Origin of the sequence: Mycobacterium sp. pV006 (assembly GCF_041287115.1) — a bacterium.
Taxonomy (GTDB): Bacteria; Actinomycetota; Actinomycetes; order Mycobacteriales; family Mycobacteriaceae; genus Mycobacterium.
Window position 1 is genome coordinate 115,344 of record NZ_JBGGKT010000002.1, and the last position, 228,913, is coordinate 344,256.

General features: G+C 68.4%; 218 protein-coding genes, 3 tRNA genes and 2 pseudogenes (2 of these 223 only partly in view). 113 read left to right on the forward strand and 110 right to left on the reverse strand.

The annotated features are described in order from the left end of the window. Nucleotides 1-631: the 5' portion of an alpha/beta hydrolase gene (locus ACAG25_RS03785; RefSeq protein ID WP_370486970.1), read on the reverse strand. It extends 353 nt beyond the left edge of the window; 631 of the gene's 984 nt are visible here — the first part of the coding sequence; it begins with the start codon at nt 629-631; its stop codon lies beyond the left edge, outside the window. Then, nucleotides 628-1,470, reverse strand: a complete 843-nt coding sequence (locus ACAG25_RS03790) for a lysophospholipase (protein ID WP_370487384.1) — start codon at nt 1,468-1,470, stop codon at nt 628-630. Before ACAG25_RS03790 ends, ACAG25_RS03785 begins: the two co-directional genes overlap by 4 nt. Before the next feature lie 52 nt (nt 1,471-1,522). On the opposite strand from ACAG25_RS03790, the gene ACAG25_RS03795 reads away from it, so the two are divergent. From ACAG25_RS03795 to ACAG25_RS03810, 4 genes are all read left to right on the forward strand, one after another. After that, entirely contained in the window at nt 1,523-2,545 is a 1,023-nt protein-coding gene (locus ACAG25_RS03795) for a sigma-70 family RNA polymerase sigma factor (RefSeq protein ID WP_370487385.1), read from the forward strand. Between the two features lie 69 nt (nt 2,546-2,614). Further along, nucleotides 2,615-3,376, forward strand: coding sequence for a pirin family protein (locus ACAG25_RS03800; protein WP_370486971.1), 762 nt, complete (start codon nt 2,615-2,617; stop codon nt 3,374-3,376). Further along, the gene (locus ACAG25_RS03805) at nt 3,354-4,667 is read left to right on the forward strand and encodes a sorbosone dehydrogenase family protein (RefSeq protein ID WP_370486972.1); all 1,314 of its coding nucleotides are present in this window, start codon (nt 3,354-3,356) and stop codon (nt 4,665-4,667) included. Before ACAG25_RS03800 ends, ACAG25_RS03805 begins: the two co-directional genes overlap by 23 nt. A gap of 288 nt (nt 4,668-4,955) precedes the next feature. Then, on the forward strand, nt 4,956-6,005 hold the full coding sequence (locus ACAG25_RS03810) for a phosphodiester glycosidase family protein (protein WP_370487386.1): 1,050 nt from the start codon (nt 4,956-4,958) through the stop codon (nt 6,003-6,005). On the opposite strand, the gene ACAG25_RS03815 is transcribed toward ACAG25_RS03810, so the two are convergent. From ACAG25_RS03815 to fadD5, 15 genes are all read right to left on the reverse strand, one after another. Continuing rightward, on the reverse strand, nt 6,002-6,763 hold the full coding sequence (locus tag ACAG25_RS03815; protein WP_370486973.1) for a fructosamine kinase family protein: 762 nt from the start codon (nt 6,761-6,763) through the stop codon (nt 6,002-6,004). The two genes, ACAG25_RS03810 and ACAG25_RS03815, sit on opposite strands and share 4 nt — an antisense overlap. Beyond that, entirely contained in the window at nt 6,760-7,434 is a 675-nt protein-coding gene (locus ACAG25_RS03820; protein ID WP_370486974.1) for a YoaK family protein, read from the reverse strand. Before ACAG25_RS03820 ends, ACAG25_RS03815 begins: the two co-directional genes overlap by 4 nt. Nucleotides 7,435-7,444: 10 nt before the next feature. Continuing rightward, nucleotides 7,445-8,218, reverse strand: a complete 774-nt coding sequence (locus tag ACAG25_RS03825) for a mammalian cell entry protein (RefSeq protein WP_370486975.1) — start codon at nt 8,216-8,218, stop codon at nt 7,445-7,447. After that, nucleotides 8,185-8,754 (reverse strand): mammalian cell entry protein, encoded by a 570-nt coding sequence (locus ACAG25_RS03830; RefSeq protein WP_370486976.1) that lies wholly within the window; start codon nt 8,752-8,754, stop codon nt 8,185-8,187. The genes ACAG25_RS03825 and ACAG25_RS03830 overlap by 34 nt, the downstream gene beginning before the upstream one ends. Then, entirely contained in the window at nt 8,751-9,728 is a 978-nt protein-coding gene (locus ACAG25_RS03835; protein WP_370486977.1) for an RDD family protein, read from the reverse strand. Before ACAG25_RS03835 ends, ACAG25_RS03830 begins: the two co-directional genes overlap by 4 nt. Then, the gene (locus tag ACAG25_RS03840) at nt 9,725-10,363 is read right to left on the reverse strand and encodes a hypothetical protein (RefSeq protein WP_370486978.1); all 639 of its coding nucleotides are present in this window, start codon (nt 10,361-10,363) and stop codon (nt 9,725-9,727) included. The genes ACAG25_RS03835 and ACAG25_RS03840 overlap by 4 nt, the downstream gene beginning before the upstream one ends. Next, nucleotides 10,333-11,895 carry an MCE family protein gene (locus tag ACAG25_RS03845; RefSeq protein WP_370486979.1) on the reverse strand — a complete coding sequence of 521 codons (1,563 nt, stop codon included), beginning with the start codon at nt 11,893-11,895 and terminating at the stop codon, nt 10,333-10,335. Before ACAG25_RS03845 ends, ACAG25_RS03840 begins: the two co-directional genes overlap by 31 nt. A 3-nt stretch (nt 11,896-11,898) precedes the next feature. Further along, on the reverse strand, nt 11,899-13,044 hold the full coding sequence (locus ACAG25_RS03850) for a virulence factor Mce family protein (RefSeq protein WP_370486980.1): 1,146 nt from the start codon (nt 13,042-13,044) through the stop codon (nt 11,899-11,901). Nucleotides 13,045-13,047: 3 nt separating this feature from the next. Continuing rightward, on the reverse strand, nt 13,048-14,685 hold the full coding sequence (locus ACAG25_RS03855; protein ID WP_370486981.1) for a virulence factor Mce family protein: 1,638 nt from the start codon (nt 14,683-14,685) through the stop codon (nt 13,048-13,050). A 14-nt stretch (nt 14,686-14,699) separates the two neighbouring features. After that, nucleotides 14,700-16,283 (reverse strand): MCE family protein, encoded by a 1,584-nt coding sequence (locus ACAG25_RS03860; RefSeq protein WP_370486982.1) that lies wholly within the window; start codon nt 16,281-16,283, stop codon nt 14,700-14,702. Next, nucleotides 16,280-17,311, reverse strand: coding sequence for a virulence factor Mce family protein (locus ACAG25_RS03865; RefSeq protein ID WP_370486983.1), 1,032 nt, complete (start codon nt 17,309-17,311; stop codon nt 16,280-16,282). Before ACAG25_RS03865 ends, ACAG25_RS03860 begins: the two co-directional genes overlap by 4 nt. Beyond that, complete coding sequence (locus ACAG25_RS03870; RefSeq protein WP_370486984.1) at nt 17,308-18,525, reverse strand: MCE family protein; 1,218 nt, start codon at nt 18,523-18,525, stop codon at nt 17,308-17,310. Before ACAG25_RS03870 ends, ACAG25_RS03865 begins: the two co-directional genes overlap by 4 nt. A 4-nt stretch (nt 18,526-18,529) precedes the next feature. After that, complete coding sequence (locus ACAG25_RS03875) at nt 18,530-19,399, reverse strand: MlaE family ABC transporter permease (protein WP_370486985.1); 870 nt, start codon at nt 19,397-19,399, stop codon at nt 18,530-18,532. 1 nt (nt 19,400) lies between these two features. Beyond that, entirely contained in the window at nt 19,401-20,117 is a 717-nt protein-coding gene (locus tag ACAG25_RS03880; RefSeq protein WP_370487388.1) for an MlaE family ABC transporter permease, read from the reverse strand. Nucleotides 20,118-20,420: 303 nt separating this feature from the next. Further along, nucleotides 20,421-22,076 (reverse strand): fatty-acid--CoA ligase FadD5, encoded by a 1,656-nt coding sequence (gene fadD5 / locus ACAG25_RS03885; protein ID WP_370486986.1) that lies wholly within the window; start codon nt 22,074-22,076, stop codon nt 20,421-20,423. Between the two features lie 125 nt (nt 22,077-22,201). On the opposite strand from fadD5, the gene ACAG25_RS03890 reads away from it, so the two are divergent. Both ACAG25_RS03890 and ACAG25_RS03895 read left to right on the forward strand, forming a co-directional pair. Further along, nucleotides 22,202-22,897, forward strand: a complete 696-nt coding sequence (locus ACAG25_RS03890) for a GntR family transcriptional regulator (protein WP_370486987.1) — start codon at nt 22,202-22,204, stop codon at nt 22,895-22,897. Nucleotides 22,898-23,210: 313 nt separating this feature from the next. Then, nucleotides 23,211-23,558 carry a hypothetical protein gene (locus ACAG25_RS03895; RefSeq protein WP_370486988.1) on the forward strand — a complete coding sequence of 116 codons (348 nt, stop codon included), beginning with the start codon at nt 23,211-23,213 and terminating at the stop codon, nt 23,556-23,558. 4 nt (nt 23,559-23,562) lie between these two features. Here the strand turns inward: ACAG25_RS03895 and ACAG25_RS03900 are convergent, their stop codons facing one another. Together ACAG25_RS03900 and ACAG25_RS03905 are read right to left on the reverse strand one after the other, a co-directional pair. Next, the gene (locus ACAG25_RS03900; protein WP_370486989.1) at nt 23,563-24,003 is read right to left on the reverse strand and encodes an SRPBCC family protein; all 441 of its coding nucleotides are present in this window, start codon (nt 24,001-24,003) and stop codon (nt 23,563-23,565) included. A 19-nt stretch (nt 24,004-24,022) separates the two neighbouring features. Continuing rightward, nucleotides 24,023-24,751 carry a DUF72 domain-containing protein gene (locus ACAG25_RS03905; protein ID WP_370486990.1) on the reverse strand — a complete coding sequence of 243 codons (729 nt, stop codon included), beginning with the start codon at nt 24,749-24,751 and terminating at the stop codon, nt 24,023-24,025. Nucleotides 24,752-24,803: 52 nt separating this feature from the next. On the opposite strand from ACAG25_RS03905, the gene ACAG25_RS03910 reads away from it, so the two are divergent. Then, nucleotides 24,804-25,862 carry a M42 family metallopeptidase gene (locus ACAG25_RS03910; RefSeq protein ID WP_370486991.1) on the forward strand — a complete coding sequence of 353 codons (1,059 nt, stop codon included), beginning with the start codon at nt 24,804-24,806 and terminating at the stop codon, nt 25,860-25,862. Here ACAG25_RS03910 and ACAG25_RS03915 read toward each other — a convergent pair whose 3' ends face one another. Next, nucleotides 25,863-26,534, reverse strand: coding sequence for a TetR/AcrR family transcriptional regulator (locus ACAG25_RS03915; RefSeq protein ID WP_370486992.1), 672 nt, complete (start codon nt 26,532-26,534; stop codon nt 25,863-25,865). Nucleotides 26,535-26,660: 126 nt separating this feature from the next. On the opposite strand from ACAG25_RS03915, the pseudogene ACAG25_RS03920 reads away from it, so the two are divergent. Then, nucleotides 26,661-26,771: pseudogene (locus ACAG25_RS03920) on the forward strand (CAP domain-containing protein); the annotation flags it as partial. On the opposite strand, the gene ACAG25_RS03925 reads toward ACAG25_RS03920, so the two are convergent. From ACAG25_RS03925 to ACAG25_RS03940, 4 genes are all read right to left on the reverse strand, one after another. Further along, nucleotides 26,756-27,214, reverse strand: a complete 459-nt coding sequence (locus ACAG25_RS03925) for a hypothetical protein (RefSeq protein WP_370487389.1) — start codon at nt 27,212-27,214, stop codon at nt 26,756-26,758. The pseudogene ACAG25_RS03920 and the gene ACAG25_RS03925 overlap by 16 nt on opposite strands. A gap of 90 nt (nt 27,215-27,304) precedes the next feature. Continuing rightward, nucleotides 27,305-28,084, reverse strand: a complete 780-nt coding sequence (locus ACAG25_RS03930; RefSeq protein WP_370486993.1) for an ABC transporter ATP-binding protein — start codon at nt 28,082-28,084, stop codon at nt 27,305-27,307. Continuing rightward, nucleotides 28,068-29,096, reverse strand: coding sequence for a glycine betaine ABC transporter substrate-binding protein (locus tag ACAG25_RS03935; RefSeq protein WP_370486994.1), 1,029 nt, complete (start codon nt 29,094-29,096; stop codon nt 28,068-28,070). The genes ACAG25_RS03930 and ACAG25_RS03935 overlap by 17 nt, the downstream gene beginning before the upstream one ends. Next, nucleotides 29,093-29,986, reverse strand: coding sequence for an ABC transporter permease (locus ACAG25_RS03940; protein ID WP_370486995.1), 894 nt, complete (start codon nt 29,984-29,986; stop codon nt 29,093-29,095). The genes ACAG25_RS03935 and ACAG25_RS03940 overlap by 4 nt, the downstream gene beginning before the upstream one ends. 191 nt (nt 29,987-30,177) lie before the next feature. On the opposite strand from ACAG25_RS03940, the gene ACAG25_RS03945 reads away from it, so the two are divergent. The 3 genes from ACAG25_RS03945 to ACAG25_RS03955 all read left to right on the forward strand — a co-directional run bounded on the left by ACAG25_RS03945 (nt 30,178) and on the right by ACAG25_RS03955 (nt 34,354). Continuing rightward, the gene (locus ACAG25_RS03945) at nt 30,178-31,713 is read left to right on the forward strand and encodes a Re/Si-specific NAD(P)(+) transhydrogenase subunit alpha (RefSeq protein WP_370486996.1); all 1,536 of its coding nucleotides are present in this window, start codon (nt 30,178-30,180) and stop codon (nt 31,711-31,713) included. Nucleotides 31,714-31,719: 6 nt separating this feature from the next. Further along, nucleotides 31,720-33,159: a Re/Si-specific NAD(P)(+) transhydrogenase subunit beta gene (pntB, locus tag ACAG25_RS03950; protein WP_370486997.1), complete on the forward strand. Its 1,440-nt coding sequence runs from the start codon at nt 31,720-31,722 to the stop codon at nt 33,157-33,159. Nucleotides 33,160-33,364: 205 nt separating this feature from the next. Beyond that, nucleotides 33,365-34,354 carry a helix-turn-helix transcriptional regulator gene (locus ACAG25_RS03955; RefSeq protein ID WP_370486998.1) on the forward strand — a complete coding sequence of 330 codons (990 nt, stop codon included), beginning with the start codon at nt 33,365-33,367 and terminating at the stop codon, nt 34,352-34,354. 2 nt (nt 34,355-34,356) lie between these two features. Here the strand turns inward: ACAG25_RS03955 and ACAG25_RS03960 are convergent, their stop codons facing one another. Further along, nucleotides 34,357-35,874 carry an FAD-dependent oxidoreductase gene (locus ACAG25_RS03960; RefSeq protein ID WP_370486999.1) on the reverse strand — a complete coding sequence of 506 codons (1,518 nt, stop codon included), beginning with the start codon at nt 35,872-35,874 and terminating at the stop codon, nt 34,357-34,359. A gap of 73 nt (nt 35,875-35,947) precedes the next feature. Between ACAG25_RS03960 and ACAG25_RS03965 the strand changes: the two genes are divergently transcribed. The 5 genes from ACAG25_RS03965 to ACAG25_RS03985 all read left to right on the forward strand — a co-directional run bounded on the left by ACAG25_RS03965 (nt 35,948) and on the right by ACAG25_RS03985 (nt 41,192). Then, nucleotides 35,948-36,643: a phosphodiesterase gene (locus tag ACAG25_RS03965; protein ID WP_370487000.1), complete on the forward strand. Its 696-nt coding sequence runs from the start codon at nt 35,948-35,950 to the stop codon at nt 36,641-36,643. A 1-nt stretch (nt 36,644) separates the two neighbouring features. After that, nucleotides 36,645-38,021: a cytochrome P450 gene (locus ACAG25_RS03970; protein ID WP_370487001.1), complete on the forward strand. Its 1,377-nt coding sequence runs from the start codon at nt 36,645-36,647 to the stop codon at nt 38,019-38,021. 57 nt (nt 38,022-38,078) lie between these two features. After that, nucleotides 38,079-39,299: an acyl-CoA dehydrogenase family protein gene (locus ACAG25_RS03975; RefSeq protein ID WP_370487390.1), complete on the forward strand. Its 1,221-nt coding sequence runs from the start codon at nt 38,079-38,081 to the stop codon at nt 39,297-39,299. After that, nucleotides 39,299-40,099 (forward strand): tyrosine-protein phosphatase, encoded by an 801-nt coding sequence (locus ACAG25_RS03980; RefSeq protein ID WP_370487002.1) that lies wholly within the window; start codon nt 39,299-39,301, stop codon nt 40,097-40,099. Before ACAG25_RS03975 ends, ACAG25_RS03980 begins: the two co-directional genes overlap by 1 nt. A 235-nt stretch (nt 40,100-40,334) precedes the next feature. Next, nucleotides 40,335-41,192, forward strand: a complete 858-nt coding sequence (locus ACAG25_RS03985; RefSeq protein WP_370487003.1) for a hypothetical protein — start codon at nt 40,335-40,337, stop codon at nt 41,190-41,192. Here the strand turns inward: ACAG25_RS03985 and ACAG25_RS03990 are convergent. The 8 genes from ACAG25_RS03990 to ACAG25_RS04025 form a co-directional block, all read right to left on the reverse strand. Then, nucleotides 41,182-41,667 (reverse strand): DUF456 domain-containing protein, encoded by a 486-nt coding sequence (locus tag ACAG25_RS03990; protein ID WP_370487004.1) that lies wholly within the window; start codon nt 41,665-41,667, stop codon nt 41,182-41,184. The two genes, ACAG25_RS03985 and ACAG25_RS03990, sit on opposite strands and share 11 nt — an antisense overlap. A gap of 17 nt (nt 41,668-41,684) precedes the next feature. Beyond that, the gene (locus ACAG25_RS03995) at nt 41,685-42,419 is read right to left on the reverse strand and encodes a methyltransferase domain-containing protein (RefSeq protein WP_370487005.1); all 735 of its coding nucleotides are present in this window, start codon (nt 42,417-42,419) and stop codon (nt 41,685-41,687) included. 10 nt (nt 42,420-42,429) lie between these two features. Further along, entirely contained in the window at nt 42,430-43,128 is a 699-nt protein-coding gene (locus ACAG25_RS04000) for a haloacid dehalogenase type II (protein ID WP_370487006.1), read from the reverse strand. Nucleotides 43,129-43,153: 25 nt separating this feature from the next. Beyond that, complete coding sequence (locus ACAG25_RS04005; protein WP_370487007.1) at nt 43,154-44,122, reverse strand: NADPH:quinone oxidoreductase family protein; 969 nt, start codon at nt 44,120-44,122, stop codon at nt 43,154-43,156. A 6-nt stretch (nt 44,123-44,128) separates the two neighbouring features. Then, nucleotides 44,129-44,992 carry an SDR family oxidoreductase gene (locus ACAG25_RS04010; RefSeq protein ID WP_370487008.1) on the reverse strand — a complete coding sequence of 288 codons (864 nt, stop codon included), beginning with the start codon at nt 44,990-44,992 and terminating at the stop codon, nt 44,129-44,131. Nucleotides 44,993-45,065: 73 nt separating this feature from the next. Then, nucleotides 45,066-46,478, reverse strand: coding sequence for an aldehyde dehydrogenase family protein (locus tag ACAG25_RS04015; protein WP_370487009.1), 1,413 nt, complete (start codon nt 46,476-46,478; stop codon nt 45,066-45,068). 73 nt (nt 46,479-46,551) lie between these two features. After that, the gene (locus tag ACAG25_RS04020; RefSeq protein WP_370487010.1) at nt 46,552-47,490 is read right to left on the reverse strand and encodes a class I SAM-dependent methyltransferase; all 939 of its coding nucleotides are present in this window, start codon (nt 47,488-47,490) and stop codon (nt 46,552-46,554) included. Between the two features lie 90 nt (nt 47,491-47,580). Further along, nucleotides 47,581-48,216 carry a TetR/AcrR family transcriptional regulator gene (locus ACAG25_RS04025; RefSeq protein ID WP_370487391.1) on the reverse strand — a complete coding sequence of 212 codons (636 nt, stop codon included), beginning with the start codon at nt 48,214-48,216 and terminating at the stop codon, nt 47,581-47,583. 166 nt (nt 48,217-48,382) lie between these two features. Between ACAG25_RS04025 and ACAG25_RS04030 the strand changes: the two genes are divergently transcribed. The 3 genes from ACAG25_RS04030 to ACAG25_RS04040 are packed head-to-tail and all read left to right on the forward strand — an operon-like array spanning nt 48,383 to nt 52,050. Then, a complete protein-coding gene (locus tag ACAG25_RS04030; protein WP_370487011.1) occupies nt 48,383-48,949 on the forward strand; it encodes a TetR/AcrR family transcriptional regulator in 567 nt (188 codons plus the stop codon). A gap of 47 nt (nt 48,950-48,996) precedes the next feature. Further along, a complete protein-coding gene (locus tag ACAG25_RS04035; RefSeq protein ID WP_370487012.1) occupies nt 48,997-51,156 on the forward strand; it encodes an FUSC family protein in 2,160 nt (719 codons plus the stop codon). A gap of 12 nt (nt 51,157-51,168) precedes the next feature. Next, nucleotides 51,169-52,050 (forward strand): TIGR03854 family LLM class F420-dependent oxidoreductase, encoded by an 882-nt coding sequence (locus tag ACAG25_RS04040; protein ID WP_370487392.1) that lies wholly within the window; start codon nt 51,169-51,171, stop codon nt 52,048-52,050. A 6-nt stretch (nt 52,051-52,056) separates the two neighbouring features. Here the strand turns inward: ACAG25_RS04040 and ACAG25_RS04045 are convergent, their stop codons facing one another. After that, nucleotides 52,057-53,031 carry a pirin family protein gene (locus ACAG25_RS04045; RefSeq protein ID WP_370487013.1) on the reverse strand — a complete coding sequence of 325 codons (975 nt, stop codon included), beginning with the start codon at nt 53,029-53,031 and terminating at the stop codon, nt 52,057-52,059. Between the two features lie 219 nt (nt 53,032-53,250). Between ACAG25_RS04045 and mycP the strand changes: the two genes are divergently transcribed. Genes mycP through ACAG25_RS04065 form a run of 4 tightly spaced genes read left to right on the forward strand, consistent with a single transcriptional unit; the run spans nt 53,251 to nt 57,960 of the window. Then, a complete protein-coding gene (mycP, locus tag ACAG25_RS04050; protein ID WP_370487014.1) occupies nt 53,251-54,597 on the forward strand; it encodes a type VII secretion-associated serine protease mycosin in 1,347 nt (448 codons plus the stop codon). Continuing rightward, nucleotides 54,594-55,991, forward strand: coding sequence for a type VII secretion protein EccE (gene eccE / locus ACAG25_RS04055; protein ID WP_370487015.1), 1,398 nt, complete (start codon nt 54,594-54,596; stop codon nt 55,989-55,991). The genes mycP and eccE overlap by 4 nt, the downstream gene beginning before the upstream one ends. After that, a complete protein-coding gene (locus tag ACAG25_RS04060; protein WP_370487016.1) occupies nt 55,988-57,628 on the forward strand; it encodes a PPE domain-containing protein in 1,641 nt (546 codons plus the stop codon). Before eccE ends, ACAG25_RS04060 begins: the two co-directional genes overlap by 4 nt. Next, nucleotides 57,625-57,960: a YbaB/EbfC family nucleoid-associated protein gene (locus ACAG25_RS04065; protein ID WP_370487017.1), complete on the forward strand. Its 336-nt coding sequence runs from the start codon at nt 57,625-57,627 to the stop codon at nt 57,958-57,960. Before ACAG25_RS04060 ends, ACAG25_RS04065 begins: the two co-directional genes overlap by 4 nt. A 124-nt stretch (nt 57,961-58,084) precedes the next feature. Here the strand turns inward: ACAG25_RS04065 and ACAG25_RS04070 are convergent, their stop codons facing one another. The 3 genes from ACAG25_RS04070 to ACAG25_RS04080 form a co-directional block, all read right to left on the reverse strand. Beyond that, the gene (locus ACAG25_RS04070; protein ID WP_370487018.1) at nt 58,085-59,146 is read right to left on the reverse strand and encodes a GGDEF domain-containing protein; all 1,062 of its coding nucleotides are present in this window, start codon (nt 59,144-59,146) and stop codon (nt 58,085-58,087) included. 103 nt (nt 59,147-59,249) lie between these two features. Further along, nucleotides 59,250-60,788, reverse strand: a complete 1,539-nt coding sequence (locus ACAG25_RS04075) for an acyl-CoA carboxylase subunit beta (RefSeq protein ID WP_370487019.1) — start codon at nt 60,786-60,788, stop codon at nt 59,250-59,252. Continuing rightward, on the reverse strand, nt 60,781-61,050 hold the full coding sequence (locus ACAG25_RS04080; protein ID WP_370487020.1) for a DivIVA domain-containing protein: 270 nt from the start codon (nt 61,048-61,050) through the stop codon (nt 60,781-60,783). Before ACAG25_RS04080 ends, ACAG25_RS04075 begins: the two co-directional genes overlap by 8 nt. A 94-nt stretch (nt 61,051-61,144) precedes the next feature. Here ACAG25_RS04080 and ACAG25_RS04085 point away from each other — a divergent pair, with 94 nt between their 5' ends. The 4 genes from ACAG25_RS04085 to ACAG25_RS04100 are packed head-to-tail and all read left to right on the forward strand — an operon-like array spanning nt 61,145 to nt 63,067. Next, the gene (locus ACAG25_RS04085; protein ID WP_370487021.1) at nt 61,145-61,573 is read left to right on the forward strand and encodes an EVE domain-containing protein; all 429 of its coding nucleotides are present in this window, start codon (nt 61,145-61,147) and stop codon (nt 61,571-61,573) included. A 23-nt stretch (nt 61,574-61,596) separates the two neighbouring features. Then, nucleotides 61,597-61,899 carry a GNAT family N-acetyltransferase gene (locus tag ACAG25_RS04090; protein ID WP_370487022.1) on the forward strand — a complete coding sequence of 101 codons (303 nt, stop codon included), beginning with the start codon at nt 61,597-61,599 and terminating at the stop codon, nt 61,897-61,899. Next, nucleotides 61,899-62,231, forward strand: coding sequence for a GNAT family N-acetyltransferase (locus ACAG25_RS04095; protein ID WP_370487023.1), 333 nt, complete (start codon nt 61,899-61,901; stop codon nt 62,229-62,231). The genes ACAG25_RS04090 and ACAG25_RS04095 overlap by 1 nt, the downstream gene beginning before the upstream one ends. Before the next feature lie 26 nt (nt 62,232-62,257). Next, on the forward strand, nt 62,258-63,067 hold the full coding sequence (locus ACAG25_RS04100) for a thioesterase family protein (RefSeq protein ID WP_370487024.1): 810 nt from the start codon (nt 62,258-62,260) through the stop codon (nt 63,065-63,067). Here ACAG25_RS04100 and ACAG25_RS04105 read toward each other — a convergent pair whose 3' ends face one another. Beyond that, nucleotides 63,068-63,565, reverse strand: a complete 498-nt coding sequence (locus tag ACAG25_RS04105; protein WP_370487025.1) for a pyridoxamine 5'-phosphate oxidase family protein — start codon at nt 63,563-63,565, stop codon at nt 63,068-63,070. 98 nt (nt 63,566-63,663) lie between these two features. Here ACAG25_RS04105 and ACAG25_RS04110 point away from each other — a divergent pair, with 98 nt between their 5' ends. Then, complete coding sequence (locus ACAG25_RS04110; RefSeq protein WP_370487026.1) at nt 63,664-63,876, forward strand: DUF3072 domain-containing protein; 213 nt, start codon at nt 63,664-63,666, stop codon at nt 63,874-63,876. Here ACAG25_RS04110 and ACAG25_RS04115 read toward each other — a convergent pair. Together ACAG25_RS04115 and ACAG25_RS04120 are read right to left on the reverse strand one after the other, a co-directional pair. Continuing rightward, nucleotides 63,836-64,819: a hypothetical protein gene (locus tag ACAG25_RS04115; protein ID WP_370487027.1), complete on the reverse strand. Its 984-nt coding sequence runs from the start codon at nt 64,817-64,819 to the stop codon at nt 63,836-63,838. The genes ACAG25_RS04110 and ACAG25_RS04115 overlap by 41 nt on opposite strands. A gap of 87 nt (nt 64,820-64,906) precedes the next feature. Next, nucleotides 64,907-66,535 carry an ATP-dependent DNA helicase RecQ gene (locus ACAG25_RS04120; RefSeq protein ID WP_370487028.1) on the reverse strand — a complete coding sequence of 543 codons (1,629 nt, stop codon included), beginning with the start codon at nt 66,533-66,535 and terminating at the stop codon, nt 64,907-64,909. Nucleotides 66,536-66,608: 73 nt separating this feature from the next. Here ACAG25_RS04120 and ACAG25_RS04125 point away from each other — a divergent pair, with 73 nt between their 5' ends. Both ACAG25_RS04125 and ACAG25_RS04130 read left to right on the forward strand, forming a co-directional pair. After that, nucleotides 66,609-67,979, forward strand: coding sequence for an aldehyde dehydrogenase (locus ACAG25_RS04125; RefSeq protein WP_370487029.1), 1,371 nt, complete (start codon nt 66,609-66,611; stop codon nt 67,977-67,979). Next, nucleotides 67,979-68,398, forward strand: a complete 420-nt coding sequence (locus ACAG25_RS04130; RefSeq protein ID WP_370487030.1) for a ChaB family protein — start codon at nt 67,979-67,981, stop codon at nt 68,396-68,398. Before ACAG25_RS04125 ends, ACAG25_RS04130 begins: the two co-directional genes overlap by 1 nt. Here ACAG25_RS04130 and ACAG25_RS04135 read toward each other — a convergent pair. Next, nucleotides 68,395-68,625: a YdeI/OmpD-associated family protein gene (locus ACAG25_RS04135; RefSeq protein WP_370487393.1), complete on the reverse strand. Its 231-nt coding sequence runs from the start codon at nt 68,623-68,625 to the stop codon at nt 68,395-68,397. The two genes, ACAG25_RS04130 and ACAG25_RS04135, sit on opposite strands and share 4 nt — an antisense overlap. A gap of 90 nt (nt 68,626-68,715) precedes the next feature. On the opposite strand from ACAG25_RS04135, the gene ACAG25_RS04140 reads away from it, so the two are divergent. Next, nucleotides 68,716-70,215, forward strand: a complete 1,500-nt coding sequence (locus ACAG25_RS04140; RefSeq protein WP_370487031.1) for a glycosyltransferase family 39 protein — start codon at nt 68,716-68,718, stop codon at nt 70,213-70,215. Here ACAG25_RS04140 and ACAG25_RS04145 read toward each other — a convergent pair. Beyond that, nucleotides 70,212-70,478 (reverse strand): helix-turn-helix transcriptional regulator, encoded by a 267-nt coding sequence (locus tag ACAG25_RS04145; protein WP_370487032.1) that lies wholly within the window; start codon nt 70,476-70,478, stop codon nt 70,212-70,214. The genes ACAG25_RS04140 and ACAG25_RS04145 overlap by 4 nt on opposite strands. 81 nt (nt 70,479-70,559) lie before the next feature. Between ACAG25_RS04145 and map the strand changes: the two genes are divergently transcribed. Next, complete coding sequence (map, locus tag ACAG25_RS04150) at nt 70,560-71,333, forward strand: type I methionyl aminopeptidase (protein WP_370487033.1); 774 nt, start codon at nt 70,560-70,562, stop codon at nt 71,331-71,333. Here the strand turns inward: map and ACAG25_RS04155 are convergent. The 6 genes from ACAG25_RS04155 to ACAG25_RS04180 form a co-directional block, all read right to left on the reverse strand. Further along, nucleotides 71,253-72,545 carry a glycosyltransferase gene (locus tag ACAG25_RS04155; protein WP_370487034.1) on the reverse strand — a complete coding sequence of 431 codons (1,293 nt, stop codon included), beginning with the start codon at nt 72,543-72,545 and terminating at the stop codon, nt 71,253-71,255. The genes map and ACAG25_RS04155 overlap by 81 nt on opposite strands. Nucleotides 72,546-72,657: 112 nt before the next feature. Continuing rightward, nucleotides 72,658-74,835: an MMPL family transporter gene (locus tag ACAG25_RS04160; RefSeq protein WP_370487394.1), complete on the reverse strand. Its 2,178-nt coding sequence runs from the start codon at nt 74,833-74,835 to the stop codon at nt 72,658-72,660. A 74-nt stretch (nt 74,836-74,909) separates the two neighbouring features. Beyond that, nucleotides 74,910-75,182 carry a cytochrome C oxidase subunit IV family protein gene (locus ACAG25_RS04165; protein WP_370487035.1) on the reverse strand — a complete coding sequence of 91 codons (273 nt, stop codon included), beginning with the start codon at nt 75,180-75,182 and terminating at the stop codon, nt 74,910-74,912. Between the two features lie 4 nt (nt 75,183-75,186). After that, complete coding sequence (locus ACAG25_RS04170; protein ID WP_370487036.1) at nt 75,187-75,777, reverse strand: cytochrome c oxidase subunit 3; 591 nt, start codon at nt 75,775-75,777, stop codon at nt 75,187-75,189. Beyond that, nucleotides 75,774-76,544, reverse strand: coding sequence for a hypothetical protein (locus ACAG25_RS04175; protein ID WP_370487037.1), 771 nt, complete (start codon nt 76,542-76,544; stop codon nt 75,774-75,776). Before ACAG25_RS04175 ends, ACAG25_RS04170 begins: the two co-directional genes overlap by 4 nt. After that, complete coding sequence (locus tag ACAG25_RS04180) at nt 76,541-77,275, reverse strand: hypothetical protein (RefSeq protein WP_370487038.1); 735 nt, start codon at nt 77,273-77,275, stop codon at nt 76,541-76,543. Before ACAG25_RS04180 ends, ACAG25_RS04175 begins: the two co-directional genes overlap by 4 nt. 119 nt (nt 77,276-77,394) lie before the next feature. Here ACAG25_RS04180 and ACAG25_RS04185 point away from each other — a divergent pair, with 119 nt between their 5' ends. From ACAG25_RS04185 to ACAG25_RS04195, 3 genes are read left to right on the forward strand one after another with little or no spacing between them, the layout of a single operon-like run. Next, entirely contained in the window at nt 77,395-78,054 is a 660-nt protein-coding gene (locus tag ACAG25_RS04185) for a TetR/AcrR family transcriptional regulator (RefSeq protein ID WP_370487039.1), read from the forward strand. Nucleotides 78,055-78,107: 53 nt separating this feature from the next. Then, nucleotides 78,108-79,022 carry a ribonuclease Z gene (locus ACAG25_RS04190; RefSeq protein ID WP_370487040.1) on the forward strand — a complete coding sequence of 305 codons (915 nt, stop codon included), beginning with the start codon at nt 78,108-78,110 and terminating at the stop codon, nt 79,020-79,022. A gap of 43 nt (nt 79,023-79,065) precedes the next feature. After that, nucleotides 79,066-80,319, forward strand: coding sequence for an HNH endonuclease signature motif containing protein (locus ACAG25_RS04195; RefSeq protein WP_370487041.1), 1,254 nt, complete (start codon nt 79,066-79,068; stop codon nt 80,317-80,319). Between the two features lie 6 nt (nt 80,320-80,325). Here the strand turns inward: ACAG25_RS04195 and ACAG25_RS04200 are convergent, their stop codons facing one another. The 3 genes from ACAG25_RS04200 to ACAG25_RS04210 are packed head-to-tail and all read right to left on the reverse strand — an operon-like array spanning nt 80,326 to nt 84,265. Then, on the reverse strand, nt 80,326-81,612 hold the full coding sequence (locus ACAG25_RS04200; protein WP_370487042.1) for an alpha/beta fold hydrolase: 1,287 nt from the start codon (nt 81,610-81,612) through the stop codon (nt 80,326-80,328). Next, a complete protein-coding gene (locus tag ACAG25_RS04205; RefSeq protein WP_370487043.1) occupies nt 81,609-82,664 on the reverse strand; it encodes a tartrate dehydrogenase in 1,056 nt (351 codons plus the stop codon). The genes ACAG25_RS04200 and ACAG25_RS04205 overlap by 4 nt, the downstream gene beginning before the upstream one ends. Then, on the reverse strand, nt 82,661-84,265 hold the full coding sequence (locus ACAG25_RS04210) for a DASS family sodium-coupled anion symporter (RefSeq protein WP_370487044.1): 1,605 nt from the start codon (nt 84,263-84,265) through the stop codon (nt 82,661-82,663). Before ACAG25_RS04210 ends, ACAG25_RS04205 begins: the two co-directional genes overlap by 4 nt. A gap of 147 nt (nt 84,266-84,412) precedes the next feature. On the opposite strand from ACAG25_RS04210, the gene ACAG25_RS04215 reads away from it, so the two are divergent. Together ACAG25_RS04215 and ACAG25_RS04220 are read left to right on the forward strand one after the other, a co-directional pair. Continuing rightward, nucleotides 84,413-84,853: a pyridoxamine 5'-phosphate oxidase family protein gene (locus tag ACAG25_RS04215; protein WP_370487045.1), complete on the forward strand. Its 441-nt coding sequence runs from the start codon at nt 84,413-84,415 to the stop codon at nt 84,851-84,853. 33 nt (nt 84,854-84,886) lie between these two features. After that, nucleotides 84,887-85,237, forward strand: a complete 351-nt coding sequence (locus ACAG25_RS04220) for a contact-dependent growth inhibition system immunity protein (protein ID WP_370487046.1) — start codon at nt 84,887-84,889, stop codon at nt 85,235-85,237. A gap of 130 nt (nt 85,238-85,367) precedes the next feature. Here ACAG25_RS04220 and ACAG25_RS04225 read toward each other — a convergent pair whose 3' ends face one another. Beyond that, the gene (locus ACAG25_RS04225) at nt 85,368-85,994 is read right to left on the reverse strand and encodes a universal stress protein (protein ID WP_370487047.1); all 627 of its coding nucleotides are present in this window, start codon (nt 85,992-85,994) and stop codon (nt 85,368-85,370) included. A gap of 85 nt (nt 85,995-86,079) precedes the next feature. Between ACAG25_RS04225 and ACAG25_RS04230 the strand changes: the two genes are divergently transcribed. Then, nucleotides 86,080-86,898: a mycofactocin-coupled SDR family oxidoreductase gene (locus ACAG25_RS04230; protein WP_370487048.1), complete on the forward strand. Its 819-nt coding sequence runs from the start codon at nt 86,080-86,082 to the stop codon at nt 86,896-86,898. Between the two features lie 33 nt (nt 86,899-86,931). Next, complete coding sequence (locus tag ACAG25_RS04235) at nt 86,932-88,023, forward strand: serine hydrolase domain-containing protein (RefSeq protein ID WP_370487049.1); 1,092 nt, start codon at nt 86,932-86,934, stop codon at nt 88,021-88,023. Between the two features lie 114 nt (nt 88,024-88,137). Here the strand turns inward: ACAG25_RS04235 and ACAG25_RS04240 are convergent. After that, a tRNA-Leu gene (locus tag ACAG25_RS04240) sits at nt 88,138-88,220 on the reverse strand. Between the two features lie 209 nt (nt 88,221-88,429). On the opposite strand from ACAG25_RS04240, the gene ACAG25_RS04245 reads away from it, so the two are divergent. From ACAG25_RS04245 to pknB, 7 genes are all read left to right on the forward strand, one after another. Next, a complete protein-coding gene (locus ACAG25_RS04245) occupies nt 88,430-89,830 on the forward strand; it encodes an FhaA domain-containing protein (RefSeq protein ID WP_370487050.1) in 1,401 nt (466 codons plus the stop codon). 88 nt (nt 89,831-89,918) lie between these two features. Further along, nucleotides 89,919-90,386, forward strand: a complete 468-nt coding sequence (locus ACAG25_RS04250; protein ID WP_370487051.1) for an FHA domain-containing protein — start codon at nt 89,919-89,921, stop codon at nt 90,384-90,386. Continuing rightward, the gene (locus ACAG25_RS04255) at nt 90,383-91,927 is read left to right on the forward strand and encodes a PP2C family serine/threonine-protein phosphatase (protein ID WP_370487052.1); all 1,545 of its coding nucleotides are present in this window, start codon (nt 90,383-90,385) and stop codon (nt 91,925-91,927) included. The genes ACAG25_RS04250 and ACAG25_RS04255 overlap by 4 nt, the downstream gene beginning before the upstream one ends. Beyond that, nucleotides 91,924-93,339, forward strand: coding sequence for an FtsW/RodA/SpoVE family cell cycle protein (locus ACAG25_RS04260; protein WP_370487053.1), 1,416 nt, complete (start codon nt 91,924-91,926; stop codon nt 93,337-93,339). Before ACAG25_RS04255 ends, ACAG25_RS04260 begins: the two co-directional genes overlap by 4 nt. Then, nucleotides 93,336-94,811, forward strand: coding sequence for a D,D-transpeptidase PbpA (pbpA, locus tag ACAG25_RS04265; protein ID WP_370487054.1), 1,476 nt, complete (start codon nt 93,336-93,338; stop codon nt 94,809-94,811). Before ACAG25_RS04260 ends, pbpA begins: the two co-directional genes overlap by 4 nt. Before the next feature lie 48 nt (nt 94,812-94,859). Then, nucleotides 94,860-96,146, forward strand: coding sequence for a protein kinase (locus tag ACAG25_RS04270; RefSeq protein WP_370487055.1), 1,287 nt, complete (start codon nt 94,860-94,862; stop codon nt 96,144-96,146). Further along, complete coding sequence (pknB, locus tag ACAG25_RS04275) at nt 96,143-98,017, forward strand: Stk1 family PASTA domain-containing Ser/Thr kinase (protein WP_370487056.1); 1,875 nt, start codon at nt 96,143-96,145, stop codon at nt 98,015-98,017. The genes ACAG25_RS04270 and pknB overlap by 4 nt, the downstream gene beginning before the upstream one ends. Here the strand turns inward: pknB and ACAG25_RS04280 are convergent. The 3 genes from ACAG25_RS04280 to ACAG25_RS04290 all read right to left on the reverse strand — a co-directional run bounded on the left by ACAG25_RS04280 (nt 97,995) and on the right by ACAG25_RS04290 (nt 100,889). Next, on the reverse strand, nt 97,995-98,669 hold the full coding sequence (locus ACAG25_RS04280; protein WP_370487057.1) for an aminodeoxychorismate/anthranilate synthase component II: 675 nt from the start codon (nt 98,667-98,669) through the stop codon (nt 97,995-97,997). The two genes, pknB and ACAG25_RS04280, sit on opposite strands and share 23 nt — an antisense overlap. Nucleotides 98,670-98,695: 26 nt before the next feature. Further along, nucleotides 98,696-99,886: a PE-PPE domain-containing protein gene (locus tag ACAG25_RS04285; RefSeq protein WP_370487058.1), complete on the reverse strand. Its 1,191-nt coding sequence runs from the start codon at nt 99,884-99,886 to the stop codon at nt 98,696-98,698. A gap of 241 nt (nt 99,887-100,127) precedes the next feature. Continuing rightward, entirely contained in the window at nt 100,128-100,889 is a 762-nt protein-coding gene (locus ACAG25_RS04290) for a DUF881 domain-containing protein (RefSeq protein WP_370487059.1), read from the reverse strand. Nucleotides 100,890-100,968: 79 nt separating this feature from the next. Here ACAG25_RS04290 and crgA point away from each other — a divergent pair, with 79 nt between their 5' ends. Continuing rightward, nucleotides 100,969-101,250 (forward strand): cell division protein CrgA, encoded by a 282-nt coding sequence (crgA, locus tag ACAG25_RS04295; protein ID WP_370487060.1) that lies wholly within the window; start codon nt 100,969-100,971, stop codon nt 101,248-101,250. A 140-nt stretch (nt 101,251-101,390) separates the two neighbouring features. Continuing rightward, nucleotides 101,391-101,819, forward strand: a complete 429-nt coding sequence (locus ACAG25_RS04300) for a PH domain-containing protein (RefSeq protein WP_370487061.1) — start codon at nt 101,391-101,393, stop codon at nt 101,817-101,819. Nucleotides 101,820-101,831: 12 nt separating this feature from the next. On the opposite strand, the gene ACAG25_RS04305 is transcribed toward ACAG25_RS04300, so the two are convergent. Then, on the reverse strand, nt 101,832-102,359 hold the full coding sequence (locus ACAG25_RS04305) for a peptidylprolyl isomerase (RefSeq protein ID WP_370487062.1): 528 nt from the start codon (nt 102,357-102,359) through the stop codon (nt 101,832-101,834). Between the two features lie 105 nt (nt 102,360-102,464). Here ACAG25_RS04305 and cwsA point away from each other — a divergent pair, with 105 nt between their 5' ends. Beyond that, a complete protein-coding gene (cwsA, locus tag ACAG25_RS04310; protein ID WP_370487063.1) occupies nt 102,465-102,866 on the forward strand; it encodes a cell wall synthesis protein CwsA in 402 nt (133 codons plus the stop codon). A gap of 65 nt (nt 102,867-102,931) precedes the next feature. Continuing rightward, nucleotides 102,932-103,249 carry a hypothetical protein gene (locus ACAG25_RS04315; RefSeq protein ID WP_370487064.1) on the forward strand — a complete coding sequence of 106 codons (318 nt, stop codon included), beginning with the start codon at nt 102,932-102,934 and terminating at the stop codon, nt 103,247-103,249. Between the two features lie 23 nt (nt 103,250-103,272). Here ACAG25_RS04315 and ACAG25_RS04320 read toward each other — a convergent pair whose 3' ends face one another. The 11 genes from ACAG25_RS04320 to dnaA form a co-directional block, all read right to left on the reverse strand. Further along, on the reverse strand, nt 103,273-104,469 hold the full coding sequence (locus ACAG25_RS04320) for a Fic family protein (protein WP_370487065.1): 1,197 nt from the start codon (nt 104,467-104,469) through the stop codon (nt 103,273-103,275). A 170-nt stretch (nt 104,470-104,639) separates the two neighbouring features. Then, nucleotides 104,640-104,712, reverse strand: a tRNA-Ala gene (locus tag ACAG25_RS04325). Nucleotides 104,713-104,834: 122 nt separating this feature from the next. Then, nucleotides 104,835-104,908 (reverse strand) — tRNA-Ile (locus ACAG25_RS04330). A gap of 61 nt (nt 104,909-104,969) precedes the next feature. Then, complete coding sequence (locus tag ACAG25_RS04335) at nt 104,970-105,962, reverse strand: DUF3566 domain-containing protein (protein WP_370487066.1); 993 nt, start codon at nt 105,960-105,962, stop codon at nt 104,970-104,972. Further along, on the reverse strand, nt 105,963-108,488 hold the full coding sequence (gene gyrA / locus ACAG25_RS04340) for a DNA gyrase subunit A (RefSeq protein WP_370487067.1): 2,526 nt from the start codon (nt 108,486-108,488) through the stop codon (nt 105,963-105,965). It lies immediately after the preceding gene. Between the two features lie 44 nt (nt 108,489-108,532). After that, on the reverse strand, nt 108,533-110,563 hold the full coding sequence (gyrB, locus tag ACAG25_RS04345) for a DNA topoisomerase (ATP-hydrolyzing) subunit B (RefSeq protein WP_370487395.1): 2,031 nt from the start codon (nt 110,561-110,563) through the stop codon (nt 108,533-108,535). 213 nt (nt 110,564-110,776) lie between these two features. Continuing rightward, nucleotides 110,777-111,340 (reverse strand): DUF721 family protein, encoded by a 564-nt coding sequence (locus ACAG25_RS04350; RefSeq protein ID WP_370487068.1) that lies wholly within the window; start codon nt 111,338-111,340, stop codon nt 110,777-110,779. Further along, a complete protein-coding gene (gene recF, locus ACAG25_RS04355) occupies nt 111,337-112,497 on the reverse strand; it encodes a DNA replication/repair protein RecF (RefSeq protein ID WP_370487069.1) in 1,161 nt (386 codons plus the stop codon). Before recF ends, ACAG25_RS04350 begins: the two co-directional genes overlap by 4 nt. 12 nt (nt 112,498-112,509) lie before the next feature. Beyond that, nucleotides 112,510-113,403 carry a phosphogluconate dehydrogenase (NAD(+)-dependent, decarboxylating) gene (gnd, locus tag ACAG25_RS04360; RefSeq protein ID WP_370487070.1) on the reverse strand — a complete coding sequence of 298 codons (894 nt, stop codon included), beginning with the start codon at nt 113,401-113,403 and terminating at the stop codon, nt 112,510-112,512. A 31-nt stretch (nt 113,404-113,434) separates the two neighbouring features. After that, complete coding sequence (gene dnaN / locus ACAG25_RS04365; protein WP_370487071.1) at nt 113,435-114,634, reverse strand: DNA polymerase III subunit beta; 1,200 nt, start codon at nt 114,632-114,634, stop codon at nt 113,435-113,437. Nucleotides 114,635-115,190: 556 nt separating this feature from the next. Then, on the reverse strand, nt 115,191-116,681 hold the full coding sequence (dnaA, locus tag ACAG25_RS04370) for a chromosomal replication initiator protein DnaA (protein WP_370487072.1): 1,491 nt from the start codon (nt 116,679-116,681) through the stop codon (nt 115,191-115,193). A 612-nt stretch (nt 116,682-117,293) separates the two neighbouring features. On the opposite strand from dnaA, the gene rpmH reads away from it, so the two are divergent. The 9 genes from rpmH to ACAG25_RS04415 all read left to right on the forward strand — a co-directional run bounded on the left by rpmH (nt 117,294) and on the right by ACAG25_RS04415 (nt 123,556). Then, complete coding sequence (gene rpmH, locus ACAG25_RS04375; protein ID WP_014818477.1) at nt 117,294-117,437, forward strand: 50S ribosomal protein L34; 144 nt, start codon at nt 117,294-117,296, stop codon at nt 117,435-117,437. A 21-nt stretch (nt 117,438-117,458) separates the two neighbouring features. After that, complete coding sequence (gene rnpA / locus ACAG25_RS04380; RefSeq protein WP_370487073.1) at nt 117,459-117,818, forward strand: ribonuclease P protein component; 360 nt, start codon at nt 117,459-117,461, stop codon at nt 117,816-117,818. Further along, nucleotides 117,815-118,156 (forward strand): membrane protein insertion efficiency factor YidD, encoded by a 342-nt coding sequence (gene yidD, locus ACAG25_RS04385; RefSeq protein WP_370487074.1) that lies wholly within the window; start codon nt 117,815-117,817, stop codon nt 118,154-118,156. Before rnpA ends, yidD begins: the two co-directional genes overlap by 4 nt. Next, nucleotides 118,107-119,264 carry a membrane protein insertase YidC gene (gene yidC, locus ACAG25_RS04390; protein ID WP_370487075.1) on the forward strand — a complete coding sequence of 386 codons (1,158 nt, stop codon included), beginning with the start codon at nt 118,107-118,109 and terminating at the stop codon, nt 119,262-119,264. Before yidD ends, yidC begins: the two co-directional genes overlap by 50 nt. Before the next feature lie 35 nt (nt 119,265-119,299). Next, nucleotides 119,300-119,845 carry a protein jag gene (locus ACAG25_RS04395; protein ID WP_370487076.1) on the forward strand — a complete coding sequence of 182 codons (546 nt, stop codon included), beginning with the start codon at nt 119,300-119,302 and terminating at the stop codon, nt 119,843-119,845. 47 nt (nt 119,846-119,892) lie between these two features. Further along, complete coding sequence (rsmG, locus tag ACAG25_RS04400) at nt 119,893-120,573, forward strand: 16S rRNA (guanine(527)-N(7))-methyltransferase RsmG (RefSeq protein ID WP_370487077.1); 681 nt, start codon at nt 119,893-119,895, stop codon at nt 120,571-120,573. Then, nucleotides 120,570-121,505 carry a ParA family protein gene (locus tag ACAG25_RS04405; protein ID WP_370487078.1) on the forward strand — a complete coding sequence of 312 codons (936 nt, stop codon included), beginning with the start codon at nt 120,570-120,572 and terminating at the stop codon, nt 121,503-121,505. Before rsmG ends, ACAG25_RS04405 begins: the two co-directional genes overlap by 4 nt. A 43-nt stretch (nt 121,506-121,548) precedes the next feature. Next, nucleotides 121,549-122,538, forward strand: a complete 990-nt coding sequence (locus ACAG25_RS04410; protein WP_370487079.1) for a ParB/RepB/Spo0J family partition protein — start codon at nt 121,549-121,551, stop codon at nt 122,536-122,538. Between the two features lie 217 nt (nt 122,539-122,755). Beyond that, nucleotides 122,756-123,556 carry an acetyltransferase gene (locus ACAG25_RS04415; protein ID WP_370487080.1) on the forward strand — a complete coding sequence of 267 codons (801 nt, stop codon included), beginning with the start codon at nt 122,756-122,758 and terminating at the stop codon, nt 123,554-123,556. Here ACAG25_RS04415 and ACAG25_RS04420 read toward each other — a convergent pair. The 8 genes from ACAG25_RS04420 to ACAG25_RS04455 all read right to left on the reverse strand — a co-directional run bounded on the left by ACAG25_RS04420 (nt 123,498) and on the right by ACAG25_RS04455 (nt 133,754). Further along, entirely contained in the window at nt 123,498-124,685 is a 1,188-nt protein-coding gene (locus tag ACAG25_RS04420; protein ID WP_370487081.1) for an N-acetylmuramoyl-L-alanine amidase, read from the reverse strand. The genes ACAG25_RS04415 and ACAG25_RS04420 overlap by 59 nt on opposite strands. A 111-nt stretch (nt 124,686-124,796) precedes the next feature. Beyond that, the gene (gene trxA / locus ACAG25_RS04425; RefSeq protein ID WP_370487082.1) at nt 124,797-125,126 is read right to left on the reverse strand and encodes a thioredoxin; all 330 of its coding nucleotides are present in this window, start codon (nt 125,124-125,126) and stop codon (nt 124,797-124,799) included. Beyond that, nucleotides 125,123-126,118 carry a thioredoxin-disulfide reductase gene (gene trxB / locus ACAG25_RS04430; RefSeq protein WP_370487083.1) on the reverse strand — a complete coding sequence of 332 codons (996 nt, stop codon included), beginning with the start codon at nt 126,116-126,118 and terminating at the stop codon, nt 125,123-125,125. Before trxB ends, trxA begins: the two co-directional genes overlap by 4 nt. Nucleotides 126,119-126,208: 90 nt before the next feature. Continuing rightward, nucleotides 126,209-126,481, reverse strand: a complete 273-nt coding sequence (locus ACAG25_RS04435) for a hypothetical protein (RefSeq protein WP_370487084.1) — start codon at nt 126,479-126,481, stop codon at nt 126,209-126,211. A 58-nt stretch (nt 126,482-126,539) separates the two neighbouring features. Next, on the reverse strand, nt 126,540-127,112 hold the full coding sequence (gene sigM / locus ACAG25_RS04440; RefSeq protein WP_370487085.1) for an RNA polymerase sigma factor SigM: 573 nt from the start codon (nt 127,110-127,112) through the stop codon (nt 126,540-126,542). A gap of 54 nt (nt 127,113-127,166) precedes the next feature. Further along, on the reverse strand, nt 127,167-130,475 hold the full coding sequence (murJ, locus tag ACAG25_RS04445; RefSeq protein ID WP_370487396.1) for a murein biosynthesis integral membrane protein MurJ: 3,309 nt from the start codon (nt 130,473-130,475) through the stop codon (nt 127,167-127,169). A gap of 103 nt (nt 130,476-130,578) precedes the next feature. Further along, nucleotides 130,579-132,972 carry a DUF6049 family protein gene (locus ACAG25_RS04450; RefSeq protein ID WP_370487086.1) on the reverse strand — a complete coding sequence of 798 codons (2,394 nt, stop codon included), beginning with the start codon at nt 132,970-132,972 and terminating at the stop codon, nt 130,579-130,581. After that, the gene (locus tag ACAG25_RS04455; RefSeq protein ID WP_370487087.1) at nt 132,969-133,754 is read right to left on the reverse strand and encodes an NUDIX hydrolase; all 786 of its coding nucleotides are present in this window, start codon (nt 133,752-133,754) and stop codon (nt 132,969-132,971) included. Before ACAG25_RS04455 ends, ACAG25_RS04450 begins: the two co-directional genes overlap by 4 nt. Nucleotides 133,755-133,839: 85 nt before the next feature. On the opposite strand from ACAG25_RS04455, the gene ACAG25_RS04460 reads away from it, so the two are divergent. Beyond that, nucleotides 133,840-135,291 (forward strand): CCA tRNA nucleotidyltransferase, encoded by a 1,452-nt coding sequence (locus ACAG25_RS04460; protein WP_370487088.1) that lies wholly within the window; start codon nt 133,840-133,842, stop codon nt 135,289-135,291. 15 nt (nt 135,292-135,306) lie between these two features. Continuing rightward, nucleotides 135,307-135,807: a pullulanase gene (locus tag ACAG25_RS04465; protein ID WP_370487089.1), complete on the forward strand. Its 501-nt coding sequence runs from the start codon at nt 135,307-135,309 to the stop codon at nt 135,805-135,807. An 85-nt stretch (nt 135,808-135,892) separates the two neighbouring features. Here ACAG25_RS04465 and ACAG25_RS04470 read toward each other — a convergent pair whose 3' ends face one another. Beyond that, complete coding sequence (locus tag ACAG25_RS04470; RefSeq protein ID WP_370487090.1) at nt 135,893-136,675, reverse strand: TIGR03084 family metal-binding protein; 783 nt, start codon at nt 136,673-136,675, stop codon at nt 135,893-135,895. Nucleotides 136,676-136,755: 80 nt separating this feature from the next. On the opposite strand from ACAG25_RS04470, the gene ACAG25_RS04475 reads away from it, so the two are divergent. Then, entirely contained in the window at nt 136,756-137,643 is an 888-nt protein-coding gene (locus tag ACAG25_RS04475) for a formylglycine-generating enzyme family protein (RefSeq protein ID WP_370487091.1), read from the forward strand. A gap of 13 nt (nt 137,644-137,656) precedes the next feature. Here ACAG25_RS04475 and ACAG25_RS04480 read toward each other — a convergent pair whose 3' ends face one another. After that, complete coding sequence (locus ACAG25_RS04480; protein WP_370487092.1) at nt 137,657-138,946, reverse strand: MFS transporter; 1,290 nt, start codon at nt 138,944-138,946, stop codon at nt 137,657-137,659. Nucleotides 138,947-139,072: 126 nt separating this feature from the next. Between ACAG25_RS04480 and ACAG25_RS04485 the strand changes: the two genes are divergently transcribed. After that, nucleotides 139,073-139,687 carry a YqgE/AlgH family protein gene (locus ACAG25_RS04485; protein ID WP_370487397.1) on the forward strand — a complete coding sequence of 205 codons (615 nt, stop codon included), beginning with the start codon at nt 139,073-139,075 and terminating at the stop codon, nt 139,685-139,687. Here the strand turns inward: ACAG25_RS04485 and ACAG25_RS04490 are convergent. Together ACAG25_RS04490 and ACAG25_RS04495 are read right to left on the reverse strand one after the other, a co-directional pair. Then, complete coding sequence (locus ACAG25_RS04490) at nt 139,674-140,039, reverse strand: hypothetical protein (protein WP_370487093.1); 366 nt, start codon at nt 140,037-140,039, stop codon at nt 139,674-139,676. The two genes, ACAG25_RS04485 and ACAG25_RS04490, sit on opposite strands and share 14 nt — an antisense overlap. Nucleotides 140,040-140,113: 74 nt before the next feature. Further along, a complete protein-coding gene (locus ACAG25_RS04495) occupies nt 140,114-141,064 on the reverse strand; it encodes an LpqN/LpqT family lipoprotein (protein WP_370487094.1) in 951 nt (316 codons plus the stop codon). A 209-nt stretch (nt 141,065-141,273) separates the two neighbouring features. On the opposite strand from ACAG25_RS04495, the gene leuS reads away from it, so the two are divergent. Both leuS and ctaD read left to right on the forward strand, forming a co-directional pair. Continuing rightward, nucleotides 141,274-144,123 (forward strand): leucine--tRNA ligase, encoded by a 2,850-nt coding sequence (gene leuS / locus ACAG25_RS04500; RefSeq protein ID WP_370487095.1) that lies wholly within the window; start codon nt 141,274-141,276, stop codon nt 144,121-144,123. A gap of 101 nt (nt 144,124-144,224) precedes the next feature. Next, nucleotides 144,225-145,970, forward strand: coding sequence for a cytochrome c oxidase subunit I (gene ctaD / locus ACAG25_RS04505; RefSeq protein ID WP_370487096.1), 1,746 nt, complete (start codon nt 144,225-144,227; stop codon nt 145,968-145,970). Here the strand turns inward: ctaD and ACAG25_RS04510 are convergent, their stop codons facing one another. Continuing rightward, nucleotides 145,971-146,636, reverse strand: a complete 666-nt coding sequence (locus ACAG25_RS04510; RefSeq protein ID WP_370487097.1) for an SDR family oxidoreductase — start codon at nt 146,634-146,636, stop codon at nt 145,971-145,973. A 120-nt stretch (nt 146,637-146,756) separates the two neighbouring features. On the opposite strand from ACAG25_RS04510, the gene ACAG25_RS04515 reads away from it, so the two are divergent. Beyond that, the gene (locus ACAG25_RS04515) at nt 146,757-148,097 is read left to right on the forward strand and encodes an amylo-alpha-1,6-glucosidase (RefSeq protein ID WP_370487098.1); all 1,341 of its coding nucleotides are present in this window, start codon (nt 146,757-146,759) and stop codon (nt 148,095-148,097) included. Between the two features lie 2 nt (nt 148,098-148,099). Here ACAG25_RS04515 and ACAG25_RS04520 read toward each other — a convergent pair whose 3' ends face one another. The 4 genes from ACAG25_RS04520 to ACAG25_RS04535 form a co-directional block, all read right to left on the reverse strand. Beyond that, a complete protein-coding gene (locus tag ACAG25_RS04520) occupies nt 148,100-148,540 on the reverse strand; it encodes a MarR family winged helix-turn-helix transcriptional regulator (protein WP_370487099.1) in 441 nt (146 codons plus the stop codon). Between the two features lie 93 nt (nt 148,541-148,633). Next, nucleotides 148,634-149,380, reverse strand: a complete 747-nt coding sequence (locus ACAG25_RS04525) for an amino acid ABC transporter ATP-binding protein (protein ID WP_370487100.1) — start codon at nt 149,378-149,380, stop codon at nt 148,634-148,636. Further along, nucleotides 149,380-151,146, reverse strand: coding sequence for an ABC transporter substrate-binding protein/permease (locus ACAG25_RS04530; RefSeq protein WP_370487398.1), 1,767 nt, complete (start codon nt 151,144-151,146; stop codon nt 149,380-149,382). The genes ACAG25_RS04525 and ACAG25_RS04530 overlap by 1 nt, the downstream gene beginning before the upstream one ends. Nucleotides 151,147-151,218: 72 nt before the next feature. Then, the gene (locus ACAG25_RS04535; RefSeq protein ID WP_370487101.1) at nt 151,219-152,019 is read right to left on the reverse strand and encodes an LLM class F420-dependent oxidoreductase; all 801 of its coding nucleotides are present in this window, start codon (nt 152,017-152,019) and stop codon (nt 151,219-151,221) included. Between the two features lie 179 nt (nt 152,020-152,198). On the opposite strand from ACAG25_RS04535, the gene ACAG25_RS04540 reads away from it, so the two are divergent. Continuing rightward, a complete protein-coding gene (locus tag ACAG25_RS04540; RefSeq protein WP_370487102.1) occupies nt 152,199-154,049 on the forward strand; it encodes an Ig-like domain-containing protein in 1,851 nt (616 codons plus the stop codon). On the opposite strand, the gene ACAG25_RS04545 is transcribed toward ACAG25_RS04540, so the two are convergent. Together ACAG25_RS04545 and ACAG25_RS04550 are read right to left on the reverse strand one after the other, a co-directional pair. After that, entirely contained in the window at nt 154,039-154,935 is an 897-nt protein-coding gene (locus ACAG25_RS04545; RefSeq protein WP_370487103.1) for an alpha/beta fold hydrolase, read from the reverse strand. The two genes, ACAG25_RS04540 and ACAG25_RS04545, sit on opposite strands and share 11 nt — an antisense overlap. A gap of 43 nt (nt 154,936-154,978) precedes the next feature. Further along, the gene (locus ACAG25_RS04550; protein WP_370487104.1) at nt 154,979-155,272 is read right to left on the reverse strand and encodes a WhiB family transcriptional regulator; all 294 of its coding nucleotides are present in this window, start codon (nt 155,270-155,272) and stop codon (nt 154,979-154,981) included. A 370-nt stretch (nt 155,273-155,642) separates the two neighbouring features. Between ACAG25_RS04550 and ACAG25_RS04555 the strand changes: the two genes are divergently transcribed. The 16 genes from ACAG25_RS04555 (at nt 155,643) to ACAG25_RS04630 (ending at nt 172,502) form a co-directional block, all read left to right on the forward strand. After that, nucleotides 155,643-156,371 carry a helix-turn-helix domain-containing protein gene (locus ACAG25_RS04555; RefSeq protein WP_370487105.1) on the forward strand — a complete coding sequence of 243 codons (729 nt, stop codon included), beginning with the start codon at nt 155,643-155,645 and terminating at the stop codon, nt 156,369-156,371. Between the two features lie 269 nt (nt 156,372-156,640). Continuing rightward, nucleotides 156,641-157,789 carry an EspA/EspE family type VII secretion system effector gene (locus ACAG25_RS04560; protein WP_370487106.1) on the forward strand — a complete coding sequence of 383 codons (1,149 nt, stop codon included), beginning with the start codon at nt 156,641-156,643 and terminating at the stop codon, nt 157,787-157,789. Nucleotides 157,790-157,806: 17 nt separating this feature from the next. Further along, nucleotides 157,807-158,139 (forward strand): ESX-1 secretion-associated protein, encoded by a 333-nt coding sequence (locus ACAG25_RS04565; RefSeq protein WP_370487107.1) that lies wholly within the window; start codon nt 157,807-157,809, stop codon nt 158,137-158,139. After that, on the forward strand, nt 158,139-158,990 hold the full coding sequence (locus tag ACAG25_RS04570; RefSeq protein WP_370487108.1) for an ESX secretion-associated protein EspG: 852 nt from the start codon (nt 158,139-158,141) through the stop codon (nt 158,988-158,990). The genes ACAG25_RS04565 and ACAG25_RS04570 overlap by 1 nt, the downstream gene beginning before the upstream one ends. Before the next feature lie 159 nt (nt 158,991-159,149). Continuing rightward, the gene (locus ACAG25_RS04575) at nt 159,150-159,527 is read left to right on the forward strand and encodes a YbaB/EbfC family DNA-binding protein (protein WP_370487399.1); all 378 of its coding nucleotides are present in this window, start codon (nt 159,150-159,152) and stop codon (nt 159,525-159,527) included. Beyond that, nucleotides 159,524-161,245, forward strand: coding sequence for a type VII secretion AAA-ATPase EccA (gene eccA / locus ACAG25_RS04580; RefSeq protein WP_370487109.1), 1,722 nt, complete (start codon nt 159,524-159,526; stop codon nt 161,243-161,245). Before ACAG25_RS04575 ends, eccA begins: the two co-directional genes overlap by 4 nt. A 2-nt stretch (nt 161,246-161,247) precedes the next feature. Beyond that, nucleotides 161,248-162,723, forward strand: a complete 1,476-nt coding sequence (gene eccB, locus ACAG25_RS04585) for a type VII secretion protein EccB (RefSeq protein WP_370487400.1) — start codon at nt 161,248-161,250, stop codon at nt 162,721-162,723. Then, nucleotides 162,720-164,948, forward strand: coding sequence for a type VII secretion protein EccCa (gene eccCa, locus ACAG25_RS04590; protein ID WP_370487110.1), 2,229 nt, complete (start codon nt 162,720-162,722; stop codon nt 164,946-164,948). The genes eccB and eccCa overlap by 4 nt, the downstream gene beginning before the upstream one ends. Beyond that, nucleotides 164,945-166,726, forward strand: a complete 1,782-nt coding sequence (gene eccCb / locus ACAG25_RS04595) for a type VII secretion protein EccCb (RefSeq protein WP_370487111.1) — start codon at nt 164,945-164,947, stop codon at nt 166,724-166,726. The genes eccCa and eccCb overlap by 4 nt, the downstream gene beginning before the upstream one ends. Before the next feature lie 145 nt (nt 166,727-166,871). Further along, complete coding sequence (locus ACAG25_RS04600; RefSeq protein WP_370487113.1) at nt 166,872-167,168, forward strand: PE family protein; 297 nt, start codon at nt 166,872-166,874, stop codon at nt 167,166-167,168. A gap of 31 nt (nt 167,169-167,199) precedes the next feature. Then, nucleotides 167,200-168,498: a PPE family protein gene (locus tag ACAG25_RS04605; protein WP_370487114.1), complete on the forward strand. Its 1,299-nt coding sequence runs from the start codon at nt 167,200-167,202 to the stop codon at nt 168,496-168,498. 88 nt (nt 168,499-168,586) lie between these two features. After that, nucleotides 168,587-168,889, forward strand: coding sequence for a WXG100 family type VII secretion target (locus ACAG25_RS04610; RefSeq protein ID WP_370487115.1), 303 nt, complete (start codon nt 168,587-168,589; stop codon nt 168,887-168,889). Between the two features lie 30 nt (nt 168,890-168,919). Next, the gene (locus tag ACAG25_RS04615) at nt 168,920-169,207 is read left to right on the forward strand and encodes a WXG100 family type VII secretion target (RefSeq protein WP_370487116.1); all 288 of its coding nucleotides are present in this window, start codon (nt 168,920-168,922) and stop codon (nt 169,205-169,207) included. A 91-nt stretch (nt 169,208-169,298) separates the two neighbouring features. Next, nucleotides 169,299-170,654, forward strand: coding sequence for a MinD/ParA family protein (locus ACAG25_RS04620; RefSeq protein WP_370487117.1), 1,356 nt, complete (start codon nt 169,299-169,301; stop codon nt 170,652-170,654). After that, entirely contained in the window at nt 170,651-172,177 is a 1,527-nt protein-coding gene (gene eccD, locus ACAG25_RS04625) for a type VII secretion integral membrane protein EccD (protein WP_370487118.1), read from the forward strand. The genes ACAG25_RS04620 and eccD overlap by 4 nt, the downstream gene beginning before the upstream one ends. 7 nt (nt 172,178-172,184) lie before the next feature. Next, complete coding sequence (locus ACAG25_RS04630) at nt 172,185-172,502, forward strand: type VII secretion target (protein WP_370487119.1); 318 nt, start codon at nt 172,185-172,187, stop codon at nt 172,500-172,502. Nucleotides 172,503-172,580: 78 nt separating this feature from the next. Here the strand turns inward: ACAG25_RS04630 and ACAG25_RS04635 are convergent, their stop codons facing one another. From ACAG25_RS04635 to ACAG25_RS04645, 3 genes are all read right to left on the reverse strand, one after another. Continuing rightward, complete coding sequence (locus ACAG25_RS04635) at nt 172,581-173,669, reverse strand: inositol-3-phosphate synthase (RefSeq protein WP_370487120.1); 1,089 nt, start codon at nt 173,667-173,669, stop codon at nt 172,581-172,583. 69 nt (nt 173,670-173,738) lie between these two features. After that, nucleotides 173,739-174,284, reverse strand: a complete 546-nt coding sequence (locus ACAG25_RS04640; protein WP_370487121.1) for a PadR family transcriptional regulator — start codon at nt 174,282-174,284, stop codon at nt 173,739-173,741. A gap of 114 nt (nt 174,285-174,398) precedes the next feature. Next, nucleotides 174,399-175,277, reverse strand: a complete 879-nt coding sequence (locus ACAG25_RS04645) for a DUF1707 domain-containing protein (protein ID WP_370487122.1) — start codon at nt 175,275-175,277, stop codon at nt 174,399-174,401. Nucleotides 175,278-175,377: 100 nt separating this feature from the next. Between ACAG25_RS04645 and ACAG25_RS04650 the strand changes: the two genes are divergently transcribed. The 8 genes from ACAG25_RS04650 (at nt 175,378) to dnaB (ending at nt 183,639) form a co-directional block, all read left to right on the forward strand. Further along, nucleotides 175,378-175,812, forward strand: a complete 435-nt coding sequence (locus ACAG25_RS04650) for a DUF5318 domain-containing protein (RefSeq protein ID WP_370487123.1) — start codon at nt 175,378-175,380, stop codon at nt 175,810-175,812. Nucleotides 175,813-175,969: 157 nt separating this feature from the next. Continuing rightward, nucleotides 175,970-178,381, forward strand: a complete 2,412-nt coding sequence (locus tag ACAG25_RS04655) for a transglycosylase domain-containing protein (RefSeq protein ID WP_370487401.1) — start codon at nt 175,970-175,972, stop codon at nt 178,379-178,381. Between the two features lie 26 nt (nt 178,382-178,407). Beyond that, nucleotides 178,408-179,997, forward strand: coding sequence for a glycosyltransferase family 87 protein (locus tag ACAG25_RS04660; protein ID WP_370487402.1), 1,590 nt, complete (start codon nt 178,408-178,410; stop codon nt 179,995-179,997). Between the two features lie 83 nt (nt 179,998-180,080). After that, a complete protein-coding gene (gene rpsF / locus ACAG25_RS04665) occupies nt 180,081-180,371 on the forward strand; it encodes a 30S ribosomal protein S6 (RefSeq protein ID WP_018603055.1) in 291 nt (96 codons plus the stop codon). A gap of 99 nt (nt 180,372-180,470) precedes the next feature. Further along, nucleotides 180,471-180,983 (forward strand): single-stranded DNA-binding protein, encoded by a 513-nt coding sequence (locus ACAG25_RS04670; protein WP_370487124.1) that lies wholly within the window; start codon nt 180,471-180,473, stop codon nt 180,981-180,983. A gap of 37 nt (nt 180,984-181,020) precedes the next feature. Beyond that, nucleotides 181,021-181,275 (forward strand): 30S ribosomal protein S18, encoded by a 255-nt coding sequence (rpsR, locus tag ACAG25_RS04675; protein WP_098003742.1) that lies wholly within the window; start codon nt 181,021-181,023, stop codon nt 181,273-181,275. Nucleotides 181,276-181,294: 19 nt separating this feature from the next. Continuing rightward, nucleotides 181,295-181,750: a 50S ribosomal protein L9 gene (gene rplI / locus ACAG25_RS04680; RefSeq protein ID WP_370487125.1), complete on the forward strand. Its 456-nt coding sequence runs from the start codon at nt 181,295-181,297 to the stop codon at nt 181,748-181,750. A 497-nt stretch (nt 181,751-182,247) separates the two neighbouring features. Then, nucleotides 182,248-183,639 (forward strand): replicative DNA helicase, encoded by a 1,392-nt coding sequence (dnaB, locus tag ACAG25_RS04685; RefSeq protein ID WP_370487126.1) that lies wholly within the window; start codon nt 182,248-182,250, stop codon nt 183,637-183,639. A 155-nt stretch (nt 183,640-183,794) separates the two neighbouring features. On the opposite strand, the gene ACAG25_RS04690 is transcribed toward dnaB, so the two are convergent. Beyond that, nucleotides 183,795-184,157 (reverse strand): hypothetical protein, encoded by a 363-nt coding sequence (locus tag ACAG25_RS04690; protein WP_370487127.1) that lies wholly within the window; start codon nt 184,155-184,157, stop codon nt 183,795-183,797. Between the two features lie 141 nt (nt 184,158-184,298). On the opposite strand from ACAG25_RS04690, the gene ACAG25_RS04695 reads away from it, so the two are divergent. Then, entirely contained in the window at nt 184,299-184,736 is a 438-nt protein-coding gene (locus ACAG25_RS04695; protein WP_370487128.1) for a pyridoxamine 5'-phosphate oxidase family protein, read from the forward strand. A gap of 120 nt (nt 184,737-184,856) precedes the next feature. Here ACAG25_RS04695 and ACAG25_RS04700 read toward each other — a convergent pair whose 3' ends face one another. Next, on the reverse strand, nt 184,857-185,195 hold the full coding sequence (locus ACAG25_RS04700; RefSeq protein WP_370487129.1) for an SDR family NAD(P)-dependent oxidoreductase: 339 nt from the start codon (nt 185,193-185,195) through the stop codon (nt 184,857-184,859). Here ACAG25_RS04700 and ACAG25_RS04705 point away from each other — a divergent pair. Continuing rightward, complete coding sequence (locus ACAG25_RS04705) at nt 185,179-186,315, forward strand: hypothetical protein (RefSeq protein ID WP_370487130.1); 1,137 nt, start codon at nt 185,179-185,181, stop codon at nt 186,313-186,315. The two genes, ACAG25_RS04700 and ACAG25_RS04705, sit on opposite strands and share 17 nt — an antisense overlap. A 149-nt stretch (nt 186,316-186,464) precedes the next feature. On the opposite strand, the gene ACAG25_RS04710 is transcribed toward ACAG25_RS04705, so the two are convergent. The 3 genes from ACAG25_RS04710 to ACAG25_RS04720 all read right to left on the reverse strand — a co-directional run bounded on the left by ACAG25_RS04710 (nt 186,465) and on the right by ACAG25_RS04720 (nt 190,829). Continuing rightward, nucleotides 186,465-187,616 (reverse strand): acyl-CoA dehydrogenase family protein, encoded by a 1,152-nt coding sequence (locus tag ACAG25_RS04710; RefSeq protein WP_370487131.1) that lies wholly within the window; start codon nt 187,614-187,616, stop codon nt 186,465-186,467. Nucleotides 187,617-187,712: 96 nt separating this feature from the next. Continuing rightward, the gene (locus tag ACAG25_RS04715; RefSeq protein ID WP_370487132.1) at nt 187,713-189,176 is read right to left on the reverse strand and encodes an aldehyde dehydrogenase; all 1,464 of its coding nucleotides are present in this window, start codon (nt 189,174-189,176) and stop codon (nt 187,713-187,715) included. A gap of 15 nt (nt 189,177-189,191) precedes the next feature. Continuing rightward, entirely contained in the window at nt 189,192-190,829 is a 1,638-nt protein-coding gene (locus tag ACAG25_RS04720; RefSeq protein WP_370487133.1) for an AMP-binding protein, read from the reverse strand. Nucleotides 190,830-190,947: 118 nt separating this feature from the next. Between ACAG25_RS04720 and ACAG25_RS04725 the strand changes: the two genes are divergently transcribed. Then, nucleotides 190,948-192,783 (forward strand): flavin-containing monooxygenase, encoded by a 1,836-nt coding sequence (locus ACAG25_RS04725; RefSeq protein ID WP_370487134.1) that lies wholly within the window; start codon nt 190,948-190,950, stop codon nt 192,781-192,783. A gap of 51 nt (nt 192,784-192,834) precedes the next feature. Next, a pseudogene (locus ACAG25_RS04730) lies at nt 192,835-193,939 on the forward strand (NDMA-dependent alcohol dehydrogenase). A gap of 6 nt (nt 193,940-193,945) precedes the next feature. Here ACAG25_RS04730 and ACAG25_RS04735 read toward each other — a convergent pair. Together ACAG25_RS04735 and ACAG25_RS04740 are read right to left on the reverse strand one after the other, a co-directional pair. Beyond that, nucleotides 193,946-194,659: a TetR/AcrR family transcriptional regulator gene (locus ACAG25_RS04735; RefSeq protein WP_370487135.1), complete on the reverse strand. Its 714-nt coding sequence runs from the start codon at nt 194,657-194,659 to the stop codon at nt 193,946-193,948. A 43-nt stretch (nt 194,660-194,702) separates the two neighbouring features. Then, nucleotides 194,703-195,668 carry a zinc-binding dehydrogenase gene (locus ACAG25_RS04740; protein WP_370487136.1) on the reverse strand — a complete coding sequence of 322 codons (966 nt, stop codon included), beginning with the start codon at nt 195,666-195,668 and terminating at the stop codon, nt 194,703-194,705. Between the two features lie 99 nt (nt 195,669-195,767). Here ACAG25_RS04740 and ACAG25_RS04745 point away from each other — a divergent pair, with 99 nt between their 5' ends. After that, the gene (locus ACAG25_RS04745; protein WP_370487137.1) at nt 195,768-196,778 is read left to right on the forward strand and encodes a zinc-binding dehydrogenase; all 1,011 of its coding nucleotides are present in this window, start codon (nt 195,768-195,770) and stop codon (nt 196,776-196,778) included. Between the two features lie 198 nt (nt 196,779-196,976). Here the strand turns inward: ACAG25_RS04745 and ACAG25_RS04750 are convergent, their stop codons facing one another. After that, nucleotides 196,977-198,020: an LLM class flavin-dependent oxidoreductase gene (locus ACAG25_RS04750; RefSeq protein WP_370487138.1), complete on the reverse strand. Its 1,044-nt coding sequence runs from the start codon at nt 198,018-198,020 to the stop codon at nt 196,977-196,979. 76 nt (nt 198,021-198,096) lie between these two features. Then, nucleotides 198,097-198,705, reverse strand: coding sequence for a TetR/AcrR family transcriptional regulator (locus ACAG25_RS04755; RefSeq protein ID WP_370487139.1), 609 nt, complete (start codon nt 198,703-198,705; stop codon nt 198,097-198,099). Nucleotides 198,706-198,815: 110 nt separating this feature from the next. Between ACAG25_RS04755 and ACAG25_RS04760 the strand changes: the two genes are divergently transcribed. From ACAG25_RS04760 to ACAG25_RS04785, 6 genes are all read left to right on the forward strand, one after another. After that, nucleotides 198,816-199,772 carry an MOSC domain-containing protein gene (locus ACAG25_RS04760; RefSeq protein WP_370487140.1) on the forward strand — a complete coding sequence of 319 codons (957 nt, stop codon included), beginning with the start codon at nt 198,816-198,818 and terminating at the stop codon, nt 199,770-199,772. A gap of 139 nt (nt 199,773-199,911) precedes the next feature. Beyond that, the gene (locus ACAG25_RS04765) at nt 199,912-200,760 is read left to right on the forward strand and encodes an alpha/beta fold hydrolase (protein ID WP_370487142.1); all 849 of its coding nucleotides are present in this window, start codon (nt 199,912-199,914) and stop codon (nt 200,758-200,760) included. Beyond that, a complete protein-coding gene (locus tag ACAG25_RS04770) occupies nt 200,757-201,362 on the forward strand; it encodes a TetR/AcrR family transcriptional regulator (protein WP_370487143.1) in 606 nt (201 codons plus the stop codon). Before ACAG25_RS04765 ends, ACAG25_RS04770 begins: the two co-directional genes overlap by 4 nt. Next, nucleotides 201,359-202,270 carry an alpha/beta hydrolase gene (locus ACAG25_RS04775; protein ID WP_370487144.1) on the forward strand — a complete coding sequence of 304 codons (912 nt, stop codon included), beginning with the start codon at nt 201,359-201,361 and terminating at the stop codon, nt 202,268-202,270. The genes ACAG25_RS04770 and ACAG25_RS04775 overlap by 4 nt, the downstream gene beginning before the upstream one ends. After that, nucleotides 202,267-203,802 (forward strand): FAD-dependent oxidoreductase, encoded by a 1,536-nt coding sequence (locus ACAG25_RS04780; protein ID WP_370487145.1) that lies wholly within the window; start codon nt 202,267-202,269, stop codon nt 203,800-203,802. Before ACAG25_RS04775 ends, ACAG25_RS04780 begins: the two co-directional genes overlap by 4 nt. Then, on the forward strand, nt 203,799-204,794 hold the full coding sequence (locus ACAG25_RS04785; protein ID WP_370487146.1) for a zinc-binding alcohol dehydrogenase family protein: 996 nt from the start codon (nt 203,799-203,801) through the stop codon (nt 204,792-204,794). Before ACAG25_RS04780 ends, ACAG25_RS04785 begins: the two co-directional genes overlap by 4 nt. 25 nt (nt 204,795-204,819) lie before the next feature. Here ACAG25_RS04785 and ACAG25_RS04790 read toward each other — a convergent pair whose 3' ends face one another. Next, nucleotides 204,820-205,422, reverse strand: a complete 603-nt coding sequence (locus ACAG25_RS04790; protein WP_370487147.1) for a dihydrofolate reductase family protein — start codon at nt 205,420-205,422, stop codon at nt 204,820-204,822. A 170-nt stretch (nt 205,423-205,592) separates the two neighbouring features. Here ACAG25_RS04790 and ACAG25_RS04795 point away from each other — a divergent pair, with 170 nt between their 5' ends. Next, nucleotides 205,593-207,059 (forward strand): APC family permease, encoded by a 1,467-nt coding sequence (locus ACAG25_RS04795; protein WP_370487148.1) that lies wholly within the window; start codon nt 205,593-205,595, stop codon nt 207,057-207,059. Between the two features lie 39 nt (nt 207,060-207,098). Next, a complete protein-coding gene (ilvA, locus tag ACAG25_RS04800; protein ID WP_370487403.1) occupies nt 207,099-208,310 on the forward strand; it encodes a threonine ammonia-lyase in 1,212 nt (403 codons plus the stop codon). Nucleotides 208,311-208,343: 33 nt separating this feature from the next. Here the strand turns inward: ilvA and ACAG25_RS04805 are convergent, their stop codons facing one another. Next, a complete protein-coding gene (locus ACAG25_RS04805) occupies nt 208,344-209,537 on the reverse strand; it encodes an ABC transporter substrate-binding protein (protein ID WP_370487149.1) in 1,194 nt (397 codons plus the stop codon). A gap of 190 nt (nt 209,538-209,727) precedes the next feature. On the opposite strand from ACAG25_RS04805, the gene ACAG25_RS04810 reads away from it, so the two are divergent. From ACAG25_RS04810 to ACAG25_RS04825, 4 genes are all read left to right on the forward strand, one after another. Beyond that, entirely contained in the window at nt 209,728-210,444 is a 717-nt protein-coding gene (locus ACAG25_RS04810; RefSeq protein WP_370487150.1) for a spermidine synthase, read from the forward strand. Nucleotides 210,445-210,531: 87 nt separating this feature from the next. Then, complete coding sequence (locus tag ACAG25_RS04815; protein ID WP_370487151.1) at nt 210,532-211,116, forward strand: dihydrofolate reductase family protein; 585 nt, start codon at nt 210,532-210,534, stop codon at nt 211,114-211,116. Between the two features lie 45 nt (nt 211,117-211,161). After that, nucleotides 211,162-211,521: a DUF488 domain-containing protein gene (locus tag ACAG25_RS04820; RefSeq protein ID WP_370487152.1), complete on the forward strand. Its 360-nt coding sequence runs from the start codon at nt 211,162-211,164 to the stop codon at nt 211,519-211,521. A gap of 127 nt (nt 211,522-211,648) precedes the next feature. Continuing rightward, nucleotides 211,649-212,761, forward strand: a complete 1,113-nt coding sequence (locus tag ACAG25_RS04825) for a coiled-coil domain-containing protein (protein ID WP_370487404.1) — start codon at nt 211,649-211,651, stop codon at nt 212,759-212,761. Nucleotides 212,762-212,773: 12 nt separating this feature from the next. On the opposite strand, the gene surE is transcribed toward ACAG25_RS04825, so the two are convergent. From surE to ACAG25_RS04865, 8 genes are all read right to left on the reverse strand, one after another. After that, nucleotides 212,774-213,553, reverse strand: a complete 780-nt coding sequence (gene surE, locus ACAG25_RS04830) for a 5'/3'-nucleotidase SurE (protein WP_370487153.1) — start codon at nt 213,551-213,553, stop codon at nt 212,774-212,776. Between the two features lie 11 nt (nt 213,554-213,564). After that, a complete protein-coding gene (locus ACAG25_RS04835) occupies nt 213,565-214,563 on the reverse strand; it encodes a 1-phosphofructokinase family hexose kinase (RefSeq protein WP_370487154.1) in 999 nt (332 codons plus the stop codon). A gap of 53 nt (nt 214,564-214,616) precedes the next feature. Beyond that, the gene (locus ACAG25_RS04840; protein ID WP_370487155.1) at nt 214,617-215,717 is read right to left on the reverse strand and encodes a ferritin-like domain-containing protein; all 1,101 of its coding nucleotides are present in this window, start codon (nt 215,715-215,717) and stop codon (nt 214,617-214,619) included. 101 nt (nt 215,718-215,818) lie between these two features. Then, complete coding sequence (locus ACAG25_RS04845; RefSeq protein WP_370487156.1) at nt 215,819-216,586, reverse strand: DUF1906 domain-containing protein; 768 nt, start codon at nt 216,584-216,586, stop codon at nt 215,819-215,821. A 72-nt stretch (nt 216,587-216,658) separates the two neighbouring features. After that, entirely contained in the window at nt 216,659-217,141 is a 483-nt protein-coding gene (locus ACAG25_RS04850) for a DUF4262 domain-containing protein (protein ID WP_370487157.1), read from the reverse strand. A gap of 76 nt (nt 217,142-217,217) precedes the next feature. Further along, on the reverse strand, nt 217,218-218,540 hold the full coding sequence (locus tag ACAG25_RS04855) for a serine hydrolase domain-containing protein (RefSeq protein ID WP_370487158.1): 1,323 nt from the start codon (nt 218,538-218,540) through the stop codon (nt 217,218-217,220). Between the two features lie 34 nt (nt 218,541-218,574). After that, a complete protein-coding gene (locus ACAG25_RS04860) occupies nt 218,575-220,713 on the reverse strand; it encodes a DNA gyrase subunit A (protein WP_370487160.1) in 2,139 nt (712 codons plus the stop codon). Between the two features lie 9 nt (nt 220,714-220,722). Next, a complete protein-coding gene (locus tag ACAG25_RS04865) occupies nt 220,723-222,756 on the reverse strand; it encodes a toprim domain-containing protein (RefSeq protein ID WP_370487161.1) in 2,034 nt (677 codons plus the stop codon). Between the two features lie 204 nt (nt 222,757-222,960). On the opposite strand from ACAG25_RS04865, the gene ACAG25_RS04870 reads away from it, so the two are divergent. The 5 genes from ACAG25_RS04870 to ACAG25_RS04890 all read left to right on the forward strand — a co-directional run bounded on the left by ACAG25_RS04870 (nt 222,961) and on the right by ACAG25_RS04890 (nt 228,112). Next, entirely contained in the window at nt 222,961-223,398 is a 438-nt protein-coding gene (locus tag ACAG25_RS04870) for a MarR family winged helix-turn-helix transcriptional regulator (protein WP_370487162.1), read from the forward strand. Nucleotides 223,399-223,492: 94 nt separating this feature from the next. After that, the gene (locus tag ACAG25_RS04875) at nt 223,493-223,840 is read left to right on the forward strand and encodes a hypothetical protein (protein WP_370487405.1); all 348 of its coding nucleotides are present in this window, start codon (nt 223,493-223,495) and stop codon (nt 223,838-223,840) included. Between the two features lie 111 nt (nt 223,841-223,951). Beyond that, on the forward strand, nt 223,952-225,337 hold the full coding sequence (locus ACAG25_RS04880) for an oxygenase MpaB family protein (RefSeq protein WP_370487163.1): 1,386 nt from the start codon (nt 223,952-223,954) through the stop codon (nt 225,335-225,337). Between the two features lie 70 nt (nt 225,338-225,407). After that, a complete protein-coding gene (locus ACAG25_RS04885; RefSeq protein WP_370487165.1) occupies nt 225,408-225,557 on the forward strand; it encodes a hypothetical protein in 150 nt (49 codons plus the stop codon). A gap of 17 nt (nt 225,558-225,574) precedes the next feature. After that, complete coding sequence (locus ACAG25_RS04890) at nt 225,575-228,112, forward strand: ABC transporter (RefSeq protein WP_370487166.1); 2,538 nt, start codon at nt 225,575-225,577, stop codon at nt 228,110-228,112. Here the strand turns inward: ACAG25_RS04890 and ACAG25_RS04895 are convergent. After that, nucleotides 228,081-228,913 carry the 3' portion of a serine hydrolase gene (locus ACAG25_RS04895; RefSeq protein ID WP_370487167.1) on the reverse strand. It continues 64 nt past the right edge of the window, so the window shows 833 of its 897 coding nt (coding positions 65-897); the start codon falls outside the window, past its right edge; its stop codon occupies nt 228,081-228,083. The genes ACAG25_RS04890 and ACAG25_RS04895 overlap by 32 nt on opposite strands.

Sequence of the window (228,913 nt, forward strand, 5' to 3'; positions counted from 1 at the left end):
TGCGGATCTGCTCGACGGCCGTACGCCAGGTCTCCACGGTCTCCGGTGCGCCGTCGGCCTCGACCCGGCCGGTGATGATGTCGAGATAGCGTCCGGGCAGTGGTTGGAACAGGGCCAGCGAATGGACCTTCGGGGCGTCGGGCGCGGTGTCCCCGGCCAGCCTCATCGCGTGGATGGCGCCTTCTCCGAGCCCGTACACCGTCAGCCGTTCGGTCCCGGGTTGCTCGAGGAGGAACTTCGCGGCGCCGCGCGCTCCTGAGGTGTAGACGGCGCTGACGACGGCCTGCGGGTCCTCGGCGTAGGGGCCCAGACCGGTGCGGCCGGTGCCGACCTTGTCGTAGCGCAGGCTGGCCACGTCGTGCTCGGAGAGCAGTTCGGCGAGCTGACGCATGTTGCCGATGGGCCCGGCCACCTGGTTGTCGCCGTTGCGGTCGGTGTTGCCGCTCTCCGAGATCAGCAGCGCGGCCGGGCCGGGCTGCTCACCGCGGTGGCGGTAGGTGCCGTGCACGGTCAGCCCGTCGGCGTCGAACGTCACCTCGTCGTCGGTCCAGGACTGGCTCTGCGGTTCCGAGGAGCAACCTGCGACCACCAGGACGGCCAGCGAAGCCGCCAGTGCCGCAACAACTCTCACAGCTTGGACTCGATCCAGGCGGTGACGTCGTCGAGGACGACGACCTGCTCGGGTTCGTTGAACACCTCGTGGTAGAGGCCGGGGTAGACCTTCAGGTTCACATCGGTCGAGCCGACGCACTCCACCAGGCGTCGGCTGCCCTGCACCGGGATCAACCGGTCGTCCTCACCGTGGACGACCAGCAACGGCGCGGTGAGCGCGGCCGCCCGGGACGGCATCGTCTCGCCGACGCCGATCAGGCCCCGCGCCACCCCGGCCGGCAGCTTGCCGTGGTGGACCAGCGGATCGGCCTCGTAGGCGGCGACGACCAGCGGGTCGCGCGACACCGCCGAGGCCGGCAGGTTCTCCACCGGCAGACCGGGCGCGACGCGGCCGACGAGCTTGGCCAGCGCGACCTTCACCCGCGACACCGACGACGCGGCGTCCACCGCGGGCCCCGACAGCACCATCGCGTGGTAGTCGTCGGGATGCTCGACGCCGTAGGCGAACACCGCCGCCCCGCCCATGCTGTGGCCGACGACGATGCGTGGCAACTGCGGGTGCTCGCGCGCGGCGATACCGACGAGGGTGTGGAAGTCGGCGGTGTACTCGGAGAAATCGCGCAGGTACACGCGTTTGCCGCCCGAGCGGCCGTGACCGCGGTGATCGAGTGCGTAGGTGATCAGCCCCGCCGCGCCGAATCGTGCGACCACGTGGTCGTACCGCCGGGCGTGTTCGGCGTAGCCGTGGGCGAGGACGATCACGCCGCGGGCGGCGCCGGTGGTGGGCGTCCACACGTCGTAGACGATCTCCACCCCACCGACGCCGGTGAATCTGTGTTCGCTGTGGGTCACGGCCATCGCGGCCAGCCTATCGGTCGTCGCGGTCATGGCTGCTGTTCGGGCGCTGTGTTTGTCGGTGCGACTGCGTAAGCTGCTTTGCGTGACCGTTTCGGCAGTTCAGCGGAGCACCGAAGACGATTTCCTCGCCGATGCCCAGCAGTACCGGCGGGAGTTGTTGGCGCACTGCTACCGGATGACCGGGTCACTGCACGACGCCGAGGATCTGGTCCAGGAGACCTTCCTGCGGGCCTGGAAGTCGTATGCGAAGTTCGAGGGCAAGTCCTCGGTGCGCACCTGGCTGTACCGCATCGCCACGAACACGTGCCTGACCGCGTTGGAGGGCCGGCAGCGCCGACCGCTGCCCAGCGGGCTCGGGCAGCCGGCGTCGGACCCGTCGGGCGAGATCTTCGACCGTCACGAGATCACCTGGCTCGAACCGCTGCCGGATGCGCCGCGGGAGGATCCGTCCGATCCGTCGGTCATCGCGGAATCCCGCGAGTCGGTGCGCCTGGCGTTCATCGCTGCGCTGCAACACCTTTCGCCGAGACAACGCGCGGTCCTGGTGTTGCGCGAGGTACTGCAGTGGAAGGCCGCGGAGGTCGGCGAGGCGATCGGCACCTCGACCGCCGCGGTCAACAGCCTGCTGCAGCGGGCGCGGGCGCAGCTCGAAGCGGTCCAGCCCGACCCGGACAATCCCGTGGTGGCGCCGGACTCCCCCGAGGTCGCCGACCTGTTGGCGCGCTACACCTCGGCGTTCGAGGACTACGACATCGACCGTCTCGTCGAACTCTTCACCGCCGACGCCATCTGGGAGATGCCGCCCTTCGACGGCTGGTATCAGGGCCCGCGGAACATCGTCACGCTGTCCAAGACGCACTGCCCGGCCGACAAGGCCGGCGACATGCGGTTCCTGCTCACCACGGCCAACGGCCAACCGGCCGCGGCGCTGTACATGCTCAACCCGCAGACCGGCCGCCACGAGGCGTTCCAACTGCATGTGCTCGACGTCCGCTCCGGCGGCATCGCGCACGTGGTGGCGTTCAAGGAGGACGGGTTCTTCACCAAGTTCGGCCTCCCCGAGGTTCTCGCCTGACAGAGCAGCGACGTTGTCGGCGACTGCTCCTTTACCTAGGCTGGCGGCGTCTCTTCGAGGAGTGATCCCATGACCGCCAGCATCGTCGACATTCGGCGCGCCGCGGACCGCGCCGCCACCACCATCGACTGGCTGGACTCCCGGCACTCCTTCTCCTTCGGACACCACTACGAGCCCGACAACACCCACCACGGGCTGCTGCTGGTCAACAACGACGACGTGGTTGCGCCGGCGGCGGGGTTTGATACCCACCCGCACCGCGACATGGAGATCGTCACGTGGGTCCTGCGCGGCTCGCTGGTGCACCAGGACTCGACCGGTAACTCCGGGGTCATCTACCCCGGGCTGGCGCAGCGCATGTCGGCGGGCCGCGGCATCCTGCACTCGGAGAAGAACGACTCCTGGACCCTGACCGGCGAGCAAACCCACACCGAACCGGTGCGCTTCGTACAGATGTGGGTCGCCCCCGACGACACCGCACTCGACCCCGGTTACCAGCAGCTCGAGATCGACGACGCGGTGCTCGCCGAAGGTCTGGTGACCATCGCCTCGGGTATGCCGCAGCACCGCGACACCACCGCGATCACCATCAACAATCGGCACGCGGCGCTGCACGGCGCGCGGCTGTCCGCGGGCCAGGTCGTCACCCTGCCCGAAGCGCCCTACCTGCACCTGTTCGTCGCGCGGGGCGCCGTCACCCTCGAGGACGCCGGCGCGCTGCGAGAAGGCGACGCCGTCCGGTTCACCGCATCCGGCGGCCAGCGGGTCAGCGCGGTGGAGCCGGCCGAGATCCTGATCTGGGAGATGCATGCCAGTATCGGTGCGCCGTAACGGTTTTGCGGTGCTGGCGCTGTGCGCCGGATTGGTCGCCGGGTGCGGGCAGGCGCCGCCGCAAGACCCGCAGCCGCCGGCCGCGTCCCCGGCGTCGACGTCGGCCGCCCCGGCCGCCGGCGCCGAAACCGTCACCGCCGACGTGCCACCGGCGTTCGCGCAGGCACCGTTCGACGAGCCACGGCAGGCGGTCGTACCCCGCGGCTGGACACTGTCGGTGTGGGCGCGCACCGCCCGCCCGCGCCTGGCCGCGTGGGCACCCGATGACAGCCTGCTCGTGTCGGTGCCGAGCGCCGGCACCGTGCTGCGGTTCACCCCGCACGGTGGGACGGGACAGGAGTCCGTCCTGCTCGACGGGCTCAATCAGCCGCACGGGCTGGCCTTCGACGGCACCACGCTCTATGTCGCCGAGAGCGATCAGGTGGTGGCCTACGACTACGCCGACGGCACGGCGACCGGGCGACGGGTGATCGCCGGCGGGCTGCCCGACGGTCGCAGCCCCGACCTGCGCGGCGCCTACGCCCACGCGCTCAAGAGCGTCACCGTCGGCCCCGACGGGGCGGTGTACTTCTCGATCGGCTCGACCGGCAACATCTCCGCCGAGGACCGAACCGCCGATCCCCCACGCGCGACGGTCATGCGCGTTCCGTCGGGCGGCGGACCGGCCGAACCGTTCGCGACCGGGGTGCGCAACGGCACCGGTCTGGCGACCGCGCCCGACGGGTCGATCTGGACGGCGGTCAACGGCCGCGACAACGTCGCGTTCCCCGAACCCGGCCCGGATTACGGCAAGGTTCTCGACGCCTACGTCGGCGAGCATCCGCCCGAGCAGATCGCCCGCCTCACCCCCGGCCGGGAACTGGGCTGGCCGTACTGCAACTCCGACGGCGGCCCGGCCGACCTGGCGTTCATCCGCGACGTCCAGACCAACCCCGACGGCGCACAGATGGACTGTGCGGCGCTGCCGCCGGTGGAGCAGTCCATGGGAGCGCACTCGGCGCCGCTGGGGATGGCTTTCGTCGACGGCGCACTGCCCGAGCCGTACACCCGCGGTGCGCTGATCGGCGTGCACGGTTCCTGGAACCGACAGCCACCGCGCGAGCCCGAGGTGTCGTTCTTCCCCTGGCGCGACGGCACGCTCGGCGGTCAGCAGACCCTGCTCGGCGGCTTCCAGTCCGACGACGGGTCCCGCTGGGGACGTCCGGTGGCCGCCGTCGTCGGGCCCGACGGCGCGGTGTACGTCACCGACGATGCCGCCGACGCGATCTACCGTCTGGCGCCACCCGCCTGATCTGTTTGCTCATTGCGGTTGTTCGCGCTCTGCGGCGCACTGCTGCCGCGGCGGCGCCGGTTCGCCGCCCCCTCGTTCTTCCACCTCTCTTGCCACACTAATCACATCTGTAACTGGCAACGCCCGTTTTCCGTGATTCACGTGAAACATTGCCGCGACCAGGCTGTGATCAAAGTTGACAGTGGTGTCAATGTGATTAGTGTGGTTTTGCTTGGATTGTTTGCTGACGGGTGGACGTGAGGAGTTCCGGTGCACCGTATCGCCGCCGCTTCCCGTCGTGCCGTCACCATGGGGCGGGCCCTCGGTGTGGTCGTGGCGCTGACCCTCGGCTCCGTCCTGACCGCCGCGGGCGCCTCGGCCGCCACCGCGCGTGAGTTGCTGGCCGCCGCGATCGCCAACACCCGCGGGTCCTACCTCGTGTACAACTTCGGTTCTGGTTTCCCCGTGCCGATGCGCAACGCAGCCGGCGACTGGTACGAGATGAACAACGGCGGACGGTTGATGATCATCAAGGCCGCCTCCGCACGGCTCGCGCCGCGCCTACTCGCCGACTCGCACACCGGCTACCAAGCCCGCTGCGAACGGGATCCCCGCGTCCGCACCTCCGAAGGGCTGTGGCAGGCCTCCGAGATCTACTCGCCGCTGCAGGCTTGGCAGGCACTCGGGCAGCCGACCATCGCGATCAACGCGAACTTCTTCGACGTGCGCGGGCAGCAGGGCGGGTCGTGGAAGACCACCGGCTGCAGCTCGCCGCTGGGCGCCTACGTCGACAACACCGGCGCTCTGGGGCGCACCAACACCAAGGTCACCGGCACGCTCGCCTATGCGGGCAAGCAGGGGCTGTCGGGCGGCAACGAGAACTGGATGGCGCTGTCGACGATGATCCTGCCGGTCAAGGGCGCCCCGTTCGTCGTTCCGCCCAAGAGCAAGGACGACTACGACGCGGCCACCCCGGTCGTGGCCGGACTGATCGAGAAGGGCACCCGATTCGTCGCGGTGGCCGGCATCGGGCTGCTCGCGCCCGGGGACACCGGCCAGCTGCACGATCCCGGCCCCAGCGCCGCCCGCACGGCGCTGGGCTACGTCCGCGACCGCGACGAGATGTATGTGTTCCAGGGCGGCAACTACACCCCCGACCAGATCCAGGACCTCTACCGCGGGCTGGGCAGCGACACCGCGGTGCTGCTCGACGGCGGCGGGTCCTCGGCGATCGTGCTGCGCCGCGACACCGGCGGCATGTGGGCCGGCGCCGGATCTCCGCGCGGGTCGTGCGACACCATGGCGGTGCTCTGCGACTCCCGCGAGCGTGCGCAGCCGGCGTGGCTGGCGTTCGACTAGAGCATCGACAGCGCAGCCGACCGTGTCGGCTCGATGTAGCCCGCACCGAACAGCACGACGTGGGCCAGCAGCGGGTAGAGCTGGTGCAGGCCGACGCGGTCCCGCCACCCGGGACGTAACGGGTGCTCCTGCTGGTATCCGTCGAGCACGGCGTCGAGACGCGGACACCCGAACAGCGCCAGCATCGCCAGGTCGGTCTCGCGGTGACCTCCGTGCGCGGCGGGGTCGATCAACACCGCGCCATCGGCGGTCCACATGACGTTGCCGCTCCACAGGTCGCCGTGCAGCCGGCACGGCTGGTCATCGTCGTCGAATTCCCCGGCGCGACAGCGCGATACGACGTCCTCGACAGGCTCGATGGTGGCCGGGTCCAGCGACGGTGCGGCGCGCCGCAGCATCGGGGTCAGCCGGTGCGCGGCGTAGAAGGAGCCCCACGAGGTCGCGCGGGCGTAGCTCATCGGCAGCGGCCGCTGCAGCGGACCGAAGAACCCCTTCTCCTGCGTCCACCCTGTCGGCGGCGCCCCGAACCCGTCCGCGCCGGCGTCGTGGGTGCGCGCGAGGCGGGTGCCGAATTCGCGTGCCGCCGCGGCGGTGGGGGCCACGCTGGTCAGGCGCTGCAGGGTCAGTGCGTGGTCGTCGACGTGCAGGACGGTCACGCATGGCACCCCACCGGGCACCGAAAGCCATTGCAGGCCCGCGGCTTCGCAGGCGAAGAACCCCGACGGGGCGCTCGCGCTGCGTTTGACGAAGGGCATCACCGCGCGCCGCCGAACCAGAAGATCGCTGCGGCGACCGTGACGAGCACCGCGGCCAGGCCGATGATCGGCGCCACCGTGACCAGCGTCAGCGTCGCGCCCACCACCGCCCCGGCGCACATCGTCAGCACCACGGTGTAGCGCAGCTTCTCGCCCTGCCCGGTCCCGCCGGCCACCCGGCTGTCGAACCCCAGTCCGACGATGGTCTGCGTCAGCACGGTGGTGGACAACTCCTGGATTCCGAATTGGCGCGCGGTGGCGTTCTGGATCCCGAACGCCACGGCCAATCCGGCGATCAGATACAGCTTGGTGTTGTCGTGGTAGTCGAGCACCCCGGTACCGGCCAGCACCGCCAGCACCGCGAGGATGGCCACCTCGGTGCCCAGCGCGACGGCCAGCCACCGTCGGACATCGTGGTCCAGGTGGCGCGAGAAGCGGCCCCCGGCAACGGTTCCCAGCACGAATCCGCCGAATGCGACCACGGCGGCGGTCAGGTCGACACCGGAATGGGGCACGAACCAGAACCCCAGGAAGATCACGTTGCCGGTCATGTTGGCCACGAACACGTGGCCCAGCACCAGCACGCTGACCGCGTCGATCAGACCGGTCGTGAAGGTCAGCAGCAGCAGCGCGGTGACCGTCAGCCGCCGCGAGACCGGAGACTGCAGCGCCACGGCTGACCGATCAGAGCTGCGGCGTCAGGTCGAACGTGGTGATGGTCGACATCCGCGTGATCAACCACTCGCCGCCGTCGCGCTGCATGGTCAGCCGGTAGGACAGATAGCGCAGCGACGGGATGTTCTTGGTCACCGGGCTGGTGGCCACCGAGTTGGTGTAGACGATCGCCGTGGCCTCGTTCGGAACCCCCTCGGGCGCCAACGATTCCACCGCCGCGCCCATCACCTGGGTCGTGTTGGACACCTGGGCCTGTTTGTTCGGTTCGACGATCGCGTCGATGTAGCGGCGGTACTCCTCGGCGAAGTCGCCGCCGAGGAACACCGACGCCCGGTCGGCGAGGGTGTTCATGTCCTCGGGCGTGTAGGTCCACAGCGTGGTGATCGCGTCGGTCGCGGTGCGCGCGACGGTGTATTTCGTCTCCACGAGCGCCCGGTGCATCAGGTACGGCTGCACCGCGGCGCCGGCGTATCCGGCGGCGCCGACGAAGGCCACCGCCGCGAGCGCGGCCGCGATCAAGGCGCGTCGGCCTGCCGGGCGGTGCTCGACGAGCACCACGTCGTCGGGTTCGGTCGGCGGCTCCGATTCGGCAACCTCCGATTCGGAAGCATCCGCTTCGGCAGCCTCCGACTCGGAAGTATCCGCCTCGGCCGCATCGGGCTGCGCCGGGTCCGGACCCGTGGAATCCTGTTCCGGCGCCGTGGTTTTGGGCTGTCGGGCCGCCTTGCCGACCGGCGTCTTGGCGGTGGTCAGATCACCTGGATCAGGTTGCTGATCTTCCACTGCTGTCCTTCCCTGATCGTCGTGGCGATCCACCGGCTTCCGCTCTCGATGGTGGTCTTGCCGTCGGGCAGCCTCGAGGTGACCTTGGTGGCGACCAGCACGTCGGCGCTGCCGTCGTCGTTCCAGCGCTGCACGCCGGCGGCGAGCACCTCTCCGGTCGACGGCTCCGATCGCGCCACCTGCACCAGGATCTCGTTGACCCGCGCGTTGAAGTTCTTCGCGAACTCGCCGGTCGCCTCGGCTGCGACGCGGTCGGCGTAGGCGTTGGCGTCGAACGGGTCCAGGCTGGTGTACATCGTCATGAACTCACGCGCGTACCCCAGCGCGGCGGCTTCGGCCACATCGGCGCGACGGTCGCCCTGCTGGCGCACCAGCATGAACGTGGCCGCGCCGATGGCCGCCGCGATCACCAGCGTGCACACGACGCTCACCACGGCCAGCCCCCAGCGGCGCTTCCGCGCGGGCGGGGCCCGGAAATAGTCGCCGCCGACGGACTCGGCGGCGGTCTGTTCGTCGAGGCGGCGCCGCGGACTCACTGACCGGCCTGACTCATCTGCGGCGCCTTGAGCACCGTGAGGTTACCGATCCGCCATCGGCCGTCGGATCTCTCGAACTCCACCCGCACAGTGGCCGTGACGAACTTCAGGTCCTGCGGGTTGTCCCCGCGCTGGCCCTGCAGCGCCACCAGCATCGCGGCGCGATCAGGTGTGACCGGGGGGTCGGTGAGCACAGCGCTGCTGACCGCCCAGAACTCGTTGGTGGTCGCGCCGGCCTTCTTGACCGCGTCCTGCTGAGCGGTCAACTGCTCGCGGTAGGTGTCGGTGGTCAGGTCTCGGGCGCGGGCGAAGTCCTCGTCGACGGAATCGCTGCCGTAGCTGAGCATCTGCTCCACGATGCGCGGCCCCTGGTCGGCCAGGTAGGCCCGAGCGTCGTCGATCGCCTGTTCCTGCCGGTACACCGTGCCGTAGCCCAGGCCGGTGGCCGCCGCGCACAGCACCGCCGCGCCGATCAGGACCCCGGCGACCACGCGGCGCATGTCGCGACTCGGAGGGTCGACGCGCTGCACCTCGGTGCGTGCGAGCAGGTCGGCGAAGGTGCGACGGCGCCGGTCCCACAGCGGCCACAGCCAGCCGAGCATCAGGGCACCGGTGTCGAGCAGATGCGCGAGGTCGCGGGCGGCCAGACGCAGCACACCCACGTCGGCATCGTCGGGGCGGCGCACCGCGATGCCGAACAGCGCGCGGCCCACCGTCCACCCGGTGGCCACGGGCGCCACCAGCCGGTTGACGGCGATCGCCAGCACCGAGGCGGCGAAGCCCACGACGAACACCCACCGCGTCCACGAGTCGGCGGCCACACCCAGGGCCAGCACCGCCATCGTCGCGGCCACCCCGAGCGGGACGAGCACGTCCACGGCCAGCGCACCGGCACGCGCCGGCCAGGACGCGAGTTCGCGGCCCTCCGGGACCGGAACGGCCGAGGTGTCCGCGGCGTCGAGCAGGACCGTCACGAGGTGACCTGATCGATCTTCGAGATCCGGTAGCGGCCCTCGTCGTAGGCCATCGTTGCGCGTAGGCGGTAACCGACCTGCTGGTCGGCGGCCTGCGCGTTGGTGATCCGGACGCGGACCGCGACCAGCACGTTGACCGTGCCGTCCTCGTTGTGCCGCTCGACGGCGGCGCGCAGATCGTCGACCTTCACCGTCGCGTCCGCGGCCTGGTACGCCTCGGCGAGCACGCTGCTGTACAGCCCGGCCTGGACTCCGAACTCGCCGGTCGAACACTCCAGGATCGCGGTCTGCGCCGCGGCCATCGCCGCGGTGTCGGGCGCCTGGGTGGCCGCGACGCATTCCTTGGCCGCGGCGAGGGCAGCCTCGTCGGCGCGGGCGATGTCCTCGGCGCGGTCGTTGGCGCGGTGGGCGAGATATCCGCCGACTCCGGCGCCCGCGGCGAGCAGGACCAGCAGGACGCAGACCGCGGCGGCCCACCCCTTGCCCAGCCGTGCGGGACGGCGGGTGGTGTGCTGGTCCGGTGACGCGTCACCGGATGTGGCGGCGGGAGTCTCCGGCGATGTAGTGAGCGCGTCGTCGACCGAGCCGGTTTCGGGGTCGGGGATCAGCCGGCTGGTGCCAGCATCTCCTTCCATCCGTCGTCTCCTGTGTTGCTCGAGCTGTTGACGTTGTACCGGACACCGTCCGGTCCGACCACCTCGCCTGAGCTCGGGCTGTATGCCGCGGTGCTTCCGGGCGGCCCCTGAGCCGGGGTGTAGGTGCACGGGTTGGGCTGTTGCCCGCTGCAGCTGACGGTACCGGAGCCCGGCGCACTGACCGGGTCGCTGGTGGGTGCCAGCCGTTCGGGCGGCGGCAGCTTGTCGGCGGGCAGCGGGTTCATGCCGTTGTTGATCGACGGCGCCGGGATCACCCGGCCGGGGTCGACGCCCTGGTCGCAGCGCGCGCCCGGTGCGGGGCAGGACAGGATCTGGTTCGGGTCGCCGTACCACGGGTTGGTGCCCAGCGGGACGTACGGCTCGTCGCTGCGGCACTCCTGCGGGGTGGCCGCACGCTTGCCGGGCACGTCGGCGCAGGGATAGTTGCGCGCTCCGCGCACCGCGTTGCCCTGGTAGTCCTTCGGGATCTTGCAGTAGGTGCCCGACGGCAGCGGCGCGGTGCTGGTGTCGGCGGGCGACCGCCACTCCGACGCCGGCAGGAATCCGGTCATGCACGGCGGCGGCTGGTTGATCGACAGCCCGAAGTGCAGCAGGCCGCCGTCCTCGAAGATCGACCCCATCTGCAGCAGCGACGCACCCTGCGGATAGATCACCAGCGTCTGCTCGAGACCTTTGTTGTAGCGCTTGAGCATGTCCGAGACGACCGCGAGGTTGGCCAACGTCTGCGGCAGTGCCTCACGTACGTCGCTGAACACCGTGGTCACCTGGTCGAGGGTCGGTGCCGCCTGGGACAGTCCGCTGCGCAGCGACGCGTCCTCGCGGGCGGCCTGCGCGGCGATCCGGTTCAGGTTGCGCGACCACGCGGCGATCGCGTCACCCGAGTCCACCTGGCTCTGCAGGATCGGCGCCGAGTTGGCGATGATGTCGTTGACCTGGGGCAGGTTGTCCCGGAAACCTCCTGCGAGGTTGGTGGTGGAGTCCACCAACCGCTGCAGCGCCGGTCCCAGACCGCCGACGGCCAGCGACGTCTCGGTCAGCAGCGTGTCGATCTTCTCCTTCGGCAACACCGCCAGACCCTCGTTGGCCGCGTCCAGCGCCGGACCGACCGGAGCCGGCACCGTGCTGTCGGTGATCGTCTGACCCGGGCTCAGGTACTGATCGGAGTCACTGTTGGGCACCAGGTCGAGGTACTGCTCGCCGATGGCCGACACCGAGTGCACGTTCGCGGTCACGTCGACCGGGATCTTGTAGCGGTTGTCGATGCTCATCGTCGCCCTGGCGCCGGTCTCGGTCGGTTCGACCGCCGTGACCTTCCCGATCTGGGTGCCGCGGTAGGTGACGTTGGAGGTTTCGTACAAACCACCCGATCGGGGCAGTTCGGCGTGCAGCGTGTACTGCCCGATGCCGGCCAGGCTCGGCAGGCGCAGGTAGTACAGACCGAGCACACCGAGCGCGATCACGGTCAGGATCGTGAAGATGATCAGCTGGATCTTGACGAAGCGGGTCAGCATCGCTCACTCCGCCCTTTCGATCAGTGGTCCGTTGGGCGCCGAGTTCGGGTTCGGGGTGAACCGGACGTCGGGGATCATCGTCGCCGGGTCGCGGCCCCACGACTGTTCGAGCGCGCGCAGCATGCCCGACACCCCGGTTCCGGACAGGAACCCGTTGTCGATGGCCGACAGCGTCAGGTCCACCGTCAGCGACACGTTGATGTAGTCGCCGCGGATCGCCTTCGGCACGTTCTCGATGCTGTACGGCGCGGTGAGGAAGATCGTCAGCGCGTTGATCAGGTACGGGCCCGACTTGCCCAGTTCCCGCAGCGGACGCTGCAGGTTGGCCAGGTTGGTGTTCACGTTGTCGCTGGACGGTTCGAGCGCGTCGACGGCGGCGCCGCTGATCCGGCCCAGCGATTCGACCGCGTCGGCGAACAGGTCGCGGGTTTCGGCGAAATGCTCGATCAGCGGCGGGAATTCGGTGAGCACCGCGTCGAGGGTGTTGTTGCGCTGGGCGACGACGGCCAGCAACCGGTCGGTGTTGTCGATGGCGCGGGTGATGTCGTCGCGCTGGGCGTTGAGCTCGGCGGTGAAGGTGTCGAGCTGACCGAGGAAGGTCCGGATCTGCTCACCGCGTCCGTTGAGGACGTTGTAGACCTCGGTCTGGATGGTCTCGAGGTTGTTGACACCGCCGCCGGTCAGGATGGTGGCAATGCTCGCCAGCACCCGCTCGGTGTTGGGGAATGCCGAGGCGTTGGCCAGCGGGATGGTGTCGCCGTTCTCGAGCTTCTCCGGCGCGGGATCCGGCGGCATGTCCAGCTGGACGTGCTGGGAGCCCAGCAGGCTGGTCTGGCCGATCTTGGCCAGCGCATTCCGCGGTAGCTCCACACTGGGGTCGAGGTCCAGCGTCAGCGTGGCCACCCAGTTCCTCAGCTCGATGGCACGCACCCGACCGACATACACATCAGCCACCCGCACCCGGCTGTTGACGTTGAGCGCCAGGGTGTCGGGCATCTGCACGTAGATCGTGGTGGCGTCCCCTCCGGTGCCCGGCCCGCCGGGCAGCGGCACGTTGGTGATGCCCTTCCACGATCCACACGAGGTCAGCACCAACGCCGCTGCGCCGAGAGCGCCGGCGCGCTGCGCGACTCTGCTCCATTTGCCCATGACTCAGCCTCCTGCCTCGGCCGGCAGCAGCGGACCGGGCGGCGTGGCGGCCGGAGCCGCCGGTGCGGGTGGTGCGGCCGGTGCGATGGCGCCCAGCGGGTCACCCGGGATCACGCCCGGCGCGGGTGCCGGCGGTGGGCCGGGCTGCGGGTACCACGGCGGCGGCAGCGGGTTGTTCTGGTCGAACGCGTTCGGCGGTCCGGGCAGGTTTCCGTTGCGGGTGGTCCCGAACGCCGGTGGGGCCGGTGGCGGGGTGATGTCCGGCCCGCCCATCAGCTCGGCCAGCGACTCCGGGGTCAGCATGTTCGCGGTGAACGGTTGGACCTCGACGCCCTGCATACCCGGAGCCACGATCCAGCCCGGCTCATGGTTGCCGTGCGAGAACAGCGTGTCGCGCGAGAAGATGCCGGGCACCGTCGTGTCCTTGTATCCCGGCGGCGGACGCAGCCGCTCCTCGGAATAGGCGATCTGCTTGGGCAGCGTGTAAGCCGGCTGCAGCTGGTTGGCGCCGAACGGCAGGTAGTTGAACTTGATGGCGTCGAGGATCGGCCCCAGGTACTGCGCGCACAGTTCCGCGGATTCCTGGTAGCCCATCCGGCTGCCTGCCTGGATCGCGCTGCACAGGAACTGCATCGGGTTGGCGAAGTTGTTGATCACCGGCATCGTCACGATGCCACCGGCGTTCGGCGACGAGATGTTCATCAGGTTCGCCGCGACGTTCGGATACGCGTGCAACGCGGTTTCCAGACCGTCGCGCGGCTCCGGCTGCAGGATCGCATTGGTCACATCGGCGAGGTTCTTGATGTCGTGCGCCAGCACCTCACCGTTTTCGTTGACGAATTCCTTTGTAGTGGAAAGCAATTGGTTCAGATCGCGCAGCGCGGTGGCGACTTCGTCGTCGGTGTTGGTGAACGCGTTGGTGATCTGGGCCAGGTCGTTGTTCAGCGCCACGAACTGCTGGTCGCTCTGGTGCAGCGCGTTGACGAACAACGCCAGGCTCTTGATCACGCTGAAGAAGTCACCGCGGCCCTCGTTGAGCGCGAACAACGCCTCCGACAGGTTGTTCAGCGTCTGGTTCAACTGCTTGCCCTTGCCGGCGAACCCGTCGGCGGCCGACTCGATGATGTCGCCGAACGGACCCTTGGGCTGTTCCGGGGTGGGGCCCAGGTCGGTCAGCAGCCGGTTGATGGAGTCGCGCAGATCGTCGTACTCGACGGGCACCTGCGTGCGGTCCAGGTCGAGGACGGCGTTGTCGGGCAACACATCTCCGCCGGTGTAGGGCGGCGCGAGCTGGATGGTGCGGGACGCGACCAGGCTCGGGTTCAGGATCGAGGCGGTGACGTTGTCGGGCAGCTTGTACTTGCTGTCGTAGTGGAACGTCACCTTCATCTTGTCGCCGGCGGGCTCGATCGCGTCGATGGTACCCACCTGGACGCCCATGATCTGCACCTTGTCGCCGGGATAGAGCGCCAGCGTCTGCGTGAAGTACGCGACCACGGTCTTGGTGGTCAGGTTCTTGTACAGGTTCCAGCCGATCAGGCCACCGATGAGCGCCACCGCGATGATGATCGCCCCGATGATCGCGGCGCCGCGGGAGATGGCCGGCATCTTGAAGTTCCGGACGTTGAAGACAGTCGACATGGTGTGTTACCCCCTCAGCCCTGAGATCCCGGCGGGAGGAACGGCGGATTGCCCGGCAGCGGGGCCTGGCCCGCAGGTGCGAGCGCGGGACCCGGTCCCGGAGGCGGCGGCGGCCCGTCGAGGGCCGGCGGCAGCGGCGCGATGCCGGGCGTGAAGTCCGGCGCGGACGGCTGCGGGGCCAGCGGCACGGTGCGGGCTCCCGGCGGTGCCGCGGGCAGCGGCACCCGCGCACCGGGCACGTCCGGCGACATCTGGCCGGGGATCGCCGCGGCCGGCACACCCGGCGACGGCTGCGGGCCGTGGGCGTCGGGCGCCGACGTCGCGACGTTCGGACGCTGGTTCTCGTAGTTCGGGCCGTAGGGGTTGTCGCCGTACGGTCCGACCGTCAGGTCCGCACACGGCAGCGGGTTCCCCGGCCGCGGCAGACCGTCGGCGGGTGGGGTGTACGAGCACGGCGAGCCGGGCGGCACTGCGGGACCGGGGTTCTCCGGGGTGCCCTCCAGCGGCGTCGGCGCCGGCGGCGGCGCGCCGTTGGAGAAGCCGGTGCCGTTGGGATCCGGGAACCGGAAGGCCGGCAGGCCGGCGTTGCGCCAGAACTCCTCGGGGTCGATGCCGCGCTTCTTGAATGCGGCGTCGACGAAGGGCTGCAGAATCCAGTACGGGGCCAGGTTGGCCAGCATGACCTTGAAGTACGGGCCCGAGGCCAGCGCCTCACCGAGCGACACCATGAACTTCGACAGCGAAGACAGCGAGTCGGCGAGGTCCATCTTGCGCGCGTTGAGGATGTCCGACAGCACCCGCAGCTGCTCGAGCACGCGGTTGAGGTTCGGGTTGTCGTCGATGAGACCGCGCACCTGTGCCGAGAACCCGGAGACCCGCTCCAGCAGCTGGCCGACGGCGTAGTTGCGCTGGTTGACCGCCTCGAGGAGGGTCTGCGCGTTGACCAGCAGCGCGTTGATCTGCCCGCTGCGGTTGCCGAGGACGCCGGCGACCTTGTTGGCGTTGGCCAGCAGCGCCTTGATCTGGTCGTCACGCTTGCCGATGGTGTCGGAGAACCGGGCCACCCCGTCGAGCGCGGCGCTCAGGTGCGGGTAGGTCTGGTCGATGGTCTCCGACAGCACGTTCAGCGATTCCTTGACCGTCTGGGTGTCCCAGTTCGCGGCGGAGTTGCTCAGGTCGTAGAACGCGTCGTAGATCTGATACGGCGTAGTGGTCTGTCCCAGCGGCAGCACACCGCTGGGCGGCAGCGGGTCGTCGCCGCGGGGCTCGATCTCGATGTTGCGGCGCCCGAGGATGGTGTCGGTGCGGATCGCGGCGCGGCTCTGGGTGCCGATCTGGGTGCCGCCCAGCGAATATCCGATGACCACACGGTCGCCGTCGATCTCCATGGACTGCACGGTGCCGACGTCGACGCCGGCGATGCGCACCTTGTCCCCGGAGTTCAATCCTCCGGTGTCGGCGAACTGCGCGTAGTAGGTGGGCTGCGCGAAAAGCATCGGCACGCTGGCGAAGCTCTGCCCCACCCCGATCACGATGACCAGGATGATGACGCCCATCAGCCCGCTGCGGACGCGGTTAGATCCTTCGAGGACTCTCATTTCGGCGTGCACCTACCCGACGGCTGACTCCACACCTTGACGGTGCGCACCGGCCCGCCCGGTTGCAGCCCGTTGAGCTTCAACGTGATGTCGCAGGCGTAGAAGTTGAAGAAGTCGCCGTAGATGCCGCCCGACCGGCCGATGATCGCCAGCGCTTGGGGCAGGTCGGAGAGGAACTTGTTGAACTCGTCGCTCTGCTCGACCAGCGGCTCCTGCAGCACCTCCAGCTTGCTGACGGTGTCCTTGATCAGCGGCCGGTTGTCGGCCAGCAGATCGGAGATCGTGCCCGCGGCGTCGCTGATCTCGGCCACCGAACCGGCCAGCGGGTCGGCGCGGTTCTTCAGCCCGGTGATGAGCACCTCGAAGTTCTGCACCGTCTGGTCGAACTCCTCCTGATGCTTGACCGTGGTCTCCAGCACCGTGTTGAGGTTCTTGACCACCTCGCCGATGGCCTGGTCACGGTCCGCCAGCGCCGAGGTCAGCGCGGCCGTCTGGTCGAGGATGTCGTTGATGGTGCCGCCCTGTCCTTGGAACACGGTGATCAGCGACTGCGCGATGGTGTTGACCTTCTCCGGTTCCAGGGACTGGAACACCGGACGGAAGCCGCCGATCAGCGCATCGAGGTCCAGCGCCGGTTGGGTCAGCTCGATCGGAATGGTCGCGCCCGCATCGATTCTGGTGTTGCTGTCTCCGCGGGACAGCTCCAGGTAGCGGTCGCCGATGAGGTTGAGGTACCGGACCGAGGCGCGCGTCTCGTCGAACAGCTCCAGCGACCGGTCCACGTTGAAGTCGACCTTGACCTTGGTGCCGCCGTCGATCAGCTCGACACCATCGACCTTGCCGACCTCGACTCCCGATGCCCGGACGAACTGGCCGGGCCGCAGACCGCTGGCACTGGAGAAGATCGCCGAGTAGCTGGTGGTGCGGTCGAACCGCACCTGTCCGAAGACCACCACGATGATCGCGGTGAACATGAGCAGCACCAGGGAGAAGGCGCCGAGCTTGATCGCGGTTCCGGTGATTTTCATGGGTTGATCGTGTGCTCTCCGACTTGGCGTCCCCAGACGTACTCGGTCAGAAGCGGCTGGCCCAGCTCCAGGTGGTTGTACGGGGCGATCGACGCGCCGGTGTCGAGGACCAGGAACGGCGCCGGCCACAGGTCCCGGGTGATGGGCTGCCAGCAGCCCGGCCGGCCACCGGGTCCGCCCTTGGCGTTCACGCGCGGCAGGTTGTCCGGGTAGACGTAGGCGTTACCGGCGCCCAGGCCCAGCACCTGCGAGTGGGTCTTGAGGGAGTAGCCGTTGCCGCCCAGCGCGTCGCTGATCTTCGGTTCGACGTCGTGGTAGTTGCGGAACATGCAGAAGAACTGCGGGCTGTACTTGTCCAGCAGCGCCGTGGTCGGGATCAGGTCCTCCGCGGTACGCACGAAGTAGGGCGCGCCGCGTTCGAAGACGTCGCCGCCGGTGTTGCCGAACCCGACCGAGGCCATCAGTGCCTGGTCGACGTCGCCGCGCTGGGCGTTAAGGGTGCGCGCGGTGGTCACCGCGTTCTCCAGTCCGTCGAACAGGTCCGGTGCCGCACCGGCGTACACGTCGGTCAGGTCGGCGAGCAGTTGGTTGTCGCGGCGGATCTGCGGCATCTGCGGGTTGATCTCGGCGAGGATCTCGTTGCCGTCGATGATCGACTCGCCGAAGCGGTCCCCGAGTCCGTCGAGCGCTTCGGCCGTCGCGCTCAGGGTCTGGTTCAGCTTGATCGGGTCGACCTGCTCGGAGATCTCCACCACCGTCTCGAACAGGGTGTTGAACTCGGTGGTCACCGAGGTGACGTCGATGACGTCGCTGGCGCTGAGCCGCTGAGTCGACGGGTTCTCCGGGGCGGAGAACGACACGTACTTACTGCCGAACACCGTGGTGGCGCTGATCTCGGCCTCGGCGTTCTGCGGGATCAGCTCCAGGTACTTCGGGTCGACCTCGAGGGTGATCTTGGCGCGCGGTTCCCCGTCGACGGTCACCTGGTCGACCTGGCCGACCCGGCCGATCTGCACGCCGTTGTAGGTGACCTTCGCTCCGGGATCCATGGACAGGCCCGACCGCGCCGAGAGCATCGTCAGCTTTTCGCGCGGCAGCAGCTCGCCGCGGAACTGCAGGTAGACGAACACCAGCATGATGATCGCGAGGATCGCCAGCACCACACCCGCAAGCTTGTACGGGGGTTGGCGTCGGGAGTTCACGGGTGCGGTCATGGCGCTACACCGTCAGGTTGAAGTTCGGGTCGACGCCGTAGAGCGCCAACGAGGCGAACAGGACCACACAGACGATCGCCACCAGTGAGGCCCGCATCGAGCGGCCCACGGCCTCTCCCACGCCGACCGGACCGCCGCTGGCGTAGTAGCCGTAATAGCAGTGGTTGAGCATCACGATCACCGAGATGATGACGGCCTGGATGAACGACCACATCACGTCGTCGGGCCGCAGGAACGTGCGGAAGTAGTGCTCGTAGGTACCGACCGACTGACCGTAGAAGATCGTGGTGGTGGCCTGCGCGGACAGGAAGCTCATGATGATCGCCATCGCATACAGCGGGATGATCACCACGAACCCGGCCATGATGCGCGTCGAGACCAGGTAGGAGATGGACTTGATGCCCATCACCTCAAGGGCGTCGATCTCCTCGCTGATGCGCATGGCGCCCAACTCGGCGGTCGCGCCCGCGCCGACCGTGGCGGCCAGCGCCTGCCCGGCCACCACCGGCGCGGCGATGCGTACGTTGATCAGGGCGGCGAAGAACCCGGTGAACGCCTCGACGCCGATGTTGCCGAGCGAGGCGAAGCCCTGGATGGCCACCAGCGACGAACCCGACAGCGTGACGAACCCGACGATGGCGACGGTGCCGCCGATGACGGCCATGGCGCCGGTGCCCATGCCGATCTCGGCGATCAGCCGCAGCATCTCGCGGCGGTAGAAGCGCAGTGCGTGACCGATCGAGCCGACGGCGGTGACCACGAACCATGCGACGTGGCCGAGGGAGTCCAGGCCGCGTGCTGGAGCGCCGGCCAGGCGTTGCGCGGTGGCCGCCCCGCGCGGGAAGCGGGCCTTCAGAACGGCGGTCGTCGACACGTCAGCTCCCCGTTCCGAATCGGACGCCGATGGTGGTCAGCACGACGTTGACCGCGAACAGCGCGATGACGCAGAGCACCAGCGTCTCGTTGACCGCGGTGCCCACACCCTTGGCGCCGCCGCCGACGGTCAGACCCCGGTAGCACCCGACGAGACCGGCGATCAGCCCGAACGTGGCGGCCTTGATGATCGAGATGAGCACTTCGGGCAGGCCGGTGATCAGCGTCAGCGTCGACACGTACGCGCCGGCCGACACGTTCTGCAGGTAGACGCCGAAGATGAACCCGCCGACCAGGCCGACGGTGATCACCGCGCCGTTGAGCAGGATCGCGACGAACGTCGACGCGACCACGCGCGGGACCACCAGGCGGTGGATCGGGTCGATGCCGAGGACCTCGAGGGCGTCGATCTCCTCGCGGATGGTGCGCGCGCCCAGGTCGGCGCAGATCGCGGTGGATCCGGCACCGGCCACCACGAGCACGGTCACCAGCGGCCCGAGCTGGGTCACGGCGCCGATCGCTGCGCCGGCGCCCGACACGTCGGCCGCGCCGAACTCGGCGAGCAGGATGTTCAGCGTGAAGATCAGCAGCACGGTCAGCGGGATCGACACCGCCAGCGTCGGCAGGAACGCCACCCGCATGAGGAACCAGCTCTGCAGGATGAACTCGCGCCACTGGAACGGCGGTCGCAGCAGCGCCTTGCCGACCAGCACACACATGCGGACGAAACCGCCGACGGCTTCCAGCCCGGGACGCACCTGGTCGCGGACGTAGCCGCCCAGATTGCTGGACTTGGACGAAGTCGTCACCGGGAAGCCTCCCCGAACGATTCATCGCTGGCGTAGCGCACCGGCAGCACCTGTCGCACGCTCCCTTCCCGCCCGGACTCAGTTCGAGTAAGGACCGTCTCGCTACCCGTCGGTAGTGAGACGGACCACCGGACTGTACCCGATCGATTGGCCGCCGCGTACCGCATCGACGGGATTCGGCCTCGAACCGTTAGCAAACTATCCCTCTGTCGGCTAATTGACGGATTCCGCAGCCGAAACCGTTGTCGGAGTGCTACTTTCACCGGCGTCAGCACCGTCGGGATTGCTGTACCGCTTCCGTAGTTCGGTCTTGAGAACCTTGCCCGCCGGGTTGCGCGGCAACGCGTCGACCACCTCGAGGGCCTTGGGGTGCTTGTAGCGCGCCAGCCGCGATGTCAGGAATTCGTCAAGATCGGCCAGCTGCAGCTGTGCGCCGGTCGAACTGCGCAGTGCCACGACCGCAACCGGGACCTCTCCCCACTTCGGGTGCGTGCGACCGATCACGGCGACCTCGACGATGTCGGGGTGCGCCGCGAGCACGTTCTCGACTTCCGCGCAGTAGATGTTCTCGCCGCCGGAGATGATCATGTCCTTCTTGCGGTCGACCACCCAGATGTATCCGTCTTCGTCCTGCCGGACGAGGTCACCGGAGTGGAACCAGCCGCCCTCGAAGGCCTCCGCGGTGGCCTCCGGGTTGTTCCAGTAGCCGGCCATCAAAGTCGGTGCGCGATAGACGATTTCACCGACCTGTCCGATGGGCACGTCGTTCATCTCGTCGTCGACGATGCGCGCCGAGACCGTCGGGATGACCTTGCCGACCGAGCCGAGTTTGCGGATGGCGTCCTCGCCCAACAGCATGCAGGTCACCGGAGACATCTCGGTCTGGCCGAACGCGGCGAGGATCTGGGCGCCCGGGAAGGTCTCGGACATCTCGCGCAGCAGGGTGTCCGACGCCGGGGCGGCACCCCAGGACAACGTGCGCAGTCGCACGTTGCGCGGCTTGGCCCGCTGCGCGGCGCAGACCGCCTGCCACTGCGCCGGAACCAGGAAGATGCCGGTCACCTCCTCGGCTTCGAGGACGTCGAGCAGTTCGCCCGGCTCGAACGCGCCGAGGGGGTACAGCACGGTCGGCCGCCCGAGCAGCAACCCGGGGATCATGTTCCCGATGCCGGCGATGTGGAACAGCGGGACCCCGATGAAACCGACGTCGTGGTTGAGGTCGGCTCCGCTGGTGAACAGGAACGTCAGCGCCTGCCCGGAGATGTTGGTGTGGGTGAGCACGGCACCCTTGGGACGGCCCGTGGTGCCGGAGGTGTACATGATCAATGCCGGCGAGTCGTTGGGGATGTCGACGACCGGGCAGTCCCCGGTACTGCCGGCGATCAGCTGCTCGTAGTCGAGCACGCCCGCATCGGAGGCGCCGCCGGCCACGACGACGGTGGACAGCGTCGGGTTGAGGTCGCGCACCGCGGTGGCCACGTTGGTCAGGACCGACTCGGTGATGACGACGCGGGCTTCGCAGTCGGAGACCAGGAACGCGATCTCCGGCGGCGTCATCCGGAAGTTCACCGGCACGGCGATGGCACCGAGCTTGTTGATCGCCAGGAACGACTCGATGAACTCGGGCCGGTTGAGCATCAGGATCAGCACCCGGTCGCCGAAGCCGATGCCCCTCGCGTGCAGGTCGGCGGCCAGCGCGGTGACGCGCTGGTCGAGCTCGCCCCACGTGATGGTGCGCCCCAGGAAGCGCAGCGCGGTCGCGCCGGGCTGCATCAGGGCATGCCGGGCGAGCTGGTTCGTCCAGTTCTGGCGGCGCGCCAGGAAGGGCTGCTCGGTCGGTACGCCGAACGCGGCGGAGGGGTCAGTCACGTGGTCCTTCTCCTGGCCGGGGGTTGCGCGATGATGATATTTGATCAAACATTGTGTTGCCCCGGTCACAGTATGGCCCCGGCGGTCAGGAGACAAGGCTCCGCTTCACTGCCGGAAAGGCGACGATGAACGCTCCCGCCAAGCCGCGCCAGGGCTCGGTGCGGCGCGAACAACTGTCCGACGAGGTGGCCGCGCGGCTGCGCGCCGAGATCATGACCGGCACGCTGCGGCCCAACACCTTCATCCGCCTCGACGAGACCGCCGCGCGACTGGGTGTGAGCATCACGCCGGTGCGGGAGGCGCTGCGCACGCTGCGCGGCGAAGGGATGGTCGAACTCGAACCGCACCGGGGACACCGGGTGACGCCGTTGACGCGCAAGGACATCGAGGACATCTTCTGGCTGCAGTCGACCATCGCCCAGGAGTTGGCGGCCACCACCACCCGGCGCATCACCGACGAGGAGATCGACGAACTCGAACGTCTCAACCGCCGGATGTCCGCGGCGGTCGAGGACGGCGACGCCGGTGCCATCGCCGCCGCGGAGTTCAATTTCCATCGGCTGTTCAACCGCGCCAGCGGCCGCATCAAGCTGGCGTGGTTCCTGCTGCACGTGGCGCGGTATCTGCCGCCGCAACTGTTCGTCACCGACCCCGCGTGGGGGGTCGCCGCGGTGGCCAGTCACGACCGCCTGATCGCCGCGTTGCGCCGCCGCGACGTCCACACCGTCGTCGATCTGACCGATCAGCAGTTCACCGACGGGCTCGACCGGCTGCTGGCGTGGCTGGACCAGGCCGGGCTGTGGCAGGAGAACCGGCGCTGAACGGTCGGCTCCCGCACCCGGCCGTGGTCCGCTCCCGCATCCGGCCGTCGTAACGCCTTGGGTGTCGACGGCTCGCGCGCGATGCGGGTCCCCGAAAAGACCAGCGCGAGCGATTTTGTCGGACAATCGTTAGGCGGCCTCACCGACCTCCGACAAATTCGCTCGTGCTGGTCTTTCGAGAAGCGTGTCGTCTGACCGAGCGCACCGAGGACCGCCGGACGCATGCTCCACAATCGCGAATCCGTCCACAGCACAGACACTTTCCCGCGTCCCGAGCATCGGAGCCGTCGGTCCGTCCTGCGACGGTGCGGAGGTGACCGAGACACCACAGCTGCGCGGCACCGATCTGCGCTACGTGATCGTCGACCATCTGTTCCGCCACGGCCCGGCCGACATCGCCGACATCGTCGAGGACCTGCACTACCACGGGTTCACCATCGCCGGACGTGCCTCGAAGAGCGTCTCCGACGCGCTGCGCTGGGAGGTGCGGCGCGGCCGGTTACGCCGCATCCGTCGCGGACGCTTCGGACCCGCCGACATGCCCCGCACCACCGCGCAACGCATCCACCGGCGGGCGATGGCGCTGCGGGCGCAGGCCGGACTGTCCATGGGCCGCACCGACGAGCACTTCTGGGACCGGGTGGTGCCGTACCTGCAGTAGGTCGCTACTGGGTCGCGAGGTGCTCGGCGCGCTTCTTGAGGTTGTCGGCGAGGTAGTCCAGCGTGTCCCCGATCGCCTTCTTCACCATCGGTTTGGGCAGCGGCAGCTTGGTCTCGACGTCGAGGTCGACGGTGAGCAGCGAGGCGGGGCCGATCGGGACGACCGAGAACCGCTGCTCCTGCTTGTCGAAGTGATCGCCCTGCTGCAGCACCGTGTAGATCTGGTTCTCCGCCGGGTAGTACACGGCGGTGATGAACGTGCCGGACTGTCCCTGCACCACCACGTCCAGGCGCAACTGGCTGGGCCGGCCGTCCGGGTAGCGGGCCAGCACCCAGCAGCCCTTGATCTCCTCGTTCCACTGCGGGTAGGCCTCGAAGTCCTGCACGATCCGCATCACGGTCTCGCCGGACGCCTCGACCTCGACTGTCTTACTCACCAGCGGCATCGGCAGAGCATATCGACCCTCAGCACCCCAGCAGCGCGCGCAGGTCGCGTGCATTGCGCACCGCGTTGCCGCCGAGATCGTTGTTGAAATAGACCAGCACGTCGCGGCCCTGGTCGTGCCATTCGCCGACGCGGTCGGCCCACCAGCGCAGGTCGTCGTCGCTGTAGGAACCCCCGTACATGGCGGTGGGATCCGGGCCGTGCAGGCGCACGTAGACGAAGCCGGCGGTGGCCTGCAGCGTGCACGGCAGCCCGGCACCACTCATCACGACGTACGCCGCGCCATGGCGGGCCAGCAGCTCGTAGACCTCGGGGTGTTCCCAGGACGGGTGGCGGAATTCCACGGCCACCGGGATGGCGCCCGGCATGGCGCCGAGGAAGTGGTCCAGCCGCGCGTCGTCGCGCTCGAGCGCCGGATGCAGCTGGACGAGCAGCGGCCCGCCGCGGTCGCCGAGCTCCTTCCAGCCACGTTCGAACCGTTCGATCCACACCTCCGGTGCGCGCAGCCGCCGCGCATGGGTCAGGCCGCGGGCCGCCTTGACCGCCATGACGAATCCCGGGGGCAACCGGTCACGCCAGCCGGCGAACGACTCGTCGCGCGGCCACCGGTAGAAGCTGCCGTTGAGCTCGACGGTGTCGAACTCCTCCGCGTACCGGTCCAGACGTCGCGACGCGGGGACACCGCGCTCGTAGAGAACGCCCTTCCAATGGTCGTACGCCCACCCGGAGCAGCCGATTCGGATCGTCACCTGCATCTGATACCCGGGTTCGAACGACTCAGCCCGGGTATGCGGCGTCATCGTGGACGACTATCGGGAACTCCTGCAGGAACTGCTGCTCGCCTACGGTCCGTGCGGGCAGGAAGACGCGGTGCGTGACATCTGCCGACGCGAACTCACCCCCGTCGTCGACGACATCTGGGTGGATCCGGCGGGCAACCTGGTCGGCGTCATCCGCGGCGGGGACGCATCGCCGGTGCGGGTGCTGGCCCACATGGACGAGTTGTCGATGTTGGTCAAGCGCATCGACGACGACGGCCTGATCCACCTGACCCCGCTGGGCACGATGTATCCGGGCAATTTCGGGCTCGGTCCGGTGGCGATCCTCGGCGACGAGGAGACGTTCTGCGGGGTTCTGGCGCTCGGCTCCGAGCACACCACCAAGGAGACGCCGCGCATCTGGCAGACCAAGCCCGACCAGGGCGACAAGGCTCTGGACTGGCCAGACGTGTACGTGTTCTCCGGACGCGACAAGGCGCAGCTGGCGGCGGCGGGGGTTGGGCCGGGCACACGGGTGTGCGTCGACCGCAGCAAGCGCACACTGGTCGACCTCGGCGACTACCTCGGCTGCTACTTCATGGACGACCGTGCCCCCGTCACGGCCCTGCTGGGGGCGGCCCGCCGCCTGCGCGACGGCGCCCCGCCCGCAGGTGACGTCTACCTGGTCTTCACCACCGACGAGGAACTCGGCGGTCTCGGCGGGGCCTATGCCGCCCAACACCTGCCCGGTCATCTGACGTTGGCCGTCGAGGTCGGTCCGACCGAACCCGAGTACGGCACCACAGTCGCGGGCGGCCCGATCGTCGCCTACAGCGACGCCATGGCCGTCTACGACAAGCCCGTCGCCGACCGGCTGATGGACGTCGCCCGCCGGCAGGGGATGGTCCCGCAGGCCGCGGTGCTCGGCGCGTTCGAGTCCGACGCGTCGCATGCGAAGGCCAACGGCAACACCGCCCAGGCCGCGCTGCTGTGCCTGCCCACGTTGAGCACCCACGGCTACGAGGTCATCCACACCGACGCGATCCCGGCGATGACCTCGGTGCTGACCGAATTCCTCGCCCATCCGGTGGGCGACGGTTAGTCAGCCGGCGGGTTCGACCTCGGCAACGACCCCGTCGCCCAGCGGCGAGCCGGTCCGCACCGCCTCCTGACGGATCAACCCGCGCAGCAGGGCGGTGCTGAACTCGACGGCGATCTCCTCGGCGCTGCGCCGGCCGTGCGGGCGCAGCCACCGGTAGGACCCCAGGGTCATGCCGATGTAGCCGAGAGCCAGCACGTGGGAATCGCAGTCGTAGAACTCGCCGCTGGCGATGCCGCGGTCGATCACGTCGCGGACGTGTTCGTAGACCTGGGCTTCCTTCTCCCGGATGTAGGCCACCTGTTCCTCGGTGAACCACTCGGTGATGTAGGGCCCCTCCTGGAAGTAGACGGCGGCACGTTCGATGTCGCTGGCGATGCCGACCAGCAGGCGGCGGGTGAAGTGGTAGATGGTCTCGCGGGCAGACGCGGTCGGATCGTCGTGCAGTGCGTCGACGGTGAAGTCGGCAGCGCCCTTGTAGATGTCGTAGAGGATCAGCGACTTGCTCGCGTAGTAGTGGTAGACGGTGGCCTTGTTCAGCCCGACCGCGTCGGCCACGTCGTCCATCCTGGTGCCGTGGTACCCGCGCGCGGCGAACAGTTTGGTGGCCACGGCCAGCAATTCCTCCCGGCGCGACATCCCGTTGGTCGGGGCGGTCTCAGAATGGCGACTCATGTATCGGCGGCCTGACTTCTCGGCGGTCCACTAACTGGTTGGCCAGTCTAAGTCGTTGCCGTGTTGCCGCGCGGCAGACAGGTCTACACTCGCCGCATAGCCCGCATGCAGGCGAGAGGTGATGACGTGGACCCCAATCCGGACTATGACGCCAGCGATGAGCTGGAGTACGGCATCAACTGGTTCGCCTGGATCCTGCGCGGTGTCTACCCGCCACCGGCCTATCCGCCGGTCTGATCTGCCGCGACGGCATCCCCGGCGCGCCTGCTGATCTCGTCCTGCTGTCGGCGCGCCCGAATCCACGCCCGGGCCCGGTCGTTGACGTCGCTCAGACGCCGGCTCGCGGCTGCGGCCCCGTCACGACCGTGCCGCGCGGCCGCGCTGCCGCCGCTGCGCAACACCGCGGTGACCCGGGCGACCTGCTCGGCGGGAATCCGTTCCCGTAGCTCCGCGCGCCAGTCGCGCGGCGGCACCGGGTCACGGTCGCGTGGCCACTCGATGGGCGGCTCGGGTGCGGGCACCGGGACGACCGCGGCCGACGGCCGGCTCTCCTCTTCGTAGCGTTCGCCGCACTTGCGGCACCGGACCTCGTAGCGCATGCCGCTCACGTCCTCGATGAAGGCGTAGTCCGCCACCGACACGCAGCGCGGGCAGCGGGCGAGCCCGCGTTCGACGACCATGCTCACCTCGCCATCGTGCGGCCGCTGACCAGCGCACGCACCGCCCACCGACATCTCGATACCCGATCGGTGCCGTTTCGAGATGCAGCCTCAGGCCGCGGCTGACTTCACGGCGCGCCCCACCTCGGCCCGCAACTCCGCGTACTCCGGCGAGCGCCGGAGGTCGTCGGGGTCGACGCCGGTGCGCGGCAGGTCGACCGGGATGTCGAGGGCCACCTGTCCGGGCCGGCGGGTCAGCACCACGATGCGGGAACCGAGGAACGCGGCCTCCTCGGCGCTGTGGGTGACGAACACCGTGGTGCGTCCCGACTCGGCGCTGACCTGCCGCACGTCCTCCTGCAACCGCTCGCGGGTCAGCGTGTCCAGCGCGGCGAAGGGCTCGTCGAGCAGGAACAGCGGGGTCTCTGCGGCGAGGGCGCGCGCGATCGCCACCCGCTGCTGCTGTCCGCCGCTGATCTCCCAGATGCGCCGGTGTGCCATGCCCGCCAGGCCGACGCGTTCGAGCAGTTCGTCGCGCCGCTCGGCACGCCGGTCCCGCGGCACCTTCGCGTACTTGAGCGCCAGGTCGACGTTGCCGCCGACCGTGCGCCACGGGAAAAGCCGCGGCTGCTGGAACACCACACCGGCGGTCACCCCGGGGGTGGGCGCTCGGCCGGCCACGTGGACCGCGCCCTGAGTGGGTTCCTCGAACCCGGCCAACAGCCGCAGCAGCGTGCTCTTCCCGCACCCCGAGGCGCCGACGAGCACCAGGAACGATCCCGGATCCACGGTCAGGTCGACCGGGCCCAGGGCGGTCACCTGATCGCGGCCGCTGCCGTAGCGGTGTGAGACGCCCTCGATGCGGACCACACCATCACTCGCCGAGGGCATCGGGGAGCCCCTCGGTGTAGATCGCCTCCTGAAACGCGGTCAGCGGGCCGGCTTCCGGGATCTGCTTCTGGTCGGCGAGGAACTGCGAGGCGCTCTGCAGGTTCGCGGCCAGGTTCCCGGGATTGCCCGCGGTGCCGAGCCATTCCGGCGACGAGAGGTCCTCTGCGGAGACGAACACCATCTGCTCGAGCTGCCCGGCGACGTCCTCGGGCGACAAGCCGACCTCGGCGGCGATGGCCGTCGCGGCAGCCTGCGGGTCGTCGCGGATGACGCCGAGGGCACGCACCTGCTGTTGCCGCCAGGTGTCGACCACCTCCGGGTGGGCGGCGGCGAACTCTTCGGACACCGTCGCCAGATCCAGCGTGGGTTTGCCGGCGTCGGCGAGTTGGCGGCTGGTGATCAGGTCCCTTCCGGTAGCCCGCAATTGGTCCAGCGTGGGCAGCCACGTATAGGCGGCATCGATGTCGCCGCGGTCCCATGCGGCCAGGATCGCTTGCGGCTGAAGGTCGATCAGCGTGACGTCGTCGGCGGTCAACCCGTTCTGGTCGAGGGCGGCCAGGAGGCTGTAGTGCGCGGTCGAGGCGAACGGCGTGGCGATGCGCTTGCCGCGCAGCTGGGCGACGTCGTCGATACCGGCGTCGTTGCGTGCCACCAGCGCCTCGTTGTCGCCGGCGACGTCGAGGATGAACACCACCTTGTACGGGATGTTCAGCGGTGCCGACAGGCCGCGCGCGACCGGACTGGAGCCCAACGCACCGAAATCGAGTTCCCCCGCGATGAACGCGGTGTTGATGTCGGCACCGGAGTCGAACTTCGTCCACTTGATGTTGTAGTCCGGCAACGCTTCTTCGAGCCACCTGTTGTTCTTGACGATCAGGTCTCCGCTGGGGAACGTCTGGTACCCGATCCGGATGGTCGGCTTGTCGGCCTGCTGATCCTGTGCGCCCACCGAGCATCCCGTCAGCACCAGCAGCGCCGAAAGCAGCGACACCAGAACGGCTTTGGTTTTCATATCTTTCCTCTCCAGGGAACGCTGCGCCGTTCGGCGGCGCGCAGCAGGCCGTCGATCACCAGACCGGAGAACCCGATGGCGAAGATCCCGACCAGCACGACCGGGGTGTTGTTGTAGTTGCTGGCGTCCTTGACCAGTCCGCCGACGCCGGGGATCCCGTTGAACAGCTCGGCGGCCACCACCGACGAGTAGGCCATCCCGACCGCCAGCCGGATACCGGTGAACGTCTCCGGCAACGCCGACGGGATCACCACGTCACGGATCACGTCACGCCGCCCGGCGCCCAAAGCCCTTGCCGCTTCCTGCAATCCGACGGGGGCGGCGACGACGGCCGCGGTGGTGGCCACCGCGGCGGGCGGCAGCGCCGCCAACGCGAGCAGTGTCACCTTGGGCGCTTCGTCGATGCCGAGCCAGATCACCAGAAGGAAGAAGTACGCCAGCGGCGGCAACGCACGCAGGAACGTCAACCACGGTTCCAGGACACTGCGCACCCAGCGCACCGATCCCATGATCAGGCCGAGCAGCACACCGAGCACCACCCCGATGGCGACGCCGGCGAGCACCCGTCGCAGTGTCATGTAGAGGTGCTCCCACAGGAGGTAGCCGGCGTAGCCGCGGACCCCGTCGTGGGTGGTCGACACGTCGACGAAGGCCCGCCACACCGTCGCCGGGTAGGGCACGAAGGTCTGGTTCCAGATCCCGCTGGCCGCGGCGAGCTGCCAGAGCACACCGAACACCGCGACCGACAGCAGCGGCAGCAGCGCGCGGGTCAGCCGTCCGGTCCCCCGCCCCCGACCGGAACGCCCAGCTCCGACGGGCGCGGCGCGGGTGGCGTGATCGGGGCGACGTCGACGGAAACGGACACCGGCGAACATTGACGCACGCGTCACGCTGACGGAATATCTGCGCTCAGCGCGAGCGGAATTCGTGCCGGCGGAGACGGGACCGCTGACGGCGATGCGGAGTTTTTCCGGCGTCCTCCTACACTGACATCTTTATCCGTCGCACGACGGACGGTGTCAGAGCGCGTTGGCGTGCTCGGACGGCACTGGGAAGCAACGCCTAGATCGGATCGACATCGATGATCATCGGGATACCGAGAGAGTCCCTGCCTGGGGAAACGCGGGTCGCGGCGACCCCACAGACCGTGGGGCAGCTGATCAAGCTGGGCTACCGGGTACTGGTGGAATCCGGTGCCGGTAAGGCGGCGAGCTTCTCCGACGCGGCCTACGCCGAAGCCGGCGCCGAGGTGGGGTCCACCTACGACGTGCTGGCCTCCGACGTCGTGCTGAAGGTCAACGCCCCGTCGCGGGGCGAGATCGCCGGCCTGCGTGACGGCGCCACCCTGATCAGCCTGATCTCGCCGGCGTTGCAGCCCGAACTGCTCGAACAACTGGCCACGCGGCCGATCACCGTGCTCGCGATGGACGCGGTGCCCCGGATCTCGCGGGCACAGTCGATGGACGTGCTGTCGTCGATGGCCAACATCGCCGGCTACCGCGCGGTGGTCGAGGCGGCGCATCGGTTCGGCCGCTTCTTCACCGGCCAGGTGACCGCGGCCGGCAAGGTCCCGCCCGCGAAGGTGCTCGTCGTCGGCGCCGGTGTGGCCGGCCTGGCCGCGATCGGCGCGGCGGGCAGTCTGGGCGCCGTCGTGCGCGCCACCGACCCGCGCCCCGAGGTCGCCGACCAGGTCAAGTCGCTGGGCGGCGAGTACCTGGCCGTGGATCCGGCGGCCGCCGAGGTGTCGGCGACCGGTTACGCCAAGGAGATGGGCGACGACTACAAGGCCCGCGAGGCGGCGCTGTACGCCGAGCAGTGCAAGGACGTCGACATCATCATCACCACCGCGCTGATCCCGGGTAAGCCGGCGCCGCGCATCATCACCGCCGAGATGGTCGCGTCGATGAAGTCCGGCAGCGTCATCGTGGACATGGCCGCAGCCAACGGCGGCAACGTCGAGGGCACCGTCAAGGACCAGGCGATCGTCACCGACAACGGCGTGACGATCATCGGCTACACCGATCTGGCCGGCCGCCTGCCCGCCCAGTCGTCCCAGCTGTACGGCACCAACCTGGTGAACCTGCTGAAGCTGCTCACCCCCGAGAAGGACGGCCAGCTCACGCTCGACTTCGACGACGTGGTGCAGCGCTCGGTGACCGTCGTCCGCGACGGCACCATCACCTGGCCGCCGCCCCCGGTGCAGGTGTCCGCGGCGCCGGCCGCAGCGGCGGCCGCGGCGCCCGTGGAGGCCAAGCCGGCCAAGCAACCCATGTCGGCCGGGCGCCGGCTGGGGCTGACCTTCGCCGCGGCGGCCGCGCTGTTCGCGCTGATCGCGATCTCCCCGGCCGCACTGCAGATCCACCTGACGGTGTTCGCGCTGGCCATCGTGATCGGCTACTACGTCATCGGCAACGTGCATCACGCGTTGCACACCCCGCTGATGTCGGTGACCAACGCGATCTCCGGGATCATCGTCGTCGGCGCGCTGCTGCAGATCGGGCACGGCAACGCCGTCGTCACCGCGGTCGCCTTCGTCGCGATCCTGCTGGCCAGCATCAACATCTTCGGCGGTTTCGCGGTCACGCGCCGCATGCTCGCGATGTTCACGAGGAGCTAGACAGACATGTTCACCCTGGAAACCACCGCCACCGCGGCCTACGTCGTCGCGGCGCTGCTCTTCGTGCTGTCACTGGCCGGGCTGTCCAAGCACGAGACCTCCCGAGCCGGCATCAGCTACGGCATCGGCGGCATGACCATCGCGCTGGTCGCGACCATCGCGCTGGCGATCAACCACCAGATCGAGCCGCTCGGTCTCGGGCTGCTGGTGGTCGCGACGGTGATCGGCGCGGCGATCGGCCTGTGGCGCGCCCGCCAGGTCGAGATGACCGGTATGCCCGAGCTGATCGCGTTGCTGCACTCGTTCGTCGGTCTGGCCGCGGTGCTCGTCGGCTGGAACGGCTACCTGCACGTCGAGGCCGACCCGTCGGGCGCCGAGGCCGTGGCACTGGCCGAGGAGGGGATGCTGGGCATCCACTCCGGCGAGGTCGTCATCGGCGTGTTCATCGGCGCGGTGACGTTCACCGGGTCGATCGTGGCCAACCTCAAGCTCTCGGCGCGGATGAAGTCCGCCCCGATGATGCTGCCCGGCAAGAACTTCTTGAACGTCGGCGCGCTGGTGGTGTTCGCCGCGCTGACAGTGTGGTTCGTCATCGACCCGCAGCTGTGGGTGCTGGTCGCGGTCACCGTCCTGGCGCTGCTGCTCGGCTGGCACCTGGTCGCCTCGATCGGCGGCGGCGACATGCCGGTGGTGGTGTCGATGCTCAACAGCTACTCGGGCTGGGCTGCCGCGGCGGCCGGCTTCCTGCTGGGCAACGACCTGCTGATCGTCACCGGTGCGCTGGTCGGCTCCTCGGGTGCCTACCTGTCCTACATCATGTGCAAGGCGATGAACCGGTCGTTCATCTCGGTGATCGCGGGCGGCTTCGGCATCGAGGCCGGACCCGCCGACGACAAGGACTACGGCGAGCACCGCGAGATCACCGCCGAAGGCGCGGCCGAACTGCTGGCCAACGCCACCTCGGTGATCATCACCCCCGGTTACGGCATGGCGGTCGCGCAGGCCCAGTACGGCGTGGCCGAGCTGACGCGCAAGCTGCGCGAGCGCGGCGTCGAGGTGCGGTTCGGCATCCATCCGGTCGCCGGCCGTCTGCCCGGGCACATGAACGTGCTGCTGGCCGAGGCCAAGGTGCCCTACGACATCGTCCTGGAGATGGACGAGATCAACGACGACTTCGACGGCACCTCGGTGGTGCTGGTGATCGGCGCCAACGACACGGTCAACCCGGCCGCGTCGGAGGATCCGGGCAGCCCGATCGCCGGCATGCCGGTGCTGACGGTGTGGAATGCCGACAACGTCATCGTGTTCAAGCGGTCCATGGCCTCCGGGTACGCCGGCGTGCAGAACCCGCTGTTCTTCCGGGAGAACACGCAGATGCTGTTCGGCGACGCGAAGGACCGCGTGGATGCGATCAATGCGGCGCTGGGGGCACCGGCGACGGTCTGACGACGATCAAGCGGCGTGGGGGCACCTCCCGCTTGCGGGGGAGGATGAGCCGCGTTGAGGAGTCAGACCATCAGATCACGTCTGACGACGATCAAGCGATGATGATCAAGCGGTGACCATTCGCCGCACGGTACGGCGCGAGCCGCGACGGTATGGTAGGGGGCACTGGGTATAGCCAGATGCCCGTCCGACCATTCGTGAGCCGGTGGCTGCATTGAATGACCACACGTCGCCCTCGTCTTCGGCGCCCGCCCGCCAGCACGACGAACTGCGGTTCGTCAGCTCGGACCTCGGCGCCACCGAGGACTTCCTGTCCCAGACGTACGCGAAGATGTCGCTGGCCGCCGAGCCCGGCGAGCAGGCACACGCCCGCGTGGAACGCCGGTGGCTCGGCCCGGTCAGCTTCGACGAGGTGCACGTCGGATTCCACATGACCTACGACGCGAAGCCGATCGAACGGATCTGCCTGTGCCGGGTGCACGAGGGGCACATCGAAGAGAATTTCATCGGCGAGCCGACCGATGTGTTCGCGCCGGGTGACGTCACCCTGCTCTCCCCGCCGGATCTGCCGTACTCGGGCCGGGCCTGCGAGGCCACCTACGACCTGACGATGTTCGACCCTGCCCTGCTGGACCGCATCGCGGGATACGGCGGCCCGCCCGTACGGCTGCTCGGCCACCGACCCGTGTCGCCGGCTGCCGAACTCCAGTTGCGTGCCGCCATCGACTACGTGTCGACGGTGGCGCGCGCCGATCAACCCCCGACGCCGCTGGTCGCGTCGAACACGGCCTCGCTGTTGGCGGCGACGGTGCTGTCGACGTTGCCCAACACCACGATCACCGAGCTCGACGAGACCGCCGGGCTCAACGCCGCTCCGGCGGTGCTGGGCCGTGCCGTGGCGTTCATCGACAGCCACGCCGACCGTGACATCGCGCTGGCCGACATCGCCGAGGCCGTGCACCTGACGCCGCGCGCGCTGCAGTACGTGTTCCGCCGGCACCTCGACCACACCCCGATGGAGTATCTGCGCCGGGTCCGGCTGGATCATGCGCACCGCGATCTGGTGCGCGCCGACCCCACCGCCACCAGTGTGCAGACGATCGCCACGCGGTGGGGGTTCGCCCATGCCGGGCGGTTCGCGAGTCTGTACCGGCAGAGCTACGGGTGCATGCCGTCGGAGACGCTCCGCGACTGAAGTCAGGTCGCCGCCGTCAGGCCGCGAGTGGCCGGTCCTTCCAGCAGAGCCCCATCGGGGCCGAACCGTGAACCGTGCAGCGGGCACTCCCACGCCTGGTCCGCCTCGTTCCATGCCACGATGCCGCCGAGGTGGGGGCAGACCGGGGACACCGCGCGTCGCGAACCGTCGACGACGCTCTCGGCCTCCAGCTGCCACGGCAGTCCGCGTACGGTGCCCTCGCCGTCGTCGGGCGCCCCGGACGGCACCAGCGGTCTGGCCCAGCCGAGCGCCATGTGCAGCCCGACCTTCGCGTTGAACTCCGCCGCGGTGGGCAGGCCGTTGAGTTCGTGGGAGCTCCAGCTCTCGAAGGCCTGCGCCCAGTCCATCCGTCCACCCAGGATCCGCGCGGACAGCGCCAGCGCGGCCGCCACGCCGTTGGTCATCCCCCACTTGTCGAATCCCGTTGCGACCAAGATGTTTTCGAGCTTCGGGAGGATCGGCCCGACGTAGGGCAGCTCGGTGGCCGAGTGGTAATCCTGGGCCGACCAGAAGTGGGTCTGTGTCGCACCGGGATAGTGCTCTCTGGCCCAGTCGGCGAGTTCGCCGATGCTCTTGCCGGGTGTGCTCGAGCGGCCCACCGAGTGGCCGGCGCCGCCGACGATGAGCTTATCGCCCGACTTGGTAGGTGCGTAGCGCACCGAGCGGGTCGGCGAGTCCACCGCGATGTACATCGACCGGGTGATCTCCCCAGGCACGTCGAAGGCCAAGCAGTACGACCGCTGCGCCTCGACCCTGGCGAAGAACATTCCGCGATCCAGAATCGGTGTGCCCGTGGCCAATACGCATTTCTGGGTGCGGATGACGATCTGGGCGTCGCGGCTGTTGTCGGGTGCGCTCGAGAGCCGCACGTGGACGTCGACGGGTCCTGTTCCCGACACCGACGTCACCCGCATGCCCTGCAGCAGGGTGCCGCCGTGGCGTTCGAGTTCGGCGGTCAGGCTGGTCAGCACCGGCATCGGGTCGAGCTGGGCCTGGTCGGGCAGCCGGACCCCGCCGCGGAACGGGAACGGCACGTCGGCGTCGTCGACCCAGGTCGCGTCGTCGAGTCCGGCGTCCCGGCAGGCGTCGAGAATGTCGCGGGCCGTGCTCAGGCCTTTGGTGGTCTGCGCGTAGGCGTGGTCGTCCTCGCGTTGCACGCTGATCCCGTGCTCGTCGCAGTACCGCAGCAGCCAGTCGCGGCCCTCGGTGTTGCCGGTGACGTACGCGCGCAGCACGTCGGTGCGGTGCTTGCCGGCGATGCGGGCGAGCTTGCTGCCCTGCAGCACACTGACCTTGCCGGTGGTGTTGCCGGTCGCGCAGGCCCCGACGTGGCGGGCTTCGAGGACCACCACCTTCTTGCCGGCGCGCGCCAACAGCAGCGCCGTGGTCAGCCCGGTCAGCCCTGCGCCCACGACGACGACATCTGCTGAGCGGATATCGTCGGCGACTCCTGCCGACGTGGGGGTCTGGATGCGTCCATCGGTCCACAGTGACGGCATGGCCGCGCGGATACCCGGCCGCCGGGGTGTCTAACCGGCGTTTGATCATGACGGAACCGGGCAGACAGATCAGATGACCATCTCAGAGCTGACCACCTTGCCCTTACGCGCCGGCGCGGCATTGCGGGACAAGCGGTTCTTCCATCCCACGGGACTGCTCTGCGCCGGCACCGTCACCCGCCTCGCCCCGGACGGCGAGGGCCTGCCCCTGGTGTCCGGCGATGTCGTCGCCCGTCTCTCCAAGGGCGCCGGGACGCCCGGTTCGCTGCCCGACTTCGCCGGCCTGGCGTGGCGGATGCAGCGCGACGCCGACGGCGAGCACCCCTGGGACGTGCTGACCGTGTCGTCGTCCACCCGGGTGGTGCTGCGGCCGGTCGCCGCGTGGTCGGCGGCCCAGTACTCGACGCTGATGCCGCTGGGCTACCGCGGCGGAACATTCTGGCTGCGCGCACAACTGCGCACCCCGCTCGACGGTGACGGCCTGTCGATCGACGCGCTGCGCTCGCACTTACGTTCGGCACCATTGGAATTCAGTGTCGAACAGGCCCGCGGCAACGCGCCGTTCACCAACCTCGCGACGCTGACGCTGCAACGCGAGGTCTGTGACGACGAGCCGGGCTGTGACCAGCCGTTCGATCCGACCGTGCGCAGCGGCACCGAGGTGGCGCTGTTGCCGCGGTGGCTGACGTCGCTGCGCAAGTCCGCCTACCGCAACAGCCGCGAAGGCCGCGGCGCGGATGCGGACAGCCCCGAGGGCGCGAAGCTGTGACATGGCGCGTCCTGCTCCACGACTGACCGGGGTCGAAGCGGCACTCACGCTCGCCGACCTCGGACTGCCGTCGGTCGCGGCCGGTGTCCTCGCCCGCCGCCGTCCGATGATGGGCCTGCTGGACCGGCTGGAGGCCGACGCCCGCGGGGTGCGCCGGCTGCACATCCTGCGCGACCGCTACGGACGCGGACCCGTCGACCTCGCGATCCCGGGCCGCCACATCGTGGTGCCCCTCGACCCGGCCGACGTCGGCGGCGTGCTGGCGCAGACACCCGACCCGTTCCACCCGGCCAGCTGGGAGAAACGCCACGCCCTCGACCAGTTCGAGCCGCACGGGGTGCTGTCGACGCGCGGCGAGATCCGGCAGGAGCGGCGCGAATTCAACGACGCCGTGCTGGACTCCGACGCCGAACTGCACCGCTTGGCCGCGCCTCTGCACGCAGCGGTGGCGCGGCACGCCACCGTGTTCACCGACGCGGTGCTCGCAGGGGAGGGCTTCGATTCCGCGCAGTTCACCGTGGCGTGGTGGCGGGTCGTGCGTCGCGTGGTGCTGGGCGCGGCCGCCGAGGACGACGACTCGATCACCGACGACCTGTGGCGGCTGCGCAAGGCCGGCAACTGGTCGTTCGCGAGCCTGCCGCATCCGCGGCGGCGCGACCGGTTCTTCGCCAAGCTGCACCGCTACGCCGAGACACCCGACCCGGACAGCCTGCTGGGGGTCCTGGCCGCGACGCCCGCGTCCGACGCCGTCGACCCGGTCGGCCAGGTTCCGCAGTGGCTGTTCGCGTTCGACGCGGCCGGGATGACCTCGCTGCGGACGTTGGCGCTGCTGTCCACGCATCCCGACGCGCTGGTGCGCTGCGAGGTCGACGATCCGGATTCGGTTGCGGTGCGCCCGTTCCTGCGGGCCTGCGTGTTGGAGTCGGTCCGGCTGTGGCCCACCACACCGGCGATCCTGCGCGAGCTGACCACGACGACCACTTGGCATGAGGGCACTCCGGCCGAGGTGACGACGTCGCCGCCGGCATCGGTGCTCATCCCGGTGCCGGCGTTCCACCGCGACCCCGACCTTCTGCCGTTCGCCGATGCGTTCGTCCCCGACATCTGGCTCGACGGCACCGCGCAGCGGTATCCACAACTGGTGCCCTTCTCCGCGGGCCCCGGCCAATGCCCGGGCCGCCACCTCGTGCTGTTCACCACCAGCACGTTCCTGGCCGGGCTGCTGGCACGCACGCACCTGACGTTGGAGTCGGGCCAACCGCTGGCCCCGGCCCGGCCCATGCCCGCCACACTCAACCAGTTCGGGCTGTCGTTCAGCGCGCGGCCGCGCCAGGACCAGGGCCGGCCCGCCGGACCGCTGACCGCGCGTCCCGCTTGAGCGACCGCAGGTACCTCCCGTTTACAGGTGTCATATCGTGGCGGCATGGACTTCGCGATGTCGGCCAAGGCTCAGGATTACCACCAGCGGTTGACGGACTTCATGACCGAACACGTCTTTCCCGCCGAGGAGGCGTACCACGCCTACCGCGAGGAGAAGGGTCCGAAGGACCACACCGTCCCGCCGGTGGTCGAGGAGCTCAAGGTGATCGCCAAGGAGCGCGGCCTGTGGAATCTGTTCCTGCCGTCGATCTCCGGGTTGTCGAACCTGGAGTACGCGCCGCTGGCCGAGCTGACCGGCTGGAGTCCGGAGATCGCGCCCGAGGCCACCAACTGCGCGGCGCCGGACACCGGCAACATGGAGACGCTGCACCTGTTCGCCACCGAGGAGCAGCGCAAGCAGTGGCTCGATCCGCTGCTGGCCGGTGAGATCCGCAGCGCGTTCGTCATGACCGAACCCGACGTCGCCTCCAGCGACGCCCGCAACATCCAGACCACGATGCTGCGCGACGGGGACGACTACGTCATCAACGGCCGCAAGTGGTGGATCACCGGCGCCGCCGACCCGCGCTGCAAGATCTTCATCGTCATGGGGCGCACCAACCCGGACGGGCCCAGCCACCGCCAGCAGTCGATGATCCTGGTGCCCGCCGACACCCCCGGTATCGAGATCCGGCGCTCGCTGCCGGTTTTCGGTTGGCAGGACCAGCACGGCCACTGCGAGATCGTCTTCGACAACGTGCGGGTGCCGGCGTCGAACCTGCTCGACGAGGAGGGCAGCGGGTTCGCGATCGCGCAGGCCCGTCTGGGGCCGGGCCGCATCCATCACTGCATGCGCGCGATCGGTGCGGCCGAGCGGGCCTTGGCGCTGATGGTCGACCGGGTGCAGAAGCGGGTCGCGTTCGGTAAGCCGCTCGCCGAGCAGGGTGTGGTGCGCGAGGCGATCGCCAAGTCGCGCAACGAGATCGAGCAGACCCGGATGCTGTGCCACAAGGCCGCCTGGACCATCGACCAGCACGGCAACAAGAGCAAGGACGCCCAGCTGCTGGTCGCGCAGATCAAGGCCGTGGCACCGCAGATGGCGTGCGACGTGATCGACCGCGCCATCCAGGTGCACGGCGGCGCGGGCGTCTGCGACGACTTCCCGTTGGCGCGGATGTACAGCTGGCACCGCGCGATGCGGCTGTTCGACGGACCCGACGAGGTGCACATGCGCACGATCGCGCGGGCGGAGTTGGGCAAGGAGAAGTCTCCTCTGGCAGCGGCGGTGACGGGCTAGTGCCGTCGTCGGGCGGTGAACTGCCGGGCGCGTGGAACTTTCGCGACGTCTCCGAGCAGACCGGCATCGCACCCGGGCGCTTCTACCGGGCCAGCGAGCTCTCCAAGCTCGAGGACGCGGGCCGCGCCGCACTGGCCGGCTACGGCGTCACCGACGTCGCCGACCTGCGGACCCTGCGGGAGCTCGAGCGGCACGGCCCGGGGCTGGTGCCGCCGACTGTGGAGATCCACCACCTGCCGTTCGTGGAGACCACCGCCGCCGACGACGAGGCGCCGCACGAGCACGCCTTCCAACGGATGATGACCGAGAAGCCCGAGGACGAGTCGGTCGCCGACGCCGCGGCGCGGTACATGACCGAGGAGTACGGACGTATCGCCGCCGCGCCGTTGGCACAACGCGCGGTGCACCGGGTGGTGACGCTGCTGGGCACCGAGCGTCGGGTGTTGGCGCACTGTTTCGCCGGCAAGGACCGCACCGGCTTCACCATCGCGGTGGTCCTGGAGGCCGCCGGGGTCGATCGCGACGCGGTGATGTCCGACTACCTGCGCAGCAACGACGCGGTCCCGCAGCTGCGCGAGAGCATCCTGGACAAGATCCGGATGCGCGCCGCCGAGACCCCGGAGATCCTCGAGCTCGCCGAGGCGCGTCTCACCGACTCCGTGCTGGGTGTGCGCGAGCAGTACCTGGATACCGCGCGTCGCACCATCGACGAGCAGTTCGGTTCTCTGCGCGGCTATCTGGAAGCCTCCGGTGTGACCGACGACGAGCTGCAGCGGCTGCGCAAGGCCCTGCACGGCTGACCCCCCGTCCCGCCGAAGGCGCCTCGCTGAACTTGCGTAACCACACGGCGATATAGCGCCCGCAATCCGCCACCCGGTTACGCAAATCGGGCGCAATCGCGTGGCCTCACGCGCGGCTGCCGCACTTGCGTAACCACAGGGTGTTTCCGAGCTAGATTTTCGCCACCCGGTTACGCAAATCGCAGCCGAGCCCTTGAGCGCATCGGGTGTCGGTGCGTTCGGCCATGCTGCCGACATGGACGGTCCCTTCCTCGGCAGTGAAGCGCTTGCTGCCGGCGTGATGACCCGCCACACCTTGCGCACCAGGTTCATCGCGATCCACAAAGACGTTTACGTGCGCAAGGGCACGGAACCGACGGCCCTCAACCGGGCCAGGGCCTGCTGGCTCCGTTCGCGCGGTCACGGTGTGCTGGCCGGCTTTTCGGCCGCCGCCGTACATGGCGCCAAGTGGATCGATCCGAAGTTGCCGGCCACCGTCATCGACGACAACCGCAGGCGGACACCCGGAGTGGTCACGTGGGCCGCCGTACTCGCCGAAGAGGAGATCTGCACTGTCGACGGCATGCGGGTGACGACACCTGCACGCACCGCGATCGACCTTGCCCGTCGGTACCCGCTCGACACCGCGATCACCGCCGTCGACGCGCTCGCGCGGGCGACCCGGTTGACTGTCGACGCCATCACAGCCGCCGCAGGTCGATATCCCGGACGCCACGGGTTGGGCCGCGTTCGCGAGGTGCTGAGCTTCGTGGACCCCGGTGCGGAATCTCCGCAGGAAACCTGGTTGCGACTCGTCGTCGTGCGTGCCGGATACCCCAGGCCCCGCACACAATTGCCCGTGCTCAACGAATACGGCGCTCTCATCGGCACCGTCGACCTGGGGTGGAACGAGCACAAGATCGCAATGGAGTACGAGGGCAAGCAGCATCGGCTGAGCGCTCGCCGGTTCGACAACGACATCCGCCGCTACGACGAGATGCTCGACCTTGGCTGGATCGTCATCCGCATCACGGCTTTGGACACCGAGGAGACGGTGCGGCGCCGCCTCGCCCAGGCGTGGAACCGTCGGGGGCTACCGGCCGTCAGCTCGTGAGGACGACGCCGACGACCCAGGCTGCGGTCGCCAACAGCGCACCGAGCAGCTCGACGCCCACCGACAGGGCGACGCCCTTGAGCGCGTGCACGGTCGACGCCCAGGCCCGCGTCATGTCCTGACGGGTGGCGAACTCGGCGGCGAAGACACCCGCGACGAAGCCGATGAGCAGACCGATCACCGGGATCACGAAGAAGCCGACCACGCCGGCGATCCCGCCGATGACGAGCACCGAGGTGCGGACCTGCGCCTCCCGCATGCGGCGGACCGGCCAGGTGTACTTGATGATCGCCGACACCACGATCAGGGTGGCCGCGATCGCGAACACGATCCAGGACGTGGAGGTGTTCACCACGACCGCCCACACCGCGATGGCACCGATCACCAACAGCGCACCCGGCAGGATCGGCAGGATGATGCCGGCCAGCCCGACGGCGATCGCCAGCGCGACCAGGAGGATGCCGACGAAGCTCACGTCGCGAGCTTAAGCCGTCACGGCTTGCGTCCGCGCACCCACTGGACGGTGCCGATGCCCTTGGTCCGGACGCTGACCAGGCCGAGATCTTCGAAGGTGTCGGCCAGCTGGTCATCGTCGAACAGGTGCGCGCCGACGTCGGGCAGGAAGCGGGAGACGCTGGCGGCCGGTCCGGCGGTGGGCACCATCACCACGATGCGGCGTCCGGGACGAAGCACCCGCACCATCTCGGCGATCGCCGTGGCGGGATCGGGGATCAACTGGAGCATCGCGACCGACACCACCGCGTCGAACGACTCGTCGCCGAACGGCAACCGTTGGGCGTCGGCGCGCAGAAAGCCGACGTTGGGCCCGGCTTCGGCGGCCACCGCCCGGGCCAGCATCGGCTCGGAGATGTCCACGCCGAGCGCCAGCCCCGCAGGCCCGACGGCGCGACCGAGTGCTGCGGTGACGTTGCCCGGTCCGCTGCCGACGTCGAGCGCCACCCCGCCGACCGGCAGGTTCAGCCATTCGGTCGACAGCTGCCAAGCGGTCACCACCTTGCGCATCAGCAGTTGCGCGTTGTCATAGAACAGCGAGCCCAGCCGCGACGCCCACAGCGCCTGGATCGGGCCGGTGTTCTTCTCCCCTTCCGGGATGTCACCGAGCAGATCGAGGTAGCCCTTGCTGACGTCGGGCTGCTCGGGTGGATCGCTGAGCAGTCGATACGCCATCTGCAGCGCGGGCGGCAGGGCGGTGGTGGCGTCACTCATGCACACCACGCTACGCGCCGAGTTGGTCGGCGAGGTCGTGGAAATCTTCTGCGTGGATGTCGAATTCGCCTGCAGCGGGCCGATGCCCGCGCCGGTCGGGTCCGTACTCCAGCGGCCGGAAGACGAATCCGGTGGCCAGTCCGGCATCCCGCGCGGCCCGCAGATCGGTGGGGTGCGCCGCGACCAGCATGAGCTCCTCGGGCGCCAGATCGAGGAGCTCGGCGCAACCCCGGTAGGTCTGCGGATCGGGCTTGTAGCGCCGGAAGATCTCCGCCGAGATCACACAGTCCCAGGGCAGGCCGGCGCGTTTGGCCATGTTCGTCAGCAGCGACACATTGCCGTTGGACAACGTGGTGACCAGGAACCGCTGCTTGAGCCGCTGCAGCCCGGCCGCCGCATCCGGCCAGGGATCCAGCCGGTGCCAGGCCCGGTTCAGCTGGTCGACCTCGGCGGCGCCGACGCGGATCCCGGCTTCGTCGAGCAGTTCGACCAGACGCCCGCGGTGCAGGTCATCGAGCCGCGTCCACGGCAGCTCACCGCTGCGCACGCGCTCCATGGCCGGGACGTAGCCGGCCCGCCAGTCGTCGGCGAAGCGCGCCCAGTCCGCGGCGACGTCGTTGCGGCGGCCGAACTCGGTGAGTTCCCGAATGACAGTGGAGCGCCAGTCCACGACGGTGCCGAACACGTCGAAGGCCAGCGCGCGCAACATGGTTATCTGCTCTTCGCGCGAGCGCTCATCGGCCGGGCTCCAGGACGAGCTTCCCGTTGATCGCTCCGTCGGCGAATGCCTGCATTGCCGCGACCCCCTCGGACAGCGGGTACCGCACGGGATCCGGCGGTTTGAGCCCGTTGTCGACCAGATCGGCCAATGCAGCGCCGACCTCGGCCTGCGCGCCCGGCGTGCGGTTGACGAACTCACCCCACCCCACGCCGACGACGCTGACGTTGCGCAGCAGCAGCCGGTTCACCTTCACCGTCGGGATGCCGCCGGCGGCGAACCCGATGACCAGCAGCCGGCCTTCGGTGGCCAGCGCCCGGATGGCGTCGTCGAACGCCGCCCCGCCGATCGGGTCGACCACCAGATCGACGCCGCGCCCTCCGGTCTCGGCCTTGACCGCGTCGAGCCAGCCGTCGGTCAGTGGCAACACCACGTCAGCGCCCAGAGACTCTACGAACTCCGTGGCCGAGGATCGGTGCACCATCGCGATCACCTTGGCGCCCAACGCCTTCGCGATCTGGATGGACGCGGTGCCGATGCCGCCGCCGGAGCCGAGCACCAGGACCGTCTCGCCGGCACGCAGGCCTCCGCGACGGTGCAGCGCGAAGTGCATCGTGTAGTAATTGCCCAGCAGGCACACCGCCGCGCCGTCGTCGAGGGCGTCGTTGGTGGGGATCACGCTGCCCGGTTGCACGGCGACCTGCTCGGCCCAAGCGCCCAGCAGCGTGAACGCCGAGACCCGCTGCCCGGCAACGAAACCCGACCCGTCGGGGGCCGAGCGCACCGTGCCCGCGACTTCGAGTCCGGGGACGAACGGTGCAGGCACCTTCATCTGGTATTCCCCGCGCAGCATCAGCAGGTCGGGGAAGCAGACGCCGGCGGCACCGACGTCGATGACGACGGCGTCGGAGGCCGTGATGTCGTCGACGTCGGTGTACGCCAGCCCGGAAGGACCGGTCAGTTCTTGTGCGACAAGTGCTTTCACGAAAAATCAGCCGAGACTGAAGGTGGCCCGCTCGGCCGCCGACAGGTCGGTGATCTCGCCCCACTTGGCGGCGACGTCGTCGACCGAGGGCACCTCGGTGAACGTCACACCGGCGTTCTGGAACAGCGCGACGCGCTGCACCTTGCCACCACCGACGATGAACACCGACTGGGTGTCGGGGAGCTCTTCGGTGCACAGGTATCCGACGATCGGCGCCACGTACTCGGGCGTCAGCTTCTCGAACACCTCGGGCGGCAAGATGTCCTGCGTCATGCGGGTCGCGGCGATCGGGGCGATCGCGTTGGCCTTGATGTTGTACTTGGCGCCTTCCTGCGACAGCGTGTTGATCAGGCCGACGAGCCCCAGCTTGGCGGCGCCGTAGTTGGCCTGGCCGAAGTTGCCGAACAGACCGCTGGTCGAGGTCGCCACCACGACACGACCGAAGCCGTTCTCCCGGAAGTGCGGCCAGGCGGCGCGGATGACGTTGTAGCCGCCGTAGAGGTGCACCTTGAGCACGGCGTCCCAGTTCTCGAACGACATCTTGTGGAAGGTGCCGTCGCGCAGGATGCCCGCGTTGGAGACCACACCGTCGACCTTGCCGAACTCGTCGACAGCGGTCTTGATGATGTTCTCGGCACCCTCGGGCTCGGCGACGGAGTCGTAGTTCGCCACGGCGCGACCGCCGGCGTCCTTGATCTCCTTGACGACCTCGTCGGCCATCGTCGATCCCGAGCCGGTTCCGTCGCGCGCTCCACCGAGGTCGTTGACGACGACGCTGGCGCCTTCGCGGGCGAGGGTCAGGGCGTACTCGCGGCCGAGGCCGCCTCCCGCACCCGTGACGACGATGACACGATCCTGCACTCCTGGCACTGATGTTCCTCTCGTAAGGGGTTCGACCGGCTCAAACTATCTTCCCGGGTCGCGTCGCTCCTGCCCGCCTCGTCTAGAAGAGCTTGCGCGCCAGCTTCCACGCCTTCTCCGTGTAGGGCGGGTAGATGAACGCGCCGATGTCGGGCCGGGTCGGCTTGGTCAGCACCGACTTGCTGTGGCTGAACGTCTCGAAACCGAACTTGCCGTGATAGGCGCCCAATCCGGACGGGCCGACACCGCCGAACGGCAGCTTGTGGGTGGCGAAGTGGAAGATCAGGTGGTTGACCACCATGCCGCCGGCGGGCACCTCCTTGATAACCCGCTCGCGCACGGCCTTGGACTTGGTGAACAGGTAGGCCGCCAACGGTTTCGGCCGCGCGTTGACGAACGAGATGGCCTCGTCGAGGTTTTTCACCGTCAGGATGGGCAGGATCGGCCCGAAGATCTCGTCGGTCATCAACGGCTCGGCCGGGTCGGGGTCCACGACGACGGTCGGGGCGATCTTGATGTTGACGGCGTCGGACTGGCCGCCGACGGCCACGGTGCCCTTGGTCGCGGCCAGCGCGTTGACCAGGCGGTTGAAGTGCCGTTCGTTGACGATGCGCTTGCCGTCGGGGTTGCCGGCTTCGAATCGGTCGACGGCCTTGCGGATCTCGTCGACCAGCTTGTCGCGCACCGGGGCTTCGACCAGCACGTAGTCCGGCGCGATGCAGATCTGGCCGGAGTTGATCAGCTTGGTCCACGCGATGCGCTGCGCGGCGACCTCGATGTCGGCGTCGGCGGAGACGATGACCGGGCTCTTGCCGCCGAGTTCGAGGGTCACCGGCGTCAGGTGCGACGCGGCGCTCTCGTACACCTTGCGGCCGATCTCGGTGCCACCGGTGAAGATCAGGTGGTCGAAGCCCTGGTTGATCAGTTCCTGGCTGACCGCGCCGTCACCCTCGACGACGGCGATCGCGTCGTTGTCCAGGTAGCGCGGCACCAGTTCGGCCATCAACGCCGACGACGCGGGCGAGACCTCAGATGGCTTGAGCACCACGGTGTTCCCGGCGGCGATGGCGCCGACGGCCGGGCCGAGGGTGAGCGCGAACGGGAAGTTCCAGGCGCCGATGATCAGCACGGTGCCGTAGGGCTCGTATTCGATCCAGCCGAGCGCGGGCAGCTGCGACATCTCCAGCATGCGGTAGCGGCGCTTGGCCCACTTGCGGACGTTCTTGGCCGCGTAGGCGGCCTCGCCCGCAGTGCTGGCGATGTCGGCGAGCCAGGCCTCGAACGGCGCCCGGCCGAGGTCCTTCTCGAGAGCCTCGGCGATCGCGCCCTCGTTGTCGGTCATCAGCTTCTCGAGCGCGCGCAGCTGGTTTCTGCGCCATTCGATGCTGCGGGTACGTCCGGTGGCGAACGTCTGACGGAGCCGGTTGACGACGGCGGGGATGTCGGTCGCGGTGGCGCCGGCGGCTTGGACCGGTGCGACGGATTCTGCGGTCATGACGGGGTCTCCTTCCTGACCTCGGATGCCCCGAATCGTAGTCAACCGTCCGGTTGGTGAACAGGTGCCCTGCTCAGGCTCCGAGCCGCTGCGCGGTGGTGAACGTCGAGAAGGACTTCTCGTCTGCCTGCGGGATGTCGATCAGCCGGCCCAGGCGGCGCATCTCGTCCTGCGACGAGTGCGGTTCGGCGACCCAGCCGTGGGCACCCAGCCACTCGGCCACGTCGGCGCGGTCGGGATCCTCATAGACCAGGTCGGTGATGTCCATCGGCTCGTCGACACCGAGTTGGGCCGTCAGCGCGGCGAATCGTTCCCGCATCTGTTCGCGGCGGTCGGTGGCGTGGTCTCCCATGCTCTCGGCGGCGACCCGGCTGCCGGGTGCGCTGAGCGTGGTGATCAGTTCGAACAGGCGATCCTGGGCCACGGCGGGCAGGTACATCAGCAGGCCCTCGGCCAGCCATGCGGTGGGCTGCGCCGGGTCGAATCCGGCGGCGGTCAGGGCGGCGGGCCAGTCCTGGCGCAGGTCGATGGGGACTTCGCGCCGGTCGGCGGTGGGGGTCACGCCGTGGCGGGCCAGGGTCTGGCCCTTGTACTGCAGCACCAGAGGTTGGTCGATCTCGTAGACGGTGGTCCCGGCCGGCCAGGCGAGCCGGAACGCCCGGGAATCGAGGCCGGCGGCGAGGATGACGACCTGGCGGATCCCGGCTGCGGTCGCCTCGGCGAAGAAGCGGTCGAAGAAGTGGGTGCGGACGGCCTGGTAGCTGAACATGTGCTCGAACATCACGGCGACCTCGGCGTCCGCTTCCGCGATCCGCGCGATCAGGCCGGTGTCGAGCAGCTGCTCCCAGGAGCCGGCGCCCGCCTCGGCGACGAGGGTCTCGGCGTACGGGTCGGCGATCAGCGCGTCGGGCCGGGCGGTTTCGGCGGCACGCGCGGCGGCCACCATCACCGCGGTGGCGCCCACACTGGAGGCGATGTCCCAGGTGTCGTCGTCAGTGCGCAGTGCGCTCAATGGAGGGCTCCCTCAGTACGGAGAAAAGTACTTCGGAAGTCTATCTAAAGAAATGGCTGCGCAACTGTGCGGAACCTGTGCGGTTGGTCTCTACTCGCTGAGATTCCACAGCTTGTGGGCCAGCAGCAACTCCAACTTGTGGATCACCGCGCCGAGCTTGTCCTGGTCGCCGATGAATCCGGCGTAGAAGCCCAATCCCCACAACACCGCCACCAGCATCTCGACGAGCTGCTCGACATCGGTGTCAGTGCTTAGTTCGCCGCGGGTGATGGCGTCGTCGACGGCCCACCGGACGAACTGCTGCGAGTTCTTCAGCGGATCGTGTTCGTCGTCGACCAGTTCGGGGTGACGCTGGGTCTCCAGGACCGAGGTCACGAGGAACGCGGCCGCCGACCGGTTGTCGACCTCCACCTGGGTCGCGGTGGTCAAAAACGCCACGAGCCGGTCCACCAGCCGGGTGTGATCGTGCGCCCGGGCGATGCCCGCGCTAACAATCGCGGCGTTGGTCTGCTGCACCACCTCGGCCCAGAGAATCCGTTTGCTGGAGAAGTAGTGGTTGATGGCGGGCCGGGTGAGATCTGCACGGATGGCGATGGCCTGAAAAGTGGCGGCATCGTATCCGAGTTCGCTGAAGACTTCCCGAGCAGCACGCACGATGCGCTCCCGCGTTTCAGCGGCCTTAGCTGCGGGAGGACGACCTGGCCCTCGACTCGCCGTATACGGCACGGTCAAATTGTGCCACACAACACGTCGACCGTTGGCAGCAGGTTGTTCGGCCGCGCCGGGACGCGCGATTCCAGCAAATTCTTCGCGCTGCGCGGCGGGGCCGGAGACCGAAAAATCCGGCGGTGCGTCCGCCGTGCATCGATGCGTGGAATTAGGGTTGCGCCCCATGGGGGCCGTGTCGTCGCGCGAGTCGTTTTTCGAAACCGCACTGGCTGTGCTGGCAGACTTGGGATTCGGCGGGCTGAAGCTGGCCGTCGTATGTCAGCGGCTGGGCGTCACCACCGGATCCTTCTACCACTATTTCTCCAGCTGGTCGGCGTTCACCCGCGAGCTCGTCGCGCACTGGCAGCACGGCATGACGGTCGCCGTGGTCGAGGCCGCCGGCTCCGAACCGGATCCCCGGGCGCGCATCGACAAATTGATCCAGAACGGGCTGACCCTGCCGCACAGTGCAGAGGGTGCGATCCGCGCCTGGAGTGCGGTCGATCCCGAGGTGCGCAAGGTGCAGGCGGCGGTCGACGCCCAGCGCTTCGAGGCGCTCTACGACTCGGCGCTGGAGATCCTGCAGAACCGCCGGCAGGCCCAGCTGTTCGCGGCATGGGGCATGTACCTGCTGGTCGGCTACGAGCAGGCCATCCTGCCCACCGAGGTCTCGGCGGGACGCTGGATCGTCGACCAGATGCTCGACGCCCTGGACTCCGGCCGCTTCCGCTCGGTCCCCGACGATGAGTGACCGGATCTGCTCGGACAGCAAACGGTGAGCGGCCGACCGCCACGGTGATGACGAGCAGCGGGAGCGGATTGTGGGCGCGCGTCGCCGGGCGGGTGCGCCGCCGCGACCCTGATCGGGATGCGCTGCGCCGCGCGGTCCGGGCTGCCGTGGTGGTCCCGCTCTCGGCGGCCGTCGGCTTCCTGGCCGCCGGAGATTCCACGCAGACGCCGCTGTACGCGCTGTTCGGGTCGCTGGCCCTGCTCGTGCTGGCCGACTTCCCCGGCAACCGGCAGAACCGCGCCCTGGCCTACGCGGGACTGGGCATCAACGGCGCCGTGCTCATCACGGTCGGCACGCTGCTGTCCCCGCACGCCCCGGCGGCCGTGGTGGTGATGCTGGTGCTCGGCGTGCTGGTCACGTTCTCCGGTGTGCTCAGCGAGACGGTGGCGGCCGGACAGCGGTCCACGCTGCTGACCTTCGTCCTGCCGGTGTGCACCCCGCCGGGCCCGATCCCGGAACGACTGCTCGGCTGGGCCGTCGCGCTGGCCGTGTGCGTTCCGGCCGCGCTGTTCCTATTGCCGCCGCGCCACCACGGACAGCTGCGCCGACGTGCCGCGCGGGTGTGCGCGCTGCTGGCCGACCAGATCGAAGGCGCCGCCTCCGCGGCAGACGTCCGGCGCGCGATGGACGCGCTGAACCGGACCTTCCTCGGCACGGACTACCGCCCGGTCGGGCTGTCGGCCGGCAGCCGCGCACTGGTCCGTGTCGTCGACGACCTGGAGTGGGTGGCCGACCGCGTCGGACTGGACACCGAGGTCACCCTGCGCGACAAGGAGGCCGTGGCGCGCGTGTTGCGCAGCGCCGCCGGGGTGCTGCAGGTTTCGCGACCGGCCGACCGGGCTCCGGCCCGCGCGCAACTCGAGGGGGCGCTCGCGACGCTGCGCTCGGCAGCGCGCGGCCGGTGGCGCGAGGACGTGGAGGCGATCCTGGCCACCGTCGACGACGAGCACGCGGTGCGGCTGGGCGGCGCGCTGCTGCACCGGCGTGCGGTGGCCGCCACGGTCGGCGCCACGGGACGGATCATCGCCGCGGCCGCGGCGGCCGACGCCCGCCCGGTATGGCAGCGGGCACTGGGTCTGGGCTTGCCGCCGACGGGTGCGTCGGACCGGCTGCTCGGGGAGACCGCCGCGGCCGCGCAGATCACCTCGGGTTTCGTCGCGAACCGGGCGGTGGCGCTGCGCAACGCGCTGCGCACCGGTCTCGGTCTTGCCGTCGCGGTGGCGATCACCCAGGCGTTCTCGGTGGAGCAGGGCTTCTGGGTGGTGTTGGGCGCGCTGTCGGTGTTGCGCAGCAGCGCGTTGACCACCGGCACGCGGGTGTGGCGTGCGGTGGTCGGCACCGGCATCGGATTCCTGTTGGGCGCGTTGCTGATCGGGTTCGTCGGTGTCGACCCGGTGGCGATGTGGGTGCTGCTCCCGGTCGTGGTGTTCGGGTCGGCGTATGTACCCGAGATCGCCTCGTTCACCGCCGCGCAGGCCGCGTTCACCATGTTGGTGCTGATCTTCTTCAACCTGATCGCCCCCAGCGGATGGCAGGTCGGATTGATCCGTGTCGAGGACGTCGTGGTCGGCGCGCTCGTCGGTGCCGCGGTGTCGCTGCTGTTGTGGCCACGCGGCGCGGCCGCGGCGGTGACGCGCGCAGTGGGCTCGGCGCGCGGGGTCTTCGCGCGCTACCTGCGGGTGGCGGTGCTGCGGATCACCCGCGGCGACTTCGAGTCCCGTGCCGACGAGGTCGCTGCCGCCGGCTTCCAGGCGGTGACCGCGGCCCGCGTCGCGGACGACGCGGTACGCCAATACCTTTCGGAGGGCAGCGGCGAGACGGACCTGCGCGCGCCGGTGGTGCGCTCGTTCGACCGGGCGCTGCGGCTGCGGTCGGCCGCCGACCTGATCGCCGACATCCCGACCCCGCCACCACTGGAGGCCTATCCCGGCGTGCGGCGGGTCCTGGAGTCTCACTGTGACGCGCTGTACGCACGGGTGTGCGGGAAACCGGCTGCCCACCAGCTCGATCCGATCAGCGACGAGTTCGTGCGCGCCCTGCGCTCGGAAGCCCGCGACGACGACCTGGCGGTGTCGGCGGCCCTGCCGTTGCTGACCGTGGCGGCGTTGCTGGGTGAACTCGAACTGCACTACCCGCTGCACGACGCCGCGGACGGCAGGGCTCCGTAGCATGGGCCCGTGGTGAAGATCCGGTTCGGCGTCGGCGTGGGCGCCGACACCGCGCCGGACCGTCTGGCCGGGCTGGTCGACCGGATGGAGCGCGCCGGCATCGATTCGCTGTGGTTCTCCGAGCTGGTCTACACCGCGGCGGTGGACCCGTTCGTGGGGATGGCGTTCGCGCTGGGCCGCACCACGCGCCTCAAGGTCGGCACCTCGGTGGCGATTCTGCCGGGCCGCCATCCGGTGCTCGTCGCCAAACAGCTGGCCTCGCTGGCGGCTCTCGCGCCCAAACGGGTGCTGCCGGTCTTCGGCCTGACCTCCGCGATCCCGGCCGAGCGCGACCTGTTCGCCGTGCCCGACGGTAAGCGGGCCGAGATGTTCGACGAGGCGCTGCAATTGTTGCGGACCGCGCTCGAGCAGGACGGCGCCGACTTCGTCGGCCGACACTTCTCGCTGCGCGGAATCTCGCTGGCGCCCAGGCCTTCCCCGCCGCTGGACATCTGGGTCGGGGGTTCGGCGCCCGCTGCGTTCCGGCGTATCGGGCGGCTGGCCGACGGCTGGCTCGGCAGCTTCGTCACCCCCGCCGAGGCGCGCTCCGGACGTGAGCAGATCCAGGCCGCCGCAGCTGCCGCCGGCCGGGAGGTCGAGGCCGACCACTTCGGCGTCAGTCTGGCGGTGTGCGACGGCACAATTCCCGACGACGTGGCCGCGATGGTGCGGCGGCGCCGCCCCGACGTCGACGTCGCCGACCTGATCGCCGCGGACTGGCCGCAGCTGCATCGTCAACTCGACGCCTACATCGAGGCGGGGCTGAGCAAGTTCGTCATCCGACCAACCGGGGCCGCCGACCTCGATACGTTCGTCGACCGCTTCGCCGAAGAGCTTCTGCCGCGGCAGAACTGAGCTGCCTCAGCGCCTCGGGCGGTGGGGCATCAACGCGTCGGGCGGGATGGCGCCGAAGCGGCCGGCCTCGAAATCCTCGACGGCTTCGATGATTTCGGACTTGGAGTTCATCACGAACGGTCCGTACTGGAACACCGGTTCACGGATCGGCAGACCGCCCAGCAGCAGCACCTCGAGGGCGGGCCGGTTCGCGTCCTGCGTGCGCTCGGCGGCCACGCTGATCCGGTCACCGGGCCCCAGCACCGCGAGCTGCCCCTGGTGGATCGGATGTGCGACCGGGCCCACCGATCCGCGCCCGGACAGCACGTAGACCAGCGCGTTGAAGTCGCGGTCCCACGGCAGGTTCAGCAGCGCGCCCGGCTGAATCGTGGCGTGCGCGAGCGTGATCGGTGTGTAGGTCGCGCCCGGGCCACCCCGGCCGTCGATCTCGCCGGCGATGACCCGCACCAGCGCACCACCGTCGGTCGACGACAGCAGCGCGACCCGCTCGCCCTCGATCGACTGGTACCGGGGTGCGGCGAACTTGTCCTTCTTCGGCAGGTTCACCCACAACTGGATGCCGTGGAACAGCCCACCGCTCTCGACGAGTTCGGCGGGCGGGGTCTCGATGTGCAGGATGCCGGATCCCGCGGTCATCCACTGGGTGGCGCCGTCGGTGATCAGACCGCCGCCGCCGTGGGAGTCCTGGTGCGCGAAGCGGCCGTCGATGATGTAGGTGACGGTCTCGAAGCCGCGGTGCGGATGCCAGTTGGTGCCGCGGGGTTCGCCGGGTTCGTAGTCGACCTCGCCCATCTGGTCCATGTGGATGAACGGGTCGAGGTCGCGGGCGCTGACCCCCGCGAAAGCCCGGACGACCGGGAATCCTTCGCCTTCGTACCCAGAGGGACCGGTGGTGATCGACCGCACCGGACGTTCGGTGTCGGAGGCTGACGGGCCGCTCAAGCGCGGCAGCGTGAGGGTGTCGGCAGTGATGGCAGGCATGCCCGAACCAACCGGACTGCGGTCCGATTCATTCCCGGCCTGGGTCACAGGCCGCGAGAAAGCGGAACAACCCCCCGCGCAGCACCCCTAAACTTGCCGATGTGCTGCCGAGGCGAGGGGCGTGAGGTGACTTTCCGCGCCTCCGCAGGGGGTGACTCGTGTTTGCCCGCCGCGGGTCGGCACACTGTCGCAGAACACAAACTGTCAGGGGGTGACACCATGCGCCGTCTCGGTGGCGCGCTCGCCGTGGTGCTCCTGACCGTGCTGTGCGCTCCGCCCTCCGGGGCGATCGAACCTCCGGTGGTCGACCCCGCCGCGATCCCGCCCGACGAGACCGGCCCCGATCAGCCGATGGAACAGCGCCGGGTGTGCGCGGCGCCGACGGTCTTCCCCGACTCCAACTTCGTCGATCGGCCCTGGGCCAGCGACTACCTGCGCTTGGCCGACGCCCACCGGTTCGCCACGGGGGCAGGCATCACGGTCGCGGTCATCGACACCGGAGTCAACGGTTCGGCCCGGGTGCCGGCCGAACCGGGCGGCGACTTCGTCGACCAGGCCGGGAACGGCATGTCGGACTGCGACGCCCACGGCACCCTCACCGCAGCGGTCATCGCCGGCCGCGGCTCCCCCACCGACGCGTTCGTCGGTGTCGCGCCCGATGCCCGGGTGCTGTCGTTGCGCCAGACGTCGGACAGTTTCCAGCCGGTCGGCACCCGCACCGACCCCAACGACCCGAACAGCACGCGCACCGCCGGATCGCTGCGCAGCCTGGCCCGCTCCATCGTGCACGCGGCCAACCTGGGCGCGCAGGTCATCAACATCAGCGAGGCGGCCTGTTACAAGACCACCCGCCTCATCGACGAGCGTCCCGTCGGCGCCGCGATCAACCACGCGGTCAATGTCAAGGGCGCCGTGGTCGTCGTCGCCGCCGGCAACACGGGCGGTGACTGCACGCAGAACCCGCCACCGGATCCGGCCGTGCCCGCCGACCCCCGGGGGTGGCAGCAGGTGTCCTCGATCGTGTCGCCGGCCTGGTACTCGCCGCTGGTACTCACCGTGGGCAGCGTCGCACCCAACGGCGCCCCGAGCGGTTTCTCGATGCACGGCCCGTGGGTCGGTGCCGCCGCCCCGGGGGAGAACCTGGTCGCGCTCGGTTACGACGGCAACCCCGTCAACGCCCTGCAGGGCGAGGACGGCCCGATCCCGATCAGCGGCACCTCGTTCTCCGCGGCGTATGTCTCCGGGCTGGCCGCGTTGATCCGGCAGCGTTTCCCGGAACTCACGCCCGCCCAGGTCATCAACCGCATCACTGCGACCGCCCGCCATCCCGGCGGCGGCGTCGACAACGTGGTGGGCGCGGGGGTCGTCGACCCCGTGGCCGCACTCACCTGGGACGTGCCGCCCGGCCCGGAAGCGGTGCCGTACGAGGTCAAGGCGATCCCGCCGCCGGTCCACGTGCCGCCCCCGGACCGGACCCCGATCACCGCGGTCGTCGTCGTCGGGGTCGGGGTGGCCGCGGCCCTCGGGTTCGCAGCACTGGCGCGAAGGGCGTTGCGCCGCCGATGAACAAGCTTCTGTCGATCTTCGGGTTCCGCTTCACCACCGGGCACGCGCTCGGGGCCGCGGTGCTGATCCCGGCCTGCGTCCTGGTGGGGATGACCCACGATCTGCTGTGGCTGGGCATCGTCGCGGCCGTGCTCATCGGCCTGGGCGCGGTCCTGACCATCCGCGGTCGGCGGGTCACCGGATGGGTCGCGGCGCTGGTCGCGTGGCGACGCCGCCACCGCCAGTCCCCGCCCGCCCCGTCCGCACCGGCGGTCGGGGCGACGGTCATCCCCGCCGACCACGTGGCGGTGCGCTGGCACGGTGACCAGTTGATGTCGGTCATCGAACTGGTTCCGCGGCCGTTCACCCCGACGGTGATCGTCAACGGCGCGGCGGCCACCGACGACGTGCTCGACACCCGCCTCGTCGAGGACCTGCTGCAGGCCTACTGTCCGGACCTGCACGCCGACGTCGTGTCCGCCGGATACCGCGTCGGCAGGACCGCGCCGTCGGCGTTGGTGGCGCTCTACGACCAGGTGGTGGGTCCGTACCCCGCGCCGGCGAGCCGACGGACGTGGATCGTGTTGCGGGCAGATCCCGAACGCACCCGTCGCTCGGCGGCCCGGCGCAACGCCGGGGTCCCGGGTCTGGCCCAGTACCTGGTGTCGTCGACCACCCGTATCGCCGACCACCTCGCCAGCCGCGGGGTGGACGCGCGGCCGGCCCGCAGCTTCGACGACTTCGACCACGCCACCGAGATCAGTTTCGAACGGGAAACCTGGTCGATGATCAAGGGGCGCAGCACTTTCACCGCCGCTTACACCGCTCCCGGCGGACCCGACGTCTGGTGGTCGGCGCGCGCGGACCACACCGTGACCAGGGTGCGCATCGCCCCCGGCGCGGCGCCCACCACCACCGTGCTGTTGACCACCCTGGGCAATCCGTCGACGCCACGCGGGTTTTCGTGCCTGTACGGCGGACAGCGTGCGGCGCTGCTGGGACAGAGCCCGGTCAGCGACCGCCACTACGAGTTGCCGATCGGCTCGGCCGGTGTGCTCGTCGGCGAGACCGCCGACCGCTACCCGGTCTACATGCCGTTCGACGACGTCGACATCAGCATCAACCTGGGTGATGCGCGGCTGTTCACCCAGTTCGTGGTGCGCTCGGCCGCCGCCGGTGCGGAGGTGACGCTGACCCCGCAGTTCCGCGAGTTCGCCGGCTACGTCAACGCGCACGTCGGCCCGGTCGCCAAGGTGGCCTGGCCGCATGCCACCACCTATCTCGGCGCGCACCCCGGGCTCGGTCGAGTGGTGTTGCGGCAGAACTTCATCGCCACGCCGCGGCACAAGCAACTGCCCATCCGGCTGATCAATCCGCGCGAAGAGAGCCGCTACCAGATGGTGCTGGAACCGTGACCGGGTCTGAAGTCCAGGTCGAGCCCGACGATCTGCGTCGCAAAGCCGCGCAACTCGACAGCCTGCCGTGGACCGACGCGGCCGCGCAGCCACCGCTGAACCCGCCGGACCTGTTGCCCGGCAGTGCCGTGGCGGTGGCCAATCTCAGCGCCAACGCGCAGGCGCTGTGGGCGCATCAGGAGTACGGGCGGATCGAGAGTCAGCGCCTGGCCCAGACCCTGCGCAACGTCGCCGACGCCTACGAGGTGGTGGACCACTCCTCGGGACAGGACATCGGTTCGACGATGGGCGGGCCGGGCGGACCGTCCGCCGAGGAGACGGTGTTCCCGCAGGTGGTGAACATCCCGGCGCCACCGAAGCCGCCGCCCCTGGCGATCCCGAAGGGACAGCCACCGCCCGATCCCATGATGTCGCCCCCGCAGGTCCAGCAGGCGCTGGACGGCGGGGACGGTGGCGCGTCGCTGCGCGCCGCCGCGCAGGTGTGGCGCAGCAACGCAGCGTCGCTGGAGGCGTCGGCCATGCAGTTCGAGGTCGACAGCGTGCTGTGGGAGGGCGAGGCCGCCGATGTGGCCTACGGCAAGTTCCACAGCTTCCAACAGTGGATGATCGGCCTGGCCGACAACTGGAAACGGCTTGCCGGAGAAGCCGACCGCATGGTCGAGGCGCACGAACGCACCCAGAACCAGCACCGGCCGATCGCCGTGGAGTACCAGCACCTCGAAGCGCAGGTGATGGGCAAACCGATGACCGCCGACACCTTTCCGAAGATGGAGCGGATGGCGGCGCTGCAACGCGAATCCGAGACGGTGCGCAACGTCTACGCCCGTGACTCGCAGCCCTACCAGGTCACCCCGCAGGACCCGCCCAACCCGGTGGTCTCGGGCGTTCCGGTGACCACCCAGCAGCATCGCCGCGCGACCCGCACGCTGCCGCAGGACGACCCCGGCAGGGCACCGGGCGGTCCGGCCGGCACCTCACCGTCGTCGGGGGGCGGTGCTGGACGGACCCCGCAGGAACCGCCGCCGGCACCGGCGGGCACCCAGCCGCCGGCACCGCAGGTCCCGCCGGGGGATCCGGCTGCCGGCACCCGACCGGAAGGCGGCCCACCGGAGGGTGCACCCGCCGGCGGCTCCCCACCCAGTGGCGGTTCCCCGCCGGGCGGTGGCGCGCCGAGCGGCGGCGCACCCGGGGGCGGCGCACCCGGTGGAGGTATGCCCGGTGGAGGTTCGGGTACCCCGAAGACCGAGCCCAAGCTGCCCGGCGAACCCGCCACCCGACCGGCCGGAGCCGGCGGTGGCGCAGGCGGGGGCGCCGGTGGCGGTGGCGGTGGCATCCCGTCCGGTCCGCTGCAGCCGGCCGTCGGCGCCGAGACCGTGGCACCCACACGCGGCGGCCCACCCATCGCCCCCGCGGCGGCGGCCGGTGGAGCCGCCGGAGTCGCCATGGGCGGCGGTATGGGCGGGATGGCGCCGATGATGCATGGCGGACAAGGCAATTCGGGAGACAAGAAGCGTAATCCGCAGCTCTCCGAGGACGAGGAGCTCTACACCGAGGATCGGCCGTGGACGGAACCGGTGATCGGCAACCGGCCGCGCCGGCGCGGCAGCGTCGACGACGCCAGGAAGGAGTCCCCGTGACCGACGACATGCACCCCGAGGTCGCCGCCGTGTTGCGCCAGGCGCGCAGACTCCAGAACCTCATGGACGAACAGCTCGAGAAGATGGCGTCGGACTCGTTCACTGCGACCGACGAGTCCGAGACCGTCGAGGTGACACTCAACGGCCATCACTGGCTGCAGGACGTGCACATCCAGGACGGGTTGTTGCGCCTGGGCGCCGACACCGTCGAGCACCGCGTGAACGAGGCCCTGCAGAAAGCGAACGACGAGGCCGCGACGTCGATCGACGCGGATCGGGAACGCATCGACGCGGTCGTCGCCGAGATCACCGCCGAACTCACCGAGGACTGAGCGCAGCGGAATATCCCCGCCGCCACCCCGGTTGAATCCTGCGACGGTGCCGGGCATGCCCCGGGCCCCATCAACACAGTCGCCACGAGCGACCACTCGCCGAGAGGCGCAGGCGGCACCGTCCTCAAACTCTGGCCGCGTCGACCGTCGACGCGGCCTTGCTCTTCTTCTCCGAATACATCAACTCGTCGGCGCGGGTCAGCAGCTCGTCGAGGACCGCGGGGTCGCCGGCCGCGGTCTCGATCACCCCGACGCTGACCGACAGCGGGTGTGCCGGGCCCGTCGTGACGTTGAATTCCGCCACGCCCGAGAGGATCCGGTCTCTGAGATCGTCCGGCGTGCAGTCCGAATCGGTCGCCAGCACGCAGAACTCGTCTCCGCTGAGCCGGGCGATGAGCGCCGACGGCTCCAGCGCCGCCCGCAGCACCCGGGCCACACCGACCAGCACCGTGTCACCGGCGTCGTGGCCGCAGCCGTCGTTGACCGTCTTGAGGTTGTCGACGTCGAGGAAGGCCAACAGGACCCGGCCACCCGCGTCGCGAGAACGTCGCAGTTCGGGCTCGGCACGTTCGAAGAATCCGCGCCGGTTGCGCAGCCCGGTCAACTCGTCGGTCAGCGACAAGCGCCGGATCTCCTCGGTCGCCGACTCCAGGGCCGCGGTGCGGTCGGCCACCCGCTGCTCCAACTCCCCGTAGAGCGCGACGTTCTCCATGGCCACCGAGGTCGAGTCCGCCAACGCCTGCAGCAGGGCCACCTCATCGTCGGTCGGGACCCGCTGCTCGGCCCAGTACGCGCCGATCGCGCCGACCGGAGCCAGCCGCCGGATCGGCACCATCACCAGGCTCTTGACGAACGTCGGCCGGTACGCGTCGTGCGGGATGCGCGCGTCGACATAGATGTCGGGGATCACCACCGACTGCCTGTGCAGCATCGACCATCCGCTGATGCACGCGCTCATGGGGAAGCGGCTGCCCTTCCACAGCGGCGCGATGGCGTCCTCGTCGGCGTAGTAGCACTGCTCGCGGTCGCGCAGCACGAAGGTCGCACCGTCGCAGCCGACCAACTGGCGTGCCGCGACCCGCACGATCCGCTGGATCTCCGGCAGTGTGCGCACCAGCGACAATTCCTGCACGGCCTGCAGCAAGCGGGCGATGCCCGCGCCGTGTCGCTGCGATGCTTCGCTCACTCCACACCTCCGGCACCTGCCGCCACCGCCGGTCCTGCGCCGAGATGGGTTGGCTGCATAGTACGGAGAACGATCTTGATGGGCGCGGTGAACACCCGGTTCGTCACCAGGTGTCGATGAACCGGCGTTCTCGGGGCGCGACCCCCGGGGCTGCCGCGGTCAACGTCGAGGCGATCACCGCGCGCGTCTCCGCGGGATCGATGACGTCGTCGATCTCGAAAAGCATGGCGGCGTTGAGCGCCTTGGCATGCTCCTGCGCCGCGGCCGTGGCGTCACGGACCCGCTGTTCGCGTTCGTCGGCGTCGGCGATCGCGTCGAGTTCCTTGCGCATGCCCAGCCGGACCGCGCCCTCCAGACCCATCGGACCCAGGTGCGCCCCGGGCCAGGCGACCGTCAGCACCGGTTCGTGCAGGCTGCCGCCGGCCATGGCCTGCGCGCCGAGTCCGTAGCCACGGCGCAGCACCACGGCCACCAACGGCACCCGTAACGCCGCGCCTGCCACCAACATCCGCGAGGCGCGCCGGACCAGCGACTCGGCCTCCGCGGCCGGGCCGACCATGTAGCCGGGACAGTCGATCAGCGAGACCACCGGCAGCCCGTAGCCGTCGCACAGCTGCAGGAACCGCGCGGCCTTGTCCGATGCGGCCGCGGTGATCGCGCCCGCGGTGAACCTGGTGTCGTTGGCGATCACGCCGACCGGGCGGCCCTCGATCCGGGCCAACGCGGTGACCATCTCGCGGGCGAACCGGGGGCGCAGAAATGTCACCGAGTCCTCGTCGGCGAGCGTCTCGATGATCGGTGCGACGTCGTAGGCGCGGCGCGCGCGTTCGGGAACCGCTGTGCGCAGGGCGGTTTGGTCGGCTGCGGTCCAGTCGGCGGTCGCGCCCCCGAAGTAGCCGAGCAGTTTCCGGGTGACCGCGACGGCCTCGGCCTCGTCGTCGACGACGACGTCGACGTTGCCGTTGGGCTCCTGGACGTCCATGGGGCCGACCGCGTCGGGATGCACCTCGCCCAGTCCGCCGCCGGCGATCATCGCCGGACCACCCATGCCCAGTGACGCATTGCGCGTCGCGACGATGAGGTCCGACGCTCCCGCGATCACCGCGTTGCCCGCGAAACATCGACCGTGCACCACCGCGATTCGCGGCACGACGCCGGACAGCTTGGCCCACAACGCGAACGCGCGGGTGTCGAGGGCCGAGACGACGGGATGGTCGGTGTCGCCCGGCCGTCCGCCGCCGCCTTCGGCGAAGAAGACCGTCGGTAGCTTCATCCGCTCGATCAGTTCGAAGAGCCGATCCTTCTTCCGGTGCCCGATCGCCCCCTGGGTACCGGCGAGCACGGTGTAGTCGTAGGACAGCACCGCGCACGGCACACCGCCGACCCGCGCGGTGCCGGCGATCAGTCCGTCGGCCGGGGTGCGCGCGATCAGGTCCTCGACGTCGCGGCGCTTGCGCTGTGGCGCGATCGCGAACCGTCCGTACTCCACGAACGATCCGGCGTCGACGAGGTCGTCGACGTTCTCTCGTGCGGTGCGGGCGCCGCGCGCGTGGCGCTTCGCGACGGCGTCGGGCCGGGCGGCGTCCTCGGTCAGCGCGCGGCGCCTGCGCAGTTCGGCGAGATCGGTGCGTTCGTCAGGCATCGAGCGCGTCGATCGCGGTGGCGATGCGTTCCAGCAGCGCGTCCACCTGTGCGGGGTCGTAGCCGCGTTTACCGATGCGCGGCTTGTTGAAGCGGACGTGACGGACGTCGTCGGCCGACAGATGTCCGCGCCCGTCGAGACGCCGGGCGGCCAGGGCGAGGAAGTCGTGGACCGGCTTCTCCTGATAGCCGCGCTGTCCCCACGGCGGTTTCTCGAACGTGGCGTTGCGCAGATCCTCGGCCGTCAGGTCACCGTCGCCCATGCCGCGACTGTATCCGTCAAGCCCAATCCGGGTTGTCCACAGGGCTGTGGATAACCGGCGCAGGTCGTCGGTGATCGGTCATAACGTGCGGTGCATGACGAATTGGATCATCACGGCCAGCCGCGACCACGTCCTGCAAGCCGTCGCGGGTGGCTTCATCCAGGCAGGCCACGGCCGCCCACATCCGGTGCGTGCGATGGCCCCGGGCGATCAGGTCATCTGCTATTCGCCGCGCACCGAGCATCCCGACGGCGAGCGGTTGCAGGCGTTCACCGCCATCGGTCGTGTCCTCGACGGCGAGCCCACCCAGGCCGAGGTCGGTCCGGAGTTCCGGCCGTGGCGGCGTCCGGTGTCGTTCGAGGACTGCCACGAGACGCCGATCCGTCCGTTGATCGACCGGCTCGACTTCATCGTGGACAAGGCGCGCTGGGGTTACCGGTTCCGGTTCGGCGGATTCCGCATCGACGACCACGACGTCGACGTCATCCGCGCGGCGATGGTGCCCTCCGAGGTCTGCGGATGAGGGAGGAGGGGTATGACTGACTCATGACCACCGACAGAACGGGCGCGCCCACACAGGTCACCGCGGACGGGGATCGCTTCAGCATCGCCGTCGACGGCCGCACCGTCGGGTTCGCCGACTTCTACGACCGCGACGGCACCCGGGTGTTCCCGCACACCGAAGTGGATCCGGCGTACCAGGGCCGCGGGCTGGCCACCATCCTCGTCCGCGCGGCACTGGAAGCCACCCGCGAAACCGGGCTGAAGGTCGTGCCGCAGTGCTGGATGGTGGCCGAGTTCATCGACAAGAACCCGGAGTTCGCGGGTCTCGTGCAGAGGAGGGCGTAATGACCACCGACAAGACCGGCGCACCCACCGAGGTGAAGACCGAAGCCGATCGCTACAGCATCTTCGTCGACGGGAAGCGGGCCGGGTTCACCGAGTTCGTCGACCACGACGGCCAGCGCATCTTCCCGCACACCGAGGTCGACGAGGAGTTCGGCGGCCGCGGGCTGGGCACGATCCTGGTGCGGGGGGCGTTGGAGGACACCCGCCAGGCGGGCAAACGCATTGTTGCCGTGTGCTCGATGGTGGCGAAGTTCATCGACAAGCACCCGGAGTTCGGCGACGTCACCGACCCGGTCACCGACGAGGTCGAGGAGCTCCTCTCCGGGCGCTGAACGACCGTTGGGCTAGTCTCCCCGCGGTGGACAGCTCTGCCTTCTTCATCCCCGAGGGGGACGCGTTCCGTCCCACCGACTGGGCGCGCGGCCCGTGGGGTCAGACCATCAGCGGCACATACGTCGGCGGCCTGCTCGGCCACGTCATCGAACGCGACGCCGGTGACCCCGACCTGCAGCCCGCACGTCTGACCGTCGACCTGTTCCGCCCCGCCTCCATCACCGAACCGGTACGCGTGGAGACGACGGTGGTACGCGAAGGTCGGCGCCTCAAGCTCGTCGACGCGGCGATGACGCAGGAGGGCAAGGTCGTCGCCCGAGCGAACGGCCTGTTCCTGCGCCGCGGGGAGCAGCCGGACGGCGATCGGTTCACCACCGAGGTGACCATGCCGCCGCTACCACCCGCGTCACGACCCGTTCCCGAGCATGTGGTCACGCTGGTGTGGTGTTACGGCAAGGACGGCGACACCCCGAGCCTGGGCCTCGACGCCTGGGCCCATGACGGCCCGAAATACATCTGGACCCGTGAGCTCGGACCGATTATCGCCGGTGTCGATCTGACGCCGTTCGCGCGGGTGGCGCTGGCCGGCGACATGGCGAGCTCGTTGACGCACTTCGGCGCCGACGGGCTGCCGTTCATCAATGCCGACTACACGCTGACGCTCAGCCGGCTGCCGCGCACCGACTACATCGGCCTGGCGGCGCTGACCCACCACAGCGATCAGGGCGTGGCGACCGGCACCGCGCTCGTCGTCGACCAAGAGGGTCCGATCGGCACCGCGACCGCCACCGCGCTGGCCAACCCCGGGTTCGCCCAGCCGCGCAAATTCAGCTGACTACAGGTACTGCGCTGTGCTCCCCGACAGCGGCATGGCGGCCATGCCGAGCTTGCGGTGATCCCAACTGCGCACCCGCGACGGCACCACCCGCACGCAGATGCGGTTGTTCATCATCTGGTCCACGAACGGCTTCATCTCGTCGGAGTAGGGGCCGGTGTAGCGCTCCCACACGCTGATCCCGACGCGCAGGCTGGTCTCCGGGTCGTCGTAGATCTCCGCGGTGCCGTCGATCGACACCCCACGCAGCGTGTCGTAGGTCAGACCGTCCTCGATCATCACCGTCACCGTCGGGTTACGGCGCAAGTTGACCGCCTTCTGCGACTTGGCTTTCGTCTCGAACCAGATCTCGCCGTCGAGCACGGCGTACCACATGGCGACCAGGTGAGGACGGCCGTCGGACAGGACCGTGGCCATCGTGGCGGTCCGGCTGCGTTCGATGAATTCGGCGACCTCGTCGTCGGTCATGACGATCTTCGCGCGTTCGTTTTTGCCCACGGCATGCATGGTTTCAGGTGGCCGCGCGCAAGGACAGCCCGCCTCCGGTGTTTCGAACACATTTGCGATGGGCATCCGCGGGGCGGAGGTGAGACGACATGACCGACGACGTGGGACAGGCTCCCAACGAGAACGCCGAGAAGGACCCGTCCGACTGGGTGACCGGCGAGGAACCGATGACCGGTCCGCAGCGCAGCTACCTGCAGACGCTGGCCCAGGAGGCCGGCACCGAGATCGACGAGAACCTGACCAAGGCGCAGGCCTCGGAGCTCATCGACCGGTTGCAGAGCCAGACCGGGCGGGGCGCTTAGCCGACGCGGCCGACCGGTCGGTTCTTCCGTCGCGCGGCCGGTCGGTACGCGTTCGCTTCTCGCGCACCTGCTTGTCCGACCTGGTCCGTGCGGTCTCCGTGGCGTCGGTGACCTGCTCATCGACGGCGATCCGGGCGGGTGGTTCGTCGTCGGTGTCCACGACCGGGGCGGCGACGGTGTCCACGGAGAGGCCGGCGGTGTCCGCAGGTTCCTCGGCCGGCGCCGAGCGCGGGCGCACGGGGATCGCTTCGCCCACCCACTGGTCGAACTGGATGCCCAGCGACAGCGGTCCCGGCAGCCGGTCCTCGCGGGTCAGCGGGGTGAGCAGCCCCCCGCCGACGGTGTCCAGACCGAAGGCCCGCACCCGGTAGCCGCCGTTGAGCACGCCGTCGATGACGCGGCCGGGGATGTTGAGCACGGCCTCGACGACACCGACCAGGTCGAACCGCAGCGCGGAGGTGACGACGTCGGTGAACGCGGTCACCGTGGCGGACACCCCGCTGAGCAGCGGGCCCAGCACGGACACCGCGATGCCTTCGGCGATATACGGCGCCACCGGGATCCGGCCCAACGCGGACCTGACCGCGGCGGGGATCTGCAGCGGCTCGGCGATCGCGTCGCCGAGGGCGTCCAGGAACGCGGCCCCGTTGCCGGCGCGCAGCGCATCGGCCGCATCGGCAAGGGCCACCAGTTGGTTGCCGACGACCGCGCGCACGATCGGCAGCGGGTCGGCGGCGTAGGCCCGGACCAGCTCCGCGGCACCCTGCAGCGCGGTGCCGAACACCCGGGGATACAGCTCGAGCGGGCTGGGCACCGCGGTCAGCTGGACGGCCGCGGGCACCGTCGGTGGGGGAGCAACTGTCGGCGGTGCGAGATGCAGACCGCCCGCGATCATCACCGCCCCGGTCGAGACCGCCAGACACGAACGCACACCTGTGAACACCGAAGCCCCCCGTCGACCGCGTCGGCCACAACGCCGACAGGGGAATTGTCGCAGCAAACCTCGTGTGGGCGGTGGGAATGGCCGCGGTTACCGCGGGAGCACCTCGAGGATGTCGCTCTCGTCGACGACGTCCATCGCCAGCGTGCGGTAACCGTAGTCGTCGAACAGCACGGTGACGCGGTCGTCCTCGCCGCTGATGACGACGCCGCGTCCCCATTCCCGGTGGCGCACCGGGGTTTCCGGGGCGAGCGCGGACTCCGTCACCTCTTCGGAGATCCCCGCGGCGGCGTGCTCGGAGCAGCGGTCGCAGTTGCCGCACGGCTCGGGCAGGGTCTGGGCGAAGTACCCGAGCAGGAACCGGCGCCGGCAGTCGGTGGATTCGGCGTAGCCGCGCATCATCTCCACCCGGGTACGGTCGACGCGTTCAGTGGCCTCGGTGATCGCGACCGCCCGCGCCACCACGGCGTCGGCGTCCTCGTCGGCGAGGGTGAACCCGCGCTTACCCGACCGCACGCCGGCGGCCTGCTCGAGCAGGTTGACCGCCTGCGTCAGCGCCCGCCCTCGGAGTCCGAGCTCTTCACGTAACTGCTTGAGCCGCTTGGGTTTGCGTGGCGACAGAGCGGTGAGCACCTGGCGCAGCCGGTCCTCGTCGGCGTGCCCGGAGCTGAAGAACCGCGCCAGCGACAGATCCTCCGGCCGGTAGAACAACAGCGCCAACGTGTCCTCGCCGTCGCGCCCGCCACGACCGATCTGCTGGTAGTAGCTGTCCATCGAGTCCGGCACCGCGGCGTGCACGACGAACCGCACGTTGGGTTTGTCGATGCCCATCCCGAACGCCGACGTCGCGACGACCACCGACACCTCGTCGTCACGGAAGCGCCGGTGCACCTCCTCCTTGTCAGCGGCCTTGAGCCCGGCGTGGTAGGCGGCCGCGGCGACGCCGCAGTCGGCCAGCGCCTCGGCGTAGACCTCGGTGTCTTTGCGGGTCGCCGCGTACAGCAGTCCCGGGCCGGTCAGCTCGCACACCGCCTTCACCACTGCCGCGCGCTTGGCGTCGTCGTCGAGGAACTGTTCGACCTCCAGCCGGATGTTGGGGCGGTCGAACCCCGTCGCGATCAGCACGGGGTCGTCCAACTGCAGGTGGTCGACGATGTCGGTGCGCACGGTCGGCGAGGCCGTCGCGGTCAGCGCGACCACCGGCACCCGGCCGGCGCCCAGCCGGCGCATCGCGTCACCGAGCCGCAGGTACCCCGGTCGGAAGTCGTGCCCCCACGCCGACACGCAGTGCGCCTCGTCGACCACGATCATGCCGAGGTCGACGCGGGCCAGCTCGGCCAGCACGTCGTCGTTGAGCAGCTGTTCCGGTGACAGGAAGACGTACTCGGCCTCCTGTGCGCGCACGGCCTCCCAGCTGCGCCGGTTCTCGGTGGCGCTCTGTGCGGAGTTGATCGCCACGGCGTCCGGTGCGTCGCTGCCGCGCAACGCGTCGATCTGGTCCTGCTGCAACGCCAGCAGTGGGGACACCACGACGGTCAGACCCTCGGTCAGCACGGCGGGCACCTGGTAGATCGCCGACTTGCCCGACCCGGTCGGCATCACCGCCAGCACATCGCGGCCGTCGAGTACCGCCTGCATCGCGTCGAGCTGCTCCGGGCGCAGCTGCGGCCAGCCGAACAGCCGCTGGGCCACGGACTCCAGCTCGTCGTGTCGCGTCACCGCAGACCTGTACCCGGTCGGCCGGTCCTCAACCCGGCGTGTCAAGCGCTGCGGGGCGGGTATCCGACCGCGCGTGCAGGCCCCCACGATCACCGTGACCGATCCGCGCAACGGCGACGTCGTTGCAGAGGTCCCGATCACCGACGTCGCCGTGTGCGACGGCGCGCTGAGCCGCGCGCGCTCCGCGCAGTCCGCGTGGGCGCGCACCCCGGCCGCCGAACGGGCCGCCGCGGTGGCTTCGGCGGCCGACAGGGTCGCCGCGGTGGCCGATGAGCTGGCCGGCTGGACCGAGCGGGAGACCGGCAAACCGTTCGACGACGCACGCGGCGGTGTCGACGCAGGCATCGGAACGCTGCGCCAGTACGCCGAACTCGGCCCGTTGCACCGCGGCCGCAGTCTGCAGGGCGGCTGGTCCGCGACCGACCTCATGGTCACCGAACCGCGTGGTGTGGTCGCGGTGCTGACACCGTGGAACGATCCGGTGGCGGTGGCCGCCGGGCTGATCGGAGCGGCGCTGGTGACCGGAAACACCGTGGTGCACAAGCCCAGCGAGCGCTGCCCGACCACCGGTCGCCGCTTCGCGCAGGTCGTCGCCGACGCGCTGCCCGACGGGGTGTTGGAGATCGTCGACGGCGACGGCACCATCGGCGCCCGACTGGCGCAGTCAGAGACCGTCGACGTCGTGGCCCACGTGGGCAGCAGCGCCACCGGCCGGATGATCGCCCGCGCGTGCGCCGAGCGGGGCGCCAAGGCGCTCCTGGAGAACGGCGGCAACGACGCGCTGATCGTCGACGACGACGTCGGTGCGGCGTGGGCCGCCGAACAGGCCGCCCAGGGCGCCTTCGCCAACGCCGGCCAGATCTGCGTGTCGGTGGAACGTATCTACGTCGTCGAAGACCTGGCCGCTGAGTTCGTGGATTTCCTTGCGGCGCAGGCGGACCGGTGGGCGGACGAGATCGGGCCCCTGGTCGACGAGCGGCACCGCGACGTGGTGCACGGCCACGTCACCGACGCCGTCAAGCACGGCGCGCAGGTCCTCGCCGGCGGCGAGCCCCGGCCCGGGCCCGGTGCCTACTACCCCCCGACGGTGCTCACCGACTGCACCCCGGAGATGCTCGTGTTCCGCGAGGAGACGTTCGGGCCGATCGCCCCGGTCCGGGTGGTGCCCGACTTCGAGACCGCGCTGGCCGAGGCCGCCGACGACCGGTACGGGCTGGCCGCCACCGTGCTGACACCGGACATCGCGCATGCGCAGGAAGCCACCCGGGCCCTGCCGGTGGGCACGGTGAAGATCAACGCGGTGTTCGGCGGCGCGCCCGGCGGGTCGGCCGAGCCGCGGCGGGCCAGCGGCAGCGGTGTCGGCTACGGCCCGGAACTGCTCGACGAGATGACCGCACTGAAGGTGGTGCACTGGTCGCCACCCGGAAGAGAGGAAGGGAACTGATGCCCAAGACCACGAAATCCGGCAAGGCGAAGGAAAGCGAGCTGCCCAGCACGCTGCAGAAGTCCGACGACAAGGCCAAGCGCACGTTCGCCAAGGCGCACGACTCGGCCGCCGAGGAGTACGGCGAGGGCGAGCGGGCGCACCGGGTGGCCTACAGCGCGCTCAAGCACAGCTACGAGAAGGTCGGCGACCACTGGGAGGCCAAGGATCGGCGCGGCCCCTCCGACGAGCGCGCCGAGAGCGGCGGCCCGCGTGCCAAGGGCGACACCAACGAGGGTGTCGACGCCAACGCCAGCAAGAAGCATCTGCTGGATGTCGCACGCCGCCTGGACATCTCGGGCCGTTCGAAGATGACCAAGGACGAGTTGGTCAACGAGATCCAGAAGGCCAATCGGCGGGAGTCCGCCCGTAACCGTTAGGGCTTGCCGGTTCGTTCCCGGTGCTTGCATCCGGGCCAACAGCACGGACGGCGCTTGCCCTCTTCGAGTTCCTCCTGGGTGCGCCGGATCCGCCGTTCCCGCGTCTTGGCCTGTTTGGCGTCTTCGACCCAGCAGATGAACTCGTTGCGCGCCAACGGGGTGATGTCGTTCCACGCGGTCAGCGCGACCTCGTTGGCGGCGAGCGCGTCACGCAAGTCGGCAGGCATCTCATGGACGACCCCGCCGAGAATCTGTCGCGTGCTCACACGCCGAGGGTAACTGTTTGACGCGTACCGGGAGTGGCAACATGCACGGTCATGCGGCCGGAGTCCGGGCGCGGCGCCGACGCCGTCGTCATCGGGCTGCTCGCCGCCATCCTCAGCGCCCTCGGTGCCGGCCGGCCGTCGCTGTGGGTCGACGAGGCCGCGACGTTGTCGGCGGTCACGCGGCCACTACCCGAGTTGTGGGCGCTGCTCGGCCAGGTCGATCTCGTCCACGGCGTCTACTACCTGTCGATGCACGCCTGGTTTGCGGTGTTCCCCGTGACCGAGTTCTGGCTGCGGGTGCCCAGCGCACTGATGGTCGGCGTGGCTGCCGCAGGCGTGGTGATGCTCGGGGGGCGGCTGTCCGGTCGCGCCGTCGGGGTGGCCGCAGGGGTGGTGTTCGCGGTGCTTCCGCGCACGACGGCGGCCGGTATCGACGGCCGGTCCTACGCCCTGACGATGGCGTGCGCCGTCTGGGTGACGGTGCTGTTCCTGGCCGCGCTGCGCCGCGGCCGCTGGTGGTGGGCCGGCTACGCCGCGGTGCTCGCGTTCGCGGTGGTGGTCAATGTGCTTGTGGTACTGGTGATCACCGCACACGCGGCGATGTTGTTCGCTGCGCCGGCCAACCGTCGCACGGTGATGGCCTGGGGTCGGGCCGGCGGTGTCGCCGTCCTGGCCGTGACGCCGTTCGTGCTGGCGGTCATCCGGCAGCGCGACCAGGTGGGCTGGATCTGGCCGGTCAGCGCCGTGACGCTGGGGCAGATCTTCGGCGAGCAGTACTTCCCGTCGGTGTACTCCGACCCGGTCCGCGCCGTGGGGCCGGACCAGCAGGAGTTCACCGCCGAACAACTCGCGGTGGCGACGCAGTCGTGGGCGCGGGTGGCGCCGTTGATCGTGGTGCTGGTGGGGATCACCGCGCTGGCGGTGGTGGTGCTGCGGCGCGACGGTGCCGACCGTCCGCGAATGTTGTTGTGGGGGTGCGGCATTTGGGTGGTCGCGCCGACCGTGGCGTTGGGGGCCTATTCATTGATCGGTGATCCGCTGTATCAGCCGCAGTATCTGTCCTTCACCACACCGGGATTGGCGCTGCTGGCCGGGTACGCCACCGTCGTCGCCGGCGGTATCCCACCGAGGATCGCGGCGCGGCTGGCGCTGGTGGTGGTCGCCGCGGCACCGAACTACCTCGCCCAGCGCACCGACTACGCGAAGTTCGGGTTCGACCAGAGCGAGGTCGCGCGGCTGCTGTCGAGCGAGTCCCGGACGGGTGAGTGCCTCCTCGTCGATCCCGACACTCCCCCGTCGGCCGTTCACGCCCTCGAGGGGGCACGCCTCGTCCACGACGACGGATTACATGATTTCACCGTGGAAGCAACTGCGCGGGAACGGAATTCGCTGTGGGAGGCGCGCGGCGACGTGGCCCCCGACAACCTCCGGGACTGCGCTGCGGTGTGGCTCGTCACCGAGACCGCCGACATGCCTGCCCCCGAGGGATTCCAGGTGGTGACGCGCTGGGACCTCCACCGCAGTCATGTCGTGAAAACCGCGCCGCGCTAACCGGTCTCGCGGAGCTCCGTACCCGACAGACACAGCCGGGCGAGGTCGTCGAGTGCGATGTCCAACACGAGCGCCAACGCGGCGACGGTCGTGAAAGCCGGGGTGGCCAGCCGTCCGGTCTCGATCTTGCGCAGCGTCTCCGGGGAGATCGCCGCAGCACGTGCCACATCGGCCAGGGTGCGCTCGCCGCGCGCCTTCCGCAGGCAGGCACCCAGCCGCCGGCCGGCGGCCAGCTGTTGCGGAGTCAGCGGAGAGCGCACCATGTCCGACAGACTACGCCGGTAGGTATGAAAATACCGCCACACTGAGCTACGGTGGTATTTCTATACCGCTAGGAGTGGGCTGTGGTGGAGTTGAAGTCGGCGTCCGAGATCGCGGCGATGCGTACGACGGGGGCGTTCGTGGCCGAGGTGCTCGACGATCTGCAGGGGCGCGCCCGGGTCGGGGTGAACCTCCTCGATCTCGAGGACCGCGCCCGCGCCATGATCGCCGAACGCGGCGCACAGTCCTGCTATTGGGACTACGCCCCCTCGTTCGGTCGTGGCCCGTTCCGCAATGTCATCTGTCTGTCGGTCAACGATGCTGTGCTGCACGGTCTTCCCCACGATTACGTGCTCTGCGACGGCGATGTCTTGAGCATGGACTTCGCGGTGTCCATCGACGGGTGGGTCGCCGATGCGGCGCGCAGCTTCATCGTCGGCACCCCGCGGCCCGAGGATGCCCGTCTGATCGAAGCGACCGAACGGGCGCTCTGCGCCGCGATAGCGGCCGCCTTGCCGGGCAACCGACTCGGGGACATCTCCGCCGCGATCGGGACCGTCGCGGCCGACTACGGCTACCCCGTCAACACCGATTTCGGCGGGCACGGGTTGGGCCGCACGATGCACGAGGACCCCCACGTGCCCAACTTGGGACGACCCAGCCGGGGGCTGAAGTTGCGGCCCGGCCTGACCCTGGCGCTCGAACCGTGGTTCGCGGCGGGCACCGACCGCATCGTCTACGACCCCGACGGATGGACCATCCGGTCCGCGGACGGCTCACGCACTGCGCACAGCGAGCACACCATCGCCGTCAACGACGGCGAGGCGCTCGTGCTGACCCAGCGGGCGCACCGGTAGCCGCTGTTCCACCAGGTCGGCCGCGCGGGCCATCCCGCCGCACGCGGCGAAGCCCTCGGCGACGGCGGCAGCACCGGCCTCCAGCGTCATCGCCGTGGCCACCGCGTCGCGCAGGCGGGCGGGCGTGAGCCGGCGCGCCGGCAACCGGGTGCCGGCGCCGGACACCTCGACCCGGCGCGCCACCTCGAACTGGTCACGGCCGTAGGGCACCGCGCACACGGGGATCCCGAGGGCCAGCGCCTTCTGCGTGATGCCGAGGCCACCGTGGGTGACCACGCAGACGGCTTTGTCCAAAACCGCTGCGTGCGGGACGAATCCGGCCAGCGTCACGTTGCTGGCCACGCGCGTGGGGGTGTCGTCGCCGGTGGTCGGCGCGGTGATGATCACGTGCACCGGTTGGTCGCGCAATGCCTCGATGGCCGTGTGGATCAGTTCGTCGTCGGCTTGCCGCACCGACGACGTGGTGACCAGCACGACGGGTTGGTCGATCTCCTGCAACCAGGCCGGCGCCCAGACGTGCGGATCGAAGTCGGCCGGGCCGATCATCTCGACGGTGTCGCCCCAGTCGGTGTGGTCGTATTCGAAAGGTTTGGCGGTGGCCACCAGCACCGCGGGCGCGCGCCGCAGCAGCTCGTCGGCGGCGCGGACCGGCGGCAACCCCAGCGCGGCACGCACCGGGTGCAGCCTGCGGCGCAGCGGACGGTCGAACACCCAGCTGGTGACCGCGCCGACACCGAGGTTGCGGATCGCGCCGAGCGGGCCGGGCCACGGTCGTGAGCCGGCGCCGAACGGGGCCGATCCCGGGGAACGCAAGTACGGGATGAATGGGGACAACGCCAACCAGGGGCGGGTCTGGGTCTCGGCGACCGACATCGCGCCCCAGCAGTTCGCGTCGACGATCACGACGTCGGGGTCGACGTCGGCCAGCGCGCGACCGAAGTCGTCGACCTCCAGCGCGGCGCGCCGGGTCAAAACGTCGACGGTCTCGCGCGCGGATTTCAGGACGTTGGTGGTGGTGTCTTCGGTCTGCAACGCCTCGATCCGGCGATCGACCGGGCGGGCCGCGAAGCCCTGCTTCTGGCACAGCGTGACCCCGTCGGCCAGGGTGCGGACGTGGATCTCGTGACCGCGTCGGGCGAGTTCGGTCAGTACCGCACAGAACGGGAACAGGTGGCCGAGTGCCGGGGACATGTAGGCGAGGACGACGGCCATCGTCACTGCCCTGCCCTGTGGTGGATGTTCAAATTGCCCCTCGTCGTCACCGATCCGTCATCAGGTATTCGGAGCGGCCCGACGGTCGGATGGGCGCGATCCTTCGCGGGCGTCAGGTATGGGCCACGCGGTGCTCGATGCGCTGGTGCAGGCGGGCCAGCGGCGCCGGCGCCCACCAGTTCCACTTCCCCATCAGCTGCATGAGCACCGGCAACAACACCATTCGCACGAGGGTGGCATCGACCAGAACGGCCAAGGTCAAACCCAGGCCGAACATCCGCATGAACGACACCTCGGCGGCGATGAGTGCGCTGAACGAGATCGACATGATCAGCGCGGCGGCGGTGACGACGCGGCCGGTGTGCGCGACCCCCAGCGCGACGCTCTCGTTGTTGTCGGCGCGGGTGCGCCCGCTGCGCAGCCAGTACTCGCGGATCCGGGAGATCAGGAACACCTCGTAGTCCATCGACAGTCCGAACGCGATGCAGAACAGCAGCACCGGCATGTTGACCACCAGGGTTCCTGTCGGCGTGGTGCCGAAGGCTCCCAGGTTGCCGTCCTGGAAGATCCACACCAGCGCGCCGAATGTCGCGGTCAACGACAAGATGTTGAGCAGCAACGCTTTCAGCGGCACCACCACGCTGCCGGTCAGCACGAACAACAACAGGAACGTCACCACCGCGATGGCGGTCAGCACCGCCGGTAACCGGTCGGTGATCGAGGCGACGGTGTCGCGGTTGACCTGGGTGCTGCCGGTGACCAGGGTGGCCCGCCCGCCGGGTGGGGCCAGCGCGCGGATGTCGTCGAGTTGGCGATCGGCGGCCGGGGACAGCACCTGCGCGGTGCTGCCGACGGTGATCACCGCGACGGCCGGTCCGGCCTGTGGGGGCCCGTCGGCGACCCTGCTGCCGGCGGTGTAGGTCCCGGTCGGGGCGGTGACGGTGGAGACGCCGTCGACGCGGGACACGGCCGCGGCGTAGCGGTCGAGTTCGGCCGGGTCCAGTCCGGTGGCGTCGGGCACGACCAGGGTGACGGTGGACTCCAGTGCCGGAAACTGGTCGCGCAGGATGTCACCGACCCGGTGCGCGGACGCCGAGCTGGGCAGCACGCGATCGTCGGGCAGACCCCATCGCACCCCGGCGAACGGCAGACCGACACCGACCAGCAGCACCGTCGTCGCCAACCCGACGGGCAGGGCCCGCCGGGTGACGGCCTTGGTCCAGCGGTACCAGAACCTCCGCTCGGCGGGTTCGTCGGTGGCGTGGCGCGGGCGGGCGTCGATACGGTTTCCGAGCAGCACGATCGCCACCGGGGTCAGGATGAGCGCGGAGAGCGCGCACAACACGACCGTCGCCACCCCGGCGTAGGCGAACGATTTCAGGAAGTACATCGGGAACAGCACCATCGTGGCCATCGACAGAGCGACGGTCAGCGCGGAGAACACCACGGTGCGTCCGGCGGTGCGCCTGGTGGTGCGTAGCGCGTCGTCGCGGTCGGCGCCCGCGGCGATCTCGTCGCGGAAGCGGCTGATGAGCAGCAGCGTGTAGTCGATGGCCAGCGCGAGCCCGAGCGCGGTGGTCAGGTTCAGCGCGAAGATCGATACGTCGGTGACCATGGAGATCAGCCGCAGCACCGCCATCGACGCGGCGATGGTCAGGCCCGCGACCGCGATCGGGATCGCCGCGACGAGCAGTCCTTTGAACACCCAGACCAACACCAGGAAGCTCAGCGGGACGGCGATCGCCTCCATGATCAGCACGTCACGCAGCGTCTGGGAGGTGATCTGGGAGAACACCATCGCCGAGCCGCCGGCGAGGATCTCGACGTCCCGGTGTTCGGGCACCACGTCGGCTCGGACTTCGTCGACGACGGTCTGCGCGTACCCGGAGGCGTCGTCCTCGCTGCCGGTGAACGAGACGACGACCAGGCCGGTGCGGCCGTCCTGGGAGACCAGGGACTCCCCTGCCGGTGACGTCCACGGCGATTGCACGTCGGCGACGTGCGGATCCCGTTGCGCCCGCGCCACCACGGCCTCGCCGGCCGGGCGGGCGGACTCGACGCCGGCCGGGTGGGTGACGGTGAAGATCAGGGGGACGTCGTTGCGGCCGAGCGCTTCGGTGAGGGTGCGACCGGCCACGGTGGACTCGGCGTCGGGGTCCTGGAAGCCGCCCGCCGACAGGCTGCCGGCGGCGGGCACACCGAAGGCAGCCGCCGCGATCATCACGAGGACGGCGATCGCGGCCAGGCGGCGTGGCGCAGCGGTGGCCCACGCGGTTGCTCGCTGCAGCAGGACGGCATCCCTTCGTCGCAGCACTGTCTACCCACGTATTCGGAGCAGCCTTCAGCGCGGCTGGGACGAGGCCGTCACACGGCGAAGTAGAAGCCGAGCAGCAACCCGAACAATGCGATCAGCCATCCGTTGGTCACGATCTTCAGCCAGGTGGGTGCGTGCCGGACTTCCATGAAGTGCCAGATCACCAACTGGGTCTTCACCGCGGCGATGAGCAGCACGATGACGGTGACGGTGGTGTCGACCTGGTGGACGTCGCCGTCGCGGGCGGTCAGCCACGACGCCAGCGTGACCGCGGTCAACACCGCCCAGACGATGGTCAGCGGATGCCGGAGATAGACGGTCACAGCGTCACCTCATCAGGTAGAGCAGTGCGAACAGGACGATCCACAGCAGGTCGACCATGTGCCAGTAGGTGGCGCCGGTCTCGATCAACGACATGCGTGGTTGGCCGCTGCGGACGTTGCGGACGACGAAGTACAGGATGGCCAGACCCAGGAACACGTGGCACAGGTGCATCCCCGTCATCACGAAGTAGAACATGAAGAACAGGTTGGTTCCGGGCGTCAGGCCGGCGAGGACCTCCGGGATGTACTCGAACGCCTTGAGCACCGGGAACGCCGCGCCGCACAGCAGGGCCAGGGTCAACAGCCGGTAGGCGTCGGCGGTCTTTCCGGTGCGTGCCGCCCAGGTGCCCAGCGCGACGAACAGCGAACTGGTCAGCAGCACAACGGTGTTCACCGCGCCGATGTCGGTGTTCAGTTTGGCCTGGCTGTCCAGGAACATCTCGTGGTTCTGTCCGCGGTAGTACATGTAGACCACGAAGTAGAACGCGAAGATCAGCAGGTCCCCGATGACGAAGAACCACATGCTCGATTCGCCGGGCAGGTGCGCGCGCGTCTTTCCGGGCGCGGGGGCGACGGTGACGGGCGCGGACGTCATGCGGCCGCCTTGTGCAGGTGGATGTTGTCGAGTTCCTCTTCCGGCTGGTTCTTGATCGCCCGGAAGATGCACAGGTAGACGATGATCTGCCACGGCACGTACAGCGCCATCGCGAACCAGAACGTCATCAGCCCGTTCCAGGCGAACGGACCGGACTTGGCAATCCACACCGGGGCGGCCATCAACTCGGTCACGTACTGCCAGACCGTGTAGTAGCCAAGCCATTTGGGGAGGATGTCGTTCTTGTCGAGGATGATCGCCAGCCCGAACGCCAGCCACATGATGCAGAAGCAGCCCAGCGACCCGATGAACGCGAGGTAGCCGAAGTCGTAGAGCATCGCGTAGATCGCCGGGTCGTAGCCGGGCCGGAACGCGCCCAACCCGAAGCAGAACATCGCGAAGAGCATCCCGACGATGGTGCCGGTCGTCGCACCGGCCATCAGGCAGAACCGCAGCACGGGGCTGACCGACATGCGCCGAATCTGGTTCAGGTAGCACGCATTCGACACCGGGGCCATGCCGAACGCCAGGATCAGGATGACGCAGGCCACGAGCAGGTTCGGCGACTGCATGAACTCGACCATCTCGGCCTGGGACGCGCTCGGTGAGCGCGGCGGCATCATCCAGCTGAGCGGGATGAACACCAGACCGAACAGGCTGAAGAACACCGGGACGATCCAGAACGCGATCCACTGGTCGAGCTTCTTGTTGTCGCGCCAGCGCCTCTTCGGTGACGGCTGCGCGGGAGGCGCCTCGCTCAGCGTCATACCAGGGCCTCCTGCTCCTGGGCCTGACGGTTCACCACGCCCACCAGCACCACGAACATCACCACGATGTAGACGGCGAACACCCCGAGGCGCAGGGTGAACGACAGTGCGCCGTCCCAGGCCAGCGGGCCGGTCTTGTGCAGCAGCGAGAAGGCGCTGGGGATCAGCAGCACGGCGGTCACGATGTTGAAGTGGGCCACCCAGCGCGGGAAGATCGGGTCCGGCCGGGCGTCGAGGTAGATGCTGATGGCCAGGCAGAAGTTCTGCACCATGATCGTGCCGACCGGTGCGATGAAGAAGAACCACGCCATGTCGTTGAGCAGGCTGATCAGCTGCGGGTCACGCTCGGGCCGGAAAGCGGCTATGCCCCAGCAATAGTCGGCGAGGATGAACGCGGTCAGGCCCACCCCGACGCACAGCATGTAGGCGTAGGTGAAGACGTTGCTCGACGTGCCGATCCGCGAGATCTGCACCGCGGTCACCGCGAACAACGGGACCAGTGAACACGCGATCAGGTTGCACAGGATCGCGACGCCGATGATGCCGGTGGTGTTGTTGCCGAAGAACGTCGCGACTTCCTCGGGTGTCAGTGTCGGCGACATCGGCGGCTGGAACGGGGGGAACAGGAAGTAGGCGAGCAGGAACAGTCCGGCCGCCGGCGGGACCGTCCACAACAGGATGCGCTGGCCCCTGGTGTTCATCGCCGAAGTCGTCCCCGTTGTGGTCGTCATCGTGGGTTCTGCCTATCTGGGTCGGCGGGCGGTGTCGTGACAGGTGTAGCACGTTCGCTGACAGATGACAATGAAAACTTGGGGCTTGCGCTGACCAACTCGTGTTCCGTCGGCGTCTCATGATCATTTTGTCCGACAGGTGTCAGCGAAAGGGCGCGGTGCGGCATGATGGGCTCGTGGCCGAGACTGCGACCCGGCGCGATGTCCAGCGCCAACTGACCCGTGAGCGCCTCCTCGACGCCGCGGTCGTGGAGTTCCAGCGCTCCGGTACGCACGCCGCCGACATCAACGCGATCGTGAAAGCTGCCGGCGTCGCGCGCAGCACCTTCTACTTCCACTTCCCCACCAAAGAGCATGTGCTGCTGGAGTTGATCCGGCGCGACGAGGTGCAGGTCGCCAATGAGCTCGGCCGGTTCCTGGACACGCCGCACGACCTTCCGTCGGTGTTGACGACGATCGTGCAGCTCGTCCTGGATCTGGAAAGCCGTTGGGGGTCCGGTCTTTTCCACGATGTGATCGGTCTGTACTTCTCGCCGGCACATCCGGAGCGCAAGCAGTGGGCCAATCATCCCCTGTTCGTGCTGTTGGCCGCCGAGATCGAGCGTGCCCGTATCCGCGGCGAGCTCTACGACGACGTCGACGTCTACCACAGCGCGGCGTTCTTCCTGCTCGGCGTCTACGCCCTGCTGACCACCGTCGGGGATTCCCGCAACGAGCGCGATGTGGCACTCAAGAAGTTCGTGACCAGCACGCTGCGCAGCCTGCAACCGGTGCGGTAGCCGCGTGCCGGCGTCAGCAGAAGGCGGGGTCGTGAGCATGCCGGGCGGGGCATGTGTCGAACCGTGAACTGATCGTTCTGGGCACCGCAAGCCAGGTGCCCACCCGCTACCGCAACCACAACGGATACCTATTGCGTTGGGACAACGAGGGTTTCCTGTTCGACCCCGGTGAGGGCACCCAGCGGCAGCTCCTGCTGGCGGGTGTTCCGGCCAGCTCCGTGACGCGACTGTGTCTGACCCATTTCCACGGCGACCACTGCCTGGGAGTGCCCGGCATCGTGCAGCGGTTGTCGCTGGACCAGGTGGCCCACACCGTGCGCGCGCACTACCCGGTGGCCGGCCAGGAGTACTTCACGAGACTGCGTCATGCGAGCGTGTTCCACGACCGGCTGGATCTGCGCGAGGAACCGGTCACCGGCGACGGCTCGGTCGCCCAGGGCGCGTTCGGAGTCCTGGAGGCGCGCCGGTTGGACCACACGGTCGAGGCGATCGGCTACCGGCTCGTCGAGCCGGACGGCCACCGGTTCGTACCCGAACTGCTGGCCCGGCACGGCCTTGCCGGACCGGCCGTCGGAGAGCTGCAGCGGACCGGCTCGGTCGCGGTGGACGGCCGGCAGGTCCGGCTGGCGGACGTCAGCGAGCCCCGACGCGGACAGCGGTTCGCCTTCGTCATGGACACCCGACTGTGCGATGCGGTGTACGAGTTGGCCGACGGTGTCGACATGTTGGTGATCGAGTCGACGTTCCTGTCCGAGGACGCCGAACTCGCCTCCCGCTACGGCCATCTGACCGCACGCCAGGCCGGCGAAGTCGCAGCGGCGTGCGCGGTTCGACGGCTTGTACTCACTCACTTCTCGCAGCGATACCCGGACGCGACCCGCTTCCGCGACGACGCGGCAGAGGTCTTCGACGGCGACCTCGTCGTGGCCGAGGACCTCATGCGCGTTCCGGTGCCCGCGCGACGGTGATCGCCGGCGCCGATTTGTCGGTGCCTGCTGCTTTACTGGGATCATGTCCACGGCCACAGACGATTTCGTCGAGGAGTACTCTCCTGCCGACCGTCTGGACGAGTTGTTCGACGAGATCGCCGAGCTGACTGGGCAGCGCAACGCCATCGATGGGCGTCTGGTCGAGATCGCCGCCGAACTCGACTCCCGGAAGTTGTGGGGTATGACCGGTACCCGCTCACTGTCGGCGACCCTGGCCTGGAAAACCGGGTGCTCGCCGCGCAACGCCGACACACTCGCCGCGATCGCCCAACGCATCGACGAGTTCCCGCGCTGTGTGGCCGGCCTGCGGGAAGGACGCCTGTCGGCCGATCAGGTCGGCATCATCGCCGAACGCGCCGGGCAGGGATCTGACGACCACTACGCCGAGTTGGCCGCGGTGGCCACGGTCAGCCAGCTGCGCACCGCGATCAAACTCGAACCACGGCCGAATCCCGAACGCCGTCACCGTGAACCGTCGATCACCAAGCACACCGATGACGAGTTCACCACCTGGCGCATCACCCTGCCGAACATCGAGTCCGCGAAGTTCGAAGCCGGTCTGAAGTCGGACCACGACGGCCTGATCAACGACTGGAAACACGACCACGACGCCGACTCTGACGACGAGCCCGCAGACGGGGACCGTCCGCCGATGCCCACCCGAGTCGATGCGTTCCTGGCACTGGTCGAGGCCGGCTGGGACGCCGACGCGACCCGCCGTCCACACGGCCAACACACCACCGTGGTGGTCCACCTCGACATCAAAGACAAGATCGCGTCCCTGCACCTGGGACCGGTCCTGTCTTCGGCTGATCGACGGTATGTGACCTGCGATGCCACCTGCGAGGTGTGGTTCGAACGCAACGGCCGACCTATCGGCGCCGGGCGCAACACCCGCACCATCGGCCGTCGCCTGCGCCGCGCGCTCGAGCACCGCCACCCCACCTGCGCGGTCCCGGGTTGCGGGGCCACCCGCGGTCTGCACGCCCACCACATCCGCCACTGGGAAGACGGCGGGGAAACCGAACTGAACAACCTGGTGCTGGTCTGCCCGCACCACCACCGCATGCACCACCGCGGCGAGATCACCATCACCGGCCCCGCCGACCGACTAGTCGTCACCGATGCCGACGGCGACCCCATCGCCCCCGGCTCCCTGGCACGACCACCCACCGGACCTCCACCGAACGTCCCACCTTGTCGCGGCCCACTCGGAGAACGCGCCCAATGGTGGTGGTACGACCCCTTCGAACCCCAACCACCACAGTCGAATTAGCCATCCTCACGGATGGCAGGGCTGATTTGTGGGCGTGGCCGGTAGCGGTAGTGGTTCGTCGAGGACGAAGTTCTCGAGCAGTTCGGCATACAGCCGAGGCCGGTCGAGTTCGGGTGCATGCCCGGCGCCCGGAATGCACACCAGGGTGGTCTGCGGCAACGTGGCGGCGTAGTCGGCCGTGGCTTCCCACGGGATGTAGTTGCATTCACCGGTGATCACCAAAACAGGCACATCGGTAGAACGAAGTTGTTGCGCCACAGAGGATTGCGCCCCGGAGGATGCGTCGCGGACCGTGAACACGTTGGTGTACAACCCATTGCCAACCGCCTGAGCTTCCGGGAGAGAAGCCGGATCGCAGACGGTGGCCGGCCGGACGATGCTCAGGAACGTGTCGAAGAAGGCGTCGGCCTCGGAGTCCGGGACGAGCCGGTGAGCTGCGACCGGATTGACGTGCCCCAGCCCGTACCAGGCCAGGAAGCGGGTGTTGCCGGGCAGCATGTCTCGGGCCTGCCGTCGCGGGCGCTCGGGCAAATGCTGCGTGATGTCACCGGCCTCCGGGTGACGCGCGTAGTCCATCGGTGCCGGCGATGTCAGGATCGCTCTCGCGATACGGTCGGGGTGCTCGGCGAGGTACGAAGCGCTCAGACTTGCACCCCACGACGCACCGACCAGGATCACCTGCTCGGCGCCGATCTGCTCACGGGTGGCGTCCAGATCGGCGACGTGCCGCGCGACGGTGTAGCCGGCCGCATCGTTCAGCCGGGCAGAAAGCCCGGCGCCGAGCTGGTCGTAGAGGTAGACGTCGAAACCCGCACGGGTCAACGGTTCAAAAGGCGCCGCCTTGCCGGAATCACCGACGACCGCTTCCCCCGGCCCACCGCCCACGACGAGCACCGGTGTCGCGCGGGCCGGACCATCCGCGGGCAGGTGCCGATACGCAAGGCGGGATCCCGTGGGCAACAACCAGAATCGCACCTGCTCGGGTTCCACGGTGGCCACCGTCGACGGCGGAGTACTCGGCAGCGGACGGAACACCAGGTGGGCACCCGCGGCCGCGAAGACGACCGCGCTGAACACTGCCGTGATCGCAGCGACTCCGCACCGGTGCGACACGCCTCGCGCCGCGAGCCAGGCACTCCCGCCCGACGTCAACGTCACTACGGCGAGCGCCACGAACACAAACAGCGGAATCGACGACACCCAGCGAGCAGCCACCCCGACAGCGACGACGCCGAGGATCCAGCCGACCGCGACGGCCAGCACCGTCGCCGTGGCACGCGCCCACCGGGTCACCGGCTCAGCGTATCCACCATCGCCTGGGTGACCTGGGCCGTCGATGCGGTACCGCCCAGATCACCGGTGCGGGTGTCGGGATTGGCCAGCGTCTGTTCCATCGCCGCGAGGATGTCGTCGGACGCGTCGGCTTGGCCGAGGTGGTCGAGCATCATCGCCGCCGACCAGATGGCACCGACCGGGTTGGCGATACCTCGACCGGCGATGTCCGGCGCCGAGCCGTGTACCGGTTCGAACATCGACGGATACTGCTTGGTCGGGTCCAGGTTCGCGGACGGCGCGATGCCGATCGACCCGGCGACCCCCGCGGCCAGGTCGGACAGGATGTCGCCGAACAGGTTCGACGCGACCACCACGTCGAAGCGCCCGGGCTGCAACACGAATTTCGCGGCCAGTGCGTCGATGTGTTCGCTGTCGAGGCGGACATCGGGATAGTGCTGGGCCCGTTCGGCGACCACTTCGTCCCAGAAGGGCAGGGTGTGCACGATGCCGTTGGACTTGGTTGCCGACGTGACGTAGCCGCGGCGTTTCCGCGCCAGCTCGAAGGCGAAGTCGGCGATGCGGCTGACGCCGACGCGGGTGAACACCGACTCCTGGACGGCCATTTCGTCCGGGAAGCCGCGGTTGAGCCGACCGCCGATCTCGCTGTACTCGCCTTCGACGTTCTCGCGCACCACCACGAAGTCCACACCGTGGGCGTCCCGCAGCGGGCTGCGCACGCCGTCGAACACCCGGATGGGCCGCATGTTGACGTACTGGCGGAACGCGCGCCGGATCGGGATGAGCAGCCCCCACAGCGAGACGTGGTCGGGTACGCCGGGCCAGCCGACCGCACCGAGGAATATCGCATCGAACTCGCCCAGGGTGTCGAGCCCGTCCGGCGGCATCATGGTGCCTTCGCGGGCGTAGCGTTCGCATGACCAGTCGAAATCGGTGTAGTTCAAGGCGAACCCGTGCTTCGCGGACACGGTGTCGAGGACGGTGCGTGCGGAGTCGGTGACGTCAACGCCGATTCCGTCGCCGGGGATGACGGCGATGCGATGTGTTGTCATGCGCCCAATCCCAGCACAGCGACCATCAGGGGCAGCAGGGCCACGATCAGGATCGCACCGGCGATGTCGAACGTGATGCCGGAGCGGATCATCGTCGTGATCGGTACCGCACCGGACCCGTAGACGATGGCATTCTGCGGTGTCGACACCGGCAGCATGAAGCCGAAGGACGCGGCGAATGTCGCGGCCAGCGCGGGGATGAACGGGTTGATGCCGGCGGCGACCGCCACCGGGATGATGATCGGCACGACGACCGCGGCCGAGGCGGTGTTGCTCGTGGTCTCGGAGACCACGATCGCCAGCAGCACCGCGAAGACCGTGATCGCCACGACGCTGCCCAGGCCGAGCGCGTCGGCCACGTTGGTGCCGATCGTCTCGGCGAGGCCGGTGTCGGCCAACAACGACCCGAAGATGATGCCGGTCCCGAACAGGACGATGGTGCCCCAGTCGATGGCAGCGGCGTCCTTCCACCGCAGCGTGAACTCGCGGGTCTTCCAGTCGGTCGGCAGCAGGAACAACAAGGACGCACCGAACACGGCGACAGCGCCTTCGTCGAGCCGGTCGCTGACAGTTTCGTAGATGGCGGATTCGTTGCCGAAAATCAACGCGAAGATGCCCGGCAAGATCCACAGGGTGACCGTGGTTCCGAACGCGATCAGCGTGTTCTTCTCGGCGCGCGACAGTTTGCCCATCTCGGCGCGCTGCTCTTCGACGTACTCGGTGACGCCGTCGATGTGCTTGATCTCCGGCCGGTTGAGTCGGATGAGCACGAAGGCGAGGACGATGAACATCAGCAGGCAGATCGGCACGGCCAGGACCACCCACTGACCGAAGGTGATGGTTTCGCCGGTGGCCTCTTCGATCAGGCCGCGGCCGATCAGGTTCGGGGGGCTGCCCACCGGGGTGAGCAGGCCGCCGACGCTGGCCGCGTAGGCCAGCATCAGCATGATCGCCGCACCCACCTTCAGGCGCAGCGGATCGAAATCGTCTTCGACTTTGCCTTGCACTTGAAGCAGTTTCGCGACCACGCCGATGATGCCGATGGCCGTCGGCAGCAGCATGGCCACCGTCGCGGTGTTGGATACGAACGCCGAGAGCACCGCGGTGATGAAGCCGAACGCGACGATCACGCCCGTCGTCGATTGACCGACCCGCGGTAACGCCAGGATCCGGAACGCGAACCGTCGCGCCAAGCCGTGCTTGAGCATCGCCTGGGCGAGGATGAACGCCCCGATGAACGTGAAGACCGTCGAGGAGCCGAACGGGGCGAGGACCTCGTCGACCGGGGCGACCCCGAAGAAGACGATGATCGCGACGCCGAACAGGCCGCCGATCGGGATCGGCACCGCCTCGGTGACCCACAGGACGATCACGCCGAGCAGCACCGCGGCCAACGTCTGCTGCTGCGACGGGATGTCCAGGGGGATGAGCAGGAAGATGACCGCGATGGCGGGTGCCAGGAACAGGCCGGTGGTGCGCCGGCCCTTCTCGAACCGTTCTTCGCGCGGGCTCAGCTTCTGCTCACCCAGGCTGCGGTAGGTCGCACCGCCCAGCAGCGCTTGGTCGACGTCGGTCTTCTGCACCGGGTGCTCAGCAGTCACGGTTCCTCCCAGCTCTGCGTCCGTCTCTACCGGTGGCGTACCTCACATTGCGCGCGTGGTGGGTGCCCGCTGCCTGCGAAAACTAATCACGGCGGGCTGGCCGGTCTGCGACGGAATCGTCTCGGCGGTGCGGTGTTGTATCGGGTTATGACCGATTCAGAGTTGCGTTCGAGTGCGCAGTTGACCGCCCAGGATCTCGAGTTGCTCCGCCGGCCGCTGCACGGGTTCTTCACTGTCGCTGCCGGAGCGACCCCGCCCCAACCGCGACCGGTGTGGTTCGAGGTGACCGACGAGGGCACCGTCCAATTGTTCACCGCGCCCGACAGCCCCAAGGTGCGGCAGCTCGACCGCGACAGCCGTGCGTCGCTGGTCGTCGCGGCACCCGTGGGCGAGCGCGAGCACTGGGTGTCGGTCGCCGGTCCCGTCACCGTCGAAACCGAAGGAGCGTGCGAGCTGCTGGACCGACTCGCCGCGCGCTACTGGGATCTCGACGACCCGGTCCGCGCCGGAGAACTCGAATTCATGCGGACCGCAGACTGGGTGCGCGTCGTGATCACCCCCGAGAAGGTCAGCCGCTACGCGATGTGAGAGGGCGCAACCGGTCCTACACTCGTGACCACCATGAATGACGGTTCGCTCTCTTGGGAGTTGTCGCAGTTCCTCGGCGCATACTTCCATCAAGATTGGGATCTGGAAGCCGACAGCTGGGAGGGTCTCGTCGATATCTACGTCGATGACCACCCAGTCGTCGACCAACTACGGACCCTCGCCGACGAACTCGATGAAGTCCGTGACAGCCGCCCAGAGCAGCCCCTGCAGCACTTCTTCATCCGCACCGTCGGCGTCGACTACAACCCTGAGCCTGTGCCATACAAAGAGTGGCTCGGCCAGATTTCCGATCGCCTCCGCCGGCACGCCGACGGCATCGAGAAGAGCCGAGCGAGCGGCCACTCCGGAACCCACGCAAAATGACGGCCGCCCAGCCTCCGTCGCGAGACGACCGAATCGCTCAGATATACGACGTAATTGACGCCGCCTGAGCGGGATTCAGGAGCCCGTTAGCACGGTACGCTCGCGTCAGCCCAGTGCCAGCGCGGCCTAATTACCGCTCGTCACCTAGCGCTGTGTGCCGGTCGACGATAAGCACCGGCACTGGCGCGCGCTCGAGCAGCGCGGAGGACACGCTGCCGAGCAGCCGCCTGGTCAGTCCGCGGCCCCGGCGTCCCACCACGAGGACATCGGCGTCGACCTGTCGAGCCAACTCGGCCAATGCTTCTGCCGGTGCGCCGACGAGAACCTCTTGACCCGCAGCCGCGTGCGGCATCGTGTTGACGGCGGCGATCAGTCTGTCCCGCGCGGCGCTCACCGCCGTCTGCCGGGGGTCCTCCCCTGCTTCGTACGAAACCACCTCGGCCAGAATGAGTTCGGCTGTGCCGCCGAATAATTGCTGCGCGGCGTTGAGGGCCGCCTGGGCCTGTTCGGACCCGTCCATCCCGACGACGACGCGTGGCGCCCCCGTCCGCGGCTGTGCGCCATGATCCGGAGCGGTGCGGCGTGGACCGCTGCGCTCGACGCGCTCCCACGCGATCGGCACGAAGATCGGTCCCAGCATCATGGCGATGGCAATCCACCACAGAGAGTGGCCGCGACGGACCAGCCACAGCCCGGTGACCAGTCCGGTGAACAACCACACCGCGGCGACCGCCACCACCAAACTGAGAGTGTCCATACACAACACCGTGCCACCGCGGCGGCGATGATCTCCACCGGGCTCGCGGGTCTATCCTCCGACGGATCGAGCGAAAGGGCGCTTCATGGCAACGCTGCACGGACGAACGGCACTGATCACCGGTGGCGCACGCGGGCAGGGCCGCGCCCACGCGACCACGCTGGCACGCGCCGGTGCCGACATCGTGGTGTGTGACATCGCCGGTCCGGTCGAGACCGTCGATTACCGGCCCGCGACTTTGAAGGATCTGCAGCAGACGGTCGCCGAGGTGGAGGCGCTCGGCAGGCGCTGTCTCGCGCTGACGGCGGATGTCCGGGACCTCACGGCGATGCAGCGTGTGGTCGAGGCCGCGCTCGGGGAGTTCGAGGCGATCGACATCGTGATCGCCAATGCCGGGATCGCCACCGGCGGTTCGGTTTCCGCGATGTCGGAGCAGTGCTGGCGCACCATGATCGACGTCAATCTCACCGGGGTGTTCAACACATTCCGGGCTGTGCTGCCGCACATGATCTCTCGTCGCCGCGGACGTCTTGTCGCGATCTCCTCGATCGTCGCCGAAACCGGTGCTGCCACCGCAGCGAACTATGCCGCCGCCAAGGCCGGCGTTGTCGCGCTGGTGAAATCGCTGGCGCACGAGATCGCCGAGCACGGCCTGACGGTCAACGCCGTGCTACCCACCGGCGTGAACACCGAGATGATCCACAACCCCGGCACCTACCGCGTGATCCGCCCGGATCTGGAGAATCCGACCCGCGCCGACGTGGAAGAGGTTTTCGCACAAGGCCGTCCGCGGCCCGGGCTGCTCGACCCCGAGGACGTCGCCAATGCGGTGCTTTATCTGGTTTCCGATGCGGGCCGGGTCAAATCCGGTGAGTCACTGACGCTGGCGAACGGGATGGACTGAGTCCGGCCCGACGTGGCCACTACCGTCAGGTAGGTGCGCCTCGTCGTCACCGCCTCTGCGGTCGCCCTGTTCGCCCTGATGACACCTGCGGCCTCTGCCGTGCCGCCCGCTATCGACCAGGCGCTCACGCGCGAAGTTACCGCCGCCGACCTGCCCGGGGGTGCCGCGGTCGTACGCGCCGGCACCGCACTCACGCGATACGCAGCGGGGTACGCCGACGTCGACACGCGGTCCGCCTTCGGGCCGGACACCCACATACGCGCCGCCAGTATCACCAAACCGTTCGTCGCGGCCACTCTCCTGCAGTTGGTCGCCGAAGGCCGACTCGACCTCGACGCCCCGATCGAGAGGTACCTACCCGCACGCATCCGTGGCGACGGGTTCACCGGTGAGAACGTCACCGTGCGCCAACTCCTGCGCCACCAGAGCGGTCTGCCCGAGTACGCCGATCCGACCACCCCCGTGCCGACCGGCCCGGTGACCGCCGATCAGCTACTCGAGAGGGCGCTGGCCAGGCCCGCGCAGTTTTCGGCCGGGACGGCGCTGGCGTACACCAACACCAACTATGTGATTGCCGGGCTGCTGATCGAGGCCGTCACCGGCTCACCCGCCGCCGACGAGATCACCCGACGGATCATCGACCCACTTGGCTTGCGCAACACCTACTTTCCCGCGCCTGGCGACACCGGCCTGCGCAGCCCGTTCGCCCGTGGCTACGAACTCGTCGACCGCGAACGCACCGACGTGACCGCGTTCAACGCCTCGGCCGCCGGGATGAGCGGTGCACTGGTGTCGACCAACGAGGACATGTCGGCGTTCATCACCGCACTACTGGACGGCCACGTCGTCCCGCCGACGCAACTGCGCGAGATGATGGACACCGTCCCCCAGTCTCCCAGCGACCCGTCGATGCGCTACGGGCTGGGCCTCGCAAGCATCGCGCTCAGCTGCGGGGTGACGGTGTGGGGCCACGGCGGCGATCTTCCCGGCTACCACAGCCTGGTGGTGAAACCGGTTTCCGGCCCCGCCCTCTCGATCACCGTCACCCAGGAGGCGGCGTCCAAACCCACCCTGGAAACACCCGTCATGCGGGTCGCCGACGCGCTCTATTGCCCGGCGGGCTGAGCCCGGTCTGCGGCCAAAGAACCACTCCTCAGGCATCGCACAAAACCACAAAGGTCACGAACCAGATCTGGTTCGTGACCTCATGCGTCGCAGTTCGAGAGAACCGCTCAAGTGTGGGCGAAGGGGGACTTGAACCCCCACGTCCCGAAGGACACTGGCACCTGAAGCCAGCGCGTCTGCCATTCCGCCACTCGCCCGTACGACCGAGGGAGCCTATCACGGTCCCTGGTGAACTCCCCAACCGTATCGGGACGCCCCACGATCCGCCAAAACGACCGCCTGAGCTGCGGCGATCCGATTCTCAGAGTTCCGGAGGTCCCGCTTTGACGGCCCAGCCCACTACCATGCAGACAGCACAGCCACCAGGCGACACGCTGGTGACCACCGTAGAAGGGGGATTGCGACGATGGGACTTGTCGGCCGGTTCGAGCGCAGGCTCGAGGATTCGGTCGGCAATGCGTTCGCCCGGGTCTTCGGCGGATCGATCGTTCCGCAGGAGGTAGAGGCCCTTTTGCGCCGGGAAGCCGAGACCGGCACCCGGGAAATTCCCGGTGGCCACATTTTGGCACCGAACGACTACGTCATTACCCTCAGTGTGCCTGACTATCACAAGGTGAGTGCCGATCCGGACATCACCTCGACCACGTTCGCCAAGCATCTGGAGGGATACATCCATGAGCAGGGATGGCAAACGTATGGTGATGTGGTCGTCAGATTCGAGCAGTCACCCAACCTGCACACCGGACAGTTTCGCGCGCGTGGCGCGGTCAATCCTGACTCCACCACGGATCAACCGGCCCGACCGCTTCGAGAAGGCTCGTCCCCCGCAGAACCAGGAGTACCACCGATGACCGACAACCCGAGCTACCGCGGCGGCCCCGGACAGGGTCAACCCGCCGACGAGTACTACGACGAGCGCTACAACCGTCCGGATGACCGCGGCTACCCGCCGCCCCCGGCCGACCAGGGCGGCTATCCCCCGCAGGGCGACCAGGGCGGATACCCCCCGCGCGGCGGCTACCCCGATCAAGGTGGCTACCCGGACCAGGGCGGCTACCCCGACCAGGGCGGCTATCCGGATCAGGGCGGCTACCGCCCGCAGGCCTACGAGCAGCGTCCCCCGGCCGGCTACGGCCCGCCCCAGGGCGGCGGCTACCCGGACCAGGGCTACCGGCCCGGTCCCGGCGGATACGGTCCTCCCCCCGGCGGCGGCCAGCACGGCTACGGCGGCCCGACCGGCGACTATGACTACGGTCGCCCGCCCGGACGTCCCGACGACGGCTACGGCCCGCCGCCCGGACCACCGGCGCGCCCGTCCTACCCGGACCAGGGCGGATACCCGGATCAGGGTGGCTACGGCCGCCAGGATTACCGGCAGGACTACGGACAGCCCGACTACGGCCGCTACGACCAGCCCGCCGGCGGCTACGCCGATCAGGGTTACGGCGACCAGGGCTACGGTGCCGGCGGTTACGGCGGCGGTGGCTACAGCGCAGGCCAGGGCGAATACCCGAGCGCGGGCGCCACGGTCACGCTGCAGCTCGACGACGGCAGCGGCCGCACCTACCAACTGCGCGAAGGCACCAACGTCATCGGCCGTGGCCAGGACGCCCAGTTCCGGTTGCCCGACACGGGTGTGTCACGTCGGCATCTCGAAATCCGCTGGGACGGGCAGGTCGCGCTATTGTCAGACCTCAACTCCACCAACGGCACCACGGTGAACAACGCTCCGGTCCAGGAGTGGCAGCTGGCAGACGGCGACGTCATCCGGTTGGGCCATTCCGAGATCATCGTCCGCGTTCACTGAGCACGTCGGGCCGCTGCGGAGACAGTCGTGCCGGTCGACCCCACCCAGGTGTCGGTGCCGAAGGGACAGGAGACGGAGAGGACGTCAGATGCAGGGCCTGGTACTGCAGCTGACCCGCGTCGGCTTCCTGCTGCTGTTGTGGCTGTTCATCTGGTCGGTGCTGCGCATCCTGCGCACTGACATCTACGCACCCACCGGTGCGGTGATGGCGCGTCGCGGATTGGCGCTGCGCGGCACGCTGCTGCCCAACCGCACGCGTCGACATGTGCCGCGCCAGCTCGTCGTCCTGGAAGGGGCGCTCGCCGGCACCCGTATCCCGTTGGGCACCCAGCCGATCCTCATCGGACGCGCGGACGACTCCACTCTGGTGTTGACTGACGACTACGCCTCGACGCGCCATGCCCGGCTCTCCCCGCGAGGTCCGGAATGGTATGTAGAGGACCTAGGATCAACGAACGGTACATACCTCGACAGGGCGAAGGTGACGACGGCGGTACGAGTTCCGATGGGCACACCGGTGCGAATCGGCAAGACGGTGATCGAGCTGCGCCCGTGACACTCGTCCTCCGATACGCCGCCCGTAGTGACCGGGGGCTGGTCCGCGCCAACAACGAAGACTCGGTGTACGCCGGGGCGCGTCTGCTGGCCCTGGCCGACGGGATGGGCGGCCACGCCGCCGGCGAGGTCGCGTCGCAACTGGTGATCGCCGCGCTGGCCCACCTGGACGACGACGAGCCCGGCGGCGACCTGTTGAGCAAACTCGACGCGGCGGTGCGCGAAGGCAATTCGGCGATCGCCGAGCACGTCGAGGCCGACCCCGAGCTCGAAGGCATGGGCACGACGCTCACGGCGATCCTGTTCGCCGGCAACCGACTCGGCCTGGTCCACATCGGCGACTCCCGCGGCTATCTGCTGCGCGACGGCGAGCTGACACAGATCACCAAGGACGACACCTTCGTACAGACCCTCGTCGACGAGGGCCGTATCACCGCCGAAGAGGCCCACAGCCATCCGCAGCGCTCCCTGATCATGCGGGCGCTGACCGGGCACGAGGTCGAACCGACGCTGATCATGCGCGAAGCCCGCGCCGGCGACCGCTACCTGTTGTGCTCCGACGGGTTGTCCGACCCGGTCAGCCAGGAGACCATCGCCGAGGCCCTGCGCATCGCCGATGTGGCCGAGAGTGCCGACCGACTCATCGAGCTGGCGTTGCGCGGCGGCGGCCCCGACAACGTGACCGTGGTGGTCGCCGACGTCGTCGACGTCGCTTCCTACGACCACGGCCAAACCCAGCCCATCCTGGCCGGTGCCGTGTCGGGTGACGACGATCAAAGCGCGCCACCGAACACCGCAGCCGGACGGGCCTCGGCGTTCAACCCGAAACGAACAGCCGCGAAACGCGTTGTGCCGCAACCTGAAGAGCCGCCGCCCCGACCCCGGTCGCGGCGGCGCATCTACATTGCGGCCGCGGTCATCGTGCTGGTCGTGCTCGCCGGCCTGGCTGTCGGACGCGAGATCATCCGCAACAACTACTACGTCACCGAACACGACGGCACCGTCTCGATCCTGCGCGGTGTCCAGGGCTCGTTTCTCGGCTACCCGCTGCAGGAGCCCTATCTGCTGGGCTGTCTGAACGCCCGCAACGAACTCTCCCTGATCAGCGCCGGCCAGTCCCAGAACGATCTAGACTGCCGGCTTCTCGCCGTCGGCGATATCCGCCCGTCCGAACGTGCGCAGGTGGTCGCCGGTCTGCCCTCGGGGTCCCTCGACGACGCGATCCGCCAGATCGAGGAACTCGCCAAGACATCCGTGCTGCCGGTGTGCGCCCCGCGCCCCACCACCACCCCGCGTCCCGCGCCGCCACCGCCCACGACGCCGCGGCCCACCACCACGCCCACCGCGGCACCGACATCGCCTGCGCCGAACCCGAATTCGCGCCCCAACACCCCCGGTCCGGCCCCCGAGACGCCGCGCACCATCACGCCGTCGGCCCCGGCGCCCGCTCCCCCACCGCCGTCGCCGTCGCCGTCGCCGACGGTGACCGCGCTGCCGCCGCCGCCACCTGAACCGGGAACGAACTGCCGGGAAGTGGCATGACCACCCCAGCGCCACAGGGTCGGGTCGCGGTGAACACGCCGCTCCCCCACCGCCGCAATGCCGAACTGCTGTTGCTCGGCTTCGCCGCGCTGATCACGACCGTGGCGCTGCTGCTCGTCGAGGCCAACCAGGAGCAGGGTCTGAGCTGGGATCTGGCGCAGTACGCGATCGCCTACCTTGCGTTGTTCGGCGGTGCGCACCTCGCGGTCCGACGGTTCGCGCCGTACGCCGATCCCCTGCTGCTGCCCGTGGTGGCGCTGCTCAACGGTTTGGGGCTGGTGATGATCCACCGTCTCGACCTCGCCGAGGGCACCACCACAGCGCAGGGTCTCGGCGGTTCGGCCAACCAGCAGATGCTGTGGACTCTCGTTGGGGTGCTGGGCTTTTCGGCCGTGGTGGTCGTGCTGCGTGATCACCGCACCCTGTCGCGCTACGGCTATGTGTGCGGCCTGACCGGATTGGTCCTGCTGGCCATCCCCGCGCTGCTGCCCCGGTCGATGTCGGAGCAGAACGGCGCCAAGATCTGGATCAAGTTGCCGGGCTTCTCCATTCAGCCCGCCGAGTTCTCCAAGATCCTGCTGCTGATCTTCTTCGCCGCGGTGCTGGTGTCCAAGCGCGACCTGTTCACCAGTGCGGGCAAGCACGTGCTGGGCATGGATCTGCCGCGCCCGCGCGACCTGGCTCCGCTGCTGGCCGCCTGGGTGGCGTCGATCGGGGTGATGATCTTCGAGAAGGACCTGGGCACCTCGCTGCTGCTGTACGCGTCGTTCCTGGTGCTGGTCTACGTGGCCACCGATCGGTTCAGCTGGGTGGTGCTGGGGCTGGGGCTGTTCGCCGCCGGCAGCGTCGTCGCGTATTACGTGTTCGACCACGTCCGGGTCCGGGTCCAGACGTGGCGTGACCCGTTCGCCGACCCGGACGGCGCCGGTTACCAGATGGTCCAGTCGTTGTTCAGCTTCGCCACCGGCGGCATCTTCGGCACCGGGCTCGGAAACGGCCAGCCGGGGACCGTGCCGGCGGCGTCGACGGACTTCATCATCGCCGCAGTCGGTGAGGAACTCGGGCTCGTCGGCCTGGCCGCAGTGCTGATGCTCTACACCATCGTCATCATCCGCGGGCTGCGCACGGCGATCGCGGTGCGCGACAGCTTCGGCAAGCTGCTCGCCGCCGGGCTGGCGTCCACGTTGGCGATCCAGTTGTTCATCGTCGTCGGTGGCGTCACCAAGCTGATCCCGCTGACCGGCCTGACCACCCCGTGGATGTCCTACGGCGGTTCGTCGCTGGTGGCCAACTACCTGCTGCTGGCCATCCTGCTCCGGATCTCGCACTCGGCGCGCCGACCGCTGGACGGCAAGCCCCTTCCGGCCGGCAATCTCGCCGCGGCCAGCACCGAGGTGATCGAGAAGGTATGAACACCTCGCTGCGCCGCATCTCGGTGATGATCATGGCTCTGGTCGTGCTGCTGCTGGCCAACGCCACACTGACGCAGGTCTTCACGGCCGACGGACTGCGCGCCGACCCGCGCAACCAACGGGTGCTGCTCGACGAGTACTCACGCCAGCGCGGACAGATCTCGGCCGGTGGTCAGCTGCTGGCCTACTCGGTGGCCACCGAGGGCCGGTTCCGGTTCCTGCGCGTCTACCCCGATCCCGAGACCTACGCGCCGGTGACGGGCTTCTACTCCTTGAGCTACTCCAGCGCCGGCCTCGAGCGCGCCGAGGACCAGGTGCTCAACGGGTCCGACGAACGGCTGTTCGGCCGCCGGCTCGCCGACTTCTTCACCGGCCGCGACCCTCGCGGCGGGAACGTCACCACCACCATCAAACCCCAAGTCCAGCAAGCGGCTTGGGACGCGATGGCCGACGGCTGCAACGGACCGTGCCGCGGTGCGGTGGTGGCGTTGGAGCCGTCCACGGGCAAGATCCTGGCGATGGTGTCCGCACCGTCGTACGACCCGAACCGGTTGGCCACCCACGACATCACCGAACAGTCCGCGGCCTGGGAACAACTGCGCGACGATCCGGGCTCGCCGCTGATCAACCGGGCGATCGCCGAGACCTACCCGCCGGGTTCGACCTTCAAGGTGATCACCACCGCGGCCGCGCTGCAGGCCGGGGCCACCCCGGCCACCCAGCTGACGTCGGTGCCCCGGATCCCGTTGCCGCAGAGCACCGCGACACTGCAGAACTTCGGCGGTAGCGCGTGCGGGGGCGGTCCGACCGCCACGCTGGAGTACGCATTCGCGCACTCCTGCAACACCGCGTTCGTCGAACTCGGCCTCGATACCGGGGCCGATGCGCTGCGCAGCACCGCCCGCGATTTCGGTATCGACGCCGTCCCGGCCGGCATCCCGCTTCAGGTCGCCGAATCGACCGTCGGCCCGATCACCGACGGCGCCGCGCTGGGCATGTCGAGCATCGGGCAACGCGACGTCGCGCTGACCCCGCTACAGAACGCAGTCATCGCCGCCACCGTCGCCAACAGAGGTGTCACGATGCAGCCCTACCTGGTCGATCGTCTCCAGGGACCCGACCTCTCCAACATCGCCACCACGGAGCCCACCGAAGAGCGCCGAGCGGTCACCGAGCAGGTCGCCGATACACTTACGGACTTGATGGTCGCCGCCGAGCAGGTGACGCAGCAGAAGGGAGCCATCGCCGGCGTGCAGATCGCATCCAAGACCGGCACTGCGGAGCACGGTACGGATCCACGCAACACGCCTCCGCATGCCTGGTACATCGCTTTTGCTCCAGCGCAGGCACCCAAGGTCGCCGTCGCCGTGCTCGTGGAGAACGGTGGAGACCGGCTCTCGGCTACCGGTGGCGCGGTCGCGGCCCCGATCGGGCGTGCGACGATCGCCGCGGCGTTGCGGGAGGGCACATGAGCCCCCTTGACGGAGACAAAAAATGAGCCGCCTTGCCGGAGGCAAAAAATGAGCCCCCGCGTCGGAGTCACGCTGTCGGGTCGGTACCGGCTGCAGCGTCTCATCGCCACCGGCGGTATGGGCCAGGTGTGGGAGGGCGTCGACTCGCGGCTGGGCCGCCGGGTCGCGATCAAGGTGCTCAAGGCCGAGTACTCCACCGACCCCGAGTTCGTGGAGCGCTTCCGCGCCGAGGCACGCACCGTCGCGATGCTCAACCACCCGGGCATCGCCGGGGTGTACGACTACGGCGAGACCGACATCGACGGCGAGGGCCGCACCGCCTACCTGGTGATGGAGCTGGTCAACGGCGAACCGCTGAACTCGGTGCTCAAACGCACCGGCCGGCTGTCGCTGCGCCACGCGCTCGACATGCTCGAGCAGACCGGCCGCGCACTTCAGGTCGCCCACACCGCCGGCCTGGTGCACCGCGACGTCAAACCGGGCAACATCCTGATCACCCCCACCGGGCAGGTCAAGCTCACCGACTTCGGCATCGCCAAGGCCGTCGACGCCGCGCCTGTCACCCAGACCGGCATGGTGATGGGCACCGCGCAGTACATCGCGCCCGAACAGGCCCTGGGCCACGACGCCACCGCCGCCAGCGACGTCTATTCGCTGGGAGTTGTTGGCTACGAATCGGTTTCGGGTAAGCGGCCGTTCACCGGCGACGGCGCGTTGACCGTGGCGATGAAGCACATCAAGGAGACCCCTCCCCCGCTGCCGGCCGACCTGCCGCCGAACGTGCGTGAACTGATCGAGATCACCCTGGTGAAGAACCCCGGCGCGCGATACCGGTCGGGCGGCGCGTTCGCCGACGCCGTCGCCGCCGTCCGCGCCGGCCGCCGGCCACCGCGACCCAACGCGGCTCCGGCGATCGGGCGCGCGGCCCCCACCGCGGTTCCGCCGGCCATCGCAGCCCGCCCCGTCGCGGACATGACCGGACGGGCGCCGGCCACCGCGGCGCGCGCCCGCGCGACGGGCAGCCACCGCTCACCACCGCCGGCCCGGCGCACGTTCTCCTCCGGGCAGCGGGCCCTGTTGTGGGCCGCCGGTGTGCTCGGCGCCCTGGCGATCGTCATCGCGATCCTGATCGTGCTCAACGCTCAGGACCGCCGTGACCGCACCCCGCCGCCCACGGTCACCGAGACCCCGACCTCGGAGGTGGTGCCGACCGAGACACCGGCGGCGATGCCCACCGGTGTTCGTGAAGTCGGTCGATACTGGGTATCAACACAATCTGACCGTCCACCGCCGGTGGCGGCGAGACTGCACGCTTCAGAACAGAACTTGCGATGACGACCCCACGGCAACTGTCCGACCGCTACGAGGTCGGCGAGATCCTGGGCTTCGGCGGAATGTCGGAAGTCCACCTGGCCCGCGACCTGCGGCTGCACCGCGACGTCGCGATCAAGGTGCTGCGCGCCGACCTGGCCCGCGACCCCAGCTTCTACCTGCGCTTCCGCCGCGAAGCCCAGAACGCCGCCGCGCTGAACCATCCGGCGATCGTCGCCGTCTACGACACCGGCGAGGCCGACACACCGACCGGACCGTTGCCCTACATCGTCATGGAGTACGTCGACGGGGTCACCCTGCGCGACATCGTCCACACCGACGGGCCGATGGAACCTCAGCGCGCCATCGAGGTCATCGCCGATGCGTGCCAGGCGCTGAACTTCAGCCACCAACACGGCATCATCCACCGCGACGTCAAGCCGGCCAACATCATGATCAGCAAGACCGGCGCGGTGAAGGTGATGGACTTCGGCATCGCCCGCGCCATCGCCGATGCCGGCAACCCGGTCACCCAGACCGCCGCGGTGATCGGCACCGCCCAGTACCTGTCGCCCGAGCAGGCGCGCGGCGTGAAGGTCGACGCCCGCTCGGATGTGTACTCGCTGGGCTGCGTGCTCTACGAGATCCTGACCGGTCAGCCGCCGTTCGTCGGCGATTCCCCGGTCGCGGTGGCCTACCAGCACGTCCGCGAGGATCCGGTGCCGCCGTCGCAGCGGCACAGCGGGATCTCACCCGATCTGGACGCGGTGGTCCTCAAGGCGCTCGCCAAGAACCCCGACAACCGATACCAGACCGCTGCGGAGATGCGCGCCGACCTGGTCCGGGTGCACAGCGGGCAGACCCCCGACGCCCCGAAGGTGCTCACCGACGCCGAGCGGACCTCGCTGTTGTCGGCGACGCCGGCCCATCATCAGAGTGCGCCGGCCGGGACCGGGGGACGTCATCAGTCCTTCACGTCCCCGGCCCGCCGTGGCTCCGTGGCCCGGTGGCTGGTCGCGGTCGCGGTGCTGGCCGTGCTGACCGTGGTGGTCACGGTCGCGATCAACCTGTTCGGCGGCGAGACCCGCGAGGTCCAGGTACCCGACGTGCGCGGACAGGCGTCCGCCGACGCGATCGCCGCGCTGCAGAACCGCGGTTTCACCATCCGCACCCAGCAGCGACCGGACTCCTCGGTGCCGCCCGACCACGTGATCAGCACCGAACCCGACGCCAACGCGTCGGTGGCGGCCGGCGACGAGGTGACGCTGAACGTGTCGACCGGCCCCGAGCAGCGCGAGGTGCCCGACGTCTCCGGGCTCAGCTACGCCGACGCGGTCCGCAAGCTCACCGACGCCGGTTTCGAAAGGTTCCGCCAGACCACGTCGACGTCACTGCCGGAACAGCGCGACAGGGTGCTGTCCACCGTCCCACCGGCCAACCAGACCTCGGCGATCACCAACGAGATCACAGTCGTGGTGGGCCGGGGACCGGCGACGGCGTCCGTCCCGGACTGCGTCGGCCAGACCACCGCGGTGTGCCAGGAGGTGTTGGCGGCGTCCGGATTCACCAAGGCCGTGCCGGTCGAGGTGGACAGCACCGTGACGGCCGGTCAGGTGGTCGGCAGCGAACCGGCGGCCGGGCAGACCGTCCCCCAGGACACCGTGATCCAGATGCAGGTGTCGCGCGGCAACCAGTTCGTCATGCCCGACCTGACCGGGATGTTCTGGACCGACGCCGAACCGCGTCTGCGCGCGCTCGGGTGGACGGGCGTGCTGGACAAAGGACCGGACGTGCCCAATAGCGGTCAGCGCACCAACGCGGTGGTCCGTCAGTCGCCGTCGCCCGGCAGCGGGGTCAACTTCGGCGGCCGGATCACGCTGAGCTTCGCGTCGTAGCGGCCTCCACGGCCGCGGCGACCTCGTCCTCCAGGCGGCGCACCAGCGCCTCGTCCGGCGCGGCGCCGCAGTAGCCCAGCCAGTTCGCCAGCATGCGGTGCCCGCCCTGGGTCAGGATCGACTCCGGGTGGAATTGCACGCCGTGGATCGGGAGCCCGGTGTGCTGCACGCCCATGATCACCCCGCCGTCGGTGCGAGCGGTCACCGTCAGCTCGGCCGGCAGGGTCTCCGGCAGGATCGTCAGGGAGTGGTACCGGGTCGCGACGAACGGGTCCGGCAGACCGCGCAGCACCCCCTGGTCGGTGTGATGCACGGTGCTGGTCTTGCCGTGCAACAGTTCCGGGGCGCGGTCCACGGTACCACCGAACGCGACGCCGATGGCCTGGTGGCCCAGACACACGCCCAGCAGCGGGGTTTCGGCCTGCGCGCAGGCCTTCACCAGGGCGATCGTGGCACCGGCTCGCTGCGGGGTGCCGGGCCCGGGGCTCAGCAGGACGCCGTCGAACTTCTCCGCGGCTGCGGTGACATCGGCGTCTGTGGCCAGGTGCGGGTCGTCGTTACGCCAGACCGTCGCATTCACCCCGAGCTGGCCCAGGTACTGGACCAGGTTGAACACGAAGCTGTCGTAATTGTCGACGACCAGAACCTGCATTGGGCCAGGTTAGCGCGCCGCGGCGCTCACTCCGAAGCCGAAGTCCGCTCGCTGCGACGCTCCTCACCGCGCGGCGCCGATTCTCCGGCCGCCCCTTCGGCCGCACCGGCAGCCGTTCCGGTGGGTTCGGTGACGCCACCGATGCCCTCGTCGCCCTCGTCGTCGGTCTCGGTGACCTTCTCGAGGTCAGTCACCTGCTCGTCGAGATCGGCCGGCTCGAGCTCGTCGGTGTCCTCGGCCACCTCGATGACGGTCGCGTTCGAGGTCCGCAGGACCTGCTCGGTGTCGGTCGTGGAGTCCGAACCGGCGGTGTCGTCCTCGACGACGTCGTCGGCCGGGTCGGCGGTCTTCTCCTCACCCTGCCGCTCGGCCAGCCGGTCGTGACGCAGCGACGGCGGGGGCGTTCCGTTGCCCCAGTCCGCGCCTTCGCCCTGCTCGACGTAGTCGGGACGGTCGTAGTCGCGTTCGACGAGCGGACGGAAGATCGCGTCGAGTTCGGCCATCCGCTCGTCGGTGGTGAACCAGTCCATCCACTGCAGCATCGGCAGCACCTCGGCCTTGATGAGCATGTAGGTGGCGCCGTCCTCGTCCTGGTAGACGAGGTTGTTCGGGTCGTTGATGTCGATGGTGCGGTACGCGAAGTGGTTGAAGAACGACAGGTTGATCTGCGACCACAGACCGAAGCGATCGGGCCGGTCGGCGACCGCGTCGTACTGCTTGGTGACGTTGAGGACTTCGTACGGGTTGTCGTCGGGGATCCCGGTGCCGAAGTAGTGCCGGGCCTGGCCGCCGTACTTGTTCTCCGGGTTGCCCATCAGGACGATGAGCTTCACGCGGTCGGGGGACGGGCCGAGCGCGGGGAACTGGTCCCATACCCGCAACCGGTCGTGGATCGAGCCTGCGCCGGAGGAGTAACCCATCAGGATCAGGTCACCCGGGGTGAACGTGACAGCCGCCTGCAGTGACCACGCGCCGCTCCACGAATCGCCCAGCCCGGGGGAGAAGTTCACCGTGCGGCAGGTGTTGGTCTCGCAGAACTCGTTCTTGAACGACTTCTGGGTGGTCCGGGGAGCTTGGAAGGTGCCCTCCACCGCCAGCACGGTCGCCGAATGCGCGACGGGCTGCGACGCCAGACCCAGAGCGGTGGGTACACACAGCGCAGAGGCCGCAGCTGCGGCGATGCGACGTGGTTGACGGCGTCGGCGATGTCGGCTCATGGATTCCCCTCCGGTGATGGTCTACGGCCGGACCGCAGGAAGACCCCCGGCCGAGCTTTGCTCATAGTAAGCCTGAGCTAACCACCTCGCTAGCGGAAGAATTTTTGGTTCTCATCTTGCGCGGGGCGGTAGTGCTCGGGTGTTCGCAGTTGGCCATGCATATTGGCTGATCTTGGGTAAAGAGATACCAAACTGCAGCTGTACCGGGGGCGGCTTCAGCAATTTTTACTTTGCCGTCAGGTCAGTAACCGAGCGGTCCCAGCGGGCTGGCGTACCTCATGCGGACCGGCTCGCTGTAACCGACGAGTTCGACGTCGCGCGTTTCCTCCAGATAGCCCAGGCCGAAGCGCACGACGTACTGCTTGTACAACGAGACCAGGGGAGAGGCCGCGAGCGCGGCCTGCATGGCGGCGACGTCGCCCACTGCACTGATCACGTAGGGCGGGCTGTAGGTGCGCCCGTTGAGCAGCAGGGTGTTGCCCACACAACGGACGGCCGAGGTGCCGATGATCCGCTGGTCCTGCACCTGGATGCCCTCCGCACCCGCGCTCCACATCGCGTTGATGACGGCGAGGATGTCCTGCTCGTGCACCACCAGGTCGTCAGGTGCCGCGTCGCGAGGGAACCGTCCCTGGGCGTCGCGCTGGGCGTCGTTGAGAGTCACCACCAGGCCTGGACCGCGCAGCGGCGGCACCCCGCTCTGTTCGGACAGCGCGTCGGAGCGGCTGGTCATCGCCTGCAGTGCGTCGGCGGCCGCGGGGGAGCCTCCGTGGTGGTTCTCCGTCTCGCTGACGAGACGGTCGCGCTGGGCGGTGAGCCGGTCGACGGACTGCTGCGTCTCCCGCACCAGATCAACCAGACGGGGCGAGTCGCTGCGCCGGATCTCGTCCCCACCCGAGACGCTGTGCGTCACCCCGAGCAGCAGGCCGGCGGCCACACACACCACCGGCACGCCGTAGCGCCACCGCGCCCGCGGTGAGGCAGGTGCTGCCCGCTTCTTCACGCGTCGTCTCCTCGGGATGGTCAACCGGCGCTTACGTTAGGCTTTCTGCTAAACATCGTCGCACCGTCCGAAGGTTCCCATGCCCAAGTCCAAGGTCCGCAAGAAGAACGACTTCACCATCAACCCGGTGAGCCGTACTCCGGTCAAGGTCAAGGCCGGACCGTCGAGCATCTGGTTCGTCGTGTTTTTCGTCAGCCTGATGTTGATCGGGTTGATCTGGCTGATCGTGTTCCAGCTCGCCGGCAGCGGCCCGGAGGTGCCGAGCCTGCTGCAGTGGATGGCCGACCTGAACGTGTGGAACTACGCGATCGCCTTCGGCTTCATGATCACGGGTTTGCTGCTGACCATGCGCTGGCGGTGACGTCCGGACCCCTCACCGACCGGTTGCGCGGCGTTTGCGAACCCGCAACCTGGGCGTAACCAGATCACACGCGTGTGATTCATCCCCATTGGGGATAGCACTTGTGGATAACTGCGAATGCCGCGCTAGGAGCGTGTGAATTGTCCCTCCAGCAAACAAAGTGGGCCCCACCGACGGGCAGCATCCTCGCGGCCGGCGCAGTGGGTCTCGCACTGTGTGTCGGCGCTGTGATGCTGGTCACAGATGCGCCGGGACGCATTCTGGTCGGTTTGGCCGGGATCGGTTTGCTTGTCTTCGCACACATGTCGTGGTGGGCACGACCGAAACTGGCTATCTCCGACAACGCGTTGGTGTACCGCGGCTGGTGGCGCGAGCGCACGCTCCCGCGCGAGGAGATCACGAAGGTGCGCATCACCGAATTCCGCCGCATCGGCCGGCGGGTACGCCTGCTGGAGATCGACACCAGTGACGACCGTCTACTGGTGCTCAGCCGCTGGGATCTCGGGACGGATCCGCTGAGAGTGCTCGACGCGCTCACCGAGGCCGGGTTCGCACCCGGCTCCCGGTGACGCGGCTATACGTCAGGAGATGGTGACCGACTCGATCACGACAGCGTCGGTGGGCCGGTCGCTGCGATCGGTCGCGGTGGTGGCGATCGCGTCGACCACCTTCTGCGACTCGGGATCGACAACCTCACCGAAGATCGTGTGCTTGCGGTTGAGATGCGGCGTCTTGGTCACCGTGATGAAGAACTGGGAGCCGTTGGTGCCGGGGCCGGCGTTGGCCATGGCCAGCAGGTAGGGCTTGTCGAACTGCAGCTCGGGATGGAACTCGTCCTCGAACTTGTAGCCGGGGCCACCACGGCCGGTGCCGGTGGGGTCGCCGCCCTGGATCATGAAGCCGTCGATGACCCGGTGGAACACCGCTCCGTCGTAGAACGGTCCAGAGGTACCGCCGGTGGCGTTCTCCGTGCTGTAGTCCTTGGTGCCCTGGGCCAGTCCGACGAAGTTGGCCACGGTCTTGGGTGCGTGGTTGCCGAACAGAGCGATCTTGATGTCGCCTCGGTTGGTGTGCAGGGTCGCGGTCGCGGTCTGAATAGGACTGGTCACGGCAAGCCAGTGTGCCACGCCGCCTTCGGCGCTCAACCGGCACCGTGGGGTTGGCGGAGATGGCAGGCTGGGACCGCGATGTCGTCCGGCGGAAAGAGGTTTCAGATGAGCTCCAAGACGCGTGTCCGTATGACCCCCGGCCAGCGGTTCAGCCGGGGCTTGCGCTATACGGCGATCGGACCGGTGGACGTCACCAGGGGAGCGGTCGGACTCGGTGCGGAGTCGGTGCGCTCGTCGGCTACCTGGGTCGGAAACCGCTACCGCGACAGCCGCCTCACGCGCCAGCTCGCCGAAGAACTCACCTCGGCCCAGCAGGCGATCGCAGAACTTCCCGAGAAGCTGGCCAAGCCGCGTAAGGCGCCCAATCGCCGGCGACGCCTGCTGTGGGTCGGACTGGGCGTGGCCGCGCTGGCCGGGGGAGCGGCAGTGTTCACCGTCGCTCGGCAGTCCGCGCAGCCCGAGCCGTCGCCGCGGCCGCCGAGCGTCGAGGTCACCCCGAAGCCGTAGGTGTAATCCCGGGCGCGGGATGGGTATCGCTGCCCCTCGAGAGGTTCGCGAACGAGAGGCAGCACATGAGCATCAAGGACGACGTCAAAGAGGATCTGGCCGCTGCGTACCCCAGGCTGGGTCGCTCCGATCTGGAGCGCGTCGTCACCCTGCTGGCCCAAGCACCCGCGACCGGTAACGGCACGAGCACCGCGACGGCTCTGGAACCGCTGATGCCCGAGGTCGCCCGCCGGTTGGGCCCGTTGTCGGGAACCGATGTCCCGGACTACCTGCGCGTGTTGCAGGGGGCGGTGACGACGACGCTGCAGTCCTGGAAGGACCCGTCGGGACCCGGACCCGGCATCGGCGAGATCCACTCGTTCATCGATACGGCGGCGGACTGAAAAGGACCGTGGAGCCTTGGCGGTCAGTATTCGAGTGCCGCCAGCACCTCGTCACTTTGGAAGATTCGGTCGTAACGGCCCTTCGTCCGCTGCCTCAGAATCCCCAGTTCGACCAGTTTGGAGACGGCGGTATTGGCGGCTTGGTACGACACCCCGTGAAGCTTCGCCGCCAGTGACGTCGTGATCATGGGATAGCCGATCAAGTCGTCTGCGATGCGACGAGCGACGCCCTTCGATCCGTGCAGCTTCAGCTGGAAGCCCTCCCGGAGTTCCAGCAGCTTGTCCACTCGCGCCATGACCTCGAGCGCCTCGGCATGAATGGCCGTTGCTATCAAGCGAACCCACGGGTTCCATTCTCCCGTCTGAGATACACGCAGCAGTCCGTCCTGGTACTCCGTTCTGTGCTGCTCGAGCCACGGGGAAATGTTCAAGACCGGATGTCGCAGGTCTCCGGCGACTATCAGCTGAAGAGCCATCACCAGCCTGCCGAGCCTGCCGTTACCGTCGTGAAAAGGGTGGAGCGTCTCGAACTGGTAGTGGGCTGCGGCCAAGCGAACGATCGTGGGGATCGGGTTACTGGTGTCCCGTATCCAGGTCTGCCAGGCATCGAGGCCGTCCCTGAGTCGGTAGTCGGCCGGGGGAGGAACGAACCTCGCCTCAGTCACACGCCGGTTGCCGACACCGATGAATACCTGTGTCGTCCGAACGCTTCCGGCGTGTGGCCCGTCGCTGGGCGTGCCGCGCAACAACTCCTGTTGGAGGTCTTCCAGCATCCGTATCGAGATGGGCTGTCCCTGAGCTATCAATTCGTAAGCGCGCTCGGCGGCGTTCACGTAGTTGCGCACCTCACTCACTGAGCCGGTCAACTCGTCGGCGTCAAGAAAGTCCGCTTCGAAGACATCGGACAGCGCCGCGTAGGTGCCCTCCAGGGCGGAGGTGCTCACCGCTTCTCGGCGTGTGGCTGGACGGGCGAGCAGCACAGGGTTGGGCAGTGAAGACGCTGCCTGGTCCGCCCGCGCCATAGCTGCGGTGGCGTCGATGACGGCGTTGTACGTCGCGGCGTCGAGCGGAAACTCGGACGGCAGCGGATCTGGTACGAATGCGACGTACTCGTAATGCTCCTTGAACCGAGGGTCATGGCCCGAGATCGGGGTCAGTTTCCCCACCGGACTGCCACGCAGCTTTTCTACGTCCACAACACCCGCTTCAGCGACGCCCAACCTTGAGAATCAACGGCGTAATTTCAAGGTTAACTGATTAACCTTGAAAAGTCCGGTGATGATCTCAAGCTTCCTCTGAAGAAGCGGGGGAGAAGGGGCGTGGGGCACCGACGTCGCCTGATAGCAGAACAGGCCAGCCCGTACGGGTCTGACCTGCTTGTTCCTGGTTGTGGAGCCTAGGAGATTCGAACTCCTGACATCTGCCTTGCAAAGGCAGCGCTCTACCAACTGAGCTAAGGCCCCCGGAGGAGTCAGGCGGTGTGCCAGACCTCGGCACCGTGCTGACTGCGCCACACCAGAAGTCCGGCGACAGCCACTGCGGCCGCGAACAGCAGCACCGTCCTCATCGATGTGGCACCTTTCCGTGGGGCTAGGAGGACTCGAACCTCCGACCTCTTCGTTATCAGCGAAGCGCTCTAACCGCCTGAGCTATAGCCCCGTCAAACCGCACGGCCGAGCGCCGAGATTACCTCACCGGCAACCGGTCTCCCAAACCGTGCTCAGTCCCGGTCGGCGAGGGTGACCTCCACGCCCCCGACCAGGTCGGTCGTGAGGTTGTAGATGAACGCCCCGATCGTCGCCGCCGCCGTCAACAACACGATGTTGACCAGCCCGATCAGCGCCGCACCGCCGAAGACCGTGCCGCTGGACACCAGCTCGCCGCCGGCGCTGCCGCTGGCACTGGTCAGCAGATCCCCGACGTTGCTGTTGAGCTTCGACCACACACCCATACCGCCGAGCACCAGGTACAGGAACGCGACCGCGATCATCCACACGAAGAACAGCGCCACCGACAACAGCAGCGACACCTTCAGCGTGCTCCACGGGTCGATGCGCCGGATCTGCATGCTGGCGCGCACCGGACCGCGGTGCTGGCGTGAGCCCACCTCCACACCACGGGTGGGGGTGGCCGGCCGCGGCGATGTCGGTCGCGGACGCTGCTCGGGTGCGGGGCGCTCGGCAGGCCTGCGCTGCTGCGTCGAACGGGGCGGCACCCCGGACAGATCGGGGATCTCGCTGGCCAGGGGCTCGGGCCGACCGGCACTCTCGGGCCGACCGGGGCTGTCGGGCCGACCGGAGCTCTCGGGACGGCCGGCGCTCTCGGGACGGCCGCCGTTGTCGGGCCGGCTGGGACCTTCTGGCCGGTGCGGCGCTTCGGGACGCGGCCCGGCTTCGGGACGTGGCCCGGCCTCGGGCCGCACCTGCTCGGGGCGGATCGTCTCGGTTCGGTCGGCCGAACGAGAACCCGACTCGGGCTCGGCTGCGCCGCCCGCCATGAACCGGTTCAGCCGGGCGTCCAGACCCGACGGAGTGTTGCCCTGCCGGGGCTCGGCTCCCTCCGCGCTGTGCTGCCGGGCCCGGTTGGCCGGGCCCCGCTGCCACGGCGGGACGTCACTGCCTTCCTGACCCGGTGCGGCCGACGCTGGTGAGCCGTTGCCCCCGCTGGATGCGTCACCCGTACGCGGGTGGCCCGGCTCGTTCGGTGCGCTCACCTACGACTCCTCGTTGTCCGTCGCGTCGACATCGGTGTTGACCTCGTCGGTGCTGTCGCCGGCTTCAGCGTTGCGCGCGATTGCGATCAGTGTGTCGCCCTCGCCGAGGTTCATCAAGCGAACCCCCTTGGTCTGCCGGCCCGCCTTGCGGACCTGCCGCGCTGCGGTGCGGATGACACCGCCCCCGGAGGTGATCGCGTACAGCTCGGTCTCGTCGTCGACGATCAGCGCCCCGACGAGGGTGCCGCGCCGCTTGTCGAACTGGATCGTCAGCACACCCTTGCCGCCGCGGCCCTGCACCGGATACTCGTCGATCGCGGTGCGTTTGGCGTAACCACCGGAGGTGGCCACCAACAGATACGTGTCCGGCCGAACCACGTTGAGCGACAACAGCGCATCGTCGGCGTTGAACCGCATGCCCTGCACACCGGACGTCGCGCGGCCCATCGGACGCAGCGCCTCGTCGGTGGCCGAGAACCGGATCGACTGCCCGTTGGCCGACACCAGCAGCAGATCGTCCTCCGCCGAGCACAACACCGCCCCGACCAGCTCGTCGCCTTCGCGCAGATTCACCGCGACGATGCCACCCGAGCGGTTGGAGTCGAAGTCCACCAGCCGCGACTTCTTGACCAACCCGTTGCGGGTGGCCAGCACCAGATACGGCGCGTCCTCGTAGGTCTTGAGCTGGATCACCTGGGCGATGCGCTCGTTGGGCTGGAAGGCCAGCAGGTTGGCCACGTGCTGACCGCGCGCGGTGCGCGACGCTTCGGGCAGGTCGTAGGCCTTCGCCCGGTACACCCGGCCCTGCGTGGTGAAGAACAGGATCCAGTCGTGGGTCGAGCAGACGAAGAAGTGGTTGACGATGTCGTCCTGCTTGAGCCCGGCGCCCTGGACACCCTTACCGCCACGCTTCTGGCTGCGATAGAGGTCGGTCTTGGTGCGCTTGGCGTACCCGGTCTCGGTGATCGTGACCACGACGTCCTCGCGTGCGATCAGATCCTCGTCGGCCACGTCACCGTCGGCCGGGATGATCCGGGTGCGACGGTCGTCGCCGTACTTGTCGACGATCTCGGCGAGCTCGTCGCGGACGATGGCCCGCTGCCGCTCCGGCTTGGCCAGGATGTCCTCGAGGTCGGCGATCTCGGCTTCGATCTTGGCCAGATCGTCGATGATGCGCTGCCGTTCGAGGGCGGCCAGGCGCCGTAGCTGCATGTCCAGGATCGCCTGGGCCTGGATCTCGTCGACGTCGAGCAGGTCCATCAACCCGCTGCGGGCCACGTCGGCGTTGGCCGACGAGCGGATCAACGCGATGACCTCGTCGAGTGCGTCGAGCGCCTTGACCAGACCGCGCAGGATGTGGGCCCGCTCGTTGGCTTTCCGCAGCCGGTAGGTGGTGCGGCGGACGATCACATCGAGCTGATGGTTGACGTAGTGGCGAATGAACTGGTCCAGCCGCAACGTCCGCGGCACCCCGTCGACGATCGCCAGCATGTTGGCGCCGAAGCTGGTCTGCAGCTGGGTGTGCTTGTAGAGGTTGTTGAGCACCACCTTGGCCACGGCGTCGCGTTTGATCTCCACGACGATGCGCAGACCCACGCGGTCGCTGGACTGGTCCTCGATGTTGGAGATGCCGGCGAGCTTTCCGTCGCGGACCTGCTCGGCGATCGAGGTGATGAAGTTGTCGTGGTTGACCTGGTACGGCAACTCGGTGATCACCAACGAGGTGCGCCCGCGGGAATCCTCTTCGATCTCGACGACACCGCGCATCCGGACCGAGCCCCGGCCGGTCTTGTAGGTGTCCTCGATCCCCTGGGATCCGACGATCAGGCCGTGGGTGGGGAAGTCAGGTCCCTTGACCCGCTCGCAGCAGGCGGTCAGGGTGGCTTCCTCGTCGGCGTCGTGATTCTCCAGACACCAGTACACCGCGTCGGCGAGTTCGCGGAGGTTGTGCGGCGGGATGTTGGTCGCCATGCCCACCGCGATGCCGCCCGAACCGTTGGCCAGCAGGTTCGGGAACCGGCTCGGCAGAACCGTCGGCTCCTGCACCCGGCCGTCGTAGTTCGGGATGAAATCGACTGTCTCCTCGTCGATCTCGCGCAGCATCTCCATGGCCAGAGGAGTCAGCCGCGCCTCGGTGTACCGCATCGCGGCCGGCGGATCGTTGCCCGGCGAGCCGAAGTTGCCCTGCCCGTCGACCAGCGGATAGCGCAGCGACCAGGGCTGCGCCATCCGCACCAGGGTGTCGTAGATCGACGCATCGCCGTGCGGGTGGTAGTTGCCCATCGTCTCGGCCACGGAGCGCGCCGATTTGGCGTGGCTGCGGTCGGGCCGGAAACCGGAGTCGAACATCGCGTAGAGCACGCGGCGGTGCACCGGCTTGAGACCGTCGCGCACCTCCGGCAGCGCGCGGCCCACGATCACGCTCATCGCGTAATCGATGTAGCTGCGCTGCATCTCCTGCTGGATGTCGACCGGTTCGATGCGGTCGCCGGCTTCGTCGCCGGGCGGCAACGTCGTGTCAGTCATGGAATTCCGTTCCTATGCGTGAATCGGCGGGGCGCTGGAAGTCGTCAGACATCCAGGAAGCGAACGTCCTTGGCGTTTCGGGTGATGAAGCTGCGGCGCGCTTCGACGTCCTCGCCCATCAGGATGGAGAACAGTTCGTCGGCGGCGGCCGCGTCGTCGAGGGTGACCTGGCGCAGCACCCGCACCGACGGATCCATCGTGGTCTCCCACAGTTCCTTGGCGTCCATCTCGCCCAGACCCTTGTACCGCTGGATACCGTCGTCCATGTTGATCTTCTTGCCGGCCTTCTTACCGGCCTCGAGCAGTCCGTCGCGTTCCCGGTCGGAGTAGGCGAATTCCGGTTCGCTGCGTTGCCATTTGAGCTTGTACAGCGGCGGCTGCGCCAGGAACACGTGCCCGTTCTCGATCAGCGGCTTCATGAACCGGAACAGCAGGGTCAGCAGCAGCGTCGAGATGTGCTGGCCGTCGACGTCGGCGTCGGCCATCAGCACAATCTTGTGGTAGCGCAGCTTGGAGATGTCGAACTCGTCGTGGATGCCGGTGCCCAGTGCGGTGATGATCGCCTGGACCTCGGTGTTCTTCAGCACACGGTCGATGCGTGCCTTCTCCACGTTGATGATCTTGCCGCGCAACGGAAGGATCGCCTGGAACATCGAGTCGCGACCGCTCTTGGCCGAGCCGCCGGCCGAATCACCCTCCACCACATACAGTTCCGACTTGGTCGGGTCGGTCGATCGGCAGTCGGCCAGCTTGCCTGGTAGCCCACCGATGTCGGTGGCGCTCTTGCGCCGCACCAACTCTCGCGCCTTGCGCGCCGCCAGACGCGCCTGTGCGGACGACACCGCTTTGTTCACAACGGTTTTCGCTTCGGACGGGTTGGCCTCGAACCAGTGGGTGAGCTGTTCGTTGCAGATCTTCTGCACGAACGACTTGACCTCGGTGTTGCCGAGTTTGGTCTTGGTCTGACCCTCGAACTGGGGCTGGGACACCTTCACCGAGATCACCGCGGCCAGACCCTCGCGGATGTCGTCACCGGTGAGGTTGGGATCCTTGTCCTTGAGCAGCTTCTTGTCCTTGGCGTACTTGTTGACCACCGTGGTCAGTGCTGCGCGGAAACCCTCTTCGTGCGTGCCGCCCTCGTGGGTGTTGATGGTGTTGGCGAAGGTGTGTACCGATTCCGAATAGCCGGCGTTCCATTGCATCGCGACCTCGATCTCGTGGCCGGTGCCCTTGCCCTCGAAGTCGATGATGCTGGGCTGGATCGGGTTCTTGGTGCGGTTGATGTGCTTGACGAAATCCACCAGGCCGCCGGGATAGTGGAACACCCGGTGCTTGACCTTGACCGGGGACGCAGCCTCGGCGGCCTTCTGATCGGCGGTCTTGGGTGCTTCGGCTTGGTCGCTGACCACGTCGTCGACGACCTCGTCGGGCGTGACGCGTTCGTCGGTGAGCTCGATCGTCAGGCCCTTGTTCAGGAATGCCATCTCCTGCAGCCGGCGGGCGATGGTCTCGAAGTCGTAGGTGGTGGTCTCGAAGATGTTCGGGTCGGCCCAGAACCGGATGGTCGTCCCGGTCTCCTTGGTCGGCTCGCCCTTGCGCAAGGTGCCCGGCTTGGAGTGCTCGTAGGTCTGGAACCACTGGTAGCCGTCCCTGCGGATGTCGGCTTCGAGCCGGCTCGACAAGGCGTTGACCACCGAGACGCCCACACCGTGCAGGCCACCGGAGACCTGGTAGGCGCCCTCTTCGAACTTGCCGCCGGCGTGCAACACCGTCATCACGACGTCGACGGTCGGGATCTTCTGCGTCTTGTGCAGCTCGACCGGAATTCCGCGGCCGTCGTCGGTGACCTGCACTCCGCCGTTCTCCAGGAGCCGCACGTCGACCTTGGTCGCATAGCCCGCCATCGCCTCGTCGACGGCGTTGTCGACGACCTCCCAGATCAGGTGGTGCAGGCCCCGTTCGCCGGTGGAACCGATGTACATGCCCGGACGTTTACGGACCGCTTCCAGACCTTCGAGCACCTTGATGGCATCGGCGCCATACTCGCTGGGAGCGTTCTTCTTCTGGGCAGCCACGTTGGACGCGTCTCCTTGGGGTTCGCAGGCGAGCGGCGACATACCGCGCGCGGACATCTGCGTCCAGTCTACCGGGTAAGGACGTCAGGACCCACTCTGCGGACGCGTTTCCTCACACCTAAACGCGCCGTGCGGCGATTTTTTCGCATCGGGATAGGTCTTGACGGCGTGGATGGGTTTCGGGACCATCCTGGCGACTCTCAGGTATAGGTCTCAGCCGTAGGTGTCACGCGGTCCACGGCCCCGCACGCTGTAGGGGCCCTTCCGCCACGACGGGCCCACCGGGCCGACGATCTTCAGGGTGGTGACGACGTTGTCCCCGACCGCCGCGGCGATCTTGGCCAACAGCTGCGCCTGCACCATCCGCAGCTGGGTGGCCCAGGCCGTGGACTCCGCAGTGACGGTCAAGACGCCCTCGTGCAGAGACTTCGGTACCGCGTGGTCGGCGATCTGGTCGCCGACCACGGCGCGCCACCGGCCGAACACCGCGCCCTCGGCGACTTTGGCCGACCAGCCGCGGGTACGCGCCAAATCACTGGTGGCCGCCCCAAGTGTTTGTGGATCCCGGGCGTCGGGTCCCGGCCCGGACCATCGGCGCCGTCCGGCGCCCGGCTTGCGACGCGGGGCGGGGGAGGGGCGGCCGCGACCGACCTCCTTGCCCTGCACACGCGCGGCGCCGCGGGCCTCCTCCAACGTGCGGCGCACCAGGTCCATGCCCTTCAACCCGGCCAGGTGTGCGGGCGGACCCATGCGGTCGTCCTCGTCGCCGTCAGTCATGAGCGCACCTCGGAGATCCGGCCGGAGTCGCTGTCGGTCATGTCGATCCGAACGCGCCGGGCATCCCAGTCGACGGGGATGTCGTCGTCGACGGCCGCAGTGACCAATACCTGCTCGGCCGACGCGGCCACCTGGGCCAGCGCCCGACGCCGCGCGCTGTCGAGTTCGGCGAACACATCGTCGAGCAGCAACACCGGGTCACCTCCCTCGGTCCGGAGCAGTTCGTAGGACGCCAGCCGCAGCGCCAGCGCCATCGACCATGATTCCCCATGGCTGGCGAACCCCTTGGCGATCTGATCCCCGAGCCGTAACTCCAGATCGTCGCGGTGCGGTCCGACAAGACACACACCGCGCTCGAGTTCGGCGTCGCGCCGGCGGCCGAGCTCGTCGAGCAGCGCTTCCTGGAACACCGCCGGGTCGACCGTGCCCGCCGCCGCCTCACTCTCGACGCGATCGACGCCGCTGCGGTAGCGGATGCCCGCGGCCCGCGACGCCGGGGCCAACAATTGGTAAGCCTTCTCCACTTCGGGTGCGAGCGCATTGACCAGTGCAATGCGCGCGGCGATCAGCTCGGCACCGTGGGCGGCCAGATGCCCGTCCCACACGTCGAGGGTCTGCAGCGCCGAACGATCCCCTTTGAACCGGGCCGCCGAGGCGGTCTTGAGCAGTGCGGTGCGTTGCCGCACCACCTTGTCGTAATCAGCTCGCACACCGGCGATTCGGGGCCGACGCGTCGTGGCCAGTTCGTCGAGGAAGCGGCGCCGCTCACCTGGGTCGCCACGCACCAGCGCGAGGTCCTCGGGGGCGAACAACACCGCGCGCAACACCCCGAGGATCTCCCGGGCCGACCGCACCGGCGAACGGTTCAGCCGTGCCTTGTTGGCACGGCCGGCGGTGATGTCGACGTCCACGGCCAGTTCCCGACCGTCGTTGACCACGATCGTGGACACGATCGCGCGATCGGCACCGGCGCGGATCAGCGGTGCGTCGGTGGCCACCCGATGCGAGGACAGGGTCGACGAATACCACAGTGCTTCAACGATGTTCGTCTTACCGTACCCGTTGGGCCCGACGAACACGGTGCGGCCGGGGTCGAGCTCCAACTCCAGACGCGGCCAGGAGCGGAAATCGGTCAGCGTGAGCCGGCGAACATACACCGCGTCACTCCGTCATCCCGACTCACTGATCCGCTGCACCGCGTGCCCACCGAACTGGTTGCGCAACGCGGCGACGGCTTTCATGGTCGGCGAATCGTCTTGGCGTGACAGGAATCTGGCGAACAGTGCGGCAGCGATGCTCGGCACCGGAACCCGGAGACGGATGGCTTCTTCCACCGTCCACCGGCCCTCACCGGAGTCCTCGGTGTAGCCGCTGATCTGCGCCAGGCCCGGGTCCTCACGCAGCGCCTTGGCCAACAGTTGTTGCAGCCAGGACCGCACCACGGTGCCGTTGGTCCACGCCTGGTAGACGGCCTGCGGGTCACGCACGAGATCCTCGGCGGCGAGCATCTCGTACCCCTCCGCATACGCGGTCATCAGCGCGTATTCGACGCCGTTGTGCACCATCTTCGCGAAATGCCCGGCACCCACCGCTCCCACGTGGACGAACCCGTCCGCGACGGGACCAGCCGGGCGCAGCGCGTCGAAGATCGGCATGGCGCGCGCGACGTCGTCATCGCTGCCGCCGACCATCAGGCCGTATCCCTCGGTCAGGCCCCACACACCACCGGACACGCCGGCATCGATGAACGCGATCCCGTTGTCCGCCAACAGTTTCGCGTGCGGTTCGTCCTCGGTGTAGCGGGAGTTCCCGCCGTCGATCACCAGATCGCCGTCCTCGAGGATCTCCGCAAGCTCCACGATGGTCTGGTGGGTGACCGTTCCGGAGGGCACCATCACCCACACCACCCGCGGTGCGGTCAGCGCGGCGGCCAGGTTGGCCAGCGACGACACGTCGGAGACCTCGGGTCGCGGGTCGAACCCGACGACGTCGTGTCCGGCGTCGCGCAACCGAGACCGCATGTTGAATCCCATTTTGCCCAGGCCGACCAGACCTACCTGCACCGTCTGCGCCTCCTGTTCGCGGTCGCGTCGGTCAGCCGGGGAGGCGGACCGGCATCAACAGATATACATATTCGGTCTGCGCGGCCGGGTACGGTCCGCTGCCGCTGACCTCCGCGTCGTCCGCACCGGCCGGACGCAGCACCGCGGGACGGCTCGGCGTGGTGAACCCGAAGGTGACCCGCTCGGAGTGCAGCGAGCCCAGCCCGTCGGTGAGGTAGGTCGGGTTGAACGCGATCGTCAGCGGTTCGCCGCTGAACTGCACCTGCAGATCCTCCTCGGCGCGGCCGACGTCATCGGCACCGGCCGACAGATGCAGGGTGTCCTCGGAGAATTCCATGCGGACCTGGGCCCCGCGGTCGGCGACCAGCGCCACACGCTTGATGGCCTCGGTCAGCTCAGCGACACCGACAGTGGCCACGGCGGTGTGCTCGGTGGGCAGCAGCTGGCGGAACTTCGGGAATTCGGCGTCGAGCAGCCGAGTGGTGGAGCGTTTGCCCTTGCTCCGGATCCCGAGCAGTCCCTCCTTGCCCACGCTGGGACCGGCACCGAGCGCGAGGTGGACTTCGGAGCCGTCGGTGCCGGCGCGCGCGGCCTCGGCCAGGGTTTTGGCAGGTACCAGCACCGCAGCCTCCACGCCGGGCGTCGATGTCGACCAGGTCAGTTCACGCACGGCCAGACGGAAACGGTCGGTGGCGGCGAGAACGACTTTCTCCCCGGCGATCTCGACGCGGATACCCGTGAGCATCGGCAACGTGTCATCGCGGCCGGCGGCGACGGCGACCTGACCGATGGCCTCGGCGAACAGGTCCGCCGACACCACACCGGTCTCGTCGGGCAGCGTGGGCAGCGTGGGATAGTCCTCGACGGCCATCGTCGGCAGCGAGAACCTGGCGCTGCCGCAGCTCAGGGCCACCCGTGTGCCTTCCACGCTGACGTCGACCGGCTTGGCCGGCAGCGATCGCACAATGTCAGAGAGCAACCGGCCGGACACCAAAACGCTTCCCGGAGAGGCGATTTCGGCAGGAATCTGCACCTCGGCCGAGACCTCGTAGTCGAATCCGGAGATCGTCAGGCCCTCGTCGGACCCGGTGAGCAGCACGCCGGCCAGCACGGGCACCGTTGGGCGGGAGGGCAGGTTGCGGGCCACCCAGGCGACTGCATCGGCGAAGTCCTCGCGGGTCAGCCGAAATTTCAGATCGGTCAGACCTGCAGTTGTCGTCGCCACGTCCATAGCGTCCCTTCGATGAAACACCCCGATAAGCCTGGTGCAGCGATGTCCCGGGTCGCCGGGCACGCCGCATCCGGCGTGTCATGACGACCGGAACGGCTGTCGATGAACCACCGTAGATCGTCGGGCTCCAATCTGAAAGCCAAACGGGTGCTCCGACCGGGACGCACGACACCCCGGCACACCGGGGCCGGTGAATCGTTTCTCCCCAACAGCCTTCTTCTGAAGAAAATCTAGAGAGAGAACTCAGTATCAGTAATAGGCATTGTGGAATCTGGGGATAACCGGTGCTTTGTGCAGGCCAGCCGCATCGCGCCGGTGTGAGCGGGCTGGGGAGATCCTCGGCATCGTTGTGCCGGGGATGGGGACGGCCGTGCGGTTGTGGACGAGGGATCACAAACTTCGGTGATTCATCGGCAGGTTGTCCACAGACCGTGCACAGGCAGCGCTGTGGCGGCTGTGACTGGGGTGGCCAGAGTTTTTGTGTCGTTCGGGCGACGCGCCGGGCAGCACGGCACGCGACACGCCGCGACGAGGCAGCGCGAAAGGGAAGAGGGGGTCAGCGCTTGGCGCGCTGACGGATGCGGGTCGTCAGTTCTTTGACGTGATCGAAGATCTCACGTCGTTCGGCCATCTCGGCGCGAATCTTCTTCTCCGCGTACATGACTGTGGTGTGGTCGCGGCCGAACGCCTGACCGATCTTGGGCAGCGACAGGTCGGTGAGCTCCCGGCACAGATACATCGCGATCTGCCGGGCCTGAGCCAACGCTCGGGTCTTGCCCGGTCCGCGCAGCTCGTCGACGCTGGTCTCGAAGTACTCGGCGGTGGCCGCCATGATCGCCGCGGTGCTGATCTGCATGGTCGACGGATCGGAGATCAGGTCGCGGAGCACGATCTCGGCCAACGACTTGTCGATCAACGTCTTGTTCAGCGACGCGAACGCCGTGACCCGGATCAGGGCGCCCTCGAGTTCGCGAATGTTGCGTTCGATCCGGCTGGCGATCAGTTCGAGGACGTCGTCGGGGACGTCGAGGTTGTCCATCTGCGCCTTCTTGCGCAGGATCGCGATGCGCGTCTCGAGCTCGGGCGGCTGGACGTCGGTGATCAGGCCCCACTCGAAGCGCGTCCGCAGCCGGTCTTCGAGGGTGGCGAGCTGCTTGGGCGGCCGATCGGAGGAGATGACGATCTGCTTGTTCGCGTTGTGCAGCGTATTGAAGGTGTGGAAGAACTCCTCCTGGATTCCGTCCTTGCCCTCGATGAACTGGATGTCGTCGACCAGAAGCACGTCGATGTCGCGGTAGGTCCGCTTGAACGATGCCCGGCGGTCGTCGCGCAGCGAGTTGATGAAGTCGTTGGTGAATTCCTCGGTGGAGACGTACTTCACCCGCATTCCCGGAAACAGCCGCTGCGCATAGTTACCGGCGGCATGGAGCAGGTGCGTCTTGCCCAGCCCGGACTCACCCCAGATGAACAGCGGGTTGTAGGCACGGGCAGGTGCTTCGGCGATGGCCAGCGACGCGGCGTGGGCGAACCGGTTGGAGGCACCGATGACGAACGTGTCGAAGGTGTAGCGCCGGTTGAGATTGATCGCGGTCGGATCGTCGTCGTCGGTGCTCTTGGTGCGGTTCGACAGGTAGCTCGGCCAGTTCGCCTCGGCGCTGGCGCGCGCGGCGAGATCGTCGTCGACGAGGTCTTCGGCCGGATCCGCAGTGTCGGTATCGGTGACCGGGAAACCGTTCTGAGTGTCCTCAGCCGACGGCGCGGCCGGCGGGTCGTCGATGCGAACCCCCAGTTCCACCCGCTGACCGAGCTGGCGACTCAACGCGGCGATGATCGGCTCACGCAGATGACGTTCGATCTCGTTCTGGACGAACGGCGTCGGCACCGACAACAGGGCGAAGCCCTCAGTGATGACCAGCGGCTGCACGAGCTTGAGCCAGGCACGCTGCTGCGGGGTCAACGCTCCACCGGACGGGCTGCCCGAACCGTTGAGTTCGGCGACCACGTTGTTCCAAATGGAAACGAAAGGGGGGTCGGGGTCAGCCGTCATCGACAAGCACCCCCTCGCCGGCCGTCCGAGAACGGCCAATTGAACGAAGACGAACTGTCCACAAAGTTATCCACAACCTGTGGATGGGACATCGTCGTCGCTCGGTCGTCTATCGGCGGGAACACCGCGGGTCGGAGCTTCTCACGGATCAGGCGCATTCAGTGGGCTCGCGACGGCGTCGCATGTCCTCGCTTCGTTTGTCTGTCGCCGCTCCATTCGGAATCGGCTCTGCCAGAAGCTAACAGTTTTCTCTCCGGGTGCCAACAGTTCGGCAACATTGTCCGGAGACGGATTGTGGTCTGTGCCAAGAGGTCCTGACGAACGTGACACCAGTGACATCTGTGATGATTCTGATCAGGCGGGATGGGCAGCTGCGGACGGTCGGAGGGCCGTGATGGAGGCCGGTCGAGCAGGTTTGACCCAGGGAAAACTCGTCAGTACCCTCGAACAGTCGCCCGTACGTGGCGATACGGCTGCGACCCGGTCCTCGGGGGACCGCGCCGGCTAACAATGCGAGACGGACGAGCTTAACAACGGCCGATCGCGTGAACGTGTGCCACGAGAGTCGGCGGGCGGTCGCGCGGGGGCCAGACTCAGCAAGGAGTGACTGTCGTGGCCAAGGGCAAGCGAACCTTCCAGCCCAACAACCGCCGCCGCGCGCGCGTGCATGGGTTCCGGTTGCGGATGCGCACCCGTGCCGGCCGCGCGATCGTGTCCGATCGTCGCCGCAAGGGCCGTCGTTCACTGACTGCGTGACCCGGTCCGAGGTCTGACGCGGTGCTTCCGGCGCAACACCGGATGACGCGGTCGGCCGAATTCGGAGCCACAGTAGGTCGGGGAGTGCGGGCAGCACAGCCCGACCTCGTCGTCTACACGTTGCGTTCCGATGCCTCCGGTGTTCCCGGACCGAGAATCGGCCTGGTCGTCTCCAAAGCAGTGGGTAACGCGGTGCAGCGACACCGGGTGTCCCGGCGCCTGCGCCACGTGGCCCGTTCCGTCCTGCCCGAACTTGACCCCGCCGATCGGGTCGTTATCAGGGCACTGCCCGGCAGCCGCGACGCAGTGTCGCCGCGCCTGGAACAGCAACTGCGCACCGCGCTGCGTCGCATCCGGCAGCGGCAGGGAGCCGCGACGTGACCGCCCGGCCAGTCCGCGCCATCATCTTTCTGATTCAGCTCTACCGCCACACGATCTCCCCGCTGCGGCTGCCCACGTGTCGGTTCATGCCGACCTGTAGTCAGTACGCCGTCGACGCGTTCACCGAATTCGGCCTGTGGCGCGGGGGCTGGTTGGCCACCGTGCGCCTGCTCAAGTGCGGGCCGTGGCACGCAGGAGGGTGGGACCCGATCCCGGACCGCCATCCCGGCCGCAGTCACAGTGACGCAATGGCCGAATGTGGTTGCGGCAGACCCCAAGACCATGCCGATGACCGGAACCGCCCGGTATCTCAAGGGAAGAGTCAACGCAGTGTTTAACTTCTTCAGCCTCGACATCATCTACTACCCGGTGTCGGCGATCATGTGGGTCTGGTACAAGGCGTTCGCCTTCCTGCTGGGCCCGTCGAACTTCTTCGCCTGGGCCCTGTCGGTGATGTTCCTGGTGTTCACGCTGCGCGCGATCCTCTACAAGCCCTTCGTGAAGCAGATCCGCACCACGCGGCAGATGCAGGAACTGCAGCCGCAGATCAAGGCGCTGCAGAAGAAGTACGGCAAGGACCGCCAGCGCATGGCGCTGGAGATGCAGAAGCTGCAGAAGGAGCACGGGTTCAACCCGATCCTCGGCTGTCTGCCGATGCTCGCGCAGGTGCCGGTGTTCCTCGGTCTGTTCCACGTACTGCGTTCGTTCAACCGGACCCAGGGCGGCTTCGGTCAGGTCCAGCTCACGGTCGAGCAGAACCGGGCCACCGGCAACTATGTCTTCAGCCCGACCGACGTCGCGAACTTCCTCGACGCCAACCTGTTCGGTGCGCCGTTGAGCGCCACCATGATCCAGACCACGGGTCTGGACGCGTTCACCGAATTCAACCGTGCGGCCGTGATCGGTGTCGGTTTGCCGATCATGATCCTGGCCGGCATCGCGACGTACTTCAACAGCCGTGCCTCGGTGGCCCGGCAGAGTCCGGAGGCGGCCGCCAACCCGCAGACCGCGATGATGAACAAGCTCGCGCTGTACGTCTTCCCGCTGGGCGTCGTCGTCGGTGGTCCGTTCCTGCCGCTCGCGGTGATCATGTACTGGCTCGCCAACAACATCTGGACCTTCGGTCAGCAGCACTACGTGTTCGGCAAGATCGAGAAGGAAGAAGAACTCAAGAAGCAGGAAGCGCTGGAGCGCCGGGCCGCCAATGCGCCGGCCCCGGGTTCCAAGCCCGCGCGGAAGAAGAAGAGCGCGGCGAGTGCGGAGACCACTCAGGCACCGGATGCGAGCACCGAGGACGGGGAGAAGCCGGCGGCGGGTTCGGCCGAGCCCCCGGCACCCAAGACCGGAAACAACGCGCAGAAGGCCCCGGGGTCTGCGGCGGCGAAGACTGCGGTGAACCGCACGCCCAAACCCGGCGCCGGCACGAAGAAGAAGAAGAAGCGTTGACACGCGGCCGGGCCGCGGACGAGAAAGAGGTAGACATGACCGACACCGAGACCACAGAACGTAACGAGGACGAGCGGGTCGACGCCGAGGGTGAGTCGACGAGCACCGGTGACGATCTGGAGGAGCGCTTGGTCGCCGAAGGCGAGATCGCCGGCGACTATCTCGAAGAGCTGTTGGATCTGCTGGACTTCGACGGTGACATCGACCTGGATGTGGAGGGCGACCGCGCTGTCGTCAGCATCGACGGCGGGACCGATCTGAACAAGCTCGTGGGGCGTAAGGGTGAGGTGCTCGACGCGCTGCAGGAGCTGACCCGGCTGGCGGTGCATCAGAAGACCGGCGAACGCAGCCGGCTGATGCTGGACATCGCGCAGTGGCGCAAGCGTCGGCGCGACGAGCTGGCCGCACTCGGGCAGAAGGTTGCTCGCCGCGTGCTGGAGACGGGGGAGCGTGAGGAGCTCGCTCCGATGACCCCGTTCGAGCGCAAGATCGTGCACGATGCGGTGGCGGCTGTCGACGGTGTGCACAGCGAGAGCGAGGGTGTGGAGCCGTCGCGCCGCGTGGTCGTGCTGATCGACTGAGAGTTACATAAATGTAGTTCTGGCCGGCGCGAGGGAGGATGTTTCACGTGAAACGTGCGGACGTGCCCCAGCCGCCGGAGGCGGTGCACGACGTGTTTGGCGACCGTGCCGACGTTGCGGTGCAGTACGCGGAAATCCTCGCGGGGGCCGGCGTCGAACGCGGTCTGCTCGGTCCCCGGGAGGTGGACCGGCTCTGGGAACGGCACATCCTCAACAGTGCGGTGCTCGGCGAATTGTTCACCCCGGGAGAGCACGTCGCCGACATCGGCAGCGGCGCCGGCCTGCCCGGGATACCGCTGGCACTCGCGCGCCCCGATGTCGCGGTGACCTTGATCGAGCCGCTGCTACGCCGCAGCGACTTCCTCCGCGAAGCCGTGGCGCTGCTCGGTGTGGATTGCACGGTGGTGCGTGGCCGCGCGGAGGACCCGTCAGTGCGCGACGCGGCAGGGGAGATGGACGCGGTCGTGTCACGAGCGGTGGCATCGCTCGACAAGATCGCGGCTTGGAGCGCGCCGCTGCTGCGGACCGGAGGCAGGATGGTGGCGATGAAGGGGGAGCGGGCGGCCGAAGAGATCGGTGAGCATCGACGTGCGCTGACGGCCGCCGGCTTCGACGGAGTCCGCGTCGCGGTCTGCGGTGCGGATTACGTCGACCCACCGGCGACAGTCGTCATAGGGTCATTGGTGAAGAAGTCGGCGCCACGGCAGCCGGGAAGGAGACGCGGGTGAACTCAGGTCCCGGCGACGCGGAAGCGCCCGATGTTTCACGTGAAACGTGGACGGTGCAGGAGGTCGACACCCCGATCGGCGCGGAAGCGGAACGAGCGGTGCGCGTCCTGCACGCGGCGACGCGCAGCGGTCTGCCGAAGCCCCAACGGCAACGGGTGTTCACGATCGCCAACCAGAAGGGCGGGGTCGGGAAGACCACGACCGCCGTCAACATCGCCGCGGCGCTGGCGCTGCAGGGCGCCAACACGTTGGTGATCGATCTGGACCCGCAGGGCAACGCGAGCACCGCACTCGGCATCGAACACCGGCCCGGGACCCCGTCGTCCTACGAGGTGTTGATCGGCGAGATCCCCCTCGAAGAGGCACTGCAACGCAGTCCGCACAACGAGCGGCTGTACTGCGTCCCGGCGACCATCGACCTCGCCGGCGCCGAGATCGAACTCGTGAGCATGGTCGCCCGGGAGGGGCGGTTGCGGAACGCGCTGAGCGAGTTGAAGAACTACGACTTCGACTACGTCTTCATCGACTGCCCACCCTCGCTCGGGTTACTCACCATCAACGCTCTGGTCGCAGCGCCCGAGGTGCTGATCCCGATCCAGTGTGAGTACTACGCCCTCGAAGGTGTGGGCCAGTTGCTGCGCAACATCGAGATGGTCAAGGCCCACCTGAACCCGCAGTTGGACGTCACCACGGTGGTGCTGACGATGTACGACGGCCGGACGAAGCTGGCCGATCAGGTCGCCTCCGACGTCCGGGACCACTTCGGCGACAAGGTGTTGCGCACGGTCATCCCGCGGAGCGTCAAGGTGTCCGAGGCACCGGGATACGGGATGACCATCATCGACTACGACCCGGGATCGCGCGGCGCCATGAGCTATCTCGACGCGAGCCGGGAGTTGGCGGCACGAGGCGCCGCAGAGGCCGCGCGGTGAAGTCGGCCGAGTGCACCGTGAGTGTGAAGAGAAGAGGGGATCGATGAACAATCCGGCGCGCAAGCGGAGCGGTCTCGGACGTGGCCTGGCTTCGCTGATCCCCACCGGACCGCCGGAGGATGGCGAGCGGGCGACCACCGGTCCCCGGATGGGCGACGCCGCCGCGGACGTCGTGCTCGGCGGTGGCCCGATGCCGGCGGCCGAGAACCCCGCCGGTGCGGTGTACCGCGAGATCCCGCCGTCGCAGATCGAGCCGAATCCGCGGCAGCCGCGCCAGGTGTTCGACGAGGAGGCGCTGTCGGAGCTCGTGCACTCCATCAAGGAGTTCGGGCTGATGCAGCCCATCGTGGTGCGTGCGCTCCCGCCGGGACCCGACCAGACCCCGCGCTATCAACTGGTGATGGGGGAGCGTCGGTGGCGGGCCTCGCAGGAGGCCGGGGTGGCGACCATCCCGGCGATCGTGCGCGAGACAGCCGACGACAGCATGCTGCGCGACGCGCTGCTGGAGAACATCCACCGGGTGCAACTGAACCCGCTCGAAGAGGCCGCGGCGTATCAGCAGCTGCTCGACGAGTTCGGGGTCACCCACGACGAACTCGCGTCACGGATCGGCCGGTCGCGGCCCGTCATCACCAACATGATCCGGCTGCTGCGGCTCCCGATCGCGGTGCAGCGGCGGGTGGCCGCCGGCGTCCTGTCCGCCGGCCATGCTCGGGCCCTGCTGGCGCTCGAAGCCGGTCCGGAGGCCCAGGAGGAGCTCGCGGCGCGGATCGTGGCCGAAGGGTTGTCCGTCCGCGCGACCGAGGAAGCGGTGACGCTGGCCAACCGGGACGGCGGAAGCACCCCGCCCGCCCCGCGCCGTAAGCCGATCCAGATGCCGGGCCTGCAGGATGTCGCCGAGCAGCTCTCGACCGCGTTCGACACCCGCGTGACCGTCAGCTTGGGCAAGCGCAAAGGCAAGATCGTGGTCGAATTCGGTTCGGTGGACGATCTGCAACGCATTGTCGAGTTGATGAACGCGTCGAAGCCGTGACCGATCACCCGGGCGAATTACGTCACTGTGACACGAAACCGGTGTCCGGGTGGGCGCTCAGCGCTTCCTGCGTCAAAACTGCTGAGCGACAACGCGATTCATTCCTGGCCTCGGACGGCGACCGTGACCGGGCGCGAATCACGCCCCGGTTGCGCCGGGCTTCTATCCTGGAGTGGCAGTCGCGCCGCTCGGCGCGGCGGAGACCTCCGGGAGCGTAGTGACCACTCGCATCACGCCTCTTCGACTCGAGTCCTTCGAGCAGCTACCCAAGCATGCCCGGCGGTGCACCTACTGGGAGGTCGACCCGTCCACGCTCCCGGGAGAAGACCACCTCGCTGACCCGGAGTTCGAGAAGGAAGCATGGCTGTCGATGGTCATGCTCGAGTGGGGTTCCTGCGGTCAGGTCGCGGTCCGCGCCCGCGGCGACGACGACCGGCCGGGGGAAGAGCCCTCGGACGACGAGCCGTGCCTCGGATACGTGTTCTATGCGCCACCGCGCTCGGTACCGCGCGCGGCCCGGTTCCCGACCGGCCCGGTGAGCGCCGACGCGATCCTGCTGACCACGCTCGGTATCGAGGCCGGCCAGGACACCGAGGGTCTGACCCGCACCTTGATCACCGCGGTGATCGGTGACCTGGTCCGCCGCGGGGTGCGCGCACTGGAGGCCTTCGGTCGCACCGCGGAAGTGGAGGAGTTGGAGGCACCGGCGACGGTGCCCGACGAGGTCCGTCCGGTGCTGGCGGTGCTGGGGGAGTGCACGGTCGGCCATTGCGTGTTGGCCAGCGACCTACTCCTCGACGCCGGGTTCGAGGTGGTGTCCCATCACCGGTATTTCCCGCGGCTGCGGCTGGAGCTCGAGCAGGGACTGGGGTGGAAGGCCGGCGTGGAGGCGGCGCTGGAGCGGCTCCTGCTCAGCGCGCAGCTCGAACAGCCGGTAGGGGCCGGGCAGGGAGCTGCGCTCAGCTGTGGCGAGCCTGCTCGACGGCCAGTTCGTGGGCCAGCAGTTCCGCGAACGTGAATGTCCCTGTGGGACGGTCGTTTTTGCCCAGCAGATAGAGCCGCTTGACGGCGGCGAGGATGCCCTCGGCTATCGCGTCGCGTGCCGACGGGGTCACCAAAGTGGCACGGTCGTCCGGATTGCTGATGTAGCCGACGTCGACCTGCACGGTCGGCATCCGGGTCAGTCGGAGCAGGTCCCAGGTGCGTCCATGTACCCGACAGTCACGTAATCCGGTGCGCGCCACGACTTCTCGCTGGATGAAGTCGGCCAGGTTGCGTCCGATGGTGGACACCGAGCCGTGTGAGTTGCCGAAGTGGAACGACGCCACCCCGTTGGCGGCCGGGCTCGACTGGGTTTCGCAGCGGAGGCTGATCATCAGATCGGCACCGACGGTGTTGGCGGTGGCGGCCCGTTCGGCATCGCTCGGGGCGGTATGCATCGACCGGGACAGGAACGTGTCCATGCCGATCGCGGTCATCCGGCCCTCGAGCCGACTGGCCAAGTCCCACAGGATCTCTGCTTCGCTGATCGGGCCGGCGGGACCGTTCATGATCAGTCCGTGGTCGGTGCCGCCGCGGCCGGGATCGATGATGATGCGCTTGCCGGACAGCCGCGGACCGGAACTGCGCACGAGTTCCTCTTCCCGGATGGCGTGCGGAGAGCCGCCGGTGACGCGGGAGCCGAGGAAGTACAGGGAGCGCAGGGTCTCCGGACCGCAGATGCCGTCCGGGTACAGGCCGTACTCACGCTGGTAGGACATCAGGGCGTTGTGGGTCTGCAGCCCGAAATGGCCGTCGACCAGGCCGGTGTAGAAGCCGAGGTCCTGCAGCCTGGCCTGCAGGGTGGCGACGTCGTCGCCGTACATCGGCGCACCGAACTGGTGGTTGAGCACGCGCGCCCCCAGCCGGTAGGAGGCCTCTTTGAGTGCACGGAACGTCGCCTCACCGACGATGCCGTCGACCAACAGGCCGCGGTGCTGCTGAAACGCGCGCACGGCGTGATCGAGCTCATCGTCGAACAGGTCGGCCACCACATGTCTTCCGGTGGTCAGGTCGGACTCCGCGTCGTCGATCATGCCGAGGGCCGCCAGGGCCGACCGGATCTCGGTGACCGCACCCCCGCGGTCACCGCGACGCAGACTCGACATGGACCGATTGTCTCAGACAGCCAACGGAATCAGAAAAACCCAGGCCCGCGACAGTCATCGAATATGGCAACCGTGCGGTCACAGACAGGTGTCTGACGACTGTCGGTGACGTCAGAGCACGTCGCTGATCTCGCGCAACAGCGCCGCTTTGCCTTTCGCGCCGACGATCCGCTTCACCGGCTCGCCGTCCTTGAACAGGATCATCGTGGGGATCGACACGACCTGGAAGTCACGCGCGGTGGCCGGGTTCTCATCGACGTCGATTTTCGCCACCCGCAGCACATCGGCCTTCTCCGCGGCGATCTCCTCGAGCACCGGCGCGACCATCTTGCACGGCCCGCACCACGTGGCCCAGAAGTCCACGAGCACGGGGCTGCTGCTCGACAGCACCTCGGTAGAGAACGAATCGTCGGTCACGGTCACCGTTTTGGCATCGCTCACTGATGCGCTCCTATCAGGTCACTGTCTTCGGTTGTGGTGGAGGTTCTTTCGCCGGGCTCGGCATGCTCGGCCAGCCAGCGCTCGGCGTCGATCGAAGCCGCACAACCACTTCCGGCAGCGGTGATGGCCTGTCGGTAGGTGTGGTCCACGAGATCGCCTGCGGCAAAGACACCTTCGATGGAGGTGTAGGTGGTCCGGCCCTCCACCACGACGTAGCCGGCGTCGTCCAGATCGACCTGGCCGCGGACCAGTTCCGAGCGCGGATCGTGACCGATGGCCACGAACACACCGGTGACGGCCCGCTCGGACTCCTCACCGGTGACGGTGTTACGGAGCCGGATGCCGGTGACCTTGGGATCGCCGTCGATCGCGACGACCTCGGTGTTGGTCAGGAAGGTGATCTTCTCGTTGGCCTGGGCACGTTCGAGCATGATCTTGGAGGCGCGGAACTCCTCGCGGCGGTGGATCAGGGTGACGCTGCGGGCGAAGCGCGTCAGGAAGGTCGCCTCCTCCATCGCCGAGTCACCGCCGCCGACGACCACGATGTCCTGGTCGCGGAAGAAGAAGCCGTCGCAGGTGGCGCAGGTGCTCACGCCCATGCCGGTCAGGTCGCTCTCCCCGGGTACGCCCAGCTGGCGTGCGGCTGCGCCCATGGCCAGGATGACCGCGCGAGCCGAGTGCGTCTCGTCGCCGACGGTGACGGTCTTGACCGGGCCGGTCAGGTCGACGGCGTCCACGTCCTCCATGCGCAGGTCGGCTCCGAAGCGCAGCGCCTGCTCGCGCATCTGGTCCATCAGCTCGGGGCCCATGATGCCCTCCCGGAAGCCCGGGTAGTTCTCGACCTCGGTGGTGGTCATCAGCGCACCACCGAACTGGCTGCCCTCGAACACCAGGGGGCTGAGCTGGGCGCGCGCGGCGTAGATGGCTGCGGTGTAGCCGGCCGGACCCGAGCCGATGATGATCAGGTCGTGAACCGGGGTGGAGGAAGTCATGAGCACCTTTCTGCCAGCGGCAAGTGGGAGACCTTCGGCTGGGTCAACACCAGGGTAGGCCGGTGTGTTCCGAGGCAGACATCCGGCGCGTCACCGGCAACGTTCGTCGGTGGCGTGCCGCAGCGCGCGCCCGATGCGCTCCACCACCTCGGCGGGAACGTCGGGGGCGTCGGCGGCGCCCAGGTCGGCAACCGCCCGGCGGGCGGCGTCGAGCCCGGCCAGGAGCTCGGCGGCGTGGGGATCGGCGCGGACCCGACGGCGGATGTGGGCCGCGGTGGCGTCGTCGAGCAGACCGGCCTGCAGGTCGGCCAGCACCTCGGGGGTCAGAGGCAGCGCAGGGTCTGATCCGGTCGCGCTGTCCATGGCCCACTCCGTCGGTTGCTCGATCGGTTCGCAGGATAACCGAGCCGACCGGCGCGGGTCACTCGGCGGCGCTGTCGGTGGCCAGGAATTCCAGAGCGGTGGCGAGCTTGGTGCGGGCGCGCGCGCAGCGGCTCTTCACCGTGCCCTCGGCGACGCCGAGCATGCGCGCGGTTTCGGCCACCGAGAATCCCTGCATGTCGACGGCGACCACGGCAGCACGCTGCTCGACCGGTAACCGCAGCAGCGCGCGGTGCACCGTCAGCGCGGTGTCGACGGCGGTGGTGGGGTCGGGGGTGCGCGCCGATTCCTCGTGGAGTTGTTCGTATCCGTGGAACTTGTTGCGGCGCAGTCGATCCAGGCAGGCATTGACGACGATGCGGTAGAGCCAGCTACTGACCGCCGAGTCGTGGCGGAACGTGCCGGCGGCCCGGTGGGCGGCCAACAGCGCGTCCTGCAGCGCGTCGGCGGCATCCTGGGGGTCCCTGCTGGTCAGGATCGCGAGCCGGTAGAGCCGACGATGGTGGCGGTAGAACAGCTCCTCGAACGCGTACCGGTCACCGCCGACGTGCGCGGCGAGCAACTCCCGGTCGCTGCGCGGCCGCTCGGTGTGTCGTCCCCCGAAGATGCCCACAGCCGAACACTAACGGCGGCGCGACGGGTCTCGGCACACCAGTTTCGGCGGGCCTCAGGAGGCCGCGTTGAGCGTGATCTCCGCGATGTCGGTGCGGCTCTCTCCGTCGACCTGCCCGAGCGTGGTGATCCAGACCAGCACGTGGGACGTGGGCTCGGCGTCCTCGACCTCGATGGTGTTGGAGCCCGGCTTGAGGGTGGTCGGGTCGGTCAGCGCGGTGGTGGCGTCCAGTGTCGACGGGGAGGCCGACGACGACGACCGGATCTGCACCGCGGTGCCCGTGCTGTTCAGGTTGATGGTGACCGAACCGATGGTCTCGGGCTCGGACAACTCCAGCATCAGGCCCACCCCGCTCTTGAAGTTCGGGAACGGCACCGCGTCGGTGTAGGTGTCCGTCGGCCACACCGTCGAGGAGTTGCCGTCGATGGCCAGCTCGGCCAGCTCGGGTGCGTCGGCGCCGCCGCCGGGCGAAAAGACGGTCACCCCAACGGGTTCGATCTCAGCACCCGAGGCGCTCTGCTGGGTGTCGTCCTGCTGCTGGGTCGACGAGGGTGCGTTGAGGCCCAGCGCGTCCCCGCCCAGACCGCTGCCGACGTCGCCGAAGATGCGGCTGAGCACCGTGGCCAGCAACACCACCGCGACGATCACCACCGCGGCGCCGACGGTCAGTCCGATGACCAGCCCCTTGCGGCGGCGGGCCTCGGCCTCCGGGTCGGCGTCCTCGGTCCACGGCGGGTCGGGGGCGGCGGCGCGGTCGTCGACGGGCGCGATGTGGTCGGTGCGGTCGGCGATCGCGGTGGCCTGCTGGAGCAGGTTGAGAAGCGTGGGCGCGCTGCGGATGCCGCCGTTCTCCTGCACCGCGTGTGCGGCGGCGGCCGAGATCTGGAACGGGATGTCGCGGTCGATGCTGCGCGGCTCGGCCGGCTGACCGGCGGCGTCGAGCTCGGCCGGCGCGAGCCCGCTCGGCGCGCCGGTCTCGGGCAGTGGCCACCGGTTGACCAGCAGCGCGTAGAGCACCGCGCCGATGCCGCGGATGTCGTCCTCGGGGGACGCGTCGGGCAGGGTGGCCGGGAACGCCAGCGCCACGTCACCGTCGATGCTGACGCGGATGCGGCCGGGGTGGTCGACCGACAGCGCCACACCGTTGCGGTGGGCCACCTCGGCGACCGCGGCCAGCGACTGGATGGCCCGGGCCCCACCGATCGGTGACGGCGCGGTTTCGGCCACCTCGGCCAGCGAGCCGCCGCGGATCCACTCCGAGACCACCAGTCCGCCGGTCGTGATCGGCAGGACGTCGAGCACCCGGGCCACGCCGGGCATGTCGATGCTGCCCAGCCGTTGGGTGCGGTCGAGGATGCCCTGGACCCGCTGGGCGGGCAGCACACCGTCGGGGTCGACGAACGTCAACGCGACCTGACGGTCCAGCGCGGTGTCGAGCGCCTGCCAGAACTGCAGGTGTTCGGGGCCGCCGTGGAAGACCAGCAGGCGGTAGCGACCGTTGGCCAGGGTCGCGCCGGGAATGAGGTGGGGCTCCTCGTTGCCCGGGCCCACGTCGAGACCCTGGGTGGGTGCCGACGGCAGCACCTCGGTGGGCGGGACGTCGGGCTGGAAGTCGTCGGCCGGCGGATGGTCCGGCCGGGTCCCCGAGCCGGTGTCGGTGCCCGGGGACGACAGACGTTGCGTCTCCGGGCTCGGGGAAGAGCCGCCGGCGTATTCGTCGCTCACGGCAGATCCTTTCCGCCTCCGGTCGGGGTGTAGCTCAGGGTACGTCAGCGGTGCCGGCCGGCGTTTCAACCGGCGCACGACGGCGGCCGCCGCAGCGGTGGCCTCGGGAACGTCGGCGCCCACCAGCACCGCTGCGATGATCGGTGTCATCACCAACCCGAGCACGGTCAGCCGGAGCAGCGAGCCGACGCCGCCCCATGCCTCGGTCAGCGCGTCGAGGCCCAGCAGACGGTCGACCAGGTAGGCGATCAGACCCGCGCCGAGCGACGCCGCGATGGTGACCAGCACGGTGCGCACCACGTCGAGGCCCAGGAGGCGACCGTCGGGCGGATCGAGCCGGTTGCGCAGCAGCACGTAGCCGACGGTGGCCCCGGCGAGGAAGCCCAGCCCGTTGGCCAACCCGAGGTAGCCGGCGACCAGGTCCGGGTCGTCGGTCATGTGCGGCGCGGCCAGCGACGCCGCGATCTTGACGATCGTGATCACGATGATCAGCGCGATCGGTGTCCACGGTTCCTCGCGGGCGTAGAACACGCGCAGCTGGAGCAGCACCAGCGCGTACGGGATCAGCGTGAACGCCGACAGGGTGATCGCCATGCCGAGGTAGCCGGCGTCGACGGCACCGAAGTTGCCGTACGCGAACAGGGCGGTGCCGATCGCGGGGCCCCCGACCGTCATGACCGCGACGACCGGGATCAGCGTGATCATGGTCAGCCGCGTGGCCAGCGACAGGTCGGCCAGCACGGCGGGCCCGTCGTCGGCCGCGGCGTTGCGCGACAGCCGGGGCATGACCACGGTCAGCACGGTGACGCCGATGATGCCGAACGGCAGCTGCAGTACCAGCCACGTGTAGTTGTAGATGGCCGGGCCGGACGCGGCCGCGCCGGCGGCGATCTGGTTGCCGACGATCAGGCCGACCTGGCTGATCAGCACGTAGAGCACCATCGCCAGCGCCATCATCGCGAACTTCTTCAGGCGGGCGTCGATGCCCCAGAGCGGTCGCAGGCTGATGCGTTCCCGCCGGATGGCGACGAACAGCACCAAGGCCTGGGCGACCACACCGAGGGTGGTGCCGATGCCGAGCACCAGCAGCTTAGCGTTGCCCATCTCGACCGGGTCGATCGACAGTTCGCCCGGCACCACCAGGTACAGCGCCAGCGTGGCGATGGCCACCACGTTGTTGACCACCGGCGCCCACGCCGGTGGGCCGAAGATGTTGCGGGTGTTCAGGATTGCCATGAACACCGACGAGAGGCCGTAGAAGATGATCTGCGGCAGCAGCAGGTACGCGAACGCGGTGGTCAGCGGTCGGTTCACCTGCGGATCCGACCCGAGCATGAGGTCCACCAGCAGCGGCGCGCCGACGGTGGAGATCACAGTGACGGCGAGCAGCAGCGTGGTGGCCAGGGTCAGCAACCGCCGGATGAACGCGGCCCCGCCGTCGGGGTCGTCGCGTTCGGCGCGGGCGAGGACCGGCACGAAGATCGCGGTGAAGGTGGCCTCCAGCACCAGCGCGGCGATCAGGTTCGGCAGCTGGTTGGCCACGGTGAAGGCACTGGTGAGCGCGGCGCCCAGGATGGCCGCCAGCAGCACGATCCGGGCGAACCCGGTGAGCCTGCTGACCAGCGTGGCGATGGCCATGCCCCACGAGCGGGACACCACCGCGGAGTCCGACAGTTCCTCGCGGGCTTGCGCCGCGCCCGCGGCGGGATGGGCAGCGCTTCCGCGGGCGGGTTGGACCGGGTCAGTCACCGCCGCCGCCGGGGGAGGTGGTGGTGTGCCGGCGCCGCGCGGCGTCGTCTGCTGGGTCGTCGTCGTAGGCCAGCGCGACCTCGATGGGGTCGGGTCGGTCCAGGTCGGCTGGGTCGGGCTGGCCGCGGAAGCGGTGCCACAGCCGGCGGCCGACCAGCAGCGCCAGTACCGCGCCACCCGACAGCGTGATGATGAACAGCACCTTGCCGTAGGCGTTGGAGTGCACCGACAGGCGTGCGGGTTCGCCCAGCGGCAGCCCGTTGGCGGTGCGCAGCGCCACGTCGACGGCGACGCGCTGGGTGAAATGCACCTCGATGGGCACCTTGAGCGGCAGGAAACCCGGCGGGAGCACGATCTCGCCCATGTCGGTGACGGTCATCCCGGGCGGCGCGTCGATGTCCAGCCGCACCCGGATGGGGACCGGCAGGTCGTTGCGCAACGCCAGCGGGAGCGGGCTGCGTTCGGTGGCCAGGGTGTAGGAACCGCCCGGGTTGACGATGGTGACCGCGTTGAACAGGTCCTCGACGGTGCTGCTGACCGTGGTCAGCCGCTGCTGGGCCAGACCGATGCGGGCATTCGGCGGCACCGACAGGCTCAGCGCGCGCAGCATGTCCTCACGCAGGGGGGCGGTGTAGCCCACGCCGGTCAGGCCGGTGCGTTCGTCGGTGGTCAGGGCCGCGGTCAGCCCCCACAGCCGGCCCGTGGTCGCGGCGATACCCGAGACCACCGCGTCGTCGAAGCGGCCGCGCGGGTTGCCCGCAGCCCCGTCGGGTGTGGGAGCGGTGCCGTGCACCGCGGCGGCCTCGTCGATCACCGTGCGCAGGGTGCGCGGCGCGGCCAGGCCGGCGCGGATCGCCGTGCGCACCGCCCCCAGCACCGCGGTGGCGTCGTCGCCGGTCAGATCCCACATCACGGGCGGCACCACCAGCTGGGTGCGCGGCGTCACGTCGGGATTGAGGCTGGGCCACAGCAGCGAGCCGAGCGCATCCTGGCGCCGCGCGACCGCCGAGTCCTGTTTGAGCGGAATGTCCAGCGCCGCACCGAGATACGTGGGGGACTCCGGGGACCGGCCAAGGCTGGCCAGCGCGGCCCCGATGGCGGGGTCGAACGGGGCGTTCACCAGGTTGGGGGTGTAGCGCACCGGGGTGACGGTGGCCGTCTGCGGCGCGATGGTCGTGTCGTCGGCGCTGTCGGCGAGGTCGGCCGCGCTGATCGCCACCGTCGGTCCCTGAGCCGAGAGCAGCTCCACGGACGCGGCGGTCAGTGGGCCGTCGCCGACGACGGTGACACCGCGGGTGGAGGCGATGCCGAGGATCTGGTCGACGATCTCGGCGGCGCCGGTGGTGGCGATGTGCGACAGGCCGGGGTCCCCGACCCGGTGCAGCGCGTCGAGATCGGCCTGGGCGTACGTGGTGGGGGTGACGCACAACCGGGCGGCCACCGCCCGCAGGCGCGCCAGCCAGTCGACGGCGGCCTGCTGGCCGGCGCCGGGACGGGTCGCGGTGCCGCGCCCGGAGTCCGAGCCGTCGTTGACCACATAGCCGCCGGTCATCGCATTGACCGTGACCAGCAGATCAGGGTCGACGGCCAAGCACACCGCCCGGGTCAGCTCACCGTCGGGATCCACCGGAGCGCTGGTGGCGAAGTCGATCGCCGAGAGCATGGCGTCCAGCCGTCCCCCGGGGGCCAGCGAGGCCGCCAGGTCGTCGTCGATCAGCCGGATCGGCGTGGTGCCCCCGGGCGCGCCCGCGGCCAGCCGGGGCCGATCGGCCAGCGGCCACAACACCGTCATCCCGACCGGTCGGGTGATGTCGGGCGGCACGGCCGACTCCAGTGCGCTGGTCTCGGACTCCTCCTCGGGCGGGACACCGAGAACGGGTAGCAGGAACCGGGAGTCGTCGAGGCGGGCGGGTGCGCCGTAGTCCGGAGTGCCGTTGACGTTGACCATCACCGGGTACACGCCCGGCGCATCGACGTCGAGGGACTGCGCCCCGGCCCGCAGCGGATACGTCAGCCGGAACGGCACCTCCTGGCCGCGCGTGAGTTCCGGTGCGACGGTGATGAAGTCGGCGACCGGCTGGTACTGGTCGACATTGCCGGTCAGATCGGTGCGCAACCCGGTGGAGGTGTCCACCGGGTCGGCGCGTTCGAGGCGCACCACGACGTCGCGCACCGACCGGTCCCCGACGTTGCGGATCGTGCCGGTGACCGAGACCAGCGGATCGCTGGTGGTGGTGACCAGATCAGGGGTGACGGTGTCGACGTGGATCTGCAGGAACTGGCGGGTTCCGGGTTGCGCGGCCGTGCCCGGGGCGCCCACCGTCGGCGCGATCGCCAACAGCAGCGCGACGACCGCGGCGAGCAGTCGCGCCAGCGGCCTGCTCACGGTCCTTGACCGCAGCCGTTCGTCCGCCGGCCGGGTGGGGTTTGAGCGGAACCGCCGGGCTTGACGTGGCGCGCGTGCGAGTGCGTCTGCCCGTGGCGCCGTGGGGCGCTGCGCGGCAGCGGGGGAAGCGCATCGGGGCCGTCGGCGTGCAGCTTGTCGATCAACTCGTCGGCCACCTCGGCCAGCCGGCGTTCGTCGGCGTAGGCCAGTCGGGACGGCAGCTCCCGGACCGGGACCCACGCCACCTCGCTGACCTCGACGTCCTCGTCGGACAGCTCTCCACCGGAAAAACGCATCAGATAATGGTGCACGGTCTTGTGCACGCGGCGCCCCTCGGTGACGAACCAGTAGTCGATGCTGCCGAGCGCGGCGAGCACGTCACCCTGGATGCCGGTCTCCTCGGCGACCTCGCGGATCGCGGTCTGTTCGGCCGTCTCACCCATCTCGATGTGCCCTTTGGGCAGCGACCACAGCATGCGTCCGCGCCGGTCGATGCGCCCGATCAACGCGGCGACCTGCCGGTCCTTGGGCCCGTCGAGGCCGTCGATGACCAGGCCGCCGGCCGAGGTCTCGTGCACGGTGCGCAACCGGTCGGGGGCGCGGCGGGGCCGGGGCTTCTGCGATTTGGCGTTGCGGGTGTTCGGGTCGCCGCCGGTCTTGGCCGCGGCGGGCGGGTTCTGCGCGCGCTGCTGTTCGGTGCCCACCGACGCCGCGCCTGCCGCCCGTTGACCGCGCCGCCGCCCTCGGCGCCGGCGTGCTCTGGGCTGCTCGCCTTCCGACACCCCAGCGATATTAGCTGTCATGAACGGCCGTCAACGCGACACTCGCCGGTCGGTGACATGCCTGTGACCAGTAGGCTCACCGGACGTGTCCGACCCTGCCCGAGATCGCCGTTCCGACGTGGAACTGCTGGCCGCCGCTCAGATTTCTCTGAACCGGCACGCCGGCGTCCTCGCCGAGCTCGGCGCTCTGTTCGCCGAGAACGGGCACCAGCTGTATCTGGTCGGGGGCAGCGTGCGGGACGCACTGCTGGGCCGATTGGGCACCGACCTGGACTTCACCACCGACGCGCGACCCGAGCAGATGCAGCGCTTCCTGCGCGGATGGGCCGACGCGCTGTGGGACACCGGCATCGAGTTCGGCACCCTGGGCGTCGGCAAGAACGGCGACCGGCTGGAGCTGACCACCTTCCGCGCCGACAGCTACGACCAGCAGTCCCGCAACCCGCAGGTCCGCTTCGGCGACAACCTCGCCGACGACCTGGTGCGCCGCGACTTCACCGTCAACGCGATGGCCGTGGCGGTGACCGCGCAGGGACCGGGGGAGTTCTTCGACCCGCTCGACGGGTTGTCGGCGCTGCGCGCCGGCGTGCTCGACACCCCGTCGGAGCCGGAGGTGTCGTTCGGCGACGACCCGCTGCGGATGCTGCGTGCGGCGCGCTTCGTCTCGCAGCTCGGTTTCACGGTGGCGCCGCGGGTACGCCGCGCGCTGGAGGAGATGGCTGCGCAGCTGGGCCGGATCACCGCCGAACGCGTGGCCGCCGAACTGGACAAACTGCTGCTCGGCGCAGATCCCGTCGCGGGCATCGACCTGATGGTGGCCACCGGCCTCGGCGACGTGGTGCTCCCGGAAGTCGGCGCGATGCGGATGGCGATCGACGAACACCACCAGCACAAGGACGTCTACCAGCACTCGCTGACGGTGCTGCGGCAGGCGATCGACCTCGAGGACTCCGGCCCCGACCTGGTGCTGCGCTGGGCTGCGCTGCTGCACGACATCGGCAAGCCCGCGACCCGCCGCCTCGAACCCGACGGCGGGGTCAGCTTCCATCACCACGAGGTCGTCGGCGCGAAGATGGCCCGCAAGCGGATGCGCGCGCTGAAGTACTCCAAGCAGATGATCGACGACGTGTCGCAGCTGGTGTACCTGCACCTGCGGTTCCACGGGTACGGCGACGGCCGTTGGACCGACTCGGCGGTGCGGCGCTACGTCACCGACGCCGGGCCGCTGCTGAGCCGGCTGCACAAGCTGGTGCGTGCGGACTGCACCACCCGCAACAAGCGCCGGGCGGCCCGGCTGCAGGCCAACTACGACGATCTGGAACGCCGGATCGAGGAGCTGGCGGCCAAGGAGGACCTGGCCCGGGTACGGCCGGACCTCGACGGCAACGAGATCATGGAGATCCTCGGCATCCCGGCCGGGCCGTTGGTCGGCCGCGCGTGGAACCACCTCAAGGAACTCCGGCTGGACCGCGGGCCGCTGAGTCGCGAGGAAGCGGTCGAGGAACTCGTCGCGTGGTGGAACCGGCAGCAGGGGTAGTGCGTCTGAACCGGTATGGACTACTGCGTGGGGGGACCGGACGGCGCGGCGCAGATCTGGACCGTCGCGCCCGGTATCGACACCGACGGTGACGGCGTCCTCGACGGGTACGGCACCGACATCGACGGCGACGGGTTGCTCGACGACGTGTTCGCCGACCGCGACGGGGATGACACCGCCGAACTCGCGATGATCGACGACGACGATGACGGCCTCGCCGAGTCGTGGTTCACCGACGACGGCACCGGAACGTGGTCGGTGGCCGCCGAGCGCGCAGCGCCGTTGCGTTGGCTGGGTCTCGATGGAGTCGAACATCCGGCCACCGAGTCCGCGGTCGACCTCGACGGTGACGGCGTGGTCGCCGAACGACTGGTCGACCACGACGGGGACGGGCTGGCCGATCGGGCGTTCGGCACCGGGCAGGCGTGGGTGGACACCGACGCCGACGGCCGCTGGGACGTGGTGCTCACCGACTCCGACGGCGACGGCCGCGCCGACAGCGCCGCCACCCCGTGACGCGAGCGCGCGTGTTCGTCGCCCGACACGCCGCCGTCGAGCAGCATTTCGGGCGCGCTCGGCGCTGTCGACCGCGCGTCGAACGTCAGCGACCCTTGCCCGGCGGTCCGGCGAACGCCTGCGCGATGCCCAGCCAGCGTTGCGCATCGGCGCCGACGGCCTCCACGTCGAGTGCCGCGCGGGGACGTCGTTGGGTGACCAGCATGCAGAAATGCTCGGCCGAGCCGACGACGCGCTGCTCGGCGTCCTCCGGCCCCCACGTCCATTCCGGTTCCGACGACCCTTGCGGCGCAGTCAGTTTCACGTGAAACGGTTGCTCCGGCGGGGTCAGCCCGTGCACCGTGAAGGCGAAGTCGCGGGTGCGCACACCGATATGGGCGATCGACCGCAGGCGCGCGGTCGGCACGCGGGTGACGCCGAGCGCGTCGGCGACGTCGAGGCCGTGCGCCCAGGTCTCCATCAGCCGCGCGGTCGCCATCGAGGCCGCGCCCATCGGCGGCCCGAACCACGGCAACTTGCGTCCCGGTGCCACGGCGGACAACGCGTCGTGCAGCGCGGAGCGCGCCGCGCGCCAGTCGGACAGCAGCCGCGCGGGCGGCAAGGCGGCCAGTTCCTCGGCGGCGGCGTCGACGAAGCCCGTCGGGTGACGGCCCGCGTCGGCGAGCACATCGGCGAAGGCGGCCTCGTCGGTGGCCGCGGTCAGCGCCACCCGATCGGTCCACAGCAGGTGTCCGATCTGGTGGGCGATCGTCCATCCGGGAGCCGGGGTGGCGGTTCCCCAGTCAGCTGCCGGTAGGTCGGCGACCAGCGCATCCAGCGAGGCGCTCTCGGCGCGGAGATCGGCGATCAGCGACTCCAACTCGGCCATGCGCCACATTATCCGCGCGCCGGCACCCTGCGAGGCACCGTTGCGCCGTCCGCGCGAGGGAGGGGTCCTAGCCTGGGAGGATGCTGACCGAACTGGTCGACCTGCCCGGCGGTTCGTTTCGGATGGGGTCGATCGATTTCTATCCGGAGGAGGCGCCGGTGCACACCGCGACGGTGGCGCCGTTCGCCATCGAGCGCCACCCGGTGACCAACGCCCAGTACGCGGACTTCGTCGCCGCCTCCGGATACGTCACCGTCGCCGAACGCGCGCTCGACCCGAAGAACTTCCCCGGGGTCCCGGCGGGCGATCTGCTGCCCGGCGCGTTGGTGTTCCGGCCCACCGAGGGGCCGGTGAATCTGCGCGACTGGCGTCAGTGGTGGACCTGGGTGCCGGGGGCCTGCTGGCGGTACCCGCAGGATCCCGACGCAGGGGTCTCGGCCGTCGACGACCGTCCCGACCACCCCGTGGTGCAGATCGCGTACCCGGATGCGGCCGCGTACGCCGAGTGGGCCGGCCGTCGGCTGCCCAGCGAGGCGCAGTGGGAGTTCGCTGCCCGTGCAGGATCTTCGGCTGCCTACGCCTGGGGCGACGAGGTCCAGCCGGACGGGCGGTTGATGGCCAACATCTGGCAGGGACGCTTCCCGTACCGCAACGAGGGTGCGGCGGGCTGGGTCGGCACCTCGCCCGTAGGTACGTTCCCGCCCAACGGATTCGGCCTGCACGACATGATCGGCAACGTCTGGGAGTGGACCACCACCCGCTATCTCGGCCACCATCGCCTCGACCAGCCGCAGCAGGGGTGCTGCCCGACGCCGGTCCGCGACGCCGACCCCGCCGTCAACCAGACCCTCAAGGGCGGCTCACATCTGTGCGCGCCGGAGTACTGCCATCGGTACCGGCCGGCGGCGCGCTCACCGCAGTCCCAGGACAGCGCCACCACCCACATCGGTTTCCGCTGCGTCGCCTGATATCGCGCGGTGGTCAACGCCGCCGAGCCGACGTGCGGCCCACACCGGCGTGCACGGCCAGACCGGCGAGATAGACCACGCTGCCCGCGAACACCAGCGCCGGTGCGTGCCCGTCGGGCGGGATGACTGCGGCGGCCCCGGCGATCGCGGCGATGAACGCGATCCAGAACACCGCGTCCTGGACGGTGAACACGTGGCCACGCAACGCGTCGTCGACGTCGATCTGCATGGCCGAATCCGCGCACAGCTTGACCACCTGGCCGAAAGCGCCGAGCAGGAACCCGCAGACCACCATCACGGGCAGCTGCAGACCGGCCGCGCACACCTGCACCGCGGCGGCGCACCCCAGCGCGGCGTTCGGCACGGCGTAGCGACCCCAACGGCGCACCAGCACCGGCGTGAGCAACGTGGCCAGGAACGAGCCGCCACCCGTCGCCGCAACGAACAGCACCGCCGTCCCGAGCCCGACGACGAGGGCGTCACCGCTGTGCCGGACGAGGACCAGCACGAGCAACGTGTTGATGCCGAAGACCATCCGATGGGCGGCCAGCCCACCGAGGGTGGCCGCGACGCTGCGTACCGTCCGCACCGTGCGCAAGCCGTGCGACCAGCCGGTCGCCACGGCGTACCCGACCGAGCCGTGCACCGCCCGGGTGCTGGCGTCGGGGCCCAGCAGGTGCGGTGGGAAGCGCCACGACAGCCATAGCGCCACCCCCACCGGCAGCGTCACCGAGAAGATCACGACCGCGGCCCCCGAGTTCCCGGAGCCGAACAGCCAGCGCGGCAGCAGCATGAAGTTCGCACCGAGGAACGCCGCCACCGCGCCGGTCGCCGCGGCCGCCGAGTTCATCGCGACCACCTGTGCGCGCGGCACCAGATGCGGCAACGCCGCCGACAGGCCGGACGAGACGAACCTGGTGAACCCGTTGGCCACCAGCGCGCCGATCAGGATCGGCACGTCGGCCACCCCGGCGGCCAGCAGCGTCCCCACCGCGACCACCAGCACGAGGCGGGCCGAGTTGGCGACGATGATCACCTGCCGGCGGTCCCACCGGTCCAGCAATGCCCCGGCGAAGGGCCCCAGCACCGAGTACGGCAGGAACAGCACCGCAAACGCGGTGGCGATGGCCCACGGCTCGGCGGCCCGTTCGGGGTTGAACAGGATCGCGCCGGCCAGCCCCGCCTGGAACAACCCGTCCCCGAACTGGCTGACCGCACGCAGGGCCAACAGCCGGCGGAAGTCCGGCAGCGCCCGCACCGAGCGCCACGCGGCGGCGACTCGTTGTCCGGGCACGGAGGTCACGTCCTCGAAGGTTGGGGCGGGCGGCCTACAGACGGATACCACCGACCACCCCTGACCCGAACCAGACTACAAATACCGACGATCGGACCGGCCGGATCGCCACCACGTCGCAGCGGTGGTGACATGATGGGAAACGTGGGGCAGCCAGAGGACCCGGAGGACTACGTCGCGCCTGCCGCGCACCGTGTACGCGCGGGCACCCTGCTGTTGGCCAACACCGATCTGCTCGAGCCGACCTTTCGGCGCAGCGTCATCTACGTCGTCGAACACAACGACGGTGGGACGCTCGGCGTGGTGCTCAATCGTCCCAGTGAGACCGCCGTCTACAACGTGCTGCCGCAGTGGGCCAAGCTCGCCACCAAACCCAAGACGATGTTCATCGGAGGACCGGTCAAGCGGGACGCCGCGCTGTGCCTGGCGGCGGTCCGCGTGGGACTGGACGCCCGCACCATCCCGGGCCTGCGCCACATCCAGGGCCGGATCGCGATGGTCGACCTCGACGGCGACCCGGATCTGATCGCCCCGGCGATCGAGGGCGTGCGGATCTTCGCCGGCTACTCCGGCTGGACCATCGGGCAACTCGAAGGCGAGATCGAACGCGACGACTGGATCGTGCTGTCGGCGCTGCCGTCAGACGTCCTGGTCGAGCCGAAGGTGGACCTGTGGGCGCGGATTCTGCGCCGCCAGCCCATGCCGTTGAGCATGCTGGCCACGCACCCGATCGACCTCAGCCGGAACTAGTTCCGCACGACAGCGTGCAGCTGGCGCACGCGGAGGTCCCGCACTCGGCCGACGACGCGGTGGCGGCCTGCCGGCGCGCGACCGACGCGGCGGCCTGCCAGCAGCCCGCGGCGACCGTACCGACAGCACCCAGGACACACACCGCGAGGATCACCGTGGACATCGGCGCATGCAGCGACAGGCTCGCCACGGCGCCGGCGGCGAGCATCACCGCGGCGGCCAACTGGGTGGGTGCGACCGCGCGTAACACCTGGTGGACATAGTCCCCGGTGGGGCGCCGGGTCAGCGACCAGACTCCCGACGCGGCCGCCACGGCGGCCCCGCACAGACACAACACGGCGGCGACCAGCATGGACAGCAGGATACGCGGTTCGGGTGGGGCCGCCGTCCCCCGGGCGCCAGGCTTCGCCCGGGGGACGACGTCGTCTATCCCTGCAGACCCAGGGCCTGGGCCGGGGTGGCGACCGCTGGGACGGCGGGGGCCGGTGCGGGGGGCAGGGGCGCGGGAGGCAGGGGTGCGCCGGGCGGCGGGGCGGCCGGCGCCGCGGACGGCAGCCCGACCTTGAAACCGTTGACGATCGCGTCGGTGGCGTCGGCGGCGGCGACGACCTGGTCGACGCTCGTCGTCACCGCCAGCGACACCAGGTAGTGCTCGGTGCCCGTGCCGGCGATGACGTGGCGGCGCGAGGTGTTCAACGTCATGTTGTTCTCGCGGTAGGTGCCCTCGATCAGCGCCGACGGCATGCCGCCGAAGTCGGCCAGCGACGCGTCGGTGGTGCGCCACGCCGGCAGCTGCTGGCTGTCGACGAAGCCGTGACTGATGGCTTCCTTCGGGTCGAACGCCCCGATGAGCTTGTAGACGACCACCTGAGCGTTCGACGAATACAGTCCGTTGCCGCCGACGCGGTCGGCGATCACCGCGAACGCGTCGGGCACGTTCGGATCGGGGATGTGCTGCCAGCCCCGCGGCATCGGCAGCACGATGTTCAGCGCGCGGAAGTCACGGCTGTGCTGCGGCTCCATCGTCACGCCCTTGGCGGCGAAGAACTCGGACAGCGTGCCGGACGTGGCCGGCGTGATCGTGCTCGGCGGCCGCGGCGGCACCGCCGGCGCGGTCACCCCCGCCGGAACCGCGGCGGCGCCGCCGGTGACCGGGGGTCGCTGCTCGATCATCGGAGCGGCGGCTGCCCCGGGAGTCACGGTGACGGTCTGGGTGATCGTGGCGGGAGCGGGAGCGGGGGCGGGCAGCACCGGTACCGGCGGCAGGGGCTGCGCGGTGGCCGTCGTCGAGGTGACCCCGAGCACACCGGCCACGCCGGCGGCACATGCCCCGACACCCCCAGCCAGAACCCGCCAGCGGCGGGCGATTTCGCTCATCGAGTGAACTCCTCCCATACCTTGCCGACCCGGTGAACCTGTGCGGCACAGGCGGTGCGGGCCCGTGCCAGGCGACGAATGTATCCACCCGGCGCGCACCCGAGCCAGGCCTGGAATCGAGCTGGAACCAACCGCTGACGCATCCGCAACGGAACCGAGACCAACCCGTGGCCGGCTGACCCCGAAACCGGTGCTTATACCCTGTTGGCGTGACCGAATCGCCCACCGTGCAGCCCGCCGACGCCCCCCGGTTCCGTTACACCGCGGACCTCGCCGGTGAGATCGAGCGTGACTGGCAGCAGCGCTGGGCCGACGAGGGCACCTTCCACGTCGCCAACCCGGTCGGCTCGCTGGCGCCGCAGGACGGCGGGACCGTGCCGGCGGACAAGATGTTCGTCCAGGACATGTTCCCGTACCCGTCGGGCGAGGGGCTGCACGTCGGTCATCCGCTGGGCTACATCGCCACCGACGTCTACGCCCGCTACTACCGGATGACCGGACGAAACGTGTTGCACGCATTGGGTTTCGACGCTTTCGGTCTGCCCGCCGAGCAGTACGCGATCCAGACCGGCACCCACCCGCGCACCCGCACCGAGGCCAACATCGTCAACTTCCGGCGCCAACTCGGCCGGTTGGGACTGGGCCACGACGCACGGCGCAGCTTCTCCACCACCGACGTCGACTACTACAAGTGGACCCAGTGGATCTTCCTGCAGATCTACAACGCCTGGTTCGATCCGCAGATCAACCGCGCCCGCCCGATCGACGAGCTGATCGCCGAGTTCGAGGCCGGCACCCGCACCCCCGCCGACGGTCGGGACTGGACGCAGATGTCGGCCGGGGAACGCGCCGACGTCATCGACTCGCACCGGCTGGTATACCTGGCCGACTCGATGGTCAACTGGTGCCCCGGCCTGGGCACCGTGCTGGCCAACGAAGAAGTCACCGCGGACGGCCGCAGCGAGCGCGGCAATTTCCCGGTGTTCCGGAAACGCCTGCGGCAGTGGATGATGCGGATCACCGCCTACTCCGACCGGTTGCTCGAGGACCTCGAGGTGCTGGACTGGCCGGACAAGGTCAAGACCATGCAGCGCAACTGGATCGGGCGGTCGACGGGCGCCTCGGTGCTGTTCGCCACCCACGCCGGGGACATCGAGGTGTTCACCACCCGCCCGGACACGCTGTTCGGCGCGACCTACATGGTGCTCGCACCCGAGCACCCGCTGGTCGACGATCTGGTCGCCGACGTTTGGCCCGACGGCGTGGACCCGCGGTGGACCTTCGACGCCGGCAGCCCGCGCGAGGCGGTGGCCGCCTACCGCGCCTCGATCGCGGCCAAATCCGATTTGGAGCGTCAGGAGAACAAGCAGAAGACCGGCGTCTTCCTGGGCGCGCATGCCACTAATCCGGCCAACGGGCAACAGGTTCCGGTGTTCATCGCCGACTACGTGCTGGCCGGTTACGGCACGGGCGCGATCATGGCGGTGCCGGGTGGTGACCAGCGTGACTGGGATTTCGCGACGGCGTTCGGCCTGCCGATCGTCGAAGTCGTTGCCGGCGGCGATGTCTCGGCCGAGGCGTACACCGGCGACGGTGTGCTGGTGAATTCCGGTTTCCTGGACGGCATGTCGGTGGTTGATGCGAAGGCCGCGATGACCGAGCGGCTGGTCGCCGACGGACGCGGACGTGAACGCGTGGAGTACAAGCTGCGGGACTGGCTGTTCGCCCGGCAGCGGTACTGGGGCGAGCCGTTCCCGATCGTCTACGACGCCGACGGGCGGGCCCACGCGCTGCCCGACGAGATGCTGCCGGTGGAGTTGCCCGACGTGCCGGACTACTCGCCGGTGCTGTTCGACCCCGACGACGCCGACAGCGTGCCCTCGCCGCCGCTGGCCAAGGCCACCGACTGGGTCGAGGTGCAACTCGATCTCGGTGACGGTCTGCAGACCTACATGCGCGACACCAACGTGATGCCGCAGTGGGCCGGCAGCTCCTGGTACGAGTTGCGTTACACCGACCCGCACAACGCCGAGGCCCTGTGCGCCAAGGAGAACGAGGCCTACTGGATGGGGCCCCGCCCGGCCGAGCACGGTCCGGACGACCCGGGCGGGGTGGACCTCTACGTCGGCGGTGTCGAGCACGCGGTGCTGCATCTGCTCTACAGCCGGTTCTGGCACAAGGTGCTGTTCGACCTCGGGCACGTCAGTTCGCGCGAACCGTACCGGCGCCTGGTCAACCAGGGCTACATCCAGGCGTTCGCGTACACGGATTCCCGCGGCGCCTATGTGCCCGCGGCCGAGGTCGTCGAACGGGACGGCAGGTTCTTCTGGCCCGGGCCCGACGGCGAGGTCGAGGTCGCCCAGGAGTTCGGCAAGATCGGCAAGAGCCTGAAGAACTCGGTGTCACCGGACGAGATCTGCGACAACTACGGCGCCGACACCCTGCGGGTCTACGAGATGTCGATGGGTCCGCTGGAGGCGTCGCGGCCGTGGGCGACCAAGGACGTCGTCGGCGCGCACCGGTTCCTGCAGCGGGTGTGGCGGCTGGTCGTCAGTGAAGAGACGGGCGAGTCCGTCGTCACCGACGACGCCGTCGACGAGGAGACCCTGCGCGTGCTGCACCGCACCATCGCCGGTGCCGCCGAGGACTACGCAGCGCTGCGCAACAACACCGCGGCGGCCAAGCTGATCGAGTACACCAACCACCTGACCAAGCAGTCGGTGACCGCCCGCGCCGCGCTGGAGCCGTTGGTCCTGATGGTCGCGCCGCTGGCGCCGCACCTGGCCGAGGAGCTGTGGCGACGGCTCGGTCACGACGCGTCGCTGGCGCACGGGCCGTTCCCGGTGGCCGACGAGCGCTACCTCGTCGACGACACCGTCGAGTACCCGGTGCAGGTCAACGGCAAGGTCCGCGGCCACATCGAGGTGCCCGCCGACGCGGACAAGGATGCTGTGCAAGCGGCGGCGCTGGCCGACGCCAAGGTGGTCGCGTTCCTCGACGGCAAGACCCCGAAAAAGGTCATCGTGGTGCCCGGCCGGTTGGTCAACCTGGTCCTGTAGGCCGGCGGTCTGACCGTTTGCCCTTGCAAGACTGCGGATAAGGCGTAAGTTTCGGGGTATCTCTGGCTGGTCCGCCGACGCCGCATGTCCAAGGAGCGCCCATGGCTGTCGAAACACCGATACCTCAGACTCTGCAGCCGCGCCGACCATTTCCCGCGCGTCTGGGCCCCAAGGGCAATCTGCTCTACAAGATGATCACGACGACCGATCACAAGCTGATCGGCATCATGTACGTCGTCACGTGCTTCGTGTTCTTCTTCATCGGCGGGCTGATGGCGCTGTTCATCCGCACCGAGCTGGGCTCGCCCGGCCTGCAGTTCGTGTCCAACGAGCAGTACAACCAGTTGTTCACCATGCACGGCACGGTGATGCTGCTGTTCTACGCCACCCCGATCGTGTTCGGGTTCGCCAACCTGGTGCTGCCGCTGCAGATCGGTGCGCCCGACGTCGCGTTCCCGCGGCTCAACGCGTTCTCCTACTGGCTGTTCCTGTTCGGTGCGCTGATCGCGATGGCCGGGTTCATCACCCCCGGCGGGGCCGCGGACTTCGGCTGGACCGGTTACGCGCCGCTGAGCAACGCCATCCACTCACCCGGCCCGGGAGGGGATCTGTGGATCATGGGCCTGGCCGTCGCCGGCCTCGGGACCATCCTCGGCGGCGTCAACATGATCACCACGGTGGTGTGTATGCGCGCGCCGGGCATGACGATGTTCCGGATGCCGATCTTCACCTGGAACATCCTGGTGACCTCACTGCTGGTGCTGTTGGTGTTCCCGATCCTGACCGCGGCCTTGTTCGGCCTGGCCGCCGACCGCCACCTCGGTGCCCACGTCTACGACCCGGCCAACGGTGGTGTGCTGTTGTGGCAGCACCTGTTCTGGTTCTTCGGTCATCCCGAGGTGTACATCATCGCGCTGCCGTTCTTCGGCATCGTCAGCGAGATCTTCCCGGTGTTCAGCCGTAAACCGATCTTCGGTTACACCACGCTGATCTACGCCACCCTTGGCATCGCGGCGCTGTCGATGGTGGTGTGGGCGCATCACATGTATGCCACGGGGGCGGTACTGCTGCCGTTCTTCTCGTTCACCACGTTCCTGATCGCGGTGCCCACCGGCATCAAGTTCTTCAACTGGCTCGGCACAATGTGGAAGGGGCAGTTGACCTTCGAGACACCGATGCTGTTCTCGGTCGGCTTCATCGCCACGTTCCTGCTCGGTGGTCTGTCGGGCGTGCTGCTGGCCAGCCCGCCGCTGGACTTCCACGTCCATGACTCGTATTTCGTGGTGGCGCACTTCCATTACGTGTTGTTCGGCACCATCGTGTTCGCGACCTACGCCGGAGTGTACTTCTGGTTCCCGAAGATGACCGGCCGCATGCTCGACGAACGGCTGGGCAAGCTGCACTTCTGGCTGACGTTCATCGGGTTCCACACCACGTTTTTGGTGCAGCACTGGCTCGGTGATGAGGGTATGCCGCGCCGCTACGCCGACTACCTGCCCAGCGACGGGTTCACCACACTGAACATCGTGTCGACCATCGGCGCGTTCATCCTGGGGCTGTCGACGCTGCCGTTCATCTGGAATGTGTTCAAGAGCTGGCGGTACGGCGAGCCGGTCACCGTGGATGATCCATGGGGCTACGGCAACTCGCTGGAATGGGCCACCAGCTGCCCGCCGCCGCGGCACAACTTCTACGACCTGCCGCGGATCCGTTCCGAGCGTCCGGCCTTCGAGCTGCACTACCCGCACATGGTCGAAAGGATGCGCGCCGAAGCGCACATCGGTCGGCACGCCACGGCAGGTGAGTCGCCGGAAGGGTTCGGGCCGCGCACCGAACCGGATCGCTGATCAGCGGGGCCGCAGAATCACCTCGTGGACGTGCCCGTCCGGCGGGGTGGCGATGGCCTCCGCGGTGGCGTGCGCGACGGTCTCCGGGCGCAGGAACTGCGCCGGATCGTAGTCCCGGCCCTCGTAGGCGATCAGGTCTTCCTGCATCTCGGTGGCGATCCGGCCGGGGTGGATCGAGGTCACCCGCAGGGCGGGTTCGTCATTGCGCAGTGAGTCGGCGAACGCGCGCAGCGCGAACTTGCTGGCCGAGTAGGACGCCAGCCCGGGGGAGGCGTTGATGCCCGAGCCGGAATTGATGAACACCACCTGACCTTCGGCGGCGCGCAGAGCCGGCAGCAGAGCCAGGGTCAGTGCCACCGCCCCGATGACATTGACCTCCATGGTGGCGCGCCACTGGTCGACCGTGGATTCGGCGACCCGGCCCGGGTAGGCGACCCCGGCGTTGTGCACCAGCACGTCGAGTTCGACGATGGGTTCGACGACGGTCTCGATGCTCTCGGTGTCGGCGAGATCGATCGGCCACGTGGTGGCCCCGTAGCGTTCGGCGACCTCGTCGAGCCGCCGTGACGGCCGTCCGGCCAGGAACAGTGTGTGGGTGGGTGCGAGCGCGTCGGCGAGTGCCTGGCCGAGCCCGCCGCCGGCTCCGGTGATCATCGCGGTCGGCATTCCGTGAGCCTACCGACCGGCTCACGGTGTCGGATTCGTGCGGCTCACGGTGTCTGATTCGTGCTCCGCTGGCGCGGCTCACGGTGCCGATTCGCGCCAGCCGTCGCATGATGAGAAGCGATGCCTCACGATCCGAGCTTCACCCCGACCCAATTGGCGGCCCGCGCCGCCTACCTGTTGCGCGGAAACGACCTCGGCACGATGACCACCGCGGCGCCGCTGCTGTACCCCCACATGTGGAGTTGGGACGCGGCGTTCGTGGCGATCGGCCTGGCGCCGCTGTCGGTGGAGCGCGCCGTCGTCGAGCTCGACACCCTGCTGTCGGCGCAGTGGCGCAACGGCATGATCCCGCACATCGTGTTCGCCAACGGGGTGGACGGCTACTTCCCGGGCCCGGCGCGTTGGGCCTGCGCCGCGCTGGCCGCCGATGCGCCGGCCGGCCGGCACACCTCGGGGATCACCCAGCCGCCCGTGCATGCGATCGCGGTGCAACGCATCCTCGACCACGCCCGCACCCGTGGCCGCTCGACCCGCGCGGTCGCCGAGGCGTTTCTGGACCGGCGCTGGAACGACCTCGTCCGGTGGCACCGCTGGCTCGCCGAGTGCCGCGACCAGTACGAGCACGGCCGCATCACGCTGTACCACGGCTGGGAATCGGGGATGGACAACTCGCCGCGGTGGGACAGCGCCTACGCCAACGTCGTTCCCGGCGTCGTGCCGGAATACCGGCGCGCGGACAACACGATCGTCACCGACGCCAGCCAGCGTCCCTCCGACGGAGAGTACGACCGATATCTGTGGCTGCTCGAGGAGATGAAGGCCGTCGGCTACGACGACGAGAAACTGGTCCACACAATGAGTTTCGCCGTCGAGGACGTCTTCGTCTCGGCGGTGTTCGCCGTGGCCTGCCAGGTGCTCGCCGAGATCGGGGAAGACCACAAACGTCCGCACGCCGACGTCAAGGATCTGTACGCATGGGCCGAGCGCTTCCGTGCCGGGGTCATCGCCACCACCGACCAACGTACCGGTGCGGCAAAGGATTTCGACGTACGGGCCGACGGTTGGATCGCCACCGAGACGGTGGCGCAGTTCGCGCCGCTGTTGTGCGGCGGTCTGCCGCACGACCGGGAACGCACACTGCTGCGGCTGCTGGAAGGCCCCCGGTTCTGCGGGCACCCCGACCTCGCGTATGCGGTGATCCCGTCGACATCACCGGTGTCACGGGACTTCCGGCCGCGCGAATACTGGCGGGGCCCGGTGTGGCCGGTGATGACGTGGCTGTTCTCGTGGTGCTTCGCCCGGCGCGGCTGGGCCGAACGGGCTTCGACGCTGCGGCGGGAAGGCCTGCGGCAGGCCAGCGACGGCAGTTTCGCCGAGTACTACGAACCGTTCACCGGGGAACCGCTGGGCAGCATGCAGCAGTCGTGGACTGCCGCTGCGGTGCTGGACTGGCTGGGGTGAAGCTATTCGGCGATGCGCTCGAGCGGGGCCATCGCCTTGGCCAGCGCGTCGCGTTCCTCGGCGCTGAGCTTGGTCAACAGCGACGCCAGGTGCGCGCGGCGCGACGCCAGTGCTTCCTCGTGTTGCTGCAGACCCAAGGGCGTGATCTCGACGAGCACGGCGCGCAGATCCGAGGGGTCCCGGGACCGCTTCACCAGGCCCAGCTTCTCCAGCCTCCGGATCGCGACGGTGGTGGTGGGTGTGCGGACCCGCTCGTGGGCGGCGAGCTCGGTCATCCGCATGGGGCCCTGGTCGAGCAGGGTCAGCAGGATCGACAGCTGCGCCAGTGTCAGATCGCCGGACGTGCTGGTTTTTCCGGTGTGGCGCAGCACGTGCAGCACCTTGGCCAGCACGCGTTGGAGCTCACCCGCGAGCTCGCTGACCTGCGCGTCTGTTTCCACCATAATCAGCCAGTCTAACCTGTGGGTGCCTGTCGTGTTCGGTGCTCGAACACCACCGACGGTTCTGGCACGAAATGGATGTCGGCACCGCGGAATCTACAACACTTGAGAAAGAAATCGACGTAACCGGTCGGTTTCGGCGCCCTCGAACACCTGCTCCGGCGGACCCGTCTCGACCACCTGGCCGTGGTCCATGAACACCACGGTGTCGGCGGTGGACCGCGCGAACCCCATCTCGTGGGTGACCACCACCATCGTCATCCCGTCCGCGCCCAGATCGGCGATCAGCGCCAGCACACCCTTGACCAGTTCGGGATCCAGCGCCGAGGTGGCCTCGTCGAAGAACATGACCTGCGGGGCCATGGCCAGCGCGCGGGCGATCGCCACCCGTTGCTGCTGGCCGCCCGACAACGTCGCCGGACGGGCATCGGCCTTGTGCCGCAGGCCCACGCGCTCGAGCTGGGCCATCCCGAGCTCGCGGGCTTCGTCGGCGCTGAGCCGCTTGAGTTTGCGCGGGGCCATGGTCACGTTGTCCAGGACCGTGCGATGCGGGAACAGTTGGAAGTGCTGGAACACCATCCCGATCCGCTGCCGCAGCTGATTGGGGTCGTCGGCCAGCACCGAACGGCCGTCGAGCAGGATGTCGCCGCGGTCGGGTTCGTAGAGGCGATTCAACGTGCGCAGCAATGTCGACTTGCCGGAGCCCGACGGCCCGATCACCGCGGTGCTCGTGCCCGCGGCGACGTCCAGGTCGACCCCGCGCAGGACCTTGTTCGTCCCGAACGCGAGATGGATGTCGGTGGCGGCCAACGACACCGGTTGCAGTTCCACCGATGCGGACATCAGTTCATCTCCTGGGCTTTGGACAAGACCAGCGGGTCATCGGGGTCTTCCTCGTCGGGCTGCCGGCCGTGCCGCAACCGGCTGTCGATGTAGTTGACCAGATGGGTCAGCGGGATGGTCAACATCAGGTAGAAGAGCCCCGCGGCCACCAGCGGGGACAGGTTCCCGGTCTGGGCGTTGAGATCGCGGCCGACCTGGAACAGCTCGCGCTGGTTGGCGACCAGACCCAGGAAGTACACCAGCGAGGAGGCCTTGAGCAGCGAGATGAACTGGTTCATCAGCGCGGGCAGGACTCGCCGCACACCCTGCGGCACCACCACCATCCGCATCGAGGTCGCGTAGCTGAAGCCCAGTGCGCGCGAGGCCTCGAGTTGCCCCGGATCGACGCTCTGGATGCCTGATCGGAAGATCTCCCCGACATAGGCCGCGGCCATCAGTCCCAGCGCGGCGATGCCCAGCGGGAACGGGTTGTTGCCGGTCAGGTGGCCGACGATGGGCCCGACGCCGAGCCCGATGAGCAGGATGATCACCACTTCGGGCAGTCCGCGGAAGATGTCGGTGTAGATCCGAGCGGGCCAGCGCAGCCAGCGCGAGCGGGAGATCCCGGCGATCGCGAGCACCATGCCCAGCACCAGGCCGATGATGCTCGCGGCGAACGTCAGGATCAGCGTGTTGGGCAGGCCCGTGGTCAGCAGGTCGGGGATGGCCTGCTTGTAGAGCTCCCAGTTCAGGAACGAGTCTTTGAGTTGCGCCAGAGTCGATTTCGGCTGCACGGGCGGAGCCGGGGCGGCCTGGTCCAGGTTGTCCTGCGCGATCGCGTTGAAGTCGGGCAGCTGCGGCAGGACAGCGGACTTCGAGCCCGGCTTCCAGCCCGGCGGGATGGCCCGCGGCACCCAGTCGGAGTACAGGCGCGCCCAGGTCCCGTCGGCGATGACCGCATCCAGACCGGCGTTGAGCGCGTCGATCAGCGGCTGGTTCTCCTTGGCCACCGCCCAGGCGATGAAGTTGTCCAGGCTGAACGTGTTCTCGATGATCTCGGCGGGATCGCCCGGCTGCACAGTGCCCTGCGCCTGTTGCGACGGCGCGACCCACGCGTCGATCTGCCGGGTCTTGAGGCTGGCGTAGACGGTGTTGTAGTCGGGGTACTTGACCGGCTCCAGGCCCAGGGTGTCGACGACGTAGGCCTCCTGCACGGTGCCCTGCACGACCCCGATGCGCTGACCATCTGCCAGCTGATCGAACCCGGTGATCGCCGAGCCCTGCGGGACGACGAGGGAGAAGTAGCCGAAGTCGTAGCCATTGGTGAAACCGACGGTGTTGCGTCGCGCGTCGGTGGTGGTGATCGACGACGAGCCGACGTCGAACCGGCGCGAGGCCACCTGCGCGAGCAGCCCGGAGAACTCGGTGCCGACGAAGTTGATCCGCAGCCCGAGCTTGTCGGCGACGGCCCGCAGCAGCTCGTTGTCGTAGCCGGTGAACTGGCCGGTCGAGTCGATGCAGATGCTCGGTGGTGCGTCGGACAGCGTGCCGACGGTCAGCACACCGGGCTGGCTGAGTCCGAGCGCGTTGATGTCGATCGACTCCAGCGGCACCACGGAGTCGGTGGTGTACTTGTCCGCCTCGGGGCCCGCCGACGCGGAGGCCAGGTTGGTGGGCAGCGGGCTCGCGCTCTCAAGGCCGGGCGGCGCGCACTGGTCGACGTCGGCGCGCGCCGGCGCCGCCCACGCGACGGCGGCGAGGATCGACACGATCAGCGTCCACAGCAGGGTCCGCAGCAGCCGGGGCTGCACCGGCAAGGTAGTCACCTCATGCAACGTAGCGGGCGACGGGGGTGGCGGTCAGCCGCGGCTGTCGCGCCAGCGGACCAACGCCTGCGCCGCCGAGAGGTCGTAGTCGGGTCCGTTGACGCCGACGGTCAAGAGCGTCACCCCGAGCCCGGCCAGGGCTTCGGCTTCAGCCACCATCGCCTCGGGGTCGCCTTCGGGGACCCCGGAGGACCGCTCGACCGCCGACGGGTCGCGGCCGACGTCGCCGCAGTGCCGGTCGAGTACCTCGGCCTTGCCGGGGTAGGTCTGGCGGTCGGTGAAGCCGTGCCAGATGTCGGCGTGCTCGGCGACCAGGCGCAGCGTCTTGCGCTCGCCCTGCCCGCCGATGAGCAGCGGGATGTCACGGGTCGGCGCCGGATTGAGCTTGGCCAACCGGTTCTTGATGCGCGGCAGGGCCTGCGCCAGGTCGTCGAGACGGCTTCCCGCCGTGCCGAATTCGTAGCCGTACTCGTCGTAGTCCTTCTGCTTCCAGCCCGAGCCGATGCCGAGGATCAGCCGGCCGTCGGAGATGTGGTCGACGGTGCGCGCCATGTCGGCGAGCAGTTCGGGGTTGCGGTAGGAGTTGCAGGTGACCAGCGCGCCGATCTCGATGCGGGAGGTCTGCTCGGCCCAGGCGGCCAGCATCGTCCAGCATTCGAAGTGGGCGCCGTCGGGGTCGCCGTAGAGCGGGAAGAAGTGGTCCCAGTTGAACGCGACGTCGACGCCGAGGTCTTCGCAGCGCCGGACGGCGTCGCGGATCTGCCCGTACTGCGGTGCGTGTTGGGGCTGGAGTTGCACGCCGATGCGGAGGGGCCGGTCAGAGGCAGAAGTCATGGTCTGTACCTTTCCCTGTCCGAGCAGACGCAAACTCCCCCGAAATTGCCCATAAAAGGGGGACTTTGCGTCTGCTCGCAAGGATGACCGGGTGGCGCGGCGGGGTGTCCAGCAAAGTTGCTGCGATTGGCGGCGGCGACGGGTTAAGGTGTTCCTCTCAATTGACGGAGGGGTAACACATGGCGGCACAGCGCGGCAGACACCGGCAGGAGCACCGATCGCAGGGGTTCGCTGTCCGGCGCTGGCTGCAACTGGGAGTGGCCTCGGCCGGTATGGGTGCGGCGTTGCTGGGCTATTCGGTGCTGGGCCCGCAGACCGGGACGGCGGCGGCCGACACCGGCAGCGACTCGTCGGTCTCACGGTCCGCTGACACCTCGCGCCCCGACCGCGACGACCGCCGCTCCGAACGCTCTGACGGCGCCGAGCGTGACACCGCGAACACCCCGGCGGTTGCTGACGACGGCGGCGCCGACCGCGGTTCTGCCGTCGACTCCGAGGACATCTCCGAGCGCGTGGCCACCGCCCTCGCCGAAGCGGACACCGACGCCGCCTCTGCCGCGACCCCGACGAAGGCGACCGCGACCAAGGCGACCCCGATCCGGGAACGTCGCGCCCATACGCGGACCGAGACATCCGACGCCACCCCCGCGGCGAAGACGACGTCGAATGTCGGAACGGTTGCCCCGCAGGCGCTTCCGCCGGAGGTCCAGGCCGCGATCGCCGAGGAGCCGGCGGGCACCGCGCGTCAGCAGCGGATCGCCAAGATCATCGACAACTGGACCAACCGTCGCCTGGCCTACATCGAGTCGCTGTCGGTGACCCCGGAACGCAAAGCGGAGCTGGAGGCCTCGATGTGGGCGACTCGGCGCGCGATCATGAACCAGACGCCGACCGTGGCGCCGGTCCAGATCACCGGCAAGCTCGACGGCCCGATCACCGGCACGCTGAACGCCGTCGACCCCGACGGCGACGCGATCCGGTATGTGATCACCGTGCGCCCGCGCGAGGGCACGGTCGTCATCAACGACGACGGCACCTACGAATACACCCCGAACGCGAACTTCGACGGCGTCGACGTCTTCCGGGTGGCCGCGCTCGACGGATTCCGGATCAACATCTTCGACGTCTTCCGCGGAACGGGCACCCGCACCAAGGAGACCGTCAATCAGCGCGCCATCACCTTCGCGTTCGACTACACCGAGGGTGCCGGTTACTGGACCGACCAGCGACGGGCAGAACTGCAACGCGTTGCCGACAACCTGACCGTGTACTTCGTGGTCGACCGCCCGGTCGAGCTGACCTTCGAGGTGACCGGTGACGAGAATCCCACGTCGAGCACCCTGGCGTGGGCGAACAGCGGTTACGCCAGCAATCGTGCCGGCTTCCGGCCGACCGTGGTGCAGCACAAGCTGCTCACCGGTCGCGACGCCAACGGCGCGACCGCCGACGGAAGGGTCAACTTCAACTTCGGTGTGGGTTGGGGATTCAACGGTGTGGTCGCCGCCGACCAGTACGACTTCGACTCCACCGCGATTCACGAGCTCCTGCACGCCATGGGCTTCATGTCGGGGATCGGTGCACCGGGCGACAACGAGGGCCGCGTGTGGCGCACGTTCGCCGACTTCGTCGTCGACCGCGACGGCCGGTCGCCGTTCACCTGGTCCTACCGCTGGAACAGCGCATTCGACGGAAACCTCGAGGGTGCCGACGGCGGGCTCTTCTTCGGCGGCAAGCACGCCGTCGCGGCCTACGGCGGTCTGGTGCCGCTCTACACGCCGGGTGAGTGGGAGTCCGGCAGCTCCATGAGCCACCTCGACGACGACACGTTCACCGGCGAGGACGAGCAACTGATGAACGCCAACTCCGGCAAGGGGCCCGGGGTTCGGGTCTTGAGCCCGATCGAGATCGGCATCCTGCGGGATCTGGGCTACACCGTGTTCCCGCTGCAGCCGGACTACCTGTGGGCGTTCGCCGGCCTGGTACTGCTGCGTCGCCGCCGCCCGAAGACGGACGCCGACGTCAGCCGTTGAGGATTCCGCGGAGCAACCGCACCAGCGCCACGGGCTGATCGCTCTGCACGGAGTGACCGGAGTCCTCGACGATGTGGACACCCTGGAAACCCGGTGCGGTGCGCGCGAATTCGGCGGCGTCGTCGTCGTTGACGAAGTGTGAGTTCGCTCCACGGATCAGGGTGGTCGGGGTGGCGAGCTTGGGGACGTCGTCCCACAGCCCCTCGAACCCGTCGCCCTTGCGGATGGTGTCGTAGCGCCACGTCCAGGTGCCGTCGTCGAGCCGCTTGGCATTGTGGAACACGCCGCGCCGCAACGATTCCCGGTCGCGGTGCGGAGCCGCGGCCACCGTCACCTCGAGCATCGCGGCGAAGCTCGGGAAGGTCCGGTCGCCCTGCACCAGGGCGACGGTGCCCTTCTGCTGGTCGGTCATCTCGGTGTGCCGCTGTGGTGCTGACGGCGTGACGTCCACCAGCACGAGTTCGCGGACGACGTCGGGTGCGGTGACGGCCACCCGCATCGCGGTGAGGCCACCGAGCGACATGCCCACGACGAGTTCGGCGTCGGGGGCCAGCTCGCGGAGGACCGGCTCCACGACGACGGCGTTGGGCTTGGGTCCGTAATCGCCGTCCTCGCGCCACGCGCTGCGGCCGTGGCCGGGCAGGTCGAGCGCCAGCGCCGGGACCCCCAGGCCCAGCACGACGGTGTCCCAGGTGTGGGCGTTCTGCCCGCCTCCGTGCAGGAAGACCACGCGGGGGGTCTCCTCGCCGAACTTCAGGGCACTGATGCCGCCGGTGTCGATCCGCTCCACGTGGGGCAACGGTCCGCTCACTCCGGCCTGGCGCGCGTTCTCCTTGAGGAAGATGAATTCGTCGAGGCTGGCCAGCTCGTCGTCGGTGTCGTCCATGGTGTGACAGTACCGACGCCGGTCCCGGGCGTGACGGGCGGAATCAGGCCGTGTCGGCGTAGTAGACGCGACGCGCGCGCACCGGGTAGCCGTTCTGCTCGGCCAACGATTTCAGTTGGCGCAGCGCGAAGGTGCGTCCGCGTCCCGCTTCGGGAACGTAGATCCCGGCCCACAGTCCCTCGGCGCGCGGCGACTCGTAGGCCTCCCGGGCGCACAGCCAGCGGCGCGGGCAGGACCGGCAGATGGCCTTGGCCTCGTCGTCGGCGGTGGTGGTCCACCGTTCCGGGTCGGTGGTGCACGCGCCGACCGGTGTCTCGTCCAACGGCAATACGTTCATCGGTTCGCTCCTCTGTACCGGGCGGCGTCGCGCGCCGCGATGCTGCAAAAACTAACGGACAAACCGTAGCGATGCAACAGTTTCTGCACGGATCTGCTTCGGTTGGACGAACAGCGCTGTTCGGTGGACTCGAATGCGTTATGGAGAACACGGCTGTGAACTGGCCTTTCACCACGGACGGTGACCGCTGGCGACCGGCCGGCGACTTCGATGAAACTGCCGCGTTGATGCGATGAGAAGCCGGGGCAAGGTGTAGCTTTGATACAGAACAAGCCACCCGAGACGTAGCGGGCGCGTGCGCGGTCGCTACCATGACGGCGCCGATCGACCGAGCAGACCGCTCCCTGTAAGCACGAGGTGTCCCGGCCAGATGACGAACGCGGAGCCGATCGACGGGTCGGCCACGGCGCCGGACCCTGCGATGGCCCGCGCCGGTGCCGCCGCGGCGGCCCGCCGCCGCGAGCTCAACATCAGTCAGCGCCGGTTGGCGGCCGAGGGCATCATCAACGCCGGCGCGCTGATCGCGTTCGAGAAGGGCCGCAGTTGGCCACGCCAGCGCACCCGAGCGCGGCTCGAAGAGGTGTTGCAGTGGCCGCCGGGCACGATCGATCGGTTGCGCCGCGGTGAGCCGGCGGCGCCGCCGCCCCCGCCGGCCTCGGCCGACAGCGACGAGATCTCGTTGCTGGCTCAAGCGGTCACCACCGCGGCGAACACTCTGCGCTCCACCGTGGCGTCGTTGCCCGGCACCGACGCCGACGATTTCACTCCTCGGGCCAACGCGGTCCTCGCGGATCTGCGGCAGCTGGAGGCGGTCGCCGCGCGCGCGGCACGGATCGGCAAGGTCACTCCGGTCCTGATCAAGGCCCTCGGTTCGGTTCGCAGCCTGTACGACGAACTGATGCTGCGCGCCGCCTCCGCGCCGCGTGCCACCCTCGGGCAGCGGCTCTATGCGGTCCGCCGCCGAGCCAACCTCACCATCGCCGAGATCGCGCAGGCCGCGGGCGTATCCGAGGACGCGATTCGGCAGGTTGAAGCCGACGGACCGGTCTCGGCCACCGACGCACGCGCGGTGGAGGCCCTCGTTCAGCAAATTGCGTGACTCCGGGCCCGCGCAGCGTTCCGGCGGCGCGGTCCAGTCCCGCGACGCATGGTGCAGATGGGACCGCCGAGGCGGCCGGTGTGCACCGTGAGTATCCCTTGTCACAGTGTGCCAATTTGCCGGTTAATTTAAAGACCTGCATAAACACCGCCTGAGGACTTGCTGAGACTTCGAAATGCGCGGTCGCGCGTAGCGAATTGTGGCGCCGAATTGCCGCTGATCAGGGGCTCGGGACGCTGGTAGTCTGCTGCGGGGAAGGGGTGGACCGGATGGATTTGATGGACCTTTTCGGGCAATCCGGCAAAGCTGCGTTACTCAGCGCGCCGGTCGCACCGGACATGCGTGGCGCCGACGGGCAGTCGTCGGGGTCCGCGATCCTGCGCGCCGGTCAGACCCTGCTTGCAGGCATGCGGTCGACAGCCGGATGGGGAGACCCCGATCAGGGGGACCAGTTCACCCGGGCTGTGTCGCACATGCAGATCGCCGGCCGGACGTTGGCGGGTGCGCGGCCGGGGGCCGACTGGGCCGGTGCGGCAGCGCAGGTCTACTCGGACGCCAACCAGGACCTGACCGGTCGCACCGAGTTGCTCGGAGCGCTCGATAACCGTGTCCGACAGGTGATCTCAGCTCAGGCGTACCGAATTTCCGGGCACCGCGAAACCCTGGCCCGGCAGTCGGACTTCCTGGCCGACGTCGGACATGCCACGCGCGCGCTGTCGGCGATCCCCGGAGTCGGTCCCGCCGCCCAGGCGTCGGTCGAGATGGCCGCCGTGACCAGTGCCGTTCAGCTGTCCGAACAGGACCTCCGGCTGCTCACCGACGAGGTATCCGACAATGCGGCGCAGCTCGACGCGCTCGCCGCACGGTATGACGATCTCGCGCCCGAGGACACCGCGCCCACACCGGATCCCGACGCAGCGCCCGGCAAAGAGCTCGCCGAATCCGATCGGGACGAGACGCCGCTCGCCGCTGGGCCGCCTGGACCGTCGCCGTCTGGTGCGCTGCCACCCGCGGCCGTCCCCGCCGGCGCCCCGCCCGAGGACCCGGTCGCGGGGATGACCGCGGCTTTTTCCGCGGTCGGCGGGATGATCGGTGCCGTGGTCGCGCCGCTGTCGGCTGCGCTGACCGGGACGTTGGGTACCGCTGTGCAGGCGTTGGGACCGCTGGCCGACGCCGGATCCGCGGCCGAAAGGTCCGACGAAGCGACGATCTCGGACCCAGCGGCTACGGCCGACCTCACCGAGCGCGACGAGGCCGAGCGCGACGAGGCGGATCGTGACGCAGCCGATCGCGACGACACCGACGAGTCCGCACGCGACGCGGAGGCGTCCGCCGACCCGGCGACCCCGAGCCCGCAGCGACCCCCGGTCACCCCCGACGACGCCCCCGCCCCCGCGGCGACCCGGCCCCCACGCTGATCACCAGGAGAATCGACATGCACGAAGCACTCCACGTCGTACCCGAGCACCTCCGGGTGCTGGCCGGCACCCAGGCGCAGGCCGCACAGGAGATCATGACCGCGGCGGAGGCGACGACAGGCGTCGAGGACCGGATCCGCCTGTCGCACGGAACGGTCGCCTGGCCCTGCACCGCTTCCGTCGCCGCAGTGACCCAGGCGCGGCACCGCGCCGCGCAACGGCTGGCCCGACGCGCCGAGAAACTGTCGGACGGGTTGGCGACGTCGGCCGTCCGCTACCAGCACACCGACGCCACGTCCGGCTCCGACCTGAGCCGCCAGATGCCCCAGCACCCGCCCGGGAACCCGTGATGACGACCGGGGCGTACCTCGGTGACGGGGAACCGACACACTACGACGACGTCGTGGGGGTCGAGCTCACCATCGACGGCATGTTGGTGGTCGCCGACCTCCTGCATCTCGTCGAGTTCCCCTTGTCGCTGGGCATCCGGCCCAACATCCCCTACGAAGACCAGCGCCGCATCGTCTGGGAGCAGGTGACGCGCGATCTCACCGCCCAAGGCGTCCTCACCGCGTTCGGCGACCCGCACCCCGAGGTCGCGGCGATGGTCGAGGCGCTCAGCCGGCCCGACCGCACCCTCGATTGCCGCTGGTGGCGCCGCGACGTCGGTGGCAAAATGGTCCGGTTCGTGGTCTGCCGCAGGGGGGATCGTCATGTCGTCGCCGCACGCGATGAGGACATGCTGGTGCTGCAACGCGTCGCGCCTCAGGTCGGGCTCGCGGCGATGATCAACGTCGTGATCGGCGACGAACCGGCGGCCGCGGTCGAGCCGCTGACCGGTCTGGCCGCGCAGCTGGCCGGCGTACGCGGCGCCGATCAGTTGGCCGCCTACGGCCAGCCGCCGTCGTCGGCCAAGATCTACGCCGAAGCGACTGCGCAGCCGAGCAGTTGGGTGGAGATCACCGCCAACGAGCGACATCCCGGTGGCACCTATTCGCAGGCCGGGGTCGGCGCCGGGGTCCTGGACTCCCCGCACGGCCGGATCGTGTCGGTTCCCCGGAAAGTCAACGGAGAGCTCTACGGCAGCTTCCTGCCGGGAACACCGGAGAATCTCCAGCGCGCGCTCGACGGCCTGGTGGAGTTCCTGCCGTCGGGCAGATGGTTCGACACACCGTCGGTTGATCCGACGTACGACGACTGAGAAAGGCGGAACACGGTGGAGCACCCTCCGACCGGTACCCCTGACGACGGGGACCACGACGATCTCGCGGCGATCGACTTCGGCGCCGGCGACGTCGACGGGGAAACCGATCTCGGGGTGATCCTCGGCGATTTCACCAACAGCCGAAGCGTCGAGGACGTGGCGGAGCCGACGCTCGGCGAGGACCCGGGCCGAGGCGAGGACCCGATGCCGATGTTCACCGTAACCAACCCGCCGGGCACGGTCACCGTGACCACCTACATGGACGGCCGCGTCCAGCAGGTCGACCTGTCCCCGAACGTCGTCTCGATGACCGAGAGCGGCCTGGCCGAGGAGATCGTGGTGATCGCCGGCCTGGCCACCCAGGACGCCCGCTCGGCGCAGTACACGTTCATGCTCGACGAGATGCGCGAGCAGGGTCACGACAACGTCGCCACGCGCGACTTCCTCAGCCGTGACCTGGATCTGCCCACCCCCGAGCAGGCGCAGGCTGCGCGCGCCGAAGTGTTCGCGACCCGATACGCAGGTGAGGAATGACGGAACATCTGGCCGGCCTGTTCGGCACCGCGGTCGGCATGCTGCCCACGGCACCCGCACGATCGCTGCAACTGTTCACCGAGATCACCGATGCCGACGACTCCGCGTGTGACGCGTGGGTGGGGCGGATCCGCTGCGGTGACACCGACCGCGTCACGATGTTCCGGGCGTGGTACTCCCGCAACAACTTCGGCCAGCTCGCCGGGGCCGCCGAGGTCCCGATGATCAGCTTGGGGGCACGCGTTCCGATCGGCGGACTCTACGGCGACATCACCTATCCGGTGAACTCGCCGCTGGCCATCACGATGGGTTTCGCTGTCACCGAAGCCGCGTGCGGCAACTACTCCGACGCCATGGAGGCGCTCGACGACATCCCTTCGGCCGGCGCCGAACACCTGATCTCGTGGGGAAAGGCGGTGGTGTACGGCGCATCCCAACGCTGGACCGACGTGATCGACGAGGTCCGCGGTGCTGCGGCATGGCCAGACAAGTTCCTGGCCGCCGCCGCCGGGGTCGCCCACGGTGTCGCCGCAGCGAACCTGGGCCTGTTCAGCGAGGCCGAGCGCCGTCTGGTCGAATCGAACGCTTCGCCCGCCGGAGAGGCCTGCGCGCAGGCCATCGCGTGGTTCCTTGCGATGACCAGGCGGGGCCAGGGCAACGAAGAGGCAGCGGTCGCGTTGCTGGAGTGGTTGCAGGCCACCCACCCCACACCCCAGGTCGCCGCGGCCCTCAAGGATCCCAACTACCGTCTGCGCACCACGACGGCCGAGCAGATCGCCACGCGGCGCGACGCCTGGGATCCCGACAGCGTCGAGGTCGACACGTCGGATCGCGATCAACTGCTCGCCGAGGCGCAGGCCGAACTGGACCGGCAGATCGGGCTGGCTCGCGTCAAGGAGCAGATCGAGCGCTACCGGGCCGCCACGCAGATGGCGAAAGTCCGTGCCGCACGCGGGATGAAGGTGGCGCAGGCGTCCAAGCACATGATCTTCACGGGTCCGCCCGGCACGGGTAAGACCACCATCGCGCGGGTGGTCGCCAACATCCTGGCCGGTCTCGGCGTGATCGCCGAACCCAAGCTGGTGGAGACCTCACGCAAGGACTTCGTCGCCGAGTACGAGGGACAGTCCGCAGTCAAGACGGCCCGCACCATCGACCGAGCGATGGGCGGGGTGTTGTTCATCGACGAGGCCTACACACTCGTGCAGGAACGCGATGGCCGGGCCGACCCGTTCGGCACCGAGGCGCTGGACACGCTCCTGGCCCGGATGGAGAACGACCGCGACCGGTTGGTGGTCATCATCGCCGGCTACAGCAGCGACATCGATCGGCTACTGGAGACCAACGACGGTCTGCGTTCCCGTTTCGCCACCCGCATCGAGTTCGATTCCTACTCGGCGGAAGAGATCGTCGACATCGCCAGAGTCATTGCCGCGGCCAATGACTCGTCGCTCAGCGACGACGCGGCCAAACGCGTATACGAGGCCGCCACGCTGCTGAGCACCAGCGTCGTCGGCGGCAAACCGGCGCTCGACGTCGCCGGGAACGGTCGGTACGCACGACAATTGGTCGAAGCCGGCGAACAGACCCGTGACATGCGGCTGGCCCGCTCACCGGACATCGACGCGCTCGACGTGGAGCAGCTCAGCGAGATCAACGGCGACGACATGGCTGCCGCCATCACCTCGGTGCATGCGCGCCTGAACATCGGTGGGTGAGCGTGGCAGGTTTCCGACTCACCACCAAGGTCCAGGTCAGCGGCTGGCGCTTCCTGCTGCGGCGCGTCGAGCATGCCATCGTGCGCCGGGACACCCGGATGTTCGACGATCCGCTGCAGTTCTACAGCCGCGCCGTGACCGCCGGAATCGTCATCGCGGTCCTGATCTGTCTGGGCGCCGCCCTTCTTGCCTACTTCAAGCCGCTGGGCAAGCGCGGCGGGGACTCCCTGCTCGTCGACCGCGCGACCAACCAGCTCTACGTGGTGCTGCCCGACAGCGGTCAACTGCGTCCGGTGTACAACCTGACCTCGGCGCGGTTGATCCTCGGCAGCGCCGCCGCACCCGCCGCGGTGAAATCAGAGGAGCTCGACCGGATGCCCAAGGGTCAGACCCTGGGCATCCCCGGCGCGCCCTACGCCACCCCGGTGTCCTCGACACCGGAGTCGCAGTGGAGTCTGTGCGACACCGTCGTCAAGCCGGAAAGCGTGGCACCGCAGGTTGATTCGGCGGTGCTGATCACACCGCTCGTGCTGGATTCCTCGGTCGGGCCGATGCGTCCGGACCAGGGCATGCTGGTGTCCTACGAGCAGCAGGACTGGCTGGTCACCGCCGCCGGTCGGCACGCCATCGACCTTGCCGACCGCGCGGTGACCTCCGCGGTGGGCATCCCGGTGACCGCACGCTCGGCACCGATCTCGCAGGGACTGTTCAACGCGTTGCCCGACGCCGGCCCGTGGCGGTTGCCGCCCATCGCGGCCGTGGGAACCCCGAACACCCTCGGTCTGCCACCGGAGTTGGTGGTGGGCACCGTGTTCAAGACGGTCACCGAGTCCGACCAGCAGCACTACGTCGTACTCGCCAACGGGGTGGCCAAGGTCAACGACACCACCGCCGCCGCGCTGCGGGCCACCGCGTCCCACGGGCTGGTGGCGCCGCCGTCGATGGAACCCAGCGCGGTAGCCCGCCTCCCGGAGCAGGTGTACTCCTCTCCGCTGCCCGACACCGCCATGAAGATGCTGCTGCGACAGGAGATTCCGACGTTGTGCTGGTCCTGGTTGCGCGAGCCCGGCGATCAGGCCCCCAAGACCACGGTGATCGCAGGCCGCCGCCTACCGCTGCCGGTCACGGCACAGCACAACGGGATCGACCAGATCACCGGCGACAACACCGTGCATATCGCCGGTGGACAGTACGTGCGGTTGCAGTCGCCGGACCCCCGGCACGGGGAGAGCCTGTACTACATCGACCCGCAGGGCGTGCGCTACGGGCTGCCCGACGAGGACACCGCCGCCGACCTCGGGTTGAGCGGACCCAGGACCGCGCCGTGGCAGGTCGTCAGCCTGCTGGTGGACGGCCCGGTGCTGTCCAAGGACGCCGCACTGGTCGAGCACGACACCTTGCCCGCAAACCCGTTCCCGCGCAAGGTCAATGGCGACCGCGCGGTGCCTGCGGGTGTCACCAGCGGAGGCGGCGGATGACGACACGGAAGTTCACCCCGATCATCAAGCGCGGCCCGCGGCTGACGCCGGGGGAGATCAACGTGACCCCGCCCGACGACCTCGGGATCGACATCCCGCCGTCGGGGATGCAGAAGGCGCTGCCCTGGGTGCTGGGCGGCTGCATGCTCGGCATGATCGCGATCATGATCTTCAGCGGGATCCGGCAACTCTCGCCGTACATGCTGATGATGCCGCTGATGATGGTGATGGCCGCCGTCGGTCTGGTCGCCAGCGGTGGCAGCGGCGGCAAGAAGGTGCCCGAGATCAACGCCGACCGCAAGGAATACCTGCGGTATCTGGCGAACCTGCGGACCCGCGTGACGTCGTCGGCTGCGGCCCAGGTCACGTTCTTCAACTACCACGCACCGCATCCCGACGACCTGATGTCGATCATCGGCACCCACCGGCAGTGGTCGCGTCCGGCCAACGCGGACTTCTACGCCGCCACGAGGATCGGACTGGGCTCCGAGCCCGCCGTCGACCGGTTGCTCAAACCCGCGGTCGGCGGTGAGCTCGCCGGACCTGCCGGCGCCCCCCAGGCGCACCTGGAACCGGTCAGCCACATGTGGGTCACCAAGTTCCTGCGGACCCACGGACTCATCCACGACTGCCCGAAGTTGGTGCAGCTGAGGACCTTTCCGACGATCGCGGTCGGCGGCGAGATCGACGCGGCCGCGGCGCTGCTGCGGGCGATGGTGTGCCATCTGGCGGTCTTCCACCCGCCGGACCTCCTGCAGATCCGGGTGTTGGTCGACAACCCCGAGGATCCGCAGTGGGCATGGATGAAGTGGCTGCCCCACACCCAGCACCAGTCCGACACCGACGCCGCGGGCGCCACCCGGCTGGTGTTCACCCGCCCCGACGGGCTCAGCGACCTCACCGCGCGGGGGCCGCACACCCCCGACGCGGTGCCCAACGGTCCCTACGTCGTGGTGGTGGACGTGACCGGCGGACGTGCCGGGTTCCCCATGGACGGGCGCGCCGGCGTCACCGTCATCACCCTCGGGAATCACCGCTCGGCGTACCGCATCCGGGTCAACGCCGACGGCACCGCCGACGACAAGCTGCCCAACCAGACATTCCGGCGCGTGGCCAGTCGGGTGGACGCGATGACACCGGCGCAGGCCGAGCGGGTCGCGCGCAAGTTGGCGGGCTGGTCGATCACCGGCACGATCATCGACAAGAGCACCCGGGTGCAGAAGAAGGTCGCCACGGAGTGGCACGAGATCGTCGGCGCGCAGACGGTCGAGGAGGTCACCCCGGCGCGGTGGCGCATGTTCGCCGACACCGACCGCGACCGGTTGCGGATCCCGTTCGGCCACGAACTCAAGACCGGCGACGTGATGTACCTCGACATCAAAGAGGGCGCGGAGTTCGGTGCCGGTCCCCACGGCATGCTGATCGGGACCACCGGGTCGGGTAAGTCGGAGTTCCTGCGCACGCTCATCCTGTCGCTGGCCGCCACCCACCATCCCGACCAGATCAACTTGCTGCTGACCGACTTCAAGGGCGGATCGACCTTCCTGGGAATGGAGAAGCTGCCTCACACCGCGGCGGTGGTGACGAACATGGAGGAAGAGGCCGAGCTGGTCAGCCGCATGGGTGAGGTCCTCACCGGGGAACTCGACCGGCGGCAGTCCATCCTGCGGCAGGCGGGCATCCAGGTCGGCGCCGCCGGAGCATTGTCCGGTGTCGCCGAGTACGAGAAGTACCGGGAGCGCGGCGCGGATCTGGCGCCGCTGCCGACCTTGTTCGTCGTCGTCGACGAGTTCGCCGAGCTGTTGCAGAACCACCCCGACTTCATCGGCCTGTTCGACCGGATCTGCCGCGTCGGGCGTTCGCTGCGTGTGCACCTGCTGCTGGCCACGCAGTCGCTGAACACCGGCGGCACCCGCATCGACAAGCTCGAACCGAACCTGACCTACCGGATCGCGTTGCGCACCACCAGTTCCGCGGAATCCAAAGCGGTGATCGGCACCCCGGAGGCCCAGTACATCTCCAACAAGGAGAGCGGCGTCGGGTTCCTGCGCGTCGGGATGGAGGACCCGGTGAAGTTCCAGACGGTCTATACGGGCAACCCCTACGTCCCCACGATCGCCGACCCCGGCGACGACGTCGCCGCACCGGGGGCCCACGCGGACAAGAGCATTCGGATCCACCGGTTCACCACGGCGCCGATCCTGGATGCGACGGTGACGTCATGACCGTCGACTCGGGGCAGAAGGTGCTGCGCGAGGTGGTGCTCGAGCAGCTGTCCACCGGCGACAACCATGCCTACCGGATGTGGTTGCCGCCGTTGGCCGACCCGACCCCGGTCAACGAACTCGTCGCCCGCGACTACGAACGCCGCCCGCTGCGCATCGGTCTGGGCATCATGGACGAGCCGCGCCGCCACCGCCAGGAGGTGTGGGGCATCGACGTTTCCACCGCCGCGGGCAACATCGCCGTCGGCGGTGCACCGCAGACCGGCAAGTCGAACTTCCTGCAGACGCTCATCCTGTCGGCGGCGGCCTCGCACACGCCGCGCCAGGTGCAGTTCTACTGCGTCGACATGGGTGGCGGCGGCCTGATGTACGTCGAGGACCTGCCGCACGTCGGCGGGGTGGCCACCCGTGCCGAGCCGGACCGGGTCAACCGCGTGGTCGCCGAGGTCAAAGCCGTGCTGCGGCAACGGGAACACACGTTCAAGGAGTTGCGGGTCGGCTCGATGGCCGACTATCGGCAGCTGCGCGAGAACCCCGAGCACCCGGCGTCGCAGGACCCGTTCGGGGACGTCTTCCTGGTGATCGACGGATGGCCGGCGTTCGCCGCGGAGTTCCCCGACCTCGAACCCGTCGTCCAGGACATCGCGGGGCAGGGCTTGTCCTACGGCGTGCACACGGTCATCTCGACCCCGCGGTGGACCGAGCTCAAGGCTCGGATCCGCGACTATCTCGGCACCAAGGTCGAATTCCGGCTCGGCGACGTCAACGAGACGCAGATCGACCGGATCACCCGCGAGATCCCGCTGAACCGGCCCGGGCGTGCGGTCTCCACCGAGAAGCACCACCTGATGATCGGGGTCCCCCGGATGGACGGGGTGCACAGCGCCGAGGACCTGGTTCCGGCGCTGACGGCCGCGGTCCGCGAGATCGCCGCCCGCCACACCGACGAGGCGCCCCGAGTCCGCGTGCTGCCCAGCAGGATTCACCTGCGGCAGCTCGATCCCACACCGCCGTCACCGGATTCGGACTACCGGACGCGGTGGACGATCCCGGTGGGCGTGCGCGAGGCCGATCTCACCGTGGCCCACAACGCGATGCACACCAGCCCGCACCAGTTGATCTTCGGCGCACCGAAGTCCGGGAAGACCACCATCGCGACGGCGGTGGCCCAGGCGATCTGCGCGCGCAACAATCCCGACCAGGTGCGGTTCATGATCGCCGACTACCGCTCCGGGCTGCTGGAAGCCGTGCCCGACACCCATCTGCTCAAGGCCGGTGCCATCAACCGCAACCACACCACGCTGGAGGCGTCGATCAAGGCGCTGGCCATCAACCTCACCAAGAGGCTGCCGCCGACCGACCTGACGCCCGCGCAGCTGCGGGCCCGGTCCTGGTGGACGGGTCCCGACATCGTGCTGCTGGTCGACGACTGGCACATGATCGTCGCGGCCGGCGGGATGATGTCGCCGATGGCGCCCCTGACGCCGCTGCTGCCGGCCGCCGCCGATATCGGATTGCATCTGATCGTCACGTGCCAGATGAGCCAGGCGCACCGCGCGACGATGGACAAGTTCGTCGGCGCCGCGTACGGCGCCGGGACGCCGACGATGTTCCTCTCCGGTGAGAAACAGGATTTCCCGTCGCGCGAGATCATCGTGAAGAAAAGGCCACCTGGCCAGGCGTTTTACGTCTCACCGGAGGGCAAGGAGGTCATCCAGGCCGCCTACGTGGACCCACCCGCAGAAGAAGTGTTCCAAGCACCCTCCGAGGGCGGTTAGGATAAATTTCTAGGCGATCCAGCAAAGTGGCGGATTCTGCCGAATGCGATGAGTCGGGGGATTCAACAACCAGTCACCCGCCGTCGGAGCCAGTGGATCGACAAATCAATACCTGGTGAACTACATCGATGTCAGGAGACAGCAAATGCAACCCCTGAGTCATAACGCCGGCGCCGCCGGTGTCGGAGGACAGGTCGTCGCCAACGGAGCCCGCGGCCTGGCGGCCGGGACGGCCGCTACCGCACAGGTCAGTGCGCTGGCTCCGGCCGGCGCCGACGAGGTGTCGGTCATGGCGTCGGCGGCGTTCATGGCCGAGGGGGTGCAGACCCTGGGCATCAACGCGATGGCGCAGGAAGAACTCGCCCGCGCCGGTGCCACGGTGATCGAGATCGCCGGTGTCTACCAGGCCGTCGACGGGGAGAACGGCGCGACGCTGGCCTAGCGCCGGCCCGCCCGACGAGACCGAATTCGCCATGGCTGTCCCCACCCTGCCCATTCCACCGATCTGGGGGGCTTTCCCTCCGGAGGTGAATACCGCGCGCCTGATGGCCGGAGCGGGTGCCGCTCCGATGCTGCAGGCGGCGGCCGGCTGGGAGGCGTTCGCGATCTCGCTCGAGACACAGGCCGACGAGCTGGCGTCCAGCCTGGCGTCGCTGGCGCAGATGTGGCAGGGCATGGGCAGCGAGCGGGCGATCACCGCGTCGATGCCGATGGTGCTGTGGCTGCGCATGCTGTCGCTGCAGGCGCACAAGCGCGCCGCGCAGGCCACCGCGCAGGCCACCGCCTACACCTCGGCGATGGCCACCACCCCGCCGCTGCCCGAGATCGAGCTCAACCACGTCACCCACGCGGTGCTGGAGGCCACGAACTTTCTCGGGGTCAACACCGTGCCGATCGGCCTGAACGAAGCCGACTACGTGCGCATGTGGGATCAGGCGGCGGCGGTGATGACGCTGTACGAATCGGAAACCATGCTCAACGCCACGTTCGAGCCGGTCGCCATGCCCAAACCGGTCGTGCTTCCGGGTGCCGCGGAGGCGGCACTGGCCACCGGAATGGCAGGGGCGGCTCCGCTGATGGGCGGCGCCGCCGTGCGCAACGCGGTGTTCGCTCAGGTCAGCGGCCAGGGCAAGGCCGACGAGGCCAACCTCAAGGCCGGCCGCGCGGAGCAGGGCGCCGCGCAGGCCGCGAATCAGGCTCGCTCACAAACGAACCCGCAGGGGCAGCTGGGCCAGGAGCCGATGCAGATGGGCATGCAGATGGCGTCCCAGCTGGGTTCGACGCTTGCGCAGCTTCCCCAGCAGATGATGCAGGGCGTCACGCAGCCGTTCCAACAGCTGACACAGCCGCTGCAGCAGGTGTCGTCGTTGTTCGGCCAGATGGGCGGTGACAAGGGCGCGCAAGTCGGAATGCTGGGCGCCACACCGTTTTCCAACCATCCGGCACTCGGCGGCAACGGTGCCGCCACCGGTGCGGGACTGGTCCGGGCGGCGTCGCTCCCCGGCGCCGGAGGCACCTCGGCGCGTACGCCGCTGATGTCGGGTCTGACCGGTAAGGAACTCCTGCCCGGCACCAGCGCGGTGTCGGTGGGCGTTGGCGCGGCCGCCGGGGGAGCCGGGGCCGGCGCGGCACCGGTGGCCGGCGGCGGTGGCATGGGCGGTCCGATGGGCATGCTCGGCCAGCGGGGCAGAAGCGGCGGACATCGCGACGGACTGAACGCACCCGCTCCGTTGGAGCACGACCTCAACGAGGACGAAGAAGACGACTGGTAAGTCGTCGACCACATCAAACTTGCCGGCCGCCTGGGTCGGGGAGCTCGTCAACCGGCGAGAGCACAGGTAATCGAAGGAAGGGTCAGCAATGGGATTGGTGAATGCGGATACTCCGCAGTTGATGGCGGAGGCGGCGAACTTCGACCGCATCTGCGGTGAGCTCGCGTCCGTGCTCGCGCAGGTCGAATCGACCGCCGCGGGCCTGCAAGCCAGCATGAACAGCGAGGGTGCGGGTGCGGCCGCGCAGTCGGCGCTGATTCGCTTCAACGAGGCGGCGGGCCAGCAGATCCGTCTGCTCGAGGACATCTCGCAGAACATCAACGTCAGCGGGCAGTCGTATCAGAACACCGATGCGCAGAACGCCGACGAACTCGCAAACCAGATGCTCTGACCGACCACCCCGAACCTTAGGAGAACAGACATGGGACTGATCGAATACAACTTCGCCGGAATCGAAAGCGGCGCAGGCGAACTCCAGGCCGCGGTGCAGCGCACCCTGGGTTTGCTCGAAGAGGGCCAGGGCTCGCTGGCGCGGCTGCAGGCCGCCTGGGTCGGCGAGGGCTCGATGTCGTACCAGGCTGTGCAGCAGCGCTGGGACAACAACTCGATGGAGATCAACCAGGCCCTGCAGAGCCTCGGCCACGCCGTCAGCAACTCGGGCCAGAACATGGGCACCACCGAGAACGGCGTCATCGGAACGTTCACATAAGTGCAAACACTCGCGCCGGTGGGCGATCCGCCGGACAATGACTGATCGCCCACCGCGTGTGCCCATCGACTACGACTCTTAAGAGGTGCATATGTCGGCCGACTATGACCGGCTGTTCCACTCCCCGGATGCGCTGCGAACGGTCGACGAAGACCAGGAGCCGAACACACCCGCTCCGAGCGGCCCGCTGCACAACGAGGCACCGCCGCCGCCGCCGGTCAACCCCATGAACACACAGGCCACGTCGGCGGCGCCGCCGCGGCCGGGCGAGGTGACGACACAGATCCCCGTCACCCCCGCTGCACCCACCGCACCACCGCTGCCGGACAACGGGCTGATGCGGGTGCCGCAACACGCCCACACCGGCGGTGCGCGCCACCAGCAGCCCCATGCGGCTCCGGCGCCCGCGCCCCGGCCGGCGCCACCGCCGTCGCCCAGCCAGCATTTCGCCGACACCGCCGGTGACCGCCGTGCGGCACCGCAGCAGGCGCCGGCGTCGGCGGCCGCGATCGGCAATCACCGTGCCATCGACGCGCTTTCGCACGTCGGGGTGCGCTCGGCGGTCAAGCTGCCACCCCAGCGCGGATGGCGGCACTGGTTGTACCTGATGACCCGCATCAACCTGGGTCTGTCGCCCGACGAGCTCTACGAGATGGATCTGCACGCCCGGATCCGGCGCAACGCGCGGGACTCCTATCAGATCGGCGTGTTCGGGCTCAAGGGCGGAGTCGGCAAGACCGCCGTGACGGTCGCGTTGGGATCTGCGCTGAGCACCATCCGCGGCGACCGGATCCTGGCCATCGACGCCGACCCCGACGGCGGCAACCTCGCCGACCGCGCCGGCCGGCAGTCCGCGGCGACCATCGCCGATCTGCTGTCGGACAAGGAGCTGAAGCGCTACAACGACATTCGTGCCTACACCAGCATGAACAGCGCGAACCTCGAGGTGTTGTCGTCGGAGGAGTACAGCGCCGCCCGGCGCGAGTTCAACGACGAGGACTGGCGCGCGGCCACCGAGATCGTGTCACGGTATTACAACCTGGTACTCGCCGACTGCGGCGCAGGACTCTTCCAGCCCGGGGCGCGTGGCGTGCTGTCGACAGTGTCTGGTCTGGTGATCGTCGCCAGCGCCTCGATCGACGGCGCGCGACAGGCGGCGATCACGATGGACTGGTTGCGGCAGAACGGTTATCAGGACCTGCTGGGCCGGTCGTGCGTGGTGATCAACCACGTCGTGCCGGGTAAACCCAACATCGACGTCGAGGACCTGGTGCAGCAGTTCGAACGGCACGTGGCGCCCGGACGGGTGATCGTGCTGCCCTACGACAAGCACATCGCCGCCGGCACCGAGATCCAGCTCGACCTGCTGGGCAGCACGTTCGAGCGACGCATCGTGGAGCTGGCCGCGGCGCTGTCCGACGACTTCGACCGGCTCGAGCGGCGTTGACGGCCACGGCTGCGTCGCCCGCGCCGTCCAACGTCGCGCCCGGGCGACCGTCGACGACCCGAGTGACCATCTTGACCGGTCGCCGGATGACCGACCTCGTGCTGCCATCGGCGGCACCGATCGAGACCTATGTCGACGAAACCGTCTCGGTGCTGGCGGAGATCCTCGCCGACACCCCGGCAGATGTGTTGGCCGGCTTCGACTTCAAGGCCCAGGGTGTGTGGTCGTTCGCCCGGCCGGGCGCGGCGCCGATCAAACAATCGGCATCACTCGACGAAGCCGGTGTCGTCGACGGTTCCCTGCTGACGTTGGTCGCGGTCAGCCGGACCGAACGCTACCGGCCATTGGTCGAGGACGTCATCGACGCGATCGCGGTCCTCGACGAGACCCCGGAGTTCGACCGCAGCGCCCTCTACCGCTTCGTCGGTATGATGCTGCCGGCGGCGGCGGTGATGCTGACCGTCGTGGCGATGATGTCCTGGGCGTCGACGGGACGGGACTGGTGGTGGGCCCTCGCCCTCGGGGTGCTCGGCGCCGGGCTCGGTGGTGCGAGCATGCTGGCGCAGCACCGCTTCGGCCATCTGGACATGGCCGAGAGCCTGCTGGTATCGGCGCTGGTCACCCTGACCGGGGCGGTGGCCCTGGCCGTGCCGTTGCCCCGCGGGGTTGACTCGCTGGGCGCACCGCAGATCGCGGCCGCCGGGGCGCTGGTCCTGCTCGTGGTGGTCGCCACGCGTGGGGGGCCGCGCCGGCGCGCGGAGGTGGCCGCATTCCTGGCGGTGACGGCACTGGCCGTGACATTGGCGGCGGTGGCCTACGGATACGGTTGGGGCAGTTGGGTACCCGCCGGCGCCATCGCGTTCGGTCTGATCGTGGTCACCAACGCCGCCAAACTGACCGTGGCGGTCGCGCGCATCGCGCTGCCGCCGATCCCCGCGCCCGGCGAGACGGTGTCCAACGACGAACTTCTCGACCCGGTGACGACATCGGACACCTCGGAGGAGTCCGAGACCTGGCAGGCGATCATCGCGTCGGTGCCGGACTCCGCTGCCCGGTTGACCGAGCGCAGCCAACTGGCCAAGCGGTTGCTCATCGGCTTCCTGTCGGCCGGTGCGCTGACGCTGACCGTCGGTGCGATCGCCGTGGTGGTGCAAGGACATTTCTTCCGCCACACCATGATCGTGGCGCTGCTGGTCACCGTGGTGTGCGGCTTCCGTTCCCGCCTGTACGCCGACCGGTGGTGCGCCTGGGCGTTGATGACCGCCGCGGTGGCAATTCCCACCGGGGTGACCGTGCGCCTGTGCCTGTGGTACCCCGACCGCGCCTGGTTGGTGTTGGCGGTCTACACCGTGGTGGCGGTGTGCGCCGTCATCATCGTCGGCGCGACCGACGGGGTCCGCCGGATGTCACCGGTGACCAAACGCATCTTCGAACTGTTCGACGGCGCGGCCATCGCCGCGGTCATCCCGATGTTGCTGTGGATCGCCGGGGCCTACGACCTGCTGCGCAACCTGAGGTTCTAGGAGTCCGATGACCGGGTCGTTGAAGGTCAACACCGACGAATTACGCACGGCGGGCAAGGTATTCACCGCGGCCGGTGAGCGGCTGGCGGCAGCTCAGATCGATGCACCGCTGGGTGAGGCCGCCGCCGCGGTGCCGGGACTACAGACCGCCGGTGCCTGTCTGCAGGCCCAGACGGCAGTGGCAACTCAGGTCAAGGCGCTGGCCGACGGCGCCCAACAGTACGGCGCCAATCTGCACGACGCGGCCACCCGCTACGAGCAGACCGATGCGCGCTCGGGCGAGGAGATCCGCGCCGTCGAGATGCCGCCGCCGGCGCCTCGCTGACAACCCCCTGAAAACCGAACCGCCGGAACCACAATCCCGAAACGGGATGTGATTCCGGCGGAATCGTCGAAAAGAGGATCAGCCCTCGATGAAGGTCTCCAGCTGCGCGCGGGCGACGTCGTCGGCCAGCTGCTTGGGCGGGCTCTTCATCAGGTAGGCCGACGCGGCCTCGATCGGGCCGCCGATGCCGCGGTCCTTGGCGATCTTGGCGGCGCGCACCGCGTCGATGATGACGCCGGCCGAGTTCGGGGAGTCCCACACCTCGAGCTTGTACTCCAGGTTCAGCGGCACGTCGCCGAAGGCGCGGCCCTCGAGGCGGACATAGGCCCACTTGCGGTCGTCCAGCCACGCAACGTGATCCGACGGACCGATGTGGACGTTCTTGTCCTCGACCTTGCCGGCCAGCGAGCCCGACAGGTTGGAGGTCACGGCCTGGGTCTTGGAGACCTTCTTCGACTCGAGGCGGGTGCGCTCGAGCATGTTCAGGAAGTCCATGTTGCCGCCGACGTTGAGCTGGTAGGTGCGGTCCAGCGTGACGCCGCGGTCCTCGAACAGCTTGGCCATCACGCGGTGGGTGATGGTCGCGCCGATCTGGCTCTTGATGTCGTCGCCGACGATCGGCACACCGGCGTCCTCGAACTTCTTGGCCCACACCGGATCCGAGGCGATGAACACCGGCAGCGCGTTGACGAACGCCACACCGGCGTCGATGGCGCACTGGGCGTAGAACTTGTCGGCCTCCTCGGAACCCACCGGCAGGTAGGACACCAGCACGTCGACCTCGGCGTCCTTGAGGACCTTGACCACGTCGACGGGATCGGAGTCGGACACCTCGATGGTGTCGGCGTAGTACTTGCCGATGCCGTCGAGGGTCGGGCCGCGCTGCACGATGACGTCGCTGGGCGGCACGTCGGCGATCTTGATGGTGTTGTTCTCGGAGGCGAAGATCGCCTCGGACAGATCGAAGCCGACCTTCTTGGCGTCCACGTCGAACGCGGCGACGAACTTGACGTCGCGGACGTGGTACTGGCCGAGCTTGACGTGCATCAGGCCGGGAACAGTGCTGTTCTCGTCGGCGTCCTTGTAGTACTGCACGCCCTGTACGAGCGAGGACGCGCAGTTGCCCACGCCGACGATGGCGACCCGGACGTCATTGCTTGCGGTCATGACGGCTTCTCCTCTTGTCCTTCTTCAGTGCTTTCGGGGTGACTCACTGCTGCAAACTGCGCGGCGTACTCAGGTCTGCTCGGCATGGCCCTGCGCCGACTTTTCCGCCGCGATCAACTCGTTGAGCCACTTGACTTCCCGCTCGCTGGATTCCAGGCCCAGCTGGTGCAGCTGGCGGGTGTAGCGATCGAACGAGTTGCTTGCCCGCGCAATGGCTTCACGCAGACCTTCTCGACGCTCCTCGACCTGACGGCGGCGGCCTTCGAGGATGCGCATACGTGCTTCCGCCGGCGTCCGGTTGAAGAACGCCAGATGGACGCCGAAGCCGTCGTCGGAGAAGTTCTGGGGGCCGGTGTCGGCGACCAACTCGGTGAAGCGCTGCTTACCGGCATCGGTGAGCTGGTACACGCGGCGTGCCCGACGCACTTTGACGGTGCCCTCCGGGGCGGCGTCCTCGACGATCAGGCCGTCGGCCTGCATGCGCCGCAACGCCGGGTAGAGCGAACCGTAGGAAAATGCGCGGAACGCCCCCAACAGGCCGGTCAGCCGCTTGCGCAGCTCGTAACCGTGCATGGGCGACTCCAGGAGCAGGCCCAGGATTGCCAGTTCGAGCATTCCGCCACCTCCCTTTCGTCGTCGCCGTTAGGACAGTCCAACACCTCGCGCAATAGTATCGCGCCGATATATTGGCTGCCACAGCCAGGGCGTCGACTTCCGGGTTTATGCAGGTCAGCGGTTGGCGGGCCAGATCGCCAGCGGGGTGCCGTCCGGGTAGAGCTCGATGCGACCGTTGCCGAACTCACTGGTGACGACGATCTCCACGACGACCGCGTCCGGAGTGGCCGGGTCCTCCGACGGGCTGATGCGCACCCACACCTCGTCGAGGTCGGCGCGGCTGATGCCGACGGTTTCCGGTGCGCCGCGGATCACCCCGAGGGCCTTCTCATGGTCGAACGCAGCCAGGTCGACCAGCTGCGTGTCGGCGTCGACGGCCGACGGCGACCCGATCGGCGCGCCCCAGCCACCGCGGTAGTGGTAGGAGAGGCTCCGCCGGTTGTCCTGCGGGTCTGGCCGGTCCAGGTAGGCCATGTCGGCATGGATGTCGAGTTCGTAGCCCATGGTGCTGCCGAACTTCTGCCGCATCTGCTCGAACAGCCCGGTGAAACCGCCCAACGACAACAGTTGGCGGGGCGGGGTCAGGACGGTGGCCGGGATTCCGTCGTCCTTGGCGCCCGGGTCGGAGGTGAAGTTCAGCGGGGACGGGGTGTTGCCATACAAACCCCAGCCGATCGCGACACCGAGCACCACCAGCACCGCGGCGGTCGCCGCCTTGATGCCCCACCCGGCGCGGTAGGTGGGCCTGGCCCGGTTGACGATCTTGGTGATGACCGGCGCGTCTACCTTCTGGTCGCTCTGCAGGTCCGACACCAGGTCCTGCAACTGGCCCAGGGTCGTCGCCGACGTCGCGGTCTTGACCCGCTCGCCGTGCTCGGCCATCGACAGCTGACCGTCGGCCAGGGCGGTGTCGAGGATCTGGCACGTCTGGTTGCGGTCGCTGTCCTTGGCGCGCATCCACGACGTCCGCCGTCCTGAGCTGCCCGGAGCCACGCGGTAGATCGTAAGAGCACGACCCCCTCGCCGGCAGCGCAGACGCGCAGGACGCCGATGTCCCGACCCGCCGCGCAAGCGCCGACGTACTCTGGTCCTCGTGCGATTGCAGCGACAAGTAGTGGACTACGCCCTGCGGCGGCGGTCCCTGCTCGCGGAGGTCTACTCCGGGCGCACCGGGGTCGCCGAGGTCTGCGACGCCAACCCCTACCTGCTGCGAGCCGCGAAGTTCCACGGCAAGCCGAGCACGGTGATGTGCCCGATCTGCCGCAAGGAACAGCTCACGCTGGTGTCCTGGGTGTTCGGCGATCACCTCGGTGCCGTCTCGGGCTCGGCGCGCACCGCCGAGGAACTGGTGCTCCTGGCCACCCGGTACGACGAGTTCTCGGTCCACGTGGTCGAGGTGTGCCGCACGTGCAGCTGGAACCACCTGGTCAAGTCGTACGTGCTGGGTGCGGTGCCGCCGCCGAAGGGCTCCCGCGGACCGGGCCGGACCGGGACCGCGCGTTCCAACGCGCGGACGGCCAGTGAATAACGACCGGCGCGACGACCGGTCAGGCCACGACCCGCGCGACGGGCGTCGGCCTGACGGCGCGCGCCCGCAACCGCCGCAGCCGCCACGACCCCCGCAGCAGCCACCGCCCCGCCGGTCCGACGCCGGCGCCCGCCGTCCCGAGGAACCGCGTCGGCCGGTGCGCCCGAACCCGCCGGACGATCGCCGGACCGCGGTGTTGCCGCCGGTGCGTGACGACCAGCCGCAGCTGCGCGACCCGATCGATGCGGTCAAGCGCGCGCTCGACGGCGGGCCCCGCAAACCTCCGCCGCCCCCGCCGCCGGGCTTGCCGCCCCGCCGCGGTGGACCGTCCCGTGGCGGTCCCTCGGATCGCCCGCCGAGCCTGCGCCAACAACTCAACCGGACGTGGTTGCGGCGCGGCCTCATCGCGATGGTCGCCGTGCTCATCGTGTTGCCGATGGTGACGTTCGGGATGGCCTACATGATCGTCGACGTCCCCAGCCCCGGGGACATCCGCACCGCGCAGGTGTCGAACATCCTCGCCAGCGACGGCAGCGAGATCGCGAAGATCGTCCCGCCCGAGGGCAACCGCGTCGACGTCAACATCGACCAGATCCCGGTGCACGTGCGCGACGCCGTGATGGCCGCCGAGGACCGCGACTTCTACTCCAACCCCGGCTTCTCGCTGACCGGCTTCCTACGCGCGGCGAAGAACAACATCTTCGGCGGCGACCTGCAGGGCGGGTCGACGATCACCCAGCAGTATGTGAAGAACGCGTTGGTCGGCGACGCCCGCTCCGGCGTCGGTGGCCTGATCCGAAAAGCCAAGGAACTGGTCATCTCGACCAAGATGAGCGGCGAGTGGTCGAAAGACCAGGTGTTGCAGTCGTATCTGAACATCATCTACTTCGGCCGCGGTGCCTACGGCGTGGCGGCGGCGTCGCGCGCCTACTTCAACAAACCTGTCGAGGAGTTGACCGTCGCCGAGGGCGCACTGCTGGCCGCGTTGATCCAGCGGCCTTCGGTGCTCGACCCCGCGGTCGACGCCGAGGCCTCGGAGCGGCGGTGGTCCTGGGTGCTCGACGGCATGGTCGAGATCGGCGCGCTGTCCCCGCAGGACCGCGCCGCGCAGGTGTTCCCGGCGACCATCCCGCCCGACGTCGCGACCACGCAGAACCAGACCACCGGACCCAACGGGCTGATCGAGCGGCAGGTCATCAACGAGCTGCTGAACCTGTTCAACATCAACGAGCAGACGCTGAACACCGAAGGTCTGCAGATCACCACCACCATCGACCCGCAGGCGCAGGAGGCCGCCGTCGACGCCGTGGAGGAGTACCTCGACGGCCAGGATCCGGACATGCGCGCCGCGGTGGTGTCGATCGACCCGAAGACCGGCGGGGTGAAGGCCTACTACGGCGGCGCGGACGCCAACGGGTTCGACTACGCCCAGGCCGGCCTGCCCACGGGTTCGGCGTTCAAGGTGTTCGCGCTCGTCGCCGCCCTCGAGCAGGGCATGGGGCTGGGCTACCAGGTCGACAGTTCGCCGCTGACCGTCGACGGCATCCAGATCGGCAACGTCGAGGGCAGCAGCTGCGGGCGCTGCAACATCGCCGAGGCGCTCAAGCGGTCGTTGAACACCAGCTACTACCGGTTGATGCTCGAGCTGGAGAACGGGCCGGCCGACGTCGCCGAAGCCGCGCACAAGGCCGGTATCGCCGAGAGCTTCCCCGGCGTCGAGCACACCCTGTCCGAGGACGGCCAGGGCGGACCGCCCAACAACGGTGTGGTGCTCGGCCAGTACCAGTCCCGCGTCATCGACATGGCCTCGGCGTACGCGACGCTCGCCGCGTCCGGCGTCTACCGCAAACCGCACTTCGTGCAGAAGGTGGTCAACAGCGAAGGCCAGGTGCTCTTCGATGCGGGCCAGGAGGACAACTCCGGCGAGCAGCGCATCGATAAGGACGTCGCCGACAACGTCACCGCGGCCATGCAGCCGATTGCCGCGTACTCCAACGGGCACGCGCTGGCCGGCGGACGACCGTCGGCGGCCAAGACCGGCACCAACCAGCTCGGCGACACCGGCGCCAACCGCGACGCCTGGATGGTCGGCTACACCCCGTCGCTGTCGACGGCGGTGTGGGTGGGCACCAACGACGGCACCAAACCGCTGGAGAACAAGTGGGGTTCACCGGTCTACGGTTCGGGCCTGCCCAGCGACATCTGGAAAGCCACCATGGACGGGGCGCTCGACGGCACCGACAACGAGTCGTTCCCCAAGCCCGCTGAGATCGGCGGCTACGCCGGCGTACCGCAGGCCCCGCCGCCACCCCGGACGACGACGCCGCCGACCCCGTCGCAGACCGTCATCCAGCCGACGCTGGAGGTCGCCCCGGGCATCACGATCCCGTGGGGTCCGCCCACGACCGTGCCGGTCGGGCCTCCGCCGCCCGGTGGTGCGGTGCCGCCCGGGCCTGAGGTCATCCCGCCGCCGCCGGGAGTTCCGGGAGCGCCGCCTCCGGCTCCCGTGGCCCCGGGTGCGCCGCCGCCACCCGGACTGCCGCCCGCACCGCCGCCGCCCTTCCCGTGACGGCCGGGCCTGACTCGCCGGCGGGGGTGGATTCGCCGGCTCCGCCGGCGCGCGACCTCCGGAGCCTCGACGACCGCGACTTCCCCAGCCGCACCGACACGTTGGGCGCTGCGCTGGCCGGCACCATCGGCGGACCGGTCGGCCGCCACGCACTGATCGGGCGCACCCGGTTCATGACGCCGCTGCGCGTCATGATGATCATCGCGCTGATCTTCCTGGCGCTGGGCTACTCCACCAAGGCCGCGTGCCTGCAGACCACCGGCACCGGCACCGCCGACCAGCGCGTCGGCAACTGGGAGAACAACCGCGCCTACTACCAGCTCTGCTACTCCGACACCGTGCCGCTCTACACCGCCGAATTGCTCAATCTCGGTAAGTTCCCGTACAAGTCGAGCTGGATCGAGACCGACGCCGAAGGCAATCCGCACACCACCTACGACGGCAAGCCGGCGGTGCGGTACATGGAGTATCCGGTGCTGACCGGGCTCTACCAGTACCTGTCGATGACGGTCGCGAAAACCTATACCGCTCTGACGAAAGCGGTGTCGGTGCCGATCATCGCCGAGGTGGTGATGTTCTTCAACGTCGCCGCGTTCGGGCTGGCTTTGGCCTGGCTGATCACGTTGTGGGCCACGGCGATGCTGGCCGGTCCGCGCCGGATCTGGGATGCCGCGCTGGTGGCCGGTTCCCCGATCGTGATCTTCCAGATCTTCACCAACTTCGACGCGCTGGCAACGGCTTTCGCCGCCGGCGCCCTGCTGGCGTGGGCGCGACGACGACCCGGCCTGACAGGTGTGCTGATCGGCCTGGGTGTGGCGGCCAAACTCTATCCGGTGCTGCTGCTGGTTCCGTTGGTGCTGTTGGCGATTCGTACCGGCCGAATGCGCGAGGTCGGCAAGACCGCCGGTGCCGCGGTTCTCGCGTGGTTGGTGGTGAACCTGCCGATCATGGTGTTGTTCCCGCGCGGATGGTCGGAGTTCTTCCGGCTCAACGCTCGTCGCGGTGACGACATGGACTCGATCTACAACGTCGTCAAGTCGTTCACCGGCTGGCAGGGCTTCGACCCCGGCCTGGGGTTCTGGGAGCCGCCGTCGGTGCTCAACGCCTTCACTGCGGCGGCGTTCGCCGCGGGCTGCATCGCGATCGGCTACATCGCGCTGACCGCACCGCGGCGTCCGCGCGTGGCGCAACTGGCGTTCCTGGTGGTGGCGGTGTTCCTGCTGACCAACAAGGTGTGGAGCCCGCAGTTCTCGCTGTGGCTGGTGCCACTGGCGGTGCTGGCGCTGCCGCACCGCCGGATCCTGCTGGCGTGGATGACCATCGACATGCTGGTGTGGGTCCCGCGGATGCTCTACCTGTTCGGCGAGCAGAACCGTGGCCTGCCCGAGCAGGCGTTCACCGCCACGGTGCTGCTGCGCGACATCGCGGTGGTGGTCCTGTGCGTCCTGGTGGTGCGGCAGATCTACCGGCCGTCGCTGGACCTCGTGCGGCGCGGCGGCGTGGACGATCCTGCCGGCGGTGTGTTCGACCGTGCGCCTGATGCACCACCGCAGCGGCTGCCGGACTGGCTGCGTCCGCGCACCCGCGATTTCGCAGATCAGCGGGCCCTCCTGTAACCTGGCCCGGTTGCCGACGCAGGCGACCCTCCTGCCGCGGACACGCCGCGGCCGACCAGACCAGAGGAGGTGATGGGTTCCTTATGCGTCCATACGAAATCATGGTCATTCTCGACCCCACTCTCGACGAGCGCACTGTCGCACCGTCGTTGGAGACGTTCCTGAACGTCATCCGCAAGGACGGCGGCTCCGTCGACAAGGTCGACATCTGGGGACGACGCCGCCTGGCCTACGAGATCGCCAAGCATGCCGAGGGCATCTACGCGGTGGTCGACGTCAAGGCCGAGCCGGCCACGGTGTCCGAGCTCGACCGTCAGCTTAACCTCAACGAGTCCGTGCTGCGGACCAAGGTGATGCGGACCGACAAGCACTGAAAGCCGCCGCTCGTCGGAGCCGCTGCGTAGGCTCGCGCGCAACACGCGCTGCGAAGCCCGCGGGCGCGGAAACCGACTAGCACTGCACAGGAGGAACTCGTGGCTGGTGACACCACCATCACCGTCGTCGGAAACCTGACCGCCGACCCGGAACTGCGTTTCACCCCGTCGGGTGCTGCGGTGGCCAACTTCACCGTGGCGTCCACGCCGCGCATCTACGACCGCCAGAGCGGGGAGTGGAAGGACGGCGAGGCGCTGTTCCTGCGGTGCAACATCTGGCGGGAGGCCGCCGAGAACGTGGCTGAGAGCCTGACCCGCGGCTCGCGGGTGATCGTGACCGGCCGGCTCAAGCAGCGGTCCTTCGAAACCCGTGAGGGCGAGAAGCGCACCGTCGTCGAGGTCGAGGTCGACGAGATCGGTCCCTCGCTGCGCTACGCGACGGCCAAGGTCAACAAGGCCAGCCGCAGCGGCGGCGGTGGCGGCGGGTTCGGCAGTGGCGGTGGCGGCTCACGTCCCGCCGGTGGCAGTGGCGGCGGCGGCCAAGAAGACCCGTGGGGCAGCGCGCCCGCATCGGGTTCCTTCGGCGGCGCCGACGACGAGCCGCCCTTCTGACACTTTTCCTAGCGATTTTTGAGAAAGAGAAAGACACATGGCGAAATCCACCAAGCGTCGCCCGGCACCGGAAAAGCCGGTCAAGACGCGCAAGTGCGTGTTCTGCTCCAAGAAGGGGCAGGACATCGACTACAAGGACACCGCGCTGCTGCGTACCTACATCAGCGAGCGAGGCAAGATCCGCGCCCGCCGCGTGACCGGCAACTGCGTTCAGCACCAGCGTGATATCGCGATCGCGGTGAAGAACGCCCGTGAGGTCGCGCTGCTGCCGTTCAGCTCGTCGGCGCGTTGAGCCAGGACAGGACGAAACGATGAAACTGATTCTGACCGCTGAGGTCGAGAACCTCGGTACGGCCGGTGACACGGTCGAGGTGAAGGACGGCTACGGCCGCAACTACCTGCTGCCGCGTGGCCTGGCCATCGTGGCCACCCGCGGTGCGCAGCGTCAGGCCGACGACATCCGTCGCGCCCAGGAGCTCAAGAGCGTCAAGGGCCTCGAGCACGCCAACGAGCTCAAGCAGGCCCTCGAAGCCCTCGACAGCGTCGAGCTGAGCGTCAAGACGGCCGGGGACACCGGCAAGCTGTTCGGCTCGGTCACCGCGGCCGACGTCGTCGCCGCGATCAAGAAGGCCGGCGGCCCGAACCTCGACAAGCGCACGGTCCAGCTGCCCAAGGCGCACATCAAGACCGTCGGCACCCATCCCGTCACGGTGCGTCTGCACCCCGACGTGAACGCCACGGTGTCGCTGAACGTGGTCGCCGGCTAGTCGCCGGACCACCCACCCAGCTCGGCATACGGCCGGGTAGAGACCGGACAGGTCTCTACCCGGCCGTTGCTGTATCCCGCGTAACCGCGTGGCGAACATTTTCTGGGCAAAGCGACTACAGCGAACATCACCCGCTGTTAACCTGCGCGACCCCGGTCCGTCACGCAACACGCCCGAAAGCGTTGCCGAACACGACACGCCGGGCAATTTGCCATCCCCAACTGTGAACAGCACTTATGGTGCGTTCATCTGCAGGGATCGGATGAACAAGGTCATTGATCCACAGGTTGTCCCCAAGGGCTCAACATGGCTCACCAGAGATATCCACACTCCATCCACAGGTCGGCTAACAAGGGCCGCTTGCGCCTGCGCCAGCAACGTCTAGCGTTGGCCGTCGCAGGAACCTGTACGGACTTTCGATCTTGTTTTGTCAGACCCCGTCCCTACAGTTCCTCGAAAAGGCGTTCGAACCGAATATGGAGGGGGTGCGGTACTGCGTGGCAGTCGTAGATGACCTGGGTCGTCCCGGTGAGAGCGCGGCGGCGGAGCCTCCGCCGAGCGAGGATTTCGGGCGTCAGCCCCCGCAGGATCCTGCGGCCGAGCAGGCGGTGCTCGGAGGCATGCTGCTGAGCAAGGACGCGATCGCCGACGTGCTGGAGAAGCTGCGTCCCGGCGACTTCTACAAGCCGGCCCACCAGATCGTCTACGACGCGATCCTGGACCTCTACGGGCGCGGTGAGCCGGCCGACGCCGTCACCGTGGCCGCCGAGCTGGATCGGCGCGGGCTGTTGCGCCGCGTCGGTGGGGCGCCGTATCTACACACGCTGATCTCCACGGTGCCCACTGCGGCCAATGCCGGCTACTACGCCGAGATCGTCGCCGAGAAGGCGCTGCTGCGCCGTCTGGTGGAGGCCGGCACCCGCGTGGTGCAGTACGGCTACGCCGGGGCTGACGGCGCCGACGTCAGCGACATCGTCGACCGTGCCCAGGCCGAGATCTACGACGTGACCGAGCGCCGCGCCGCCGAGGACTTCGTGATCCTCGAGGAGATCCTCCAGCCCACGATGGACGAGATCGACGCCATCGCGTCCGAGGGTGGCATCTCCAAGGGTGTGCCGACCGGGTTCGTCGAGCTCGACGAGGTCACCAACGGGCTGCACGCCGGGCAGATGATCATCGTCGCGGCCAGGCCTGGTGTCGGAAAATCAACGCTGGCACTGGATTTCATGCGTTCGTGCTCGATCAAGCACCAATTGCCCAGTGTCATCTTCTCTTTGGAGATGAGCAAGACCGAGATCGTCATGCGTCTGCTGTCGGCCGAAGCGAAGATCAAGCTTGCCGACATGCGTTCGGGCCGGATGAGCGACGACGACTGGACCCGGCTGGCGCGCCGCATGAGCGAGATCAGCGAGGCGCCTTTGTATATCGACGATTCGCCGAACCTGACGATGATGGAGATCCGCGCGAAGGCGCGCCGCCTGTCGCAGAAGGCCGGCCTGCGGCTGGTGGTCATCGACTACATGCAGCTGATGAGCTCGGGCAAGAAGTACGAGTCGCGTCAGCAGGAAGTCTCGGACTTCTCGCGCAGCATCAAGCTGATGGCCAAGGAACTCAACGTTCCCGTCGTGGCGATCAGCCAGCTGAACCGTGGCCCTGAGCAGCGCACCGACAAGCGCCCGCAGGTATCTGACCTTCGCGAAAGCGGGTCCCTTGAGCAGGATGCGGACATGGTGATCCTGCTGCACCGCCCCGATGCGTTCGAGCGTGACGACCCGCGTGGTGGCGAGGCCGACCTGATTCTCGGCAAGCACCGTAACGGCCCCACGAAGACGATTACCGTGGCGCACCAACTGCATCTGTCGCGCTTTGCGAACATGGCGAAGGCGTAGGGGTCGCGCAGGTTCTCAAGTCTGACCGCACCTCTTCGTGACCGACTGCACCACTGTTGCACTTGTCCAGACCGATCTGAGACGCGACAGCAGATCTCCTATCAAAAGTGAGCGTGTTTGCCGCGTATCCGCGTAATCCTCCCGCGGGGACTCAACTACGAGTGGCCCAAACTCGGCCGGTAGTCAGCCGCCTCGGACTCAGCAGCAAGCAACGCATCCAGTTCGCCCTCCTGCTGGGCAACAAACACACCGATCACCTGGCGGCACACCTCCGGCACGCTCACCCCACGCATATCAGCAATACGTTTCAACCCGATCAGCATTGACGTGGACACGTGAAACTGCACGGCGAATTGACCGCACGAGCCATCCTCGGGCGGCAAACCCGGACCTATCACCACAGGATCATTCGCCTCGAATTCGTCCAGCTCGGTACGGCGCGCTCTCTCAACGGCCCCACCCGCGTCGCCCGCAGTGCGGTCGGCGGAGTGGAACTCCTCATGGCTGAACAAACCCATGCCGCCAACGTTAGACCTCGCAGAACTCCGAAGCCGCTACGTGAGCGGCACCGCTTGCCGGGGTCGACCGACAGCGAGGGGTCTGCCGTAGAGCTTTCGCTGCAATGCGGGCGAGAGCGGCCCCGCGAGTAGCCTCGTCACATGCCACGCAAACTCACTGACGACGAAATCGCGGAGCTTCTCGACAGCCGTCCGGGCTGGGCGATCCTGACCACGATCGACAAGGACGGATTCCCACACACCGTGCCGCTGGGGTACTTTCGGTTGGGTGGCGATGTCGTCATGGGTGTGCGAGATGGCACGCGCAAAGTGGCCAACATAGAGCGCAACTCGGCCGTGAGCGTCATGCTCGAAGACGGTTCAACCATGGCGGATATCCGCGGGGTGATGTTCCAAGGTCACGCACGCATCGTTCGGGACGCTGCTGAAACGCTGGAGCTCGCACGCCACGGTGCCCGGTCACGCGGCGTGCAGGAGTCCGAGTGGCCCACCGCGCCGAGACCGGGTGCCACCTACATCTACGTGACCCCCGCGCGAACCCTGTCTTGGGACTACGGCGACTCGTCGGACGACGAATAGCCGCGGCGGACCTCCAAGTCCGCCGCAGGCGTCGTTCACATCAGGGGTGGACATGAAGCTCGGGAAGCGACAGGTCGTGAGATGCAACGACATGAACAATCGCAGCCGAGGGTGAGTGGTTCAGGAAGCGGTTCGACCGCCGTCTGCGGGCACTATCGCGCCGTGAATGAAACTGGCATCGTCGCTGGCGAGAAAGACTGCTGTCGTGGCGATTTCGGCGGCCTCCGCTGCCCGACGTGCCGGTGCCTGGCGCATCATGTGGACCAGGCCGTCCTGGCCGAACTGGGCGACGGCGTTGTCGGTGAGGGTCGGGCCGGGGGCAACGGCGTTGACGCGAACGCCCTGGGGGCCGTACTCCGCCGCCCAGCATTTCGTCAGGTGATTGAGGGCCGCCTTGCTGGAGGCGTACACAGCAGAACCGTCGGTGCCGAAGGACGCAACCATGGTCGATACATTCACGACGACCCCTCCACCGGAACGCTCGGTTTCCCAGGGACACATCTCCGCGTCGCAGCAGGGCCGGATACTCGACACCCGCAGCGGCGAGAGAGTCCCGATGCCCGCAATCCCGGTGCCGGACAACGACAACCTGGAGGAGTTCGCCTGCGTCGTGACGTCGACTGAGAACTCGGATCTACTCGTGACGTTCGCATTCACTGCTACCACACCCTCAGCAGGTCTGACGCCCGAAGAGCGCTATACACAGCTCGTGATGCTCGATGGTGTGTCGAAAGAGGCAACTGCGACGGTGCGACTGCCTGCACCGGTGGATTCGTTCCGGCTGCAACCAGCCACTGATGGCGGCGTCTATTTTCTGGAGCAGTCCCGCTACGACGGAAAACCTCTGTCGCTCAGATCCTACGAGCCCAAGACACTCGCGCAGCGAGTCGAAATGACAGCCGAACCATCTGAGTCGCTCTACGTGACATATGCCGGATACGCGACGACTCGGAAGACCGGAACGCAGCTGGTGAGCCCGACGCAAGCCTACGACCAGTGGGTGGCGGAGTTCTTCGACGGCACCGATGGATCGAAGGTCGGCGAGTTCCCGAACGTGGTGTCCACCGACATGCAAGCCACCCCCGCCGGCTTCCTGATGTACCACGGGGGAGGGGACCCGTCCGAGCCAGGCGTGTTCCTCTTCGACATGCAGACAAGGAAGACCTCTGGACCCGTAGCGCCCTATTTGGCCGACACCTCGTCCTATGGCGACCTGCTCTTACTCAAAGGCGCCAGGGACGGTGCGTATCTCACGGTGTACGACAGGAAAGCCGAGAAGGAGGTCTTTGCGCTCGATCAACAGCAGATCGAAGGCTTGAAGATTGATCTGTCCAACACGTATCTCGGGTCCAACTACCTGTATGTGACGAATGAATCGGACAATCCGGTCATCGACCTGACCACCGGCCAACCGGTGCACTCCGGATGGTCACTGGTGCCGCTGAGTCCGCTCAAAGAGGGGTGGGAACTGATCTGGCCTGCCGGGCCCGGCGAGGCGCTGGCACCGCAAGGGATCTATCCGGATTCGCTGTACGCCGCACGCGGAGAGTCCGGCGACTACGACGGACCCTGGTACTGACCGCCTCTACCCCGACCACGGTCCCCTACCGTGCGGCTCGTTCGTGCGTACTGGTGCGAACGTTCCTGCGCGGTATGACGCGATGCGACGGATTCTCCGCCATTGTTCCGCACGCGTGGTTCACCCGGCTCGCAAACGCCGGACAGCACTCACAGAGCTCTCGAGATGATCTGCTTCATCACCTCGTTGGCTCCGCCGTAGATCCGTTGCACGCGAGCATCTTCGTACATCCGGGCAATCAGATACTCCCGCATGTAGCCGTACCCGCCGTGCAGCTGCACGCAGCGATCGATCACCGCGCACTGCTGGTCGGTCAGCCAGTACTTCGCCATCGCAGCCTCGGTGGGGTCCAGTTCACCGCGGAGGTGGGCCTGGATGCAATGGTCGAGAAATATGCGGCAGGTTCTGGTGAGGGTGGCGCATTCGGCGAGTTCGAAAGCGGTGTTCTGGAATTCGAACAGACTGTGGCCGAAGGCTTGCCGCGATTTGGTGTAGGCCACGGTATCGTCGACCGCACGCTCCATCCCGCCGACCGCCTGCGCCCCGATGATCAGCCGCTCCTGCGGTAGTTGGGCCATCATCTGGCCGAAGCCTCGGCCCTCGACCTCGCCCAACAGGTTGGTCACCGGCACCCGGACATCGGAGAATGACAACTCCGAGGTGTCCGCGCCGTGCTGGCCGACCTTGTCCAGGACTCGGCCGACCTCGAAGCCGGGGGTGTCGCGCAGGTCGACGATCAACAGCGACACCCCGCGCGCACCGGCCTTCGGATCGGTCTTGACCGCCAGCAGAATCATGTCGGCTGAACTGCCGTTGGTGATGAACGTTTTCGAGCCGTTGACGATGTATTCGTCGCCGCTACGGATCGCAGTGGTGCGGATGGCCTTCAGGTCTGATCCCGCGCCGGGCTCGGTCATCCCGAGGGCGGTCAACACCTCGCCGGTCGCCATCGCGGGAAGCCACTGCTTCTTCTGCTCCTCAGTCCCGTACTCGAGGAGGTAGTGCGGAACGATGCCGCTGTGGATGGCGATGCCGAAGGCGAGATCGCCGGCGTAGCCCTGCGCCTCGAAGACGGCGAGGTCATGGGCGAAGGTGCCACCCCCGCCGCCGTACTCCTCGGGGATCGAACACAACAGCAGCCCGAGCTTGCCGGCCTCGAGCCAAACCGAGCGATCGATGCGGCGTTGTTTGTCCCACAGTTCGGAACGTGCCATCACCTCCCGCTCGAAGAACCCGGCCGCGAGTTCTGACAACGCAGCGACCTGCTCGTCGTGCCAGGCGGGGACGTGTTTGTTGAGCATGGTGTTTCCTTCACGGGCGGGTAGGGCGGCTGTCGCGTGAGCAGCGAACCGTAGCTGATTCGCGTGTGGCGTCGAGGTCCCTTTACCGCTGACCGGTCACTGCGGCAGGTAGATCGACTTCGTCACCTGATAGGCAGCCAGGCCTTCCGGGCCGAGTTCGCGGCCGAGTCCGCTGGCCTTGACCCCTCCGAACGGGGCGCAGAAGTCCAGGGAGTAGTGGTTGATGCCGATGGACCCTGTGCGGATGCGCCGGGCGACGTCGAGGCCGCGTTGTTCGTCGGCGGTCCAGACGCTGCCGCCGAGTCCGTAGTCGGAGTCGTTGGCGATCTCGACGGCCTCGTCGACGCTCCGGTACGGAATGACAGCCAGAACCGGTCCGAAGATCTCCTCGCGTGCGATCGTGTGGGAGTTGTCGACGTCGGCGAAGATGGTCGGTTCGACGAACCAGCCCTGGTCGCGGTCGGTGGGGCGCCCACCGCCGGTGGTCACGCGACCGCCCTCGGCGACACCCTTGTCGATGTAGCCCTGCACGCGTTGTTGTTGGCGCGCCGAGGCCAGCGGCCCGATCTGGGTGCTGCTGTCCAGGGCGTCGCCGACGACCAAAGAACGCGCGAAATCGGTGAGCGTGTCGACGATCTCGGTGTAGCGGTGACTCGGTGCGAGCACCCGGGTGCCCAGGTAGCAGGTCTGACCGTTGTTCATCAGCGTGGCTTCGAAGAACTGTCCCAGAAGCGTCGGCAGGTCCGCGTCGTCGAGGATCACCGACGCCGATTTGCCGCCGAGTTCCAGCGTCATCGGGCGGATCAGCCGACCGCAGACTTCGCCGATCGCGCGGCCGGCCGCCGTGGATCCGGTGAAGGCGACCTTGTCGATCCCGGGGTGCGCGACCAGGTAGGCACCCGCCTCGGCACCACCGGCAACGATGTTGACGACGCCGTCCGGGATGTCGGAGGCGCGGACCGCCTCGGCCAGCACCTGCGCGTCGAGCACCGTCTCCGGCGACGGTTTGATCACCACGGTGCAGCCGGCGGCCAGCAGCGGTGCCAGTTTGAAGAAGGTCAGTGCCTGCGGGAAGTTCCACGGGATGATGGCAGCGACCACACCGACGGGTTCACGCCGGATCATGGTGCGGCCACCGGCCATTCCCTGCCGGATCTCCTCGTCGACTTGTTGGGTGACCAGACCGGCGTAGTACTCCAGCAGCACGGCAGGGACCACCGCCTCGGTCGCCGAGGAGATCGCGATCGGCATTCCGTTCTGCGAGCTGACGAGGCGGGCGGTGTCAGCGGAGCGTGCCTGCAGTTCACGGGCCAGCGAGCGCATCTTCGCCGCGCGGTCGGCGGGTGCCAGTGTGGGCCAGTCGGAGTGGTCGAAGGCACGTCGGGCCGCGGCGACGGCCGCGTCGATGTCGGCGGGAGCGGCACCGGGCACGGTGGCGATCTCGCGGCCGGAGCTCGCCTCGACCACGGTGATCGACTCGGAGCCGGTGGGTTTCACCCATGCACCGTCGATGAAGAAGCCCTCGGCGTTGTCGATCGAGAAGGTCGGGGCTGTGGTCATGATTCCTCCTGGGGCTCAGATAGTCTGCGCAGCATTAGATGTCGCGAGTTCGCGGCCTCGCTCGCGGAGCTCGATCTTGCGGACCTTACCGGTGACGGTCATGGGATAATCGTCGACCACGACGACGTAGCGCGGGATCTTGTAGTGCGCGATGCGGCCGGTGCAGAATTCCCGGATGGTCTCGGCGGTGGGGTGCGGCGCACCGTCGCGGACCCGAAGCCACGCCATCAGCTCTTCGCCGTAGCGGTCATCGGGGACACCCACCACCTGGGCGTCGATGATGTCGGGGTGCGTGTAGAGAAACTCCTCGATCTCGCGGGGATAGATGTTCTCACCACCGCGGATCACCATGTCCTTGATCCGGCCGGTGATCGCTATATAGCCGTCTTCGTCCATGACCGCGATGTCGCCGGTGTGCATCCATCCGTCGGCATCGATGGCATCTGCGGTCTTCTCCGGCTCGTCCCAGTAGCCCGACATCACGCTGTAGCCGCGGGTGCACAGTTCGCCGGGTTCTCCGCGCGGCACGGTCCGGTCCGAGTCGGGAGCGACGATCTTGACCTCGAGGTGTGGCCCCACCCTTCCGACGGAACCCACACGTTGAGCGAGGGTGTCGGACGGGCGGGTCTGGGTGGACACCGGCGAGGTTTCGGTCATGCCGTAGCAGATGGCGACCTCGCCCATGTTCATCACGTCGATGACCTGGCGCATCACCTGTTCCGGGCACGGCGAACCCGCCATGATCCCGGTCCGCAGACTGCTGAGGTCGTACGACGCAAGGTCTTTGAGGTCGAGTTCGGCGATGAACATCGTCGGCACGCCGTACAGCGAGGTGCACCGTTCCTGAGCGACGGCGGTCAGGGTGGCGACGGGATCGAACCCCGGGGCCGGGATGACCATCGCCGACCCGTGTGACGTGCACGCCAGGTTTCCCATCACCATCCCGAAACAGTGGTAGAAGGGCACGGGGATGCACACCCGGTCTTCCTCGGTATAGCCCAGCCCCTCACCGACGAAGTAGCCGTTGTTGAGGATGTTCGAGTGCGACAGCGTGGCGCCCTTGGGAAAACCCGTTGTACCCGAGGTGTATTGGATGTTGATGGGATCTCCGGGCTGCAGCTTCTCGGCGATCGCATCGATCGCGGCTTCGTCGACCGGTGTGGAACAGAGGCGCTCCCAGGCGTCGGACCCGACGATGATCACGTCCTGGACGGAAGGGCAGCGTTCCGTGACACCCGCGAGCATCGCTTCGTAGTCGGATCCCTTGAATGACGAGGCGGCGATGACGGTCCGGATGCCGGCCTGCTTGAGTACGAAGTCGAGTTCGTCGAGTCGGTACGCCGGGTTGATGGTGACGAGGATGACCCCGATCCGGGCGGTCGCGTACTGGACGATGGTCCACTCCGCGGTGTTGGGAGACCAGAGTCCGACCCGGTCACCGCGGCGTACCCCCAATGCGAGCAGACCGCTGGCCAATTGTCGTGTGGCCGCCTGGAATTCCGCGTAGGTCCAGCGTCGACCTGTGGTGACCTCCACCAGTGCCTCCCGGTCGGGGAATCTGGCGGCCGTCTTGTCGAGGTTCTGACCGATGGTGTCGGCGAGCAGCGGAGTGCTCGTGTCCCCGCGGGCATAGGACGCTGCGGCTTCGCTCATCGGCTCTCCCTGTGTCTGGGTTTACTCAACATGTTTCTTGTGAGCCACACAACTATATGACATAGTGTCGTTAGAAAATGACACATTGTCAATAATGTTTTGCTCGGGAGGACGCGCCATGAGCTTCACGCTGCCGAAGTCCGGAATCGCCATCGACATCGACTTCGACCCGGCGCCGATCCGCGCGCGCTACGCCGAGGAACGGTCCAAACGCCTTCGGGACGACCACCTCGAGCAGTTCCAGGGCATCGACGACCTCCGTGAGATCGACGACGTCGACCCCTACAGCGAGCCCATCGAGCGCCCTGCGGTGCAGGCCGAGCACGACGTCGTCATCCTCGGCGGTGGCTTCGGTGGCCTGCTGGCCGGCGCCTATCTGACCCAGCAGGGGGTCAAGGACTTCCGGATCGTCGAGCAGGCCGGCGACTTCGGCGGCACCTGGTACTGGAACCGCTATCCGGGCGTGCAATGCGACGTCGAGTCCTACATCTATCTCCCGTTGCTGGAGGAGACCGGATTCATCCCGAGTCAGCGTTACGCCGACGGCGACGAGATCTTCGAGCACGCGCGACGTATCGGTCGCCATTACGACCTCTACCCGGCCGCGCTGTTCGGCACGTCGGCGACCTCGGTGACCTGGTCGGAGGACACCCGACGCTGGGAGATCCGCACCGACCGTGGTGACGTGCTGACCGCCCGCTTCGTCGTGCGTGCCAACGGACCGCTGAACAAGCCGCAGTTTCCGCGCGTCCCCGGCATCGCGGAGTTCAAGGGCTCGATGTTCCACACCAGCCGTTGGGATTACGACTACACCGGCGGAGACCAACACGGTGGGATGAGCAACCTGCGCGACAAGCGGGTCGCCATCATCGGCACCGGCGCCACCGGTGTGCAGGCGATACCGTTCCTGGCCGACGACGCCGCAGAGCTGTTCGTCATCCAGCGCACCCCCAGTGTCGTCGGCCCCCGCGACAACCGGCCCACCGACCCGGCGTGGGCGGCGAGCCTGGAGCCTGGCTGGCAGCAGCGACGCCACCACAACTTCAACTCGCTGGTCAACGGTCATCCGCAGGACGAGAACCTCGTCGGCGACATCTGGACGACGATCCTGACCGCGGTCACGGGACAGCAGCTGGTCGAAACACCGGTGACGTCACTGGAGCTCGAAGACCAAATGGTCCTGTCCGAGGTCGCCGACATGGCCCTGATGCGCGGAGTGCACGCGCGCATCGACAGCATCGTCGAAGACCGCGACACCGCCGAAGCACTCAAACCATGGTTCGGGGCGATCTGCAAGCGGCCCACCTTCAACGACGAGTACCTCCAGTCCTTCAACAAACCGAACGTACATCTGGTCGCATCGCCCAACGGCGTCGAGAGATTCACCGAGACGGGACTGGTGGTCGACGGTACCCATTACGACGTCGACTGCATCATCTTCGCAACCGGCTTCGAAACCGGTTCCGCCACAGCCGATCGCTACGGTTACGACATCATCGGGCGTGACGGACAGTCGATGCGCGAGAAGTTCGCCGACGGCCACAAGACGCTGCACGGCTTCTTCTCGGCCGGCTTCCCGAACTTCGTCGAGCTGGGCGTGAGCCAGAACGCCTACGTCGTCAACTTCACCTTCATGCTCGACCGGAAAGCCCGCCACGCCGCCCGGGTCCTCGCCCACGCGCTCGAACGCGACATCGCCACCATCGAACCCGACGAACAAGCGCAAGCCGAGTGGGTGCAACGCACCCGCGAGTCGTTCCTGGCGCGGATGTTCTACCTGTCGACGTGCACCCCGGGCTACTACAACGGCCAGGGCGATCTCGAGCGCGGCTTCTGGAACGACGTCTACCAGGGCAGCGAGGTCGAGTTCTGGGACATGATCGACAAGTGGTGGGACGACCAGGAATTCGCAGGGCTGCGGTTGCAGTCGGCTGACCTGCAACCGCAGCAGTAGGGCGTGGACCCCGAACCGCGGACGTCAACTGAACGCAGAACAGGAGATCCGATGAAGACCAAAGCCGCTGTGCTGTGGGGCCTGAACCAGAAATGGGAAGTCGAGGAGGTCGAACTCGACGGGCCGAAGGAACGCGAAGTCCTGGTCAAGCTGGTCGCCAGCGGACTGTGCCACTCCGACGACCACCTCGTGACCGGGGACATGCCGATGCAGCTTCCCGCGGTGGGCGGCCACGAAGGAGCCGGCGTCGTCGTCGATGTCGGCCCCGGTGTCAGCGAGGTCGAGGTCGGTGACCATGTGGTGCTGAACTTCATCCCCGCGTGTGGGCGGTGCCGCGAATGTGCTCGAGGCATGAGCAACCTCTGCGAACTGGGCGCGGCGATCGTGCTCGGTCCGCAACTCGACGGCACCCACCGGTTCCACGCCTGCGGCCAAGGGCTCGGGCAAATGTGTGCTCGGTACCTTCTCCGAATACACCGTGGTGCCTATGGCCTCAGTGGTGAAGGTGGACAAGGATATTCCGCTCGACAAGGCGGCGTTGGTCGGCTGCGGCGTGACCACCGGCTACGGCGCCGCTGTGCGCACCGGGGAGACCCAGGACGGCGACACCGTGGTGGTGATGGGCGTCGGCGGAATCGGGATCAACTCCGTCCAGGGCGCACGGATCGCCGGCGCGCGGCACATCGTCGCGCTGGATCCCGTCGCCTACAAGCGTGAACCGGCCGTCGAGTTCGGCGCCACCCACGCGGCGGCCGATGTCGATGAGGCGCGCGCCATCGTCACCGACCTGACCCGCGGCCGGATGGCCGATGTCTGCGTGGTGACCACCGACAGCGCGGAAGGCGCTTACGTCGGACAGGGCCTGAGCCTGGTGGGTAAGCGGGGGCGGGTCGTCATGACCGCCATCCCGCACCCGACGGACACCACCGTGGACATGTCGCTCTTCGACCTCACCCTCTACGAAAAGCAGGTCCGCGGTTGCCTGTTCGGCTCATCGAACCCTCGTCATGACATCTTCCGGATGCTCGACCTGTACGAGACCGGTCTGCTGAAGCTCGACGAACTCGTCACCCGGGAGTACACCCTCGATGACGTCAACCAGGGCTACGAGGACCTCAAGAACGGACGCAATCTGCGCGGCCTGATCCGGTTCTGAGCCGGATCAGGGTCTGCGCCGGCGGCGCTGTGCCGCCGGCGCGGCCGATGCGCCGGCTTGTGGCGCGGTGATACCCCAGGCCGACGCGATCCAAATGGACACCACCATGTCGCGTAGTTGCGCAGTCTGCGCTTCGTCGTGCTGCCGCAGTCGGTTCGTGTAGAAGATGTGCATGGTCATCTCCAACAGCGTGGAGGTGAGTGCGGGCACGTCGGGGGAGACGGGATGGGCCAGCCCCCGTTCCTGATCCTCGAGCACCTGGTTGGACACGATGTCGGCCAGTCGTTGGATCCAGTCCTGCCACAGCTCGGCCAACTGGGTGTCGAGCGGTATCGCCTGCACGGAGGCCATCAGGACGCCTTCGTGGTTGCGCCACAAGTCGAGCGCGATGTCGGTGGTGCGGCCGATGAAGTCGGCGGCGGACTCGTCGGCCGAGCGGCTGAAGAACCGCGCGCGGTCCATCAGCTCCGACCAGATCTCGGAGGTGATCACGGCCAGCGCTGTGTACTTCGACTCGAAATAGAAGTAGAACCCGGATCTTTGGACGCGCGCCGCCGCAGCGATCTCGCCGACGGTCAACTCCGTGATCGGACGGGTTGCCAGTAGGTCGGGCAGACAGTCGAGGATCGCACGGCGCTGGCGCTCACCCTTACTTGGTAGCCGCCGATCACCAAGCAGGACAGCATCTTCCCTGCCCGCGCCGGTTTTTGGGTCCGGCATAGTGCCCCATTCTAGCCGCAGGTGGCCCCACGACTGTGGCAGGTCAGCCGCGGGGACGCGTCACCAGGCGGCCGCGGGCTTGCCCGGCCTCGAGGCGCTTCAAGGCCGCCGGAACCTCGCTGAACGGCACCTCTTCGATCACCGGCGTGAGTTTGCCGGCGGCGATGAGGTCGAGGACGGCCTCGAGGTCTTCGAGACTCGCGCCGAGGGAGCCCCGCAGCTGGATGTTGTGGGTGACGAGCAGATGGGTCGGGATGGTCGCTTCGGGGGCGCCGAGACCGACGACGACTACCCGACCGCCGGGGCGCACCGCCGCGAGCGCTTCGGCGGTCGTGCTCCCCATCCCCGCGAAGTCGATCACGGCCTCGGCCATGCCGGGAAGATCGCTGATACGGGTGAAGCACTCGGTGGCACCCTGTGCCCGTGCCGTCTCGAACACATCGGGGTTGACGTCGACGCCATAGACGGTGGCGCCCCGCTGATTCGCGATCTGCACCGCATTGAGCCCGAGCCCGCCGAGGCCGATGACCACGACGGTCGACCCGGGACCGATACCGGATTCGGCGACGACCGCGTGGTAGGCGGTGGCGATGGAGTCGGTGGCGACGGCGGCGTGGGTGAACGGCACACCGTCCGGGATCCGGACCATAGTGGCGCGGGGGACCACCGCCTGCGGCGCGAAACCACCGTCGAACCCGAGGCCGATGCCGTTGGCGAAATCGGCTTGCTCGATCGGGTGGGCGATCAGTGCGACGGCGACTCGATCGCCGACTGCGAGGTCGGTGACATCCGAACCGAGCGCACGTACCGTGCCGGCTACCTCGTGTCCGAGGATGATGGGCCGCTTGCGCAGCCAGGCGTCCCCGTGTCCGTTGACGATGTGCACATCGGACTGACACAGCCCGGCCGCCTCGACGTCGATGAGGACCTGATCCGGTCCAGGACTGGGCGCCTGATAGTCGACGTTCTCAAGACCCGTTGCAGCAGAGCTGAATTGCCATGCGGACATGGTGCCCTCTCCGATTAGACTTGCAGTCAATAATAATTGACATAGTGTCATAAAGAGGCTTCGATCACAACGAGTGGATCTCGCGAGGAAGGACGACCCATGGCGACGATGAAAGCCGGCCGAATGAACTTCGGAACCGGGCAGTTCCGCGTGGAAGAGGTCGCGGTACCCAGCCCCGGGCACGGAGAGGTTCGGGTCAAGGTGAGGGCAGCCGGCGTGTGCCTGTCGGATGTCCACCTCATCGGCGGGCTCGTCCGGCCGCTGCGCGACGCTGATGCGCAACGCACTCTGGGACACGAGGTCGCCGGGACCATCGACGCCGTGGGCAGCGGTGTCGAGGGCTGGGCCGAGGGCGACCGCGTCGCCTTGCAGGCGCTGATCGCAAAGCCGTGGGGCGTCGACACCATGGGCGTCGATTACGACGGTGGCTGGGCGGAATACGTCGTCGTGCCCCACGGCGTCCTGGTGTCGATCCCGGATACCCTGCCGTTCGAACAGGCCTGCATCATTCCCGATGCGGTGTCGACGCCGTTTGCCGCGATCCGCCACACCGCCGACGTCAGACCCGGAGAAGCCGTGGGCGTCTGGGGTGTCGGAGGCCTTGGCATCCACGCCATCCAGGTCCTGCGGATGACGGGCGCCGCGCCGATCATCGCGGTCGATCCCCTATCGGGCCCGCGGGAGAACGCACTTCGACGTGGCGCCGACGCGGCGTTCGATCCGACCGCACCCAACTTCGTCGAAGAAATCGGTGCGTTTCTCGGCGGGCGCGGCCTCGACGCGGCCTTCAATTTCGCCGGATTCCCGGGCATCGACGAGCAGATCCTGCCGCTGCTGAACCCCGGCGGACGGCTGACGATCGTCGGTGTCAGCGGCCATCCGTTCACCGTGGAGAACAGTGTGGCTCTCGTTGCGTTCCAGCAGCGCATCCTCGGCCACTACGGGTACCTGCCGCCCGACGTCGAGCAGTTGGTCCGGTTGGTGCAGTGGGGCCGTCTCGATCTGCGGGACTCCGTCTCCGCGGTGCTGCCGTTGGAACAAGCTGCCGACGCGGTCCGCCAACTCGAAACCAAAGAAGGCGATCCGATCAGGCTGGTGCTGGTTCCGTAGCGTAAGTCGCCGCACTACAGGGCCGCGACACACGCCGCTTCGTCGGCCGAACGCCGCAGCAGCGGTGAGGTCTTTGGCATTGCCTGCGTTGGCCTGCGCCGCCTCGACGGTTTCGGCCAGGTTGGGGCTGATCAGGCGAGGACTCCGGGTTTGACTCAGTCACGTCTTCACAGGGCGATCGAAGCCGAGACCGGATTGCTAGTCGTCGAGGAACGGGACGACTTTGTGCGCCATGAGTTCGAGGTGTGCCATCGCGCGGTCGTGGCCGATGTGCGGAATCCGGTACCAGAACACGACCTGGTGATAGGGCGCGCGAGCGCGGATGTCTTTGAGGCGTCGGACGATGTTCTCCGGCGTGTCGATCAACATCGCCTCGCGGCGCCAGGGCGTGTCGGAGTCGGTGTCGACGCCGACCTGTGAGCGGTCCCGGGCCCAACTCGCGTATTGGTTGAACTGATACTCGATGGCGTCGCGGTAGAAGAGGTTCCAATCCCGCTCGGGATCCTCGGACGCCCAGAGTGGAACGCAGATGGAGAAGCGGAAGTCCTCGAGCGATCGGCCGTGTCGCGCCAGGGCGGGTGCAAGTCCGTTCTCCCACAATTCCGCGAATTTGGTTTCGGGAGAGAAGAAGTCAACAGGGATCACCCCGTCGGAGAGCCGAACTGCTCGATCAAGCACCTTCGGCGCGCCGCCCCCGAGATAGATCGGGATGTCGTCCTGAACCGGGCGCGGCGACACCGTGACGTCAGTTCCGCCGGGGCCGTCGGGCAGCGATCCGTGGCGGAGGCCTTGTCGGATGAACTTCAGGCCTCGTTCCATCAGTTCGCCGCGCTGGTGGAAATCGGCTCCGAACAGGTCGAACTCACGCGCGTATCCACCGGCTGCGACGCCCAGTTCGAGCCGTCCGCCCGACAGAAGATCGGCCACGGTCGCCTGTTCGACCACCTGGCGCCACGGATGCAGCGGTAACAGCAGGGCGTTCGTCATGAACCGGATTCGCTCCGTCGCCACCCCGAGTCCGGCGATGAGCGGAAGCTGCGCAGGGAGATAGCCGTCGTCGACACCGTGCTGTTCGGTCGTGGCGAACGTACGAAAAGGCAATCGATCAGCCAGGCGTACCTCCTCGAGGAGTTCCCCGTAGCGCCGCTCGGCACGGGTGTCGCCAGGTTCCGGTCGGACGTCGGTCCATACACCGACCGCGGGGGCGTGGATCCGCGCCGCGGCGTGGTCGTTTCCCTTCATGGGATGGATGACAGTTCGACGGTCGCACCTATTCCACGCGAGGTGTGACGTCCTGTCCACGGGCCGAAAAACGGGGTCACCGGGCCGCGACTGACGGCCCTATCAGGTCGGCCAAGCCCGCGGCGTACGACGCGGGGGTGAGGTCCTCGAAGAACAGCCGTTGCACCATGAAGCCGGGTATCAGCCCGATCAACGTTTGGGCGATGCGCGTCGGATCGGCGTCTCTCGGAAGATGTCCAGCGGCGATAGCGCGTTCGACATAGGTGGCCCAAGCCTCGCGGCCGCGGGCACCCTCACGCCGGTAGATCGCCATGATCTCGGGGGCGCGCGCGGCCTCGGCCCAGGCCTGCAGCGCCACGCGGTGGAGGTCGACGCCGCGCTCCTCGCCCAGTGCGACGACCCGCTCCAGCACGTTCTCGAGCACCTGATGTGGCGGCGGGACCTCGGCGGCCGCTCGGTCCACCACGACGGACAGTCCCTCGCCGGCCACGAGTTCCGCGATTGCGCGGATCAGTTCGTCCTTGCCGTTGAAATAGAGGTACACGGCGCCTGCTGACAGGCCGGACTCGGCGACCACTGTCGCCATGGACGTCTTGTGGAAGCCGTCGCGAGCGACACAGCGCAGCATGGCGTCGATGATCTGTTCGCGGCGAGCGGCCCGGTGCTCCTCGCTGACTTTGGGCATGAGCACACCCTGCCACAAAACGAACATCCGTTCTTGACAGGCTGAGCCGCCACGGCCAGCATGGCTATAACGAATGACTGTTCGTTTTTGATCGAGAATGCGGAGGTTCGATGGGAACACCGATGACAGGCGCATGCGTGGACCGGCTCTGGCGTTACCCCGTCAAGTCGATGATGGGCGAGGAAGTCCGGGAAATCACGATCGGCCTCGGCGGCGTGGCGGGTGATCGCGCCCTTGGCTTCCTGGACGTCGAGACGGGCAAAGTGGTCAGCGCCAAGCGGCCCAAGCGCTACGGCCCGCTGATGCAGTGTCGCGCACGGTTCCTGTCGCCGCCAAGGCCCGACGCGCCGGTTCCACCGATAGAGGTCGCCTTTCCGGACGGGACGGTGGTGCGCGATGACCTGTCCCTGCTAGCGCGCCGCGTGTCGGCGCTGCTTGGTCGCGACGTGTCCCCCCTCGCCAGTGTCCCCGAGGGCGCCTCAGCGGAGTTGGCCATGCCGGGCATCGCCGACGTGGACCCAGGCCCACTCCGAGCCCTGTTTCGCGACGAAGGCGGCGAGCAGGTGCGGGACTTCAACGTCGGAATGGCAGCACCGGGCACCATGCTCGACATCGCTGCGCTACACGTCATAGCCGGAAGCACGCTGCGCGGGCTCGCGGGCCGATACCCGGCCGGCGATTGGGATCCGCGGCGATTGCGGCCGAACATCCTCATCGACGACGGCGGCGAACTCCGCGAGGAAGACGACTGGCTTGGCTGCCACCTCCACATCGGCACCGAAGTCGTTGTCCATGTCTTCATGCCCGTGCCGCGATGCGTGATGACGACCCTGCCGCAAGCCGGTCTGTCGAAGGACCTCAGTGTGCTGAAGGCGATCGCTCGATTCGGCCGCAAGCATATAGGTTCACTGGGTCAAGTCGCGTGCGCCGGAAGCTATGCGAACGTGATCACGCCAGGCGTCGTGCGCACCGGCGATCCGGTCGTCCTCGAGCGCGTCGAGTCCCGAGAGGACGCGCTCGCAGCGGTCATCGAGAAGCTATCTGCAAACAGTGGCGATCAACCATAAGTCTGCGTGAGGGAACGTGGCGCGGCGCGGCTTCGCCCTCTGGCAATCACCCGTCCCCCGTCTGCGTGCGGTGAGAACGAGGAACGACCCTTACAGACCGACCGTCGGTCTGTTATGGTCGTAGACGGACGGAGGCCCCATGCGATACCTGGATCTCGACGCGGGCACGATCGAATACACCGACACCGGCGGTGCCCGCCCGGTGGTCGTCTTCCTGCACGGCGTCAACATGGACGGCACCCTGTGGCGTCACGTGGTCGCCGGTCTGGCTCCCGACTACCGATGCATCTGCCCGACCCTGCCGCTGGGCTCGCACCGGCAACCGATGCGACGCGGTGACCTCGTCACCCATACCGGTGTGGCCGACATGGTCGGCGACCTCCTCGACGCACTGGACCTTCGCGACGTCACCTTGGTCCTCAACGACTGGGGAGGCGCGCAGTTCCTGCTCGCCCAACGCGGCACGGACCGCATCGCGCGCGTCGCACTGATCGCCTGCGAGGCGTTCGACAACTTTCCGCCGGGCAAACCCGGCAAGGCCATCGCCACCGCCGCGCGGTATCCGGCCGTGCTGTGGCTGTCGATGCAGCTGCAGCGATTCGGATGGTTTCGCAGGCTCCCGGGCGGCTGGGGCTGGATGAGCAGACGCCCGATCCCGAAGAAGGTGATGGACGGCTGGTTTCGGCCGGCGATCACCGATGCGGGAGTGCGACGAGATCTGCGCACGTTCGCGTTGTCGACGCCGAGCCGCGCCGAGCTCGACCGGCTGACCGCGGACCTGCGCAGCGTCCAAGTGCCAGTGCTGGTGGCGTGGGCCACCGAGGACAAACTCATGCCGACCGAGCACGGCCCGAAACTGGCCGAGCTGTTCCCCCGCGGTCGCCTGGTGTGGATCGACGACAGCTACACCCTCGTCCCCGAAGACCAGCCGCAGCGCCTCGTCGCGGAGCTGCGACGGTTCATCGCCTCAGAGGTGGACGCGAGGTGAGACAGGTCAAGAAGGCCGACGTGCGGCGCGGCGAAATCGTCACTGCCGCCCTGAAACTCTTCGCCGAGCGCGGCTACGAGAAGACCACCGTCGAGGCCATCATCGGCGAACTGGGCGTGGCGAAGGGCTGCTTCTATCACCACTTCCGCAGCAAGGACGACGTCTTTGCAGCCAGCGCCCAGGTGATGGCGGAGCGACTGCTCACCGACATCCGACGGCTTCTCACCGACACCGCCATGCGGCCCGCGGAACGACTGGTGGCATTCCTGGACTACACCTACCGCCTGGCCGAGGACCAGAACGAGTTCCTGCGCATGCCGCAGCCGGCCACCGTCGCCGATCTCGACCACCGGGTGTCCAACCTGGTCGCTTCGCAGCTGCAGCCGACGATGACCGAACTGATCGAAAGTGGGACCAGCGTCGGCGATTTCGACGTCGATGACGCCGACTTGACCGCCGCCGCGGTGCTCGGCGCGTTGAACAACATCCACAACGTCTCCGTCGGGCGTGCCGACCTGGACCTGGTCTCGCACCGGCGCTCGGTGCTGGACTTGCTCGGTCGCCTGCTCGGGACACGGCTTCCGGAGGGGGGCGCGACGTGACGATCGCAGAAGCGGTGCAATTCTTGTCGGACGGAACCCGATGCAGTGGCCGGCTCTATCGCGCACCGTCCCCGGTGCCCGGACCGTGCGTCGTCCTGTGCCCGGGCTTCGGCGGCACCCAGGACACCCCGTCGATGATCGCCGCCGCGACCTCCTTCGCCGAGAGTGGACTGACTGCCCTGACTTTCGACTACCGCAGCTTTGGTCGTAGCGCGGGGGACCCCCGTCAAGTGGTCGACCTCGCCGGGCAACGCGCCGACATCCACGCCGCGATCACATTCGCCCGCAGCCGACCAGACATCGACGCACGCCGAATCGCGTTGTGGGGAACATCGTTGGGCGGTGGGCACGTCATCACCGTCGCTGCCGCAGACCCGACCGTCGCGGCCGTCGTGGCACAGATCCCGTTCAACGGCTTCCCGAAACGGGTCGAGGGCCGCTCGGTCACGACGACGCTGCGTCTGCTGATCGCGATCCTGCGCGACCGAATGCGCGGCCGGCTCTCGCGGGCCCCGTACTACATTCCCGCGATCGGCGGACGAGGCGAGCTGGCGGTGATCTCCAGCGACGAGGCGCGGCAGGCGGTGGCGGACATGAACAGCCCGACGTGGCTCAACCACGTCGCTCCCCGCGCGCTGCTCGACATGATGGCCTACCGGCCTGGGCGGCACGCCGCGCGGTTGGCGATGCCGGTGCTGGTGTGTGTCGGCACCCGTGACCGCGAGACGCAGCGCGGCGGGCTGATCGCCGACTCAGCCCCGCGGGGTGTCCTGCGGCAGTATCCCTTCTCCCACTTCGACTTCTACCGTCCCGAGCTGCGCCGCCGGGTGCTCGACGACCAGGTGGCATTCCTTCGCGACGCCGTGGGTGAACCCGCGGCGTCGAACGCGATCGGGGAACCACGATGAGCGACTTCGACGATGTCTTGGTCGTCGGTGCCGGACCGGCCGGGCTGACGACGGCGATCGAGCTCGCCCGCCGCGGCATTTCCGTGCGGATCGTCGACTCCGCATCCGGACCGGCCACGGACACACGGGCACTCGGCATGCAGGCACGAACACTCGAACTCTTCGAGCGGCCCGGTCTGGTCGAGCCGCTGCTCGATCACGGGCTGCGGGCGCGAGTGTTCAATGTGTTCAGCGAGAACCGCCAGATCCTGCGGGCCGATTTCGCCCAACTCGACAGTCCCTATCCGTTCCTGCTGATGATCCCGCAGAACGTCACCGAACGCGTGTTGGCCGACCATCTGGCCGGCCTCGGCGTGCACGTGCAGCGCCGCACCGAAGTCGTGGCTGTGGAGCAGACGGCGCAGCACGTGCACGCACGGTTGCGCCACGCCGATGGCGCCGCGTCGACCGCGACGGCAACCTGGCTGATCGGCGCCGATGGTGCCCACAGCACGGTGCGGCACGCCCTCGGAATCGGCTTCCGCGGCGAAGCATTCGAGGAGAACTTCGCCGTCGCCGACCTCCGTATCGACTGGTCGCTGCCCCACGACCAGTTCTTCGCCTTCCTCAATCGCGGGCGATTCGTCGCGTACTTCCCGATGCTCGGCGGCTGGCACCGAATCGCCGTGGCGCAACCCGCCGACGCAGTGTCACGTGAACACCCGGTGACGGAGGAGGAACTGCAGGCAGCGGTCGACATCTGCGCGCCGCCCGGCGCCCGGATCGACGAGATCCGGCAGGCCGGCAGATTCCGCATCAACCAGCGCCGCGCCGAAGCCCATGCGCGCGGACAGGTCTTCCTGGTGGGCGACGCGGCACACATCCATTCCGTGGTCGGCGCGCAGGGGATGAACACCGGGATCGGTGACGGCTTCAACCTGGGTTGGAAGCTCGCCGCGGTGGTGCGGGGAACCGCACCGCCGCAACTACTCGAAAGCTACGCGGCCGAGCGTGCGCCTGTCGCCGAGAGACTGGTGCGGGGCACCCGCCGGATCACCCGAATGACGTTGCTGCGCAACCCGGTGAGCACCGCGATGCGCCGCCGGGTGGCGCCGCTGGTGCTCGGCCGAAGCCACGTGCAACGGACACTGACGCGGGCCATATCGCAGATCGACGTCGCGTATCACGACGCGTCAGGCGCCGGTCCCCACGGCAGGGTCGCAGTCGGTGACCGCGCTCCCGACGTCGAGATGGAACGAATCGGCGGGGTGGCGCGACTGTTCGACCTCATACACCCGGAGCGGCACACCCTTCTCGGCTTCGGTTCTGCCGCCGCGGATCTCGGCCGCATCACCGAGGGGTTCACCGACATGATTCACCCCGTACCGGTCGACAGCGCCGCGGCGGCGGCGCGTTACAGGCTCGACGGCGGCGGGCTGGTGCTCATCCGACCGGACGGTTACGTGTCCTACGTCAGCGGTGATCCCGATCCCCTGCCGCTGCGTCGACACCTCGGCCGGATGTTCGTCGAAGAGAAGGGAGACCAGACGTGAAGGCCGTTCGGATGACAGGGTTCGGCGGCACCGACGTCTTGCAGGTGGCCGACGTGGACACCCCGGTGCCCGGCCCCGGTGAGGTTCTCATCGAGGTGACCGCTGCCGGCATCGCGTTCGGCGACATCATGAAGCGTCAGGGTGTGTTCGGCACCGACATACCGCTGCCCAGCGGCTTGGGGCAGGAGGTGGCCGGCGTCGTGGTGGGTCACGGTCCGGGCGTGGAGGGTATGCCCGTCGGCACCCGCGTCACCGCGCTCGTCGAGCACGGCTACGCCGAATACGCGGTGGCGTCTGCACATTTCACGGTGCCGGTGCCCGACGGCATCGACGACGCCGAGGCGGCGGCACTGTGGATCCACGGGATGACGGCATACCAGACGCTGGTGGACGCAGGTGAGCTGCGACCGGGTTCGACCGTGCTCGTGCACGCTGCGGCAGGGGGCGTCGGAACGCTGGCCTTGCAGATCGCCAAATTGTTGGGCGCGGCAACCGTCATCGGGGCCGTCGGGCGGGCCGAGAAACTCGACCACGTCCGTCGGCACCGGGCCGACGTCGCCGTGGACTACTCCGAGCGCTCTTGGCCCCGACAGGTACTCGAGCACACCGCGGGTCGCGGTGTGGACCTGGTGCTCGACTCCGTCGGCGCACAGATCGCTCGGCAGAGCCTGGAATGCCTTGCACCCTTCGGACGAATAGTCACGTTCGGCGCGGCGAGTGGCACGCCAGGCGACTTTCCCGCCATTGCGTTGATGAACGGTAACGCAACGGTTGTCGGCTACTCCCTCGACAGCTGGCTGCGGAATCGGCCGGAGCGAACCGCACAGACGATGCGGCTGCTGCTCACCTGGGCCGCGCAGGGCGAGATCACGGTGACGATCGGCGGCCGCTATCCCCTCGAGCGGGTGGCCGAGGCCCACCGCGCCATCAGCGACCGGCACACCGTCGGCAAGAGCGTACTGATCCCCCGAAATCTGACGCCGGTGCGGTGAACCAGCGACCGGCAGACGGGGCGACTCACGCTGTGTGCAGCGGCGGATGCTCGAGCACGCGGGGCCGGTACTCGACCAGTTGGGTGCGACCGTCGAAGGTGCGGTGCTCGATCATCTCGAGAGCGACGTCCGGGTAGCCGTCGTAGATGCGTTCGTCACCGGTGGCGCCGGTGATCACCGGGAACATCACGACCCGGAAACGGTCGACGAGTCCGGCGTGGAGCAGGGAGCGGCAGAGGCTCAGGCTGCCGATCGTGCTGAGCAGTTCTGAGCCACTCGACTTCATCGCGCGCACCGCCTCCACCGCGTCGCCGCGGACGAGTGTGCAGTTGGCCCAGGTCAGCGGCTCCTCGAGTGAGGAGGAGAAGACTACTTTGCGTGCTTGCGTCAGTTCGTCGACGGACGCCTCTTCTTCGGGTCTGAACTCGTCCTGTCCACTCGGCACCTGGCCGGCGGAGAATCCCGACATCAGGCGGTAGGTGTTCGCTCCCATCAGGTAGGTCACCTCGGGCTGCTCGCCGAGCCACGCGAGGTACTCCGGGCCCTCGAGCCCCCAGAACCCCGGCCAGCCATCTCCGGATGCGTAGCCGTCGAGGGAGGTGATGAAATCGACGAGCAGTTCCGACATGGCGGTGTCCTTTCCTGGTTCAAGCCGAGGGTCACCGATTGAGACCAGCCGGGTGCGGGGAACTCATCGGCCGCAAGTCGGTAACGCGGAAACCATTCAGCGGACCGACGACCACCGCAGCGGCTAGCGTGATCTGCGGCCGCTTCGAAGACCAGGAAGGCGCGTCTCGTATGCAGAGCAGTACGGTCGAGAAGCCCGAAGACGCGTCTCTTCTGAAGGTCCTCGGCAACTGGGACGTGTTGGCCCTCGGCTTCGGCGCGATGATCGGCTTCGGCTGGGTGGTGCTCACCGGGGACTGGATCGGCTCGGCGGGCACCCTCGGAGCCGTCCTGGCCATGATCGCGGGCGGTGTGATCATGGCGATGGTCGGGTTGACCTACGCCGAGCTCACCGCGGCCATCCCCAAGGCGGGCGGCGAGCACAACTTTCTGCTGCGCGGCATGGGGCCGCGGTGGTCGTTCATCGGTTCCTGGGGAATCGTCGGCGGTTACGTGACCATCGTGGCGTTCGAGGCGGTGGCACTGCCCAGGACCGCGCTGTACCTCTTCCCCGACCTCAACCAGATTCGGCTGTGGGAGGTCGCCGGAAGCGAGGTGTATCTGACCTGGGCGCTGGTGGGCGCGATCGCCGCGGTCGTGATCACCACCATCAACATCCTGGGCGTGAAAATGGCCAGCGTGGCACAGACGTTCGTCGTCCTGCTGCTGCTGGTCATTGCGCTGCTGCTGGTCGTGGGCTCCTTCACCGGCGGGTCGACCGCCGACATGCAGCCGCTGTTCACCGGTGGTGCGGCCGGATTCTTCGCCGTGCTCGTCGTGGTGCCGTTCCTCTTCGTCGGCTTCGACGTCATCCCGCAGTCCGCCGAGGAGGTGGACGTACCCGCCCGTCAGGTCGGGCGCCTGGTCGTCATCGCGGTGATTCTCGCGACCATCTTCTATCTCGTCACGATCGTGACCACCTCGTCGGCGATGTCCGCCGACGAACTGGCTGAGACGGACATCGCCACCGCAGATGCGTTCGGGGTGTTGTTCGGCAACGACTTCATGGCGAAGGTGTTGATCGCCGGAGGTATCGCCGGGATCCTCACGTCGTGGAACTCGCTGCTGCTCGGCGCGTCCCGGTTGATGTACTCGATGGCGCGCTCCGGCATGCTGCCGGCCTGGTTCGGCAAGCTCCACCCCAGGTTTCGCACGCCGATCAACGCACTGCTGTTCATCGGCGTGCTGTCCTTCCTCGCCCCGTTCCTGGGCGAGGCGATGCTGGGGTGGCTGGTCGACTCCGGGTCGCCGAGCATTGTCATCACGTATCTGCTGGTGTCCATCGTCTTCTTGATCCTGCGCCGACGCGAGCCGCAGATGGAGCGGCCTCTGCGGGTCGGGGGACGCGGAAAGACCGGCGTGGTGATCGGTGGCGCGGCCGTCGTGCTCTGTGTCGGGTTGCTGAGCCTCTACCTGCCGGGCATGCCCGCGTTCCTCGACGTCCAGCCGTGGGTGTTGTTCGGCGCCTGGTGGGTGCTCGGCGCCTTCTTCCTGCTCCGCATCCCGACGGGCGTCGCGCCCGGCGAAGACGCCGAGCATCGCCTGCTGGACGCGATCGACCGACGCCGTGCGTCGGCGAGCAACGACGCGCGCAGGTAGCCGGCCGGCCGGCACTCAGGAGGTGAGACGACGCAACTGATCTCGATCGATCAGATCGCGGCGGCCGCTGATCTGCTGAGACCGGTGCTTCGACGGACACCGGTCATCGCCTCGCGCGTGCTGTCGGAGCGGACCGGCCACCAAGTCTTCTTCAAGTGCGAGAACCTGCAGTGCACTGGATCATTCAAGCCGCGCGGCGCATACAACCGAATCGCCAAGCTATCCGCCGATGAGCGGGCTCGCGGCGTGGTTGCTGCCAGCGCCGGCAACCACGCGCAGGGCGTGGCGTGGGCTGCGACAGAGCTGGGAATCTCGTCGACGGTTTTCATGCCGGTCAATGTTGCGCTGCCGAAGCTGGCGGCGACCAAGGCCTATGGCGCACACGTGCACCTGACCGGCGACACGATCGACGACGCGCTGATTGCCGCACGCGAATATTCCGAACGACACGGCGCGGTCCTGATCCACCCGTTCGACCATGCCGACGTGGTTGCCGGCCAAGGCACCATCGGCGTGGAGATCATCGAGCAGATCCCGGATGTCGCCACTGTCGTCGTGCCGACCGGTGGAGGCGGATTGCTTGCCGGAATTGCTTCAGCCGTCCGTTATCTGGCGCCCGAGGTTCAGGTCATCGGGGTGCAGGCCGCGAGCGCTGCCGCTTGGCCGGGTTCTTTGGCCGAAGGGCATCCTGTGCGCGCGGAGTCGATGCAGACCATGGCCGACGGTATCGCAGTGGCGTTGCCCGGGGCGGTTCCCTATGCGCACGTGGCGGAGTTCGCGCACTCGGTCGTGACGGTCAGCGAAGAGGCACTTTCCCGCGCGCTTCTGCTCTGCATGGAGCGCGCGAAACTGATCGTCGAACCCGCCGGAGCAGCAGCGGTGGCGGCACTTCTGACCGGCGCTCTCGGCACCGACCTGCGTGGGCCGGTATGCGCTGTGCTGTCGGGCGGCAACATCGATCCGCTGGTGCTCACCCACGTGAGCACACATGGTCTGCGTGCCGCCGGGCGGTATCTTGCCGTGAGAGTGACGATCCCGGACCGCCCCGGTGGGCTCAGCCGGTTACTCAGTGTGGTCAGCGAAACCGGGGCAAGCGTGCTCGACGTGGTGCACTCCCGCACAGCACCCACGCTGGCCCTGGACGAAGTCGAGGTGATGCTGACCGTCGAAACCCGGAGTCGGGCACATCGAGAGCAGGTCCTGGAAACCCTCGGCGGCGCAGGCTTCGCCGTTCGCGACGCGGAGTCGTGAGGCCGCCTCGATCTGGGAGCGCCCCTCCCGCCGTCAGCGTCGCGAATCACGCCAGAAGTCCTCCCATTCGGACTTGCTGGCGTAGTCACTGACGAGGTCGGCGCTGGGGAACGGCGCCATCTGATCCAGATAGTTCTTCACACCGGACGGGTCATCCGGGGCGGGCACTCGGGAGTTCGCGGAGGGTTTGCCGTCGGCGAGCTGAATACCGAAGCCCTCCTCGGTGAGCATGTAGTGGATGTACAGCTTGGCGGCGTTGGGGCTGTCTGACTTGGCTGCGTAGGCAATCGCCGACGGGAATGACTGCAGCGCCCAGGGTTTCATGCCGTCGCACAGGGACAGGTGGTAGCCCTTCTGGGCATTGTTGCGGAACTTCGCCATGGAGACGGGGCCGAAGCTGGGATCCGGCCGACCGGGCGCGCCGACGGCTTCGGAGACTTCTTCGTCGTTGGCGGTGAGCTGGGGATTGTTCTGCGCGAAACGTCTGACCCATTCGTGCGCGGCATCGGGTTGGTCGGTGATCAGGTCCGTCCCGTAGTGCTCTCGGTAGGCGTTGCGCAGTGCGGCATCGTCGTTGAGCGCCATCGAGTTGAACCAGTAGGGGTACTTCGCGTTACTCAGCGGATCGGCCATGGCCACGCGGCCGGCGAACTGTTCGTCGGTGAGCTGCCAGATGTTGGACACCGGACAGGTCGGGTGGGCCTGGTTGTTGTAGGCCCAGCCCATCGGGCCGTAGTGAACGATCAGCGGGTACTGGTCCTCGGGTTTGATCGATTCCTTCATGTCCCCGGGGACCCAATTGACCAGAACTCCCGGGCCCAGGAGCTCGACGGCGTAGGCGGGGAGGTCTTCATTGATGACGACATCGCCGATGACGTTGCCGGACCGGTGTTCTTCCAGAACTTTGTCGATGGCCCCGAGCTCGACCTTCACCCCCGTGGCCTCGAGTCCGTACTTCGCGGCGAAATTCCGGGCGGTGTCGACGACCTTGGTGGTCTGGTCGTAGATGGTGATTCCGGGCTCGGTGCGCGCCGCGGCGATCAAGGCATCGAGGTCGAAACCCGCCGGATCCTCATCCGGCTGGGTTGTTGTCGGCCGCAACGGGGGCGACGCGTCGTCGGCACTGCTGATCGCCGCCGGGGCGCAGACGGAGAGCATGAGTGCGAGGGCTGCGCCGGCCCGTGTGAGGCGTCGGGTGCTCAGGCGCTGTCGTGCCAGTCTCTTCATGCGAAATCCTCTGCTGGGCAACTGGCTACCGGACATGGCGTCGAAAATCTTCGGGACAGTACAGAGCCGAGGTTGGCGTGTCAGGCGAACCACGAACCGGGATCGATGATGGACGCAACGCACCTGAAGGTAGGGTTCACTCGCCGAGCGTTGTCGGCGACAAGATTCTCAACCCGGTCGGCGGTGCGTCATGGGTTCACGTTTCGAGGAACTGGATTGGTCTGAGACACCGAGGGGTGTCATCAGCCTGCGCAGGCGCGTCGAGCCGAGCCTGAACGTCGACGTGTACGAGGTCAAATTCGGCGACGAGTTCCTGATGTCGAGTCTGTTCACGGTGGCCGAAGTGGAACTCGCGCGGCTCGGCTTGGCCGCCGCATCCGGGTCCGAACTCGACGTGGTCGTCGGAGGTTTGGGCCTGGGCTATACCGCACAGTCGGCGCTCAGCGATCCTCGTGTGCGCTCCCTCGTGGTGGTCGAGGCGCTGGGCGAGGTCATCGGCTGGCATGAGCGGGCGCTGCTGCCCGACACCGCCGAACTGGTGTCGGACGCACGGCTACGCCTGCAACACGGCGACTTCTTCGCCATGGCCGACAGCAGTGCTGGATTCGACCCCGAAGCACCGGGGCGCCGCTTCCATGCCGTCCTCCTCGACATCGACCACACGCCGCGACACGTGCTGCATCCCAGCCACCGTGCGTTCTACACGCCTGCGGGGCTGAGAAAGCTCGTCGCGCACCTGCATCGCGGCGGCGTCTTCGCGCTGTGGTCCGATGATCCGCCCGACCCCGACTTCGAAAGCGTGCTTGCCGACGTCTTCGATCGGTCTGAGGCGTCGGTGATCCGGTTTCCCAACCCGCTGACCGGCGGCCACTCGACCAACACGGTCTACGTCGCCGTTCGGTCCTGAACGTCCGGGCACCCGCGGCGTGCTGAACACTGGCCTGTATTGCGCGCCGTCGCGATGAGTTCGGGCCGCCGGTGCAGTCTGATCGGCATGGGCAGACTCATCTACGGATTCACCGTGTCGGTCGACGGCTACATCGCCGACGCGCGGGGCAGCATCGACTGGTCGGATCCGAGCGACGAACTCCACCAGTACTGGAACGACTTCGAGCGGCAGACCGCCCTGTCCTTCTATGGGAGGCGGCTCTACGACCTGATGTCTGCGTACTGGCCGACGGCCGACCAGGACCCGGATGCCACGCCGCTGACCGTCGACTTCGCACAGGTTTGGCGCGACATGCCCAAGGTGGTGTTCTCGCGCACCCTGGAGTCGGTCGGCTGGAACTCGCGGCTGGAGCGCGGCGACCCGGTCGAGGTGGTGAGGAAGCTGAAAGCCGAGACCGACGGGATGCTGGAGGTCGCCGGCGCCACCCTGGCCGCACCGATCGTGCGGGCCGGCCTGGTCGACGAGTTCCGGCTCGTGGTCGCGCCCACCGCCGTGGGCGGCGGTACCCCGTTCTTCCCCGCGTTGCCGTCGTGGCTGTCGCTGCGGTTGCTGGAGAACCGCTCCTTCCCGGGCGGGGTCGTCCTGCTGCGCTACGAGACCATCCGCGATGGAACCCCCGCGGTCCGGTGATCTCCGAATACTCTCGAGGAGACGTCCGATCAGACGGGAGCAGTCATGACCCGGTCGAGGCGCGTGCACGTGCGTCGCATCTACGACGACCCCGCCCCGGACGACGGTGCCCGGGTGCTGGTCGATCGGCTGTGGCCGCGGGGTGTCAGCAAGGCCCGGGCGCAACTCGACGACTGGTGCAAGGACGTCGCGCCGTCGACGGAGCTGCGCAAGTGGTACGGCCACGACCCGGCGCGCTTCGGCGAGTTCACCCGCCGGTACATCGACGAGTTGGCCGAGCCCGGGCCGGCCGCCGCGCTGGCCTACCTGAAGGGTCTGGCGGAGAAAGGACCGTTGACCCTGCTCACGGCCACAAAAGAACCGGATATCAGTGAGGCTGCGGTGCTGCGGAAGGTCCTGACCTGACATCTGAGCGCCGCGCCGGCGCGTCGGACGGACGAGTGGACATCGTCGGGAGCACTTCGTAACCTGTCCCGGGACGTGAAGGCTGGACCGGGTGCGGTCCTTGCAACGAAGGATCGTGGCAATCCAGATGACCGGGGTGCGCCGAACACTCCGACGAGTGGTGTGCGTGTGCGCAACGGCTGCAGTGGTGTTGACAGCGCCGACGGCTGCCGTGACGGCCGACCCTGCCGCAGACGCCCTGGCGCGGCTCAACGAGTTGTCTGCCCAAGCCCTGCAGACGCGTGAGGCGGTGACCGCGGCGCAGCGCGAAGCCGACGCCAAGCTGGCCGCTCAGCGGGCCGCCGACGACCGCCACCGAGCCGATCGGGAAGCTCTCGCCGCCGTCACCGCCGAACTGGCGCGGTATCAGGAAGCCGTCGACCGGCTGGCGGCCATGAACTACACCAGCGGCCGGGAAGGCCAGATGGCCGCCGTCCTGACCGCCACCTCGCCGCAACAGCTCATCGATCGCCTGTCGTTGAGCCGTGTCGTCGGGTCGACGGCAGCCGACCAGATGAAGGCGTTCCACGCCACCCGTGATCGTGCGACCGCGGCAGCTGCGGCATCGGAATCCTCTGCGGCCGACGCCCGCGCCGCGGCCGAGCAGGCCGCCGCGGTCCGCGCCGACCTGGAGGCCAAGTGGAGCGAGCTGCTCGGCAAGATCGCCGCCGCGGAGGCGCAGTACGCCGCATTGACCCCGCAACAGCAGGCCGCAGTCGACAATGCGGTACCGCCGGCAGCCCCACCACCGGCGACGCCGGCACCGGAGGCACCCGCGCCGCAAGATCCTGCGATCGTCGCGATGCCGGAGCCCGGACCGTCGCTGGCCGCCGCCCATGTGCCGCTGCCGGAGGCGTTACCCGTCGGGGTGGCCTCGGAGGCCGGGCTGCAAGCCAACACCATCGTCGCGGCGCGGGCGATCAGTGCACGCTTCCCGCAGATCGCCCAGATCGACGGGGTGCGCCCGGACTCCAAGCCGTGGCATCCGCGCGGTCTGGCGATCGACATCATGATCCCGAACTACAACAGCCCCGAGGGCATCGCGCTGGGCAACGAGATCCTGGCGTTCGCGATGGCCAACGCCGCGCGGTTCCGATTGCAGGACGTGATCTGGCGCGGCACGTATTACACGCCGGCCGGTCCCCGAGGGTCCGGTTACGGGCACTTCGACCACGTGCACATCACGACGTTCCCGGGCTGACCGTCCGACGCTTCAGTTCCGGTCGGCCCGTGCCGACAGCCACCGGTGGACGAGCGTGCCCTCGTCGGCCTCGACCGAACGCAACTCGGTCAGCGTCGGGTGACCGGCACCGAGCAGTGCGATGTCGGTGTCGTGTTCCGGTTCCTCGGACAGCTCGACCTCGCGCAGCCGCACACCACCGTCACGCACCTCCTCGACCCGCGTCTGCACGGCGCCGCCACGGGCCAACCGCGCATGACGGATCGGGCCGACCTCGGGCGCCGGGCGGTCGGGGACATTGAGGGACAGCACGGTGCCGGGGGGCGCGTCGAACAACAACTCCAGGACCGGCGCGACCAGACCGGCGGCCGTCGTCCAGTGCCGCTCCCCGGTCGGATGCAGCGCAACATCCAACGAGACCGCCAGCGCACGGGTTTCGCTGATCTTCGCGGTGAGCGCCGCACCTACGGTTCCGGAATGCAGGATGGCCCGACCGACATTGGCGCCGTGGTTGATTCCCGACAAAACCAGGTCCGGACGCGGGTCGAACCAGCCGTTGAGTGCGGCCGCGACGATGTGCCCCGGTTGGGCCTGCACCGCCCACGCCGGCACATCGAGGCCGGGCAATTCCCGAGGCTCCACGACCGTGCGGCCGTCGCGGCGGACGGCGGTCAGGGCGGCGCTCGCACCGCTGGCCTGCTCGGCCGGGGCGGCCACGATGACATCCAGCCCGACCTCTTGTGCCGCGGCCACCAGGGCGTGCAACCCCGCCGAGTCGATGCCGTCGTCGTTGGTCACCAGGGCAAGGGGCACGTGCTGACCTCCTACTTCTTCTTCCATTCGCACAGCTCGACCCGTTCGGCGAGCGTCTCGACGGCGCGGGCGCCGCCGGTGCCCAACCCGTGCCGGACGACGTTCAGGGCGCCACAGGCCGCACCGACCCGCAGCGCTTCGCGCAGCGGGCGACCGCAGGCCAAGGCGGCCACCATGCCCGCGGTCATCGAGTCCCCGGCGCCCGCCGAATCGGCCGGTTCCAGTGACGGCATACAGATTTCGACGATGTCCCCGCCGCGAGTGCCGTTGCCGTCGGGATCCCGGTCGTCGAGCAGGGCCAGGGCCGGCGCGGAACCGGCGCGCGACACCACGATCGTGCCCGCCCCCTCGTCGCGCATGGTGCGCATCGCCGCGACCAGATCCTCCGCGTCCTCGGACTTCGCCCGGCCGTCGTCGAGAAGCTCTTCATGGCTGACCTTGATCAAGTCGGGCTTGCCTTGGAGCACCGCCTCGAGCCGGTCGCCGCTGAGATCGGCGGCGACCTTGCAGCCGTTGGCGCCCAGGTCGGTCGACAACCGCCGGTACAGATCTGCCGGTACGACGTCGTCCTCCTGCGGTCCGGACAGCAGCACCCGACCGTGGATCAGTCCCTCGGTCAGAGTGAGCTCGTAGAGCGAGTCGAGTTCGTGTCGGTCCAAGGGGCTGCCGGCGGCCTCGGCGATGACCTCGCGGTCACCTGAGCGGCGGTCGTGCACGTAGGAGCCGTTGCGGGCGCTGACCGGCACACTGCGCACGGTGACGTCGCGCATCGGCAGCAGATGGCCCAGGACGTCACCTGTCTCGCCGCCCAGTGCCGAGCACAGGACCACCTGCACGCCGAGCGACGACATCATGCGGGACTGCCAGACCCCTTGTCCTCCGGCGTGGACGTGGATGTCGGCTGCGCCCGAACGGTCTTCGACGGTGACCGTGAGAACGGGGAGCGGGGCGAAGATCACCACGGAGCACGGTTCGCCGGACGTCTCGTCGCGCGGTTTCTTGTCAGCCATGGGGTCGGGGGGTACCCACCGCGACGAGAACCCACCCCGGTTCACCTCCGACGTCAACCGGCTCCGGCTGCGATCACCTCGTCGACCTCCGCGGCCCGGGCCGCCATCTCGGCGTGCGCCTGGTCCAACGCTTCGGCCTGGTCTTCGTCGGCCTTCATCAACGAGTCGATGTCGAAGGCGGCCATATCGAGAACACCCATGTCCCGGAACGCCTTCTGCACTTTGTCACCCCACAACCCGATGTCCTTGACGATCGGCACGATACGACTGAACAGGTGCGAACGGAACTGGATCATCACCGGCGACGTGTCGACCCACTCGGCGCATTCCTTCACGTCGAGGCCGAGGGTCTCGAAGACTTCTTCGCCCCGGAATCGGTCGCGCATCAGGTAGCAGGCTTCCACGACGAACTCCTCGCGCTCGTCGCGCTCAGCCTCGGTGAGCGCAGAGTAGTAGTCCTTCAATGAGATTCGACCGAACGCGACGTGCCGGGCCTCGTCCTGCATGACGTAGGCCAGCAACTCCTTGGCCAGCGAGTCCGGCTGCGCCAGGTCCCGTTGCACGCCGAATGCGGCGAGCGCCAGTCCTTCGATGAGCACCTGCATACCGAGATAGGGCATGTCCCATCGGGAATCGCGAAGCGTGTCCTCCAGTAGCGCGGTCAGGTTCTTGTTGATCGGATAGACCAGCCCGACCTTCTCGTGCAGGAACCGAGAAAACGCTTCGACGTGGCGGGCCTCGTCCATGGTCTGGGTGGCGGCGTAGAACTTGGCGTCCACGTCCGGGACGACCTCGACGATCTTGGCAGCGCAGATCATTGCCCCCTGCTCGCCGTGCAGGAACTGCGAGAACTGCCAGGCCTGGGAATGCTGCCGCATCTCGGCACGACGCGCTTCGTCCGCCGCTTCCCACACCGGGCTTCCGAAGAGCGGATGGAACTGGTCGGGCAGGCCGATCGGGTTCATCGGATCGACGTCCTTGGCCCAGTCGATCCGCGACTGGGCGTCCCACTGCTTGTCCTTACCCTTCTGGTACAGGGACAGGAGTCGGGCCCGGCCGTCGTCGTACTCCCAGTTGAAGCGCGCATCGCCGACGCTCGGGATCTCCCACGGGGAAATGGCCGGCGGGTCGGTGTACCTGCCGCGGGTGGTCATGTCGTACCGCCCCTCTGTCGGGCCGAACCGATGGCCCTATGACGCAGATCACAATGCTCCCAGCTGGTGGCGGTGCCGTCAAGAAGCGGAGCGCGGCCTGGTCAGGGGTGGAAATTCCACTGCCCGCAATCGCGGGCCAGCACGTCGTTGACATCGACGCGGACGCCGCCGACCACCGGTCCGGGATTGGAGGCGGTGTCGATGATGCGCTGGTACAACACCGCCGCGGGGTAGATCTGTCCGTTCGACCATGATCGGGTCTGCCAGGCCCAGACGTGCCCGGGGGTGCGCGACTTGCCGATCACGCCGTCGGCCGCGGCCCATTGGCACGGTCGGATTCCCGCGTAGATGCCGGTGCGCTGCACACCGATCACCGAGTTGATCCCGCGGAACCACGGCAGCGCGAGGGTGTTCCACGTGTGGCGGTCGATGTCGTCGTCGACGCTGAAGAAGATCGGCGCGCTACGACCGCCGCCCGCAGCGGTGTGCAGGTGCCAACCGGTCTTCGCATCGGCGACACCGCCGGCGTACCCGCGGGTGAAGTCCGACGGTGCCGTCCCGCCGGGCTTGCCGTATTGATAGTTGCTGACGATCACCAGACCGGCCGCGGTGAGCGACTGCGCGTAGGGCAGCGTGATCGGCTTCGCGCCGAAATTCGAACCCGGGCGCGACGTCGAGACGTAGTTGATCACGCCGGCGTGTCCGGCAGCCTTGATGTCCTGCGCCGGGATCTGTTTCATGGCGAAGTCGATCAGGGTGGGAGGAGCGGCCGCCGCTCTAGGTGCCTGCGCCGCAGATGCCGCGCCGAGGCCGGCCAGTGCCGGCACCGCGGCGGCATAACGCAGCGCATCACGCCGGGAGACCTGCACCGCGCGATGTTAACAAAGTGACCAGTGAGAACTGGGTGAGGATCGCCGGGTGTCGCCGGGTCGACGCAGTACTCAGTCGTCGCGCCGCCAGCCCGGGTGCGGTCCTCGCTTCCCGAGGACCGGTTGGCGGCATCCGTCGCGGTTGAAATCCGGACACCAGGGGCTGTGACCGGACGCGTCACACCAGGCGAGCTGCAGCGCACGCACCTCGGGACCGTACAACTCGACTGCGAGGCACAGGTGCGCGTCCGGCTGCGCGACGGCGACGAACTCGGCCTCGCAGTCCGGCAGCGTGATCGTGTCACCGGGGACCGGCACCCGATCCCCGAGCATGTAGTGGCCCACCGCATTGAGCAGCTGCGCGGCCCGGTTGGGGGTAACCGAGGTGACCAGCAGTTCGGGTAGCCCGGCCGCGTGCAGGCCGACGGTGTAGGCGAATGGATTCGGTTCGTCTTCGACGTACTGCACCGCCCACCCGTTCTTGCGAATGGTCCGCCGCAACACGTCGTGATAGTCGGCGCGGGTGGCCCCGGGATGGTCGCATAACCAGCACATGGCTCTGGTCCTTTCGTCGTGTCTTTCGACTTTGGGACCGAGCTTGCTCCGAGGCACTGACACCTGGGTCGGGCTGTCAGTACAGACCCAGTGCGCCGGCGGTTTCGGTGGCGATCTGACCGCTGAGACCGGCGATCGGCGGGCCGCCGGGCTGATGAATGACATTCGCCAACACCAGAATGTAGGTGTTCGACCCGGGATCCAGCCACAGCGTGACCCCGGTGAAACCGGTATGTCCGAAGCTGCCGACGGGAAAGACCTTGCCGCGCGGCCCGGAATGCGCGGTGTCGATGTCCCAGCCCAGTCCGCGCAGGCCGCCACCGGCAGTACCCGGTTGCTGCGGGCTGGTCATCTGCTCCAGGGTCGCGCGCTGCAGTGGAAAGGCGCTGGGGCGACCGCCCAGACGGTCGAGCAGTGCCTGAGCGAACAGTCCGACGTCGTGGACCGTCGAGAACACCCCCGCGCTTCCGCTGACACCGCCCATGCGCCGCGCTGTCGGATCGTGCACCGTGCCCCGCAACAACCGCCCGTGATTCGGGTTGATGCCGGGGCTGTCCCCGTCGTGCGCGGTCGGGGCGATACGTGCCAGCAACTCCGAATCCACCGTCGTCCCGGCAGGGAGGTAACGGGTGTCGTTCATGTGCAGCGGCTCGAAAATATGTTGGCGCACATAGGTATTCAGCGGGACATCGGTGAGCTTCTCGACGAGCGCGCCCAGGATGATGAAGTTGATGTCGGAGTAGTGGAAAGTTTCGCCGGGGTTGGTCACCACCCACGCCGCGAGCGCACGCCGGGTGCCCTCGTCCTTGTCGGGCGCGTCCAGCCCCCATGGCCCGTCGAGGCTCAGGTCGCCGGCGATGCCCGAGGTGTGGGTGAGCAGCATGCGCAGCGTGACCTGTGCACCGCGCGCCGGATCGTTGGCCGGCCGGAATGCGGGCAGGTAGGTCTGGACGGGATCGTCGAGGGCGAGCCTGCCCTGCTCGACGAGCTGCATGACGGCGGTCGCCGTCGTCAGCGGTTTGGTCAGCGACGCGAGGTCGAAGATCGTGTCCTCGGTCATCGCCTCGGCCGGGGCGGGCCGGCCGTCGAGCCCCGGTTCGCCGTCGAGCTTTCGCACGCCGAACGCCTCGCGGAACACGACGTTACTCCCGTGCCCGATCTGGACCACCGCACCGGGCAGGCGGTGCGCGGCGATCGCGTCGCGCACCAACTGGGACACGCGCGAGAGGTCGCCGGCCGGAATCACCGGCGGCGGTGGGGGAGTCACGGTGGACGTCTGCGTCTGCGGGGACGGCTCCGGCGGCGACGGGGGCGACACAGGCTCCGTCCCGCAGGCCGCCACAGCGCTGAGACTGAGCACGACGGCCCATCGGGCCAGCCGCGTCCGCGACCCGGTCATCGCTCCGACGCTAGCCGCGCCCGTGGTCTCGCGTCTACGACGCGGGTGTCACGTCGACACCCGACCCCTTGATCGACGCCTTGGCGCGGTTCTCGGCGCGCACCGCTCTCTTGCCCCGCACGTAGCCGGTCGACGAGATCGACGCCGCCACCAGCGCGCTCTCCCCCTTGACGAACGGATGGAAACCGACGCCGGCACCACCGCGGCCCTTGACCGGGATATCCGCGACTTCGGTGACCTTCCAGCTCTTTTCGGCGACCGACAGGATGGCTTCGCCGTTGCCGCAGGACACCGGCAGCGCGGCGATGACCTCGTCGCCCTCGCCCGCGAGCTTCACCCCGGCCACACCGTTGCCGGCCACACCCTGCGGGTTCACCGACGCCGGGTCGATCCGCAGGATCTTGCCGCGGCGGGTCACCAGCGCCAGGTGGTAACCGTCGGGCAGTACACCCGAGCACACCAGTCGGGTGATGTCCGGTGCGACCGGGATCTCGCGGATCTTGTAGGGCAGACCGCCGCCGGCGGTGAACTTCACCCGGCCGTCGGTCCACGCGGCCCAGCCCAGGCCCGAGGTCAGCAGCTCGCCGTGCCGGTCGGAGAACACCCCGCGGTCGTCGAGTCGCCAGTTCGTGTTGACCTTGCGCTCCCGGGCGCCGTCGTCGGCGCCGCCCGCGGTGACCGGGGTCGCGTCGAAGTCCAGCACGGTGCGCCTGTCGTACTCCGGGCCCTTGAACAACTTCGCGGTCTCGACCAGCTCTTTGTCGATCACCCGTTGCCGCGCTTCGGGATTGGACACCAACTCGGTGAGTTCGGCGAACTCGGCATCGAGCCGCTCGGCCTCCTTCTGCAGTTCGATCACGTCGAGCTTGGTCAGGCGGCGCAGCTGCAGGGCGAGCACGTAGTCGGCCTGCACAGCGTCGAGTCCGAAGCGGTCCTGCAGTCCTTGGCGGGCCTCGTCGACCGTGTCGGAGCCACGGATCACTGCGACCGCAGCATCGATGTCGAGGTGGATCGTCATCAGGCCCGAGACCAGGTGACGGCGTGCGGTGACCTTCTCGAGCCGGTACTCGCTGCGGTGCAGCACCACCGAATCACGCAGCTGCAGAAATGCTTTGATCAGATCTCGAACCGACCACCACCGGGGTACCCGGTTCTCGTCGAGGGCGACCAGGCTGGCGGCGAATGTCGACTCCAGAGGCGTCAGCGCCAACAGCTGGTCGCGGATCTGTGCGGCGTCATGACCGCGTTTGGCGGTGACGACGATGCGCAAGCCGTTGCGGCGGTCGGTCAGATCGGACATGTCGGCCACGCCGGAGAGCTCACCGGACTCGACGAGTGCCCGAATCCGTTCCTGCACCGTGTTGCTCGCGACTCCGGGGGGCAGCTCGGTGATGATGACGTTCTTGCCCTCCACCGACAGCGTGCCCCGCACGGTGAAATGTCCTCGGCCGGTGGTGATGTACTCGCGCAGACCGGCCGTTCCCACCACGCTGGCACCGGATCCCCAGTCCGGTCCGGGGATCAGCTTGACCAGTCGGTCATCGGTCATGTTCGGCGTCTTCAACAGCGCACGGCAGGCGGCCATGATCTCGCGCGGATTGTGGGCCGGGACCTTGGTGGCCCAGCCCTCGGCGATACCCACGGCACCGTTGCACAACAGCACCGGCCACTGCGCTGGCAGCACCGTGGGTTCGATCCACTCGCCGTCGAACGTCGACACCATCGGCACGGCGTGGCTGTCGAGCTCGGCGGTCAACGCCGCACCGGGTGCCGACAGGCGCATCTCGGTGTAGCGGTCCGCGGCGGGGATGTCGCCCTGGATGCGGGGGAAGGCGCCCTGTCCATCGATGACCTTGACCCGCTGGAAGTCCGCGGCCATCAGCGCTGCGGCGCCGTACATGGAGGTGCCGCCGTGCGGATGCAGGTTGCCGGTGACCGCCGAGCAGATCTTCGACGACTTCTGGGGCTTATTGCCGGGCAACAGTTTCGACTCGTGCATCTGGTAGAGCAGGCGGCGCTGCCCCGGCTTGAGGCCGTCGTAAGCCGACGGGATCGCGCGGTCGCTGACGCTGTAGAGCGCGAACGTCAGCTGGTAGCGGTTCCAGTAGTCGTCAGCACTCTGGTCGAGCACCAGATCCGGATTCTGCTCCGGGACGTCGAGGGTGGCGGTCACGGCGTGCTCCTAGTCGAGGTCGAGGGAAGCGGTATCGACACGGGCGGCCACCTCGGCCATCCATGACCGACGGCCCTCGGGTGGTCCGCCGAACAACGTGTGGTGCAACTTTTTCTCGCCGTCGTCGGGACGGACACGGATCACCGTGCGCCGCTGGGGATCCAGCACGGTGTTCCAGAAGTCGTCGGCATCCATCTCACCGAGACCCTTGTTGCGCTGCACCTCGACCCGGCCCTTCGAGGCGGCCTTCATCTTCGCCACGGCCGCGTCACGCTCGGACTCGTCCTGGCAGTAGATGCGCTCGCTGGCGGTCTTGACCACGAACAGCGGCGGCAGCGTCACATAGACCATCCCGGCTTCGACGAGCGGACGGTAGAAATCGAGGAACATCGAGATCAGGCTGGAGTTGATGTTGCCGCCGTCGGGATCGGCGTCGGAGGCGAACAAAATGCGGTCGTACCGGCACAACTCCGGATCGCAGTTCTCCCGCACGCCGCACCCGAGGATGCGTTCGATGGAGTCGAACTCGTCTTTGGCGCGCGCCTTGGTCAGAGCGAAGCCATAGACGTTGGGCGGCTTGCCTTTCAGCGGGAACGCGGCCTGGAAGGTGGCGTCTCGGGCGGCCTTGATGGTGCCGAGCGCGGAGTCCCCCTCGCACAGGAACAGTTCGGCGCCCGAGCCGCGGCCGGTCTCGCGGCTGGGCAACAACTTGGGCGGTAGCGACAGGTTGGTGCCCAGCCCCTTGGCCTTCGACGCCGCACGGGAGCGGGCCTTGGCACCTTCGGCGCTGCGGCGCGCCCGGGCCGACTCGAGCGCCAGCTTCGTCCACAGCGACACCGCGTCACCGTTGGCGGGGTTGGCCGCCCAGATGGTGACGCTGCGCGCCACGTCGGGGGCCATGGCGACATTCAACGACCGGGACGACACCGCTGTCTTGGCCTGGGAGTCCCAGGCCACGTCGGGGGCGCGGGTGTCGACGGCGAGCGCGGTGACGGCCGCGAAGTCCTGGGGCTCGGGACCCTCCTCGCCCTTGGCCAGGCCGAGATCACGCATGCGCGACGCGCGGTCGGCCAGCGCTTCGGACAGGCCCTTCATCGCAGCGGTCAGATGTGATCCACCGCCGGGGGTGCGCACCGTGTTGCAGAACGCGGCCACTGTGGCGGGCTCGGCCGGACCCGCGGTCAGCGACCATCGGAACGGGGTCGACCCGCGGCCGGTGGTGTACTCGCCGCGGCCGTCGACCACCGCGCGCACGTCGGGCGTCGGAGTGCCCGCCGCGGTGCACATCAGATCGAGCAACGTATCGGTGCCCCACGGCCCGTCGAACGGTTCCACCAGGGCAGGCGGCACCTCGTCGCCGGGCCAGCCCTCGTCGATGACGACCAGCCGCACGCCCGGCGACATCCGCGCCGCGGCGTGCGCACGGAGCAGGACCTCACCGATGTCGATGCTGTTGTCGGGAACCACGGTGGGGTCGAACAGGATGCGCACCGTGGTGCCGTGCAGGTCGGGCTTGCGGTTCCCGACCCCGCGCAACTTCTGCGTGTCGTTGCGGGTGAACGGTGCCTCGGGATCGAACTGCTTGCCCTCGAATACCCCGGGATAGCCGCGCCCGAAGCTCTGCAGATAGGTCTTGCCCGCTCGGTGCACCGTGACGTCGGTGCGCGCGGAGATGAACACCGCGGCGGCGGCGCCGATGCCGTTGAGGCCGGCGCCGGTGCTGGTCGCGTCGGAGTGGGCGTCGAACTTTCCGCCGGCCCGTGCCGTGCCGAGGGTCTTGACGATGCCGTTCTTGCCGGTGGCCGGATCGGTGTCGACGGGCAGGCCGCGGCCGTCGTCGGCGACGCTGACCGACCCGTCGGCATGCAGGGTGATGGTGACCGTCGAGCCGCCGTGACCGGGATCGGCGACCTCCTCGATGGCGTTGTCGATGAGTTCGCGCAGCGCGGTGTTCAGTACGTCGAGTCCCAGGTTCACCGCCGGCCGCAGGCGGGTGTGCTGGACATCATCGAGTTCGGTGATGTCGGCGGCGGTGTAACTCACTGCTGGTCCTTTGTGTCGATGCCGAGAAGGGGCCGCAGGAATCGTAGACGCCGGGACCGACAACTCCGCGCAAGCTGCGGGCGCGGCTCATCACGATGCCGACACATCGTGATGACGACCACGTACACCCGATGAAACCGCAGGTGACGACCACGACCCAGCAATGAATTGTGCACAATTTAACTGTGTGCAATAGTCGTGCGCGTGCCCGGTCCCCGTCTCGACGACCAGCTCTGTTTCGCGCTCTATTCCGCGTCGCGGGCCGTGACCGCCGCCTACCGTCCGCTGCTCGACGAACTCGGGTTGACCTATCCGCAGTACCTCGTGTTGCTGGTGCTGTGGGAGGAGGAGCCGTGCACGGTCGGACGCCTCGGCGACCGGCTCCACCTGGACTCGGGCACGCTGTCGCCGCTGCTGAAGCGGCTGGAATCCGCCGGTCTGGTCCGTCGCCGCCGCACCGCCCCCGACGAACGGCGGGTCACCATCACGCTGACGCCCGCCGGCCGTGCGCTGGAAGAGCGGGCGGCATGCATCCCGGAACGGCTCCTGGGTACCGACGACGCCGCGGCCGATGACCTCGCGGCGCTGCGGGACGCCTTGAACCTGATCACCGCCGAACTGCACGCCCGCCAGAAGGCCTGAAACCCGCGACGAAAGGACCCCGGTGTCCCAACTTCCTCCCCCGCCGCCGACCACCCGCGCCAGGACGGTGGCCCGATACGTGTTGGCGGCGGCCATGGTCTACGCCGGGCTCAGCCACTTGTTCTGGGCCCGTGAGGAATTCCAGGCGCAGGTGCCGCAGTGGGTGCCCATGGACGCCGACGGCGTGGTGATGGCCTCAGGTGGTGTCGAGATCACCCTCGGCGTCGGTCTGGCCCTGTTGCGCCGCGACCGGGTGCTCGTCGGCCGGCTGTTGGCGATCTTCTTCGTGCTGATCTTCCCCGGAAACATCGCGCAGTTCGTCGACCAGGTGGACGGCTTCGGACTCAACAGCGACACCAGCCGCTTCGTCCGCCTGCTCTTCCAGCCGGTGCTGATCGCGTGGGCGTTGTGGGCGACGGGAATTCCGCGCACGAAGCGGTGATCCCGCAGGCTGCGGAATGCGCCGTCCGTGCCGAACGGCCATTCACATCGAGTAGCGGGTGAGCGAACGTCGTAATCAGTGCCCTGTATTCGCTGAGATTGGACTCGGTTCATGACTGTCACTGGTGAGCGTCCGGAAATCCTGCTCGAGGACGTGGAGTTCAACCGCCGCGACCATCCCGAACGGCCGCTGCGGCCGATCCCGCCCGGTCGCGACCACTTCGCGCCGCAATGGCGCCACATGCGTGAGGTGATGTTCGGCGAGTGGATCGACATCGACAAGGAGGCCGAGCCGAACACCATCACCCGCCTGCGCGACGACTATTTCTGGCAGGCCGACGAGCACATGATCGGCGTCGTCGACGCCTTCGAGCGGCTCGGCCACGAAAAGGGCCGCGCGCTGTTCGAGCAGGCGTTGACCCAGGGCATCGACACGCTGGAGGATCCGCCGCAGGAGTTCGTCGAACTCTTCGAGCACCTCGATGGCCTGGCCGATCAGTTCGACCTCGTCGCCGCCGAGCGGGGCCGGATGCTGGCGATGTCGGCCACCAAGGCGGCCGGCACCATCCAGGGCTGGGCGTTCTACGAGACGGCGATGACCGGGGACATCTCCGCGTCCACGGGCGCCACCGGCCGCTTCGCCGACGACGGCCCCCGCCGCTTCCTCGAGACGGGGCGGGTGTTCTCGCAGTTCACCCTGCCCGACATCTTCGACCGGCACTCCGAAGCCTTCCAGGACGTGGTGCGCGTGCGTTTGATGCATGCCATCGTCAGCCGCGGCCTGCGACGCAAGTGGGGCGACAAGGTCTACCTCAAGTTCGGCGAGCCCATCCCGGTGACGTCGCTACTCGGCTTCGGCAGCGGGATGCTGCTCGGCCGGCTCGTCGACCATGCGTTCGGGCGCAAGCTGACCCGCCGGCAACTCGACGACCTCGCCGAGTACTCGTCGTACAACGGGCGGCTGTGGGGCGCGCCGGAGCGCCTCCATTCCGCCGACGGCGTGGAGTTGATCAAGTCGCTGAACTACGTCCTGGCCCGGGGCGGCAACCCGTCGCCGTGGCGCGCCGAACTCGTCGACGCCATCGCCGGTCCCGACCACATTCAAACCCTGACCGAGACGCAGCCCGACTGGGTGAAGAAGTTGGTGGCCCGCTACGCCAACCAGATCACCGCGACCATCGCGCTGGCCCCGGCCGGCGTCGTGTTCGGGTATCGGCAGATCGAGGCCATGATCGAGGGGACGTTGTTCGAGCCGCTGGGCTACAACTTCGAGCGGCGTGTGCGTGCCTTCGAGAATTTCACCAAGCTCAATGTCGGGATCGCGAGGGTGACCGACATGCTCCCGTGGTCCAATCCCATCCGCGAACGACGAAGGAAAACCGGCGCCGCCGCGCGTGAGCGGATCGGCATGCTCAACAAGATCGCCCGCGGTCGTCAGATCCCGCTCACCTACACCCACCACGACCGCTCGGCGAAGGGTGAGGGCTTCACCGGCTGAGGAGGTGGTCGGTCGGTGAGAAACCGCATCGCTGCGGGTATGCACAACCGACCCCTATCGAAGGAGCTTCGTGAGTACGCCCGATCACGCAGAGAACACCGGTGACAACCTCCGCCACGCGGCGGAAGTGCAGAAGCAAGCACAGCAGGCCGGGTCAGATGTCCGCGAATCATCCGGTGGCGACGCCCCTGTCGGGACGCCGCCCGACTTCAACACCTGAGGCCTAACGTTCACGGAGTGGACGGTCAGGAGCCGGATCCGTACATCCGCGTCTACGCGTCCCGGGTGCACAACCTGCGCACGGTCGACGTCGCCGCGCCCCGCGACTCGTTCGTCGTGTTCACCGGCGTGTCTGGATCCGGCAAGTCGTCGCTGGCGTTCGGAACCATCTACGCCGAGGCGCAGCGCCGCTACTTCGAATCGGTGGCACCGTATGCCCGCCGGCTGCTGCTACCCCAGGACGCACCCAAGGTCGACGACATCACCGGACTGCCGCCGGCGGTCGCGCTGCAGCAGCGCCGCGGCACCGCGACCTCGCGGTCGACGGTCGGCACCGTCACCACGCTGTCGAACCTGTTGCGCATGTTGTTCTCCCGCGCGGGAACATATCCGCCCGGCGCCACCGAGCGGCTGGACTCCGACGCGTTCTCCCCGAACACCACGATCGGTGCGTGTCCGCAATGCCACGGACTGGGACGAATTCACGAGGTCACCGAACAGACCCTGGTACCCGACCCGTCGCTGACCATCCGCGAAGGCGCGGTGGCGGCGTGGCCGGGGGCCTGGCAGGGACAGAACCTGCGCGACATCCTCATCACGCTCGGTTATGACATCGACAAACCGTGGCGCAAACTCCCCAAGCGGCAACGGGATTGGATCCTGTTCACCGACGACCAACCCACCGTCGAGATCGACCCGAGCCGGCACCCGGTCACCGCCGATTACTACTACAACGGCACGTTCTCCAGCGCCGAGCGGCACGTGCGCCACACACTGGCCAACTCGCAGAGCGCGGCCATGCGACGCCGGGTGTTGCAGTACGTCCATAGCACCGACTGCCCGGTGTGTGAGGGATCCGGCCTGCGGCCCGAAGCTCTGGCGGTGACATTCGCCGGACGCACCATCGCCGAACTGGTGGCGCTGCCGCTGACCGCACTCGCCGACGTCCTCACCCCGGCCGCCACCAGGACCGAGTTCGCTGCCGCCTTCGAATCCACCGAGTCCGGCGAATTCACCGAAGTGGCAACGATGATCGCCGCAGATCTGGTGGCCCGGATCGGTGTCCTGGTCGACCTCGGGCTGGGCTATCTGAGCCTGAACCGCCGCACCCCGACGGTGTCGCCGGGGGAGTTGCAGCGTCTGCGACTGGCCACCCAGCTGCGGGCCGGGCTCTTCGGGGTGCTCTACGTGCTCGACGAACCGTCCGCCGGCCTGCACCCGGCCGATGCCGAACCGCTGCTCGATGTGCTGAACCGTCTTCGCCGGGCCGGCAATTCGCTGTTCGTGGTCGAGCACGACATGGACGTGGTGCGTCGTGCGGACTGGGTCGTCGACGTGGGACCGGGTGCGGGGGAACTGGGCGGGGAGGTGCTCTACAGCGGACCCGTCGCCGGTCTCGCGGAGGTCGAGACATCGGTGACCCGACGCCATCTGTTCGACACCGGTCCACGCGCTGCGCGGGGCGGCCGCACCCCGGTGGGCTTGATGCGGTTGCGTGGCATCACTTTTCACAATCTGCGCGACGTCGACGTCGACATTCCGTTGGGCGCGTTCGTCGCTGTCACGGGGGTGTCGGGGTCCGGGAAGTCGACGTTGGTGTGCAAGGTGCTCGGGGACGTGATGGCCCGGGAGCTGGGCAAGACCGTCGATCTCGTCGACGACGCCGGTGACAGCGACGCCGAGCTTCTCGACATCGACATCGACTCCAGCGCGGGCGTGACCGTCGAGGGCGCCGAACTGATCGATCGTCTCGTCACCGTGGACCAGCGACCGATCGGACGCACCCCGCGGTCGAACCTGGCCACCTACACCGGGCTCTTCGACGCGGTCCGAAAGGCTTTCGCCGACACCGAGGAAGCCCGTCGACGCGGCTGGAGCGCGGGCCGTTTCTCGTTCAACGTGGCCGAGGGGCGCTGCGCCACCTGTCAGGGTGAGGGCTTCGTGGCCGTCGAGCTGCTGTTCCTGCCGGGTACCTACGCGACGTGTCCGGCGTGCCACGGGGCCCGCTACTCCGAGGAGACTCTCGAGGTCACCTACCGGGGTCGCACCATCGCCGACGTGCTCGCCCAGACCGTCGACGAGGCCGCCGAGTTCCTCGGTGAACTACCCGGGGCCGCCCGGAGTCTGAACACTCTGCGGCAGGTCGGACTCGGATATCTGCGGCTCGGTCAACCGGCCACCGAACTGTCCGGCGGTGAGGCGCAACGCATCAAGCTGGCCACCGAACTGCAGCGCGTCAAGCGTGGGCACACCCTGTACGTGCTCGACGAGCCGACGACGGGACTGCACCCGGCTGACGTGGAGCTGCTCGAACGTCAGCTGCATCGCCTGGTCGATGCCGGTAACACCGTGGTGGTGGCCGAGCACGACATGGCCGTCGTGGCCGGGGCAGACCATGTCATCGATCTCGGTCCGGGCGGCGGTGACGCCGGCGGCACGGTGGTGGTGGCCGGCCCGCCCGAGGTGGTGGCCGCCGACGAAACCAGCCGGACGGCACCGTATCTGGCGGCGCAGCTGGGTCCGGTCAGATCCGGCCCTCGGGGAACATCGTCTTGACCACCTGGGTGACCGTCGCGCGGGCGGTGGCTTCGTCGGTGGGTTGCAGCGCGGCGATCGCCATCACGTAGCGGCGGTCGGCGCCGACCGTGCCGGTGGATACATGCAACTGGTTTCCACCGTTCCAGCAGCAGAACCAGCCTTGCTTGACCGCGACGGTGTCGGCGGGAAGCCCGTCGGGGATGCCGAAGCGCTGCGGGTAACCGTCGAGCCCCGTCGGGGTGAACCGCGCCAGGTTGTCGAGGATGATTTCGGCCTTCTCCGGCGGCAATCCGCCCGAGCCGTTCAGCAGCATGTCGTAGTACCGGACCAGATCACGCGCGGTGCTCTGCGTGACGTCCCACTTCCCGTCGCGGTACGGCGGGATGGTGCCGGACAAGCCGTAGCGGTCCACGATGCGGGAGATGACGTCGGTCTGCCCGCTGCGATCCCAGAACTGTTGTGCCGCACTGTCATCCGACGATCGCAGCATCGTATCCAGCGACGCGCGGTCGGCCGGCGACAGGTCGGGTTCGCGCATCAGCAGATCGTCGGCGATGAACAGCTTGACCACCGACGCGATGGGGAACGGTGCGTCGCCGCCGTTGGCCACCACCTGGCCGGTGGTGCGGTCCAGCACCACCACCTCCGCGGTGGCGCCGGCCTCGGAGGCTTCCGCGGCGGCCTGGCGCAGCCGGGCGTCGAGTCCTTCGAACGGGGCGCGTTGGGGGAGGGCCGGGGGCGCCTCGGGTGTGCCGACCGGAGCGGCCGGATGCGGGGCCGCCGGCGGGGCGCCGTGCACCTCGGCCGCGCAGCCGCCCA

Coding starts and splice junctions, on each gene's coding strand:
- ACAG25_RS03790 (WP_370487384.1), bottom strand. CDS start 1,470: ATGGCCGTGACCCACAGCGAACACAGATTCACCGGCGTCGGTGGGGTG.
- ACAG25_RS03800 (WP_370486971.1), top strand. CDS start 2,615: ATGACCGCCAGCATCGTCGACATTCGGCGCGCCGCGGACCGCGCCGCC.
- ACAG25_RS03805 (WP_370486972.1), top strand. CDS start 3,354: ATGCCAGTATCGGTGCGCCGTAACGGTTTTGCGGTGCTGGCGCTGTGC.
- ACAG25_RS03810 (WP_370487386.1), top strand. CDS start 4,956: ATGGGGCGGGCCCTCGGTGTGGTCGTGGCGCTGACCCTCGGCTCCGTC.
- ACAG25_RS03840 (WP_370486978.1), bottom strand. CDS start 10,363: ATGGAAGGAGATGCTGGCACCAGCCGGCTGATCCCCGACCCCGAAACC.
- ACAG25_RS03845 (WP_370486979.1), bottom strand. CDS start 11,895: ATGCTGACCCGCTTCGTCAAGATCCAGCTGATCATCTTCACGATCCTG.
- ACAG25_RS03850 (WP_370486980.1), bottom strand. CDS start 13,044: ATGGGCAAATGGAGCAGAGTCGCGCAGCGCGCCGGCGCTCTCGGCGCA.
- ACAG25_RS03855 (WP_370486981.1), bottom strand. CDS start 14,685: ATGTCGACTGTCTTCAACGTCCGGAACTTCAAGATGCCGGCCATCTCC.
- ACAG25_RS03860 (WP_370486982.1), bottom strand. CDS start 16,283: ATGAGAGTCCTCGAAGGATCTAACCGCGTCCGCAGCGGGCTGATGGGC.
- ACAG25_RS03865 (WP_370486983.1), bottom strand. CDS start 17,311: ATGAAAATCACCGGAACCGCGATCAAGCTCGGCGCCTTCTCCCTGGTG.
- ACAG25_RS03870 (WP_370486984.1), bottom strand. CDS start 18,525: ATGACCGCACCCGTGAACTCCCGACGCCAACCCCCGTACAAGCTTGCG.
- ACAG25_RS03880 (WP_370487388.1), bottom strand. CDS start 20,117: ATGTGTGTGCTGGTCGGCAAGGCGCTGCTGCGACCGCCGTTCCAGTGG.
- ACAG25_RS03890 (WP_370486987.1), top strand. CDS start 22,202: ATGAACGCTCCCGCCAAGCCGCGCCAGGGCTCGGTGCGGCGCGAACAA.
- ACAG25_RS03900 (WP_370486989.1), bottom strand. CDS start 24,003: ATGCCGCTGGTGAGTAAGACAGTCGAGGTCGAGGCGTCCGGCGAGACC.
- ACAG25_RS03915 (WP_370486992.1), bottom strand. CDS start 26,534: ATGAGTCGCCATTCTGAGACCGCCCCGACCAACGGGATGTCGCGCCGG.
- ACAG25_RS03925 (WP_370487389.1), bottom strand. CDS start 27,214: ATGGTCGTCGAACGCGGGCTCGCCCGCTGCCCGCGCTGCGTGTCGGTG.
- ACAG25_RS03930 (WP_370486993.1), bottom strand. CDS start 28,084: ATGCCCTCGGCGAGTGATGGTGTGGTCCGCATCGAGGGCGTCTCACAC.
- ACAG25_RS03935 (WP_370486994.1), bottom strand. CDS start 29,096: ATGAAAACCAAAGCCGTTCTGGTGTCGCTGCTTTCGGCGCTGCTGGTG.
- ACAG25_RS03945 (WP_370486996.1), top strand. CDS start 30,178: ATGATCATCGGGATACCGAGAGAGTCCCTGCCTGGGGAAACGCGGGTC.
- pntB (WP_370486997.1), top strand. CDS start 31,720: ATGTTCACCCTGGAAACCACCGCCACCGCGGCCTACGTCGTCGCGGCG.
- ACAG25_RS03960 (WP_370486999.1), bottom strand. CDS start 35,874: ATGCCGTCACTGTGGACCGATGGACGCATCCAGACCCCCACGTCGGCA.
- ACAG25_RS03965 (WP_370487000.1), top strand. CDS start 35,948: ATGACCATCTCAGAGCTGACCACCTTGCCCTTACGCGCCGGCGCGGCA.
- ACAG25_RS03970 (WP_370487001.1), top strand. CDS start 36,645: ATGGCGCGTCCTGCTCCACGACTGACCGGGGTCGAAGCGGCACTCACG.
- ACAG25_RS03975 (WP_370487390.1), top strand. CDS start 38,079: ATGTCGGCCAAGGCTCAGGATTACCACCAGCGGTTGACGGACTTCATG.
- ACAG25_RS03985 (WP_370487003.1), top strand. CDS start 40,335: ATGGACGGTCCCTTCCTCGGCAGTGAAGCGCTTGCTGCCGGCGTGATG.
- ACAG25_RS03995 (WP_370487005.1), bottom strand. CDS start 42,419: ATGAGTGACGCCACCACCGCCCTGCCGCCCGCGCTGCAGATGGCGTAT.
- ACAG25_RS04000 (WP_370487006.1), bottom strand. CDS start 43,128: ATGTTGCGCGCGCTGGCCTTCGACGTGTTCGGCACCGTCGTGGACTGG.
- ACAG25_RS04015 (WP_370487009.1), bottom strand. CDS start 46,478: ATGACCGCAGAATCCGTCGCACCGGTCCAAGCCGCCGGCGCCACCGCG.
- ACAG25_RS04030 (WP_370487011.1), top strand. CDS start 48,383: ATGGGGGCCGTGTCGTCGCGCGAGTCGTTTTTCGAAACCGCACTGGCT.
- ACAG25_RS04035 (WP_370487012.1), top strand. CDS start 48,997: ATGACGAGCAGCGGGAGCGGATTGTGGGCGCGCGTCGCCGGGCGGGTG.
- ACAG25_RS04045 (WP_370487013.1), bottom strand. CDS start 53,031: ATGCCTGCCATCACTGCCGACACCCTCACGCTGCCGCGCTTGAGCGGC.
- mycP (WP_370487014.1), top strand. CDS start 53,251: ATGCGCCGTCTCGGTGGCGCGCTCGCCGTGGTGCTCCTGACCGTGCTG.
- eccE (WP_370487015.1), top strand. CDS start 54,594: ATGAACAAGCTTCTGTCGATCTTCGGGTTCCGCTTCACCACCGGGCAC.
- ACAG25_RS04075 (WP_370487019.1), bottom strand. CDS start 60,788: ATGCCTGACGAACGCACCGATCTCGCCGAACTGCGCAGGCGCCGCGCG.
- ACAG25_RS04080 (WP_370487020.1), bottom strand. CDS start 61,050: ATGGGCGACGGTGACCTGACGGCCGAGGATCTGCGCAACGCCACGTTC.
- ACAG25_RS04085 (WP_370487021.1), top strand. CDS start 61,145: ATGACGAATTGGATCATCACGGCCAGCCGCGACCACGTCCTGCAAGCC.
- ACAG25_RS04090 (WP_370487022.1), top strand. CDS start 61,597: ATGACCACCGACAGAACGGGCGCGCCCACACAGGTCACCGCGGACGGG.
- ACAG25_RS04095 (WP_370487023.1), top strand. CDS start 61,899: ATGACCACCGACAAGACCGGCGCACCCACCGAGGTGAAGACCGAAGCC.
- ACAG25_RS04110 (WP_370487026.1), top strand. CDS start 63,664: ATGACCGACGACGTGGGACAGGCTCCCAACGAGAACGCCGAGAAGGAC.
- ACAG25_RS04130 (WP_370487030.1), top strand. CDS start 67,979: ATGCCCAAGACCACGAAATCCGGCAAGGCGAAGGAAAGCGAGCTGCCC.
- ACAG25_RS04135 (WP_370487393.1), bottom strand. CDS start 68,625: ATGCCTGCCGACTTGCGTGACGCGCTCGCCGCCAACGAGGTCGCGCTG.
- ACAG25_RS04140 (WP_370487031.1), top strand. CDS start 68,716: ATGCGGCCGGAGTCCGGGCGCGGCGCCGACGCCGTCGTCATCGGGCTG.
- ACAG25_RS04145 (WP_370487032.1), bottom strand. CDS start 70,478: ATGGTGCGCTCTCCGCTGACTCCGCAACAGCTGGCCGCCGGCCGGCGG.
- ACAG25_RS04155 (WP_370487034.1), bottom strand. CDS start 72,545: ATGGCCGTCGTCCTCGCCTACATGTCCCCGGCACTCGGCCACCTGTTC.
- ACAG25_RS04170 (WP_370487036.1), bottom strand. CDS start 75,777: ATGACGTCCGCGCCCGTCACCGTCGCCCCCGCGCCCGGAAAGACGCGC.
- ACAG25_RS04175 (WP_370487037.1), bottom strand. CDS start 76,544: ATGACGCTGAGCGAGGCGCCTCCCGCGCAGCCGTCACCGAAGAGGCGC.
- ACAG25_RS04180 (WP_370487038.1), bottom strand. CDS start 77,275: ATGACGACCACAACGGGGACGACTTCGGCGATGAACACCAGGGGCCAG.
- ACAG25_RS04185 (WP_370487039.1), top strand. CDS start 77,395: ATGATCATTTTGTCCGACAGGTGTCAGCGAAAGGGCGCGGTGCGGCAT.
- ACAG25_RS04195 (WP_370487041.1), top strand. CDS start 79,066: ATGTCCACGGCCACAGACGATTTCGTCGAGGAGTACTCTCCTGCCGAC.
- ACAG25_RS04205 (WP_370487043.1), bottom strand. CDS start 82,664: ATGACAACACATCGCATCGCCGTCATCCCCGGCGACGGAATCGGCGTT.
- ACAG25_RS04215 (WP_370487045.1), top strand. CDS start 84,413: ATGACCGATTCAGAGTTGCGTTCGAGTGCGCAGTTGACCGCCCAGGAT.
- ACAG25_RS04220 (WP_370487046.1), top strand. CDS start 84,887: ATGAATGACGGTTCGCTCTCTTGGGAGTTGTCGCAGTTCCTCGGCGCA.
- ACAG25_RS04225 (WP_370487047.1), bottom strand. CDS start 85,994: ATGGACACTCTCAGTTTGGTGGTGGCGGTCGCCGCGGTGTGGTTGTTC.
- ACAG25_RS04230 (WP_370487048.1), top strand. CDS start 86,080: ATGGCAACGCTGCACGGACGAACGGCACTGATCACCGGTGGCGCACGC.
- ACAG25_RS04245 (WP_370487050.1), top strand. CDS start 88,430: ATGGGACTTGTCGGCCGGTTCGAGCGCAGGCTCGAGGATTCGGTCGGC.
- ACAG25_RS04250 (WP_370487051.1), top strand. CDS start 89,919: ATGCAGGGCCTGGTACTGCAGCTGACCCGCGTCGGCTTCCTGCTGCTG.
- ACAG25_RS04260 (WP_370487053.1), top strand. CDS start 91,924: ATGACCACCCCAGCGCCACAGGGTCGGGTCGCGGTGAACACGCCGCTC.
- pbpA (WP_370487054.1), top strand. CDS start 93,336: ATGAACACCTCGCTGCGCCGCATCTCGGTGATGATCATGGCTCTGGTC.
- ACAG25_RS04270 (WP_370487055.1), top strand. CDS start 94,860: ATGAGCCCCCGCGTCGGAGTCACGCTGTCGGGTCGGTACCGGCTGCAG.
- pknB (WP_370487056.1), top strand. CDS start 96,143: ATGACGACCCCACGGCAACTGTCCGACCGCTACGAGGTCGGCGAGATC.
- ACAG25_RS04280 (WP_370487057.1), bottom strand. CDS start 98,669: ATGCAGGTTCTGGTCGTCGACAATTACGACAGCTTCGTGTTCAACCTG.
- ACAG25_RS04285 (WP_370487058.1), bottom strand. CDS start 99,886: ATGAGCCGACATCGCCGACGCCGTCAACCACGTCGCATCGCCGCAGCT.
- crgA (WP_370487060.1), top strand. CDS start 100,969: ATGCCCAAGTCCAAGGTCCGCAAGAAGAACGACTTCACCATCAACCCG.
- cwsA (WP_370487063.1), top strand. CDS start 102,465: ATGAGCTCCAAGACGCGTGTCCGTATGACCCCCGGCCAGCGGTTCAGC.
- ACAG25_RS04315 (WP_370487064.1), top strand. CDS start 102,932: ATGAGCATCAAGGACGACGTCAAAGAGGATCTGGCCGCTGCGTACCCC.
- gyrA (WP_370487067.1), bottom strand. CDS start 108,488: ATGACTGACACGACGTTGCCGCCCGGCGACGAAGCCGGCGACCGCATC.
- ACAG25_RS04350 (WP_370487068.1), bottom strand. CDS start 111,340: ATGACTGACGGCGACGAGGACGACCGCATGGGTCCGCCCGCACACCTG.
- dnaN (WP_370487071.1), bottom strand. CDS start 114,634: ATGGACGTGGCGACGACAACTGCAGGTCTGACCGATCTGAAATTTCGG.
- dnaA (WP_370487072.1), bottom strand. CDS start 116,681: ATGACGGCTGACCCCGACCCCCCTTTCGTTTCCATTTGGAACAACGTG.
- yidC (WP_370487075.1), top strand. CDS start 118,107: ATGACCGGAACCGCCCGGTATCTCAAGGGAAGAGTCAACGCAGTGTTT.
- ACAG25_RS04395 (WP_370487076.1), top strand. CDS start 119,300: ATGACCGACACCGAGACCACAGAACGTAACGAGGACGAGCGGGTCGAC.
- ACAG25_RS04410 (WP_370487079.1), top strand. CDS start 121,549: ATGAACAATCCGGCGCGCAAGCGGAGCGGTCTCGGACGTGGCCTGGCT.
- ACAG25_RS04420 (WP_370487081.1), bottom strand. CDS start 124,685: ATGTCGAGTCTGCGTCGCGGTGACCGCGGGGGTGCGGTCACCGAGATC.
- trxB (WP_370487083.1), bottom strand. CDS start 126,118: ATGACTTCCTCCACCCCGGTTCACGACCTGATCATCATCGGCTCGGGT.
- ACAG25_RS04435 (WP_370487084.1), bottom strand. CDS start 126,481: ATGGACAGCGCGACCGGATCAGACCCTGCGCTGCCTCTGACCCCCGAG.
- murJ (WP_370487396.1), bottom strand. CDS start 130,475: ATGGCCATCGCCACGCTGGTCAGCAGGCTCACCGGGTTCGCCCGGATC.
- ACAG25_RS04465 (WP_370487089.1), top strand. CDS start 135,307: ATGGACTACTGCGTGGGGGGACCGGACGGCGCGGCGCAGATCTGGACC.
- ACAG25_RS04470 (WP_370487090.1), bottom strand. CDS start 136,675: ATGGCCGAGTTGGAGTCGCTGATCGCCGATCTCCGCGCCGAGAGCGCC.
- ACAG25_RS04475 (WP_370487091.1), top strand. CDS start 136,756: ATGCTGACCGAACTGGTCGACCTGCCCGGCGGTTCGTTTCGGATGGGG.
- ACAG25_RS04485 (WP_370487397.1), top strand. CDS start 139,073: ATGGGAAACGTGGGGCAGCCAGAGGACCCGGAGGACTACGTCGCGCCT.
- ACAG25_RS04490 (WP_370487093.1), bottom strand. CDS start 140,039: ATGCTGGTCGCCGCCGTGTTGTGTCTGTGCGGGGCCGCCGTGGCGGCC.
- ACAG25_RS04495 (WP_370487094.1), bottom strand. CDS start 141,064: ATGAGCGAAATCGCCCGCCGCTGGCGGGTTCTGGCTGGGGGTGTCGGG.
- ctaD (WP_370487096.1), top strand. CDS start 144,225: ATGGCTGTCGAAACACCGATACCTCAGACTCTGCAGCCGCGCCGACCA.
- ACAG25_RS04510 (WP_370487097.1), bottom strand. CDS start 146,636: ATGCCGACCGCGATGATCACCGGAGCCGGCGGCGGGCTCGGCCAGGCA.
- ACAG25_RS04515 (WP_370487098.1), top strand. CDS start 146,757: ATGCCTCACGATCCGAGCTTCACCCCGACCCAATTGGCGGCCCGCGCC.
- ACAG25_RS04520 (WP_370487099.1), bottom strand. CDS start 148,540: ATGGTGGAAACAGACGCGCAGGTCAGCGAGCTCGCGGGTGAGCTCCAA.
- ACAG25_RS04525 (WP_370487100.1), bottom strand. CDS start 149,380: ATGTCCGCATCGGTGGAACTGCAACCGGTGTCGTTGGCCGCCACCGAC.
- ACAG25_RS04535 (WP_370487101.1), bottom strand. CDS start 152,019: ATGACTTCTGCCTCTGACCGGCCCCTCCGCATCGGCGTGCAACTCCAG.
- ACAG25_RS04540 (WP_370487102.1), top strand. CDS start 152,199: ATGGCGGCACAGCGCGGCAGACACCGGCAGGAGCACCGATCGCAGGGG.
- ACAG25_RS04545 (WP_370487103.1), bottom strand. CDS start 154,935: ATGGACGACACCGACGACGAGCTGGCCAGCCTCGACGAATTCATCTTC.
- ACAG25_RS04550 (WP_370487104.1), bottom strand. CDS start 155,272: ATGAACGTATTGCCGTTGGACGAGACACCGGTCGGCGCGTGCACCACC.
- ACAG25_RS04555 (WP_370487105.1), top strand. CDS start 155,643: ATGACGAACGCGGAGCCGATCGACGGGTCGGCCACGGCGCCGGACCCT.
- ACAG25_RS04560 (WP_370487106.1), top strand. CDS start 156,641: ATGGATTTGATGGACCTTTTCGGGCAATCCGGCAAAGCTGCGTTACTC.
- ACAG25_RS04565 (WP_370487107.1), top strand. CDS start 157,807: ATGCACGAAGCACTCCACGTCGTACCCGAGCACCTCCGGGTGCTGGCC.
- ACAG25_RS04570 (WP_370487108.1), top strand. CDS start 158,139: ATGACGACCGGGGCGTACCTCGGTGACGGGGAACCGACACACTACGAC.
- eccA (WP_370487109.1), top strand. CDS start 159,524: ATGACGGAACATCTGGCCGGCCTGTTCGGCACCGCGGTCGGCATGCTG.
- eccCa (WP_370487110.1), top strand. CDS start 162,720: ATGACGACACGGAAGTTCACCCCGATCATCAAGCGCGGCCCGCGGCTG.
- eccCb (WP_370487111.1), top strand. CDS start 164,945: ATGACCGTCGACTCGGGGCAGAAGGTGCTGCGCGAGGTGGTGCTCGAG.
- ACAG25_RS04600 (WP_370487113.1), top strand. CDS start 166,872: ATGCAACCCCTGAGTCATAACGCCGGCGCCGCCGGTGTCGGAGGACAG.
- ACAG25_RS04605 (WP_370487114.1), top strand. CDS start 167,200: ATGGCTGTCCCCACCCTGCCCATTCCACCGATCTGGGGGGCTTTCCCT.
- ACAG25_RS04610 (WP_370487115.1), top strand. CDS start 168,587: ATGGGATTGGTGAATGCGGATACTCCGCAGTTGATGGCGGAGGCGGCG.
- ACAG25_RS04615 (WP_370487116.1), top strand. CDS start 168,920: ATGGGACTGATCGAATACAACTTCGCCGGAATCGAAAGCGGCGCAGGC.
- ACAG25_RS04620 (WP_370487117.1), top strand. CDS start 169,299: ATGTCGGCCGACTATGACCGGCTGTTCCACTCCCCGGATGCGCTGCGA.
- ACAG25_RS04630 (WP_370487119.1), top strand. CDS start 172,185: ATGACCGGGTCGTTGAAGGTCAACACCGACGAATTACGCACGGCGGGC.
- ACAG25_RS04635 (WP_370487120.1), bottom strand. CDS start 173,669: ATGACCGCAAGCAATGACGTCCGGGTCGCCATCGTCGGCGTGGGCAAC.
- ACAG25_RS04640 (WP_370487121.1), bottom strand. CDS start 174,284: ATGCTCGAACTGGCAATCCTGGGCCTGCTCCTGGAGTCGCCCATGCAC.
- rpsF (WP_018603055.1), top strand. CDS start 180,081: ATGCGTCCATACGAAATCATGGTCATTCTCGACCCCACTCTCGACGAG.
- rpsR (WP_098003742.1), top strand. CDS start 181,021: ATGGCGAAATCCACCAAGCGTCGCCCGGCACCGGAAAAGCCGGTCAAG.
- rplI (WP_370487125.1), top strand. CDS start 181,295: ATGAAACTGATTCTGACCGCTGAGGTCGAGAACCTCGGTACGGCCGGT.
- ACAG25_RS04690 (WP_370487127.1), bottom strand. CDS start 184,157: ATGGGTTTGTTCAGCCATGAGGAGTTCCACTCCGCCGACCGCACTGCG.
- ACAG25_RS04695 (WP_370487128.1), top strand. CDS start 184,299: ATGCCACGCAAACTCACTGACGACGAAATCGCGGAGCTTCTCGACAGC.
- ACAG25_RS04705 (WP_370487130.1), top strand. CDS start 185,179: ATGGTCGATACATTCACGACGACCCCTCCACCGGAACGCTCGGTTTCC.
- ACAG25_RS04710 (WP_370487131.1), bottom strand. CDS start 187,616: ATGCTCAACAAACACGTCCCCGCCTGGCACGACGAGCAGGTCGCTGCG.
- ACAG25_RS04715 (WP_370487132.1), bottom strand. CDS start 189,176: ATGACCACAGCCCCGACCTTCTCGATCGACAACGCCGAGGGCTTCTTC.
- ACAG25_RS04720 (WP_370487133.1), bottom strand. CDS start 190,829: ATGAGCGAAGCCGCAGCGTCCTATGCCCGCGGGGACACGAGCACTCCG.
- ACAG25_RS04725 (WP_370487134.1), top strand. CDS start 190,948: ATGAGCTTCACGCTGCCGAAGTCCGGAATCGCCATCGACATCGACTTC.
- ACAG25_RS04735 (WP_370487135.1), bottom strand. CDS start 194,659: ATGCCGGACCCAAAAACCGGCGCGGGCAGGGAAGATGCTGTCCTGCTT.
- ACAG25_RS04740 (WP_370487136.1), bottom strand. CDS start 195,668: ATGTCCGCATGGCAATTCAGCTCTGCTGCAACGGGTCTTGAGAACGTC.
- ACAG25_RS04745 (WP_370487137.1), top strand. CDS start 195,768: ATGGCGACGATGAAAGCCGGCCGAATGAACTTCGGAACCGGGCAGTTC.
- ACAG25_RS04750 (WP_370487138.1), bottom strand. CDS start 198,020: ATGAAGGGAAACGACCACGCCGCGGCGCGGATCCACGCCCCCGCGGTC.
- ACAG25_RS04755 (WP_370487139.1), bottom strand. CDS start 198,705: ATGCCCAAAGTCAGCGAGGAGCACCGGGCCGCTCGCCGCGAACAGATC.
- ACAG25_RS04760 (WP_370487140.1), top strand. CDS start 198,816: ATGGGAACACCGATGACAGGCGCATGCGTGGACCGGCTCTGGCGTTAC.
- ACAG25_RS04765 (WP_370487142.1), top strand. CDS start 199,912: ATGCGATACCTGGATCTCGACGCGGGCACGATCGAATACACCGACACC.
- ACAG25_RS04780 (WP_370487145.1), top strand. CDS start 202,267: ATGAGCGACTTCGACGATGTCTTGGTCGTCGGTGCCGGACCGGCCGGG.
- ACAG25_RS04790 (WP_370487147.1), bottom strand. CDS start 205,422: ATGTCGGAACTGCTCGTCGATTTCATCACCTCCCTCGACGGCTACGCA.
- ACAG25_RS04795 (WP_370487148.1), top strand. CDS start 205,593: ATGCAGAGCAGTACGGTCGAGAAGCCCGAAGACGCGTCTCTTCTGAAG.
- ACAG25_RS04805 (WP_370487149.1), bottom strand. CDS start 209,537: ATGAAGAGACTGGCACGACAGCGCCTGAGCACCCGACGCCTCACACGG.
- ACAG25_RS04810 (WP_370487150.1), top strand. CDS start 209,728: ATGGGTTCACGTTTCGAGGAACTGGATTGGTCTGAGACACCGAGGGGT.
- ACAG25_RS04815 (WP_370487151.1), top strand. CDS start 210,532: ATGGGCAGACTCATCTACGGATTCACCGTGTCGGTCGACGGCTACATC.
- ACAG25_RS04820 (WP_370487152.1), top strand. CDS start 211,162: ATGACCCGGTCGAGGCGCGTGCACGTGCGTCGCATCTACGACGACCCC.
- ACAG25_RS04825 (WP_370487404.1), top strand. CDS start 211,649: ATGACCGGGGTGCGCCGAACACTCCGACGAGTGGTGTGCGTGTGCGCA.
- ACAG25_RS04835 (WP_370487154.1), bottom strand. CDS start 214,563: ATGGCTGACAAGAAACCGCGCGACGAGACGTCCGGCGAACCGTGCTCC.
- ACAG25_RS04840 (WP_370487155.1), bottom strand. CDS start 215,717: ATGACCACCCGCGGCAGGTACACCGACCCGCCGGCCATTTCCCCGTGG.
- ACAG25_RS04850 (WP_370487157.1), bottom strand. CDS start 217,141: ATGTGCTGGTTATGCGACCATCCCGGGGCCACCCGCGCCGACTATCAC.
- ACAG25_RS04855 (WP_370487158.1), bottom strand. CDS start 218,540: ATGACCGGGTCGCGGACGCGGCTGGCCCGATGGGCCGTCGTGCTCAGT.
- ACAG25_RS04875 (WP_370487405.1), top strand. CDS start 223,493: ATGGTCTACGCCGGGCTCAGCCACTTGTTCTGGGCCCGTGAGGAATTC.
- ACAG25_RS04880 (WP_370487163.1), top strand. CDS start 223,952: ATGACTGTCACTGGTGAGCGTCCGGAAATCCTGCTCGAGGACGTGGAG.